Raw genomic sequence first — 230,686 nt, forward strand, 5'->3', positions numbered from 1 at the left:
TCCGTATATGGATGACAATGCTTTCAAAGCCGCTTTCCCACAGGAAAAGGTTACTGATGTTTTACGAAAAACGGCTCAGGGTCCAACGATGGAAAAACCAAAACAGGTATTCCTAATCGTGATGGAAAGTTACGATTCCTGGCCATTGATGGATAAATACCAGGGATTTCATTTTGCAGACAACTTATATTCCATCGCCAAAAACGGAACGCATTTCAATCATTTCCTGGCAGCAGGAAATACGACCATTGATTCCTTTGGAGCCATTATGACAAACGTTCCAAATTGCGGAATAAATTTAAGCCACATCGGAACTTCGGGGCAGCCATTTGAAACCTCAATCTTCACCCAGTTTAAAAAGTTGGGTTACGAGACCAATTTCTATTATGGTGGTTATCTTTCCTGGGAAAATATCGGCGATTTGTCAAAATATTATGGCGTGGACCGAATTTATTCAGGTGTTGATGGCGGAGGCCAAACCGATACCGGAGGTTGGGGAATTGAAGACGAAAAGCTTTTCAATCTGGTAATGAAGCATACTGATAAAAATAAATATTCGTTAAACATCATACTGACCACAAGTTACCATGCTCCTTATACCGTTGATTTGGAAGCCAAAGGTTTCCCCTATAAATCGACTGATGATTTTCCGCCAGCAATGAAAAAATATTTCGATGGCGCCATGAACATTAAGGAATTGGGGCATCTTTGGTATGGGGATAAGGCACTTGGTGATTTTGTAAAGAAGGCCGAAAAGGAATATGCAGGCAGCATTTTCAATTTTACCGGAGATCATTTTGGACGAAAGTTTATCAACAGCAAACCCAACCTTTATGAAAAGTCGTCGGTGGCTTATATCATGTACGGAAAATCAATTCCGAAATCATTGAATGCAACTCCGGGAACCCACATCGACATTATGCCAACGCTTATCGAAATGATTGCCCCAAAGGGATTTGAATATTATAGTTTTGGTGAATCGATGTTTACAAAAAACAAAAACGAGGGCATTGCGTTTGACAAAATGATTGAAGGCAACGATTTGTATTATTTTCCGAAAGGGTCCAACATCGAAAAAATTGATTTGACCAGCTTTAAGGAAACCAATCTCAAGCAAAGCAGCTTAGAGTTGAAACACAACAAACTTATGGCTTTGGCGTGGTATTACACGATGAAAGGCAACAATTTAAAAGAACCGCAAAAGCCAGTAAAAAAATAAATCATGGATATAAACGCAGAAGTTCACAAGGCATTCGAAGTCATTCAAAATGGCGGAATCATCCTCTATCCTACCGATACCGTTTGGGGAATTGGCTGTGATGCAACGAATGCTGAAGCTGTGAAAAAGATTTACGCATTGAAGCAGCGCGAAGAAAGCAAGAGCATGATTGTGCTGATGAATGGTGAAAAGATGATGTACAATGTGTTTAAGGACATTCCGGAAACCGCATGGCAAATCCTCGATTTATCAGAGAAACCTACAACCTTAATCCTTGACAATCCTAGAAATGTAGCAGCCAATATTATCGCCGAAGACAAAACTTTAGGAGTCAGAATGGTAAAGGAACCATTTTGTTTCAAACTGATGGAACGTATGAAAAAGCCGTTGGTTTCAACCTCAGCGAATATCTCAGGAAACGTTACGCCAAAATCTTTTAAAGAAATCAGCCCCGAAATTATAAAAGGTGTCGACTATGTAGTAAATTTGCATCACGAAAAAATTTGCGACAAACCCTCAACGATTATCAAGCTTACGCTGGACAATCAGGTGAAAATCATTCGCAAGTAAAGCCCAGTTAGTGTCAAAAAACTTCAAAATAGCATTAGAAAATAAAATTTTTGAAATTGTTTCAAAAGCTTCACAGGAACTTGGTCTTGAGAGTTATGTGATTGGCGGTTTTGTCCGTGATTATTTATTGCAGCGCGATTTCAAGAAAGATATTGATATTGTAGCGATTGGTTCCGGAATTGATCTGGCTTTGAAGGTTTCCGAATTATTGCCCAATAAACCAAAGGTTCAGGTTTTCAAAAATTACGGAACGGCCATGCTGCGTTACAAGGAAATCGACATTGAGTTTGTTGGCGCGCGAAAAGAAAGTTATTCTGAAAACAGCAGAAATCCGGTTGTTGAAAACGGTACACTCGAAGACGACCAAAACCGTCGTGATTTTACGATTAATGCCTTGGCTTTTTCGTTAAATCAAAATAACTACGGAGATTTAATTGACCCTTTTGATGGTTTGACCGATTTGCAAAACAAAATCCTCAGGACGCCTTTAAACCCTGATATTACTTATTCTGATGATCCTTTGCGGATGATGCGTGCGATTCGTTTTGCCACGCAGTTAAATTTCGTTATCGAAGAAGAATCCCTGAAAGCCATCGAACGGAATAAAGAAAGAATCAAGATTATTTCAGGTGAACGGATTGTTGATGAGCTGAACAAAATCTTATCGACTCCAAAACCTTCCATTGGTTTTCTGCTTTTATATAAAACCGGACTTTTAGACATCATCCTTCCCGAATTGACGGCTTTGAATAATGTTGAGGAAATCGAAGGACATACGCATAAAAATAATTTTTACCATACGCTCGAAGTCGTTGACAACATTTGCCCAAATACAGACGATGTTTGGTTACGCTGGGCTGCATTGCTTCACGATATTGGGAAAGCACCAACCAAACGTTTCAACAAAAAACAGGGCTGGACATTCCACGGACACGAATTTTTGGGCAGCAAAATGGTCAGGAAAATCTTCGAAAGGCTGCACATGCCTTTGAATCAAAAGATGAAGTTTGTGGCCAAAATGGTAATGCTGAGTTCAAGGCCGATAGTACTTTCGGAAGATATTGTTACCGATTCTGCAGTGCGCCGTTTGGTTTTTGATGCCGGCGAAGATGTTGATAACCTGATGACTTTGTGCGAAGCGGATATCACAACCAAAAACCCGGCGAAGTTTAAAAAATACCATAGCAATTTTGATATTGTACGCCGTAAGATAATTGAAGTGGAAGAACGCGATCATGTTCGCAATTTCCAGCCACCAATTACAGGTGAAGAAATTATGGAAATCTTTAATTTACAGCCTTCACGGGAAATTGGTGTTTTGAAGGAAGCCGTTAAGGAAGCAATCCTGGAAGGTGAAATTCCAAATGAATACCAGGCAGCTTATGATTTTATTTTGGCGAAAGCCGAGAAGATGGGATTAAAAAAAGTTACAAAGTAACAAAGCGGCTAAGTAGCAAAGTTAAATATACATTAAATGTGTACTGTTATCAAAATGTAACTTTGAAACTTTGTATCTCTGTAACTTTGATACTTAAAAAAATGAAAACGTTTAGAGATTTAATAATCTGGCAAAAAGCTATGATTTTAGTCACCAATTGTTATTCAATATCAAGAGGGTTACCAAAAGAAGAGCAGTTTGGTTTAATTTCTCAAATCAGGAGATGCTCGGTTTCTATTCCTAGTAATATTGCTGAAGGTTTTGATAGAGGAACAAACAAAGATTATCATCGCTTTTTAACTATGTCGTTAGGGTCTCTTTTTGAATTTCAAACTCAAGTTGAAATAGCTTACAACCTAGAATATATTTCTAACGAAAAATTTAATCAATTGTATGAAGATAGCAGGGAGTTAGAACGAATATTAACATCATTCATAAACAAAGTAAAAGAAACTTTGTAACTCTGCTACTTTGTAACTTTGCAACTAAACAAATGAAAAACCGATTTCCAAAAGCAGCCAAAATAGCCCTAATCTTTGTCTATGCAGTCATCGTTGCCGGTGCACTGGTGCGCATGACAGGCTCAGGAATGGGTTGCCCGGACTGGCCAAAATGCTTCGGGTATTATATTCCTCCAACAGACATCAAACAACTCACCTGGAGCAAAAACCGCGATTTTAAAAAGGGACAGGTTATCATTAAAGATGAAACCTTATTGGTCGCCAAAGACAATTTCAAAACTTCAACCCAATTTGACGCTTCACATTGGGAAAAATATACCAAACACGATTACGCGATTTTCAACGTTTATCATACCTGGGTTGAATATGTCAATCGATTGGTTGGCGCATTAGCCGGATTGGCGTGTTTTATCATGGCGGTATTTTCATTCTCATATTGGAACGAAAAAAGGAAAATTACCTGGCTGAGCTGGCTGGTGGTTTTTATGATGGGATTCCAGGGTTGGCTTGGAGCCAAAGTAGTGTATTCGGTTTTGAACCCAATAAAGATAACGCTGCATATGGTTGTGGCATTAATCATCGTCGCAGTAATCCTTTATATTATCAGGCTGACAGGTTTAAAAAAAGAAGCTCTAAAATTCAATTCCAACTTCAGGAAACTGATGGTTTTTTCATTAGGCCTAAGCCTTATACAGATTATTTTAGGGACTCAGGTGCGCCAGTTTGTGGATGAGCAGGTTAAAAACGGAGTGAATGCCAGCATTATGTGGCTGCAAAATCCAACGCTTGATTTTTATCTGCACCGCTCCTTTTCGATTATCGTATTGCTGGTCAATCTTTATCTGTTTAACAAAAACAGGATTGAAAATCTCGGTTTCTACAAAATGAACTGGGTGTTGTTTTTGATTGGTATCGAAATCATTACCGGAATATCCATGGCGTATTTTGATTTCCCTTTTGGAAGCCAGGCAATACATTTGATTATCGCTTCCATCTTATTTGGGCTTCAGTTTTATATGGTTTTGGAAAGCAGGAAATCGAAATCTGTTACAATATAAAAAAAGCCCCGAATGAATCGGGGCTTTTTTGTTATGCTTTTTTCTTAGCTTTTATCGAACATCCTATCGCTTTGGTAACCGAAGGTGAAGGATCTTTTCCGCTGTCCAAGGCTGCAATGGCATTTTCAAGGTATCGTTCCTTAACCGCTGAAGCATCATCGGCATTGTCATCAATGGCACCAATGTATTTCACAACCAGGTTTTTATCCAGCAAAAACACATGAGGCGTTTTGGTAGCTCCGTACTGTGGATAGATTTTTTGCCCTTCATCTACCAAATAAGGGAATGCAAAACCTTCGGCTTTGGCTTTTGCCTGCATCTTTGCGTAAGTATCGTCAGGTTGTACTTCGGGATCATTGGAATTGATGGCTAACAATACATAACCTTTGGGCTTGTATTTTTTAGCCAAAGCATTTACACGATCTTCGTATTTCACTGCAAACGGACAGGTATTACAGGTAAAAACAACAATAAAACCTTTGGCATCCTTATAATCAGACATGCTGTAGTTTTTTCCGTCAACCGATTTCAATTTGAAATCTGTGGCTTTGTCTCCAGGTTCATAACCGTTGGAAACCAATGTTTCTCCAATTATAAACGAGGAAATGGCAATGAAAAGTAGAGGGAATGCTTTCATAATAAATTATTTTAGTTGATTAGTAAATGAGTTCACATGGCTGCTGAGTTCGGCATAATTTTCAAATTCGTGCTCGGCAAATAGTTTTTTGTCACCGCTGAAAATATATGTTGCCGGAATGGAACCCGACCAGCCTTTATCAATTTTGTCAAGCCAGCTGTTGTAATCCTTATCGAATAAGGCGATGACTTGTGCCGTTATTTTCTTTTTTTGAATGAACGATTGTAGTTTCTTAGCATCCTTTGGGCTGTCGAGGCTTACCAATAGTACCTTTACATTTTTATTTTCCTGATGGAGTTTTTCAAAATAAGGCAGTTCCTTTACACAAGGTCCACACCAGGTTGCCCAAAAATTGACTACATAAACATTCCCGTCATTTTTGATAATGGCTTTTTCGAAAGCATCAAACTTGTCAAAAGTCAGGATATCCTGAGCCTGTGAACTTTGTGCAAAAACAAAAAAGAATGTTATGAGTAAAAGTTGTTTCATGTTCAAAATTAAGACCAACTAAGTTAATCAGTTAGTTTTAAGGTTGTAAACCAGTTAACAAAACTTTACCAATTTTAACATATGGGAATGTTTCGTATATTGGCTATGAAATTAGTTGCTTCAATTTAGAAAATCATGGATAATAAAAAGCCTGTATCGTTTATATTTACAATAATCGCAATCATTTTAGGAGTGGTCTTGTTTAAGCAATTCGACTTTAAGGAACTCCAATTCGAGAAACCAGCCCTGGCAATTATATACGGTATTACCTTAGCCGCTTCAATTTTTATTTTGGTAAAAAACGCTAAAAATCAAACAAAAAAATAAAATCGTTGATGCTGGTTTAACCCAACCATTCCTTAAAATCATTTACCCTTTCCCTAGCCACAATAACCTCATCGTCTTTGTAGGTTGGTAAAATGACTTTGAGTCTTGAATTGCTGTGAAGCTGGATTTCCTTAATGCCTTTCATAGGCACAATGAATTTGCGGGAAACGCGGTAAAAATCTTTTGGATCGAGTTCAGTCTCGAGTTGCTCCAGAGTGATATCAAGCAGGTAATCGCGATTGTCAAAAGTGTGCAGGTACGTTCCTTTGTTTTCGCTGTAAAAACATTCGACTTCCTCAATATTTACCATTTTAAGCTGTTGCCCCATTTTGATGGTAAAGCGTTTTCTATAATTTCGTTCTAACGGATTTACCAGCATTTTCTTGATCATTTCAAAGTCGAGCGACAAGTTGGGTGCACTGATATTCCGCGCTTTGAATTTATTGACGGCGGTTTCCAAATCGTCTTCATCAATAGGTTTCAAAAGATAATCAATACTGTTCAGTTTAAAGGCACGCAACGCGTATTCGTCATAAGCCGTGGTAAAAATTACAGCACTTTTGATGTCGATGGTTTCAAAAATTTCAAACGATAGACCATCGGATAATTGGATGTCCAGGAAAATCAAATCGGGATGCGCATTCGAATTGAACCACTGAATCGATTCTTCTACAGAATGCAGTAAAATATTCACCTGCATGCCGAGTTTTTCAACCTTGCGCTGTAGCAATCGTGCTGCGGGTTTTTCGTCTTCTATAATGATAATATTCATTACTCCCATTTATTTTGTTTTTCCTTTTCCATCAATTCCTTAATCTTTCTTTCTTCCCAATCCTTGCCCATAATGATTCCCGGCATAAAAACTGAAAATCCATGTGCGGTCAAACCAATTCCCCAAAAGAAAACGGTATTGAAAGTCTGCCATCGCCAAAAGTTTTCAGTCGAATTTGAAGTATTCACTATTATCAGCGCGGTGTTGATTACCACGTAAACCATTAAATGCGTATAAAAACCTTTGATCCGCTTAACGCGTTTTAATGCCTGTTGGTATTTGATTTCGTCTTGTGTCAGGTTGGTATTATTGTCCATTGTTTTGTTGTTTTTCTTTATCCATAAACTCCTTCATTTTCCTTTCTTCCCATTCCCTTCCCAAGAATGGCGTATAATTGAACGCTTTCATTCCGTGGAAAACCACGCCTATTCCCCATCCTAACAATGGCCAGAAGAACCAAAGATATTCTGGTGAATATTTTAAATTGATGAACATCAAAAATAAATTTACTGTAATGTACATTGCTAAATTTCCATAAAATCCCTTGATTTCATTTACCTGTTTTTGGGCTCGTTGGTATCTTTCGTATTCCTGATTAAATTGTTCCATGATTAATTCCATTTAGTCTGTTTGTCTTTATTTAAAATCTCCTGGATTTTCTTTTCCTCCCATGATTTTCCATATCCAAATGTTTCGATGGCATGAAAGCACAGTCCCATTCCCCAGCCGAACATTGGGAACCAAAACCATTGGAAAGATCCTGTAACCCTTAGATTGATGAATATCAAGACCGGAATTACGCAGCAATACGAAATTAAGTTTCCATAAAATCCTTTGAGTTTTTCAACCCGGTCTTTGGCTCTCATAAAAGCCATGTTTTCGTTGTATATGTTTTGTGTTTCCATAAAAGCAATTTGTTTTGTCAATATTGGAATTTTTACCTTGAAATAGTTTTCGTTCTGCTCAATCAGCATTTTGCGCTCGGAAATGAGTCCGTAACGGTTGACAATGTTCTGCAGCCCAACGCCTCTTCGATCCTGCAGTACTTCTTTCTTTTGAAGATTGTTTTCAACGATTAGGTAATTGTTTTCGATGTAAATCTTAATGTGCAATGGTTTTTGTTCGCTCACCACATTGTGCTTGATGGTATTTTCCAGCAAAAGCTGCAATGACAACGGGACTACTTTTGCTTCAGCATTATCAAAATCGGTTGGGATTTCATACGTAATGCTGTTTTCAAAGCGCATCTTCAAAAGGTTCATATAGGTTTTGGCGAAAGCCAATTCCTCAGAAACCGAAACCAGTTCCTTATCCTTTTGCTCCAAAACGTAGCGGTAGATTTTAGACAATGAAGTCGTAAACCGTTGTGCATTATCGGGGTTTTCCTCAATCAAAGAACTTAATACGTTCAGGCTGTTGAACAGGAAATGCGGGTCGATTTGGTTTTTAAGGCTTTCAAACTGCGCCGAAGCTGTTCCCGCTATGATTTTTTGTTCCTTTACCTTGCTGTCGTTATACGCCTTGAAGAAATAAAAAGCATAAAATGACAAGGAAACGATGAACGTAATAACCACCGATACTATGTAATTTGCAGGGCTTTCATTTTTCAGATAATTATCAAAACTCTTTTGGTTTACAATCACTTCCTCAAAAGTACGCAACAGAAAAATTACGATTAGCGTAACTGAAAACGAGCCGAAGAAACCAATGATAATCCTTTTGGTCGAAAAACGATTGGACTGAAAAATCCGGTCTAGGTAATAAAACAAACCCCAATTAGCATACGAAAGCAGAAAAGTATATAAAAAGCAATACCCAAAAGCTATTGCCAGATTGTAATTGAAATGAATTTGGTTTCCTAAAATCACATTCAGCAATTGTATGGCTATGAAAATAATAACCGTCAGTAAAAGGGTTTTTGGAAGTAGATTTTGAAAAGGTTTCATTTCCCGGATTTGTTTTATTTATTTTTTTCAGATTTGTAAAAGGCAGATACTATAAATCCGACTCCCATTCCGATTAAGGTTCCAACGGCTACATTGCCCATTGCCATTCCTATGGCAATTCCGATGAACATGCATCCAACAAAGATGGTTCCTGCAATTTTGTTATGGTCTTTTCCTTGATTTTCCATGATTCTTATGTTTAGGTTATAATTAATGGATTATTTTTTATTGCAATTTTCCAATGCCTGTTTTGCCCTGTCTGCACCCCAACTTGGATGGAACTGGCTTTCTGGCTTAAAGTTAGCAAAAAGTTCCAATGATTTGGCAATCGCCTCGCACATCGGTTTGGTATCAGTTCCCCAATATTTGGCGCCGCCAATTTCAAATTCTGCTTTAGAGAAAACCACTCTTGGGTTTTTTGGATCAATGATTAAGGCTTTGTTGTACTGCTCCATCGCCAAGGCTCCGTATTTTTGCCCGTTTGCCATTGGATCCTGAACCAGGATTGCGGTGTAAAGCATCGCCTGAACCACCATGATTTCGGTATTGTTTGGGCTGATTGCTGTGGCATTGTCAAGTGCATCCTGGGCTTTGCTAATGAGTGCTGCCGCTTTTTCCTTGTCTTTTGTTCCAAATGTTTCAATCGTGTTGATAAACGCGATGTAATAATTCGGAAGCCAATTTGTTTGTTCAACAGATGCGATGCGCTCAAATGTTGCCACGGCTTCACTGTTTTTCCCTTCTCCCCAAAGCTGCATTGCTTTTCCCATTCCTTGTTCGTACTGGGTTTGTGCCGATAAAATTGAGCAGACAAAAATTGCGATTGATGTAATAATTGTTTTCATTTTTGTAATTGTTTAGATTGATATTGAAACTTTGTTTTTAAAATTCTGATGTAAAATTATTGTTGTTGTGGTTCTTATAAAACTTATAGTTACCGAATTGTAGAATTTAGTGGATGAACTGTTAAAGGTTCTTCAACTGGTTGTCTTTCTTATTATCGCTGATGGTCCAAAAGAAACCGATAAAGAAGAATCTGTCGGCTGTTGGCGTAACTGCTTTCCTGTCGTAAAATCCACTTGGGTCTGGCTCATTGGTATAATTGTAACCATAGATATTCTGTGTTCCCAAAACATTGGAAACTGAAAAATACAGTATTTTTTGTTGCGATAATAAATAGGCCCAACTAAAGCTAAGGCTGCTGTATGATTTGGTTCTTCCATTCATAAAAGCAGGCTGATTCTTATCATTATAAGGTCGGCCTGAACTGAATTGTTGTGTTAAGCCAATTTGTGATTTCCAATCCGAAATCCAATATTTAGTCACCAATGACGCACCGTGTGTAGCCACAAAACTTGGCGTTGCCTCAACCGGGAAATTTTGGTAATCCCTTTTGGTATCGATGTAGGAATACGAAAACCAATATTCCAGATTCTTGATGCTGTATCCATCCCTCCAGAAAATGTCAATCCCTTTGGCAAAACCTTTTCCGTTATTGGAATAGTTTGAGATTGTTTCAACTTGTGGCCTGTCAGTGTCGTATTTCACCAAATCGGAATAGCCTTTATAATAAACCTCTGCACGCAATGTCCTGCTGTTTTTTGTATATTGATAATTCAGGATGTAATGCGAAGCTTTTTCATTAGTGAAATTATCAGAAAACTTTAAATACTCCTGTCTTGGTGCCTGTTCAAAATTCCCATAAGCAAACGCAAACTGTCCGTTTTTCGAAACTTTATACGCTAATGAAGCTCTTGGAGAAATACTGCTTTCATTAATGTAATCATTATTAGAAGCCCTTACCCCAAATTTGGCTGCAAACTTTTTAGAAAAGAAAATATCGGCTTCGGTGTACACTGCCGCAATGTTTGAATCATAACCAACATTCAGCACATCACTAACCTCCTCATCAAACTTTGTGATAAAATAATCCGAGCCAAAATTCAGTTTTACACGGTCTGAAAGTTTTTTGGTAAACTTCAATTTTAAATGAGACGCATGTTCAACACTGGTAATATCAAGCGCATTCAAAAAGATTTTGTTATGGCTGTAACCATAGCTCACACCAGTGAATATCTGCCAGTTTCCGCTGAAATTCCCTTTGTAGGAACTGTTGAAATAAAAATTGTTGTTGTTTAGGTTGACGCGGACCTTTTCCGTCGCATTGATATCTTCCTGGTTCAAATCAAAACGTGAAGCATCAAAAGCAGCATAGGCTTTGAAAATTCCATTGGCAAAATTATAGCGATAGACCGTTTCACCCGAAAGTGACTGATACGGTTTGTTCCAATCAACATCCTGCGGAATTGCCACCTGATAGGGAGCCAAATCAATATATGCGGTGTTGACGCTCAAAGAACTCTTTTTCCATTTCTGCGTATTGCTCAATCCCAAACCAACAGTCATAAAGGAAATATCGGTTTTGTTCTGGTCGGCTTCATCCTGCGTATTCAATAATAGAACACTTGATAAGGCTTCACCATATTCCGCAGAATAACCACCTGTTGAAAATGACATTCCGCTAAACAGGAACGGGGAAAAACGTCCTCGAGTAGGCAGATTATTGGTTGTTGCGCCATAAGGCTGCGCAACGCGGATTCCATCCACAAAAGTCTGGGTTTCGTCGGCTTCACCACCACGCACATACAACCTTCCATCTTCTCCCACGTTTTGGGTTCCGGGTAAAGTCTGCAATGCTGCGATAATATTTCCTGCCGAACCTGCTGTGGTAACAATATCCAACGGTTTCAAAACCGAAACCCTGCTTTTGTCACCCGCGTTAAAACTCCCTGCAGTAATAACTACCGCATCGAGCGTATTCACACTTTCCTTAAGCTTAAACATTTTGTCTTTACAGTTATTGGCGTCAATGGTTAATTTTAAAGTTTCAAATGTCAGGAAGCTGATTACCAGAGTCTGGTTTCCTGAAGCTGTAGTCTGAAAACTAAAGGTTCCCTTTTCGTCTGTTGATGCGCCATCGTAAGTGCCATCAATAAAAACATTAGCGCCTGCGATTGGTTTATTTTTTTCATCGACAACTGTTCCTGAAATGGTTTGCTGCGCATTGCTGATATAAGCAATCAATAAAAGTGTAAAAGTGTAAAAAGTCTTCATGTGGTTAGGTTTTGATGGAGCAAATTTCCATCAAGGACTAAAACTATGCAATTTATGTTTACCGAATTGTTATTTTTTGAGGATGAACTGCAAAAAAAAACCTGTTCGGTTAGGAACAGGTTTTTTTCAGTTTGAATTATTAATTATCTGACAGGATATTTATCTTATAAGAATTTCCTCCCTTTTAAAGTAAGTAGTTTATTCTTTTGTTTTATTAATTATCTGAGGCTAAATTACTTGTTTCATCATTTCCTGTCTAACTTAATCGATAAAATACCCCAAAACTCGATAGAGTTACAAATCTTTCAAATTCGGTGCATTTCGTCGATGTTTTTTTATGTTGCTAACAGTCACTATGTTGATAAAGCATTTGATAAATCAGATAAAATAATTCAATTTTTAACTTTAAAAAAGAATAAAAATCACTAGAATTGTGGTACCAAAACTTACCTACAATAATGAAATTTTTTAAATCGCTTTTTGCGTCTGCGAATTTATTTACATTAAATTCTGCATCAGCTAAAGCCTTTACCGAAGGCTGGCCACAAATCAAAATTTACTACGAAATTTTAGCAAAATCTTTTTATGCTTCAGAGAAAGGAAATCTCGATGTGATAAAATCGAATTCGAGGATTTTAGTTGAAAAAGCAGAGGAACTATCCATTGAAGGAATGCCGGCAGAATACCGCAATCCTAAAATACTTGAAACACTGCTTACGCTAAAGAAGCAAACCAAGCTGGTGGATTTTTTGGTACAACAGAATATCGATGACAATGAAGTAAGGCTTACGTTAACCAAATTGAATGAAGTTTTTCACTCAATTGTTGAGCTTTGCCTAAACGATAAATAGCACGTAAATCCTGCTAGTTTTTTTGAAATTTTATAACTGATTTAAGCATTTAAGTATTAATTTTCATATGTAATTGTTATATATGGAAATGCTTAGACCTATAATGATGTTTTTGCTTTTTATCCCAATGGCATTATTGGGGCAAAAAATAGACAATACTGCATCTTTCCGTGATATCAAAAGCCAAAATTATATCAGGATCAATTATGATAATGACTTTTTTACTCTATCTGATTTCGATTATACACAGGGAATCAGCTTGGAGTTAGTTGATTCCTGGCTGAAAAAAAATCCTGTCAACTATCTTCTCATTTCACCTAAACAAAGCGAAACCCGATTCGGCCTTGCAATCGAGCATATTGTTTACACACCAGATACTTTAGACACTTATCAAATTCAATACGGTCAACGCCCATTTGCGGCGGCATTTATGGTAAAAAGTTTCGCCATTGCTACCGACACCATTCATAAATCGCGGATTGTTTCATCGTTGAGTTTAGGGCTTATTGGGCAAGGTGCCGGAGGTGGCAACATGCAGAAAATAATCCATCAAATCACAGGAAGCGAAACACCCAACGGCTGGTATTACCAGATTAGGAATGATTTGGTGTTAAACTATGATTTAAGTTATGAAAAACAATTGCTTCGGTTGAATGATTTTTTCTCGCTTCAGTTCAATGGCGGTTTAAAAGTTGGGACCTTATTTACCAATGCTTCGTTGGGATTGAATGCAAGCCTGGGAATCATCAATTCACCTTTCACAGCTGCAAAAAGCAATACTAAATTTCAAGTCTATTTATACAATCAGGCACTTGTAAATGCAATTGGGTATGATGCTACACTGCAGGGCGGAATTTTTAATAATGATAGTCCGTATACAATTCCGAATAGTGATATAGAGCGGTTTACGCTTCAGGATAATTTGGGCATCGTCCTTCAGTTTAACCGATTTTACCTTGAATACGTGCAGACTTTCCTAACCCGTGAAATCAGCACTGCCAAAGCACACGATTGGGGCGGAATGCGTGTTGGATATAAATTTTAATTCAAAAGCATCGTAAACTTAACAACTCATAATTTCGTAGATGGTGTTATGAAAATACTAAAACTGCTATTATCCATTTCGCTTTTAATACCTGCCATTTCCATAGGTCAGAAAATTGACAATATGGCTTCCTTCCGGGATATAAAGAGCAACAATTATTTCCGATTTCATTATGACAATGATTATTTCACTTCAACCGATAAGGATTACACTCAAGGATATAATTTTGAATTAGTCGCTCCGGAATTAATCAAAAATCCAATTAATTATCTTTTTATCAAACCCAAAAAAAGTGAAAAGAAGTATGGCATTGCTTTGGAGCATATTGGTTTTACCGCAAATAACATAGCAAGCGATCAAATACAGTTTGGAGACAGGCCTTTTGCAGCGGTCATTATGCTGAAAAGTTTTTCCATTGCAACAGACACCATCAATAAATCACGGATTGTTTCATCGTTAAATCTCGGTATTATTGGTCCCGGAGCTTTTGGTGGTGATATGCAGACTGCAATTCATCAAGCAACAGGAAACACCATTCCATTAGGTTGGTATAACCAAATTAAAAATGACGCGGTTGTGAATTATGAGATAAGTTATGAAAAACAGCTGCTCAGGTTTCATGATTTTTTTACAGTCCAAACCAATGCAACCCTGAGATTGGGAACCTTATTCACCAATGCTTCCGTTGGCTTTAATGCTACGTTGGGAATTATCAATTCCCCTTTCACATCTGTCAGGGACAAAAACAAATTCCAGCTTTATTGTTATTCGCAGCCAATGATAAATGCAATTGGTTATGATGCTACACTTCAGGGCGGATTTTTTAACAAAAAAAGTGTTTATACCATTCCGGCCAATGAGATGGAACGGTTTACACTTCAGAATAATTTTGGAATTGTATTACAGTACCGCTGGCTTTTCCTTGAATATTCGCGATCATTGCTCACGCGCGAATTCAGTTCGGGAAGCTCTCACAAATGGGGAGGAATCCGAATAGGATTTAAATTATAAAACAGATTAAAATCTTTTCAACAATTCTCAAATCGGCATTCGAAATTACAATTTATAAATTACCTTTGCAGGCTTACAAATATTACGATTATGATTTATAAATTCAGGGCAATTCTTGACGCAGAAGAAGATATTTTCAGGGATATTGCCATTCAGGAAGAAGATACTCTAGAAGATTTGCACAATGCCATTGTAAATGCTTTTGGCTTTGACGGACTGGAAGTTGCTTCTTTTTATACTTGTGATGATACCTGGAACCAGGAAGACGAAATTCCAATGTTTGATACCGGAGATACGCCTGGCGAACAAAAAACAATGGCGGATTATCCGTTAAATCATTTGCTTGATGAGGAGCAAACCAAAATCATTTATGTATACGATTTCATCAATATGTGGACATTCCTGGTTGAATTGGCAGCCATTGAAGAAGCTGAAGCCGGAGCAACTTATCCTGCTTTGCTGTTTTCCCACGGAGAATTACCTGAGAGTGCTCCGGACAAGGAATTTGAAGCAGAGAATGATGACTTCTATTCAGAATTTGAAGACGACTTAGACGATGACGATTTGGATGGCTTTGGAGACGATAGCTTTGAAGATTACGGATTCGAGGAAAATTGGAATTAGTTTTAAGAAAATAAAGAAGGAGAAAACCACAAATGATCAACCTATTTAATACTCACATCGAGTCATTATCAATCCACAGGATTGGAAACAAAAGCCGAAATGAAAGTGTTTTCCTTTCGGAAGAACCATACAGCCTTAATGACGAAATTGTTCCACTGTTAAAGGAATTTTTCTTCAAATCGTTTCGCGAAAAGGAAGAAAACTATTTCCAGTTTGCACACGATGTGGATTTGGAATACAATGAAATGTTCAACTTTGCTTCGGAGATTTTTACTAATCCAAGTGAAATACATGAAGTTTCGAAGAAAATTACCAATCATCTTTTTGAGCAGTCAAATCATCCACACATCAAGAACGGAGAGGTTTATGTTGCTTACCTGACCAACCTTAGCATTGACAACAATGTGGTTGATGCGATTGGCGTTTTCAAAAGCGAAATCATGTCTGATTTTATGCAGTTTGAAGAAAAAGGAAAAACGCTACAGATGATTTTACAGCAGGGAATTAACCTGAACAAACTGGACAAAGGCTGCCTTATCTTTAATTACAAAAAAGAGGAAGGTTACAAAATCCTTTCGATTGACAGCAATAGATACGATACGCGTTATTGGTTGGAGCATTTCCTTTCTGTCGATGCGTTCCAGGATGAAAATTTCATTACCAAAAAGTATTTGAAATTCTGCCAGGGATTTGCAAAAGACGTAGTTTTTCCTGCAGAAGACAAAAAGGAGGAAGTAATGTTCATGAACCGTTCGGTGAATTATTTTGCCAAAAACGACCAGTTTGAGGAAAGCAATTTCCTGAATGAGGTTTTGGATAATCCTGATCTGATTCCGGAATTCAAAAACTACAAGGTCGACAAAGGTGAGAAATACAGCATCGAAGATGTGACAACTTTTCCAATTGCAAATGCAGCTGTTTCTGACGCAAGAAAATCGATTAAGAATGTGATTAATTTGGACACTAACATTCAAATCAAACTGGATTTCATCAATCCGGAAAGCGCTGAAAAGTTTGTTGAAAAAGGTTGGGACGAAGAGAAACAGATGTATTATTACTTGGTATATTTCAATAAGGAACAGAAATCGTAACCGATTCTGTTTACACAATACAATCCTCAATTGATTTTATCAACTGGGGATTTTTTCATTTCCTGGCACAAATAAAACTGTAAATTGTGTAAATTAAAATTCATAAAAGCCACTATATTTGTTTGCTATGAAAATCAAATACCGCTACTTTTTTTTATTTTTCCTTTTTGCATGCGCCATATGTGAGGCTCAGGTAAAGAACAGCGGGAATGATTCGGTGAAAGTGTACAAGAAAATTGAGAATTACTCTCAAAAAAGTGGTTTCAATAAATTCATCTACCGTTTATTATTCAAAGCCAAAAGAAGCGAAACCAAATCCCAAAAAAATGCACGAAAAGAGTTCTTTATCAAAAAGTCTTTTGACCGCAATGAAGGCAAAATCATCCGCGATATTAAAATTGAAACCTTAGATCCTTTTGGGTATTCTGTTGAAAATTATAAAGACGAGCCGGAAAAAGGGTTTGAAAAATTTGGGAATACACTACACTTAAGAACTAAAAACTGGACCATTAGGAACTTATTGCTTTTCAAGAAAAACCATCCATTAGACTCTTTGGCAGTTAAAGAATCGGAACGTTTGATCAGAAAGCAGCGTTATGTGAGAAGGGTAATTATCAAACCTGTCGACCTTCCAGGCAGTGATTCCGTTGATGTTTCCATTAGGGTTTTGGATTCCTGGAGTTTGATTCCGACTGGCGCAATCTCGGGTTCTAAAGGAAGATTTGATTTGACCGAAAGGAATTTTTTTGGTTTAGGCCATGAAATTGACAATGAATTTTCGAGAAGATTTGAAGATAATAAAAGGGCCTACACCGGAAGTTATACAATAAACAACATCCGGGACACTTATATTAAAGCGACCTTTAAATACGAAAATGATTTAAATGATAACGTGACGCGAAGTGCAAAGCTTGAGAGACGATTCTTTTCTCCATTGACAAGGCTTGCCTATGGTGCCTATTTTGAAAACAAATTTTATGTAGATTCCTTACCGGACAACAATGGTGTTTTCCAAAATCAGGATTTCAAACTGGAAACACAGCAATATTGGGCTGGTCATTCGTTTAGGATTTTTAAAGGCCGAAGTGAAGATTTTAGGACAACTAATCTGGTTACAACCTTTGGTTACAAACAGGTTTCCTATAAAGACAACCCAACTATAACTTATGACCCGCAGCATTTTTTTGCATCCGAAAAATTATATCTAACGACCATTGGTCTTAACAGCAGGAAATACCAGGAAGACAAATATTTATTCAATTTTGGGATTATTGAAGACGTTCCGTATGGACAGGTATATTCTATAACCGGAGGATTCCAGGATAAAAACAATCATAAAAGAGCTTACTTTGGTGGTCGAATCGCCTACGGAACCTATTTCCCTATTGGCTATGCAGGAATAAATATTGAAGCCGGAAGTTTTTTTGATGGTAATAAATCCCAACAGACAACGCTAAGGGTTGAAGCCAACTATTTTACGAACCTGATGTCAATTGGCAGCTGGAGAGTCAGGCAGTTTATCAAGCCCACATTGGTACTGGGAAATCATAGGGTTGATATTATAAAAGACCGGGTTACGATTAATGAACAAAACGGAATTTCTGGATTTGACAATCCTTTGATCAATGGAACGAAAAAGCTTTTCACAACTTTCCAGACCCAAACTTATGTGCCGGGAAATTGGCATGGCTTTCACTTTAGTCCATTTTTTAATATGAATGTAGGCGTCCTGGGTGATGAAAACCATAAATTATTTATTGATAAAGTATATTCCATTTTCAGCTTAGGCGTTATGATAAATAATGATTACCTCGTATTTAATAGTTTTCAGGTTTCCTTTTCCTTCTATCCATCAATACCTTATCAAGGCACTAACCTGATAAAGACCAATACTTTCAAAAATGATGATTTGGTTTTGCCCGAATTCGAAATTGGGGAGCCAACAATAGTTCCTTACAAATAAATATTTTTGTAAGTTTAACCTATTATAAATCACATAAATAGTGTATTTCAACGATTAATTTTTGCTTTTCAACGATAATGCAATAAATTTAATTCGAGAATAATCCAAACCCTATCATCATGAAAGCAAACTACTTAACTGAAGGAATGGTGAAAAAAAATTACCGCTGTTCCCTACTTGGGCACCATTATGTTGAAATTAAAAAAGTCAACAATCATTTTAGCGAATATGAATGCAGCATTTGCAAAATGCAGGCAACCAATGACACCCGAGGACATAAAATTACATTGACCTCTCAGCTAAAAGAGATCAATGAAACGCTGTTTTACCTTAATTTGAAGAAGCAATTTTTATCCAAATTTTACTTTAAAAAAGAGCAGTAACAAAAAAAGGTTTTATTCGTCCTATGTAAAAAAACCTTAAAAACTGACCTTTGGAATCTTCAATTCTTTCTATTAAAAACCTACATAAACGTTATGGCAAGATCCATGCTGTAAATAACGTTTCCCTCGAAATACAAAAAGGTAATGTCTACGGAATCCTTGGCCCGAATGGTTCAGGAAAATCTACAACTTTGGGAATTGTCCTGAATGTGGTTAATAAAACTTCTGGTGAATACAATTGGTTTGGTGGCTCAATGGAAACCCACGAAGCCTTAAAAAAAGTTGGAGCCATTATTGAGCGTCCCAATTTTTATCCCTACATGACTGCCAGGGAAAACCTGGAATTGGTCTGCAAAATCAAAAACATCGATTATTCTAAAGTAAATGAAAAACTTGACGTTGTTGGGCTTATCGACAGGAAAGACAGCAAATTCAAAACTTTCTCGTTAGGGATGAAACAACGTTTAGCGATTGCTTCTGCCCTATTGAACGACCCTGAAATCTTAATTCTGGACGAACCAACCAATGGTTTGGATCCGCAGGGAATCCATCAAATCCGGGATATTATCCGTTTGATTGCTTCACAAGGAACTACCATTCTTTTGGCTTCGCATTTATTGGACGAAGTAGAAAAAGTCTGCAGCCATGTTTTGGTTTTGCGTTTTGGACAGGTTTTATATTGTGGTACAGTGGATGGAATGACCAATCAAAATGGCTTTTTTGAACTTCAGGCTGAAAGTAACGCCCAACTGATGCTAATCCTTAAAAACCATCCTGAGGTTGACCAGGTTTTTGAACGCGAAGGAAAAGTAATAGCGCATTTCCGAAACAAATTTGATGCATGGCTTTTGAATCGTTATTTGGCAGAAAAAGGGATTTACCTCAACCATTTGGTATTCAAAAAAATGAGCCTCGAAGAACAATTCCTGGAATTAACCAATAAATAAAAGCCGAAAATGAAAAGATTACTCGCCATAGAATTGCAAAAAATCTGGAAGAATCGTGCCAGTAAAATACTAACCATCAGCTATTTTATAATACTGTGCTTTATTGCAATGATTGCTTCCATCAAATTTGATATTGGAAACTTCAAAATACATTTCGCCGAAATGGGAATCTTCAACTTCCCCTTTATCTGGCATTTCAACACTTACATTGCCGCAAGCCTTAAATTCTTTTTAGCCATTGTAATTGTTTCAATGATGGCAAACGAATACAGTTATGGGACGCTGAAGCAAAACCTTATTGATGGTATGAGCAAGAAGGAATTCATACTTTCCAAATTCCTGACAGTTGTGCTTTTTGCCTTTATCTCAACCATTTTTGTGTTCGTAATGTCGCTAATCTTAGGTCTTTGTTTTTCATCCTACACCGAATTTGGAATTGTCTTTTCAGATATGCAGTATTTGGTTGCCTACTTTGTCAAACTGGTTGGTTTCTTTGCCTTCTGTCTGTTCTTGGGAGTATTGATTAAGCGTTCCGCTTTTGCTGTTGGATTCCTGTTTGTGTGGTTTATGGGTGAAAATATATCCCACGCTATCTTGAAGTTTAATCTATTTAACCGTGCTCCTTGGGTTGATGAAGTATACAATTACATGCCGTTGGAATCGATGAGTAATTTGATTGTAGAACCCTTCACCAGGCTCAACGCAATAAAGAACATACAAATGGCCGTTGGAGAGAACAGTGTCAAGGATTACGACATTCATTTTTCATCAATCCTAATCGTATTGGTATGGACAGCCATATTCATTTTTTCTTCCTATAAAATTATACAAAAAAGGGACTTGTAGTTCAATCATTAATCATCACTCGAGGCGCAGCCGAACTGTTTGGAGCGCAGCGAAAAAAATCAAATCCTTAAAGAAAACATAAAAAGAACTTGTTCTATTTATGTTTTCTTATTTATTTGCTAATTTTAGCGAATGAAAAAGAAGTTACTTTATTCACTATTTGCCTTACTTTTTGCTTTAAATTGTTTTTCGCAATTTAGTAAAACTCATTACATTCCACCTCTTTCGGGATCAGGCAGTGTAACTTCCGAAGACCAGTTTATTTATATATCCACACCCAATACAACTCCGGTTAATTTCAGGATCATCGAACTTGGCGGAAATACCATAACCGGAACAGTAACGCGAAATATCCCTTATGTTTACAATGTTGGTTTTGGCAACGACACCCAACTGCATGTTGACGCAAGCGTAACCAGCACTGTGCTTAACAACAAAGGATACATTGTTGAAGCCGATGACCTGATTTATGTTTCAGCAAGAGTAACTGCCGGTAGTGGAAACCAGGCTGGAGAATTAGTTTCAAAAGGATTGGCAGCACTTGGATTGCGTTTCAGGGTTGGTGCCCTTACCAATAACCTGGTTTCAAATTACTCTGATATCCATTACACTTTTGTTTCTGTTTTAGCAACAGAAAACAATACGGTTGTTACTTTTAGTGGAATGAAAACTGGTGTACAGCTTATCAACAGTGCCACCGGAAGTAATCCGTTTAGTGTAACCTTAAACCGAGGCGAAAGTTACGTAATGGCCGTTCAGGGACCAAATGATCCGAACAGGGACGGACTGATTGGTTCTTTGGTGGAAGCCGATAAACCTATTGCCTTGAATTGTGGTTCCTTCGGAGGCAGTAATGCCGTAGGAAATCTTGATTTGGGTTTTGACCAGATTGTACCGGCTGAAAGGATAACGAGCAATGATTATATTTTCATAAAAAGTACCGGGATTGATTCTGTCGAAAAAATACTTTTAATTGCCGATCAGGATGCGACAACGATAACACTAAATGGCTCGGCACCAACTTTCACGATAAATGCCGGAGAATATGTTGAGCTCAACGGTAATGATTACAATGCCAACGGAAATCTATTCGTTAGCAGCGATAAAAAACTCTTTGCCTATCAGGCAATTGGTGACGATAGCGCCATTGACCAGAGGAATCAGGAATTATTTTTTGTTCCGCCATTAAGCTGTCAGACACCAAGGGTTATTGATAATATTCCGTTTATTGATTTTGTCGGAAATCGCCAGTTTGTCGGAAGGGTAACGATGGTTACCCGAACTGGTTCAACGCTAAATTTCATTATTGATGGTAACAATTATACCTTAGCTGCACTTTCCTCAATTGGTGTAAATGTAACCGGGCCAATTTCCGTTATTGGAAATCCAAATTATGAAACCTACGTAATGACTGGTGTTACGGGGAACGTTTCTGTTTATTCAACAAGTGAATTATATTTAGCAGCTTACGGTTCTGAAGCGGCAGCAACCTTTGGTGGATTTTATTCTGGTTTTACCTTCAAACCTGAAGTTTCCTTTACAAGACCCGACACAACCCAATTGGGCTGCATCCCCAATACAATTTTAAAAGTAAATGCCCTGAGCCCTTTTGATGTGTTCCAGTGGTATTTTAACAACACGCTGATTCCCGGAGCAACAAACAGTACCTATCAGCCTTTGAATGCACCTGCAGGTCTCGGTCCGGGTTATTATTACGTTTCTGCGACTATTGCGGGTTGCACCAGCCCTAAAGATTCCGACATCATTCCTGTGAGTTCCTGTCCGCTTGACAGCGATAACGATGCTGTAAATGATAATGTAGATCTTGATAATGACAACGACGGAATTACCAATTGTACCGAGTCATTCGGAAATCAATATTTCAATCTAACCAATACAACCAGCGGAACAATAGCTGTTGGGCCTTATTCCAATTCGTATACCGGAGCAATTGCTACAGCAGGAACCGGAGCTCCTTCCCTTACACCAATTGCAGGTGCTTCCGATGGCAACTTTGTTACTGAGGCTGCGGTCGGAGTTGACAATTCTGTGAGTTATACTGTGGCCAATTTTACTTCGCCCATAAGTTTGGCTGTAGAATATGCTTCTGTGGCAAATGCGGCCGATTTATTCAATTCTTCAACCGAACTCAGGATTTCATGCCCTGTGAATAAAACCCTTACCGTACTTAATCCGAATAACCAGTTATTGATTGACACCAATTATGACGGAATATTCGAAAGCGGCATCACCGAGTATTCTTCTTTCGAAGTGCGCATCCGATTGAACAATAGTGTTCCATTAGCTGCAGGAACAGGAACCTTTTCCATCAGAGGGAATTTGATCAATTCGATTATTATAACTAATATCAATCTTTCGGATACCAATACCAGCAGGCTTGCTTTGAGACTCGTGGCTACCTGTATTCCCAAGGATTCCGATGGTGATGGTATTAACGATCAAAACGATTATGATAGTGACAACGATGGAATCACCGATTTTTTAGAATCTCAGGGACAACATATAGTTGCGCTTTCAAATGTGGATGTAAACGCTGACGGAATCGATGACGCTTTTGGCACAGGCCTTTTACCCGCTGACACGGATAGCGATACAGTCCCAAACTACCTCGATTTGGATTCGGATAATGACGGAATCCATGACCTTGACGAATCGGGTTACAATATGGCTGATGCGAATAGTAATGGAGTCATTGACGGAGCAAATTTTGGCACCAACGGATTGGCCAATGCATTGGAAACAACACCTGATAGCGGAGTGTTGAATGCCACTTATGTTATTGCCGATACCGATGCCGATGGAATTTACAATTATATTGAGCTGGACAGTGATAATGATTTGTGCAACGATGTTATTGAGGCAGGCTATTTAGACAGCAACCTTGATGGACTATTAGGAGGAACTTCACCACCAGCAGTAAACCTTAACAACGGACTTGTAACAAGCGGAACCGGTTATGGAAATCCAAATTCGGATTATATTACTTCAGCACCAATAACGATTACTACCCAGCCACAGGACCGAATAGCTTGTGAAAACCAAAGCGTTACTTTTACGATCAGTAATAGTGCCGTAACAACATATCAATGGCAGTTATCCATAGATGGTGGGACAAACTGGTCTGTTTTGATTGACGATGCCACTTATTCAGGTGCGGCGACCAATACTTTAACGGTTTCGAATGTAACACCTTCAATGGTGGGTTACAAATACCGTGTCCATTTAATCAAAACCGGAAATGGCTGCGGATTGGATTCTGCTTCGGCGACGCTCACAACCTATCCTTTACCGGTTCTTACAACACCAATCACGCTAAAACAATGTGATGATGATACCGATGGGATTTCGACTTTCAACCTGACGCAGAAAAACGATGTGATTTCGGCAAACCATCTGGTGGAGACATTTACCTATTACACTACTCTGGCCGGTGCAAATACGGAAGATACCAACTTTTTAATAGCCAATCCAATTGCTTATACAACCGGAAATGGAAGTATTTATGTAAGGGTTGTAAATTCAGATGGCTGCCCTAATTTTGGCCGAATCGATTTGATTGTTGCCGTAACACAGATTCCGCCAAATTATGTGATTCCTAATCTGTACATCTGTGACGATAATCGCGATGGAATTACCGGAACGCCTTTCGATTTTACAACTATTCAAAACAATCTGGCTGCAATTTTACCGGCCAATACAACCATTAAATTTTACAAAACCGAAGCCGACTTCCTTGCTGAAACGGATGGGGCAGGAAATTCATTGGCAATTACTAATATTTCCAGCTATACCAATACCGGTTTCCCGAATTCACAGACAATCTGGGTCCGTGTTGACAGTACAATTGACAACTCCTGCTATGGCTACAAGACTTTTGATGTTGTTGTAGAACCTTTGCCAACCGCAAATCCAATCAATGCTACAAATGTCATTCGTCATTGCGATGACGACCAGGATGGAATTTATGGATTTGACACTTCGACTATACAGGGTACTGTTTTGAATGGCCAAACTGGTGTAAATGTAGAATATTTCAGGGCTGACGGAACCCCACTTTCCTCGCCGTTACCAAATCCTTTTTCGGTAAATGGTTCGGAAACGATAACAATCAGGGTCAACAATAATACTACGCAAACTGGTGGCCAACCGTGTTTTGTTACGGAAACACTGCAATTCATTGTGGATGATTTGCCCGAAGCCTTCCCTATTGCCGCAAGCCTGACAAAAATCTGTGATGATGAGGCCGATCCGATTAACCAGGATAGTTTTATCGATTTTGATACGTCAGCATTTCAGTCGACTATTTTGGGAAGCCAGACCGGAATGAATGTTTATTATTTTGACCAGAATAACAATCCGCTGCCAAGTCCGCTTCCTAATCCTTTCAGAACCGGGACTCAGGATGTAAGGGTTGTTATTGAAAACCCAATAAATACAACTTGTACTGCGCAAACCATCATTTCGTTTGTAGTCCATCCAACCCCAAAAATTGATTTGGAAAACAATGTCATCATCTGCCTTCCAAGGACAGAAGCATTGATTGATGCTGGGATTGTTGACGGTTCACCAGCTTCGGATTATCAGTTTCAATGGTATACAGACGGCATATTGATGCCTGGTGTAACTACTCCATCGCTAGTGGTATATACTCCCGGAGTTTACAGTGTTGATGTAACCAATGCTTTTGGCTGTACCAAAACAAGAGTGAATAATGTAACAGGTTCTGAGCCGGCTACAATTGATAACATAGATATTGTAGATTTGGCTGACATCAATTCAATTACGGTGAACGTAACAGGTTCGGGGCATTATGAATATGCCATTGATGATGTAAACGGTCCATATCAGGAAAGTAATTTCTTCAATAATGTCCCGATGGGGCTTCACGAAATCTATATCCGCGACATCAACAATTGTGGATCAACCGGGCCAATTACAGTTCCCGTATTGGGAATCCCGCATTATTTCACACCAAACGGAGACGGAATCAACGATTACTGGAATGCAAAAGGCGTCAGTGCCGAATTTAATTACCGCTCCATCATTTACATCTTTGACCGCTTCGGGAAATTGCTGAAACAGATTGGAACTACCGGACAAGGTTGGGACGGAACCTTTAATGGAAAAGCAATGCCTGCAGATGATTATTGGTACAACATCCAATTTGAGGATGGAAGAAGTGCCAGAGGCCATTTTACTTTAAAACGATAAAAACATGCAATACAAAATCTTAACCTCAATTTTTATGTTTGCTACACTAATGGTGAATGCCCAGGAAGCAAAAGTTACTACCGGTAAAATACAGCATTTTGCCAATTTTAAGTCGGAATATGTAGAATCCCGAAACATTGACGTTTGGGTTCCGAATGGTTATTCCAATAAAGAAAAATATGCCGTTTTATACATGCACGACGGACAAATGCTTTTTGATGCCACCACTACCTGGAACAAACAGGAATGGGAGGCAGACGAAACTGCAGGAAGATTGATTGAACAAGGAAAAACAAAAAAGTTTATCATTGTTGGGATTTCAAATATTAACGGAATGAGGCATAGTGAGTTTTTCCCTCAGAAGCCTTTTGAATCCTTGCCACAGGCTGTACAGGATACAATTTACAATATTGATAAAGACAAAGGCCGTCCACTTTTTGGAGGCAAAATCAGTTCCGACAATTACCTTAAATTCATTGTAACCGAATTAAAGCCGTTTATCGACAAGAACTTTTCTACCAAAACCGATGCAGCGAATACCGTTATTGCGGGTTCGAGCATGGGTGGATTGATTTCGATGTATGCGATTTGCGAATATCCTGATGTTTTTGGTGGTGCTGCGTGTATTTCCACGCATTGGCCGGGAACCTGGAGTTTGAAGAACAACCCGATTCCGCAGGCTTTTTTTGATTATTTTAAAAACCATCTTCCAAGCAAGGAAAACCACAAAATTTACTTTGATTGTGGAGACCAGGATTTGGACAAGATGTATCCAAGGCTGCAGAAAAGAGTTGATTATATTTTGAATGAGGCCGGATTTACCGACGAAAACTGGATGAGCAGATTCTTTGGAGGGAAAAACCATTCTGAAAAAGCGTGGGCAGAAAGGCTGCATATTCCGCTGGAGTTCCTGTTAAAGAAATAGCCCTAGCCCGGATAAAGCCGATAGCTCACGAAGTGACTAAAGGCGAAAGCCGGAAAAAGCTCCTAAAATAAAAAAACCACCAACTTTCGTTGGTGGCTCCATGAATTAGCAACTACGCCTTTCATTACTACTTATTTTATTTTGAAAAAGTCATCACGGCTTTTTTGCCATTGTGCTCGTTTGAAATAACCAGTTTATCAGCCGATAATTCGTCAACATTCATCACTTCCTCTTTTTTGGTTTTATCATCAATGATGGTCAATTTGGAATCAGCGTAAGTGTAGGTTCCTTTCATTCCCTTAACCGCAGGATTATCACCGCTCATTGTTCCGTCTTCGTTGAAAGTGAATGAAGTTTCAGCTTTCATTTTGGCCATCATTTCCTCAAATTGCTTTTCCTTGCCTTTTGGAATTTCCATTCCCATATCCATATCGGTAAGTTTCCAAACACCTACAACCGATGCTTCTTCTTTTGGTGCTTCAGCTATTGGTGCGTCAACCAAAGTACTGTCAATGCCTGCTGCATCACCTTCGGTTTTGTTTGTTTTGTCTGCGCATGAAGCAAATGCTAAAGATGCAGCTGCCATGATTGTAAAAATTGTTTTTCTCATTTGTTTAGATATTTAGTTGTTTAAAAATTACCAGCCTAATACGTTTTTGATTAGTTTTTTGCCTTTGCCTTTTTTGTCTTCAATTTCCTTTTGTTTTCTTGCCTCTTCATCGGCTTTGGCCTTTTCTTCAGCTTTTTGTGCGGCTACGATTTTATCCTGCTCTTTTTCCTTTTGTCCTTCAGTATAGAATAGGTTGTTGTCTATCGACCATGTCTGCGGTTTGATAAGGTATACCAAATCACCATATTTCTCATAACCGATTTTGTCCCTGTAACCCATAGAAAATTTAAGTTTTACAATCTTTGAACCATAGTTCTTACCTAAATATTTCAGTTTGGTTGTGATACTTTCGTCTGTGATAAGTTTGTAACTGCCAAATTCACTTTGCTTATCGCTATCACTTGGTACCGGAAAGTAGCTGTTGACATCTTCCAGGAATGACTTGATGGAATTCTGTCCGTTTTTCACAAAGTAATATTCTTCATCTATGTTCCCGTCTTCACCAACCAATTGTAAAAAAACAATCAGTTTTCCCAATCCGTAATAATCCAGTTTTTTTGGTTTGTCAAAAGCAACTTCCATTTTTTTGATGTCTTCTGCTTTGATTGTAGCCGTTTCGGCAACGGGCTTACCATTTACCTTCAATTTAAACTGCGCATTCATTGACACGCTGATTAAAATAGTCAGTAGTAATGCTATTTTTTTCATTTGTTTTGATTTAGTTGTTAGTAATGTTTTTCTAATTCGAAATCAAAAGTATAGATTAAAAAAGCCTGTAAATTGGCAAATGAATATTCGGTAGCTGCGTATGAAAGTTAGCAGGCTATGATAGAAAATTCGTTTTTAGTGAAAATTTACAGCGTGTCGATTAGCGCCAGGAACTCTTCCTTCTTGCGGATTGCAAGCGGAATCTTGTTTTTGTTTTTCATCACAATGGTATTGCCTCCATCGGTTTTAATAAAGTGGTCAAAATAGAGCATATTGATGAGATGCGACTGATGTGCCCTGAAAAACTGAAATGGTTTGAGTAGTGTTTCGTACTCTTTCAAGGTCGTTGAAACCACTAGTTTGGGAGCATTGATAAAATAAAAAGTAGTGTAATTTTTGTCTGATTCGCAGTTGACAATGTCCTGGATGTTGACGGAATATATTTTTTCGGCAGTTTTCAGAACGAGTTTCTGCAGGTTTTTTGGGCGTTCCAAATTGGAGAACAACGTATTGAGTTTGAGTTCCATTACATCTTTGCTCAGGGCTTCCTCTGCCTTGTTTACCGCTTCAACCAAGTCATCGGCATCCAAAGGTTTTAGCAAATAATCTATCGCGCTGAATCGGAATGCACGAATGGCAAAATCCTCATAACCTGTGATGAAAATGACTTTGAAATTTATGGGTTTTAGCTTCTGGAGCAAATCAAAACCGGTTCCGTCGGGCATTTCAACATCTAGGAAAACAATATCGGGAACAATCTGCCTGATTAAGGTTATGCCACTTTCTACGCTGTCTGCCTGGCCGATTATTGCAATGTTGGGGCAATTCGATTTTATAATATCGATGTTTTTGGTTCGGATGGAATCAATGTCGTCAATAACAACGGCTCGTAACATAATGGTTTTAATTTTCGTAAATATACGGTATCTCAAAAAATACTTTGGCTCCGATGGTATTTTTTTTGCTGTCGAGCCTGTTCTCTGTATGCACCTGGAAATCGTCTTTTCCTGAAATATTGACAAGCCTTTCTTTGGTGATTTTCATAGCCAGTGATTTCTTGTTCACGGGTTCGTTATTGGTAAAACCAACTCCGTTATCATTTATTTCAAACAGCAGTTTTTCCTTTTCAAGTTTGAAACTGATGTTGATTTCCCCTTTTTGCGTCGTGTTTTTTAATCCGTGTTTGATGGCATTTTCAATGAAAGGCTGCGTTAGCATTGGCGGAAGCAAAATAACTTCGGTATCAATGGCATCGTCTACCTCAATATTGAAATCAAATTTATTATTGTACAACAACTGCTGAATCGACAGGTAATTGTCAATCATCGTCAGCTCTTCGCTTAAGGCAATATAACTTTCGTTTGAATTTTCGAGTATCTGGCGTGTGAGTTTGGAGAATTTGGTCAAATAATTTACCGCTTCCTTATCCTGTTTGTTATAAATAAGGCTCTGGATGTTATCAATCGAATTGAAGATAAAATGGGGATTCATCTGGCTGAGCAACAGCTTTTGATTGAGTTCATTTTTCTCAAAATTAGCGATAGCCTGTTTTTGTTTGCTGTTTTTATACAGGAAATAACCAATCACAAACAACAGAAGGAATAAGCCCAGCAGCACAATCAATAAATTGTTTTTGCGTTCGGTTTCGAGTTTGAATTTCAGTTCCTTTTTCTCGTAGCTGTATTTAAGGTTTTGACGTCTTAATTCTTCTTTGTTATCCTGAACCTTGATCGAGTCTTCTATTTTGTGATAGAGTTCAATCATTTCAAGCGATTTTTTGTAATCGCCAGTCAGTTTGCTGATTTCATACAACAGCTGATAGGATTCCTGCTGCAAATCACTATTCCTGATTCTTTTGCCACCTTCGAGCCCAACAGTCAAATATTCTTTGGCTTTTTGATATTCCTTCTTATTGTAATAGAGTTCACCCAATCGGACGAAGACAAAACTCATAGACAAATCATTATCCGATAACTCCTTGGCCTTAATCAGTTTGGCCTCGGCTTCATCGAGTTTTTTTTCAATGATATCCATCTCAGCAAGTTTGCAGTATGCATAACTCATATAGGAACTCTGATTGGTTTTTTGGGCCAGCTTCAACGCAATATTCAGGTATTTTTTGGCTTCGCCATAATTCTTCAGCGTAACATAAGCCGCACCGATGTTATAATACATTCCACATTTCTGGAGTTCGTCTTCAAGGGTTATCTTCTGTTTTTTGATATCAATATAATAGATGGCTCTTTTCAGGAACTTTATGGCATCTGTAAATTGGTATTGTTCACCATACAAAACGCCCATATTCGAATACACATACGAAATACCATCTGCATTTTCCTGTTTGTCCTTTTCGAAATATTTTAATGCTGTATAATAACAATCAATGGCTTCCTTATATCGTTTCCTTCTGGAGAGCAACAAACCTTTGCTTACTAAAGAGGAATAATACTCATCGTCTGCATTTACTGAATGGTACAAATCCATTGATTTTTGAAGGTATGCCAATGATTTGAGGTTGCCGCTTTCCTCTAACTGTATGCTTACATTGTTGTAATAAGCTGCCAGGTACATAGTGTATTTTTTACGAAGCTCTTCGTTCAGGTTTTTTTTGTAAAGGTTTTTTTGGGCAATCTTACCCATTAAATTGGTATACTTAACCGATTCGACATTCTCATAAAGATTATCGACAATCAGGGCGATATTGGCAAGTTTAGTAGTATCGTGAAGTTTCGGATTGGCAATGATTGTTTTTAAGGAGTCCAAATTGTATTGGGCGCTGAGGCTGGCGCTCCAAAAAAATAGGGCAATGATAAGTAGTTTATCAATGGATGCAGATTTAGTCATGTTGGTTGTTTGGTTAGAAACACAAAAATAACATTTTTAAACTAACGCAATTGGTCAACTCAAATTGATAACATAAAAAAACCACCAACTTTAGGTTGATGGTTTTTGGATATATTTTGAAAACAAAAATTACATTTTGAAACGTTTTCTGTCGTTTTCATTTAAATAGATTTTACGCAGACGCAATGACTTTGGCGTAACTTCTACGTATTCATCTTTTTGGATGTATTCCAATGCTTCTTCCAAAGTAAATTTGATAGCCGGAACGATTTTATTTTTATCATCGGCACCTGCAGAACGGAAGTTGGTAAGCTGTTTCGTTTTAGTGATATTGATAGTCATGTCATCCTGACGTGAATTTTCACCTACAACCTGTCCTTCGTAAATATCCTCGTTTGGATCTACAAAGAATTTACCACGATCCTGTAATTTATTGATAGAATACGGAATTGCTTTTCCGTTTTCCATAGAAATCAATGAACCGTTGATACGCCCTGAAATTTCTCCTTTGTAAGGCTCATAACCAATAAAACGGTGCGCCATGATTGCTTCACCAGCCGTAGCAGTCAACAATTGATTTCTCAATCCGATGATACCACGTGATGGAATGTTGAATTTAATGATCATACGTTCCCCTTTTCCTTCCATGGAAAGCATTTCACCTTTACGTACTGATACAAATTCTACGGCCCTTCCCGAAACGTTTTCCGGTAAGTCGATAGTTAATTCCTCAATTGGCTCACATTTTACGCCATCAATTTCCTTGATGATAACCTGTGGCTGCCCAATCTGCATTTCATATCCTTCTCTTCTCATTGTTTCAATAAGAACTGACAAGTGCAGTACTCCACGTCCGAAAACCATGAATTTATCAGCTGAATCGGTTTCACTAACACGAAGAGCTAGGTTTTTCTCTAATTCCTTAGCCAATCTGTCTTTGATATGGCGCGATGTCACAAACTTTCCTTCCTTTCCAAAGAAAGGAGAATCGTTAATTGTAAATAACATACTCATTGTTGGTTCATCAATTGCAATGGTCTGCAATGCTTCCGGGTTTTCAAAATCGGCAACAGTATCACCAATCTCGAAACCTTCGATTCCAACAATCGCACAAATATCTCCGGCAATTACGCTTTCCACTTTCTTACGGCCAAGACCTTCAAAAGTGTGTAATTCCTTGATTCTTGATTTTATAACTTTTCCATCTCTTTTTACCAAAGAGATTGGCATTCCTTCTTTTAATTCACCTCGCTCCAAACGACCAATCGCGATACGACCTGTAAATGAAGAGAAGTCTAATGAGGTAATCAGCATTTGTGGTGTTCCCTGACCAACTTTTGGAGCAGGAACGTGTTCTACCACCATATCCAATAAAGGCTCGATATTATCAGTAACATTCCTGAAATCATCAGACATCCAGTTGTTTTTAGCCGAACCATAAACAGTTGGGAAATCCAGCTGCCATTCTTCTGCACCCAATTCAAACATCAAGTCGAAAACCTTTTCATGAACTTCTTCAGGAGTACAGTTTTCCTTATCCACTTTATTGATAACCACACAAGGCTTCAAACCTAAATCGATTGCTTTCTGCAATACGAAACGGGTTTGTGGCATTGGCCCTTCAAAGGCATCAACCAAAAGGCAAACTCCATCAGCCATGTTCAATACACGCTCTACTTCCCCACCAAAATCGGCGTGTCCCGGAGTATCGATGATGTTGATTTTTGTTCCTTTATATACAACCGAAACGTTTTTAGACGTAATTGTAATACCTCTCTCGCGCTCTAAATCGTTGTTGTCAAGAATTAAATCACCTGTGTTTTCGTTTTCGCGAAATAGCTGGCAGTGATACATAATTTTGTCAACCAACGTAGTCTTACCGTGGTCAACGTGAGCGATAATAGCAATGTTTCTAATAGATTCCATCTGTGTTTTTTTGAAGGTGCAAAGGTACACTTTATTTTCAGATAAAAAACCGAATATCACAATGATTAAATTTTCATAACATTTGCATTTTTTACAATATTTTTATATTGATATAATGTAAATTAATTTCTGTTTGTGTAAATTTGGAACAATGAAAAATAATTCCAATAAAATTACATTAATTTATGTACTTATATTAATGTTTGTGGCGGTAGTCGGTCACAAATTATTTGCCAATTATTTTTTGGAATCTGCAACTGAATCTCCGCTGGAATACAGTTACCTCAAAGACATTCTTTACATTATCTTTTCCGGAATACTTTTAAAAATCATTTTGTACCAAAACGAAATGAGGAACAAATCTGTTTTTGAAAAATTACAACTGACCAATATTGAAATCAAGGAATCCAACGAACGATACGACATAGTTGCCAAAGCAACGAGTGATACGATTTGGGATTGGAAAATGGAGGACGACAGTTTTATCTGGAATAAAGGAATACAGGGAGTTTTTGGATACAAAAAGGAAGATGTGGGTAAAACATCCAAATGGTGGTTTGACCGAATCCATCCTGAGGACAGCTTGAAAATGTCGGTGAAACTCTATTCCTTTTTGGAGCAAAAAACTGAAAAATGGCAGGATGAATATCGTTTTCAATGTGCAGACGGAAGTTATAAATATGTATTTGACAGGGGATTTTTGGTAAAGGATGCTGATGGGAAATCCATCCGAATGATTGGAGCGATTCAGGATGTTACCAAACAAAAGGAAGAGGAACAACGACTTCGATTGCTGGAAACCGTTATTACACAATCCAAGGATGCCGTAATGATTACAGACATTGACACTTCTGAAAATGAAATCCCGAACATCATCTTCGTCAACTCGGCTTTTACTGATATGACGGGTTATTCCGCAAATGAAGTCATTGGCAAATCGCCCGCAATGTTCTTTGGAAAAAGATCGGACATACTGGAATATGACAAGCTCAAAACTGCAGTCCAACAATACAAAGAGTGTTTTGTGGAAACCATTTTTTACAAAAAGAACGGAAAGGAATTTTGGGTAAATTTCTCGATGATTCCCGTTACCAACAAAGATGGTGAACATACACACTGGGTTTCCATCCAGAGGGATGTTACCGAAGAAAAGGAAAAAGAAAAAGAAAGAGAACAGCTTATCCGTGAACTAACGCAGAACAATAAGGATTTAAAACAATTCTCTTATATTACTTCGCACAACTTAAGGGCGCCACTGTCCAATTTAACCGGATTGCTGAACCTTATTGACGACATCAATATTGAAGATCCCGAATTAAAGGAAATCATCAGCGGGTTTTCAAAGTCGACGCATTTGTTGAACGAAACCATTAATGATTTGGTAAAAGTGATTATCATCAAGGACAATCCTTCCATCCAAAAAGAAAAAGTGCTTATCAAAGAAGTATTCGAAAATGTCTTCAATCAACTGAGTTTTTTAATCAGTGTACACAAGCCAATTTTGAAAATTGATTTGGAAGATGTTTCGATTTTAGAGATAAACAAGTCGTATTTAGAAAGTATTTTTTTAAATTTACTGACGAATGCCATCAAATACCGCGCACCGATAAGGCAGTTAAAAGTTACCATTGCCACCAAAGTTGAGAATGATAATTTGATTATCACATTCAAGGACAACGGAATTGGCATCGATTTGGAAAAAAATAAGGACAAGATTTTTGGACTATACCAACGTTTCCACAATTACCCAGACAGCAAAGGATTAGGTTTGTATTTGGTTAAATCACAAGTGGAAAGCATGAACGGAACCATTTCGGTTTCAAGTGTTGTTGGAAAAGGAACAACGTTTACAATCGTATTTAAGTACACTTAGGCTTATGCTGGATAAAATATTATGTATAGATGACGATCCGATTACCCTCATGCTTTGTAGAAAAGTTGTGGAGAAGGTAGAATTTGCCAAAGAAATAATTACGGTAAATAACGGAGAAGAAGCTATACACTATTTTGACAGGTTGTTTGAAGAGAAAAAAGGAAATGGTGAAGTTGCCTATCCAAAGTTGGTATTGTTGGATTTAAACATGCCTGTTATGGATGGCTGGGAATTCCTGGAAAGCTATATTACCAAGGATTACCAAAATGTATTCGATTCAACCCGATTCATAGTATTGTCGTCTTCAATCGATCCTTATGACATCAACAGGTCCAAGACCTATCCTGTAATTGGTTTCCTTTCAAAGCCGGTAACTAAAGAGATGCTCGAAAATTTAAAAACGCAATTCCCATAAATAAAAAAGTCCCGATAAATCGGGACTTTTTTAATATTATGTTCGTTACTATTATAGTTTTGTAACGTGCTTAGTTAACTTAGATTTCAAGTTAGCTGCTTTGTTATCATGAATGATATTCTTCTTAGCTAATTTATCGATCATAGAAATAACCGCTGATAATTTTGCAGAAGCATCTGATTTATCAGTTGCCAATCTCAATGCTTTGATGGCATTACGAGTTGTTTTGTGTTGGTATCTGTTTAATACCCTTTTCTTTTCGTTGCTTCTGATTCTTTTTAAAGCTGACTTATGATTTGCCATTGTCTTTTAATTTAATTGTAATTAATATTTAAACTATTAGTAAAAAAAGAAAAACCTCCCACAATTAAAAATCACTTTGGTTTTAACTAATAAAACAAAAACGAGAGACACTTCACTTTTGTTTTATAAAACTAATTTACAACTAATTGTAGCCCGTAGGGGAATCGAACCCCTCTTACCAGGATGAAAACCTGGCGTCCTAACCGATAGACGAACGGGCCGTTTTTAAGCTTTAATGTTTAGTAGCCCGTAGGGGAATCGAACCCCTCTTACCAGGATGAAAACCTGGCGTCCTAACCGATAGACGAACGGGCCATCTTTGCTTAAAAATGCGGTTGCAAAAATACAACTATTTTTCAATCCCGCAAGGCTGCAACTATTTTTTTCTGAATTTTTATTAATAGGCTTTTGCAAACAACACTCTACCAGTAGATTTGCCTCCTGAAAAAATGCATTTTCCTTCTTCTTCTACCCTGTCTAGCGGTATGCAGCGAATGGTTGCCTTGGTAATATCCTTAATTTTTTCTTCAGTTTCTGGCGTACCGTCCCAATGCGCAGAAACGAATCCGGTTTTGTTTTCCAATACGTCTTTAAATTCCTCAAATGAATTTACTTCTGTTACATGAGTGTTTCTGTAATCTAACGCACGATTGAATAAATCGCTTTGGATTTGTTCCAATAAATCAGAGATGTAAGCAACGATTCCGTCCTTAGATTTTACTTCCTTAGATAATGTATCTCTTCTTGCAATTTCAAAAGTCCCGTTTTCCAAATCTTTTGGACCAACAGCAATTCGAACCGGCACTCCTTTTAATTCCCATTCAGCAAATTTGAATCCTGGTTTTTGAGTGGTTCTATTGTCAAACTTAACAGAGATTCTTAATTTTTTGAATTGAGCTACTAAATCATTGGCCACAGCCGAAATAGTTTCAAGCTCTTCATCTGTTTTGAAAATTGGCACAATCACAACCTGGATTGGAGCCAAATTTGGAGGCAAAACCAAACCATTATCATCAGAATGTGTCATCACCAACGCTCCCATCAAACGCGTAGAAACTCCCCATGATGTTCCCCAAACATGTTCCTGTTTTCCTTCTGCATTGGCAAACTTAACATCAAATGCTTTTGCGAAATTTTGACCAAGAAAGTGTGATGTTCCGGCCTGTAATGCTTTTCCATCCTGCATCAATGCTTCAATACAGTAAGTTTCATCAGCTCCTGCGAAACGCTCTGTTTCGGTCTTGATTCCTTTTACAACAGGTATAGCCATGAAATTCTCAACAAAATCAGCATATACATTCATCATTTGCACGGTCTCACTAATAGCTTCAGTTTTTGTAGCATGAGCCGTGTGGCCTTCCTGCCATAAGAATTCTGCTGTCCTTAAAAACAAACGGGTTCTCATTTCCCAGCGAACAACATTCGCCCATTGATTAATCAATAAAGGCAAATCTCTATATGATTGAACCCAATTTTTATATGTTGACCAAATAATTGCCTCACTTGTTGGACGGACAATTAGCTCTTCTTCCAATTTAGCATTTGGGTCAACCATTAATTTTCCAGGGCGTGTTTCATCATTTTTTAAACGATAATGAGTAACGATAGCACATTCCTTAGCGAATCCTTCAGCATTTTTCTCTTCGGCTTCAAACATGCTTTTGGGTACAAAAAGAGGAAAATAGGCATTGCTGTGACCGGTTTCTTTAAACATTCTGTCTAATTCCGCCTGCATTTTTTCCCAAATAGCATAGCCATACGGCTTGATAACCATACAACCTCTAACTCCTGAATTCTCAGCCAAATCTGCCTTGACAACCAGTTCGTTATACCATTTCGAATAATCTTCTTCCCTCTTTGTTAAATTCTTACTCATATGAATACTTTGGCATAAAATTTGTTTAACTAATTTTAACTAAATAGTTCAGCAAAACTAACTATTTTTGTATAGTCCAACAATAAAAATGCTATAGATATGAAAACTTATTTTTTTACCCGTAAAAGAATATCCATTTACGCTGTATTTGGATTTCTTGCAATGGTAGTAACCTCTTGCGGTTCTTACCAAAATAGTTCTTATTATGATAATGATGGCGTATATGGAGATTCTCAATCCAACAAAAAACAAGTAGCCAACAACAGTAATTCAGAAAGCAATAAATATCAGGAATATTTTAGCGATTTAAACAAGGAATCTGAATCCTTTACTAATGTTGACAATTATAGTACAGTTACCAATGACACTGTTAATAGAACTCAAAATTACAATTCAAATAATTCAAGCTGGGGAGACAATCCACAAAGTGTGACTATCAATGTTTATGACAACAATTGGGGTTATGGGTATTGGAACAATTACTGGTACGGAAGTTACTGGGGCTGGAATAGTTGGTATGGCCCAAGCTGGGGTTGGGGCTGGAACAGCTGGTATGGTCCGGGCTTAAGCATTGGTTGGGGATGGGGTTACCCTTATTACGGAGGATACTACGGTGGTTATTATGGAGGCTATTACAATAATTGGTATGGTGGCCATTACTACAACAATTATTATTACAATGGCGGAAGAAGAGGTTCTGCATATGCTTATTCAGGTAACAGATACGGGCGCAATTCAGTATACAATGGTGTAAGTAATGGAAGAAGAGGTAACACTTATTCAACAACCAATCCTTCAAGAAATAGTTATTTTAATGGCAACACCAGATCTAATACCAGAAATACTTATTCAAATCAATCACAGCCAACAAGATCCTATTCAAATCAATCACAATCACAACCAACAAGAACTTATTCGACACAATCATCTGCGCCAGTTCGTAGCTATTCTCCTAGTTCATCACCAACCCGTTCTTCATCTTCATACGGAGGTGGAAGCTACAGCGGAGGAAGTGGCGGAGGAAGATCTTCCGGCGGTGGTGGAAGAAGATAAAAACGATTAAAATATTAATATCTATGCAATTGTAAAAAGTCGCATAGATATTTTTTTGAACTATAATAAAATTGCATCATGAAAAAACTTTTACCCATTATTATTGCCGGATTATCATTTTCAGCAATGCATGCACAAGAAACAACCGTTGATGACGCACTTCGTTATGCGGTTGAAAACCTGACTGGCTCAGCCCGATTTAGGGGTATGAGTGGGGCTTTTGGAGCAGTTGGTGGTGATTTATCTGCTATCAATCAAAATCCTGCAGGCTCCATTTTCTTTAGTAATAACTTTGCAACACTTACTGCGTCAAGTTATAATTCCCGAAATTCTTCATTATATTACGGAACAAAAGCTAGGGAAAATGACAATTCATTAGACCTTAATCAGGCTGGAGTTGTTTTTGTATTTAAGGACAATAATCCAAAAACTGACTGGAATAAATTCACTCTTGCATTTAATTACGAAAACAACAACAATTTTAATAACTCTATATATTTCAGAGGAATAAATCCTTATAATTCAATTGACCGATACTTTTTGAGATTTGCAAATGGATTGCCTCAGGAAGGTGGAATTAAATTGGGAGTACTTCAAAATGCTTTTTTTGGAGATTTGAATTTTATCGATCAACAGGCTCTTTTGGGTTACAATGCCTATATCTTTAATCCAGATGACGAAACTAACCTTGATAATACAACTTACACTTCAAATGTACCAACAGCAGGTAATTATGATCAGCAAAGCTATGTTTTATCAACAGGATATGATGGGAAATTTACAGCAAACTTTGCGACATCCTATAAAGACATCCTATTTTTAGGAATCAACCTTGATTATCATTATACTGATATTGTAAAAACAATTTCGGTCTTCGAGCAATATGACACTGCAGACACGAGCGACTTAGAATCAGTGCAGTTTGATACTGAAACCCATACCTTTGGAAATGGATTCGCTTTTAATCTTGGAGCCATTGTTAAACCTACAAAAGAATTACGACTTGGGGTAGCATATCAATCACCTACATGGTACCGACTTGAAGATGAGCAAAGACAAGCTGTCATTTCAAACAATGCGGGTGCACGTTATATTTATAATCCGGGAATCACGATGCTTTATGATGCCTATACAGTTCAAACCCCAAGTAAATGGACGGGAAGCATTGCTTATATATTTGGTAAGAGAGGAGTCTTGAGTGCTGATGTTTCTACCAAGGATTACAGCAAAACCAAATTCAGGCCAAAAGATGATTTTTCAGGCTTAAATTCTTATATGGGTTCAGCTCTTGACAATGCTATTGAAGTTCGTATTGGTGGAGAATACAAATACAAACAAGTTAGCTTTAGAGGTGGTTATCGTTTTGAACAAAGCCCTTATAAATTTGATCAAACTTACGGCGACCTTACAGGATATACCGGTGGTTTGGGTTATACATTTGGCGACAGCCGAATTGACTTAGCTTACTCTTATGACCACAGGATGATGAATCAAATGGTTCTTTCTTCGGGAATGCCAACTGACCTTGCAAGAATTGATAGGAAAAACCACAATGTAAGTGTGAGTTATTCCATAAACTTCTAATATTTCTATTACTTTATACTAAAAACCATCCTGCAATCAGGGTGGTTTTTTTATTTTAAGGAAATGCTAACATTATAATTCGGAATAAAAAGAGTAATTTTGCACTCCCAAACAACAATCGGGATTAAGTCTATGAGAACTAAGTCATTAAAGAAAAACAAAATCAATGTCATTACACTTGGATGCTCCAAAAACACTTACGATAGTGAGGTTTTAATGGGACAGCTGAAAGCCAGTGGCAAAGATGTGGTACACGAACAGGAAGGCAACATTGTAGTAATCAACACTTGTGGTTTTATTGATAATGCCAAAGCCGAATCTGTGAATATGATTCTTGAATATGCCGATAAAAAAGAAAAAGGCATCGTAGATAAGGTTTTCGTTACCGGATGCCTTTCTGAAAGATATCGTCCCGACTTAGAAAAGGAAATCCCAAATGTTGACCAGTATTTTGGGACAACTGAGCTCCCTTTATTACTTAAAGCTCTTGGAGCCGATTATAAGCATGAATTACTTGGCGAACGTTTAACAACTACTCCAAAAAACTATGCTTATCTGAAAATTGCCGAAGGCTGTGACCGACCTTGCAGTTTTTGTGCGATTCCAATCATGCGTGGCAAACACGTTTCACAATCCATTGAGAAATTGGTAAAGGAAGCTGAAGGTTTGGCAAAAAATGGAGTGAAGGAATTGATTCTTATTGCGCAGGATTTGACATATTATGGTTTGGATTTATACAAAAAAAGAAACCTTGCCGAATTGCTTGAAAACCTTGTAAAGGTTGAAGGCATTGAATGGATTCGTTTGCATTATGCATTTCCTACCGGTTTCCCTATGGATGTTTTGGATTTGATGAAACGCGAGCCAAAAATCTGTAATTATATCGATATTCCATTGCAGCATATTTCCGATAACATCCTGAAATCAATGCGACGTGGCACTACAAAAGAGAAAACAACCAAACTGCTGAAAGAATTTCGCGAAGCTGTTCCGGGTATGACTATCAGGACTACATTGATTGTTGGTTATCCTGGTGAAACTGAAGAGGATTTCCAAATCATGAAAGACTGGGTTCAGGAAATGAAATTCGAAAGATTGGGATGTTTTGCCTATTCACACGAAGAAAACACACATGCCTATTCCTTGGTAGACGATGTTCCCGAAGAAGTAAAACAAGCCCGTGCTGCTGAAATCATGGACCTGCAATCTCAAATTTCATGGGATTTGAACCAAGAGAAAATTGGGCAAACCTTCAAATGCATCATCGACAGGAAAGAAGGGCAACATTTCATCGGAAGAACCGAATTTGACAGTCCTGATGTAGATAATGAAGTATTGATTGATGCTTCAAAATTCTATGTGAAAACCGGAGATTTTGTCAATGTTAAAATCATCGATGCAACAGAGTTTGACCTTTATGGCGAACCAGCTTAATAACTAAAACTTATTCCGGCAACTAAAAAGTTCTTACCAAAAGCCTCCGTGTTTTTGGATGCTGCATTATGGATATAGTTTAACCAAAGAGGCATAGTGATGCCTTTCCCTAACTCAATCTCTTTTGTGGTTTTAATTCCCAAATTGCAAAAGGAAACCTTATCATAATCAGCCGAAGAATAATAAGCAGCTTTATTATTTAAAACAGCGCCTACAACAGGTTCTAATGCGATGCCCTGAAATGCTTTTAATGAAGATTTTTCAAAAAGTGTAAAAGTGTAACCCAACTCAAGATAGGTTGTAAAATTCTGTTTCGGATTTTCATCATTGCTGTCATAACGGAAATCATTCCCGGCAATAAGCGTACTTATCGTAGCATTAAATGGGTATCTGTATCCTTCTGAAAAATCGAAATACAAAATCGCATCAACTGTCTTGACGCCATTTTTTCCGTAATCAAAAAAACTGTTGTCAACACCTTCAACCTTTTCTACTGTTGCCCAATAGTAATCCCAAAGCTGGAACTGCAAAAAATCATTGATTTGATACGTCAGGTAAAAATCAATCTCCTGATACCCTTTATAGGCTGTTCCATCAGAATAAGCATATTCTTTTTTGAAATTTGTGGTGCCCCAAAAACCCAAAGAGAACTTTGGCGTGAATGCATATTCAATTGTCGGCTGTACCGCAACATAATTTCCTCCCCAACATTGGCCCCGCCATAAATAACGGCTGACAATGTCCAGGTTTAATTCAAGTTTTTTTTCAACTTCAAGATTTGTAGTATCGGCAACTGTTTCATTTTCCTGCGAAAATATTGGGCCCGAAATGCAAAAAAGTAAAACCAGCAGTCTAAATTTCATTATAATTTTCCTTGTCTAAATACTTATTGATCAATTCAAACAAATTGTCACGATTCAACGGTTTGGTAATATAACCATTGAATCCAGCCTCTTCAATTTTGATTTTATCATCTGATGAGGAATAAGCCGTCTGCGCAATTATTGGAAGTGCAGGACGTATTGGCCTGATTTGTTCCAATGCTTCAAAACCATTCATAATCGGCATTTTGATATCCATCAAAACCAAATCGATACCCGGATTATTGATGCAGATGTCAACAGCTTCCTGTCCATTGATGGCTCTTAGGATTTTAAAGTTTTTATGCTGCATCATTTTTTGGAACAACAGGAAATTGATGTTATCATCTTCGGCAATCAAAATCGTCTGCTCTTCCGTTTTGATAATTTCTATATTGTTAATCGGTTTTACAGTGATGTGTTCTGTTTTTGAATATTCCAACGGAATCGAGAAATAAAACGTCGAGCCTTCTCCAACCTTTGATTCCAAACTGATGCTTCCGCCAAGCAGATCGATATAAGCTTTTGAAATCGCCAATCCCAATCCGAGACCGCCAACCTTAATCGAAATATCACTGTCTACGCGCTTAAATCGGTCAAAGATGTATTTGTGATTGTCTTCATCAATTCCCAATCCGGTGTCTTTTACGGTGAAGTTAATCAGCTCTTTGGCTTCATCAATCTCAAAACCAAAACTCACCGAACCCTTTTCGGTAAACTTAATCGCGTTGGTCAGTAAGTTGATAATGACCTGCTTGAGCTTAATGTCGTCGGTAATGATATTGAACTTAGCCGGATTTTTACTCTTTATCAATTTGAAGTCGATGTCCTTATTCTGAACCGTAACCTTAACCGTTTCATAAAGTTCGGTTACCAGCGAATCCAGATTGATTATCGTCAGGTTTGGCGTAAGCTGGTTCGAATCGATTTTTGACATTTCAATCAAATCATCAATGATTCCAACCAAATTTTTACCACTTTTCTCAATTACGTTAAGGTATTCCAGCTTTTCAGTTTCACTAATCTTGGTATTCAGTATCAATTCGGTAAAACCGTTAATGGCGTTCATTGGTGTCCTGATTTCGTGCGACAGATTTGCCAGGAAGGAAGATTTCAACCTGTCGCCTTCTTCTGCCTTTATTTTGGCTTTTATCAGCTCCAGTTTCTGATTGCTGTTTTCTTCGAATAGGTTTCCAATGTAACTAAACTCACCTGTTGTTTTCTTCAGTTCCTTAATTGCTTTACGGTTGCCGGTTTCCAAAGCCCTTCTAACCAAATCCAACGGATGGTATACCAAACGGCGTGTGTAAATCAGGTTCACAATCAAATTGATGATGAATGCAACGATGATCACATATAATAAGTTAATGGCATTTTCAAAATAAACTTCGAAATTCCTTTTAAACAAAAGCTTCGCGACAAATTTATCATTGCTGTCCTTTAAGGTATACAGCGAAGTGATTTTGTGTTTTTGACTTGGAACATCCACATCCGTATCAAGCAATAATATGGTGGCATCGGTTAATTTCTCTAGGTTTTTAATGAATTTTATATCGATAAGGCGAACCACAAAAAAGTAACCTGAAGTTGGGGTCTTGTTTTTATTAGGGTCATTCGATGCGTGGATTGAAGCTCCGGTCACCTCCACAATTCCCTCAGGGATTTTCATGTAAAATTTATTGACTCCAGCTTTGTCCAGCAGTTCCATTTCCTTTTTCGGGATGAAATCGATGGTTTTTATTTTTGCAGTTGGTGTACGGATGATGAAGTTTTTGTTGGCATCATAAGCTCCCAAATAATCGGCTTCGTAAATTTCCAACTCGTTGCCAATGGTTTCATTGTACCAATTGCGGTCTTTGGTTTTGGTAAAGTTTACGAATTCATCCCAATTGGTATCATTGTTAATCGCAACCAATATGGGTTTGGAATTGACTTCAAGCAGTTTTTGGATTTCGTTGTCGAATTGCTCGATGGAAGAGTGGTAAACCTGTGTTTCTGCCTTTTTGGTATAATAAAACAAAGCAAAATAAAGTAGGATGAAAAATATGCTCGAAGAGAATATTAACCAAAGTATTTTGGGAAATGTTTTTTTGACTTTCATTATGGCAGGCTAACTTTTATTTGGGACTAAAAGTATACTAAAATTACAAAAATCCTAAACAAGTTGGAAAGATTTTAAAAAATTAACAACCCAAATTCCCTCAGTGTCAATACTGGCTTGGAATACCAAAACAATTCAAAGTCGTCAAACTGTTTTTCAAAATCGGTTTTGAGTTGGGAAAAAGTAACCGCTTTTTCATTTGACAGCGATAGTAAATCAAGGGATTTTAAAAACCAATCTGCTTTTTCCTTCTCTAATGAAATGCTGACGGTTTCTGTCCTGTCGTGAAATGTTAACTGCATCATTTCCCAGGAATTCCCTTTTTTGGATTTGGTGAAAGTTTCCGTGATTGGCTTTCCTCCTATCCAGATGATTTTTGCTGTGGGTTTTATGCTGAAATTTTCTTCCTTCTCAAGGCATAAAACAATATAATCTGACGGGATTTTGGTAGTTGGGATTTTAAAATCAAACCAGTCCTGAAGCTCATAATCAAAACAGATTCCGTGCATGTAATTAAAAAGGGATTTTTTTAATCCAAAGCTGAATTTGTCGTGATCAATTCCGGTTTTGTCCTTGAACTGTATGTCATTATTGGCAAAAGTGATGTCATTCATTTCGGGAATTACACCAAACTCTTCGGGAAACATTCCAACAGGGCTGTGTGCCGTCATCGCAAACTGATGCCAAAAACCAGACTGCAGTATTCCCAATTCAAACATCTGGCGCACCATTTCCAAACTGTCAACGGTTTCCTGCACTGTCTGCGTCGGATAACCATACATCAGGTACGCATGCACCATGATTCCCGACTCGGTGAAGTTCCGGGTTACCTGTGCAACCTGTTCAACGGTAACGCCTTTTTGGATTAAATCCAACAATCGGTCAGAAGCAACTTCAAGTCCGCCCGAAACAGCGATGCAGCCCGAAGCCTTAAACAATCTGCACAAATCGGCAGTAAAATTCTTCTCAAACCGGATATTTGTCCACCATGAAACCGTCAATTTCCTGCGAAGTATTTCCAACGCAACTTCACGCATCAAAGCTGGCGGTGCAGCTTCATCCACAAAATGAAAACCCGTTTCGCCTGTTTGGGCAATGATTTCCTCCATTCTGTCGACTAAAGTTTTGGCAGCAATGGGTTCGTAAAGTTTGATGTAATCCAATGAAATATCACAAAAAGTACATTTGCCCCAATAACAGCCATGCGCCATTGTCAGTTTGTTCCAACGTCCATCGCTCCACAAACTGTGCATCGGATTGGCAATTTCAATGACCGAAATGTATTTATCCAAAAACAAATCGGTATAATCCGGAGTTCCAACCTGGCTTTGTTTATAATCCGATTTTGTCGTGTTGTTTTTATAAACAACCTCATTATTTTCCAGAAGGAAAGTCCTTTTAAACTCATCTTCGGAATGACAAACCGATTGATGAAGTAATTCCACCGGAAGCTCACCGTCATCGAGTGTGATAAAATCAAAGAATTCAAAAACGCGTTTGTCCTTTAAATCGCGGAGTTCTGTATTTGGGAAACCACCACCCATGGAAACCTTAATTTCCGAAATGTTCTTTTTAATGAATTGCGCACAACGGAAGGCGCTGTATAAATTCCCCGGAAACGGGACGGAAATCAGTACCAATTTGGGTTGAACCTCCCGAATCCTTTTTTCGAGGATTTGTAATGAAACAGTGTCAATGTAAGTCAGTTCATGCTGCAAATGGGCATACATTTCGTCAAAGGAATTGGCGCTTCGGCCCAAGCGTTCGGCATAACGGCTGAAACCAAAGTTCTCATCAATACACTCTTTGATATAATCGGATAAATCTTCAAGATATAATGTGGCAAGATGTTTGGCCTTGTCCTGCATTCCCATCGAACCAAAAGCCCATTCCATATCATCCATTTGTTCAAAGCGTGACGCTTCCGGCAGGAAATTGCCCGAACAGATTTGACGTGCCAGCGTATGGTTTCTACCCTGAAGAAATTCAACTACGCCATCAACCGTGTTAATGTAATTCTGTTGTAATGAATGAATCCGCTGTAGGTTCTTATCATTACTTCGCAAATCACGTTCAAAAATGGCCTTCAATCCTTGTTTTGAAAAAAGTTCCAGGATCACTTCGATACCCAAATCCATTTGGAAAGAGTCAATGCTTTTGGTGTTCAAAAAACCTTTTAAGTAAGCCGTTGCCGGATAAGGTGTATTGAGCTGAGTAAATGGCGGCGTGATTAAGAGAATGTCTTTCATTGCTGGCAAAATTACTGAAATTATATACAAGTAAGGATCTTTGGTTTATTTGTAGGAAAAAAAGTTTATATTTGGTAATAGAGAGGAAATAGAGACTAAACAATGACCAAAGAAACTACTTTTTTCAGTTATTCCAGATCAGATTCAGAGTTTGTACTGAAGCTTGCGAAAGATTTGAGAAGCAAGGGAATTGAACTTTGGCTTGACCAGCTCGACATAAAAGCAGGCAATCGTTGGGATGCTTCTATTGAAGCTGCCATTACTTCTGCCTCCAGAATTGTGGTTTTCCTTTCTCCTGTATCTGTTGCTTCCAATAATGTAATGGACGAAGTTTCCTTTGCAATGGAAACAGGTAAGACAATTATACCCGTATTGTTAGATAAATGCACTATCCCTTTCAGGTTGAGAAGATTACAGCATATTGATTTTACTGGTAATTATGAAGTAGGTGTAATTCAGTTGCTTGAAGTTTTAGGGCATGATCCTTCAACTGTTGGCAGTCAAAAAGAAAAAACAATTAATAAAAAAGAAAGTAAAGAAAATCAAGAATATCATTGGAGATTGGCAAAATTTACAAATACGGAAGATGCCTATCGTCAATACCTGGAAGGATATCCTGATGCTTATTTTAAAAACCAAGCGCTTGCTGCGATACAAAAATTAGAAACAAGCAAAAATAAGAAAGCAGCCAATGTTCCTGAAAATGTAGTTGTTCCTAATCATCACCAAGATGAAGATGAAGATGATTATAGTGATATTGATATTGATGATATAGTTGACAAGGCTTCAAAACGCTTCGAATTAAATGGAAAAATCCTGAAATGGACAATAGCAGTAATCTTAATTTCAGCCATAATCTTTGCCATAATTTCAATCAGAAATAAACAACTTAAATCAACAAAGATAGAAACCGCCACAGATACTGCTGTTGCAGTGATACCGGCAACTCCTGACCAACCTGCTGATACTCTGGCAAAAGATCCCGAAAAAGAGCAAAAGCCTGCAATTTTAGTTGAAGATAGAATTAACCCAAAATGGAAAGATATAATTACAGATGAGGATTCGCAAAGAATAAACAACGCTGTAAATTTTGTCACTGTTCGACTTAATAATTTGCCCCAAAAAGGTGATTATGACGAAAACGATAAAAAAAGCGAGGTTTTAAAAATAATTCAAAGCAAAAAACTCGCTATAAACTCCGAAGATTTGGTGCAATTTAAAAGAGTGAGGTCGATACAGGGAGATGAAAATTTATTTATTTATGACTATTTTTCATGTAAGTTCAAAAAAGAAGAAGACAGGATATTTTTTAAAAAAACCACAGGATCTCAAAGAAAATCTGGGTATCTATATAAAAAAGATGAATTCAGTTATGTGTTTTTAGGAGGTTATTCATATAACAACGATCCTTTGACTTCTTATAATAGTGAAAACGGAGAAGCAGGTATTTTATATAAAATTTCGCCAGGTAAACTCATTTTAATTTTTCCACAAACCAAATATGGATATGAAATTTTAGACTTTATAAAATAACTTATCCTACCTCCCTTCCCCTTTTCTGGCAACGATAAGTTCGTTTAATTTTTTTCCATACATCGATTTGGAAACCTTTGGTGTCATTGACTTTTGGATGGTATCAAGGAACTTTAGATTGATGTCGTAAATTTCAGCCAAGGTCACATAAGGCGCAACTTCATAGTCTCCGTGATTTACCGCAAAGTTTGTGGTGTAAAGGTATTTACGCTTTAGGATTCCTTTTTGTTCTTCTTCCAACCTATTGATTTCATTATCGTTTTTAGCTTTGTATGCTTCGAATTTTTTCTGGATTAATGTCAAATCCTGATCCACATACCTTGAAATCACTTTTTTATATTCATCATAAAGTTCCTGGTTTTTAGAACCGGTAATTTTGGCATCAGCCGTAAAAAAATCCAACGATGTTTCAATGTTCAGCATTCCTTTTTCAGCAAAAAACGAAATATTATTATCCAGCGAATTGGTTACGCCACGGTCCAAAAACAGGTACAGCATTTCCGGCGATTGCAAATCAAACTCACTGGTAAAATGGGAATCCCCATCAATCTTAATGGTATCAATGGCGATTAAAGTCGTGTCTTTTATTCGTTGGATATACAAAGTACCTTTCTTCAAACCTTTGATGTTTCCGGTTATCATGAAGTTTTTGGTTTGTTCTTTTTTATCTGAACAGGATACTAAGGCTAAGATTGAAAGCAGTGCTAGGATGGATTTGCGCATTTTTTATTTTTTTGCAATACTACTAAAAAAAATCCTCAATCTGTAGTACAAATTGAGGATTTAGAATAGGTTTATTTTTTGAAAATTATCCTTTCAACCAGGCATTGTTTAACTTCTCTTTTGAAGGGTCTGAAAGTTTGTAACCTTCAACTTCAAAATAAGATAATTTTACTTTACCATTTAATACTTGCTCCTTACCTTCTCTTTTAATCTTAACGCTAATCGCATCATCAGCTTTCCATTTCTCACTTTCCATAATCATATCATAGATGTTGTCAAGATTATAAGGTTTATCATTGATAGCCAAAATAATATCTCCTCCTTTGATCCCCAGATTATTCATAAAGTCATTTAAAGGTGTGCCCGGAACAACTATAATTTCCTTGGTATTTGGATTTACCGTAATGAACGGTGTTGTTGGATCTTTCAGGAATGGATTCCCAGGTTGCTGGATTTTCTCTTTGGTCACGCCCATTTTGGCAAAATATACTTCGTACGGAATTGGTGAGTTACCTGCTACATACTTATTCAGGAACTCCCCAACTTCAGGATACGTAAGCTGCGTTATTTTTGCAAAAAGCTCATCATCATTAAATGGTTTGCTTACTCCATATTCCTGTGACAATTTTTTCATCATGTCTAAAATTCCTCTTTCTCCGTTGCTTTTCTCACGAATGATGATATCAATGCACATTCCGATAAGTGCTCCTTTTTCGTATACATTCAGGTATTGGTCTTTGTAAGGCGCTGTCAAAACATTCGCACTCATTTCTGTGAATGGCATAGTATCATTCATGTTAGCCGAATTGGTAATCTTACCGGTCATTCTTTGATAGAATTCATCTGCATCGATTAATCCCTGATTTACCTGGAATAAATTGGCAAAATATTCTGTGACTCCTTCATACATCCATAAATGCTTTGACATTTTAGGATTGGTATAATCAAAATATTGAATTTCCTTTGAGTGAATGCTCAGCGGAGTTACCGTATGGAAGAATTCATGTGAAACCACATCTTTTATTTGTTCTCCTAATGCCTCTGTTGGCATCGCTTCCGGAAAACAAACGGTTGTTGATGTATGGTGTTCCAAGGCACCAAAACCTTTTGCATCATTTCCATTCATATCCGAAAGATACAAGATGACCGTATATCTTTTGTTGGCATTTATAGAACCCAAAAATGCTTTTTGGGCACGCATTGTTTTTTCTAAAAATGGTAATAACGATTTTGCTGTGTGCGCTCCGGTTGGAGAATAAACCGCAAAAACAATTTCCATTCCGTCAACGGTAAAGGTCTCGTAATCGGGTTTAGCGTACATTATGGGATTGTCTGTCAAATCAAAATAACGCGTTGCCTTAAAATTATCAACGGTATCACTTTTATCAGTATCAATTAAAGATGTTGCACCATAAAGGTCTTTTGGATGCAGGATTGTAAGGCTGTATGGAATCTCGGTCAAAGCGGTCTTATCTTCAAAAAAACCAACGAAACCATGGTTGTTTACCATAAAGTTTTTGCCTTCAAGGATGTTAACTCCTGCCGGAGAAAAGATGTCATCCTTCCCAAAGCCACGCCCGTTTTCAGAGTCATAGGTGTCATTTACCCAATATGTAATTTTTGCCAATGATTTCCCATTCGGAATGCTCCACGAATTGTCATCGGTTTTGGTAACCACTAATTCCTTCCCGCCTTTGTCAAATGCTTTCAGGTTGTCAACCAGTTTTCCGTAATTGTCTGCCGAGTATGTTCCCGGAACTGTTTTAGGAAAGTGAAAAACAACATTGTTACCCGTAAATGCCGGTGGCGTCATGGTAACCATAACCTTGTCATTTTGCACATGATTTAAATCGATTGTTACTTTTACTTCAGAAGTTGAAGCTTTTTTTTGTGCAATTGCGGTTTGACTCAAAGCTGATAACGCGAAAAAAGCACTAAGAATTAGTTTTTTCATTACTAAAATTTATTTATTTTATTAAGTGAGTCCCCAAAAGTAACCATTAGTTACAAAGATTTTAACATTTTTAGATTTGATTAACTAAAATAATACTGCTGAAAAATAAAAAAACTCCTGCTTAGCAGGAGTTTGTATTTTAGTCAAATTTATTTTTGATATAATATTTACTGTCTAAATCATCAAAGTCGTCAATGATTGGCTTCGGCTTGGGTTTGCTTCCGCAAGCTTTCTTTTTCCAAAGTTCAAAATTATCCTTGGACAATCTTTTTCGCATTAATTCGGTAACTTCATTTTCATTAAGCCCAAATTCTTCCTTTATTACTTCAAAAGGTTTTCTTTCCTCTTGCGCCATGCTGACAACTCTTTCCAATTGTTCGCTGTCAAGTTCCATTAACTTACTTTTTTTCATTTCTGTAAAAGCATTTATAAAATAGATTCCTGTTTTAATTCGTATTTCAATATTAATAAAAAAAATAATTAGTTGGTAAACATCAATATTATTTTTTTTCAACCCTTATGGTTTAGGTGCGCGTCGTTTCTGAAAAGGGATTGCCAATAAGTTGCCTAATTTATTGTGTTCCTCGGGTTTCATATGGGTATCAACACCATACACGAGTTTATCCCTATCCAATGTCCTGAACGTTCCAAACAATCGATCCCAAACCGAAAAAATGTTGCCATAATTGCTGTCGGTATAAGGCAAAACGTAATGATGGTGGACTTTGTGCATATCGGGAGAAACAATAAAATAACTCAAAAAGTTGTCGAATTTCTTGGGCAGGACAATGTTGGCATGATTGAACTGGGTTGCAACAACAGACAAAGTCTGGTATAAAAACACCAGCCACATCGGACTTCCGACAATCAATACTCCAACTGTTGTGAAAATAAAACGTATTACACTTTCTCCCGGATGATGGCGGTTTGCCGAAGTGGTATCAATCCAGGTGTCCGTATGATGTATCAAATGGAAACGCCATAGGAATTTGACTTTGTGCTCAACAAAATGCGCGAGGTAAGCGCCAATTAAATCCAAAAGCAATAACCCAATAATGGCAAACAGCCACGCATTCATTTCAGGCAGCCAATTCAGCAATCCGAAATGGTTTATTTTGGTCCAGTCTGCGGCTTTGAGCAGAATGAAGGCAAGGCAGAAATTGACAATAATCGTCATAACCGTAAAAAAGATATTGATTCCTGCATGCTGCCATTTTTTATATTCAAATCGGATAAACGGAAAAGCGCTTTCAATCAACCAGAATAATGCAATTCCTCCAGCCAAAATCAATGCCCTGTGCGAAGACGGTATTGATGAAAAATAATTGATTATTTCATTCATAGCAAAGTATTTTATTCAAATATAACAAATCCATTATTTGATAATCCGGAATGTTAGATTTATTCTGGCACCTATGGGTTTGGCTGTTTTCGGAATCTGATGTTTCCAAAAATGCTGTGTTGCACCTTTCATAATCAACAAACTTCCGTGTTCAAGATTGATTTTTAATTTCTGTTCTTTGATGGTATTATGTTGCAGATGAAAACTGCGTTCCGCTCCAAAACTCACCGAGGCAATCACCGGATTTCTCCCCAATTCGCGCTCATTATCGGCATGCCAGCCATTGCTGTCTTTTCCGTCACGATAATAATTCAGTAAAACAGTCGTGAAATTCTCTTTGCAGTTTTCCTCAATCTCATTTTTAACAAACATCAATAAAGGATTCCACGCATTGGGCTGCATTACAATATTGGAATAACTGTATGGCTTTCCTTCGTTGCCAAAAAGTGAGGTCAGTCTTGGTTGTGGATGTGTTTTGCCAAATACTGTAATAGCATCCTGCTGCCACGGAATTTCATTCTTAAGTTTTTCAAACAATTCGTCTGCACGATTACTATCAAAGAAATTGGGATAATACTCAATTTCAGCATCGGGTAGATTGAAGATGATTTTTTCTTTGGGGAACAATGAATCCATATTCCAAAAATAAAAAAACGACGGCATTCAGCCATCGTTTTCCTCAAATAGTTATTTATTGATCTAGGTAATTTACTCAGGATTGTGTTGATGCAATAGGTTTTTATAAATAAATCCTCCAGCCAAAGCACCCGCAATTGGCGCCAGCCAAAACAACCAAACCTGGCTCAGTGGTGTTCCTCCTGCAAAAATAGCCTGTGATAACGAACGTGCCGGATTTACGGAAGTATTTGTGATTGGAATGCTGATTAAATGGATTAAAGTCAGTGCCAAACCAATGGCAATTCCCGCAAACTTTACGTGGGAGAATTTTCCGGTAGCGCCAAGGATGACAAGTAAAAAGAACATTGTCAAAATAAATTCTGCCAAAAAGCAGGACATCATCGAATATTTATCAGGGGAAAAATCATCAAATCCATTCGAAGCAAATGCTCCGGCTTTGGTATTATCAATAATGTTTCCTGCCTTGCCTGACCAAATAAAGAAAAGCGTCGCTGCAGCTGCAATGGCGCCAACACATTGGGAAACAACATAAGGCAGTAAATCCTTGGCCGAAAATCTTCCTCCAGCCCAAAGACCGATTGAAACGGCCGGATTGAAATGCCCGCCTGAAATATGGCCTACAGCATAAGCCATGGTCAAAACAGTAAGTCCAAAAGCCAGTGAAACGCCAACAAATCCGATTCCTAAATCGGGAATTCCTGCTGCGAATAAAGCACTTCCGCAACCGCCAAAGACAAGCCAGTAAGTGCCGAAAAATTCTGCGAATAGTTTTTTCATAAGTTTGGTTTTAGAATCATGAAAAGCATGATTTGGTTAGTATACTAAAATTACGAGTAAATTATTAGGTAGAAAATCAGTTAAAACAAACTTATCAACAAGGTTCTGAACTAATTACATTATCCACCAATAGCAATCATGCTTCTATTTTGGGAAAACAATTCGGGGTTTTGGAATTTGAGATCATCGTCCATTCCGGCACGCACTGCCATTTTGGAAATCAGGTTTTGATGGATTAGCGGAAGTATGGATTCTCCGGCACGCAAGGTTTCCAACAAAGATGTTTCAGAATTAGAGAACAAACAGTTTTTTAGTTTTCCGTCAGCTGTTAAACGGATTCTGTTGCAGGTTGAGCAAAACGGATTGGTAACCGAACTGATAACTGCAAAGCTTCCCATATGCGATGCAATCTTAAAGTTTTTTGCAGTATCGTTGGGCGCATCTTCCAGACGCTGTATTTCAGAAATTGCATATTCCGATTGGACAGTTTCCATGATTTCGGCATAGGAAACCAATTTTGATTGATCCCATTGATTTCCTGAAAAAGGCATGAACTCGATGAAACGGACCTGCACCTTTTTATTTTTTGTCAAAGAAATAAAATCATTTATTTCATTGTTATTGAAAGACTTAATTAAAACCACATTAAGTTTGACATTAAATTTTTTTTTAAGCAGTAAATCAATGCTTTTTTGAACGGTTTCAAAATATCCACGTCTTGTAATTGCATTGAATTTGTCTTTTACCAAACTATCAATGCTGATGTTTATCGTTTTGATTCCGGCCTGCTTAAACGTTTCAATAAAGTTTGGAACCAAGATCCCATTGGTAGTAATCGTCAGATTAACACCTAATTCCCCCAATCGTAATATGATTTCCTTTGCATCTTTACGTACCAGAGGTTCGCCACCAGTCAGCCTGATTTTATTCACACCAAGGTTAACAAAAGTCCGGGCAATGGAAACAATCTCGTCGGCAGTCATTAAATGAGGCTTTGGCGTAAGCTTAATCCCTTCTTCAGGCATACAATAGGTACATCTCAGATTACAATGTTCTGTAATCGAGATGCGCAAATAATCGTGTTTGCGTCCAAATGCGTCCTGAAGGAGATTGCTATTTCCCATGATCAAAGCCGTTTAACAATTGAAACAAGTGCAGCACAGATGGAAAAACCGCGTCGATTGATTCGGCTGCGCCGTTTGTTGAACCAGGCAAAGCCATCAACAGGGAATTTCCTTTAAAACCTACAACACTTCGCGACAGCATGGCAAAAGGCGTTCGCTGCTGTCCATACGAACGAATAGCTTCCTCAATCCCCGGAATTCGTCTTTCGATAAGCGGAATTATTGCTTCCGGAGTTACATCCTTATCGGACAAACCTGTTCCTCCTGTAAGGACAATCAAATCTGTTTTGCCATCACAAAGCCTATGGATGTTGGTTTGAATGATTTGAATATCGTCAGGAATGATATTGTAATCCGTTATTTTTAGTCCTAATTTTTCCAGCTTTTGCGTTATCGCCTTTCCTGAACTATCCTCCTTTTTACCTGAAGAAACACTATCGGAACAAACCAATACAGCTACCTTCAGGTTTATATTTTCCTTCACTCCATAATCCGATTTCCCGCCTTTTTTATGAAGCAGTTTTACCGTGGATATTTCAACATTTTTATCAATGGGCTTGAGCATATCATATATTGTCAAGGCCACAATTGACGCGCCATGCATAGCCTCAACCTCAACGCCGGTTTTATAGATTGTTTTAACCGTAACCTCAATCTTAATACAGTCTTTGAGACATTCAAATTCTATCCCTGTAAACTCAATCGGCATGGGATGACAGTCGGGAATAACACTCGCTGTATTTTTCACAGCAAACAATCCCGCAGTTCTTGACACTTCCAGCACATTGCCTTTTGGCACAGCATTATTCAAGACAGCCTTGATGGTTTCAGGCGAGCCAACTTTTACAATAGCCTGTGCAACTGCAGTTCTTAGTGTTGTGATTTTATGTGTGATGTCGACCATTTATGTATTTTTTTTCCAGGTATAACTCTCGTCTTCAAAGATTTCTTTGCCAAAAACGGCTGTTTTTTCCTTTATTGCTTCAACCAAATATTCCAATGCTTCATAAACCACTTTGCGCCTTGGCGCTGAGACAAAGACAAACAGGCAGATTTCCCCGGTTTTAACCAATCCAAGGCTATGATAAATATGCAGGCAGGACAAGTCATATTGAGCAAATGCCGCTTCACGGATTTCATAAAAACCCTGCTCCGCCATTTCTTCATAAGCCGAATATTCTATTGCCATTACAGTTTTTCCATCAATCTGATCTGCCCGAACCTGGCCCAAAAAGATATTATGCGCACCAATAGCAGTTTTGCTTTGGTGCTTCGCAATGGAATTTCCAATGAATTCTGCCGAAATAGCACCTTGTATAAAAGATGTTTTTTTTGGTTTATCTGTCGTCATTTATTTAATTTATTCTTTTGTATTTCAATAGTTTGAGCGCTATTATCTAGACTATTGTACAAATATAGGCTTCCGCTCAAAACTTCACCAAAATTTAAAACAATTTTGAGTACTTCATTGGCCTGCATTGCTCCTAAAATATTTGGCAATACGCCCAAAACTCCAGAGTTGTTGCAATTCGCAACAGTTTCCAATATTTCGTTTTCAGGAAATAAGCACCGATACGTTGGACCATTCTTATAATTAAAAACCGAAAGCTGGCCTTCGAACTTATGAACTGAAGCATAAACCATCGGAATCTCATTGGCAACAGCCACATCATTAATCAGATAGCGTGCCGAAATAGAGTCGGTGCAATCTACTATGATTTGATAATCACTACTAATTTCAGGAGCATTCTCTTTTGTAAAATAATCAGCGTAAGGAATTATTTTTATTTCAGGATTTTGGTTTGCAATGACTTCACAAGCCACATCAACCTTTTTCCTTCCGCAATCGTTCAAGGCGTAAAGATATTGTCGATGCAGATTGGTTTCCTCTACAACATCTCCATCCACAATCCCGATGGTTCCCATTCCGGCCGCAGCCAAATTCTGCAAAACAGGACATCCTAAACCTCCGGCTCCAATAATCAAAACCTTTGCTTCGGCAAGTTTGAGCTGTCCCAAAATCCCAATTTCAGGCAATATGATTTGTCTTTCGTATCGTTTCATTCCTCTAATTTTATCCACCTGCAAACGGAGGCAAAAAAGCCACTTCATCTCGGTCTTTTAATTCGGTTTCGCGATTTGCGATTTTTTTATTAATTGCAACTGAATAATTAATATCCAGTATTTTAGGATATTTTATTTCAATTTCTGATTGTAATGTTTTTAACGTATTTGAATCATTTTCCACAAAAAACAATTCTTCCTTTTTTTGCGTAATATCAGCTATGATTCCGAAATATTTCACTGTTATTTCCATTAGGTTGTGTACAATTTAAAAATAGCAATCAGCAATACTACAGCGAGTACATTTCGGAGTACAATCAGGTTCATTTTTTTACTTCCGAAATAACCTCCCAGAATTCCACCAATTAGAGCAACACCAATTAAGGATGTTGATGAAATTGGCAATGTTCCCCCTTTTGATAAAAATCCAAAAAGCCCCGAAATTGAATTTACAAAGATAAACAATGCAGAAACAGCTGCACTTTTTTTAATATCGGCCCAACCCAAAAGCAATAGTACCGGACTCAGGATAATGCCGCCTCCAATACCTATCAATCCTGATAAAAGTCCAATCAATGCGCCTATGTACAATGCTACTGGCAAATCAACCGGTTTTAGTTCTCCCTTCTGTTTTCCAAAAAAGCCCAACAGTCTTGCTACTGCAAACAGTAAAACCGTTGCCAATATGATTTTATAAATATGGGTCTCAACCGTAAGCATTCCGCCAATAAATGAAAACGGAACGGAAGTTATTGCAAACGGATAAAACAGTTTCCAATCAAACTTTTTCTCGCGATAGTAAAAATAAAACGAGATTGCCGAAACCAATATATTCAAAACCAAAGCCGTTGGTTTCATAAACGTTACCGGAAAAGCAAACAGACTCATCAATGCAAGGTAACCACTGGCGCCGCCATGGCCTACGCTGGCATATAAAAAAGCAACAAACAGTAATAAAACGAATAATAACGGAGATTGAATGAGTTCGCCTGCAAGCATATTTTTAAAGATTAACGAACCGTAAATATAGCGACAATTATGATTTTCAGATAAGATAAACCGAAACTTTGTTGCCTTTTAGCAATTGGTATTTTCCTTCCGGAACATAAACCAAGGCATTGGCGAGCGCAAAAGAGTTGAGCATTCCCGAGTCCTGATGCGATAAAATCGTAACCTCATCATCATTGATGAAGGCTTTTAAAAATTGGCTTCGCTCATTATCAACAGTAAAATCATAAGCTAAAGCCTTCATGAGTTGTGAGCCATATTTATAACTTATTCCTGAACGTTTGTGCAGCGTTGGCAACACATACACATAGAAACAGGTCAGGCTTGCCGCCGGATTACCAGGTAAGGCAAAGATGATTTTATCATTTTGCTTTCCAGCGAATAAAGGTTTTCCCGGTTTTTGGTTGACTTTGTAAAACAATGTTTCTACATTCAGGCTTTCCAGGGCTTTGCCTACAAAATCATAATCACCCACTGATATTCCGCCCGAAATCAGCACAATATCATTTTCATTGAGGGCTTTTTCAATCGTAATTCTCGTCTTTTCAAAATCATCACTAACCTGATAAAGCGAAATAGCATTGAAATTTGCATCAAATAAAGCAGTTTGCAGCATTATTGCGTTGCTTTCGTATACTTTTCCGTCTTGGAGATTTTCACCAGCAGCAACGAGCTCATTTCCGGTTACAATAATTCCTACCGAAGGCTTTTGAAAGACTTTGGCCTTCGTGAATCCTAGTCCTGTTAGAAACCCTATTGCTGCTGCGTTTAAAAAAGCACCTTCTTCAAGCGCAATATCCTCTTTCATAATCTGCGCACCAAGCTGCCGGACATTCGTTTCCGTTTTCATCCTTTCGTGAACTGACAAAACGGAATCCATAACTGTTACTTTTTCAATCTGGATAACAGCCTGTGCGGAATTGGGAACCGCAGCACCGGTAAAGATTTTAACGGCTTGACCAGGTTGAAGCTCTTTATCAAAAAAATCTCCTGCCTTGATTTCTCCAACAATTTCATAATGCAGGTCATCATGCAGCGCTAAAGCAAAACCATCCATAGTTGCCTGGCGGAATGGTGGCATATTGATGGGCGAATAAACGGTTTCAGCCAAAACATGATTGCGTGCTTCCAGTAACGAAAGCTCCACTACTCTTTTGGAATAGCCCTGTTTTTCTAGTATGGAAAAGGCTTCTGCTGTTGAAATCATCTGTTTTGGTTTTTAACGCGGATTAATTGCGCTGCTACACTAATAGCGATTTCCTGCGTTGTTTCACTTTTGATATCAATTCCGATTGGCGCATAAACGCGGGCAATTTTTTCTTTATCAAAACCTTCTTCCACCATTTTTGAAAACAGTGTTGCAATTTTTTCTTTACTGCCTAATAAGCCAATATATTTAAAATCCTTGTCGATTAGTTTCCTAATGATAATCTCATCCGTTCGATAACCAAACGACATAATCACTACATAAACGTCATTCCCTTCTGGAATATAATTATCAATTTGTTCAAAATCAACGGTTCGTTTTGAATGTGCAAAATGATTCTGCTCCATTGTATTCAGGTTATCCCGATGATCGAGAATGTGGATTTCAAAATCCAGTTTCGAAAGCGTTTCGCTTAATGCCAAACCAACGTGTCCTCCACCAACAATATAGACTTTCTGCGGAAGTGAATTGGTTTCGGTAAAACTCCATGTTGCATTTTCATGGGGAATATTAATTCCCAAATTGCTATAATTAATTTGAAAATCCTCTTCGGTAAGTATTTGATCCACCAATGGCAGAAAATCTGAATCAATATCGTAAAAAGCAATAGTCTGCCGGCCTGAACATATCATTCCCGATTGGTCTTTGGGTGCTGACTTATCGTGGATTTGATGCTTCATAAAAGGTTCAAAAGCAGGTTTGTCCAAAAGCGATTGCGCGTATTCCACCAACTTGTGCTCCATGATTCCGCCACCTATTGTACCGAACATTCCGTCTTTGGTAACCGCCATTTTGAAGCCTTTCCGTCCCGGACTGCTGCCTTCATTGGCAATCACAACCATCAGCACCAATCGCTTTTCGGATTGGAGGGTTTCGGAGAGTTTTTTATAGAAATCCTGAGTCATTATTTTGAGTGGTTCAACTTGCCAAAATTAACTTTTTATCCTTAAGTTTGTATGTTTGCCTTTCGGGTAAATCCAAAATAAAATGCAAGACAGAAAAATTTACAGCAACCGCGTTTGGGTTGAAAACAAACTACAGCCGGCAACCTTAAGTTTCAGTAACGTAACTATTACGTCCATTGATTTTGAAAGATTGAATGATGCTGTAGATTATGGCAATGCCGTGATTATGCCAGGCGTTATAGACGTTCACGTACACATTAACGAACCAGGAAGAACCGAATGGGAAGGTTTTGAAACCGCTACACAAGCTGCTGCTGCCGGTGGTTCCACCACAATAATCGATATGCCTTTGAATGCGAGTCCGGTTACGACCACTTTGGATGCGTTCAACCAAAAATTGGAAGCCTCAAAAGGCAAAATGAATGTCAATGTAGGGTTTTATGCAGGGTTGATTCCGGGAAATGCTCCCGAATTACAATCGTTGATTAAGGCTGGAGTTGTGGGTGTAAAATGCTTTTTGACACATTCAGGAATAGATGAATTCCCAAATGTTACCGAAAAGGATTTAGACGAAGCGATGCCTATTATAGCTAAATCCAATATTCCGCTTTTAGCGCACTGCGAATTATACGACACCGAAGTTGACTGTGATTTTGAAAACAATCCAACAAGCTACCAACATTACCTGGCAAGCCGTCCAAAGAAATGGGAAAACGATGCCATCGATTTGATGATCAGAATGTGCCGAAAACACAATTGCCCGGTTCATATCGTCCACGTTGCATCTGCGGAAGCGTTAGCAATGATTGAAGCAGCCAAAAAAGAAGGCCTGCCCATTACAGCCGAAACCTGTACGCAATATATTTTCTTTAATGCCGAAGACATTCCCGACGCAAACTGCATCTACAAATGTGCGCCACCAATTCGTCAAAAATCGAATAATGAGCAATTAAAGCAAGCCTTTGCAACTGGTGTTTTGGATTTTCTGACCACCGACCACTCGCCTGCTCCGCCTGATATCAAGGAAATGGAAAGCGGTAATTTGAAGAAAGCCTGGGGCGGAATTGCAGGAATCCAGTTTCTGCTTACAGCATCTTGGACCGCTTTAAAAGACACACTATCATTGGAACAATTTATCCCGTTGGTAACCTCCAAACCTGCCCATTTTATTAAGGCAGTTAAGAAAGGCGAATTCAAAATTGGAAACGATGCTGATATTGTCATTTGGAACCCAGATGAAGCTGAATTGGTAAAAGCGGAGGACATTTTTTTCAGATATAAAATAAGTCCATATATTGCGCAAAACTTAAACGGTAAAGTGCTGGAAACTATAGTCAATGGAACTACCGTTTATCACAATAAATCAATAGAAAATAAAAATAAAGGACAATGGCTTTTGCAAAAGTAACCGAGATTATAAAGGAATCACCAGCATTTACAGCATTAACCGACTTAGCCGCAGAACGACTGGGCGGAAAGGTTTTATATGCAACCGATGATTTCTTTGCTGAAAAAGAAAACCTGATTCTGCCAACACGTGGCATTTTCATTACCGATAAATATACTGACCGTGGCAAATGGATGGACGGCTGGGAAAGCCGCAGGAAAAGAACACCGGGACACGATTGGGCTGTAATCCAGTTGGGCGTTTCGGGAAAGATTACCGGATTTGATATTGACACCAATTTCTTTTTAGGGAATCATCCTCCTCATTGTTCGATTGAAGCGGTTAACCTTCCTGATGGTTACAAGGTTTCTGATTGGGAAGATGTTGATTGGAAGGAAATTTTGCCAAAATCCCATTTGGATGCCGGTTCACAGAATTTTTACGAATGCGAGAGCAATGAAATCTACACGCATTTAAGATTACATATCTATCCTGATGGTGGCGTGGCACGTTTCCGCGTTTATGGCGAAGTTTTCAAAAACTGGAATTCGGTTTCGCCTTCAGAAGAAATCGATTTGGCTGCTGCTACCAATGGTGGTCAGTCCATTGCCTGCAACGATATGTTCTTTAGCGCTATGGGCAATCTGATTATGCCAAACCGCGGCGCGAATATGGGTGACGGTTGGGAAACCAAACGCAACCGAACGCCAAATAATGTGGATTGGGTAATTGTAAAACTGGCCCACAAAGGAATTGTAGATAGAATCGTTGTGGATACCTGTCACTTCAAAGGAAATTACCCTGATAGCTGTTCGATTGAATGCTGCTCAAGCGATAATGACGATGCCGTTATCAAAAATGGTGACTGGAAAACATTGCTTCCACAGCAAAAGTTGAGCGCTGATAACGAACACGAATTTGTAAAGGAAATAAACAGCCACGAGCCTATCACTCATGTAAGATTGAACATCTTCCCTGATGGAGGCATCAGCCGTTTGAGATTGTTTGGTAAAATCAGTAAATAGTGTCGATAAGTACTTTTGTCATAGTCGTTTTGTATGTAATTGAATTCAGCGTATTAATTACGTTGGGCTATATGTCATACAAAATGCCCAACTTCCTTAAAGGAAAAAACCAGAAAAATCCCGAAGGCGATGAAGACATCCGAAATACCAGCCAGAATTATATCTACGCCGGAATATTACTGATGGTAGTCGCCATCCTGTTCAATACTTATATAGTTGTTGAAGGAACGCCTTTGGAAGCGCATTTGATGGAGTGGCTCAACATTGTCATCCGTTTGATGCACATTACATTTGGAATTGCATGGATTGGTGCTTCGTTTTATTTTGTGTTTTTGGAAAATGCCTTAAACCGAACTGAAGACGTTCGCGATGAATTGGCCGGAAACCTTTGGGCTGTTCATGGTGGCGGATTTTATTATTTGGAAAAATATAAGGTCGCGCCAAAGGTAATTCCGAAACACCTGCACTGGTTCAAATATGAAGCGTATTTTACCTGGCTTTCCGGATTTTGTTTGCTGTTTGTGGTGTATTATTTCAATGCGTCCGCTTTTCTAATAGACAAGAATGTTTTGGATATTACTGCAGCAGAAGGAATTCTGCTTGGTGTAGGCTCATTTGTAGTAGCATGGCTGATTTATGATAGGATGTGTAAATCATCCTTAATAAAAAACCAACTGTCATTTGCCTTGGTTGGCTTTGCATTCCTGATATTGTTCGCTTTCTTCTATTGCCATGTTTTTAGTGCAAGAGCTGCTTATATCCATTTTGGAGCCATGATTGGAAGCCTTATGGTGGCCAATGTGTTTTTTGTAATTATCCCGGGTCAAAAGGAAATGGTGCGTTGTGCCAAATTGGGAATCCCATTAGATCCGAGTTTGGGTAAAAAAGCCTTGGCGCGTTCGTTACACAACAACTATTTTACGCTTCCGGTTTTGTTTGTGATGGTGAGCAATCACTTTCCATCGACCTTTGGGTATGAATACCCTTGGTTGATTTTGGCAATAATCTCGTTGGGCGCAGCCGGTGTAAAACATTACCTGAACCTAAAGGAACAAAAGCACCTCAACGTATGGATTCTTCCGGTTTCGGTTGTGATACTTTTGGCGGCCTGTTTTATATCGGCACCAAGTACCAATCCGTATGAATGCAAAAAAGAAGTTACCTTTATAGAAGTTAATGAGATTATCCAGAAACGTTGTGTGCAGTGCCACTCTTCTTCGCCTACGGATGATGTTTATAAAACCGCTCCTAATGGAGTGAAATACGATACACCGCAGGACATCCTGAACAAAAAAGATTTGATCATGCAGCGTGTGGTTGTGACCAAAACGATGCCTCAGAATAACAAAACCAACATCACCGAAGAAGAACGCAACATGATTCGGTGTTGGATTGAACAAGGTGCAAGCCTGAAATAATGACGACATGAATTTATTAGCCTTTAATACCTTACCCGAAGAAACTGCAAAAAGGGAATTATTTGCCTGTTGTGGTTCGAATAAATGGGCCGATGCAATGATGAAGCATTTTCCTTTTGCTTCCGAAAAACAGTTGGTGGATTTGTCTTCCAAAATTTGGTATGACGAATGTGGAGAAGAGGATTGGCGCGAATCGTTTACGCATCATCCAAAGATTGGCGATGTAAAAAGCCTGACCGAAAAGTTTGCCGGAAAGGAGCAGGCCGGAGTTGCAGTAGCAACGCAGGCAACGATTCAACATTTGGCGAAAGCCAACACCGATTACGAAACCAAAAACGGATTCATATTCATTGTTTGCGCCACAGGAAAATCAGCGGATGAAATGTTGGCTTTATTGAATGACCGACTGCAAAACACAACCGAAGAGGAACTGCACATTGCAATGGGTGAACAGCAAAAAATTTCCATCATCCGTTTCAAAAAGATGCTTCCCGATGGCGATTTCAGTTTCCTGAAAGTAAGCCAGATTACAACCCACGTTTTAGACACTTCAACCGGAATTCCGGGAAAGGATATTTCAATTCGTTTACAAGCTTTTAGAAATGGTAAATGGCAGACCATTACACAGGGAATTACCAATGCTGATGGCAGGATTCCCGATTTATTGGCTCCTGATAAAAACCTAAAACCGGATACCTATAAAATGGTTTTCGACACCGGAAGCTATTATTCGAAAACAAACACCAAGACGTTTTATCCAATAGTGGAAATCATTTTCAGCACTTTTGACGAAATGCATTACCATGTTCCTCTGCTCGTGAATCCTTTTGGATATAGTACTTATAGAGGAAGCTGATTTCATTTAAAATTCAAAATTTATAATTCAAAATAATTAGAGATGACAATTCCTAATAACAAAAAAGAACAATTGTTCAACAGTTTAAGCAAAGCCAATTCGGCTTTCAACGAAATATATCCCGGTGACCGAAGCGACCGACAGCCGGTTCATACGCTTTATGGTGGTGCCAATCTTTTCAAATCGGACGCTCCCATCCTATTGGGGCAACGCGCTCTAGAGATATTGGAAACCTATGCACCCAACCACGAAGTTTTCGGAAAAGCTTTCGGATTGACTGGCGGAAATGATTTCAGCAAAAAAATCTATGATAAGGTCGTGGCCAAATTAAAATCGGAAGCGATTGAAGATTTCCGTATTGATTTTGAAGACGGTTACGGAAACCGGAGCAACGAAGAAGAAGATGCAACCGCTGAATCTACAGCCAAGGAAGTGGCCAAAGGCATGAAAGACGGTACGCTTTCCCCTTTTATCGGAATCCGAATCAAGCCTTTTACTGAAGATATGAGGGAAAGAGGTTTGCGGACTTTGGATATCTTCATTTCAACTTTAGTGAAAGAGACGGGCGGAAAATTACCCGATAATTTTGTGGTGATGCTGCCAAAGGTTACGATTCCTGAACAGCCTGAAACGCTGGCGAATTTCATGACAATTTTAGAAGAGGAATTAGGCCTTGCCAATGGAACCCTCAAAATGGAAATGATGGTGGAAACCACTCAGGCAATCATGGACATTGCAGGAACCAACCCATTATACCGATTCATCAAAGCCGCTCAAGGTCGTTGCATTGCGATGCATTTCGGGACTTACGATTATACCGCAAGCTGCAGCATTACGGCTAAATACCAGGAAATGGATCATCCCGTTTGCGATTTTGCACACCACGTAACCAAAGTTGCCCTTGCCCACACTGGCATCTGGCTGAGTGATGGTGCTACGAACACCATGCCTATCGGTCCGCACCGAGGTGATTTGACTCCACAGCAGGAAAAAGAGAATATGGAAGTCGTTCACAGGGCCTGGAAAAAAGGCTACGACCACATCCGCCACTCGTTATGGAATGGGTATTACCAGGGTTGGGATTTAAATCCTGCGCAGTTCCCAATGCGTTATGCGGCGGTGTATGCCTTCTTTTTGGAAAGCTATGACGATGCGGTGGACCGTTTGAAAACCTTTGTGGAAAAAGCCGCGCGTGCCACACTTATCGGAGATGTATTTGATGATGCTGCAACGGGACAAGGATTACTGAATTATTTCCTTAGAGCCTTAAATAGTGGTGCTATTACTGAGGAGGAAGTGTTAGCAACTGGCCTGACTTTAGATGAAATCAGAGGCCGTTCATTCAAGAAGATTTTGGAGAACAGGGCTGGGAAATAATCTGATTTTATATAAATAAGAAACCGCATCATAATGGTGCGGTTTTTTTATTGGTATAATAGGAACTGATTAAAGCCCACGCTATCAGGCTAAGTGTTTTTAGCTACCTTCTCAAGAATTTCCTTGACCATTAAACGTGTTTTTAATTTGGTTTCAAACTGATCCATAACAATCCTGGAAAGCTGCATCAGCATGGAGGATTCTTTGGCAGTAAGCTTTCTTGGATTTTTATCGATGATACAAAAGGTGCCCAGATTGTATCCTGCAAGGGTTCTTAAAGGAGCAGCAGCATAGAATTGTAACCCCATAATTCCGGCAACCAATGGATTTGCCATTGCCCGAGGGTCTTTTCTTGCATCTTCAACAATATAAATATCATCAGATAAAATAGCGGAGCTGCATAATCCCGGAGTTCGTGGAATTTCTTCGACATCGAGGCCATAAGCTGATTTAAACCAAATCCTATTGTGGTCAACAAGAGTGATTATTGCAATTGGGACATCAAAGATTTTTGCTGCCAACTTTGTAATTTCATCAAATGCACCATCTGCGGGAGTATCCAGTATTTCGTATTTAAGAAGGTCTTCTATTCTCTTATCCTCTACAATATTTTCCATATTTTGTAAAGGTAGTGAATTAGTTTTTGGAAATCTTATTTCTGTTAAAGCTACCAAAATCCTGCCCATTAGTGAGAAAAGTCAACTAAGCATACCCTGTAAACACTAGGCTTAAAAAACTACCGTATGTTTCGTTCGAAAGATGCGGATGTTTTGCTTAAAAGATACGGATGTTTCTGTTGAAAGATGCGGATGTTTTGAAGGAAACTACCTGATGTTTGTTGAAGCAGTAAATGTAACAAAACAGCCCAGTTGACGACTACTGTTTAAACCTTTAGCTAATAATCATGAAAATCAATATGTTCGTTATCCTAACAATAGTATTGTTTGGTTGTTCTTCAAGTGATGAACCAAAGCCGGTAAAAACGGTTATTTATTTGATCCGCCATGCTGAAAAGGCTGATTCAAGTGCTAATCCAAATCTATCTGCCGCTGGTTTGCAGCGGGCAAATAACTGGGCCATAATTTTACAGGATGTCACCTTCAGTAGTTTTTACAGTACCAATTATAACAGAACGCTGCAGACTATAGAACCTACGGCAAACAGTAACGATAAGGAGGTGGAACTCTATAACCCTGCAAATTTTTCATTAGAGGATGTGATAGCAGCCCATTCAGGCACAAATGTGATGATCGTTGGCCACAGCAATACTATTCCGCAATTAATCAATACCTATTTGGGCTCGAACATTTATCCTGAAATGGCGGAAACGGAATTTGGGAATTTGTACAAAATCACTATTGTGGACGGCGTAGTTTCACATGAAATGACTGTGCATAATTGATTGCTGTTTCTTAAGGTTTTAGTAGGAAACAAGCACGGATTACACACGACTACAATATATAATTATGCCTTTTTATACAAATCCATCAAAACCTTTTCAGGTGTATACGGAGCATTGACAGCCAAATCGGCGTTGGGGTTAAAGGCTTTTACCGCGTTACGAATGGCAAAATAGGCCCCTATTCCGTACATCAGTGGTGGCTCGCCCACAGCTTTTGATTTTTTGATGGCGAGTTCGTGGCCTTCGGTTTCCAAGTGTTGGATGTTGATTTGTTTTGGCACCGAATAAATATCGGGAACTTTGTAAGTCGACAATGCATTTGAAAGCAATCTTCCCTGGTCGTTGTAAACAATTTCCTCAAGTGTCATCCAGCCAATTCCCTGAACCAAACCGCCTTCGATTTGTCCGTTGTCAATCGTTGGATTCATACTTTTCCCAAAATCGTGCACAATGTTGATACTGTCAAATTCGTAAGTTCCTTTGAGGCAGTCCACCGTAACTTCATGTATCGAAGTTCCGTAAACGTGGTACGCAAACGGGTGCCCTTTTTCCTTGGTTTTATCGTAATGGATTGTTGGCGTAGCATAATGGGCATTTTCCGAAAGTGCAACTCTCATTACATGTGCCTTCATCACCAAATCCTTCCAGCTGATTTCCGTCGCCTTGTCATTGGCAAACAAAAATTCATCGTTAATCTGCAGCTTATCAGTATTCAATTCGGTTTCGGCTACTTTGAGCAATCTTGATAATAATGCATTACACGCCATCTGCAAAGCTTTTCCGTTAAGGTCGGCTCCTGCACTCGCAGCGGTTGGCGAGGTATTGGCAACGCGAAGTGTATTCGTAGATTCAATACGAACGCGGTTCGCCCGTATTCCAAAAGTCTCGGTTACAATCTGAAGCATTTTGGTATTCAGACCCTGCCCCATTTCAACTCCACCCGTACTTACTACAACACTTCCGTCATGATAAATGTGTACCAACGCACGTGCATGGTTCATCATCGTATTGGTAAACGAAATCCCGAAACATATCGGCTGGATTGCCAATCCTTTTTTGAATCGTTTATTGTTTTTATTGAATTCTTCTACTCTGGTTTTTTGTGCGTCGTAGTCGTAGCTTTTCATACAGGTTTCCCAGGTATTCGTAGCTTCAACCTGTTGCAGGATTTGCCCATAAGATAATTCAGAACCATCAACAACTAAATTTTTTCTCTGAATCAAAGCCGGACTTACGCCTAATGATTCTGCGGCTTTTACAATCGCAGCTTCAATTACGAATTTGCCTTGTGGGCCACCAAATCCACGGAAAGCGGTATTCGGAGGCAGGTTGGTTTTACAGCTAAACGCTTTCGCAATCACATTCGGAATAAAATACGCATTCGTCGAATGGAACAAGGTTCGTTCCATAACCGCTGGCGACAAATCGGCTGCAGCTCCTGCGTTTTGGTAATGTGTTACTTCGTAAGCGATAATTTTTAAATCGATATCCAAACCAATCTTAAAATCGGCGGAATACGGATGGCGTTTCCCGGTCATGCGCATATCGTCCATACGATGCATCGACATTTTTACGGGCTTGTGCAAAATCTGCGAAGCCAAAGCTACCATCACTGCCCAAGGTGTAGCTTGGTCTTCCTTTCCGCCAAAACCTCCACCCAAACGAACCGTATCGATTTCGACCTTGTGCATTGGAATTGCCAAAACCTGAGCCACCATTCTTTGAACGGCAGTTGGGCCTTGAGTAGATGAGGATATGATAATGCTTCCGTCTTCCTTTGGACGCGCGTAAGCACCTTGTGTTTCTATGTATAAATGTTCCTGCCCGTTGACATCGCTTCTGCCTTCAAAAATATGGGTACATTTTGCCCAGGCAGATTCGGTATCACCTAATTTAAACTGTCTTGGCGGCATGATTAATTTGCCTTTCGCCTGTGCTTCGCGTGGATCAACAATTACCGGAAGTTCTTCAAATTCGACTTTAACCAATTTGGAAGCCTGACGGCAATGATGCTCTGAAGTTCCTATAATCAAAGCGATTACCTGTCCGCGAAAGTGCACTTCGTCTTCGGCAAATAAAGGTTCGTCGGGAATGATACCACCAATCTGATTTAAGCCCGGAATATCCTTATAAGTCAAAATCCTAACAATTCCGTGGCTGTTCAAGGCGGCATCAAAATCGATGCTTTTGATTTTGGCATGAGCCACAGTTGCATCAAACGGAAGCGCATACAAGGTTCCATTCAGTTCCTGAATGTCGTCAAGGTAAATGGATTTGCCTTTTACGTGATTATGTGCGTCTATATTAATCATAGCAAATCCTCCATTTTAATGGTTTCAGGGAATAGTTCAATGAAATGCCCAAAGAATAATTGGCGTCCTAATAATCTTTTATAAGCTTCTGTCCCACGTGCATCGCTGATTGGTGACAATTCGCTTTGCAGGATTTGCTCCGCTTCTTTTATTACTGATGCCGAAATGGTTTTGTTTGCCAAAAATTCACAGGTCTTCGCCAAATATTTCGGGATTGGTCCTACTCCACCCATTGAGGCATGGGCTTCAGCAATTAGATTTCCATTTACAGAAATTGATATTGCCGAATTTACGCTGGCAATGTCTAAATATTGGCGTTTGCAGACTTTCTCGAAATTGAATTGGATTCCGTTAACGGGCAATTCAAAAGCAATTTCGGTGATGTATTCGTCTGGTTTTTTATCAAAGGTTTTATAGCCTGTATAGAAATCCTTGAGCATTAGCTTGCGGTTTTCTTTGACTTTGTTGGTCAATGTTAGTTGGGCTTTCATTGCCAAAAGGATAATCGTAAAATCGCCAATTGGTGAACCGTTGGCAATATTCCCGGCTATGGTTGCGATGTTCCGGATTGGGGTTGAGGACAATAATTTTAAATGCCTGTACCAATTGGGAATCGTTTCGAGCAATCGTTCGTTCTCCATCAAATCGGTAACCGTTGCAGATGATTTTAGTATGCAGCGATTTCCTTCAAATGTAATTCCGTTTAATACGTTTTTATCAAATAAATAATCCAAATCGTATTCGTGGATATCGTCATGTTTTTGAACATATAAATCGGTTCCGCCACCAATTGGGATCTGGCCATTTGAATTATATTCTTCGGTTTTTAGGGCTTTTACCCTTTCTTCAATGTCTAAAAAATAATTGGGTACAAACTCATTGGCAACCAGCCATTGCATTGAATTGTTTTGGTCTTTTGAAACCAATTTGCTTGCCAATTGCGCCGAGGCACGTTCAATGGTTTTATAACCCGTACAGCGACAGATATTCCCATCGATGGCACTTATGGCACTTTCCAATGTTGGTTCCGAACACGTCAATGCAAAACCGCACATCGAGTTGACAAAACCCGGCGTACAGAAACCACATTGGGTTCCTGAACAATCGACCATTGCCTGTTGTGCCTGGTTTAATTTGTCGGGCAAATTTAAACCTTCGACAGTAACCACGTGTTTTCCGTGAACGTTTGGCAAAGGTGTCAAACAGGAAGTAGCACTGATGTATTCCAGCTTTCCGTTTTTCATCGAGCCAATCAAAACCGTACACGCACCACAATCGCCTTCACGGCAACCAATTTTTGTCCCGCGCAGGTTTTCGTCATAACGCACAAAATCAAGCAAAGTGGTACTTGCCGGTTTGTCGGTTTTGATGAGTTGGTTATTTAATATAAATTGAATCATAGGGATTTCAGCAATCTAGTATTCTATTTTTCCGATGCTTTCCGACCAAAGTTTAAAAGCTTCAAGAGCTTCTTCGTTCATCATTTGAATCGTTTCCAATTTTCGGTTTTGGTAAGGAAGTTCTAATTCCTCATAAATGAATTGGTCGTCGAAGTTGATATCGGCAGCATTCTTTTTGGTATTGGCAAAATACATCCTGTCGGGTCTTGCCCAGTAAATGGCTCCAAGGCACATCGGGCATGGTTCACAGCTGGTGTAGATTTCACAACCCTCCAATTGGAAACTTCCCAAAGCCTTACACGCATTTCTTATGGCAACAACTTCAGCATGCGCTGTTGGGTCGTTTGTTGATGTTACGCTGTTTGCTCCATGTGCAATTATTTTTCCGTCCTTAACGATTACGGCACCGAATGGTCCACCTTTTCCCGATTTCACATTTTCTATAGAAAGCTGAATCGCTTCCTGCATAAACTCACTTTGTTTTGTTGAACACATATTCTGATATAATTTTTAATACAATTTTGAGGTGCTTTCAAAATTTTGAAGCCAATAAAGATACAAATTGAAATGATTTGAAAGTTCATTCCATAAAAAAAAGGAAAACTTTCGTTTTCCTTTTTTGGAGCCGGCGGAGGGACTCGAACCCACGACCTGCTGATTACAAATCAGCTGCTCTAGCCAACTGAGCTACGCTGGCGGCGTAATAGTTCTGCAAATATAGAAGTGAAAATTAATTCTCCAAAATATTTGTGAACTTTTTTCGCAAAATATTTTATTAAAGTGCGTTGATTTTTTCAACCAATTGATTAGCAGTTTGTTCTAAATCTGCATTGATTTGCTTGAAATGCGCTTTTTTATTTTCAACATTCTTAGCATTAACTTTTGCAATCAAAGCGTCAAAAGAGGTGATAGCCTCATCAATGATAGCGTTTGTTTTGTCAGATGGTTTCCCTGCAGTAGTCATTTCGTAGATGTAAACTGCTTCGATGATATCACCCAATACGAAGTTAATGTCTTTCTTTAAATTTTTAACACTTGGCATTTTCTTTATTTTTAAAATTCTCGGCAAAATTACACTAAATCTTTAGAACACCAACTACGAAATATAAATTTCTAAGATCGAGGCGTTCCCGGAGAGTTCAAAATCAGTCAGGCTTGCCGGAAGCAGAACCGTATCACCCTTTTTATAGGCATGCGTCTCTCCATGAAGATTTATCTGGAAATCACCTTCCACACACATATAAACCGTAAAGGAAGTTCCGTGTTTGTAAACCGTTATTTTTCCGTCAAGCGGAATCAGATTGGTTGTAAAGTATTTACATTCGACAACAGGATTCGAAACATTTTCGGTTTTAGAATATTTTTTCTCAGCATCAACCGTTTCATAATTGATGGCTTCCAAGGACAAATCGACGTGGAGTTCCCGTTTATTTCCATTGGCATCAACCCGGTCAAAATCATAAATACGGTAGGTAATATCCGAAGTCTGCTGGATTTCGGCTACGACAATTCCGGCTCCAATGGCATGGATGGTTCCGGTTTCCAGAAAAAAAACATCGCCCTGTTTTACTTTTTTGGTATCCAGAATATCAACAATGGTTTTATCGTGAATATGGTTCAGGTATTCTTCAGGAGAAGATTTTTGTTTGAAACCAACAATCAATCTTGCGTTATCATCAGCCTGCATGACGTACCACATTTCGGTTTTACCAAAGGAATTGTGGCGTTTTTTTGCCAGCTCATCATTGGGGTGCAACTGAATAGAAAGGTCTTCCCGGGCATCAAGGTATTTGAAAAGCAACGGGAATTGTTTTCCAAATTGGGCATAAACCTTATCTCCCAAAACCGCTTCGGGATACTCATTGATTAAATCGTTCAGGGATTTACCTTTTAAATTTCCATTTGCAATGATGCTTACATCTCCTTCTACAGTAGAAATTTCCCAACTTTCACCAGTGATATCAGAAGTTATGGGTTTGTTGAGATAGGTTTTTAATTTGGTTCCGCCCCAAATCCTTTCTTTCAAAATAGGTTCAAATTGTAACGGATATAATTTCATTACTGATAATTTTTGGTCAAACTTACATTGTTTTCAGGATTTCGAGCGCTTTTCGATATGAATTTTGCCCGAAGTACTGTCGAAAATCAATTGGACAATTCCATTTTTATCGGCAACATAAGTTGCGCGTCCCGGAATTAATCCGAAGTAATCATTGGGAACACCAAAAGCTTTCCTAATCTTTTTATCAGAATCGGAAAGCAGAATAAAAGGCAGATGATGCTTATTGGCAAACTCAATATGCGATTTCAAACTATCGCCACTAATTCCGATTACCTCAGCGCCCAAAGCCTTAAAATCCTCATATTGGTCACGGAACGAACAGGCCTGTTCAGTGCAGACCCGTGTATCATCCTTTGGATAAAAATAGATTACCGTTGGTTTTTTGCCAATGACGGTATTGCTTTCAAACAAATTACCATTAGTATCAATGGCTGAAAAATCCGGAACCCTATCTCCTACTTTCATTATTCTCCTTTAAAGGTTACAAAATTTCTCGGAGTTTCATACAAAACCACTTCCAGATCTTTGTTGGCATGAATATGCTTTCGGAGTTTTTGCCAAATAACCACAACAATATTTTCGGCAGTCGGATTCAAATCGGCAAACTCAGGAACATCAAGGTTTAGGTTTTTATGATCGAAGGCATCTTCAATATGGACTTTTATCAGATCAGATAAAATCTTGGTATCAATGACATATCCTGTTTCCGGGTCAATTTCACCCGTAACGGAAACCGTCAGCTCATAATTGTGGCCGTGAAAATTGGGATTGTTACATTTTCCAAAAACGCTGTCATTTTTTTCATTTGTCCAGTCTTTGCGGTACAAACGATGGGCAGCGTTAAAGTGGGCTTTTCGGGAAACGGTTACTCTCATGGGTTATGGTTTATGGTCTTCGAGGTAATGATAGAATTCGTCAAAAATGATTTTGAACCACACGGTGTAAAGTTCAGGATGCTGTATCATATCGGTTTTTACATCCTCAATTTTCATCCATTTCCAGCTTTCTACCTCATCATCATTAATTTTTGGTTCCTCGTTATAATAACCAATCATTACGTGGTCTAGTTCGTGTTCGGTCAAACCATTGTCAAATGGCGCTTTATAGATAAAATGAAACAATTCCTTGAGCTCGGTTTTAAAACCCATTTCTTCATACAAACGTCGTGTTCCGGCTTCGATGTTGGTCTCGCCTTTGCGTTGATGGCTGCAACAGGTATTGGTCCACAACAACGGTGAATGGTATTTGTGATGTGCGCGTTGCTGCAACATGATTTCGTTGTCTTTATTCAATATAAAAACCGAAAAGGCACGATGCAGAATGGCTTTTTCATGCGCTTCGAGTTTGTTCATCAAACCGATAGGCTCATCCTGTTCGTTCACCAGGATTACTTGTTCTTCAATCATAGCGTTTATTAATCTTTCAAAAGTACGAAAAAAAATAAGCCTTCATAATCATCCCTTTTTGAACAACCGTTAAACTTTCCTTAAAAGCCGGTAATTTGTAAACTATTTGACATTTTGGCTCGTATATCAGCCGTAAATTTGTAAAAGATTTAAATTCAATCACGATGCGAAAATCCATTTTTAATTTCTTATTTTTAGTTCCACTATTCATGCTGAATGCCTGTGGGCAATCCAACAAAAAACAAAACACAACGCAAAAATCCAATGCTATGGAAAACGTAATTTCAAAACCTGAAAATCCTTATTACTCGAATACCGATACCACAAAACTCAATGTTTCCGATGCCGAATGGAAAAAAGTCCTGTCACCCGATCTATATGCAGTGGCGCGTCAGGCTGATACCGAAAGGGCTTTTACGGGAACCATGTGGAATTCGGAAACCAAAGGAACTTATTATTGCGCGGCCTGCGGATTAAGGCTTTTTAAATCCGATCAAAAATTCACCAGCAGCTGTGGCTGGCCGAGTTTCTTTGAGCAGGACAATAAAAACAGCATTGTTTTCAAAGATGACAATTCGTACGGAATGCACCGCACTGAAGCGCTTTGCGGAAGATGTGGCAGCCATTTAGGACATTTATTTGACGATGGACCGGAACCAACCGGAAAACGTTATTGCATGAATGCCATTTCACTCGATTTTGTCCCTGATGCTGCTGAAATTAAAGGAACTACTGCTAACAAAGGAAATTTGGAAACTATCGTTATTGGCGGAGGTTGTTACTGGTGCGTTGAAGCGGTGTATGAGCAGTTGGAAGGTGTTGAAAAAGTAGTTTCCGGATTTGCCGGAGGAACGGTTGTAAATCCAAGTTATGAGCAGGTTTGTACCGGAACAACCGGAGCTGCCGAAGTAGTTGAGATTACTTATGACAAAACCAAAACCAGCCTTGACGAAATCTTTAAGGTGTTCTTTACCGTACACGACCCAACGACCTTAAACCGTCAGGGTGCCGATGTTGGAACGCAATACCGCTCAGTGATATTTTATAAAAATGACGAACAGAAGAAAGCTGCCCAAAGCATCATTGCCGATTTGAACAATGCCAAAGTTTATGATTCTAAAATTGTCACTACTTTAGAGCCTTTCAAAGCATTTTATAAAGCAAAGGATTATCATCAGAATTATTATCAAAACAATAAAAACCAGCCTTATTGTGAAATGGTAATCCAGCCCAAACTGGAAAAATTCGAAAAAATATTCAAAGACAGACTGAAAAAGAAATAATTGTTAATTCAGAAAAACCGCTTGTGAGAATGAGCGGTTTTTTGATTTTAGAAGTTTACCCTAAAAAAAATATTGGGTGTAAACCCTAAGGAATAATAATCCTGAACGCTATATTGCGGCGTTAGGAAATCGCCAATGTCGGCAAATTTTCGCTCCAGTTCCTTGCTAATGATTTCATGGCGATTATACAGATTGTAAACCGAAAAACCGATTTTGTACTGCCAGTCATCACTGCCTTTAAATTGATAAAACCCTGAAAAATCCAAACGGTGGTAATCGGGTAAGGTTTCCGAATTATAGGATGCAATTTCTCCCGAATCATTTATCAAACTATAAGGTTTTCCGGTGTGCCAAAACCAGCCCAGTGCCAAATTGAAATTCCTGATTTTTTTATAAAATGAAATCGTAAGCGAATGTTTGGTGTTGGAATTTAACTGGAAATATTCGTGATCATTGATTTCATCAAACCTGTTTTGTGAATCCTGGAAAGTATAGGTTGCCCAGGCTCGCCAGCTTGGAGCGCTTTTTTGTACCAAAACATCGACACCTTTTGTAAATCCCTGCCCTTTATGAATGTTCAAATCATATTGATTCTGGAAATCAAAAGTAAACGAAGTAATCCCAGAAATGGTTTTGTAATACAAATCCAAATCCAGCAACCAGGAACCTTTTTTATAAATTAGCCCTGTCGTAAACTGATTGGCTTTCTGAATGGGATAAGAATCCTTTGCAGACAAAACCCACACGTAATTTTCCAGGCTCAAATCATTGGCAAAATCTTCCCTAATCTGGCTAGAAACCTGGCTTTTCCTTTCATACGAAAGCTGCCATATCCATTCATCGGTAAGATGATTTTGCGCTAAAAACCTGGGTTCAAAACTATGCTGTTGTAATTGACCAAAATAATTATGACGGATTCCACCCTGGAAATCCCACTTATTGAAATCATATTTAAAAAACGAATAGCCGGCATAGGTAACATTGTAATTGTGCTCGGTGCCAAGGATTACACCAAGATTTTGATTGTAGCTGTTGAACAGGTGCGAGATGTCATTTCCAAAAACCTGGAAGCCAAAATCCCAATGCAGTTTGTCATGAAGCTGATAGCCAAAATTCATTTCCAACCCCGAATCAATGACGCGGTTCAACTTTTTGTAGCCTTCAAATTCAGATTCGGAATATTGGTGCATCTTTTCATAATCAAAATCATAGGCCGAATAAAACAGAGTCGTTTTTTGCTGGAACCGTTGGCTGTATTTTTGAGACCAATTCAGGCTAAAGCCAAAATTGGAAATCGCCATTTCCTGATTATTAATGCTGGAATCGGGTTCTTCTGTTTTGAAATCAAGATTATTGTCAATCCATAATCCCGTAAAAGACACTTCCGTTTTATCATTTGGCTTAAAATTCAATTTGGCCGAATAATCCTGAAACCCAAAATTATTCTGCTTGTCAAAATCCCCAAAATTGGTATTCTGGAATACTTTTTTGGCAAGTTGGTCAAAGGTTGGCGACTGCAGCCATTCGGTAAATGATTTTCTGCCCGAAAGCTGTAAACCCAATTTCTTTTTTATCAAAGGAAGCTGCAGATACAAATCGGCATTCAGTGCATTGATTCCTGCATTGACCTTGGTTTTATCTGAAATTTTATCTGATGTTTTGATGTCGATTACGCTCGAAATGCGTTCGCCAAATTTTGGATTGGTTGCCTTGTTATAATAATTGACCGTTTGCTCTACATTAGGATTAATAGCAGAAATCATCCCAAACAAATGCCCGGGATGATACAACCTTATTCCGTCCCACAAAATAAGGTTCTGGTCGGGTGTGCTTCCTCGAATATGCAAGCCACTCGCAGTTTCATTGGGGCTTTTGACACCAGGCAGTTGTTGCAATGTCAGTAAAATATCGGCATCGGTAACACCTGGCAATGTTTCCACTTTTTGAGGATGCAGCACTACTTTCTGACTGGTTTTGTTGATTCCTTTTGCCAAAAAACCTTCCACCAAAACATCGTCTAAGGCATAAGCCTGCAAAGGTTGGTTTTCTTCCATCGCAAGCGAATAAAAACGGTTGTCAATTTTGATTATTTTAAGCGTAGTCTGTTTTTCAATTTCGGCATTAATAGCCTCTAACGAATAAACCGATTTAGGTATTGTGATTTTTTTTCCGGTGGCAATGCTGTCAACATAGGAATATTTGATATCGAATTTTTGCTCAACATCCGCTAAAACTTTGGCAAGTTCCTGGGAATTATAGCCAAGGGTAATCTTTTCACCTTTTTGTGACCATGAAATTGGGATAAAAACAATAGTTATAAAAAGTGAAATCAGGTATTTCATTCTGAAATTATAATTTTTCCTGCGCCATTGTCCGAATATTTCAAATGCAATGGAATGCAAATCGACTTCAACGCAACAGCTCTGTTTTTATGGGTAAATGCTCCGGTAAATTTTACGTTTTCGACACTTTTAGGATAATCAATCACAACATTATATTGATTTGTAAACTGGCTCAGGACGTACTGCATTGGTACATTTTTGAAGGTCGTTTCGCCATTAATCCAGGAAGGTTTGGTTTGCATATCAGCCCAGTTTTCGGAAGTATGGTCATAAAACCGAATGCTCTCTGATGGTGTTAAAATAGCAATTTTTCCCTTAGTTTCTACCCTTACCTTCCCTTCATAACAAATAACTTCAAAGTAATCCTTATGTGAATTGACATTAAATTTGGTGCCCAAAACCGTTACGCAGCCCAAAGCGGTTTTTACCGTAAACCGGCTTCCTTTCTGCACTTCAAAAAAAGCTTCGCCTTCCAAATCCAAGGTCCTGTTGTATTGAAACAGGTTTGGGTAAGACAACTTCGATTTGGCATTCAAGGTCACTTGTGAATTATCCGGTAGTGTTACCATTTGGGTTGCCCCAAAGCCGGTTTCATTGGTATTCGAAAAATAAAATAACTGGAACAAACCGAAGAAAAGCAATACCGCCGCCGCAATAGCAGCATAGCGCCATAGTGGAAATACTCTTGCAGTCTTTTTTGATTTTTGAGTTTCGATTTTTTGCTTGATGGCACTGAAGTTTTGTTCCATATCCGGATTGGCTGTAGTGTAGCCTTCCAAAGTATTTTTTAGTTTTTGATAATCCAAAAAATCACTCTCGCCTACAAGCTGCTTCAGTTGCCCGTCCGAAATTTTTCCGGCCAGCCAATCTGACAAGTACGTCTCATTTTCATTTTCCATGATGGTCATTTTATTTTAAACATTTTTTACCACTTTCCTCAACGAAAGTAAGGCCTGATGCATTCTTTTTTCTACTGCTTTCACCGATAAATCCAATGAAGCGGCAATCTCGGTGTAGGATTGGTTGTCAAAACGGTTCATCAAAAAAACGGTCCGCTGCTTTTCGGGCAAATCGTTGATTGCCTTTTCCAATCGGTTTTTCAGCTCGGTTTCCTCCAACAAAAATTCGGGTGATTCATGATGCTCTGATTTTGGCTTAGAGACAATTTCAAAATTCTGAACAACCTTGTCGTGCTTGATTTGATTGAGCGATAAACGTATTGCCGTCGTATACAAAAAACTCTTAGCCTGTTCGGGCTTTAGTATCCCACAATTTTCCCAAAGTTTGACAAAGGCATTCTGGGCGACATCTTCAGCACGCTCAACATCCCTAAATTTATAAATTAAAAAGTTTCTCAGCAACTTAAAGTTAGTGTCAAAAACCGATTTGAAAATCGGCTCTGAGCACAAACACGGTGAAGGTTTCTGATCTACTTTATCCATACCTAAAAAAACCTGTTACCACATGCTCCTTAAAAACATGTGGTAACAAGAACTAAAATTTAATTCAAATTATTAACTAACTGATTCTTCATTAATTACAATTTTGGGCAACCAGGATTTGAAAATCAGACTGGCCTAGAACTGTTGTAGTAATTCCGTTTGTAAAAGTTATCGTTATAGGATAATTAAACGCAGGATAAGCTGATTGTGCCGGGAACCAATATTGCAATAGTTCACCATCGTTATGCACTGTTACCAAAGCTCCCTGAAACTGCACCTGAGCCGGATAATGCACCACAAAACAATGACTCAATAACTCTCCAAATGTTGGCAATGGAGCAACACCGCATTCTATGAAATCTGCAGCTGTAAATCCGTCGCACTCGGCACGGCAGGCGTTGTCATATTGAACAACTCCGGCTGAAGTCTGGACACAAACCGGTTCAAAGTTTGCAGGACACGGACATGGATTATTGGGGTCACAGCTTACAAAATCGTTTTGATCATAACCATCACAGGCGGCAAAACATTCGTTGGAATATTCTACAATTCCAGCTGGTGTTTGTACGCAAACCGGTTGGTACACTAAATCGCATAAACAATTAGAAGCACTACAGTCATTGTTCAGTTCAAAGAACTCATACAAATCGTGGATTACAATGGTTTGATTATTCTGGATTACGTTGATTGGGAAAACTATATCCAATTGGTATGTTCCTGCTGGTGATGAAACCAACTGCATTAATTCGGCCTGATTGTGCACAGTGATGGATACTTGATTGACATCGAGAACCGAAATTGGGAATTCAATGCTATAGCAGGTAAAATCAAAAACAAAATCATTTACAACCTGAATATTATCACAAGCCTGAAGTATGGCAAAAAATTCAGCTTCGTCGTGTATTGTTGTGACTGCACCTTCCTGTTGTACCTGGAATGGGAATGCAATTCCTTCAATATACAAAGCTGTATTTTCATTGGCCAATATTTCTAGTAAACCTTCAAAATTAGCAACAGTAACCTGTGTTCCGTTGTTGTACTCAAGCGTTATCGGATAAACAAAGGCGAAGCAAAATGCCTGGTCCTGTGTAGTAAGTGTGTTTTTCCCCGAAATCCCATTTACTTTTTTGATTGCGTTGAGCGTGGTTCTCAACGAGATGCTCTTAGAAGCAATGGCTTCATTTTCTACAGGATTGCTGTCTGAACAGGAATAGAATATTGCCGCAGAAACGGTAAGCAGCAATAATAGTAGTTTAAATTTTTTCATCTTACTTTATAATTTAGAGTTTAAAGGTTAGACAACGCAAAAACGCATCACCCTACTTTTTTATAAAAATAAATGAAATATAGCTTATTTTCCGAGACTTTCGGCAATTTTCAAGGCGCATTTTTCGCCGTCAATGGCTGCTGAAATGATTCCTCCTGCAAAGCCTGCGCCTTCTCCACAAGGATATAAGCCTTTGATTTGGGGATGTTCCAAAGAAAAATTGTCGCGTGGGATTCTAACGGGTGAGGATGTCCTGCTTTCAGGAGCATGAAGAATGGCATCATTGGTCATATAACCACGCATCGATTTTCCGAATTCCTTAAAACCTTGCCTCATGATTTGGGATAGGAATCCTGGGAAAACCTTCCCCATTTCCACAGAAGTTGTTCCGGGAACATAGGATGTTTTTGGTATGGATGCGGAAACTTTATTTTGGGTAAAATCAATCATTCTTTGTGCCGGAACTTTTTGGGTTTGCCCCGCCAAATACCAGGCTTTCTGTTCGATGCTTTTCTGGAATTCCATTCCGGCAAGCGCTCCAAATTTTTCAAACGGCTTGAAATCTTCCAATTTCAATTCGACCACAATTCCCGAATTGGCCGTAGCCTGATCGCGTTTTGATGGCGACCAGCCATTGGTAACCACTTCACCCGGACTTGTAGCACAAGGCGCAATTACGCCACCCGGACACATGCAGAACGAATACATTCCGCGGCCGTTAACCTGTTTCACAATCGAGTAAGGCGCTGGAGGCAAATGTTCGCCACGAAAATCACAACTGTACTGGATTTTATCAATGAGTTCCTGAGGATGCTCGGCGCGAACGCCCAATGCAAAAGGCTTGGCTTCAATCAGGATTTTTTTCCTGTCCAATAATTCGAAAATATCACGTGCTGAATGACCTGTTGCCAGTATTAATTTGTTCGCTGAAATCGCATCACCATTCTGCGTTACAACGCCTTGTATTTCGTTGTTCTTTACAATAAAATCAGTAACCCTGGTTTCGAACAAGACTTTGCCGCCACATTCGATAATCTTTTCACGGATATCCTGGATGATTTGTGGCAGTTTGTTGGTTCCGATGTGTGGATGTGCTTCAACCAAAATATCTGGTGTCGCACCAAAGCCAACCAATAGCTGAAGAATCCGATCCACATCGCCACGTTTTTTAGAACGCGTATATAACTTTCCGTCGGAATAGGTTCCGGCTCCGCCTTCGCCAAAGCAATAATTGGAATCTTCATTGACGATATGGTCTACATTGATGGCTTTCAAATCACGTCGTCTTCCACGAACATCTTTTCCACGTTCGATGACTATTGGCTTTAAGCCCATTTCAATTAGTTGTAACGCCGCAAAAAGACCGGCTGGACCGGCACCAACAATAATCACTTCCTGTTTATTGGAAACATTATTATAATCGGGAAGTCCGATTGGCTGTTCTGTATATTTTTCATCAATCAGATAGACCAAAACCTTCAGATTAAACTTTATCGCTTTTTGACGCGCATCTATCGAACGTTTAAGGATAACGACCTTATGAACCAATTTGGTGGAAACCCGAACTGATTTAGCCACATACTCCTTGAGCAAATTTTCATTTGCTGCTACTTCGGGTGAAACCTGGATTTGGAGTTCTTGTGGCATCGCTTTGTTTTTTTGGCAAAAATAAACAAATCGAAATTAGCACAAATAAAAAAGGTTCAGCTTTCGCCAAACCTTTGATATTAAGAGGAGGAAATCCTGTGGATTTCAGGTACTCGAGCTTTAGCCCGTTTTGAATTTAGTTCTTGATGAACTTATAATTTCCAACCTGGTTGTTCATGGTTACTTTTACAAAATAAACTCCAGCCTGTAACTCTGCAACTGAAATAGTCGTCAGTGCTTCAGTAGCTTTCAGGGATTTTATTTTTGAGCCATTGATTGAATAAATTTCAATTGAAGCGTTTACATCTTCAGTATTATTTTGAATGTTCAGTAAATCTGATGTTGGGTTTGGATATACTTTTATGGCAGCTGTCGTCAAAGAAACCTGACTTGTTCCAAGAGCTACAGCAGATTCAAGATAATCTGCAGTTCCGTTGGAATTGGTGTCATCATCAGAAGGATTACCGTTGTGATTGTAATCTTCCCTCCATGTCAATAAACCATCACCATCATCATCTTTATCCAAATAATTTGGAATACCATCATTATCCGTATCCAAAAGTATATTGGCACTCTGAGTAACATTGGTTTTGAAGAAAACGTACTCAACACTAGTCAGTACCAAATCGCCATCATCATCGTTATCTGAATAATTCGGAATCCCATCAAAATCGGTATCATCATTTGCCAGATTGGTATCATTATTTATATCTTCTGCCGACGTTGGAACCGAATCATTATCTGCATCAATGCTACAATCAATAACGCTTAGAGTAACTGGTCTTACAACTGAATTGATATTGGTATAAATAGTCATCGGATTTGATATATTGAGATAGGCATTTGGATTTGCAATCGGATTAACCTGAGCCTGCGCATCTACCTGAGTCTCAAAAAATGAAACAGCAGCTGGATTTGGATATAGGTCGTTTGCCGCTACTGATAAATCGAAGGTTTGAATTCCGTCAGCATTATCATCACAACGCACAAAAGAATAATTTGGAAAATATCCTGAACGGTAAAAACGCCATGCTTCCTGAGAAGCGTTCCAGTTTCCTGCATTTCTTCCAGGAGCGGCAATAGCTTGTGTAGTAGTATTAACAAGACCGATAACGCCTCTTCCCCCATTCCATCCTACAGGCTTGTCTTCCAATTATCTGAACATCTATGGAATTTGAAGTTTCACTCAAAATCATTTGGAAAGAACTAGTAGCAGTAGTACCACAGCTAAAATGAGGCTGATTGTTAAAAAAGACTACAAATTTTCTATAAGGAAATACTCCATACACTCCATAAGTTAATGTTCCTGTAGCAGCACTATTATCTAAGTCTTCATAACATCCCAAAATTGAATTTTGTATCGGAAATGAAGTTGAAGGAATTGTCGAACTAAAAGACCAAGGCGAAGTTTGAGTTGCCAAATTAGTCCTAAAATCGATGTAACCGTTGGTACTAATCACCAGCTGATTGTAAGTGTTTCCATAAAAATCAAAGCTAAACGGAAGCGTTATAACCTGGGAATACTTATCATCAGGAGTAGTCAGTGCAACCAATGTGCCTGAAAACGGCTGGAACGGAATTGCCGTTACCGAGTAATTATTTTGTGAAATTCCCTTTAAGGAAATAAAGGCGAATACGATAAAAAGAATGTATTTTTGTTTCATAATCAGGTTTTGAATAATTTTTGACAAATCTATCGAATTTTATTCAGTAAAGAACTGATGTGTAAAATTTTAACTATGTCAAGGCAAATAAAATTAATTTGGGACTTTAGAGGGGAAGCAGCTGCAAAAACGGCGGAGCATCACGAACTCCATTTGAAGGAATACATTATTCATGAAAAACTTCCACTTCATATCACTGGTTTTGAAATAAAAAATGAAATGCACGCCATCGCTTTTATGGTAGTAACCGATGACTACATGATTCCGGTTCGTGATGCGCTGAAACCTCATCGTGGCGAACTTTATACAGAATAAAAAAGAGAAGCAAAAGCTTCTCTTTTTTAATTAGCTACTTCGCTAATGAATTTTATACGCATCAGGCGGAGTTCCTCAATGTCATAATCTCCATCAAATTCCTTGAGTGCATCTTCAATTTTATCCGATTCGGAATCCATGAAATAATCGTGGATTTCTTCCTGTTGTTCTTCGTCGAGGATTTCGTTGACCCAATAATTGATATTCAATTTGGTTCCCGAATATACAATCTGTTCCATTTCCTTCAACAAAGCGTCCATATTCATACCTTTTGCCTTGGCGATATCTTCAAGTGAAAGTTTCCTGTCTATGTTTTGGATGATGTATAATTTATTTGCCGAATTGGCTCCTGTGGATTTCACAACCAAATCATCAGGCCTGATAATATCATTGTCTTCAACATAACGGGCAATGAGTTCGGCAAATTCCTTACCGTATTTTTTGGCCTTTCCTTCGCCAACGCCGTGGACATTGCTCAGCTCGTCAATGGTTATTGGATATTTCAAAGCCATATCTTCCAATGATGGATCCTGGAATACCACAAATGGTGGAACGCCCAATTTCTTGGCGACCTTTTTACGCAGATCCCGGAGCATGCTCATCAGCGCTTCGTCTGCAGTTCCTGTAGATTTTGCTGCCGTTACGATGGCGTCATCTTCGGTTTCATTGTATTCATGGTCTTCAGACATCATGAATGAAGTTGGATTTTTGATGAATTCATGCCCTTTCCCGGACACTTTCAGAATACCATAGGTCTCAATATCTTTTGTCAAAAGACCATCCACCAAAATTTGACGGATTAGGGCCATCCAATAACGTTCCTCAAAATCCTTCCCTGCACCAAAAAACGGTTGCGTATCGGTTCGGTGTGCTTTTATCATGGCGTTTACCCTTCCAATAAGTGTAAAACAGATTTCTTTGGATTTATATAAATGCTTGGTATCGCGTACGACTTCCAGAAGCAGTTTGACCTGGTTTTTGGCTTCAACTTTTGTTTTAGGATTACGGACATTGTCGTCCATATCTGCACCTTCTCCCGTCTCGCTGTCGAATTCTTCCCCAAAATAATGGAGCAGGAATTTACGTCTGGACATCGAAGTTTCGGCATAAGCCACAACTTCCTGAAGCAGCGCAAAACCAATTTCCTGTTCGGCAACCGGTTTTCCTGACATGAATTTTTCAAGCTTTTCTACATCCTTATAGGAATAATAGGCAAGGCAATGCCCTTCTCCACCATCTCTTCCTGCACGTCCGGTTTCCTGGTAATAACTTTCGAGAGATTTTGGAATATCGTGATGGATTACAAAACGGACATCGGGTTTGTCAATTCCCATCCCAAATGCAATAGTTGCCACAACGACTTCAACATCTTCCATAAGGAACATATCCTGGTGTTTGGCACGGGTTTTTGCATCCAAACCGGCATGATAGGGAACAGCAGAAATTCCGTTTACCTGCAATACTTCTGCAATTTCCTCAACCTTCTTTCGGCTTAGGCAGTAAATGATTCCGGATTTTCCTTTATTCTGTTTGATGAAACGGATGATATCCGCTTCTATATTTTTGGTTTTGGTACGTACTTCGTAAAATAAATTCGGACGGTTGAATGAAGCCTTAAATGTTTTGGCATCAGACATGTCGAGATTCTTGAGGATGTCTTCCTGGACTTTTGGTGTAGCCGTAGCCGTAAGGCCGATTACCGGAACATCCCCAATAAGTTTGATGATGGATTTCAGGTTGCGGTATTCCGGACGGAAATCGTGTCCCCATTCTGAAATACAGTGTGCCTCATCAATGGCAACGAATGATATTTTGACACTTTGAAGGAATTCCACATATTCTTCCTTGGTTAAGGATTCGGGAGCAACATATAATAATTTGGTAATTCCCGATGTGATGTCTTTTTTAACCTGGGTAATTTCGGTTTTTGTTAATGAAGAATTCAATACATGGGCTATGCCATTTTCAGACGATAAACTCCTGATGGCATCTACCTGGTTTTTCATTAAGGCAATCAAGGGAGAGACGACGATGGCGGTTCCATCCTGAATCAAAGCGGGTAATTGGTAGCATAACGATTTTCCTCCACCAGTAGGCATTATAACAAAGGTATTATTTTGCGCAATAACACTTCTAATGACTTGTTCTTGTAATCCTTTAAATTGGTTGAAACCAAAATACTTTTTTAATTCTTTGTGAATGTCAATTTCGTCTAAATTCATTCTTTGTTAATCGTATTTTTACATAAATTTGCAAACATAAAGATACGACTTTCTTTTACACACACAAATTTTATATTGTTACAATTTTGATAAATAAAGATACCATTTTAGCTTCTGCACAAAGAACAATTTTGTCTGAAAGTGAATCTATTGCAAAGCTGGTTGCCTTGCTTGATGAAGACTTTGTAAAATCTGTTGAAATCATAAACAATTCCAAAGGCCGTCTGGTCGTAACCGGAATTGGCAAAAGCGCCATTATCGCGCAAAAAATTGTAGCCACCTTAAATTCAACCGGAACTCCTTCCCTATTCCTGCACGCCTCTGAAGCAATTCATGGCGATTTGGGAATGGTGCAGCCAGGCGATGTGGTAATTTGCATTTCCAAAAGTGGAAACAGCCCCGAGATTAAGGTATTGGTTCCGTTACTAAAACGATTTGGGAACAAACTGATTGCCATAACAGGAAACACTACTTCGTTCCTTGGAAAAGAGTCGGATTATGTTTTGAATACTTATGTTGAAACAGAATCCTGTCCCAATAACCTGGCGCCAACAAACAGTACAACAGCCCAATTGGTAATGGGTGATGCCCTTGCAGTCTGCCTGATGGAAATAAAAAACTTCACCGCCGAAGATTTTGCCAAATATCATCCTGGTGGTGCTTTGGGCAAAAAATTATTGCTTCGTGTTGGAGATATGCTGGACACCACGCACCGACCTTTGGTTTCTCCTGATTCAAGCGTTAAAAGTGCCATACATGAAATCTCCGAAAAACGTTTGGGAGTTACAGCTGTTGTAGAAAATGAAAAGGTAATCGGAATCATTACTGATGGTGACATCAGAAGAATGCTGGACAAAACGGAAACCATTAGCGGATTGAAAGCAAATGATATCATGACGAAAAACCCAAAAATGATTAAATCAACGGATATGGTTGTTGATGCATTGAACATCATGGAAGACTTTTCGATAACGCAACTTGTCGTTGTAGACAATGGAGATTATAAAGGCGTGCTGCATCTGCATGATATTTTAAAAGAAGGCATCGTATAATGGCAAAAGTAAAAAAACCGAAAGGCGAAATGTCTTTTTTAGATCATCTTGAGGAATTAAGATGGGTGTTGGTAAGATGTTCGGCTGCCGTGGTAACGATGGGAATCGTTTCCTATTTCTTTGCCGATTATATCTTTACCGATTTGATTTTTGGCCCAACAGATCCGAGTTTCATTACGTATCGATTCTTTTGTGATGCCTCGCATTATCTTGGTTTTGCGGACAGTATCTGTATCACCGAACTCAATTTCATTATCCAGAATACCGAAATGGAAGGCCAGGTAAACATTTTTGTCTGGATTTGCATTACATCCGGATTCATCCTTGCTTTTCCTTATATATTATGGGAATTCTGGAAATTTATTAGTCCGGCTTTATATGAAAAGGAACGAAAAGGAGCCAAGGTTTTCATATTCGTAGCTTCAATTTTGTTTTTCCTGGGTGTGTTGTTTGGCTATTACGTAATCGTACCGATGACCGTAAATTTCCTCGCAACATTCTCCATCAGTAGCGTAGTTAAAAACCAATTCAGCATTGATTCCTATGTGAGTATGGTCAAAACGGCTGTCATTGCCAGCGGATTGTATTTTGAATTGCCAATAATCATTTACTTCCTGACCAAGTTGGGATTGGTAGGACCAGCTTTCCTGAGAAAGTATCGAAAATATGGTATTGTAATTATATTGATAATTGCTGCAATTGTAACACCTCCTGATGTGGTAAGCCAGATTACCGTTGCCTTACCGATGTGGTTCATTTATGAAGCCAGCATTTGGATTTCAGCAGTTGTAGAAAAAAATAAAAAGAAAGATGAGCAAGCTAGTAGAGGAGTTTAACGAGTATCGTTCGAAAATGAACGAAAAATTATTGGCTGACAATAATAAGATTGTAAAGCGGATTTTCAACCTGGATACCAATGCCTATGCCGAAGGTGCTCTTGATGTAAAGACCAAGGAACTGCTAGGGCTTGTGGCATCAACGGTTTTGCGTTGTGATGACTGCATCAAATACCATCTCGAAACCAGCTACAAGGAAGGAATCACCAAAGAAGAAATGATGGAAGCCATGGGAATTGCCACTTTAGTGGGCGGAACCATTGTAATTCCGCATTTGAGAAGAGCTTACGAATTTTGGGAAGCGCTTGAAGACAACAAATAATTGTTAAATCGTGGATTTGATAATTTGTTTATTCGTTAATTTGTCCAAATAAGAAGTCTGAATATGAAATTAAGAGCCGAAAATTTAGTCAAAACCTACAAAGGCAGAAGCGTTGTAAAAGGCATCTCTGTGGAAGTAAACCAAGGAGAAATCGTTGGGCTTCTGGGTCCGAATGGTGCCGGGAAAACCACTTCATTTTATATGATTGTAGGATTGGTCAAGCCCAATTCAGGAAATATCTACCTCGACGATATGAACATCACCGAATTCCCTATGTACAAACGTGCGCAAAACGGAATTGGCTATTTGGCACAGGAAGCTTCTGTTTTTAGGAAACTGAGCATTGAAGATAACATCCTAAGCGTTTTACAGCTTACCAATCATACCAAAGAAGAACAGATTGCCAAAATGGAAAGCCTGATTGCGGAATTCGGATTGGAACACATCAGAACCAACCGTGGTGATTTACTTTCCGGAGGTGAGCGTCGTAGAACCGAAATTGCACGTGCCTTGGCAACTGACCCAAAGTTTATTCTTTTGGACGAACCTTTTGCCGGAGTTGACCCTGTTGCGGTTGAAGATATCCAGCGTATTGTTGCCCAACTAAAAAACAAAAACATAGGAATCCTGATTACCGACCACAACGTTCAGGAAACATTGGCCATCACAGATAAAACTTACTTAATGTTTGAAGGAGGAATCCTGAAAGCCGGAGTTCCTGAAGAACTGGTAGAAGACGAAATCGTACGTCGCGTGTATCTTGGACAAAACTTCGAGTTGCGTAAAAAGAAACTTGACTTCCATAAACACTAATAATAAAAAAGCTTCCAAATTGGAAGCTTTTTTATTAGGCTTTTTTAGTTATTTTGAATGCATTGTCAATTACCGAAAGTAACACATACAATACGATGATTAGCGGAACTGCCAATATCTGAAGAAAAACCAGCATCAAAACTGAAACTGCCAGAAAGGAAACCTGAAGTTTGTATTTGGCAAAACTAAAATCCTTAATCTTCAATGAGAACAAAGGGATTTCGGCATTCATGACATAAGCACTCAAAAAACAAATCACCACCAAGCCAATCTGAACAGTATCAGTCAATATCAAACCAAACGGTGGATCCTGAAGCAAAATAGGAAGGCTCATCACGAATAGGCAATTCGCTGGCGTAGGCAAACCAATGAAAGAATCGGATTGTCTCGTATCTATGTTAAATTTAGCCAAGCGATAACAGGCACCAAGTGTAATTATGAAACCTAAATAAGGATATAAAGCTGCCACAGAAAAATCAAGATGGACAATCCATCCACGCAATAAAACAAACATTGTATAACCCGGGACTAATCCACTTGTAACCATATCAGCCAAAGAATCTAACTGAACGCCTAATGGTCCGGCTACATTGAACTTTCGAGCGAAGAATCCATCAAAGAAATCAAAGAAAATTCCCAGGGCAACAAAATAAAAAGCCAGGTCAAACTTATCATTCGTAACCATCACCAAAGCCACGCAGCCACAAAACAGATTTAACATCGTAAATAAATTGGGAATAAGCCTTTTGATATTCATTCGGATAAAGTTTTTTTGACGTTTGAGCAAATTTAATACAATAAGTTAAAGCTTTCTGCGTTTTATAATAGAGAATTTTATGTAATATTTGTAAAAATAAAAATTGCCTTGAGAAAAACAATTGCTATTCTACTGCTTTTTATCGGTCTGATTACTCATGCTCAATCTGTTAGGAAATATTCCAACGAGTTTATGAACATTGGTGTCGATGCTGCTGCTTTGGGTATGTCCAATGCGGTAACAGCCTTTTCCGGCGATGTGAATTCGGGCTATTGGAATCCTGCAGGATTGCTTCAGATTGAGGACAGCGAGGCGGCATTAATGCACGCCAGTTATTTTGCCAATATTGCACAATACGATTACGCGGCTTACGCCAAAAAAATAGACGACCGAAGTGCATGGGGCGTTTCCTTAATCCGTTTTGGGGTTGATGACATCTTAAATACCACCCAACTTATTGACAGCGAAGGAAACATCGACTACGACCGAATCAGCCTTTTTTCCACTGCCGATTATGGTTTGACGTTTTCATACGCGCGTCGCCCTACATTGATTGAAGGCTTGTCTTATGGTGTGAATGCCAAAGTCATCCGAAGGGTAATTGGTGAATTTGCCAGCTCTTGGGGATTCGGATTTGATTTCGGGCTGCAATATGAAAACAACGACTGGCATTACGGCATCATGCTTCGCGACATCACTACTACTTATAACGTTTGGGCCATTGATGAAGAGAAGTTCAACGAAATTAAGGATGCTGTTTCGGGACAAAACCAGGAACCGCCGGAAAGCACTGAGATTACTTTTCCAAAGGCCCAACTTGGAATTTCCAAAAAATTTGATTTCCATTATGATTATACCTTGTTGGCTGCAGTAAACCTGAACATGCAGTTTGCACAAACCAACGATATTATTTCCAACAGCGCCTTTAGTATTGACCCGGCTTTGGGATTGGAATTTGGCTATACCGATTTGGTATTTCTTCGTGCCGGTGTTGGAAATTTCCAAAACGTAGAACAAATCGATGGTTCAACGAAAGTCAATTTCCAGCCGAACATTGGTTTGGGCTTCAAATACAAAGGCATCCAGGTTGATTATGCCCTAACCGATTTGGGCGACCAGAGTGCGGCCTTGTATTCAAATATCTTTTCAGTTAAAGTTGACCTAAGCATTTTTAGATAAATACCATGTTCAAAAAATTACTTTTCCTTTGCTTATTGCTATCCGGTTCCTTTGCGTTTTCACAAATGCCACAACTTTCGCAGGATGCCAAAGTCAGTGTCTTTACCTGTGACCGTGGCGAAGAATTGTATTCGACATTTGGGCACACAGCACTGCGGATTCAGGATCCAAATAATGCATTGGACATCGTTTACAATTATGGCTGCTTTGATTTTAGGACTGAAAATTTCTATTTCAAATTTGTAAAAGGCGATTTGCAGTATTATGTAAATGTGACTTCTTTTGATGATTTCGTTTTTGAATACAAACTTGACCAAAGGGAAGTCATTGAGCAAACGCTTGACCTGCCTTTTGCAAAAAAACAGGAGTTGTTTGATGCGCTTAACAAAACACTACTTTCAGACGAAAAATATTATACCTATAAGTTTATCGACAGGAACTGCACCACCATGATTGCCGATAAAATCAATGCGTTGTATGGTACAAAAATGATTCAGAAAGTAGACGATAAAACCATCAGCTATCGAACGCTTTTATATCCGTATTTCGAGAATTATTTTTGGTATAAACTGGGGATCAATATTGTTTTTGGAGCCAAAACCGACAAGGATGCGGTTCAATTATTCCTTCCGATAGAACTGCTGCACAGTCTGGATAAAGCCTCAGTCAACGGAAAACCATTGGTTTCCAATAAACAAACCATAGTTCAGGGCGAACCGGTACAGACTAAATTTTCGTTTTTAAACAGCATTTATATAATCTGCTTGGTGCTGCTGATTTTAGTCCTTACCAATAAGAAATTTGTATTCACGACTTATTTGTTTTTTTGTGGCCTGATGGGAGTTTTCCTCTGCCTGATTGGTTTGTATTCAGAACATCAGGAATTGCTGTGGAATTACAATGCACTGCTTTTCAATCCGCTTTTTCTGTTGATTCCGTTTGCAAAAGATAATTTCCTAAAGAAGCTGAATATCGCATTATCAATATTGCTGTTGATTTACTGCATCATTATGTTCAACAAACCGCATTTGATGATTATGCTGCCCTTTATTGTGACCAATCTGTACATGCTGCTAAAATTAAACGGAAGGATTCCTTTGAAGAAAAAGGAAAAAGTGTAATTACTGCCCTTTGTAAAGCAATACGGTGCCCAGGGTTTTGAAGATGATGTTCACATCAAGGAAAAGGCTTCGGTGCTTGATATAATACAAATCATATTGAAGTTTGATAAGGCTGTCGTCAATAGTTTCCCCATACGAATAATTTACCTGTGCCCAACCCGTTAATCCGGGTTTGATAACATGGCGCGTTTCGTAGAAAGGCATGACTTCGGCGATTTCATTTACAAAAACAGGGCGTTCAGGCCTTGGCCCGATTACTGCCATATCTCCTTTCAGTATATTGATAAACTGTGGGAATTCATCCATTCTGGACTTTCGGAGGATTTTACCAAAAGGAGTAATCCTGCTGTCGTTTGTAGTGGCAAAAACAGCTCCTTCCTTTTCGGCATTTTTAACCATAGTCCTGAATTTGACAATATTAAAAACCCTGCCGTTTTTCCCCACTCTTTCCTGAGTGTAAAATAAGGCTCCGCGGTTTCCCAGTAAGTTCCCAATCAGGATTAAAGGCAAAATAACCACTCCAACAAGCAGTCCTATAATCGATAAAAGGATTTCAAAAAAACGTACCATAATCAGGTAAAAATGATTCTGGTTGCTTCTGCTGAACGGGAAATAGCGATAGAAATCACGCGAAACATACTGCATCGGGATTCTTTGCGCCAAATTTTCATAAACCTGTGTATACTCCCTGATGATGTAACCGTTTTCCAAGAGGTTTATCAGTTGGTTGTAAAGATTAACGGTAATTCCATCCGTTTTTTGGGAAGCGACCACAATCTCTGAAATCGAATTCTTAATTACAAACTGCTCGAGGTTATTGATATCGATATTCTTGATTTTCAGGTTTCCGGTACTATCGGTATTGGCACTATCCGAATTGACAAAACCCAAAACCAGGTAATGCGGATCGGCACTTTCAAGCCCGTTGACCAATTCCTTAAGCTGTTCCTTATCGCAAATAAGGATTACCTTTTTGGAAAACCGATTGGATGCAAAAAACCGCACATATATCATCCTCCAGGTAAATAATGCAAGGAAAATCGCGATGTAGAAGAAAAGGATCTGAATCCTGTTGGAAGGAAGTATCGGTGTGTAAATCGGCGTCAGCAAATAAATCAATACCGTTATGGAAGACGTGAGTATGATGCTTTTGATGACCTGAAACTGACTGCTCGCAACCTGCAGGTTGTACATTTCAAACACCGAACCGATAAAATTGAGGTAAAAAGCCAATACAATGGTCCAATAGAAATTGGTTGCTGAGATGTTGAAATAATGGAAATTAAACGTAATCCCAACCAAGTATAATGACAGCAGTACGGAAACGACATCAAAAATCCGCAAAAGAATCTTTCTTTCGGAGACTTCAAAGTGGATGTCTTTACGCTTATTCATGTTCGGTTAAATTTTGACGCCGCAAGTTACTAAATAAATGAGCATTAAACCAGTAATTCAACCCATTGCTTTTTTACGACTTCCCAATCAAAATTTTTGACAGAAGCCTTCCCTTTTTCGGATAAACTCTGAGCCAGGTTTGATTCGTTAATCAGCCTTTTTATTTGATTGGACATGTCTTCCACATCATTGTCATTTACTAAAAGTGCATTGTCGTTATGCTGTAGTAAATAAGGTATTCCGCCCACATTTGTTGATACAACAGGTAAACCTAAAGCCATGGCTTCAATCACGCTTATTGGCGTATTATCAAAATGGGTCGTATTTATAAAAACGTTATAATCCTTGGAGAGTTCAATCCAGTCTTCCTTAGACAATTTTCCGGTAAAGGTCACATCGACATTATTTTTATGGGCAAATTTTACCGTTTTCGAATAACTGTCATCTTTTTTGGGACCAACCATGCAAATTTTAGCTTCGGGAAAGCTTTCCTTTATTTTGATAAAGACTTTAACCGCCATTTCGGGATTGTATATTTTTGAAAAAGACCTTACCCAAAGCAACTTTGGTGTCTTAAACTCCTTTGGACATTGTTTATACATTTCAAGTTCGATAGTGTTTGGAATGTATTTTAAATTAGTGTAGCCACTATTTTTAAAGGTTTCATACAAATAATTGGAAGGTGCAATATTGATGTGTGCATTGTTGAAAATCAAATCGGAAAAGAATTTACTCCGAACAATCCTGTGAGGCAGATTGCCTCCGTGCAGTTTGGGGATGTATTTTACCCTCAGCATGCGGCACAATTGCGAAATGATGAAAGCGTACCAAAAATTTTTAGTGCTGTAAGTATCAATTAAAACGTAGTCTACTTTTTTGGCATGTTTGAATGTCTTGAAAATCATTTCACACATTCTCAAAAACTTGTTTTTTTTGGAAGAAGCATAGAAAACATGAAAGCCTTCATCTTCAAGAAAGCCACCCAGCGTTTCTATCGAAGTTGAAGTATACCCGTGGTTGGATAACTTATTTCCTATGTAAAGCAGGTGCTTCATCCATAAATACTTTTAGTAACGATAGCGAATATACAAAAGCTGGCGCAGCAATCCGCATTGCCGCGTGATTAATTGTAAGTAACCAAAAGAATAAAAAGCAAAACATATAGATGTGCTGCCGATTATCCAAAAATAAGAAAATAGGTGTAAAAAACACTATCAATAATGCGATAATCCCCATCGTACCATGTTCGGCAAGCGTTCGTGAAATTTCACTATGCGAGGCAATAATCAATCCACCCGACTTTTCTTCCCTGACTTCAAGGGCTTTTGCAACCCCAATTCCAAATATCGGATTGTCAAGAAAATCGTCAATTTCACTATCCCAAATCTCTTCCCTTCCCGTTAACTGGCTTTCCTTTACCCTTCCGGCAGCATCCTTATTGGCATAACGTTTATCAATTAATCCACCAGTCTGATTAGATGTATAGAGCCAGGTCATTAAAAATGCGGCCGACATAAAAAGTAAAAGCTTGTATAGATTATACCTGCCCTGCGATTTTGTATTGGCATAGATATACGCCAGGAATAACACGATCATCACAAAGCCGGTCACCATTCCACCTCTCGAAAAAGTAACCAAACCTCTATAGGTAATATTAAATAAGACAATCAGGTTTACAGCGAATATCAATTTTGATTTTGATTCTAAAATTAATCTGGAGAAGAAAACAAACATCCCGATTCCTAATAAAGTCGCCACCTGGTTGGGCCCAAATCCTCCCGAAGTTTCGTTGTTCGAACCTGTTCCGGTTAATACTTCCTTTAAATCGGGTGTGTATAAAATAAGGTAAATCGTTGTTGCGAAAACGGGCAGCGCCAATGAAAGTAATATCTTGTTCACTTCTGAAACCAGGATTTTCCTGTTGTAACAATAAATTGCAGAAACACCAAGGCATGCCGGCCCGGAAATATTAAATGCAATCGCTTTTCGGATATCGGTCTGCAGGTTCAAAGTTTCTGTCGCTACCAAAACACCGGGCAGTAACAGCAATAAATAAATCCAAAAAGGTATGGCGTTCTTCGAAAATCCACTGTAATACATCCCGAAAGCCATAAATATCATTACGGCATATTTTGAGGACTCATAGAGCAGGTTTCCGCCAGTCATCCTTAAAAACACCTCACTCCCAACAATATATGCTGAAACATACAGGACTTCATTGTTTTTGTTTCGGGTTTTAATCACATAATACAATCCCACGGCAAGCATGGCAATTGCATAAAATTTAGATAAAGGCCTTATCAGGAATATGAGGATTCCAATTAAAGCATGGGCGGCAATCAATAAAATATAATTTTTATCTTTCATATCATAGAGCTGAAACCCAGTTTAAATAATTAGCAATCACTCCTTCTTCCGAATGATTTTCAATAATGGTCTGATAAAGTGCATTACCCATTTCTTTTCTTAAATTATCCTCTTCAATAAATTTCAAAAGCTTTTTATAAAACAAATCGGAATCATCACGCTCCACAATAAACCCATTGACATTGTCCTTGATGATTAATGGAATTTCGCCAACGTTTGTGGTCACAACAGGTTTTTTTGATAATCCGTATTCAATTAATGAAACCGGCAAACCTTCAGATTTGGAGGTCAAGATAGCAATATCAGATTGATTAATGATGTTTTTTACATCATTTTTAGAACCATAAATAAAAACATTGTTTTCCAGGTTTTTGGTTGAAATCAATGCTCTTAATTGTTTTGAATAGTCATCTTCAAAGTCTTTGCCTACCAAATGGAAAGTCCAGTCGGGATTGGTTTGCTTTAGTTTTTCGGCAACTTCCAACAGGAAAAAATGGTTTTTCTGGTCCCGAAGGTTCGCCAGACATAAAATCCGTTTTCCGGCTGTTCCTTTGAGATTGGTTTCGATAATGGTTGAAGCATCAATGGCAGTAAAATTGGGCAGGTAAATAACCTTTTTGCAATTAAGTTCTTTTTCTGCCCAAGCCTTAAGCTTATAATTTACTACAATGATTCCCTTAAAAAAATGCGAAGCAACTTTTAATGCCGCAGATTTTTGCGAACTTATGAATTCGCTCAATCCGTTGTGGTCGTGCCAGATGATGTTGGCTTTTGGGTAAACCAATTTGACTAACACCGCCGTGAAATAAGAACTGCTATGCGGTTGAAGGTAATCAACCTTGTTTTCCTTACAATAATCCCTCAACCTGAAAACTGCGCCAAAATCGATAGTGGATTTTTTCCTTAGAAAAAGATACGAAACCGAATCACTCAATTGATTTTTGAGGTTCCCTTCCGCCCTTGTCGCAACCAAACCAGAGAATTCCACTCTTCCTGAAAGCGCATTGGCATAATTAATTGCCATTTTTTCGGCACCACCAATTTCCAAAGAATCAATAATTTGGACTATCCTCATCGTTGTAAAAGCAAATTAATTTCATTCTCAAAAGCATCCATTGTAAACTGCCGTGACCACTGCATTGCATTTTCAGCCATTTCCTGATACAATCCGGCATCGTTTAAAAGGGCTTCAATTTTTTCGGTATCAGCATTCAAATCTAAATCCAAAAGCAAACCTCTATCTCCGTTCCCAAGCATGTTAGGAACACAGGAAACCTTTGATGCAATGGGCAGGCAAGCCCAAAACATTCCTTCTGCAACAACCTTTGGCCAGCCTTCACTCAGCGAAGGTAAAACTACAAAATGATTTTCTATGTAAGCTTTTTTAATCGTTTCCTGGTTTTGATTTCCTTTTAGGAAGATTATTTCGTCCAACCCATTTTCCGAAATATAGTGCTCAAGCATTGCTCTTTCACTTCCATCGCCATACAGTGTCAGCTGTACATTATGCCCTTTTTGCGATAACTGTTCGACTAACTTAATGGCAAACAAAGGCTGTTTGCCGTTAGAAAGTGTCCCAATAAAAACAAACGAAATAGTTCCTTTTAATTCCCTCGGTTTGACTTCCGTTTTATCGCTTTCAAAATAACTCGCTGTAAAAAACGGTTTGATATTTTCGCTGCTGTTTTCCCATTCGCCATAAACGAGAACCTGCATGTTTTTGGTCAAAAATGCATTGCTCAAAATCCATTTTTGAAGACGATATGTCAAGGGTTGTTTTGCTTTTGGATCCCAATTGCCTGCATATTTTGCCGTTTTGGATTTGGATGGAAATAAAATCTGCACGAAACATCCCAACAATCCAATATTTCCGGGACAGCGCAAGTGAATATGGTCTGCCCTTTTCATAATCTGGTAAATCTTCCAGGTTATTCCGGGCATGACGATAAGCGAACGCAGAAGGTTTTTGAAATTGGAAATATCAAAATTGGCAACCGGAGTAAAGGTTACTTTTTGATGTTGGTAAAATTCCTGGATTGGACTTTTGGAAATAGGATGCAGAGGCGCTGCAATCAAAACTTCGGATACGTTTTTTATCCATAAGTTCATCTCGCGGACATAGGGTTCGTATCCAAAATAGCTGCCTGACTCTTTACCATGAATGACATGCGTAATTATGGCAAACTTCATCTGGTTTATCTTTTTTGCATTAGCATGGTCAAATGCATGCATTTAAATAAATGGCCGTCTGATTTTGCAGACAAATCCCAGTCTTTCTTATGCCATTTCTTTCCAATAGCCTGCTTTTTTTCGTCTGAAAGAAAGGGAATGAAATTCATAAGGAAATACCATTTGGCCTGGCCAAGAAGCCCATGGCGCTCCACTATTTTAAAGGTTTTAGCGAATTTTTTATAGGTGCTTTTGGTAAACGGCCATTCCCAATCCTTATCCGATTGAAAAGGACGGTACATTACCCTCATTAATTTTATAGGCAGGCTGGTTTCCAATGGATCGTAACTGATAATCACTCCGCCCGGTGCCAATTTTTCATTAAGCCTGGCAATCAATACATCTGGATTCTGGAAGTGGTGTAAAACACCATAAGCATAAATAATGTCAAAATCCTTATCGGGAAAATCAGCATCAGACAAAAAATCTGCGGCAACAGCTTTAGCATTTGGGTAAGGCTTTATCCTTTCTGCCAAGCGTGCGATGGCAACGTCACTCAAATCCAAACCGATAAATTCCTTGCTGTTTTCAGCCATGTATAGACTCCAGTGATTCCCTGCAAAACAACCCAAATCAAGGACTTTTTTATTGGACAGGTCTCCAAACCAGGTTTTATGGATTTCGTAAGATTCGCTAAGGATACCAATATCCTTTCGTATTTTTTTCAAGGTTTTTTCCCTGAAATAATACCAGATTTTGGTTGGCAAATTCTTTTTATCACTTTTGTAATTATAAAAATCCTTCTGTTTTTTGTTGATTTCAATAATTTCTTCCTGAGTCTTCATGCTGTATCTAACGAGGTTTATTTATAAATAAGGAAAACCAGCCAGCCATCCTTCCTGCAAATTCGGTGAAAGCTTCCTGTCTTTTCTTGGTTGTAAATATATTGCTAAATCTGATAAAAGCCAATAATAATACAATTGCATTCCATTTTAATTTTGCTTTAAATGAAGGCTTTGGATATTTTACACGCCAAACATACCAACCATTCCTGACCACCATTTTCCCATATTGGTATTTGTTAGGTCTTCCCGACTCATTGTGATAATGATAAAGTTGGGCTTTGGTTGCCACAATATTTTTACCAAACTGAAGTGCCCTCAGGCTGTAATCTGAATCCTCATACAAGCCATAACCTTCAAAATACGTGGAGAATTTGATGTTTTCGAAAACAATCCTTTTGAAATTAAAGCAGAGTCCTATGAGCACATCAACTTCATAATTTTTACCCGTTAAAGGAAAACCGCTGTTCCTTCCGTTGGAAAATTCAGGCATGCGCCACGAACCTAAATTGGATTGCAACCCCAGAATATTCCGGATGTAATTTCGGGAACCTTCAGGATAAACATAACCCTCAAATTCGTAAAACTTATTCTTATCATAGCTTTGATTTGGATTTTTTTTAATCCATTTCTGCTCGTTGATTTCAATTCCGGCCACGCTTACAATTCCGGAATCACTTTCGAAAGCCTTTAAGATTTCCTCAAAATAGTTCGGAGTTAAAACCGTGTCGTCATCAAGGAAACATAGTATTTCTGAGCTTGGTGAAATTTTGGAAATCCCAAAATTCCTTTGTTTTGTCAATCCTCTGTTTTCCTTGTCCATCTGGAAATAGCTCAGGTTTTTAAATGATTGCTCTTCAAAAATCTTCTTGGTATCATCATTTGTTGAACCATCAATAATCAGGATTTCATTGGGATAAACGGTTTGTTCCTTCACCGAATTCAATAAATTCAGCAACGGTTGCGGACGCATATAAGTGCAAATGATTAAAGTAAAATCCATTATTTGAATACTAAAGAAAACCAGGCCGTAATCCTGCCAAAAAATTCATTGATTGACGCGCTCTTTTTGGGTTTTGTAAAAACATTAGACAATAAAATGAAAGATAACAACAAAACGATTAGGTTCCATTTTACCCTTGCCTTTACTGATGGTTTTGGATATTTCACACGCCAGACATACCAACCGTTCCTAACAACCATTTGTCCATATTTAAATTTATTCGGCCTTCCGGAATTGTCGTGGTAATGTGCCAAACGCGCATTGGAATTAAAATAAAGATTTCCGGTTTTGGAAATCCTCAACGTAAAATCGGCATCTTCATACAAGCCATAACCTTCAAAATAAGGTGAAAAACTGAAGGTGTCAAACACTTCCTTTTTGAACGAGGCCACACCGCCCATGAATTGTTCAACGGGATATATTTTCCCCGATGGTGGCAAATAACTAACGCCTCTTCCGTTGGAAAACTCAGGCATAAAACCTGGGTTTTTGTCACTGTCCAACCCGAATTTTTTTCTTATCATAAAGCGCTTGCTTTCGGGTTTTTTCCAACCATCAAAATAAAATTCGTTATTTTTTGGGATATAATTTTGCCCGGTTTTTGTCCATTGAGCTATATTGGTAATATAGCCTCCGGCACCTAATGCATCAGGATATACCGAATAGGTATTCAATAAATGTTCAAAATAATCCGGTTCCAAAATAGTGTCGTCATCCAAAAAACAAACAATTTCTGAATTCTTCGCCACTTTTGAAACACCAAAATTCCGTTGCCTGGTCAGTCCTCTTTCTTCTGGCAAAACCAAAAAATAGTTCAGGTTTGGAAACTTATTCTGTTCCAAAACCGTTTTCGTTTCTTCATTGGTTGAGCCATCAATAATCAGGATTTCATTGGGATAGACGGTCTGCAATTTCACCGAATTCAATAAATTCAGCAACGGTTGCGGACGCATGTAGGTGCAGACTATCAGTGTGAAATTCATAGTTATTGTTTGTTCAGTTCATTGGCCCAAAACAAACTCCTGTCCCATTTTTGTTTAAATACCCTGATGTATTTAAACGGATTCAGGAAAAAACTTTTGTCAAGGTTTTTAAAGAACAATGTGGTTTTATAATTCGACAATTGCTCTTTTGTATCGTATAATAATCGGAACAGCATTACTGTTGGCGATGGTTTTGGTTGGATTGCATCCTGCTGCCATTGCAATGCGGGTTTGGTCCTGAAACCTCCGATTGGTGCTTTTAAATGTAAAATCTTTGAGGTCGAAATATATAAAATGTCAAAACCTTTGTTGCGCAACTGCATTCCAAAATCATTGTCTTCGCCAAAGCCAAATTCGTACCCCATATTAAATTTCAAATCTTGAAAGCAGCTCGATTTCACAAAAGCATGACCAGCTCCAAAAACAGCAAACTGCCTTGGTGGTTGTTGAATAAGCATTTGCGATTTCAAAAGACAGGCAACCAAAAATACTTCGTTCCCTGTTTGCTGAAATGTCAGCATTGCCTTTTCAATCAGGTCATTTTCAAAAACGATGTCATCATCGGCGAAAAAGGTAAATTCGCTTTCAATTAGTTGAAGCCCTATATTCCGGGCATTGCAAGCTCCGGTTTGATGGGTAAAATGATGTTTTATGCTAAAGGGCCATCGATGGTTTTCGATAAAATCAAGTTCAGATGTACTGCCTGCTTCCGGATTTTGCTCAACTATGATAATGTTTTTAGGAAGATAGGTTTGCGAAGCCAGATTGCTGAGCACATTATACAAGTATTCCTTTCGTCCGATCGTTGGAATCAGCACATCGATTGTGCCGCTTTCAATAATTTTTTTGTTTGAATCCAATGGGATTTGGTTCAATAATCCCGGATTCAGTTTTCTTTTGGAATAAAATAACGAAAACAGGAAAGGCAGCAATGGAAATTTCTTTTCAAAAATCAGTAAATTGAAAAACAAAAGAAAAATCCAACGCGTCCTATAATGCTGTTTTGTGAATTTAAATAACTCGAAAAGACTCGCTTGCTGCATTTTACAACCACTTTTCTGCAAAAGCAGTTTGGGTTCCGAATAACAAAAAAGCCCTTCAGTGATTGCTCTTCTGGCAAAGGAATTCAGGAAATAATCAAAATCATCTTCCTCCTTCAAGTCCTTACTGCAGGCATTAATCACTGAAGCATGGACTGCGCCAACACAACTGCTCATTTGCCAGCTGGCATATTTTACTTTCTTATTGATTTTTATGAATGGCGAATCCTCAATATAACCCAATCGGCTGTCAAAGTAATTGCCGGAAGGATTATAGGATAAAAGCATTTTTTTATGGTGGAACAGCTTTGGGATTTCTGCAAGATTCAGATTATTTTCCTCGTTCTGATGGCACCAAACCAAAATTCCATCCTTGAATTTATCAGCAAAATCAAGCAACACAGCCACAATATTCCTATTGATATCAGCATGGAGATTGGTTTCTTCAGTCGAAAAAACTTTGGTTACTATATTGTTGTTGTGGTAAAGGACAATCATGAAATTACTTTTTGATAAAAATCGGCGCTCTGCTGGGCAACAACTTCAATGCTGAATTTCTGCAAAACCGTTTTTCGGGCTTCAGCGCCAAACTGATTCGTCAACACTTGATTGTCGAGCAATTCCAAAATACGGTCAGCAAACAAATTATGGTCTTTCGGATGCACTAAAAATCCGTTGACGCTGTCTTCTATGACTTCGGTTGCCCAACCAATGTTTGACGCCACAATTGCTTTCTGCATTGCCATCGCTTCAATCCATGAAACAGGCAGGGCTTCTGCAAATGTTGGAAAAACACAAACCCCAGCCGAAGCAATATTTCCCTTTATCTTATCATAAGTAACGCTTCCCAGATATTCCACATTCTGCAGTGCATTTTTATCAAATAACGACTGCATCATTTGCCAGGTCGAATCGTTGCCTGAAAGAATATCCGACGCATCGCGTCCAATCAAAATCAGCCTGGCTTTATTGTTTTTCTTATAAACTTCATTAAAAATCAAAGGCAGTTCCAAAAGCCCTTTTTTGCGAATCAAAGTCCCAAAATACAGTATCGTATTTTCGTTGGTTTCAGTTGTATCTAAAGCAAATTTCGCTACATCAATGCTATTCGGGATAATCGTAAAATCGCGTTGGAGTTCGAATAATTCTTTGGTTAAATCGGCTGTATATTTACTTACTGAAAGCAACGCATCTGCATTTTGCAAAGCCTTTTTTTCGTGGAGCTTGTTGAAGAATTTAATCGGCCTGTTATCCAAATGGCAAAAATAAGTGTCTGAACCATTCAGCCTGATGACAACCGGGCATTTGGGCTTTATCTTTGAAGTAAACCCAAGCCAGTCTGGCGCTTCAAGCACTTCGACTTTATTTTCCGCAACTAATCTATTAATCAGTTTCTGGATTTTCCTTTGCGTCAAAAACCGCGAAAGACCTTTGAGTTTTACATTCCTGATTTGGTAATAGGAAATAGAATCTTCAATAAAAAAACTATCTTCCTTTTGTCCGTAAACCAATACAGAAACTTCATGTCCCTGTGCTGTCAATCCTTTGGAAAGATTCAAAATGCTCGTTCCAATGCCGCCAGACGAACCCATTTTTGGATGTGGGAATTCTGATGTTAGAAAAGCAACCTTCATATTAGTTGGAACTATTTTGAATGTAATAAGGCGACAAATCCTTATCGATGACAATCGTTTTGGAAGGCAGTATGGTCTTTCCGTCACCAATATTTTCGGTCACAACGGCATTAGCCCCAATAGTAACATGGTTTCCGATGGTAATATTTCCAAAAACACCGGCATTTGGACCAATAAAAACATGGTTGCCAATAGTGGGAACCCCTTTCTTTTCTCCATAATTGCTAATGCCAATGGTCATTCCCTGTGAGATGTTGCAGTTTTCACCAATGATAGCATCACCATGGATGACGATGCTTCCAAAATGGCCAATGTAAAATCCTTTGCCGATTTGCGTACGGTAGGAAATATCAAATCCGTATTTATATTTTAATCTTCTGAGCCACCAAAAGAAAAATACAAAAAGCAGTCTGTTTTTTCTTCTGTAATGCTGCGTCAGTCTAAAAATAGTCATGAATTTCAAGCCCGGATTCGGATGAATATAAAATGTAGAAAACAAGATTCCAAAAGATATTTTCTTGATTCCACAGCGTTTGTAATCCGATAAGATAAATTCCTTTAGCATGGCTCTTTACAAATTTCGTTTATGGCATTCCAAATTCTTTCAGACGCCAACTGTGGCGGATGCTGGTTGATTTTTTCAAACCAATCCCTGGCATTTTGGACCACATTTTCCGATTCTCTCCCCAACATTTTTTCGACAATTTTTCCAAATTCATTTGGGTCGTTGATCCAGAAGACTGCGTCTTTTGAAGGCATCGAACGGAAATGGATAAAGTTATAAATTTTTTTAACCGACCAATCCGGAAAATCAACATTAGGAACATCGTAATTTATAAAAGCGCAGGGCTTGCCAAAAGTCGCAAAATCAAAAACCATCGAAGAACCTAAATTGATGACCAATTCCGAATGATATATCGTATTCATCTGCAAAATCAAATCCCCTTTGGTTGGCAGGATTGCCTGCCACGAATCGGTTTTCATTTCCCATTTTGGATTGATGCTTTTTATCAAATCCTGGTATTTTTCCAAAACCGGGTCATACCTGTTCGAAAAATCAACAGGGCATCTTCTGAAAATGATTCCCAAATTAAGCCCTTTTTCATTAAGAGCCGTAACCGATTTGGCCAAATCTTCGAGATAAGTAGGGTCATTCGGTGAAGTCGTAACATCGTCACCAGAAAAACAGATGTATTTTTTATTGAGGTCTAAATCGTATTCCCTGCAAAAATCCTCACGTGAAATCAGGCTGTTGTCAAAATGAGATTCAAATTGCGGTGTACCGGTTATGATGATTTGACTTTCTACAATGTGTGGATAATAATACTGCAATTCCTTTTTCATGTGTTCGCTCCAGACAAAATAAAAATCGGTTTCAACGATTTTGGTTCCTTTGGGCAGATTATCCCAGGAAAAAATGAAAGTTGCCGTCGGGATTCCCAAATCCTGTGCGGCCAAAATTGGCGCTACAGCAAGCAGCATCCTTTGATTGGTACAGAAAACCATTGCCGGTTTTTCTTTTTCAAGTGTTTCCAGGCTGTCAAAGTAGAACTTGGTCTTGCGCTCATTTTCAGCAACTTTTGACCTGATTTTTTTTAAGCCATTTTTGGAATTGTTGGCAAGGATAATGCATTTTATCAGGATGTTCTTCAACCTGTCTTTTAGGCTTTTATTTTTCAGGGGAAAACGATAGGAATCGTAAACCCTGTCTCCAGATTTTTTAATATTTTGGGATAATTCGATTTGGGTTTGCGCAACTTTCAACAAACTGGTAATAGGATGTGGTTTGGCATATTTGATTGGAATTTCCTTAATTCCCAATTTGCCTAACTCAAAGGGCGTGTTGTTCCAAAAAGTGATGTCAAAACCTTTCTCTAATCCCAATTTATGGAAATTGGTAAAGGCAAAATTTCTTAAGCCAATACCATCGGGAAGTAGTATGAAAATTTTCTTTTGCTGCATCCTTATTTTTAATGAACGCCCAAATATCCTTATTTTATTGGGAATATGAAAACAATTTGGACTAAAGTGCCCTGCTTGGGAAATATTTGTCGCGGTAATTCAGGAAAAACTTTTCAATTACAAACGTCATCACAAATCCGCTTAGTATCGAAAGTGAAAAAACTATCGCAAAGGACAAAAACGTATTTTTAATCTGCAGTATGTCAACGCAGGTTATTATAAAAGAATGGATGACATAAATGGAATACGAGCAAAAACCAATTTTGCTGACAAAGTTTACAATTGGAGTTGAAAACAAGCTGTTGATTTGATGGTTTACATTTTTGTTGACCAAAAAATGAATCAAAAGGATTCCAAAAGAAAGATACAACAGGCTGAATCCAATAGTCTTGACAAAAAATGCGTGCAAAATATCATCAAAAGCTACTGTAAATGCCAACATCAGAAAAGCCAAAACCAACAATTTCGATTGATGGCTTTGGTATAAAACAATCAATTTTTCCTGTTTGAAATTATACCAATATGCGATTAAAACCCCAAATAATAGGGAATCGATACGTAAATGCGTCATCGTTACCTGACGTACAAAATCTTCCGGAAAATAAATATTGGAAGCAAATCTTAAACCCAAAACGAGGATTAAACTAAAGATCAATAGCTTTTCAAAATTGGAAACCCCAGTAGGTTTCATGTCAAAAGCCAGCAGTTTTTTGTTGAAGATAAGCCATAACAACAAAGCCAATCCAAAATAAAAATGCTCTTCAACAGCCAGCGACCAACTCGGATTATACAAATAACCCCAACCCAAAACATAATTTTGGATAAAAACAAGGTCATAGAAAACCTTTTCCAAATCCAGTTTATGCATCAGGATTCTTGGAACCATATAACCCAGCAGCGTGAGGTAATAGATTGGATAAATCTTGAATCCGCGCCTTATGAGGAAAAGTTTCGGATTGATGGAACCAAATTTTTGATATTCCTTAAATAACAATCCGGAAACCAAAAAACCACTAAGTACAAAAAACAAATCGACACCAATCCAACCCATGGTTTTTAAAAAATCAAACAGCAGCTGATGCCTGAAAATTACTAAAATAATGGCTATTCCTCTAAGGAAATCAAGCTCTCTAAGCCTGTTTTTGGGTTGCATCATAAATAGCTCTGATTAATTCCTATTGTCAATTCGCCCGACTCAAAACACCTGAAATTATAGTCTTTCAAAATTTGGTTTATGGCTTCCCTGCAGTCAAATTCGTCATGGATTTCAATCGCAATGCATTTGGTCTGCGCTAAAAAAGAAACATCTGCATAAGAACCTGTAAACACCTCTTTTTCAGAGCCTTCTATGTCAATTTTTAAGACATCTATGGTTTCAAACCTGTTTTCCTTCATTAAATGCTGAATTGAAAAAGCCTTCAAATCTCCGTCTTCGTTGGTTTCTTCCACGCGTATTGACCAGTCTTTCTGATCCCTGAAATCATTGACGATTTTAAGGTTTGTGTTCCTGCTCCAAAGACCGCCTTTGATTTTGGAAACGTTTTCAATCCCGTTGCTGTTAAGATTGAAATTGATGCTTTCGTAATTAGAGGAATCCGGCTCGACTGTAATGAAATTTGAATTCGGGAAAAATTTTGACAAATACACAGAAGTCAGGCCAATATTGCTTCCGGCGTCAATGATGTTCAATTTTTTATCATTAGGGAAATGCTTTTGAAAAGTTTCAACCAAAGGCTTGTATTCCTCATACTGATAAATCTGGGCAAAGACATTCAAATCACTTGACGGCCTTTTCCTCAGCCTGAGCGTAACTCCAAAATCAGGATAATAGGCCACAAAATTCTTGTTGTTTTCCTGTTTTAAAAACCCATTAAAGCTTATCAGGTTAAAGTAAAACTCATTGATCTGTTTTTCCTTTTCAGAGGTTTTTAAATGCAGAGCCCTTTTTAAAAGATACTTTAAAACAAGCAGTGTATTCGGAAGGTCCAGACGATGTAAGTTGGTTATTTTCTGCATTTTATTTCAATAACTGTGCGGCATTGATCCATTGCCAAATATGGAAACTACTTTGATTGTCTCCGTTAAAAAAAGCGCTTAGCTCGGTTTCCAATTCGTTTTTATTGAACCAATTATTGGCATACAATGTTTCCACTTCTGCCCTAACCCATTCCTTCAAATCTTCTGAAAGCCATTCCCTCTGCGGTGTCTGCAACGGACGTTTTGGCGCCAGAACCAAATCTTTCTGTAAAAATTGTTCTGCAATTTTTCGGAGCATCCATTTTTGGACACCGTTTTTAATCTTAAAATCCGTTGGACGGCTGAAAACATATTCGACCAATTCATAATCCAGAAAAGGTTCGCGCAATTCGGTTCCATGCATCATCGAAACGCGGTCGTTGAAACGCAGCGCACGCGGAATCTTGGTATAAAATAAATCGCGGTATTGGAGATTGAGTAAATTATCTTCGAATGGTTTTTCGTAAATCGTTTTCTGTGACTTTTGGGCAAATTCTGTATCAAGAACATTCATTCGGAAAGGCGATTTTGTTACGCCCTGAACAATGCTCTGCGAATTATTTATGTAATAATCATAACCTGCCCACGCTTCATCCGAGCCTTGTCCGTCAAGCAAAACCTTTACGCCTTTCTGCCTTGCAGCCTGGAATATTTTAGAATAGGCTATCGTTGGGATTCCGCCATAAGGTTCCATCTGATGCTGCGACATTTTAAATGACAAATCGGGAATTTCATTCGCGGAAAGCGGGCAAATATTTAAATGAAATGGCCTGTTCTCCAACATCGATTTTACCCAGAAAAGTTCATCATATCGTTCATCATTGGTTACAAATGTAAAGGCTTCAACAGCAGATTTATCTATATTTTGCTGATCAATGAGCGCCAATAAGGTGCTCGAATCCAAACCTCCGCTAAGATTAAACCCAACAGGAACATCAGCCCTAAAACGCAGGTTTATTGCTTTTAAAAGCAGGTTGGTGATATATTCCTCTTCGTTTTTTTCAAAATGGCTGAACAAGCTTTTGGTTCTTGTTTCAAACGAATACCATTTTTCAATTTGAAGCACATTATTTTTTAAGGTCAGGCTATGTCCACCAGGCAATTGATGGATGTCTTTCCAAAAGGTTTCATTGGGCAAACCATAACTTCCTTCGGTGAAAAAACTGCTCCAGACTTTTTCGTTAGGAATTTTGGCAACTCCTGAAACCAGAATCGTTTTAATCTCTGAAGCGAAATGAAAATTGGAATTGTCAAAATGATAGTAGAATGGCTTTACGCCAAATCGGTCACGGGCTGCAAACAGCGATTGCTCCTTTTTATCCCAAATCGCCAGCGCAAACATACCGTTGAGTTTTTCAAGGCATTTTTTGCCCCATTCCTTGTAGGCATTCAGCAAAACTTCAGTATCCGACTGCGTCCTGAATTGGTATTTTGGCTGAAGTTCCTTTCTCAATTCAATATAGTTATAGATTTCACCATTGAAAACCATAACATAATTGCCGTCATCACTCGTAAAAGGCTGATTGGCATTACTCGACAAATCGATAATGCTCAAACGGTTGTGGCCTAAAGCAACACTGTTCTCCTCAACAAAATAAGCTGTAAAATCCGGGCCACGATGTTTTTGGCAGTCCAGCATTTCCAAAATGTTGCTTTTGTTGGCTTTTTGACCGATAATACCTGTAATTCCACACATCTTATAAGTGGATTTGGGTAAGTAGTTTTTCGGCTTTTTCCCAATCTTTCATCGTGTCGATGTTGATGTGGAATTGTGGATTGCTTTCAATGTAAGCGATAGTATTCCCATAAAGCGAGCCGTTTTTGATGGTTTCTGTTTTGGTAATGTAAACCGAACCGTCACGATGGAAAGCCTTAGGCAGATCCTGCCTTCTCGGAATGATATGGGTTTCGCCTGTAGCAATTTTGAGCAAGCCATCTGTTGCTTCCTCAAAAGCCCAATGCGGATTGTATTCATGCGGGATTTCCAAAACACTGACCAAAGAATCGGCATTGGAAATTTTAAATTTTTCAATTGCCTTATCAATAAAACCTCTTTCCCTAAACGGATTTGTAGGCTGTAACAGACAAACAGCATCAAAGAAAATATTTTGGGATTCGAAAAAAGCAATGGCGTGCTGCACCACTTCCAGCGATGTTGAAGTGTCTTGGGCAAACTCTTCCGGACGAACAAACGATGGTTTTACACCCGAAACTTCAGCCGCAATCGCAATTTCCTCATCGTCTGTTGAGACTACAATCTGGGTCAGAAGACTGGATTCCTTTGCCGAATTGATTGTATATTCAATCAATGGCAGTTTGCCAAGCAGTTTGATATTCTTTTTGGGAACACCTTTTGAGCCGCCGCGAGCCGGAATTAAACCAAGGATTTTCATTAATAGGTAATTGTTTTATGGAATTGCAATGGAAGTTCCTTAAGCAGTTTGGCAATCTTTTCACCTGCATCGCCACCACCATAAACGTTTGATGATTTGCGGTCTTTCTTATCTAAAATCGAACTTATCGAAGCAACAATATCATTTTCGTCATAGGAAACATCAACTACATTTTCGCCGCGGTCACGGCGATTCTGACGCGAACCTATGTTCACCACAGGAACGCCTAGATAAGCGCACTCACGAATTCCGACGCTTGAATTTCCAACCAAACAAAGCGAATTGTTTAAAAGGTTTAGGAAATCATCACCTTCCATATTTTTGAAAAAGTGAACATTTTCCATTTTGAATTTTTCACGGAACGAACGGATTCCGGTTGAAGTCCCGTCAGCACCAGCATCAACATTGGGCCAAAACCATAATGTTGGTTTGTTTATTTTTTGGATGGCGCGTAAAGTTGCTTCAATATGCTTTCTCGAATCCTGGTATTCATTCGTTACCGGATGCTGCATTACAACAATATAGCCATTTTCTAAATTTGGCTGCGAACCAACACCGCCATATTTTTCATAAGGATTGAAGGTCAGTTTGGTATTTTTTGCCACTTCCTGTGCGATGTCAATTGAAGGGCAGCCTGTATTAAAAACCATATTCGGGTTTTCACCCAATTGGATTACCCTTTCCTTTGCATTTTCGGAAGCAACAAAATGATAATCTGCCAGTTTTGTTATTGAGTGGCGGACTTTCTCATCAATGTTTCCTGTTACTTCTCCTCCTTGTATGTGCGCCAAAGGAATATTCATGTATGAAGCGGAAATGGCGGTTGCCATCGTTTCAAATCGGTCGGCGACAGTGACTACAATATCAGGTCGAAGGTTATCAAAAACAGTCGATAATTCCAGGATTCCGATGCCGGTAGTTTTGGCTGCAGCAGTCAGGTTTTCCCCTTCCAAAACATTGAAGACCTTAGCGGCAATTTCAAATCCGTCTTTTTCTATATAATTCACAGCGCTTCCATATCTATCCAATAATGCTGAGGCTGCAACGATAAGCTGCAACTCGAGTTCCGGATGTTTTTTTATAGCCGTTAAAACCGTTTTAACGCGGCTGTAGGATGGTCGGGCTGTAATGACAACAGCTATTTTTCGGGTAGTACTCATGCTAAATCTTCTTCATTCAAAAAATCCCACTTCGTTTTATCATTGGCCAATTTCCTGCCAATTACATTTTTAAATTCTTTTGCCGAAATTCCGAAACCGCTTGGCTTCTTGCTTTCCAAATCGGCAAAACTTATGATATGGCCTTTTGGCAAATCCTTGTTTATGGCTAATGATTTTTCAAAGATTGATTTCAGTTCCCTGAAGCTCTCATTATTATTCTTGTCAATCGGGTTATTGAGTGCAGTGTGGATTTTGTTTACCGCTTCTGCCAAGAGTTTTGTCTGCATCAAATTCAGCGAAGCAGCAGCATCCGGGCCAAACATTTCTTTGTGGAACACCACATGGAATTCCAAAATCTCGGCACCAAGTGCCACAGCGGCAATTCCAGTTGAAGCCCAGGATGAATGGTCTGAAAAACCGATTGGAACATTGTAACGTTCCTTCAGTTCTCCAATAACATTCAGCCCGTATTGTTCGGGTTGTGTTGGGTAAGATGTCGTACACTGAAGAATCGAAAATTGGGCATTTTTACTTTTTAAAAAGCTTACGGTTTCATCCAATTCGGAAAAACTGCTCATACCGGATGAAATGATAATTGGCTTTCCGGTTTGGGTTATTTTTTCCAGAAGCAATAAATTATTCACTTCACCAGAACCAACTTTATACGTATGAACACCAACTTCTTCCAACCAATCTACAGCCCTATTGCTAAAAGGCGAACAGATAAAATCCAATCCGGCTTCATCACAATGCGCCTTGATTTCCTTCCATTGTTCCAGGGTAAATTCCATGCGCTTCCAGTAATCATAACGCGTCGCATCCTCTTTTGAAAATTTCACACGGAAAGGTTCATGGATGCTGCTTTCAGCTTCGGCTATGTGCATTTGGAATTTAATAGCCTGGACTCCGGTTTTGGCAACGGCATCTATATAGGAATGCAGTATTCCCAAACTTCCATCATGGGCTTGTGCAATTTCGGCTATCAGATAAGGTTTATTGTTCATTAAAAAGTATTGTAATGGTAGTAAAAATAACTATTTTTCCGGTTTCCAATATATTTTTGCCTCGTTTAATTTGAGGTATTCATTGTATTCTTCTAAAGTCAGCGCATTTCGGTTGGCAACCAATTTGGGCACAGCCACAAACAAATCCCAAATTGCCAAAACCAAAGGCTTTGCCACCTTGAAATTGCCTTTGAAAATCTTATTCCGGAATTGCATCCAAAGCGAATACGCCATTTTTCTTGGGATTTTTCTCCACGGAAAAAACATAAAAAAGGTATACCAATCGGCACGGATTGCTCTTCGGTAACGGAAAGCAATATTGCTGGCTGATTTTGCCCTTTCGCCCATATCAACACGGTGTTGAACCAATAATTGGGGAACATAATGCACTTCCCATTTCTTTTTGAACAGCTGGAGCGAGGCAAAATTCTCTTCGCCATAAAACTCAAACCATTCGGGATAATTGGGAATATCGCGCCAGGCTTTCATACGCCAGATATGGCCACAGCCAATGTAGCTTTTTACGGTTTGTATCGTTTCGGAACTATTGGTGTTTTCAATTGTGTCCTTTCCCCAGAAAATCCGTGCTGCAATCAAACCGCTATTAGGATTGCTTTGAAAATAATCTGTTATGATTTCAATAGGTTTTTCAGTCAGGAAATGCGCGTCATCGTCTAAGGATATGGCAAAATCTGCCTTTGTTTCATTGAGCATTTTGTTCCTGCAATAGATATAACCTTTCGATTTTTCATTCCTAAGTAAAATGACTTCAGGGAAATTCTGCTTTATTTTTTCGGAAGTATCATCAGTAGAACCATCATCAAACACCACACAATTAACATCCGGACTTAGTAAATGCTCTATTTTATGAAGTGTCAGCAATACATCTTCACAACGGTTTTTGGTAGAAATAAGGAAACTGAATTTTACCTGTTCCATAAAAACTTGATAAAAAACCTTCCCATTAAAGCCCGGATAAAAATCACAATTTTACTCTGTTTGTTTTTCATCACAATACCGTCAAAAAAGGATTTTTCAATTTTTTCCTTTGGAGCATAATCGTGATGTTGAACAACGCTGTCTATTTTGTTCCCAATATGGTATGCATGCGTTTTCAAAGTCGACAGTCGCATTAATCCATTGGCTTCAGCCAACGAATCAATAAAATATTCTTCGTAGGAGTTTTTGAATTTTAAATCGGGGAAACTATAGCAGTTCCTGAATTGTTCTGTCCTGTAGGTTGAAACCACGTGATAAGCGCCAACTACGGCTGTATAATCCTTATTTTGCAGGACGAGCTGCTTTTCACGCCAATTGTATTGGGTTTTGCGCTCTACAAGATTTGGAAGGTTTGTGCCCTGAAGATATAAATCGATGTCTTCGTCGGCGACGTATTTTCCGTATTTGATTTTGCCTTTGAGCGTATTGAATCCGAAAATATTATGATTGAAATAAAAAGTCAGGTAGGGCAATGGCATCGGGCTCACCACTCCGGCCAACGGAAACTGCTTGAAAGTCTCAAAAACCGCCTTTTCCCAACCATTATAAAATAAAATATCGGCGTCGGTGATGGTTACGAATGGTTCAAAAACACCGCGGACTTCATTCAGGACAGCATATACTTTTCCTTTATTTTCGTTATAAATAACATGCTTATCAATCAAGTGGATGTATTTATCAATAACCGCATTGATTCTTGCAGAAGAATTGTTGTTGATTAAAGTAATGTTGGTCGTTTCGGTGTTGATGGTTTGGGTTAACGTCTGTAGGCATTTGTCCAAAACCGAATCCATTTCGCGGTAAAAATCCTCATCACTGTCGGGAATATAAAACACAACCAACACGCGGTGTGGTTTCAGTATATTTTTTTCTTCCTTATTTTTTTCAGGATTATTGCCTTCTCTCATTACTTTTTTAAACTTTTATAAATGAACGAAAAAGTTCTTGAAAAATCTAATTTTCCCAAATGCAGCAGCATGACTTTTACTCCAAACTTAAACTGTTTGCGGTTGTTGAGCGCCATTCTTTCGATTCTGTCGACAACAACTTCACGTTCTTCTTTTGAGAATTTATCCAGGTTTTTAATAAGATAATCTGCAAAGGCAGCATCGGCTTTAGCCTTTTGTTTAATGAATGAACTGGAACCGGAAATACTGTTTTGCGAAACCCTAACCTGCACAATGGCATCATTAATAGAAAAAACTTCCCTAAAATCAGACAGTTCCAAAACCAACGCAATATCAGAATGCCACGCAACTGGAAAATCGATGATTCCTTTTTGCTGCAGCAGTTTTTTATTGAAAATGTATTCGCTTAGGGAGCTCCGTGACCATTCGGTGTAGAGCCTTGTCAGGAATGAAGCCGATTTTTCGATTTCGGGATGCGAATAAATATCTGAAATTATCCTCGAGTCATTGTCTATTTTCTGGGTTGCAAACCGAACGACATTGCAGCTATTCTTGTTTATCGTTTCAATCGAATCATAAAAAGCCTTCACTACGTTTTCGCCTAACACATCATCATCGCCCAATATCATTACCCAATCCTCATTTTCGGTCATTTGGAGGCAGCGTTCCCATTGTTTTGTCAGCGAAGTCGCGCCAAGGTTTTGTTCGAATCTTTTGTATTTTAAATTGAGTTTGTCAAATTTGGATAAAACCGTCGAAGGGCTTTCCGGACTGGCATCATCGCCAACATAAATATTAAAATCAGCATTGGTTTGATTGCTTAACGATTGAAGGGTTTCCTCAAAATAAGCCAGTTTATAATACGGAATTACGATTGCCAGCTTCATTATTTTTTGGTAAGCTTTTTAAGGATTCTCAAAGGTTTGTTGTAGTTGTTTTTAAGGCCTTTAGCGATTCGCATCCATTGGTTTTTGGTAACAAAAAAGATTTTCTTTTCGCCTTTCAAATACTTTTCCAAAGTATAAGCGGAACGATTTAACCGCTGCTGAAAGATTTCCCTGATTGCATCATTCTTTGAAACGGCAACCAACATGGTGAAAAGCCTGAGGTTATTTTGGATTTTTTTGAGCATTTGGGCACCGGAATAAACTCCGATTCCAAAGCGATAGACACACATTTTGTCTTCGTTATAATTGATTTTTCCGTGCTCCGCGAGCATCATGTACAGAAAATAATCAACTATGGGCGATTGTTCAAATTCAGATGGAAATTCCTTAATGATGTTTTTGAAAACCACTGAAGGCGTGTGGATGTAATTCCCGCGTTCGGCTAAAGTTTTGATTCCTTCATAGCCTTCAGGAACGTTTGTCAAAAAATCTTCAACAAATTCGCCATCCGTTTTTAGGACCGAAACTTTGTGGAAACTCAAAACATAATCGGGATTGGATTCCAAAAAATCAAGCTGTTTCTGAAGTTTGCCCGAATCCGTCCAATAGTCATCGCCTTCACACATCGCAATGTATTTTCCATGGCATTCCTGAATGGTAGCACTCCAGTTTTTGGCCATTCCGAGGTTTTTATCCCTTGGCAGAAGCCTGATTTTATCAGGATATTTATCGGCATATTCCTGGCAGATTTTAAAGGTATTATCAGTAGAGCAATCGTCGCCAATTACGATTTCGTAATCATAATCGAGAATCTGACTGACTGCTCCTTCAAGACAATCCTTGATATAATCCTGTTGGTTGTAAGTAATGATGCAGGCTGAGATTTTAACCTCTTTCATCATTTTCAGGTTTTAACTGGATTCCAACATAAATTTTCTTTCCGGTTTTTTCATCAATAAAATAAGCATTGCTGTAGCTTCCGTGAGTTAAAGCCCTTAATTTATCAATCACTTTTCCAACCGTAGTTTCTTCGCTTAAATCTAAATGAAGCAATTGGTTAAAATCCTTTTTAAGGTACAGATTGCTTTCCGATTCTGGAGCAAAAGCATTGTAATTATTTTCGAGAATTGATTCCAAATGCTCTTCCAAGAGTTCAATTTCCTTAGCAATGACTTTGTTGTATAAACTTTCTGAAGTGTCGTAAACTTCCTTATCTACAAAAGCTCTTGCGATGATATGGCCGTTATCGAGTTCTTTATCTATTTCGTGGATTGTTGCCCCGATTTGGTAATCGTTGATGATGGCAAAAACCTGTGGATACCAACCACGGTTGATTGGGTTATAACCCGGATGCACATTGATGCATTTTACTTTCTCAACTAAATCTGCCGGGAAAATCTGTTTGCAGTGGATTGAAAAAACCAAGTCGTAGTTGGCAATGATTTCGTCAATTGCATTTTGATCTTTCAGGTTGTAAACCTTTACCTCAACCTTGTCCGAAACCATAAAACTGTCTTTATTGGTAAACGGGCTTGTCGAAAAAGTAAATTTCGTTGTGCTGATTTTTTTCTTTTCAATCAGTGAGAAGAACTGTTGGCACAAAGGCAGGTTATCCGAAATGATCAGTGCGTTTTTAAACATCGTTTAACTATTTGCAATTATTTGTGAATCAATGGTTCCTCCTTTTAAGACAAAAACAAGTTCAACCAGCCACAAAACTTTTGGATGATAAGGCCTGTTTAAATCGGTGATTTCAAAAAGACGATAGCCTTTTGAATCCATATAATTGATGATTTTGAGAAAGCTGTTATCAAATGATTTATTAACAACTCCGGCTTCAACCATAAATATTTCGGTTTTGCCAAAATAATTGGATGTGCCATTCAATACCTGAATGTCCAAACCTTCAGCGTCAATTTTAATAATATCCGGTATAGGAAGATTGGTTTCCGATAATAACATATTCAATGTCACCACAGGAAGCGTAAGCTGTTTGAATCCTTTTGCCTTAGCCTCTTCTTCGGTGTATTTAAAGGAGCAGCTGTCATCGCGGTCGTGAATGGTGAACTGAAAACTGCCTTCGGTTTCACCAGCGCCAAATGCATGGAAAGTTACTTTTTTGTTGCTTTCCAAAATATCCATCATCGAATCCTTTAACCAATATTGAGGTTCAACAAGTGAATAATAAGCATTCGGAAAATAATGAAGCGCTTCCCTTGTCCAGGTTCCGTGATTGGCACCGACATCGACGATGTGTTTTGGTTCAAATTGGAATGCTTTCAAAGTCTGATAGAAATTGAAAAGTAGGTAATCCTTGTCATTCGTACTCGTCGATTTTTTGGCAATGGTCAGTCCAAATTTTGAAAGTATTTTTTTTATGATTTTTTTCATCTTCTTAATTTATGCAATAGACCAATCGAAAATTGGTTTGATGAATCCTGGTTCTTTGCCCATCCACATTCCGATGGCTCGTTCCCCTTCCTGAACGTTGAACGCCAGGATATCTTTTTCTACGAATATCGTTTTTTTGGAATCTTCAATTACGTATAATGCCAAGTAATAGGAACCAATATTCAGGAATCCTTTTGGCAGTCGGCATTTTATTTTGTTGAGTCCGTGTTTTAATTTTAATCCGCCGTGAACATGGGAAAACGTAAACAAAGGCTCGCCTACTTCATTGCTCAAAACAAAAGTCACATGAAGGTTTCGGCTGCTATCCTTTAAGGTAAAATCGCAGTTGATTTCGATTTCCTGGTATTCGTCCAAAATTTCGTTTGAGGTCTTTCCAACTGGATTGACTTCAATCTGATGGATTGCAAATTCGGGTTTGTCGTGTTGGCTCGAGAAGGTTCTTTTATTCTGTGTTTCAGTATCGCCAGTCAGGTAATAACTCACCACATTTTCAACATCACCCATTTTTTTGATTAAACCATTTTCAAGTACGATTCCTTTATTGCAAAGGCTTTTTACGGCCGCCATATTGTGGCTTACAAACAAAACAGTCCTTCCCTGACCTTTACTGATTTCACCCATTTTGCCAAGGCATTTTTTCTGGAATTCGGCATCACCAACGGCAAGGACTTCGTCCACGATCAGGATTTCACTTTCAAGATGCGCTGCAACGGCAAAAGCCAAACGCACATACATTCCGGATGAATATCTTTTTACAGGTGTATCGACATATCGTTCAACTCCCGAAAAATCAATGATTTCATCCAATTTTCGGGTGATTTCCTTTTTACGCATTCCTAGGATGGCGCCATTCAGGTAGATATTTTCCCTTCCTGACAATTCGGGATGGAAACCGGTTCCGACTTCAAGTAAACTTGCAATCCTGCCTTTTACCTTTATTTCGCCGGTTGTTGGGCTTGTAACGCGGGATAATAATTTTAATAAGGTACTTTTTCCTGCTCCGTTTTTACCAATGATTCCAACCGCTTCGCCCTGATTAATCTCGAAATTGATATCGCGTAAGGACCAAACAATATCGCTGTCGCCTTTGGTACTTCGGTCGTTGGTTTCCCCTATTTTAAGGAACGGATCATCTTTGCCTAGGACTTTGGTAATCCAAAAACGCTCGATGTCACGGGAAATGGTTCCGGTTCCGATTTGCCCAATCTGATACGCTTTTGACAAATTCTCAACATGTATGATTGGCTTACTCATTAGATGGTATCGACAAAGTTTTTCTCGGTTTTATTAAATATGATGATTCCTAAAAACAGGATTATAACAGTAAATATGGCGGAATATCCAATGCTCCACAGCGTGAATTCCCCTTTTCCAAGAAATGCATAACGGAAGCCTTCAATGATTCCCGTCATCGGATTTTTGTCGACTATCCAACCGTATCCTTTTTCTTCAGCATAACTGAGCGGATAAATTACGGTTGTACCATACATCAACAATTGTACTCCAAAGGTCACCAAAAAGGTTAAATCCCTATATTTTGTAGTCATTGCTGTGATTATCAATCCGAATCCCAATCCAAGAAATGCCATCAACATTACCAAAACCGGAAATAAAAGCAATCCGGCAGTAATCTCAAAACTGGTTCCCGGAATTGGAAAGAAATAGAAATAAACCATCGTGCAGACCATCAGCAAAAGCTGGACTCCGAAACGTACCAGATTACTCACTACGATGCTCAAAGGCATGATCAGCCTTGGAAAATATACCTTTCCAAAAATATTGGCGTTGTCCCTAAAAACCGTACTGGTTTTGGTTAAACAATCGGAGAAGTAATTCCACGCGGTTATTCCCGATAAATAGAACAGATATTGTGGCAAACCATCGGTACTGATTCCGGCCAGGTTTCCAAAAACGAAAGTGAAAACTATGGTTGTGAAAATCGGTTGGATGAAGAACCATAAAGGCCCTAAAATGGTTTGTTTGTAGAAACTTACAAAATCCCTCTTTACAAACAGGAATAGTAAATCCCTGTAGTGCCAAAGGTCCTTAAATTTTACATCAAAAAGCGAACTATGTCCTTTAATGACTAAATCCCAGTTTTGAGACTGACTACTATTATCCATTAGTGCTTATTGATTTTTGGTTTGGTTTTAACTGCCTGCAAATATATAAATTACACAAGGTGCACAAAAAGAATTGAATTGATTTATTCAGCAAACTGTTAACATTTGGATAAAATGCTTTTATTTGAGTAATTTTGTATACTAAATCCATTATTTTGATACACTTCTTTAGACAAAATAAGCCAATTCTAAGAGATACGATTCCAGATAATTTTATTGATATCCATTCTCATTTATTGCCTGGAATTGACGATGGTGCTGCTACAATTGAAGATACCACGACGCTTATTACTTCTCTGGAGGAAATTGGGTTTAAAAAGTTTATTACTACACCTCATATCATGGGTGATGTCTGGAAAAATACCCGCGAAGGAATTAATGAAAAACTTTCTGCAACCGTTTCAGATTTAACCATTCCCCAAATTGACACTCGTCTGAAGGCTGCTGCCGAATACATGATTGATGCCGAATTCTGGGAGCTTTTTAAAAGGGAAAAACTTTTGTGCTTAAAGGACAATTATGTATTGGTTGAAATATCCTATCTGCATCCGCCAATCCAATTGTATGACATTATTTTCGAGCTTCAGGTTGCAGGTTATCAACCGGTGTTGGCGCATCCTGAGCGTTACAATTTTTATCATGAAACTTCTTTGGGCCACTACAAAAAACTCAAAAAAGCTGGCTGCCTTTTTCAGCTCAACATGCTTTCTTCGACGGGTTATTATGGAGAAAGGGTTGCCAAAACTGCCGATCTGTTATTAAAAGCCGGGCTAATTGATTTTATTGGTTCCGACGTTCACCATGCCCGTCATTTAGAATACATGAATAAAAAAATTGTCTTGAAAAATCACGAATACATGACACCTATTTTTCAAAACAATTCTTTTTTCAAATTTTAATTCCCTTTTTTATTTTTTAAAGAAAGATTTTATCTTTTGTACGATTGATTTTTTTGTGCCCATATCAGCATCATAACCATAACCGTATCCATAAGCATAATTGTACTTATAGTTGTAGCCGTACGTTCCGTAACCTTTGTAGTTTGCTCCTACATTGTTAATCACATAAGCCATATTCCTTAGTTTTCCTTTGTCACTTAAGTTTACAGAGAATTCCAAGATTTTCTTAGGCGTATAATCGGCTCTTACAACATATAAGGTTGTGTCAACCAAGTGCGAAATCACAAGCGTATCAGTTACCAATAATGTTGGCGGCGTGTCAATGATAATGAAATCGTATTCTTTTTTGGCCTCAGCGATTAGTTTTTCCAAACGTCCGTTAGACAATAACTCCGCCGGATTTGGTGGAATTGTTCCCGAAAGGATAATGTCCAAATTATTGTTATCCAGATAGTTTTTATTAACTGTATTGTGCCAGTCTACTGAAACATCATGCAGATAGTCCTGAAGTCCCTGTTGGTTTTTCTTGGTATTCAGATAATTGTGCAATTGTGGATTCCTCATATCCGCACCAATTAGCAATACTTTTTTGTTCATTATCGAAAATGAAATCGACAGGTTCAAGGCTGTAAATGTTTTTCCTTCCCCTTTAATAGTTGAAGTAATCATGATTGTCTGTGCAATCTGTTCTTTCTGGAGTGGGAAAATGTATGTTAAGTTCGTCCTCAATATCCTGAAAGATTCACCCAGGATTGATCGGTCGTTTGTACCTGTCAATCGGTTTTCACCAGTGATATGCGGCACTTCGGAAAGGATTATTTTGTTTCTGGTTAATTTTAAAATATCTTCTTTCGTATGCAGTTTATCATCCAATAGGAATCCAACATATAAAATTGAGAATGGAATCAACAAACCAATCAATATTGCAGCAAGGTAATACGTTCCTTTTTTAGGTGCAACCGGACTTGAACTGGTCATGGCATAATCCACAATTTTGATGGATGAGGAAGCAATGGCTACGTTGATTGCAGCTTCTTCCCTTTTTTGCAACAGCAATAAATACAAGGTTTCCTTGATGTTCTGCTGTCTTTCGATTCCCCTTAAAACTTTCTCATTATTCGGGATTGCCCTAAACTTGCTGCTTGAAGTATTCTTGATATAATCATTTTTGGATAACGATACTTCGAGTTCTTTCTGATATGCTTTTATCGATGCAATTATATTGATTTTCAGGTTGGATAACTTATTGTTCAGTGCAACGATTATAGGGTTTTTAGACAAACCGCTAACGCCTTGTCTTTCGCGTTCTAAAACAACAGCATTGTATTCAGAAATGTACTGGTTGATTCCATTGTTGGTTAAACCGATATTTGCCGGCAATAATTCTAGGTTTTTATCGGTCTTAACTGTTTGCTCCAAAACTTTTGACAGCGCTATTTGCGTTTCCACCTGGAACACATCATTCGTAGCATCTACTTTTCCTTTGGTCGCCGTTACCGCATCTTCGGTAATGTAAGTCAGCTCATTGTTGCGTTTGTAATTGGCTTTGTTGGTTTCTACAGAATCCAACTGCCTTTCGATAGATTTGAACCTATCGTTAACGAAATCAATCGTTCTTTGTGATACCAATCTGCGGTCATTCAAACCGTCAATATCGAACTGCTTGATGATTTCATTTAGGATTACTTCGGATTTATCCCTGTTGGCACCATTTAATGAAAGTATAAGGATGTCTGAATTTTTGTTGCTGTTGGTTACACTAAGGCTGTTTGCCAAACCTGTAGCTACAGATCGCACTGAAGCATGGACAATCTGGAATTTTCTACCATTTATAGCATCAAGATTGGTTCCAACCTGTAATAACAGCTTATATGGAATTCCATTGATGTATTGTACAGAATTGAACTTATGTACGCTTGAAGAAGAACCCGAAGAAGAGCTAACTACCTTATAGCCTTTGTTGGCAATCTCAATTTCAAATGAAATGGACTTGTCATCCATCTCTGCTGAGTTATCGAGCCATTCAATCGTGAAAGGCCTCTTTTTCCAGATTTCAACATTATTCAGGTAACCAACATTATAGTATTGGTTATTAAGGTTCAGGCTTTTGCAAACCTGTTCCATAATACGATAGGATTTGATAACCTCAATTTCATTATCAAGGTTTACCTTATTTTTCCCAAACAATGCAACAGGGCTGTTTGGCAGGATGATGCTGTTCTTGGAATCGTCTATGATTTTGACTTTTGCCTTTGACTCGTAAACGGGAACAGTGTGGTTTAGGTAATATTTGATAACAAAAAAACAAACCAGTGCCGAAATCAGGAAATAATGCCAGTAGCGTACGTAAAGAAAAAACTGTTCTAAAAAGTCGAAATTATTATGCTTTTCCTGCAGTTCAAGTTGTGAATTTTCCATCAAAAATTATTTTTTAAACAATAAAACCAGCGTTGCCGCAAAAGACAAAATCCCGACAATGCTTCCGATATTACTCAAATACCCCGAAGACATTACCTTCGCTCCATTAGGATTAACGACGATTACGTCATTTTGTTTTACGTAGTAATAAGGGCTGTTGAACCAATCAGACGAAGTCAGGTCAAGTTTGACATAAGTCCGTGTTCCGTTATTCTCCCTAATCAGTAAAACATCTTTCCTTTTCCCGAAAATGGTCAAATCTCCTGCATATCCAATAGCTTGGTTCAATGAAATATTTTGCTCCTCGAAACTATAGGTTCCTGGGTTTTTTACTTCTCCCAAAACCGTCACCTTACTGTTAATCACCCTGACATTTACATTGGCGTCTTTGATATAACCATTGTCGTTTAGCATCCCAACCAACATCTTTTGCAGGTCGTTTGTGGTTTTACCGGCAACTTTCAATGTCCCAAGTATAGGAAAAACGATAGTTCCGTCCTGAGACACCAAATATCCCTGAACCTTAAACGTATCCAAATTGATAGAGGTTGAAGCATTAATATCCAGGTTGAATGGCTTAGCCGAATCCTGTATCAGGGCATCCACTTTTATATATAAAATGTCATTAATCTGAATTTCATTTGGCACATAATTGATAGAGGTTTGAGAACTATTTTGGATGTCCTGATAGTATATAAGGTCTTTTTTGTCAGCACACGAGCCAAGGAAAATGAGAACCGCTAAGGAAAAGAGTATTTTTTTAAACATTATATTTCTGTGGTTAATTTAAAATTTTACTAGTGGGCAAATCTACAATTATTTTTTAGGTTTTCCGGATTTAAATTGATGATTCAAAACAGCTTATTAATCAATATCTAAAGTTTGATATTCAGAATTCATGCTTTTGAATTCAGGCACAATCTTCTTCATTTGGGCTACCACTTCAAGGCTTGAATATTTTTTGGTGATGGTCACCAATTCGGCAATGGATTCCTTTACTTCTTCAAAATCATCCCAGCTGTCCTGAGCAATCATGATTTGGTTGTTGTGTGTTGGCAACGTTTTCGAAGCATCGTTGAGCAATTCTTCAAACAATTTTTCTCCAGGCCTCAAACCAATAATCTTGATATTGATATCCTTGTCGGGAATAAATCCGGCAAGGCGAATCATTTTTTTTGCCAAATCAATAATCTTAACAGGTTCACCCATATCGAAAATATAAATTTCGCCTCCATTACCCATTGCTCCGGCTTCTAGTACCAATTGACAGGCTTCAGGAATGGTCATGAAATATCGGATAATCTCGGGATGCGTAATGGTAATTGGTCCACCTTCCTGAATCTGCTTCGTAAACAAAGGAACTATCGAACCATTCGAACCCAGAACGTTTCCGAAACGTGTGGTAATGAATTTGGTTGCGTTTTTCTTGTTGGAGTTTACCAAATGATAATTCAGCGACTGTACATATTTTTCGGCAATTCGCTTGCTTGCTCCCATGACGCTGCTTGGGTTTACAGCCTTATCTGTAGAAACCATTACAAATTTTTCGACCAAATATTTCTTGGATAAATCTGCAAGGTTTTTGGTTCCGATTACATTGGTAAAAATAGCCTGTGACGGATTTTCTTCCATCAATGGTACATGTTTATAGGCAGCCGCATGATAAACAAAATCGGGTTTGTATTTTTCAAAAACCATTTCAAGTGCCGAAAGATCCTTGATGTCAGCCAAAACTGTCCTGATTTTGACCTTGTTTGAAATCTCAGAAATTTCAAGTTGCAGACTGTGCAGAGGCGATTCTGCCTGATCGAGGATAATGATTTTATACGGGCTGAAATTAATGATCTGCCTAACGATTTCACTTCCTATCGAACCAGCACCTCCGGTAATCATAATCGTTTTGCCTTTAATCTGGTCGGAAATCTTATTGTTATCGAGCACAATTGGCTTTCTTTCCAGTAAGTCCTCGATAGCAAAATTCTTTAACTGATTGGAGATTTGGTTTTGGTCTTCCCAGTCGGTAATCAACGGAACGGTGAAAACCTTAAAATTGTATTCAAGGCATTCTTCAACCAAAGCCCTTGTTTCTTCTTTAGTCAAACTTTTTTCAGCAATAATCAGTGCTTCGGCATTTACCGATTTCAAAATCACATGTATGCCTTTCCTCTGATTGATTATGGGCAAGTTAAGGATACTCTTATTGGTTTTTGCCTGTTCAAATTTATTGACGAATGCTACCACATTGAATCGGGCTGGTTTCTCAGTTTTTAATGCATTCGCTACCGAAATCGCATTCGCATCGGCACCATAAATCACCGCTTTTGTCAATTGATTGGTGTCGGCAACCTGAAGATAGGTTTCAAATACATTCTTGACCAAAATCCTGAAAAGGAATAATAGCAAAAACGAAATTACATAGGTGATGAACAAGCCCGTTGACAGGAAGAACCTTTCATGCAGGATGATCTGCAAACTGTAATTAAAGACCATCAAAGTCAGGTAAGCCGCAGTTGTAGCAACCAAGAGCTTAACACCGTCAATAAAAGTGGAGTGCCTTATGATTCCGCTGTAAGTCCTGAAAAATATAAATGAGAAAGCATTGATAAGCACCACAAAACCATATTGAAAATAAGGATTAAGTGTAGGATACAGCTTTACATTCAAGCTATAAACCATAATCTGGGTGATGACACAAGCCACCAAAACGATAAACACGTCAATTGCAAAGATGATCCATCTTGGCAGATAACCTATATTTTGAAATCGTTTGGTTGAGATAATTTTTCTCAGGAATGTAAAGACAACATCATGCATACTAAAAACCCAATTTCTACAAATTTATGTTAAAAAATGTTAAAAAAATTGCTTAGCGCATCAGAAATTCTCTTTTTGTCACTTTCGGTCATGTTAGAACCTGACGGCAAGCACAATCCATTTTCAAAAAGTTGTTGACAAACTTCACCACCATAATAAGGGTATTTTTCAAATATGGGCTGCAAATGCATTGGTTTCCACAAAGGCCTGCATTCAATATTTTCTTTCTCCAAAGCCAGTCTCAAATCGGTGCTTGTCTTCCCTAAAGCATTGGAATCAATGACAATGCAGCTCAACCAATGGTTTGAAAAATAATCCGAATTGGGTTCAGTAAACACTGTAACTTCTTTTACATCCTTAAAAAAATCGACATAAAAATCATGCATACCGCGTCTCAGATTGATATGCTTTTCAAGGACTTCCATCTGGCCTCTTCCAATTCCGGCGCAAATATTACTCAGTCTATAGTTATAGCCAATTTCTGAATGTTGATAATGAGGAGCCGCATCTCGTGCCTGAGTTGCCAGGAAAACTGTTTTCTCTTTTACTGCTTTTGAATGCGAAACCAAAGCACCGCCACCTGAAGTGGTGATGATTTTATTCCCATTGAATGACAAAGCGGCAATATCTCCAAATGTCCCACAGTTCCTGCCTTTGTAAGTACTTCCTAAAGCTTCGGCGCTGTCTTCGAGAATCGGGATTTGATATTTATCGGCCACAGCCTTAATTTCATTAGCCTTAAAAGGCATACCGTATAAATGAACCGGAACAATGGCTTTTGGTTTTTTGCCTTTTGAAATCCTATCCTTTATCGCTTCTTCTAAATCAGTTGGCGACATATTCCAGGTTTCAGGTTCGCTGTCTACAAAGACCGGAGTTGCTCCAAGATACAATATCGGATTGCATGATGCCGAAAAGGTAAAACTCTGGCAGATTACTTCATCGCCAGCTTCAACTCCCAACAAAACCAAGCCCAAATGAAGGGCTGCCGTTCCCGAGCTCAATGCGGCTATGTGTACATCATCTTTTAGAAATTGTTCCAAATCCTTTTCAAAACCGGTAACATTTGGACCCAAAGGTGCAACCCAATTGGTATCAAAAGCTTCTTTGATGTAGTGCTGTTCATTGCCTCCCATGTGTGGTGAGGAAAGCCAAATTTTTGTGTTGTTCATTTCTTAACCTTTAAAAATGGTTTTAAATATAATTTTGATGTCTGATAATAGACTCTGATTGTAATAATAATCGAGGTTCATTTTTACCTTATCCGGAAAAATTATCGTGTCATTGTAATGTAAGGCATCTTGCTGTTGTTCCAAGATTTCCTCTTCGTTATAATATTTTATCGAAGCTTCGCTGGTGATTCCGGGCTTTAAATCCAATACTTTCCTGTTTTCTCCTTCAAGCCTGTCATAGTAACCTTCAATATCGGGTCGTGGCCCAACGATGCTCATGTCTCCTTTCAAAACATTCAAAAACTGAGGCAGTTCATCCAATTTATATTTCCTGAAAAAGTTTCCAACTTTAGTAATATTATCTGTTTTTGGATGCATCGTTTTCAGTTTGTAAATGGTAAACAGCTTTCCATATTGCCCAACTCTTTTTTGAAAAAACAGCCCGTCGGATTGCGTGTCTATCATCAAAATCAACCATGAAACGATGATAATTGGTAACAATACAATCAATGCAATCAGTGAAACAATAATATCAAAAACTCTCTTTACGATGGCTTTCATTTGATGCTTTTTGCCGGAATGCCAACCATTACATCGGCATCTGAAACATTTGAAACCACCATTGCCTGTCCGCCAATTGTCGCATTGTCTCCAATGGTGATTCCCTGAACCGTTGAAGCGCCAATTCCCATTTCTACACAACTTCCAATTGAAGTATTTCCGCCCAGGTTCACGCCCGGAGCTAGTGATGAAAATGAATTTATGGAACAGTTGTGCCCCAAACTGCAGTTCATATTGATCACAACGAAATCTTCAATCACAGTTTCATAATTGATGGTTGTTCCCGGATAAATGATACAGCCTTTCCCAAAAGTTACCGCTTCTGAAACCCAGGCAGCTTTCGCAATGAAATTTGGGAAATCAAAGGAAAGGTTTTGGTATTTGTCAAATAATTTCTTTTTGATATTTGGAAAAGCAATTCCCCAGACAATCGCAATGCCTTTTCCTGAAAACTCCTGTAGTTTTTCAACAGGACCTAAGACCTGGAAACCTGCAATAACTGTATTGTGCTTTGAGATATCATCATCCAGGAAGCCAATTATTTCAAAGGATTCTGAAAACTGATTGATATTATAAGCGATGAATTTGCCAACGCTTCCGGCACCAATTATGAGTAATTTTTGCGTCATAGCTTCTTAATTATTTCCATTGAAAGGCTGCATTGGCCTGTCTAAAGTTTGGTTAACTCCTTCGGTTTTTACAACTTTTATAAAAGTCAGCCACAGGATTTTTATATCCAGCAAAAGCGAAAGATGGTCCACATAGTAAATGTCAAAATCAAATTTTTGTTTCCAACTGATGGAATTCCTTCCGTTGACCTGTGCCCAGCCTGTAATTCCTGGACGTACATTATGGCGTCGCAACTGCTCTTCTGAATACAGTGGAATGTATTTAAACAACAGCGGTCGCGGTCCAATCAGGCTCATATCGCCTTTCAAAACGTTGATTAATTGTGGCAATTCATCTATTGACAGCCTTCTTATGATTTTTCCGGCTTTGGTTATCCTTTGATTGTCGGGCAATAATTTTCCGTCAGCATCTTTTTCATCCGTCATAGTTTTCAGCTTGATAATCCTGAATGCTTTTTGGTTCAAACCCGGTCGTTCCTGAAAGAAAAATATCGAACCTTTATTCTGGAAACCTAGAATACAAAAAACAATAATGAGGATTGGCGAAGTAAGTATCAATACGATTATCGAAACCAAAATATCCAAAAACCTTTTCAAAAACAATCTATACATCTTATTTCAGATAAGGTTCCAGTTTAGATTTCAAGCCTTTTTTGGCAGGCAATTGCCATAATAATTTGCACCAGTCGTGATTGCCTTCAATAAAGCCCGGACCTTTTTCGGTGATGACAATATCCCAGCCAATCGAACGGTTTTCAGGATGTTCCTTTGCTGCTTTTTTAACCATTGCAACCGTTTCGTTCCAAAAAGGAAGCTGCAGTCCAACTATTTCCACTCCGGTTATCGGATGTATTTTTTCTTCGGGTTTAGTGATATCGCTGTAAACTCCGGCATCAGTAATTATTCCTGTTTGTTCATCAATTATCGCAGCCATATTTCCCGCTGCCATATTATCTACAGATGAATTTACAGAAATTCGTTGCCTGCATCCCAATAAAACAACTTCGTCATTGTCGTCCAATTGTGTAAAAATCCGAACCGTATTTACCGCTGAAGGCGATAAATTATTTAGTGTCGGATGTTGTTGGATAAACTCTTCCACCAAATCAAACTGGCTGTTTTCTATAAAATCAATGAGGCTCTTTTCGTCAAATTCTGAGGCACTCTTAATCAAAACATCAATGCCACAGTTTCCGTCGGCAACCTTAAAAACCAATTTGCCTGATGGTGTATTCAGCAGTGTCTGAAGCAATTCAGGTTTGGCTTTCAAATCGGCAATATCTGCAACGGCATGAACAAAATAATCCTTGTATGAACGGTAAAATTTAGTTTTGTCATCCAAAATGTCACGGGAACTTTTCGGATTCATCTGCAATTGGTATTCAAACATATAACCCGTTCCTGCCCAGGTTTTACGTTGTTGGTCATCCAATTCAAAAAATCGGAATTGAAAATACTCCAAAAGCGAAATATTGTATTTGAAAACGCAGGAAACAGCATCCGATAAAAGTGCGGTTTTGCTTTTGCCCGAAACTTTGGAAGCATGGTCCAGGAAAAGTTTGAACTTCTTCCAATCCATCTTCTTCAGGTAATATCCTAAATAAAGCAATCTCTTAAACATTCCTTTTATCTTTAAGGCTCATGGCCATTTCAGCAGCCGACATGAATTCAACATCAGGCCATTTTTTTACAATTTGCTGCAACAATCTTTTCAAATCAGCCAATCCTTTTTCACGGTTTTTGGGATTGATATGCCCACAAAAATTAACCCGGTGCGAACTGATGATTGCCGGTTTGTTCCAGCGAAAAGCAGTTTCAATCTGCTTCATTGTAAAATCAACCCAATCAATTCCTCGGTCTTCAGTAGGTTCAAAAACCACATTCCGAACCATGATCGTCAGGCCTTCCTTTGTTTTTTTTCCGATATAATTCAGCGACTTTTTATAAACATTAAAGCCCTGATGCTCATTACGCTGCAAAGCTAAGTCTAAAAATTGTATTCCGTTATCTTTTAACGTTTGGAAAAGCGAGTGATGGATGCTGAAAACCGGAGGCGTAAAATAAATGCTTCGATAGCCATAAACTTCCTCAAAAAGCGCTATTCCTTCTGCAAGTATTGGTTTCAAATCCTCGTTTTCCGTTACTTCCCAAAAATCCAATGCTGCAAATGCTGACATTGTTGGGTATTCCTCATCTGAAATGCTCGTGTAGGATTTGTTTTTTAAGGCGGTCAGCAATTGCGGATCACGTTTCGACAATTTATCATTGAAAACCTTGAGGTTTAAATGTTCCCTTCCATGGAACTCGGGTTTTAAAAGACCTTTATCGATTCCTTCCTTCCATAGATTCCAGGTTCCCGTGTAAGCTTCAGGTTGTTGAATTGAGAGTTTTTTATAGGTATTTGGCAAAGTTTCAAAATGGAATTCCCTAAAATCTTCGGCTTCCATCTTTTCGAAATCAATATTGCACGGAAGCACAAATGGCGTAAAAACCGCATGCCGTCCATTTTTATCCTTAACCGATGACAATACTTCGAAAAGTTGTTCCAAATCCTGAGTCGTTTCCAAAGTGTCCAAAGCATCGAAACGCGAATAGGTTTTCATTCCGGCTTCGTCCATATTATTCCTGGCCTGCGCCGAATTCAATCGGACGTTGCCATAATCATCGACCGAAAAAACAACAATTTTCCGATTGGTTTTCCAACCGATGCTGTTTTTTAAATTCGAAATAATACCTGAAACTATTTTTCTAACCATGAAGCGGATCCAAATAATAATCGACAAATTTATCGGCGTTGTCGCGACGGAACAATTGGGCTGTGGCAATCGCGTTACCCGACATAGTGTTCCATTTTTGTTTGTTCTGGCTCAAGTCTAAAATAAAATCTTTGGCTTTCGCCAAATCTTTCTCTGCAAAGCATTCGGCTGCACCATATTTGTGGGCATACGTATTTAATTCCGAATCTTCACCGGCAATGTAAACCGATGGGATTCCGTAACTCATCAGGTTGTACGATTTGCTCGGAACGCTTCCTTTGGAAGTCAGTTCGTCCAAAATCACAATTCCCAAATCGGCTGCAGAAAGCGAAAATGGGAACATTTCATCCGACTGAAACGGAAGGAAAGTACAGTTGGGCAGGCTTTTCTCTTCAACCATTTTCTGCAAAGCCGGAACTCTTGGGCCACGACCAATAATCTGGAAAATGATATCGTTATTATCTTTTAATAATTCAGCCAACTGAACCACAACCTCAACTTTGTGTGTCAGTCCGATGTTTCCTGAATACTGAATGATGAATTTATCCTGTAAGTTGTGTTCTTTGACAAATGGATTCTCCTCTTTAGAAACCCTTTCATTTGCCTGGAAAATAGACCAAATTGGCTGGATAATGATTTTGGATTTTAATACATAAACTTCGAGAAGTTCGGCCATCTTGTCACCAATCGTGAATAATCGGAAAGCGCTTTTAAATGATTTTTTATTTAAAAATGCCCATATTCGGTAAACCGGATGCGTTTCCTTCATTCCTGTAATCTTGAAAACATCGGGGTAAACATCCCAAACCACCATACTAAATCTATTAGAAACCAATAAATTCAGTAAGTATCCCATTGGTGGAATCGAAACAAAAAACACTTCGTGTTTACGGTATTTGGTCATCAAAAGCCAAAAGATTTTCCAACAGGCAATGATATAGGAAAGAAACTTTTTGCTTGCCGGACGTTCGACCCATTTATTGATATAGGTAACATCAACATCCTTATTGAGTTCTTCGCCCTGAATGTGGATGCTTCCGGTAACCAACGCTACATTTTCGAACTTTTCTGCGAAAGCGTTACAAAAACCAACAGTAAGATAATTCGAAGCCTGATTGACGACAACTATCTTTCTATCCTTAATTTTACTCATATATTATTCTGCTTGGCGCAGGATTTTGTGTCCGCCTTCAGCCAAATGGATATCCCTTTGGAACAATTTAACGTCTGAAGCGACCATTTCCTCAACCAGCATTTCAAGATTGTATTTTGGCTGCCAGCCTAATTTTGTTTTTGATTTTGAAGGATCACCAATCAACAAATCCACTTCTGTAGGGCGGAAATAACTTGGGTCAACCTTAACAATCGTACTACCGATTGCAGGAACCGAAATGTCTTTTGCTACGCAATCCTTTCCCAAAGCTGCTTGGTATCTATCAGCATCTATAGCTTCTAAAACACCTACTTCCTCTACGCCTTCTCCTTCAAATCTTAATTTAAAACCAACTTCGTTAAACGCCATTTTTATAAAATCGCGTACACGTGTTGTAATTCCTGTTGCGATTACATAATCTTCCGCAGTTTCCTGTTGCAGTATCCTCCACATGGCTTCTACATAATCTTTGGCATGACCCCAATCGCGTTGTGCGTCAAGGTTACCCATATATAAATCTTTTTGTAATCCAAGGGCAATTTTGGCAACAGCCCTTGTGATTTTCCTTGTTACAAAAGTTTCACCACGCAAAGGCGATTCGTGATTGAACAGGATTCCGTTGCAGGCAAACATATTGTAGGCTTCGCGGTAATTTACCGTAATCCAGTAGGCGTAAATTTTGGCAACAGCATAAGGCGAACGCGGATAAAACGGCGTGGTTTCCGATTGCGGAACAGCCTGAACCAAACCATACAGCTCCGAAGTTGATGCCTGGTAAATCTTGGTTTTGTTTTGCAAGCCTAACAAACGAACCGCTTCCAAAAGTCGAAGTGTTCCAATTCCGTCAGCATTTGCAGTATATTCAGGCGTATCAAAACTCACTTTTACATGTGACATCGCCGCTAAATTGTAAATCTCATCGGGCTGAACTTCCTGGATAATCCTGGTAATATTCATCGAATCGGTCATATCGCCATAATGCAGTTTCAAACGAATTCCCTTAGCATGTGGATCTTGGTACAAATGGTCAATCCTATCCGTATTAAAAAGCGACGAACGTCTTTTGATACCGTGAACCATATAGCCTTTTTCAAGAAGCAGTTCTGCCAAATAAGCTCCGTCCTGTCCTGTAATTCCTGTAATTAATGCGGTTTTCATTTCTTGATTTTTTATATGTGATAATTACATTTTGACTTCCTTGAACGAATGTTCGTGTTCCAAAAACCAGTTGTAGGTTGATTGGATTCCGTCTTCCAACGAAATTTTAGCCTTCCAGCCTTGGTTAGCCATTTTGGAAACATCCATTAATTTTCTAGGTGTCCCGTCTGGTTTTGTGCTATCCCAGATGATTTCACCTGTATGTCCAACCGTTTTCTGGATTAATTCTGCCAAAGATTTTATCGTGAGATCCACTCCGGTTCCAATGTTATACAAATTCTCGGCAAACGGATTTTCCAAAGCAAAAACTACGGCATCAGCCAAATCATGCACATGAAGGAATTCGCGCATCGGCGAACCAGAACCCCAAAGCGTTACCGATTCGTTATTGTTGAGTTTGGCCTCGTGGAATTTACGAATCATCGCCGGCAAAACGTGTGAGGTCTGCAAATCGAAATTGTCATTTGGACCGTAAAGGTTCGTTGGCATCAGACTCACAAAGTCTTTACCGAATTGTTTCCTGATAGATTCGCAGGCTTTCACTCCGGAAATTTTTGCAATCGCATACCATTCGTTTGTTGGTTCCAATGAAGAAGTCAAAAGACAGTCTTCCTTTAAAGGCTGCGGAGCCAGTTTTGGATAAATGCACGAACTTCCCAAAAAGATAAATTTGTCAACATCCTGTTGCAGGGACGTATCGATAAGGTTATTCTGAATCTGCATGTTTTCCATCAGGAACGTAAACGGATAATTATTGTTTGCCAATATTCCACCTACTCTTGCGGCAGCATCAATGACAACATCGGGTTTTTCATTGGCAAAAAATTCCTGAACTGCAGCCTGATTCCTCAAGTCGAGTTCCTTACTGGTTTTCCCGATTAGGTTTTCGTAACCTTTTGCCTTTAACGCATTCCAAATGGCACTTCCGACCATTCCTTTATGTCCTGCGATGTATATTTTTGAAGATTTGTCCATCTTATATTTTATTTAAAAACAGCCAACAACTCATAAGCAGCCGCTTTCATTCGGCTTTCATAAGAATCGTATAATTGTTTGGTATAATCCCTGTTTGGATAATTTTCCATAATCGAAACCAATTGAGCAACATTGTGTGGCTCAAAATAAGTCCCTTTTTCCTCTAATTGTTCAATATTCACATTCAGATTTGCCGCAATAACCGGAACCTGAAGTGATTTTGCGTCTTCAATAACGGTGCTCCAACCTTCGAACAAACTAGGCTGCAATATCGCTTTGCAATATTTCATCAATAATAATTGGTCGCCACGCGGTATGAGTCCCAAAAATTTAATTGAGCCTTTCAAATCGTTTTTATTGATGATATCGTGTAATTCCTGCATGTACGGCGAATCCGGTTCGTCTGGGAAACGTCCTGTAATTCCGATGGAAACTTCGATTCCTTTTTTCTTTAATTCGGCCACAGCCTCAAAAACAACCTTGTGGTTTTTGTGTTTGTGGAACTGGTTGCTGATCATATAGAAATGTTCGGGCAAATCGTATTTGGCGCGGATTTCATCAAAACTCATATCTGGCAAACCTTCAATGATGGAAACGAAATGATAAATATGCACATTCAGGTTTTTTGGAACCTTAAAAAATTTCAGGAAATCGTCTTTAACAGCCTGGCTTGAAACCACCAAATCCTTAGAGTTTTTCAATATAAGCCTTATTCTTGCATTACGCTCGATTACTTTCCTTTTGGTAAAAAACTGCGGATAATACATATGCTGTAAGTCGGCGTACCACGAAACCAATTTGGCATCAAGCTTGCTCTTTACCGGATAATCGTGCATCGGGAAAATCGCGTCCAGCTTATGATTGACAACCAAGTCGTGCACAAAAGTGTTTTTATTCTTTAAAATCGAATCAACGTAACCTTTATAAATCGATGAAAAATTATGCGGAACCAATTCGAGATAAGGATATTCAATTTCGTCTATATATTTTTTCAAAGCCGGATTGTAAAGCACCACAACTTTTGGCTTGTCTTTGTCATCAAGGAAATTTAGAATGCGGATGGCGTTGATCAGGTAGATGATTCCGCCAGTCCATTTTGGATTGAAATTGAAAAGTAAGCCTAATTTAAATCTGTCTTCCATAATTACCAGTTTTCAACCAAATCCTTAATTCCCTGGTTCAGGCTCCATTGTGGTTCCCAGCCTGTCCTTTGTTTTAATTTAGAAACATCTGCCAACAAGTGTAGTCTTTCCACTTTCCGAACTCTTGCAGGATCGACTTCTATAACGATTTTTTCGTTTAGGATTTTCTCGAATTCGGCAACAACTTCTGTTACTGCATATTCGATTCCGCGTCCTAAATTGAAGGTGTCGAAACCAACATTTTCAAGCTTAGTCAACGCCGAAACCGCATTTGCCATATCGTGTGTATGGATGAAATCGCGTTTTGGCGTTAAGTTTCCTAAAGCAATTTTGCGGCTTCCGTCCTTAATCTGTTTTTCGATTTCAGGGATAAGGTGCGGATTGGTTTCATTTGGACCAAATGCATTAAAGAATCGGCAGCAGATGGTATCAATTCCTGTTTCAAGATGGAATTTCTGCAACAATTGCTCGCCAGCCAGTTTGCTCAAACCATAAATATCCAAAGGCCTTACTTCGTCTGTTTCGGCAACGGCATTATTTGAAATTGGGTAAACCGCAGCGGTTGAGGCAAACACTATTTTTTTAAGGTTTTTTACTTTTTTGGCAGCTTCCAGAACATTCATCGTTCCGCGGATGTTAATGTCCGAAGATTCAAACGGATGCTCGTTGCAATACGGAATAAAATGTACCGCAGCCAAATGGATGATGATATCGGGTGAAATCGATTCAATAGTTTTTGAAACTGCAACTGCATCGCGGATATCGCCAAGGAAAAAATGATTATCGGTAAGATTGATAAATTCCCTGTTCCCGAAACTCAAATTGTCAAAAACAAAGACATCGTGGTTTTCACTTTGCAGTTTTGGCACTATGGCTGAACCAATAAATCCGGCGCCACCTGTTATTAAAATCTTCATATATATTATTTTCTTATGCCGACGGAAGCAAAAAATCCTGGTACTGTCCGGCTATAATTTTTAAATCGTTAGTCTGTTTAATTTTTGAAGCATTGCTGCTTATTTTATCCAATAAATCCTGATTATCAATCAGCAATTGCAATTTTTCTGCAAAAAGAGCCACATTTCCAACCGGAATCAGAAATCCGTTTTCGTTTTCCTTTATAATGTCCGACGGTCCGGCAACGCAATTGAAACTTACAGGCGCCAATCCGTTTGCCATTCCTTCAATCAATGCATTTGGATATCCTTCAATGATAGAGGTAAATCCGAATATTTTGGCTTGCGACAAATAAAAATCGACTTCTTTTTGAAAGCCGCAAAATTCGACTTTTTCTGCGATATTTAATGCCTTTGCCTGATTTTTTAAATCATCCAATAAAGGTCCGTCGCCAACTATGGCTAAAGTCCAGTTTGGAGCATTGATTTTGGCGAAAGCCTCAAGCAAAAAATGCTGCGCCTTTTCGTAGGAACAACGTCCGAGAGTGATAATCTGATTTTTTCTTTGATGCTGAAACTCCTTGATTTCCCTAAGGAAATTCGGAATCACAACAATTGGGCAGCTGTATTTTTTTTGGTACACTTCTTTAGCATAATTCGTCTGCGCGATGATTCCGTCAATCCTGAATTTGAAAACAGCATAACAGAAATTATAAAAAGCATTGAATAAAGCATTTCCGGGAAACCTTACCCTGTCCGGGCTGCTTCGTCCTGAGATAATGACTTTTGTTTTTATTCCGACCGAAGTGATGATTCCCAAAAGCATATAGCCCAAACAGAAAACCGTGTCTGGTTTTTCGGCTTTGATGCTTTTGCGCAGATACCATAATAAAATTGGGAACGATAATATTTTACCGTATTTATCCCTGAAATTATCAGGTTCCATCAACTTTACTTTAGGATGCAGTTCGTAAAATTTATCCCTTTTGAACATTACCAAAATGGTAACATCGATATTTTTTTCAACCATATAATTTGCCAAAACCACTGCAGTCCGTTCAGTTCCGCCCGGAGTAAGCTTTGGCAATACAATGACTATTTTCTTTTGCGCCATTTCTTTTTTCGTTCGTGCAGATAATAACCAAACTGCAATAAGCCTATTGCATTCAGTACTCTTTTGAGTTTACTGGTCCTGGTATTATTGGTTAAAAAATTAAACGCGTTGTTTATTTTGTCATTAGAGAATTCCGAAAACCGAAAAGGTACAATCTTTTTCAAGGTTTCTAAATCAAAGCTGGTGAACTTCTCATTTTTCCGGGTCCTTGTTCCCTGCCCGTCGTTTCCAATGTTGAACGTTTTTGTCGTATAAGGCGTAACCGCATACAAATCGTTTTTGACCATATAATGCACATAGCGGTAATCCAAAACCAAAGGTTCATTTTTATATAATTTCCGCTGGAAAGCGGTGAACAGGTCAATTCCGATTTTGTCCAGTTTCCTTACGAATTTCTTATCGTGTAAATCCTGGCTCAATTCTTCCATTGACAGTGCATGAACATCCAAAATCTTATTTCTCCAGGAAGCAAATCCCCAGGGACACCAACGGTTTGTAAAATAAACATCCGATTTTGATTTATCATCAATCTCAAAAAAAACTGAATGCGAAAATCCGGAAACCGAAAGCACTTTTGGATCGTTTTTATAAAATTCCAAACCTTCATTGACAAATTTCAGGAAATCGGGAGCTACAATAATATCATCTTCCAAAAAAATAAAAGTATCGTGTTCCTTAAAAATCAGATCAATTGCAGCGTTATAGGCACCGTTTAACCCACGGTTTTCTTTTGGAGCAATTGGTATTACTTTTTTAAATCCGGTAACGGTTTGGATGTATTCCCTAACCGCTTCTATTTTTTCAATGTCCTGATTACGATAAGCTGCATCCGAAGAAATATAAAGTTCAGACGCTTTTGCTTCTTCACATTGCTGCAAGGCTGTAATGCATTTTTTCAAACTATCCAAACGGTCATAAACCATGACCAATAACGGTGCGTAATCCTTCATTATTTCAACATCATGTCAATCATCCAGCCATACGGATTGAACCTGCCTTCGTACCAATTCATTTCTTCATCCCAATAACCCACACAATCATCATAACCTGCATTGGCAAAACCATAACTGATTTCAATCAAAAGTGGTTTGTTATTATCCAACACAAAGTCGTAGGCAATGCATTGTGCCTTTAGTTTTTTATGGATTTCAAAAGCGGCTTTTACGAAACGCTCGTCAATCGATTCCTTGTCGTACAAAATGAATCCACTTCCTGAAGCCCTGAAGTCATTTTCGCGGTTCATCCGTTTGATACCAAATGCCTTTCCGTCAATGACCACAATCCTGATATCCGAATCATTATTGGCGATAAACTCCTGAAAATAAAGGTAATTCATTTCCTTTCCCATTACTTTGGCATAACGCGGCGGATTTGCCAATCGCGCAAAACCTTTGGCTACATCAAAAAAATTGGTTTTTCCTAAACGCCATTTTCGATAGCGTTCCTTGATGCTCCCCCAACCATCATAAGCTGCAAAACCTTTACCAAATGCCTGATTGGCTAGCGCTCTGGCTTCCTGCTTTGTTTTGGCCAATTGCACATTTTGGGAACCTGCACCACCTTTGAGTTTGAATACTTTTGGAAACGAAGCCTTATCAATCCATTGATTGGCGGTTTTTTTATCGTAGAAAACCCAGGTCGGAACCAAATCGGTTTCCAAGGCTTCCAACAAATATTTCTGTGCTACCTTATCATCAAAATGCCAGGCAGTATTAAAATCAGGGAACACTTTTGTACTGCTTTGTTCCAAAGAAAAAAGTAGCGATTTCGCCATCACAATATCTGTTGGGCTTGCCTGATGGTAATGCCACATCAAAGCCGAACAGCCTTTTAACTGCTGGATAATATCGTTATCATAACAATTAACCAGTTTATAAGGAATATTGTTTTTGTCGCAATAATCCATCCATCTGAAATGGAATAAATCGGTGCTTTTATTATTGTGAATGGCTATCATTTTAATCTAAATAGTGTTGTGCCCAAAGTTCAAATCCTAGCATCAGCCAAATGGCATCCATTTGATCTGGCGACGCATTGGCAATATTATTAATCCAGGAATTCAATTCCTTTAATTCAAAAAGCCCACGTTTTTGGATTCCCGGAGCAATTTTAGCATTCCATTTTTGTTTGAAAACATCCGAAGAGAAAAATTCCCTTAACGGAATCCCAAATCCCATTTTATCACGGTATGCGAAATCTTCACCAAATTTTGAAGCACAAATATCCTTTAATAAAACCTTGTTTTCGTCTTTGCCGTTGTGTTTTGCAATTAGTAAATCTCCTGAAATATTCAATGATGTTGAAACCATGTTGTTATCCAAAAACGGAACGCGGTTTTCGATGCAGTGTGCCATCGACATCTTGTCCTGACGCATTAATAAGTCGGGCAAATAAGTCAGTAGCTCGTATTTTCTTTGTTTCAGATTGGTGTTTCCTTTGAGCCTGTTCAAGGTTTTTACCCTGTCATTAATCGCGTTATCCAATTTGAAATTGGCTTTCAGCGAATGGGCTGTAGCCAAACTGCCAAAAGCGGTTTCCATTACCATTCGCTTGTTCGGATTCAGGAAATAGCTTAAATATTCGAAAGCAAATTTTGAATTTCGTTTCAGTCCGCCTAAAAATTCACGATTGAATGGAAATCTAAGCGCACGAATAAAACGACTGTAACCGGCAAGGCATTCGTCTGCTCCTTCTCCGCTCAACAAAACGGTAACATGCTTTTTGGCTTCCTGGCTCAACAGGTAAATTCCAATGGTATTTGGATGATTCAACGGATGCTCAAAATGCCAAATGGCTTTTTCCAAAACCTCGAAATAATATTGAGCGTCCATTTCGTATTTGTGTGCCTTCAAATCCAATTGTTCAGCAACTTTGTCAATATATTTTTCTTCCGAAAAACGCTGGTCCTTAAAGATTATCGAAATGGTTTCGAGGTTCCCTTCGTTCAAAGATTCGGCAGCATAATAACTGACCAATGAAGAATCGACACCGCCGGAAAGTTGGCAACCCAATTTTACATCACTGATCATTTGGGAATCGACACTTTTCTGTAAGGCGTTTTCCAACTGGTTTTGTGCGTCTTTATTGGCGATTTTGTTATTTCCTTCCTGGTCTAATTCATAATAAGTGTTTGACTCTATTTTACCATTTTTCACACTCAAATATGTTCCCGGAGTACAGTTTGTGATATTCTTAAACAGTGTATCGTTAATCACATTCCGAAACAATAAAAACTCATCCAGCTTACTAAAATCTGGTTCAAATTTGAAGCCTGGCAATGGTTTGAAACTCTTCATTTCCGAACCAAAAGCCAACCTTCCTTCTTCCTGTAAAAGGTATAAAGGCTTGATGCCGAAACGGTCGCGTGCCAAAAACAACGTGTCCAATTCTAAGTCATAAATCGCCATGGCAAACATTCCGTTGAGCATTGAAATCATTTTTTCCATGCCATATTCAGAATATAAATGAAGTACTACTTCGGTATCGGAAGTGCTTTTGAAAACATGGCCTTTCTGTTCCAGTTCAGGTTTGAAATCAAATGCGTTGTAGATTTCGCCGTTCATCATCAGGATTACTTTCTGATTTGGGCTTACCATTGGCTGATGCCCTGCAGGAGAAAGATCTAAAATACTCAATCGGTTAAATCCAAAAATCAAATCACTTGGATTTTTGAAATTCACATCCTCAGAAATCGAAACATTTTCAAAGGTTTTTTCCTGGGTATTTATTGCCACGATTCCGGAATCGTCCGGACCGCGGTGTTTTTGTATCGAAAGCATTTGGCGGATAACTTCGTTACCCGTTGCTTTGCTGTTATCAAAATTAAAATATCCTGTAAATCCGCACATTATTTATTGGGGTTTATGGATTGTAACAATATATCGCGGTGTGCCTCACACTGAATCAGATTCGTGTAAAGCAATTTTTTTCTTTTGGTAATTATCGAAGGTAAAAGTCCTCTCTTGTAAAGGCTCGACATGATTTTCCCTTTATAAGGCTGAATCCAGGTATTCATCACCGCTTTCCAGGTTTCAGCATATTTTTGGAATTCGGCTTCCAACTTGGTATCGTCCTCAATGATGGCATTCAGTTTATACAAATGCTCGAGCATTTCATTTTTATCTTCACCTTTCAACAACGAAAGTCCAACAGCTTCGCTGTTTTGGTGTACAAATTCCATTTCGAAAGTTATCGGTTTGCTTTTTTCAAATCCCAAACGAAGAATCATTCCTTTGTTCCAAGGCTTATTGCGCAAGCCGTCCCAATCAAAACAGAAATTTCCAAGGCTGTAAAAAATTGGTGCATCATTGTAAACTTCATACCCCGAAATGATATGCGTATGATGAGCCACAACCGCATTTGCTCCGGCATCGACAAAAAAGCGGTACCATTTTTTCATTCTCGGGCTTGGCAGTTCGTAATGTTCGTGGCCGCCATGAGCAATGACTACCACAAAATCAGCCTGGTTTTTGGCTTCCCGAATCTGATAAAAAACATTCGTCAAATCTATTGGGTTGCAACCCGGAGTTTCATCGTGTGTTGTGGTCCATTCGTTTTCGGTAACATTGATAAAAGCGATAGTGATTCCGTCCTTTTTCCAATAAAAGGTTTTAGATGCTTCTTCAAAATTGGCTCCACTTCCCAACCATGAAATCTTGTGTTTTCCCAAAGCCTCATAAGTTTCCTGCATGCCTTTCCAGCCATAATCCTTAAAGTGATTGTTGGCTGTTGCCACCAATCCGCAATTCAGATGGTTCAAAATCGTTGCCGTTTCCGGATGTGATTTGATATGTGGACCGGTTTTGCTGATTCCGTTGGTTGAAGTTGTCAATGGACATTCCAAATCCAAAACATTCAAATCATTTGCCTCAAAAAAAGGTTGCACCTCTTCAAATAAAGGTTTCCAATTGTTGGCTTTGACTTCCTTTTCAACACGAAGCCAAGGGCAGAAATCGCCTGTAAAACCTACTTTAATCATATATATTTAGATAATTCGTCTGTGGTAATAAATTTTGCGTCCGGCCATTTTTTGACAATGGTTTTCAGCAATAAATCCAAATCATTTAAACCTCTTTCTCCATTTTTCGGATTGATGAAACCCACAAAATTGATTCGGTGCGAACAAATAACAGCAGGTTTTGAAAATAAAAACGCAGCCTGGATTTGTGCCAGGCAGCCATTTACCCAATCTTTTTGTGGCAGCATGCTTGGCTCAAAAAAGCAATTCCGAATGTTGTAACGCAGTCCGTTTTGCTTTTGCCCAAAACTGTGCCTTATGGCTTGGTATTCATTGAAAACTCCGGTTGGCTGCAATTGGGAACGCAGGCTTTGAATCCATTCTATTCCTTGGTCAGCTAAAAAAGATTCCAATTGGGTATCCCAATTATAGCAAGGCGCGATAAAGCTTTTTGGCTTAAATCCGAAATGCTCTTCAAAGATTTTTAATCCGTCTTGAATAATGGTCTTATGTTCATTTACATCTTCCGGTGAATCCCAATCGTAGGCTTCCATAAAGCTATAATCGCCTTTTCCGGAATAGGTAGTTTGCTGTTCAAACGAAGTCAGAATAGCTTCATCCTTTGATTGCAGCGCTTTCATCCAGCGTTTGATATTCAAATGCTCACGGCCGTGGAATTGCGGATGGAAAATTCCATTTTCGCTTCCCTGTTTCCAGAGTTGGAAATTATTCTGATGCTTAGGATAACGTTTTAAGGTTTCAGTAAAAGGCTCGAAAAAATATTCCTTGAAATCATGTGCTTTTATCTTATCAAAATCGGGATTTGCCATAATGGCGTTTGCGGTAATCACTGCTGGTTTTCCATCGCTGCCTTTGTAGGACTGCAAAACCTCAAACAGTTTTTCCAAATCATCCCGCGAGGCAAGTGCATCATTTTTATAAATGCTGTTGGCTATGTCAAATCCTTTTTGCTCAAAATAATTCAAAGCCTCTTTTGAGGGCGTTCGAATGGCACCCCAATCATCAGACTCAATGATAATCAGTTTTTCCTTTACAGTATTTCCTTTCCTGTTGATGTCGGCAGCAGCAGCAAAGGATTTTAAATACGAAATTTTAGAAGGCATTAATTCAGATGCTATTTTATGAAATCAATCAGAGGTTGATTTATATTGGTCAGAAACACAACTAACGGATTGGTAAGTGTCGTAACGTTGAAATAATCCAATGATAATCGGACTGAGATAATACAGAACAAAATCAGCAGCGGCGATAAAAACCTGACGCTTTTGGAAATAAAAATATCTTTACTGTTTGATGCAATGATGAATGAGGTTGCCAATGAAAATAGGAATGCCACATTTAAAAATCGTGCACCTGAAGGAAGCAGACTCAAAATATTCGCCACCGATAAGAACAATAATGAAAATCCCAGCAGCTTTTTGGTCTGCGCCGTAGGATTCGCTTTAAAGAATATGATGGAGATAAAAATTACCGTAAAATACGTTAGGATTTTTTTATAATACAGGACATACCAATTCACCGAAACGGCGACTTCTTCGTATCCTTCGAGATAATCTTCGTTGAAATATGTCTTGACTTTTGGAAGCAGGAAATCAGGTAAATTGGATTCTAAAGTTGTCCTGATAAAATCGACATTCAACTCCGCAATAAAGAAACTGGCAATGTAGAAAAGGTATAAAAACCTGAAATTCAATTTAACCAAACTATACGAAATCAACAGGAATACCGGCAGTACGAATGAAAAGTGGAACAGGATACTGCTTGCCGCAATCGCCAATCCTTTTTTCCTGTCCTGGAATAAATAGAGGAAACCTCCGTAGAAAAAGATGTGCGCTGCCGTCCACATACGCACTCCATTGATGGTCCAGAAACCAATAATCATACTAAAAGCAGCCAGTAATAAATGCTGCTCCCAATGCAGTTTCCCTTTAGATTGATTTAAAACCAGCCAAATATTATTGGCATAAAAATATCCGAATACCAATCCGAAAAACATAAAGAGGATATTTCCATTATCGGTAAACAATGAAAATAAAAATGTGGTCAAAGTCACATAAATATCGGCCTGACCGCCGCCTTCGCTATTATAAAAACCTGCCTGTATCGTCTCAAAATCCTTATTGCTGTTATACATCATCTCAAGATTCTGGACATATCGCGTACTGTCAACCGTATCGCTTTTAACCATTGACAATCCAAAAAAGGAAACAAACATGATTACAGTAGGCTTTGCCCAGCTACTTCTATAGTTCCTGAGGGCATTGATAAACCCCAGAAACGGAAAAAGGATAAAATAAAAAAAGGCGTTTTTCATTAAGGTATTAAAGCTATAAACTGTGAAGCAACATTCTCTATCCGGTAATTATCCTTCTCAGGCAAAAGCATTTTGTGCTTGTAATCTGCATTTAAAAATTCCTGGAAAATTTCTGGCTGCAGGTTGCCAAAGGTAACACTCAATACGGGTTTGTCAATAATTAAATAATCGATTAATTTACTTGGGGTTTGTTTGTGCCCAACATTTTCAAAGTTAACCACAAAATGCATTTTTGATAATTCATAAAGCAATTTTTCCCTCGGAACGATTGGCTGCATGACAATCCTGCCTTTACTTCCTTCTACAAATGGAGCAACAAACTGTGGCGTTGTCGTATAAATATGGAATTCAAATTTAAAACTCTCATCCAAACTATTCAGGTACGTTAGGAATTCTGATGGGTCGCGCCTTCCGGGAATAAACATTCCGGCATAGCCAAAAATGATTTTCTCCTTATTCAACGGACCGTTATATAATGCCACATCCTCAAATCGGAAACCCTGCGGAATCACTTTGATTTTGTCATGGAATTCGGGATAATAACCCGGAATCGAATTTTGTGTTGGAACTGTTATAAAGTCGGCCTTCCGGCAAAACTTTTTCTCTAGGTAGCCAAAATAAAAAGGCGGTTTGAAGGTGTCATTTTCCTGTCCCATATATGGATCTCCACAATCGGCAATCCAGGTTTTGGCAATCGGGTTTTTCTTTGACCAGATTTTGGAAACACCCCAATGTATTGGATATGGAACGGCCACAGAAATCAAGGCGTCATACCCTTTTTCATTCTTAAGCGCTTTCTTAATCAACGGAATCAACTGAATTGTTGGATATTCAAACAGCAAAGCCGAAAATCTTGCGATTATTCTTCTGACTAAAAACTCAACGCCACTTCCTTTAACAACCGGTCTTGGCCAAGTCAGTTTTCCTAAATCGATAAGCCTGAAATTATGTTGCACAGCAAACGCTTCCAAACCTTCACGGAAATGGGTACAAACGGTAACTTCGTGTCCCTTTCTTACCAATTCTTTCGCCAATTCTGTTGCCCTAAAGGAACGCGGCGAAATTTCGGGAAAGAAACCGTTGGTTACAATCAGTATTTTTTTTGAACTCATAACTTTGAGTAGTGTGTGTTTAAATAATTGGCTATTTCATCGGTGAAAATTGTTGCTCCTTTACGGTTCAAATGTGTCCTGTCGTAGAAATAGTCCTTGTTTTTATAAATCGGATTCTGATTGTTGTAATCAAAAAACGGAATCTTATTCTGGGTCAATTGCTTCAGCCTTTCCCTGAAAGCGCCATCCATTGGATCAAATAATGGCGGTTGGATTATGATTAATTGGATGTTTTTTTCCTGGCATAACGCAATTATTTTTTGGAAACATTCCAGCTTTACTTCCAACTCTTTTTTGGAATCGTATTTTGTTACAGTTGCTGCCTGAGTCCAGTCTTCACCTTCTTTCTGGAAACTGATTGGCATCGAACCATCGGCATAAAGCGTGTCCAAAGCCGTGAATTTCTTCTGCCTGATGTCAAAATTGGTTTTGTTCATTCGGCTTAGCGCAAAAAGATTGGACATGATGATATTTTTCTCATCTCTTGCCACCAATTCCTCGTTGATGTAATTGTATTTTACCAATGGATATAATCGGTCGAGCCTGAAATTCAGGATTGAATCCGGTAAAAATGCCATCGGATAATCTACAGAAAGCAGGATAACTTTGGGAGCCTTATTGAACTTCAACAAAGTCCTGGTGATGAATTCGTGAAACTCAATATCCGAACCCGGATAAGCCAGGTTGTAAGTCGAATGACCTGTTTTCTTTTCGATTTCGGAAGCGATGATGTTACGTGCTCCTCTTGATGAACCCAAGATTATAATTTCCTTGTTTATCTTTCCGTTTATCAATAATTCTAAGCGTTTGTCTGCTTCCTTTTCGGGTGAAACTGCGATGAAAAAGATGAATATTTTATCCAAAAGAAAAAATACCAATCCAAAAATCAGGATGTTTTTTAGGAACTTTTTCATACTAGAATTGGAAATAAATAAATTGCTGTTCCTTCGTTGAAAACAGGAAAATGGCAGTGATCAATAACATATAAAATCCGTGTCGGATGAATTTGGGCCAATTCAGGCCAAACTTATTCAAGGCATATTCTTCTTCACGCCCAAGCCATTCTACAACCATAAAAAACACGATAAAGAAAAATACAATATAAGGCGTGACGGTTGGCTTTGTAAAAAATGATGGTGAAAACATTTCCCTGATGTAGGCAAAGGCATTGGTAATGCTCGACGCCCTAAAAAATATCCAGGCAAAAACGGCCATCAGGAAGGTGATGATAATTGATAAAAGTTCCTTCAGGTTTGGAAAATAACTTCCTTTCGCAACGATTTCAAGATTGTTCCTGTGCGTATTGAAAATAATTGAAGGCATAATAAACAACGCATTCAAAAGTCCCCACGCGATGAACGTCCAATTGGCGCCATGCCAGAAACCGCTGACCAGGAAAATGATGAATGTGTTTCTAACTTTCATCCAGGTTCCACCTTTGCTTCCGCCAAGTGGAATATATAAATAATCCCTAAACCAGGTGGAAAGCGAAATATGCCAGCGTCGCCAAAACTCGGCTATGTCCCTTGAAAAATAAGGGAAGGCGAAGTTTCGCAATAATTCAATTCCAAATAATCGTGCTGTTCCCAAAGCAATATCTGAATATCCTGAAAAGTCACCATAAATCTGGAACGTAAAGAACAAAGCACCTAAAAACAAATTGCTTCCCGATTGATGCCCGGCGTCATTAAAAATCTGGTTGGCATAAATCGCACATTGGTCGGCGATGACAATCTTTTTGAATAATCCCCACAAAATCTGGCGCAAGCCATCAACAGCTTTGGAATAATCAAAATGCCTTTTGACTTTTATCTGTGGTAACAAATGCGTCGCACGCTCAATTGGACCGGCAACAAGCAAAGGAAAGAAACTTACGAAAACCGAATATTCGACAAAGTCCTTTTCGGCTGGAATCCTGTTTTTATAAATATCGATGACATAGGACAAACCGTGGAAGGTGTAAAATGAAATTCCAACCGGAAGTATCACTTTGAGCGTCCATGGATTTACGTGAAGTCCAAAATTGGCGATTAATTCGGCAAACGATTCCGCAAAGAAATTATAATATTTAAAGACTGCCAAAAACCCAAGATTCACGGTGACGCTGAGCCAAAACCAAAATGTTTTACCCGATTTTGTCTTTGATTCTGCCATTTTGAGTCCGGTGAAATAGTCCAAAAGTGTGGAAAAAATCAGCAGGAACATAAACCTCCAATCCCAACAGGCATAAAAGAAATAACTCGAAACCAACAGTAAAATATTCTGAAGCTTCAAATTTTTATTTGCAACAAACCAATAGAGCAGAAAAACTATCGGAAGGAATATTGCAAAATTTACAGAGTTAAAAAGCATATATGGCGTGTACTATTTTATGTGTTTAATTCGGAAACAATTGCATTTAGGGCAGCTGTTCCAAGGTTTTTATAGAGTTTGTTTTTAAAATCGGCTAGATAATTTTTCAAATGCTGTGTTTCTAAATGTTGGATGCCTGCTATAAAGTTTTCAGAATCAAAAACATGCTGATGATTCGAGTTTTTGCTAAGCAATTCATGAATCTGCAACGGCAATTCATTAATTTTAACATACAGCGGATAACAGCCATACGCTATCGATTCCAAACTTACCGTTGACGAAATGCTGACGCAATATTTCGCCTCATCAAAACTCTGGTTCAGGCTGAAATTCTTATAATCGTGCCAAATTATATTCTGAACCGATTGGTATTCCTGTTGAATATTTTGCGGAATCTCAAAATCAGGATGGCTTCTGATGATGATTTTATAATCGGGCATTTGCTTTGCCGTTTTGGCTGCAAAATGAATAAAATCCAACACATCCTGAGTGGTAATATGCTCGCCAAATTTCTTTTGGACTGCAAACAAGATTACCTTTCCTTTTTCAAAAACCTCATTGTCTTTCAGCGAAGGATGTCCACACGAAATTATATTGAGTTGTGGATTGTAAGGCTTAAAATTGGCCTCGAAAAAATCGCCCCAAACCAAAAATTTATCAAACGGCATATTCCTCCAACCTGGCTTCGTTGCGGTTTTTCCAAAGAAACCCCATTGCAGGCAATAGGTTTCAAAGTTGTTTTTGCTTCCCAATAATCCTAAAATATGCTGCGACTCCAAATCGCCTTCAATCACAATCAGCTTTTTATTTTTGAGCAAAGGCAGAAAACCGTTGGCTCTGTCAACAAGCGTTGTAAAATTGTGGTGTTCAAAATATCCTTTACTGAAAGAAGGAAAATCAGACTTTGGCAAATGTTTTTTATCGGTGTTGTTTGAATCAGCGTCGTTTTTATCCCAAAGCAGGAATTCTACTTTCTTACCCTGTTGTTCCAATGCTTCCTTTATGGGTTTGCTATAAGAGAAGAACTTTTTATTGGTAATGAAAACAAAAAAATCGGCATTTGATTTTTGTGTTTTATGAAATAACAGATGGTAGAAATACCTGAAAATATCCTGTGAAATTAATTTGAACTTATTGCTTTTTGGCTTAAAAAAACCTTCAAAATAGCGCTCGACCAAAAGCTGCATTTCATCCTCATTGGAAAGCTGTTGGATTTGATTCACCAAGGCTTTGCTGTTGATAATCGTATTGAGGTAAAACTGTATTGTCATTGGAATTACATCTACATCCTTATAAATACAAGAGCCCAATTTGGACTGCAATTCCTGATACAACGACTGATAAAATTGCTCTATCTTTTCAGTCATTAATTATTGTATTTCATTTTGAAGAGACGGCTGTAATATACAATCATGAAATGCGTAACCGACTTATTGTAGGCTTGTCCATATTTCAGGTAAATTCCGCTGCAGCCTTCCAAATCCAATTTTTTCAAACCAAGGTTTTTCAATGCTTTTATAATCTTTAAAAAATCATTGAAATTGTTGGATTTCAAACAGGAACTCAAGGGCAAAAAGACAAATTTTGCCATAACGTGGTTAATCAAACCTCGTTGTTTACTGCCATTTGTGATGGTTTTTGAGAAATCTTTTAAATCGGCTACAGCCAATAAAAATCCGTCGATTGCTTTTTTGGAAAACAATAATTTTGAGTTGGTTGCCGAACCCTGCCTGATGGTTCTCTGGTAAAATTTGGCCGATGAAAAACCAACGCGTTTGGCAACGGTAAATATTTTACCCAAAAACAAACCGTCTTCCAGAAACGGAACATTTTTAGGATAATGGATTCCGTGTTCCTTAAGCATTTCCAGCCTGTAAAGCACAGCCCAACTTCTGTCAGGGTCTTTCATTTCAACACTTCGTGGCGCAAAATAGCCTTCAACTCCATCAAAAATAATATCGTTTTTCGATTCGTAATCAGTTTCCCAAACGGAATTCCCTTCACGGTCAAAAATCTCGTAAGCTAAATATAAAACATCCAAATTCCTTGATTTGGCATTTTCATAAACCGATTTCAAAACATTGGGAACCACATAATCATCAGGGTCAATTGGCAGGATGTATTCGCCTTGTGCCTGGGCAATGGCATTATTCCGCGCCATCGAAACACCTTGGTTTTCCTGATTGATCAGTATCAGATTCGAAAACTCATTTTGCAAATCTTCCACAATTTCGCGGCAACGATCAGGCGAACCATCATTGGTAACAATGATTTCGTATTCGTCTTTTGGCAAATCCTGATTTTCAAGGCTTCGGATGCATTTTTCAATGTACCCTTCAACTTTGTATGCCGGAATGATGATGCTGAGTTTTTTCATTAAAACTAACCCAGGTTATTATTAATCGTATGTACAATCTGTTCCAATTCAGAAGCGACCAAACCTGCGTAAAGCGGTAGGCACATTACCCTTGAAGCAACATCTTCAGAAATTGGCATCGATTGCCCTTTGGTAAATTCAATGGTATTCAACGATGGATAAAAATAACGCCTTGGATAAATATCAACCTCATTTAAAGCCTGCTGCACTTCCAATAATTTTGCTTCCGATTCCAATAAAATTGGATAATAACTGTAATTCCAGCTTGCATTTTCACGGATTTTAAGCATTTGCAGTTTTCCGCAATCCAGATTGGCATTATAATATTCAACCGCTTCTTTTCGGCTGTGGATGATATCGTCAATGTAAGGCAAAACCGCTAATCCCATGGCTGCCTGCAATTCGGAAGTTTTTCCATTGACTCCTAAACCGTGAAAAGCCAACGGGCCATTGTGCCCGAAGTTGTGGCTGAAATACATTTTATGGTTCAAATCGGCGTCATTGCAGAACAATGCTCCGCCTTCGCCAGTATGGAATAATTTGGTTGCGTGAAAACTACACGTACTCACATCGCCAAAATCAAAAATCGATTTGCCTTTGTAAGTCACACCGAAACAATGCGCCGCATCATAAATCACTTTTAGGTTGTGTTTTTTGGCAATAGCCTCAATCGCTTCCACATTGCACGGATTTCCAAAAACGTGCGTAGCAAGGATTGCTGTGGTTTTTGGTGTTATGGCTGCTTCAATTTTAGTTTCATCAATGGTTAAATATTCGGGATGGATATCCACAAAAACCGGTTTGCAGTGTTCCCAAACAATCGAAGACGTTGTTGCAACATAACTAAAAGGCGTCGTAATGATTTCGCCTTCCTTTCCTAAAATCTTCAGCGCAATTTGAATTGGAATCGTTCCATTGGTCATAATGATGACATTGGAAACCGAAAGATATTTTTTAACCTTTTCCTCTAATTCTAATAATAATTCTCCTCTATTGGTCAGCCATTGATTTTTCCAAACGCGTTCTAATTGCTCCTGGTATTCTTCAATTGGCGGAAAAAAGGTTTTGGTAACGTTTATCATTTTTGAATATAGTTAACTGATTTTTTTTGAAACCGCCTTTGCATAAAAAAACGGATTGAGATAGACCGTCATCAGCTTGTAAAGGCTGACATTGACTTTTGTCTTCCTGGTAATTCCCATATTTTTAAAAAGCAAAGCGATGTTGTGCGTCCATCCTTCATCCAAAACCTGAAGTTTTGGCAAATGGGGATGCGCATATTTTTTCCTGATTTTGTAATTATTGATTTCCGATGGCTTGATCAAAACATCCTGGCCATTGTTATTCGTGGCTTTCGAATGCATACGGTAACCTACGGTTTCCTTATGGAAATAATACAGCCTGATTCCGGTTCCTGTGAGTTTGAGCCACATTGGATAATCTTCGACCAAACGGTTGGTTTCGTCATAACCTCCAACGCTGTTAATCGCCTTTTTATTCAAAAGGAACGATGGCGAGTAATGCAATCTATCTGCAATAAGTAATATTTTATATTGATCCTGAGCCGTAAAAGATGGATTCATCAGATTATCGGGAAAGGATTTCGGAATTGTTTTCAGGAAATTCTTTTCCTCAAAAGTATCCTGATACAACCGAACCTGGCTGAATACAATTTGTGCGTCTGGATTTTCTGAAATGAATTTTACATTGTCCTCGATGCAATTGGGCAGCAAGATATCATCGCCGGCAATCATCTTTACCCAATCCGATTGGCAGGCTTTGATAAACCGGTTGCAGTTGGCTGAAATTCCGGTATTGGCCGGGACTTTTATGAATTCGATTCGAACAAATCTATTGATTACGCGTTCCTGTTTTATCCATTCGTCAACCTTTTCGATAGTTCCGTCGGTAGAAAAATCATCCGAAATCAACAATTCAATTTCCTTGTAGGTTTGATTGTAGATACTTTCTAAGGTTTCTATGATAAAATCAACCGAATTGTAGGTCGCTACCGGAACAGATACTAACATCATTTTCTAGAAATGTTTTTCGTTTGGTGTGTATTTATGATGCTCCTGTTTGTGGATTTTCTTTTCTCTTGAACCACACATGATGCTAGCCTTTCTGACATCTTTTACAAAAATCTCAAATTGGTTTGTGGCCAAATCCAACGCAACACCATCAAAATGAATCCAGTCCAAATCGCCTAATTTTACATGTTTTTCAACCATTTTAGCGCCAGCCGCAACAGCCATCATACAGCCTAAGCTTCCGATATCGTGGCTGCTGTAACCCGGGAATAAATTGGGCAAACCTAAATGTTCGTAATGCCTAACGACCGAAATCTGGCAGGCTTCAGGCGGTGCAGGATAACTTGAAGTACATTGCAAAAGGAACAGGTTCCTGTTTTGGCAAAAATTATCAAGAACAAAATTCTCGTATTCCTTATCGGTGAAACCTGTTGATATTACTAAGTCGCCTTTGAATTCGTCGCCGGCTTTTTTCAAAAAGTTCCTGTGGTTCGAAATCGTAGATGGCAATTTAATTAACGGTGGATTGTATTTTTCCAAAAACAATAAGGATGGATAATCCAAAACTGAAGAGAACCAAACGATTTCGTTCTTTTCACATTCCTCAATCAGCACTTTCATCAAGGCATCATCAAGTTCGACACCATCGCGGTAATGCTTTAATTTGTTGCCAAAAGGCGAAATGTATTCGGTATTGAGTTCGTCCTGTGTGTAGAAAGTATCCACATCGCGTTTCTGGATTTTCACCATATCGGCTCCGGCATTTTTGGCCAGTTTGATCATTTTCCGAAGTCGGTCTGCATCACCAATATGGTTGTTGGTCAGCTCGGCTACGACAATCGTATAATTCTCATTCGCAACTTTTTCAAGCAGTTTTTGATATTCGGCAACATTGTCAAATTGGGATTTTGGAGCAACAACTTCTTCCTTTGCCAGCTGATTGAATTCAGAAACTGAAAGGCTGCTGAAATTGGCATTTCCAACATGCTTCAACTGAATACCCAGTTTATCCTTTAAATATTGTTGGATGAAAGCGTATTGGGAACGCTGCGTTTTGAAAAGGATTTCACGGTATAAGGCATCGTGGTTGGAATTGTCTGTTGGTGCAGATTCCTTTTCCAAATCGAAATCGAAACCAATCAGATAAATTGGCAGTTCCTTAGCTGAAGCCTGATTAATCAACCACGCCAGTTTAATTGCGGAAAGCAATAGGAAATCGGTAAGTTCAAAACTATCTTTTTCAAAAAGTGCCGCAATGTGCTCAACGCCTTCATTGGTCAGCGGATTGTAATCGGCATGAATGTACTCAGCGCTGCTTGGAAGAATCGCATCGAGTTTTTGGCTCGAAATGTAAACCTCATTCTTGAAACCATTTTTCTTGAATGATTCCAAAATCCTATCGGCATAAAAAATCGTAAAGTAACCGTTAATCAACAATTCCGAATCGTTGATATTGATAATCAGCGAACCAGAAAGCACTTCCTTATTGATTTGCTTTATGCTTTCGCCTTTACCAACGATTACGATGTTTTTAAACTCAGTTGGAAATTTTGAAACGATACTTTTCAGCGGGTTGTAAAAATTCTCCATTGTATTTTTTATTATTTACGGTAACGTCTAATCCTAATTTGTGCGCCATATTCAGTCCGGGTAAGATGTCCCAACAGCGCGCACCTTTTGGGTTTTGGAACATTTTATACCTTCCGGTCACTACGTTGAACATATTGTACATGCAGCAACCGATGATTCGGTATTCAAAGCCGGGTTCTAAATTCAGTAAGTCTTCTTTGGTAAGCGATGAGGAAATTCCGTAGATTCTGGATTCAAATTTTTCTTTTGGCAAATCATCGCTCAAAATGTAATGATTCAGTTCCGGCAAGGCAATCAAAGCCTCATGGAATTCAGAGCGTTTATAAATGCAAACACCTACACCCCATTCCATCAAGCCTGAAACAAAGTTTTCGGTTCCATCAATTGGGTCTACAACGGCAGTAAATTCAAAGGCATCCAAATCGACTTCACCAGCGGAATAGGTTTCTTCGGTAATGATTTGAACTGATGAATACGTTTTATTGATATAATCCATGCAGATTTTATCCAGCAGCAAATCGCCTTCGGAAACATAACTGTCGTCTTCCTTCTTTTTCTTGGTATTCCGAAGCTTAAGAACCGTTTCTAAATTGGCCTTAATTTCCGAAATAAGAGGCGTCAATGTACTCATTAATCAATTCTTTGTTATATTTTAAAACATTTTCCACAATCTGGAAATCAAATTCGTCATCGATATCCAAACCGCATAATTTATTGGTTACCACTGCTCCTACTTTTCTGCCAAGGAAATCATCGGTGGTGTTCTTTTGATCACTTCTGAAAACATCGGTGCTGAACACTTTGTATCTATCTCCAAAATCCTGGCGGCGCATCATCGATTTTCCATTGTCATCAAATGACGGAACCAGAATATCGCCTTTGGTCAGATATAGCCTACCTTCGCTTTCGCAAACGGTTCTTGAAGAAGTCAGGCTTGGATCATTTTTTAATTGGTCAATGCATTTTTGCACATCGGTCAGGCTTCTGAACACAAATGTTGGGCGCAGCCAAACTAAAATGTCCGGTTGCTCAATATTGTGCTCTTGAAATTTTTGATACAAATCGACCAAAATATCCTGTTCCATTGCGGTTGATGAAGCGGCATAATCCGAACGCAAAAAAGGAACTTCCGCTCCAAATTGCTTCGCGATTGCTGCATATTCCTCAGAATCTGTCGAACAAAAAACACGATCCACTCCAAGTGCTTTGGCAAACTCGATTGAATAAGCCATCAATGGTTTTCCATTTATTGGCCTGATATTTTTATTTTTTACTCCGACCGAGCCTGAGCGCGCCGGAATTATAGCGTATATCTTCATTATTTTTTGATTTTGTCTTTAACGTAGAGTAAAATCCCTTTCAGGTTTACCCTTTTATTCAATTCATATAAGCTGTATGAAATCGTGATGAGCACAATAACTGCCTGCGCATAATAGGCATTTGGGTAACCTAAAAATTTGATACAGGCAAGGCATAATGATAAGGCTGCCAATCCTTTTAGCGTAAGCGTGATTACGTCGGTTGAAAAGTTGAAATCGTATTTGGATTTCAAAACCGCTATCATAATTATCGTGAAAATAAAATAGCTTATGATGATTGAGATTCCAAGTCCGTTGAGTCCATAAAGCGAATAAAACAGCAAATTCAGGCTCAGTAAAATCACATTAGTAATGACTTCTACAGTCAGGAAAAGCTTGTTGTGGCCTTTTGCCAAAATCACGAAACCGGTAACCCAAACCAAACCTTTTAACGGAATTGAAAGTACGGCCCAAAGAATGAAATCCTGTGAAGCCAGGAACTCTTTGCTTAATAAAATCCGGATTAAGATTGGTGTTGTGGAAATCAGTAAAACTAAAACAATGCTCAGGATGATGATGACCAATTCCGATTGTTCGTTGACCAACTGTTTCCATTTTTTATCATCAGCTATAACTCCGGATAATCTTGGAAAATAGTCCGTTGCCATTGCGGTAAACACCATTCCGACATATCCTTCAACAATTGCCTGGCCTGCATTATACAATCCCAAATCTGATAAATTCCCCGTTTTTGAAATAAAGGCATTCAGCACAAAAGCTATCGCAGTTGTCATCAGATTAATCAGCGTAAGGCTCAAACCCAGCTGTACCATTGGTTTGCCAAGACTGAAAGTTTCTGCCCAACTAATATTGACTTTGTCAAATCTGACTTTGCTTCTGAAATAAAGCGAAACCAGGTAATTCCCCAAAGCCGTTAGGATAATTGCCGGAACAACTCCTTCAATTCCGTAGAAATAGAAAACCGGTAAAGCCGCAACCAAACCTGCAATCGCACCAATGATATTGGCCTGCGCCAAATAGCCAATCTGTCGTGTTCCTCTTAGAAAAGTATAAATTCCACCAGACAACGCTCCGAAAAGGAATGTAATCGAAAGCCAGATATAGGATGTCCAGTTTTTGGTCGAGCCAAAGGCTATCTTGCTTAATAAAGGCGAAAAGGCAATGGTAATTACGATTCCGAGTGCGGCTGTAATCCAAATCCAGCGGCGGAAAACGGTAAATGTTTTTCCAATATGATTGGTATCGCCCGAAGAATGCGCTTTCGAAATATCGCGTACAGCGCTTTCCGAAAGCCCTAAAGACGAAATGGTTTTAATCAGGTTCAGGCTCGACATAAACAAACCATTCAAACCCATTCCGGCAGTTCCGATAAGGATTGCCACGGCTTTGCTTCGTATCAGGGTAACCAAAATATTGAATACCTGAACGCCTCCAAAAATGGAAGTTGCTTTAAATATGGATTTGTAGCTGGTAGTTTTTTCCACTAAAACTTAGGCCTTGAAATTGTTAAGGATGCTGATGATTTTTTGGATTTCATCTTCAGTCATAACCGGGCTAATCGGCAAACTCAACACTTCGTCATGAATAGTATTGGTAAGCGGATAATCCAAATGATTCATTGCTGCGTAGGCTTGTTGTTTGTTGGGTGGAATTGGGTAGTGTATCAACGTCTGGACGTTGTTTGCGGTTAAATATTCCTGCAGTTTATCTCTTTGTTTGCATCGAATTACAAACAAATGCCAAACGTGTTCCTGATTTTTATCAAATTCAAATACCGTGTTTTCGGGAAATGGTAATGCGATATCCGGATTCTTGATTCCGTTGAGATAAAGCGAAGCCAATTGACGACGATATTGATTTTCGGCATCAATGTATTTTAGTTTGACTTCCAAAAACGCAGCCTGGATTTCATCCAAACGGCTGTTCAATCCTTGGAATTCGTTTACATATTTTTTGTTGCTTCCGTAATTCCCAAGTGCACGAATGTGTTTTGCAAGTGCGTCATCATTGGTCGTTACTGCGCCTGCATCACCCAAAGCTCCGAGGTTTTTCCCGGGATAAAAGCTGAATCCGGCTGCATCGCCAAGGTTTCCGGTTTTTGTTCCATTCCATTCTGCACCAATTGCCTGAGCATTGTCTTCAATGACTTTCAGGTTATATTTTTTGGCTAAAGCCGATAATTTTTCGTTCCACGAAACCTGTCCGTATAAATGAACCACCATAATGGCTTTGGTTTTTGGCGTGATGTGGTTTTCGATTAAATCAATGTCGAGATTAAGGCTGGAATCATTTGGCTCGACCAAAACCGGCTTCAATCGATTGTCTGTAATTGCCAAAATGGAAGCGATGTAAGTATTTGCCGGAACAATGACTTCATCACCTTCATTCATAACGCCCATATCAATATAGGCTTTTAGTATCAGGCGCAAAGCGTCCAAACCATTGGCAACACCGATGGCGTTTTTACTTCCGATGTAATTTGCGAGTTTGTTTTCAAAACTGCTTAATCTTTCGCCCATTAGGAACCAACCCGAATCGATAACTTCAGAAGCTGCCTGTTTTAGTTCGGCGGCGTATTGTGCATTTATTTTTTGTAAGTCCAAAAACTTAATCATCAACTAATTATTTTTTAAAATTTATATAAATCTCCGAACCTAAATCCGGAAAATATTTGATAAGGTTGTAAAATCCATCCAAAACTTTGGTGTCAATGATGTTGTTGTCCATCATTTTCTGCATTTGGGCGTGTGTGAAAGGTTTTATGAAATAAGAGCCTTTTTCGATAACGTTAAAATCATAATCGGTCACCAATTTTTCCAGGGAATTCAAATCAAAAACACGGTTCTGCTGAAATTGGATATTGAAATCAGACATTTCCATCTGCGATTTGATGAGTCCCATTTCCACAGCTAGTAATCTATGCAGCGAATTCCCATTGGGAACATCAATATGCACCACTGTTCCCGGTTTTACCAATTCCTTTAATCTTGTGAAAAATTTGCCCAAATCGGGAATTTCGTGAATCAATGCGCTTATGATGATTAAATCGTATTGTTTTGAATCTACAGCTTCAAGCGCATCTTCGAAGAAATTATTAAAGATTTCAACCTTTTGGCCCAAATTCAATTTGGCAATGTCCTCAACCGTTTTATCGTAAAACAATTTGGAAGGTTCCAATATCGTCAGCAGTTCAAAATTGGTAAAAAATTCGAAAAGCGGATTTACAGCACAGCCAACTTCAAGTATGGTTTTGTGTTTATTTTTTTGGATGACATCCACAACCAATCGTTTTCGGTATTCGACCTGATAGGATTCAAATGGCTGGTTGATGTATTCGTTCGAATAGCTGTGCAGATCTCTCATTAATCTAGTTTTTTGTAAAATTCATATAGCAAACTAATGGAACAGCCAATGCTTTCCTTGAACTCGCACAAGCCATGATTGGGCACAGAATCTACAGTAGAATGCCCGATGTCCAATATTTTGATGCCTTGCTCCTTATAATGTTTGAAGAGCTGATACGACAAAAAGTTCATTGTTTTGTATTCTGAAAACTTCGGCAGGTCACCCCAATAAATCACGCGGACGATAGAAGGTGCGATGTGATAAACAATAGCTGCGCCAATGCTTTCTGTGGCATTTTTTGCCAAAAAGAAATCCATTGGAATAACCGAATTGGTATTCATCAATTGCTCCCAAGTGAGTCGCAATGGAAAGCCTCTTTCTGCACGGTTTTGTGCAATTACGTCATAGGCAATCTTGCCGTTACTGATATCTAATTTTTCAAAAGTTAGTCCGAAGGAATTGGCTTTCTTTAAGTTCTTACGCGCATTGTACCAAATATCCTGTTCGTAAGTTGCCGTAAGATTTGCGGTTTGGAAATGATAGTTCAGTTCCATGTTTTTGGTTTCAAATCCGGCGCGGTACATACAGTTGGTCACTTTTGCCAGGAAATCTTCCTTATAAAAAAATGGCGGTGGAATGATTTTGATTCCGCTATATTTTTTGGCTGAAGCCCAATTAAACAAAGTCTCAAATGCTGCATCAATCTGGTACAGCTTTACATCTTCACTGGCAAACTCAAATCCACCAAAAGTTGCTGAGAATGGACTCAACAATAGTTGATCCCTCAAACCCAGGATAATTCCCAAACGGGTTTTGCTGTCCTTAAAAATCAAATAGTAAACTTTCTCAAACCGGGGTTCATTCAACTTACTGAAAGCTCCCGAATTAAAAATATGATTGGGGTTTGGAAAAGTTATGTCAAAAATTTCAGGAGTTACTTCGAGGATTTCCACAGTTTGAATTCTTCATAATTTCTAAAATAATCGGCCTCTTCATATACTTCAGAAGCCAAAACCATACAAATGGAACCGCTAGAAAAAGTATCCAAATCACGCCACAATCCCGGTGGAATCAATAATCCCTGATAAGGCTGGTATAAATGGAAACTTTGTTTGTTGTTCCCGTCATCTAAAGTAACCGTAAAACTTCCGCTCAGTGCTACCATGATTTGATATAAATCCCTATGGCCATGAGCGCCCCGCGATTCACCTCCGGGCACATCATACAAATAATAAATCCTTTTGATATCAAAAGGAACCTCTTCCTTATTGGTAATAGACGTCAGATTCCCATTGATTTGATGGTTTTTTGGAAATTCAATCAACCTGCAATCGTGTATCGTTGTCGTTTTTGCCATTTTACTTATTGATTAAATAAGAATTCAATTCTCTCATATAATCACTTTCATCAAATCCGTCGCTACATAAATGGAGTGAAACTGAATTGGTCGAAAAATTCTCCATGTGGCGCCAATGCATCGGCGGTATGTAGAGTGCAAAATAGCTTCTGTTCAGTGTGAAACGTTCCAGCGTTCCGTTGGGATGGGTAATGACCACATCAAAACTTCCGCTTAGCGAAATAATGAGTTCATGCTGCTTTTTATAGGCATGTCCGCCACGGGTTTCGCCTCCGGGAACATCATAAATCCAGAACACCCTTTTGATTTCAAAAGGAAGGTGATCGGGATGCTGTATGAATGTCAGATTTCCACGAAGATCATGGATCTTGGGAAGTTCTATTAATCGGGGTTTGTCCATTTGCGCGGTATCCATAAACGTTAGTTTTTTACACGGCTTCGCTTGGTCAGTCCCATTACGGGAACCAACAAAGCATTTTTTTTAAGGTCGAAATGACCTTAAACGGTATCTAGTGTACTGGTCATCAGTTCCTGTTCAAAAACCAATAAACCACTATTATCATGTTGATTGGTCAGATAGAAAACAACTTCCTTCTGTATCTCCAATTCAATCTTATGCGACAATTGTTTTATGTATTCTTCATTCAGATCCTTTCCTTCCAAAACCACTTCAATGCGGCCACTATCAATTCCTTTTACATAATCTCCAACAATAAACACGCGGTGCACCGGTCCCATTCGCTCTAAAACCATCTCAACGATGGTATCCAGGCCAATGTATTTGCGCACAATTTGTTGTAGTAGGATAAAGAATGGATTTTTTTGATTTGCCTTATAGGTAATCTTCTGATTGTCTTCATTTCTGGTCAGATAACCTGCTTCGGTAAGATTGTTAAGTTCTTTACGGATAGCGTTGGTAGATTCCTGCATTTCGGATGCCAAACCACGTAGATACCCTTCATTTGCTACGTTTATAAAAAACTTAACAAGAAGACGCAATCGTGTTTTTGAAGTAATTAAATTCTCAAGCATCGATAAAAATTTTCCGAGTAACAAATGTACTCATTAATTTCAATCAATGTTAAAATTCTAATAAAATAATCATGCAACTTAACAATAACTTAAGATTAAAGCTACTTTTTTTAAAATGGGAAAAAGGATAAAGCTTACTTATGTAAAATGACCTTAACACCCAGCTGTTCTAAGATTAAGGTTATCTGGCTTTTATCAACTTTATCGACTATTCCTTTTTGGCCGATGAATGGTCCTGAGGGAATCTCATATAGCGAACCTGGTTCGATGCCAACCACTTCAAATGAAACGACTTTATCCTGAAGCCATTTCTGAAGTATCTCAATTTCGGAATCTTTGATTATCGCAGGTTGACCAAGCCAATATAAATAGCGGACAACTCCGGACACCTGAAAAACCGATTCCCGATTATTGGGTTCCAAGCGGACAAATACATACGAAGGCAGCAAAGGAACTTCCACCTTTTTCTTTCGGTCCGACCATTGCCTTTCCTGGATAATCAATGGGCAGTATACTTCTATGCCGAGTTGAGCTAAACGCGAAGTTACTTTTTTTTCTTGTCTCGATTCAGTATATAAGGCATACCAAGGCATAATACTAATTTAATGGAAAGCTTCCGGGTTTAGGTTTTCAAAAATACTGAAAAAGTACGTACCAGTCTGCCTGAGTCTATTTTTAAATAACAAAAAAAAGACCCTCGATTGCTCGAAGGTCTTTTCATTATTTAAAAAGATTTGAATTATCTTTTTACAACTCTAACAGTTTCAACACTATCCTCTTGTGATACAACTACGTTGTAAACACCAGCTGGATATTGATTTCCTATTGTTGTTGTCTGCATATCCGAAACTCTTACGTCTCTTTGTTCAATCAATCTTCCGATCATGTCGTAAACTTTAATATTTACGTTTGACTCACTAGACGATTTCACATCAAGCATAAAGTTGTTCGCAAATGGGTTTGGATAAGCTGTAGCTTTAAATGGAATTGCCATTTCAGCTTTAGCTGCCGGAGGCGTGTGTAAGTCACAAGCCGTTGAGTAATCTCCAAATACGCCATTCAATTTGATTGCAACAGAAACCTGGTAGTTTTTACCTGGTTGAGCAATTGAGAACTCATTCAATTTGAAGTAAGAGTAAACAATCTCTCTCTCTTGAGAGTTAAGAACATCCTCTCCACTAACTTCCTCTAACAATACTTTGTAGTGAGGGAATCCTGGATAAGGTGTAATGTTCAACTGTTGCGTCAATGGTGTAGCCGCAACCAATCCACATTGTGATGGAACTAAACTAGTCGTTGGGAAGAACGGTGTAGTAACTTTACACTCCGGTCCATAACCCGACCATACTGTTGTAGAACCATTCAGGATGCTGTACTGTACAGAGATTGAATACGCTGTATTGTATGCCAATGTTCCAAAGGCTGTCAACGATGAGAAACGGCTCGCACTAACTGCACTATAAGTGTAAGCTGGAGTTGGTCCGTTATCTGCAAACAATCTGATACGGAATTGGTATCCTGTAGCATAAGATGCAGCTGTCGCTGAAATGTTCGCGTTCAATGTAGAAACTTGTGTTCCACATGTTGGCGAAGCCATAGTTGTCAATGGAATTGATGGTGTATTTACTGTACACTCTGCTCCATATCCTGATTGAACAGGTAAGTTGCTTACAGGATCAGTAAAGGTATACTGAACCGAAACTTTGTAGCTTGTTCCATATTGTAATGGGAATCCTGTGAATGTATTCGCTCCAACAAAACGTGTAGCTGACTGTGATGTAGCATACGTTGGTGATGGGTTAGCGTCATTCAAACGGATACGGAAAGTATAACCTGTAGCATTCAATCCCTGGTTCGCTGTAAGCGTTGAAGATAAAGAAGCTAAGGTAGCGCCACAACTAGCTGTGTTCAATGTAATCAACTGAACACTTGGTGAGAATACTGTAATCGTATTTCCTGCAAAAGGAACAATCTCTTCATTGATAACTGCAGATGCCTTAATGGTATACTGAGCTCCATGTGTATGAAGCGCTGCAGGAATCGTCACGTAACGTGAAGTTTGGATGATATCCGCAGATACTGCACCTGTAGTCACGTTTGTGATAGAGAAACGATATTTAAGATTCGTAAATGTACTATAAGTATATGGTACTGCAGGTATTGCTGTTGCCAATGATGTTAATGTAGTACCATTGTATGACGGAGTCATGTTAACAACAACCGGAGTACATCCTTGTGATAATGTAGTTGAACAGTTTTCTAGGATACCATTCCAGCAGATTTCTGCAACACCATTAACTGTATTAGTAATACTGTTACTAGTTGCATTGTCAGTTGTTCTACAAGTACCACCAGTTACTGAAATTACAACAGATACCGATTGACCATTAGTCAAACCAGAAGTTGTAAACGTATTTGATGTACTAGTTTGAACAGTTGTAGCACCTACTTTGAATGCATAAGTTACAACAACTGGTCCTGTACCATAATAGTCACCATCATTCAGACCACTTAAACTTGAAGCAGTAGCTGTGAATGTAACGCTTGTTCCAGCGCAGAAAGTGTTATCTGCATCATTGCTCGCCAATGTTACTTGTGGAGTCAATGGAGAACTTACGTCTGGATCACTATCATCACAGTCACCTGTAGTAGTAACATAACCTAATCCTGTAAGATCATTACATGACGTTTGACTATCTTCCGGAATAGTACTTCCTACTCCATCACCGTCATTATCAAAATAGTAAGTTACTAAAGTACCAACTGTCATGCTTACTGAAGCACAAGTAGTATTGTTTCCTGTACCTTCTGCACGAACATAATATGTTCCGCTGCTTGGTATTGAAACATTCGCGAATGTAGCTGTAGAAGATGTAGCAACTAACGTACCTCCGCCTTCTGTACCACAACCACCTCTATACAATTTCCATGAAGCACCAGTTCCTAAAGAACCACCTGTAACAGTGAAATTAACATTACCTGGGCCGCAAATTGTATTACCCGCAGCACTTGAAGTAATTGAAGTCGGCGCTACAGAAGGGATAATTGGAAGTTCTGAAACGCAGAATGTAAAGTCACCTTGATTGGCTACAGTTGTAGAATATACAATTACATAGTAATCTGTATTTGGAGTTAAACCTGTCCAAGTACCTGTAGTACCCGCAACAGATGCATCATTACAGCTTCCACTGTAAACGCTTCCGCAAGCTGTATATAAACCAAAGGTAATCAAACCTGTTCCACTTAAATCTGTAAACTTGTAGTTAAGTGAAGTGTTTGCACCACTGTTGAATTTATAGAATACATCATAATAAGTAGCAAATAAATCACAAGAGTTTTTAACAACTCCTGGTGAAGGTTGTGCATTAATGGTTGTTCCAGCTACTTCATTCGCAGGACAAGTACCATCAGCACCTACTGTTAAGGTAACTACACCTGAACAGTTATCATTCGCTGGAGGTAGAGGACATGCAACATCTTCGTAAATTTTGATGTTGAATGTACCAGTAGATGTAGCGCTATAAGGCCAAACCTGAACATAGTAAGTTGCTCCTGGCGTTAATGAACAGAATGATAATTCTGGCATTAAGCTGTTGAAGTCATCACTACATCCTAAAGCATTTCCGGCAACTGCAGGACAAGAATCCCATACCTGCATCACAAAATCTGTAAGTGAACCACCAATAGTAGTAATTACAACTTTGTTACCATTTGCCGGAGCAACGAATTTAACCCAACGGTCTTTTTTACTAGGGTTTCCTGTAGCATCACTACAAGTACCTGCAGGACCGTCTGAACTTACACCAGTTGATAAGATTGTATCTGGAGCAGCAGCTAAGCTGGCAGCAACAACTACAGTTCCTGCAGTTGCACAGCTTTCACCTTCAGTTAAAGTGAAAGTAGTTGGTCCAGCCCAGTTTGATGAACCATCAGTACCTGTACAATTAGTTCTTACATATAAGCTGTAAGCTACATTGACTGTCAATCCAGGAACATCATTAACAGAAGTTGCAGCAGTTGTTCCAGAGGTTTGTAAACCTGTAGCACCGCTTCCTCCTGCACCTGATGTACGGATTTCCCAATCGTAATTTGTTGCAGTTCCAATTGTTTGAGCTGTCCATGAAATATCAGCTGTAGTTAGAGTAAGATCGCTTACTGTTAAAGCTGAAGGAGTTCCACACGTTGGTGGTCCATCGATAGTCAAATCATATCCTGCAATACATGCCGGAGCAATCCAGTTGTCAACAACAAGGTAATAAGTAACACCTGCTGTTAAAGTAGGAGTCATAGTTCTTGTTAATCCTGTAGATGCCTGAACATTACCAACACAAGTACTTCCTGTTGTAAACGGACATCCTGCATATAGCTGGATACCTGCATCATCATCAGAAGTTGTTGTTAGAAGGATAGTATGCATACCTGTTTGAGTCGGAGTAAAGATATATGTTCTGTCTTCACCACCGTAGTAGTTTGTACTACCAGTTACACAAGTAACATTAGATGAAGTAACATTATTTCCGCTTCCACAAGTAGTTTGTGCAGTTGTAGCGTAAGGGATACTAGGAACCAATACTCTGTTAACTCCTAATCCTGTAGGACAAGAGTTTGGAGTAGTAAAGCTTTGTGGGCCTGCCCATGTTGATGAGCCATCTGCTCCTGTACAATTTGTTCTAACATATAAGCTATAAGTAACGTTCGCTGATAATCCAGGAACATCATTAACAGAAGTTGATGCAGTGTTTCCAGAGTTAATTAACCCTGTTGCTCCACTACCTCCGGCACCTGATGTACGGATTTCCCAGTCATAAGTTGCAGCTGTTCCTAATGATGGAGCAGTCCATGCAATATCAACACTAGTTCCTGCAGCAAAATCAGTTGTAGCCAATCCTGTTGGAACACCACAAGTTGGTGGAGGCGTAATGCTTAAGCTATACGTTCCAACACAAGCAGGTGAAGGGAAATTATCAACAACTAAATAATAAGTAATTCCAGCTGTTAAAGCTTGGTTTATTGTCCTTGTCAATCCTGTAGTTCCTATTGCACTTGTCAAACAAGTACTTCCTACAGTAAACGGACAACCTTCGTATAACATAATACCAGCATCATCATCTGTAGAAGTAGTTAAAAGGATTGTATGAACTCCTGTTACTGTTGGAGTAAAGATATAAGTTCTGTCTTGTCCACCGAAGTAGTTTCCACTTCCTGTAGGAACACAAACAACATTGGTAGAAGTAAGATTGTTTCCGCTTCCACAAGTTGTTTGTCCTGAAGTTGTGTAAGGGATGCTTCCTACTGTTACAGAGTTAACTCCCAATGATCCAGGACAAGATGCAGCAGTAACGGTAATTGCAAATTCACTTGAAACAACGTCCGCACATCCTGAGATAGAACGTGCAAATACTACATAATAAACACCAGTTGCACTAAATGAAAGGTTAGCCGGATTTGTTGTAGCACTTGCTATATTAGTATAAGGGCCTCCACTAACAGTAGAAGATTTCCATTGGAAAGTAGAACCTCCTGTACCATTTTCACTATAAGAACCTACTGCATTTACAGGTAAGCTAGATGGACCGCTTATAGTACCTGCAGTTGCAGAAGGTACAACATTGAATGTCCATGTAGGACATCCAGAAGCTGCTCCAATAGCATTAACAGGAGTTACAGACCAAGTATGTGGACCTAAAGCAAAAGGACTTGCAGGAGTATATGAAGTTGTAGTTAATCCATTGAATGGAACACCATCAACTACTAAGTTATAAGAAGTTCCTCCAGCTGGCCAAGTAAGGGTAACAGAAGCACTATCACAAGTTGAGCCTCCATCTGCAGGAGCAGTTGGACCACTCAAACAACTTGGTGCACTACCTGTAACACAAATAGTAAAGTTACCTGTTCCATAACCTGAAAGAGCATGGTAAACACGTACGAAATAAGTGTTTCCAGGGATTAATCCAGAAGTAGAAACTACTTCAGCCTCACCTCCAACACCATTGTTTTGGCAGGCAACCGTAGTTAAAGTACCCGAACATAAATTGTTAGAAGATGAGAATATCTGAACTATCGGATTAAATCCTGCAGCACCAGGTGTTACTGTAACCGTTGGATTAGCAGTTGGAGCAACAAATGAATAGTAAACATCATCGTCAGAAACACCTCCACAACCAGCTTCTGGAGAAGCAGTTGCATTTTGTGTTGTTCCACTTGTAGTTGTACAAGTTCCTGATACACTTAATGGAGTAGCATTACAAATTGCATCATTGGCAGGAGCCTCTGGAGTAGCGTTTACGATGATTGAGAAATCACCAGTAACACCATAACCCGGAGCGGCAATCTTCACAGTTGGAGTAGCCGAATAGCCAGTACCTCCTTGTGAACTTTGTAAAGCCACAGCTGAAATTGCACCACCAGTTACGGTTACTTTTGCTACAGCACCAGAACCTGTTGCGTCAGTAATGTAAACAAAAGGAGTAGCAGTAAGTCCATTACCACCATAACAGGTAACATAACCTGAACCTCCTACAAGACCAGTAAATCCGGTAATAACACCGCCAGAAACCGTTGCATTAACAGTAGCAGTAGTACCACCACCTGTATGATAAACACGTACATAGTAGTCATTACCAATAACAGTAGATACGTCAGTACCATTGATAGTTTCAGTTAATGAAGTACCTGTCATACTGTTTGCATTTTTAGATGCAACCGGAGTAGTGAAAGTTGGATCGGTAGTACCGTTAAATAATTGCATTGCTGCATCATAACCTCCTGCACCTCTCAAACTTATAGTAGTGTTTGTTGAAATAGCATTGAATTTAAACCAAACGTCATCGTCTGCATTCGTAGAAGCTATAGGTGCTGCTACTCCTGTAGTTGCAGTTGCAAATGCAGAAGAATAGAACGAACCGCATAAGTTAGCAGGCGTAGTTGGTAGTGGAGTCAAAGTAATTGCCCCAGCAGGATCATCATTCGATGGTGGTCCTGGAACGGCTGGTTGTGGATCGTTTGCACGTATTGAACCAGCTGGTGTAAAAGTATATTTACTGTTACAATCAGGCAATACAGACAATTTATTGATACCTTCATTGGTCATAATTCCACCAAGGCTGGTAAAGCTTAATGAGTTAGCTTGTTGTAATCCCATTACATCACCTGCTGCTGCAGGAGTTGCCCATGTTCCGGCAACCATACCTATAGTATAGTTATAAGCAAGTCCGTTGGTTACAGTTGCATTAACTGGATTCGTACCATCAAACCCTTGCATAACACCATAAACGTATTCAATTACGTTAGTAGTTTCGTATAATTTCACTTGGAAATTCAAACTTGGACCAGGATAATTAAATAACTCTAAGTTTTCCCATTGTACAGTCAATACTCGGTTAGGAGCAGATCCTGTAACCTCATATTTAATAAACTGCGAGTTAGGAGTACTAACATTATTCACAAATAAATCTTCCCAGAATGGAGCCAAAACATAGTTATTAGATGTAGAAGCTGTTAACCCATTATTAAAGGTAGTACTTGTATTTCCTGCATTCAATGTCATAAATCCATTGGTACATACACGGAAAGTATTAAATGTACTTCCTGCATAAGTAAATGGGAAAAATGAGAATTGTCCGTAGTTTGTATCATCAGCATTCGCTGTTGTTGAATTAACCGTAGTTGCAGTTCCTGATACTGGTGTATAAGTCGTTGAACTTCTGGCAATAGTATATTTCAATTTGTCAGCAGGAGCCGAAGAAATGCTGGTTCCTGTTGTGTTGTAGTAATAAGCCGGTGAAGTACATTTGTTACTTTCATAAGCTCTGAAATAATAAGTAGTTCCTGCAACCAATCCGGTTACAGTTACTGTTGAAGCTGTACCGTCATAAACTAATTTTTGTCCTGGAGCAGTATACACTGTACTAGCTGTTCCAGGTGAAGTGTTGTCTGTTGGATTAGTGAATGAATTCGAATCGCTGATAAATATCGAACGGTTATTTCCGTTCCCTGCAGTCCAAGTTAAAGTAATACTTGTTGCTGTAGATGCAGATACTGAAAAATTACTGATTTGTGTTGTTGGACCAACCTGACCCGAAACACTAACACTATTAGTTACATCGGAAGCACTTGCCGCCAAGCAGATAGTTCTTCTTCTGTATAATTGTGTACCACTTCCTGCTACATAAGCTGGAGTTGTATAACCTGCATTTGTAGAGGTACCTCCTGCATTTGACCAGTTTGATCCTCCATCAGTAGAAACTTCCCATTGAAAAGTTAAACCCGAAACACCTGTCTGGCTTCCGGTAACAGTAAACGCCTGAGTTGAACCAGGACAGATATTCACCGCAAGTGGTGCAGCTGATCCCGGTGCAGGTGTAGAGTTACACGGTGTCGGTGGTGTATAAGTATAAGTCATTCCATTACTTGGCATTCCAGGAGGAGAAGCAGTACTGTTTCCTGACTGAGTCGCACTATTTGATCCTCCGGCAGTTGAAGCTGTGAATAAAACACCCGCAGCGTTTGTTCTGTTAAGGAAATCTGTATTAGCAGCACCTCTCAAACCAATTTGTGGTAAACCTGAAGCCGCAGTAGAACCTACAGCATAAGAACCAGGACCATAATGTATGATTACATTATTGGTAGTCTCCTGTAATCTGATCTGGATATTTGTTCCATAAGCACTTGTAGTTGAAGTGTCAAAAGTAGGACGCAAATCCTTCCATTGGATTACGATTTCACGGTTAGGAGCAGTTCCTACCACGTCCCAACGGATTTCACCCGTTCTTCCACCTAAACTGAAAAAGCTGTTGGTATCCATACCCCATGCTGAAACAGCACCGGCATATCCCGTAGAAGCACTAATAGGTGCATAACCTGTCGTAGAACCACTCGAAGCTGGAGCAGTTGTTCCAAAAGTTATGAAACCGTTAGTACTAACTCTACATGTGGTATAACCAATTCCGTTGAACGTAAAAGTAAACGGAAATGTACCTGTTGTAAAGATAGTGTCGTCTAATGAGCCTCCAGTTGTATTGGCTGTTGCAGTCCCCAAGATTGCACCGCCTCCGGCAACAGCACCAGTTAAGAGGTTAAAAGAACTGGTACCCTGGGAAAACCCATAATTCGAAACCTGTGCCATCGCACCATTACCTCCAAAAAGGCAACAGACTAACAGCACCAAACTAACAAGCCAGGATGTAAATCCTGACTTAGTGGAAGAACTCGGCGGTGAGCCAACGTCCATTCCAACTCCACTTTTGAGTGTCGTATCCATACGCCAACTCAAAGGATTGTAATTTTGATTCATAGTTAAAATTTAAATTTAGATGTCTAATGTAGAGATATATTTTAACAAAATGTTAATGATAATCTAAATTATTTTGCATTTAATCGATAATATCGACGAAAAACATATAAAAATCGATTAAGTACGTAAGAGTTGTTTTTAGCCTATTTTTTTGTAGTAAAAAATGATTGACCAGTTCCAGTTGTTAATAACTATAAAAAAAGCTACAAAAAAAACATCATTTTTCACAGAACGGAAAACGCTGATTTTTATTGACTTAAGAGAGTTAATCGCCCAATTATTGGGGCTTCGAACAGCATTCAATCCTCAATTAATAATAGGATTGAAAAAAAGGGTCTTTGAGATAATCGGATTTATGGCTAAACTTATCGACATAATTTTTGAAATTCACATTATTTAGTTAATTTCGTGCCATATACTAAAAGTATATTCTGTCAACGTTATTAAATCATTAAAAGATAATCAAAATGAGAAAAAATTATTTTCAATCTTTTTTAAATAATATCATCCCCCATTATTGTAAAAAAAGCAATTCAAAATCAATTTTTTATACCACAATCATCGGGATAATGCTTCTGCCAATTTTTGCAGCAGCCCAAACAACAACCCATTTATCTTCCACTGTGAACAATGGGGGATTTGAAACGATGCCGCTCGGAACAGGTTGGACAACCGCACATAATACAGCAAGGAATCCATGGCATGTAAATACCGGTGCTACACCAACTGCCGGAACCTATTGTGGCTATATCTCCCAAAACTTAACAGGAACTCCGCCACCCTATCAATACAACAATAACGCGACAATTAAGGTTTCACACTTATACAGGACAATCACTGTACCCGCAGGTGAAACCATCATCAAACTGAATTTCCTTTGGAAAGCTGGGGGAACGCCTCTTGAAGACGGACTTAGGGTTTATGTATTCCCAAATACGTATACCCCTGTAAGTGGAACTCCAGTTAGTGGAGCGATGCTTAATGGTACTGGTTTAGCAGGTGGTGCTCCTTCCTATACACAACTTGGGGGTACTTTTGTAGGACAGACCGCATGGACTGCTTCGTCAACATTTACCATCCCTGCCTCATTTGCTGGAACAAGCTTTATTCTGGATTTCGAATGGTCTGATTCAACAGTAGGAACTCCTACACCAAATCCATCAGCTGCAGTGGACAACGTAACGTTAGTAAGTTATAATCCATTGGCAGATAACTGTGTTAATGCAATTCCTTTAGCAGTGACTACTGCCTGTAATACACAAACTTTAACAAACGTAGGTGCTACTGATAGTGTTGTTGCTACAGGAGCTCCGGCTGTTACTTGTGGTCTAGGTGGAGGTTATATTGGTCAGGACGTATGGGCATCAGCTACCGTAGGTGGAGACGGAACATTATCAACAACAGTATCAAGTTCAGGTGTAGGTGGAATGAACGATCCCGTCATGGCCATTTATTCGGGAACCTGTGGCGCCCTAACATTAATACAGTGCGTCGATGACGTCATTGGGTTATTTCCTCAAATCAACCTGACAGGAAGGACGCCCGGTGAGGTATTATATATTAGGATATGGCCTTATGGAACTTCCACTACTCCTTCAGGAACATTCAATATTTGTGCAACTTCACCTAGCTGTTATACCCCATCGGTTAACGCTACAACATCTATTACATCAACAACAGCAACCATTAACTGGTCTTATAACGTTGCAAACCCTGCAAACGGTTACGAATATGTTGTTTCAACAACCAATACAACACCTGCCGGAGCCGGAACAGCTGTACCAAATACTACAACCTCCGTTCCTTTAACAGGTCTGACGCAAAATACTACCTATTATGTATTTGTGAGAGATAATTGTGGTGGTGGTGATTACAGTGCCTGGGCTTCTGGTAGTTTTACAACTTTAGTAACACCTCCAGGTGCTCCAACAACTACTGGCGTAACTATCTGTCAGGGCGGTACAGGTTCACTTACGGTTACTCCTAACCTTACCCTTACAAACATTACAGGTTCGTGGAATGCGGCAACAGATCCAACCACAAAAAGACCAACTACATTAATTACCAGTGCAAGTCCATGTTCGTTTGACGGAACATTGACTGCCAATTACACTACTACTACTTTCACCGTTGGCACAACAGGAACTTATGTTTTTGAAATGACTGATAATGCCGCATATGATGCTATGGGTTATATTGTAACAGGTGCCTTCACTTATGGATCTTGTGGCTCAGGCACATGGATTGCCGGAGATGATGATACAGGTGTCGCAGGTAATGAACCGCAAATAACCGCAACTTTGACTGCTGGTGTGACTTATACCCTGGTATCAACATTATTTTCTACTTCTTCAATAACTCTTTCAGGCAGTTATATTTGGACCTTTACCGGTCCGGGATCTGTTTACAGCCCAATGCAATGGTATGTAGTAGCAGCCGGTGGCTCTCCTATATATACAGGTAATACCTTCAACCCAGTTGGGATAGTAGGATCAGGTCTTACAGATACAAATACTGCAGGAACTACTACTTATTATGCAGCATGTACCATGTATCCTAATATCAGGTCGGCTGCAACCAACTTTGTGATCAATCCTTCTCCTGCATCTGTAATTTCAGGTACAGGAAGTGCTTGTGCCAGTACTACAGTGAGCATCGCCCTATCTGGTGCATCGCCTTGGACATTTACCTATACAGACGGAACAACTCCGGTAACGGTTACTAATACATCTACAACACCATATACCTTCTCCGCTTCACCTGGAGTAGCTACAACTTATACCGTTTCAGCATTAAGCAATGCTGCCTGTGCTACAACAGTTGCGGCTTACAGAACAGGAAGTGCCTCTTTATATGTTAAGGCGTGGACGGGTGCAACGGCAAGCTGGGCAACTGCATCAAACTGGAATCCAAGCGGTATACCATCCAATACGGATTGCGTTGTAATCAATAACGTTGGAGTTGCTCCGATAATCAGCGGAACAAACTATTACGCTTATGCAAACAAACTTACCATAGGCAGCTCTGCACTATTAACAGTCAATGGCACAAACTCTCTTACAGTAACCAACGCTGTTGGAGTAGCTACTGCACCTGCAGGAAACATGATCTTAGAAGATGATGCAAGCTTGGTACAGATTACCAATGTAGGTTCAAATAATAATACAGGAAACATTACTTTCAAAAGAACAGCAAGCATCAGAAGGACTGATTATGTATACTGGTCGTCTCCACTTACTTCTTTAAATGCTTCTTCAATTTCACCTGCTACCAATCCATATTACATCTGGAAATGGAATCCTTCTATTGCCAATTCAAATGGCGGGCAAGGAAACTGGGTTGCCGGTAACGAAGCCATGGTTGTTGGTAAAGGTTATATCGTAAGGGCACCAGACTTACATCCAACAACAGTAACCGATTTCACCACTGTAGTGACAGGTGTGCCAAATAACGGAGCTATTACAACACCATTGGCAAGGGGAACCATCAATGCACCGTTAACCGGTAACAATGGTGTGACCATTACAGCTACGGATGACAACTGGAACTTAGTAGGTAATCCTTATCCATCATCTATTGATGCGATTGCGTTTTTAACTCAAAACTCCAATCTTGATGGTAACGTTAGATTATGGACACACGGTACTCCTGTAGGAAGCGCCAGTTCAAGTTTCTATAACAGTTATACTTATGGTTATGCTGATAGCTACCTGACCTATAATAGTGTTGGACCTAATCCTCCTGGATTTGGTGGGAAAATTGCTTCAGGGCAGGGATTCTTCGTTTCAGTATTGGAAGGAACTCCAACGCTTAGCGTTGCCTTCAACAATACCATGAGACAGTATGATTTTATCAATAGCGATTTCTTCAAATCATCTAATACAACCAACACTGTTGACAGAAGCCGTATCTGGTTGAGCATCCTGAATGAGGCAGATGTAAATACGACAACGATGGTAGGTTATATGGATGAAGCTACCCTTGATAAAGACAGGGAATTTGATGCTTCACACAAACCTGAAGGCGATCTTAACGTTTACTCAATGATTGGTGACGAACCAATGAACATACAAGGTCGTCCTGCATTCAATGCAAATGATATCGTACCTATTGGATATTCAGTTTCACAAAACGGAATCTACAAAATAGCCATTGCCGATGTGGACGGAGTATTTGACGGTGATGAAATCGGAATCTATTTAGAAGATACCTTATTGAATGTAACACACGATTTAAGAAGTAATTACTATTCGTTCTCAACGCAGGCAGGAACCTTCAACGACCGATTCAAACTGCTTTACACCTCATCTGCTTTAGGCACTTCAGATAATGAAGCATTGAATACGCTGAGCTATATCAACAATCATACATTGCACATCCAGTCTATCAGAAACATTGAGCATGTAGATATTTTTGATGTAACAGGTAAACTGATCAAATCGGTAAATGCTTCTGACAGAAACTTTGAAACTGATTTCAATTATCCAAATGGTGTTTACCTTCTGAAAATTAAATTAGATAATGGAATTTATGTTACGAAAAAACAGTTAAACTAAATTTCATTTAATACATATAAAAAAGTCTCTAATAATTTTAGGGACTTTTTTTATTATGTTATTACTAAGTTGGCTGTAATATTAAACACAATTGCTTAAAAATGAAGAGTGAAATTTGGAATAATGAATCTAGTAGAAAAGCATTTTCAACTGGTTATGAAGAAAATGAAATTGAGATCTTCGACGTTGAATGTGAAGCTTTTTTGCGAGAAGTTATGAGACAATCTGCTTTTCTCAATGATAGTTTTAAAGATGAAGACATAAGTCTGCACAAAGCAAATTGGTTAATATTAAATGAGATAACTTCATCTTTATATGATTGTCATCAAAATATAATTGTTGGAAATATCAGAATTGCTAGTAGAATATTTCGAGATGTATTGGAAAATATGCATATTCTGGAATTAATTAATAATTCTAACAAACCAAAATATCTTCAAGATTGGTACAACAATGAAGTGATTTCTCATAGAGAATATCGCAACTGGATTAAAACAGAAAAAACAGAAGAATTATCAGAATTGACTCGTGAAGTATATAGGCTTTATTCAAAATATTCTCATCGCACTTATAAATCTATTTTAGAGAGTTATTCCAAAGAGAATGAACAAACTCTCAGATTTCATGCCCACCTTAACAGAAAAATAGCTGATGATTTAAAATTACTTTCCACATATTATTCTCATTTATCTTACTTTGTAAAGAATACAACTTTAAATTACGGAGATTACAAAGTGCTGCAAAGTGTTCAGATGTCAATTATTGCTGAAATGTTTGTTAAGTAAAAGTACTACCCCAAACAGCATTTTCCCATAATAGCTCCTCTTGCCTATGCACCAAGCCACCAAACCGTCACAACTCAGTTTCCCCCTATTTTTACCAGCAAAGTTTAAATCAAAGTTGCAGAAAATATTAAATACAAATTTTTGACGCTGAAAAGTTGTTGCAGAATGAATTTAAAATTCAAAGTGAAACAAAAAGTGTTGCAGAATGATTTTAAAATTCAAAGTGAAACAGAATTTGTGCGAGAGTGAAAAAAAGTGTTGGAAAAAAAATAAAAATTATAAAAACCAACAAAAACAGTTGGAAAAAATTTTTTTTTGAAAATTTCAAACAGCATTAATAAAAGAAATCCCCGTCTCTCGACAGGGATATATATCAAAATGGTATGATGATTAAAATATTATCTAATAACCTTCTTCGTTACCTTTAAGCCATCTACAGTTGTAATCTGTACCAATAACACTTCATTGGTTGTGCCAATGTTAAATGTGGTTTGTGAAGCCTCTATTCCTTTCCTGTCCAATAACAATCGGCCTCTGATATCAAATACCTTAACTTCATCCATTACAAACACTCCTGTATTAATCACAAAGTCGTTGGCTGGGTTTTTATAAATCACAACCGCATTCTCATTAAACACCGGATTGCCCGTTCCTAAGGTCGTGCTGTTGTATCGCAATACAAAGCGCGTATCAAAGGTTCCCGCAATGGTTGCAAAAGTATACGGCCCCGTTTTTAAATCGTGGATGATGTTCAATTCGGTATCTTCCAGGTAAATATTCTGTTCGGTAAACAAGCCGTCAAATTCATAAAGCGAAATCGTATAATCACTCGCAATGCTCGATCTATAGCCCAAAGGAACCCTATCCATAACATCAAAAGGAACCGGCCTACCCTGGATGCTAAGCTTAGCATCATCGATTATAGAATAAAGCGTAACAGCATTTCCAACATCAAACATCTCTCCGTCATACAAACGGTCCAAGCCCATTGTCGCGCCTTCAGCATATCCAACCAAAACCTGTTTGAATGCTCCGCCTTCATTAGCAATATTAAGCCAATACCTGTGCTTTTCAGGACCACTCACATCATCAACAGCTGGTGACTGCGTCTTAAAGAAACGGTCGTTATTACCTGCAATACGCATGCTGTTTTTAAACGTAGCCGTTCCACTCGATAAACCTTTGATAAAGAATCCCTGGCCTGAAGCAATCTTACCATTAGGTGGCAAGGTGTTTACACCGGAATTCCCAGACGGCCCAGACGGCACTCCTCCTACTGTTCCACCTAAATAATTATAGATGGCATAGTCACTGGCTATATATTGTAGCGCAGCATTAAGCGGCGTGTTGTGTGTCCAGAAATACATAGTTCCACTCAAGGTTGCAGCATTGGATGCATCCAGTAAAAAGGCATCCGCAGATAATGCACTCGGATAAGGGTTACCTATTAAATTAAATTGGCTTGCACCTCCCGTTACAGGTATGGTTACAGTACCATTATTTGGAACCCCAATAAAACTTGCAACATGTACTCCCGGTGATCCTGGCCATCCAACAGCAAAACTAACCGGTGCCCTGCAGATATATCCCTTCCCAGGAGTCATAGTAGTCGTGTTTGGATTGATATACTGCCAGTTCGTAATAGCAGGATTATAGATATAGAATAAATTATACGGTGACATTGGTGAAATGGCCTGCAAATTCTGACCGGCAACTGGTGTCGACCAATAGGTATAATCGTATTTGAACATTCCTGTGGTAGCCCTTTTATAAGTAATGTTACCGCTATTGGAAAATGGAACGCCATTATTGTCTAAATAATTAACCTGAAGCAGACTCGAATTGTTATCAAAGGTCAATGCACCTCCACTCACTTTAACATCATTCTGAACTGTTAAGGTATGATTGGTATTAAAGACTACGTTTCCGGAAAGCACTTCAACCGAACACGCCTGCAAATCACCTGTCGAACTGTAATCTCCTGCAAATAATGCTCTCACTGTTGACGTTGGTATTCCATTGCTCCATGCACTTCCATTCCATGTAGTAGAATAAAAACTGATCAGCACACTTCCGGTATACGTAATCGGGCATGAACCACTCTGAAGCACTACCCTATAATATCGGTCACCGCTAAACGTTCCTATAGCAGCTGTAGACAACGTATTCGTTGTGTTGGCAATAAGCGTAAGCCCGGCAGTAAAAGTGGCATTGGTAGCATACTCCCATCGTACAATTGTACCTGTATTTCCGGTAAGGACTAAGGGAAGCGGTGCAAAACCACTGCATATCGTCTGGTTGCTCGATAGTGTTCCCAGAGTAACATTTGGTACAACCGTTATTACTGAAGTATTGCTTGTAGAGCACCCATTGGAACCTAAAGCTGTTCCTGTGTAAGTTCTTGTTGCTGTTGGCTTGGTATACACCGTAGCTGTTGGAGTTCCGGCAATGTATGGTACGGTGGCACTTGCATCAAAATACAAATCGGTTGCCGGTGACCAGCTTACTTCCAAAGCCAAAGTTCCTGTAATTTTTACATTATCAACAGCCCATCCATAATCGAAGGTCGCATCATAATAAAAACGCAGCATTACATTTGGATTTCCCAATAATGTAGAAAGATTTACTGTTGTCAATGCAAACGAATTCGCAGCACCCTGAGAAGCAATTTGTGTAAGCAGGGTCGTCCATGTAACGCCACCATCAGTTGATGATTCGACACGGGCTCTGTTTCCTCCAATATACCTTAGATACTGATAGAATGTTAAAGTGGCATTAGTATATCCCGCAAGATTGATTGAAGGAGATACCAAATAAGTCAGCGTATGGTTGGACGTTGGCCCACCCTGCGCATAAGAATCCGAAAAATAAAATTGCGAATTGTCATTACTACTGAAAGCAGTTGGCCAAACCACCCCTGGAGGCGTATACGGACTGTTTCTTAAAGTCCACGCTGCATCAGCCGAAAGCCCACCAATTGAATTATTGATTGTCGTCCAGTTATTGGTCACCCCTTCAAAGTTTTCGCTGAATATCGTTACCGGAGCAGCTGCAGCCAAACTCGCATTCAAAGCCTGTATCGTTCCCTGGCAAAGAGTAGCTGTTGCCGGAACCACAGTAATGGCTGGAGGTTCTGCATTAACGTTAACGGTATAAGTGAGCAGCTGTGCACACATTCCTCCCGAAGTTTGGGAAGCTGTCAATGAGTAAGTCGTTGTTGTTGCCGGGGTAAATGTAAATCCGGATGCCAAAGAACCACTAAGACCGGCAGTGGTAGACCAAACAAAATTATTATAGGCAGCATATCCTGAAACCGTAACAACTGGTGAGGTTTCACCAGCGCATAAAGTTGTTGTAGTTGAACTGAATGAAATAGGTGGTGCTGCTGTAATATTAGCAGTAACCGGTGTTAATAAAGATTTACAGATATTGGAAAATTTCCAGTTGTAGGCATAAATGTAAAATGTATTGTCATAATCATTACCTGTAATATCAGCTATAGATGACACATAAGGATAGGTTGCATTATCAACGTTGACAACTAATCCCGCTGCGGGCATTACGTCAAAATAAACGTAATAATTACCTGGGGTTAAATTGTAATTTAAAGCAATTGTCTGGGGCGAACTTCCTCCAGCAGCACTGGTAGTGTAATTGTACAATGCCAAAGCCGAATTGGCTGCGTTCCTGATTGTTATAACCCCACTTTGCCCGGCAACCATTGGATAGATATCCAAAGACTGGAACGTAGTATTGCTGTGAACTGTAAAGCTTAAATAAACCGGATTGGTCTGAACTCCCTGAGAACCTCCTTCAGATAAAGGAGAAAACGGTCCGACATTTACTAAACCTCCGGTTGCTTTTGACCTTGCATAATAAGTCGTAGTTGAAAATAATGCCGGCGTAACAAAACTTGTTCCCGTTCCAACCAAATTGGTACCAGCTGCATCCGAAAACCATTCAATTGTTGAACCAGCTGCTGCTGTTGCCTGAAGAGTGGCCGAACCACCTCCACACAAAGTTCCATTCACAACTGATAATAAAGCGGCAGCAGCACAGTCGGTACTGAACGTTTCTATAAGGCTCCATTCGCTTTTATCGGTAATACTACAATTACCCCTAACCCAGACATAATATAAGGTTGCCGGTGATAATCCTGTAATATTTGCAGTGGTAATTCCGGCTCCGACAGAGCCTGTAGGTGTTGCCGAAACAGCCGGTTGTACATTTGAAGTACTTACATAATATTGGTAACCATTTGTTGGTGGCGGAACACTCGCAGTCCATGTAAGTGTAGCAGTAGTAACACCAACGGTGGTGATATTGATATTTGTTGGCTCAAAACAGGTTGGAGAAACAATTACGCTAATATCGTCAAGCATGATTTTGCTTTGGCTTGCAAAACTATAGCCTTGAAACCCTAGGAAATAAGTATCGCTGGTAACTGGCGTAAAATCGACAATAGCCGTTTGATAAACTGTATTTGTAAAATTTGATAAGTTCATCAATGTGATGGTCATGCTTCCAACTAATGGGCTCGTTCCCATTCTAACCCTTAGATTTTCAGAAAATAATCCGGAATCAGTAGTATTGTATTTAAATTTTAACCTGTAGGCAACTCCTCCTGTTAACGCAAGACCAGGAAGGAAAAACCAGTCGTCTGATGCTGCAGCAGTATTGGTTCTCAAATGATAGGCATTCGGATTTGAGGAAGCCAGGGTGTTTTGAACCTGCCATGTCACACTATCCGCATTTGAATCTAAAAGAGTAAAACAGTTTGGCAATGTTGCCACTGGCGTAGTATCGAAAGTTTGATAATACGGTATCGGAAATGCACCACACAAAGTAGTTACGGTAGCTGTTGTACTGTTCAGGGCACAATTTACCCCAACAGCACGAATCCTAAAATAATAATTTGTCAAAGGAGTTAATCCTGTAATCAATAGACTTGTAGGTCCGCCAGTCAAAACGTTGTTATACGCTGGTAAAATTGCTGAAAATGCAGCATTTGTGGAAACGTCTACCCTGTAATCAGTAGCTCCTGCTACCGGATTCCATGTGGCTAAGAAAGAGTTTCCATCAATGCTTGAGGTAACTAATCCCGTTGGAGCATCAGCACAACTTCCCTGAGGAGCGGAAATCATCTGGCTGACTGCATAAAAAGGGCCTCCTTCGCAGCCTGAATTATAAGGGATTACCCAATAATAATAATCGGTATTTGGAGTCAACCCTGTTTGTGTAAAGGAAGTTGCATTTGAAATACTAACTACTGTGTAAGTTCCTGATATAATATCATTTACCGCCCAATAAACACGATTCGGAACATTAACATTTGTTGGCGCAGTATTTACGGTACTTCTAAGCACTAAATAATTTGTTGGTGCAGGTGATGCAGCCGTAAAGCTATTTCCAACAAAACTGGTTGATGTGATGCTGCCCGAACCTATCACTAAACCAGACGGCCCTGCAGTTGGACTTGTACAAGGAAGTGAAGGCGTATAAACATATAAAAGCCCATTGTTTGGATATTCATTGATGCTGGTTCTCACCGTACTGGAATTGGCAGTTCCGCTTATCGTTCTTCCAGACCATGGAAAATTGGTATTGGCTCCATTCTGCAAACGATTGTTAACATTACCCTGCAGGAAGTCATTAATGCTTCCGCGGATTCCGGCCTGTGCATTATAAACTGTAACGTCACTGGTAGAGCATGCGCCGTAAGAAATATGGATTTCATTGGTTGTTTCGTACAATTGGATTTGGAAATTAAAATTACCTGTAGTAACCTTTCTCCTAGCATTACTCCACTGGACAATAAATGTCCTGTTTGGAGCTGTTCCAATGGTTTTATAAACGATATTATCGGTTGCTGCGGCTGAAGCTGAAATTAAATCGATACCTAAAGCACTAATCGTTCCTCCGTTAGGATAGGTTGTTGCCGTACTCAAAGGCAGGTAATCCGCTGGAGCCGGTTGGGCTCCAAAAGAGATAAACCCATTTGGACTGATATAACATTGTGTTTGGGTAACTCCATCATAAACAAAATTGAATCCTATCGGAGCTAAAAAAGCAGAACCTGCAACATGGTTATCCCAAGGTGCAGCATAAGCTGTTGATGGCGTTGTTAAAGGAGTATAGGTTGAAATTGATTCACTAAAACCATAGGTGCTGACTTGAGCAAAACCTAATTGGCTAGCTAGCATAAAAAAAGTTGCTACCAAAAAAACATAGCTATGTTTTCCGGTAGACGGTTTTTTCATTAGGGCAGCGTTATTCTTCATGCGTTTGAAATATTACTTTCTTAAGGTTTTGACAGAACACTTAAATTATTGTCTTTAAATTGATTAAATCAAATTTGACAACTGGCAAATAAAGTAAATTTATATTAAATGTTAAAATAAAAGATGTCAACAAATTGAAATTTTAATGAAAATCGTCAAAATGTTAATAATATCGTTGACTCGCCAAATTATATACATACATTTCTTATAAATTCTTACAAAAAAACAGCTAAATTTTATTATAAAAACTAAAATCCCGACAAATAATTTATCGAGAAACTAAACAGTTTTTTATCTTTGGAAAAAACAACACAATGAGCCAGAATATCATCCTTAACCATCAGCAAATTGAACATAAAATAAAACGGATTGCTTATCAGATTTATGAAACCTTTGCCGATGAAAATGAAATAATTTTAGCCGGGATATCAAACAACGGTTATCTTTTGGCAGAAAAAATAAATGTGACGCTTAACTCCATTTCAGATTTAAAGGTAACTCTGTGCGAAGTGAAAATTGACAAATCAAATCCGTTTAACCAAATAACTACCTCTATCCCTTCTGAAGTTTACAGCAATAAGGGCATTGTATTGGTTGATGATGTTTTGAACTCGGGTACAACTCTGATTTATGGTGTAAAACACTTTTTGAATGTTCCGTTGAAAAAATTCAAGACCGCCGTTTTGGTCGACCGGAATCATAAGCAGTTTCCCGTAAAGGCTGATTTTAAAGGCATTTCGCTTTCAACCTCTTCCAAAGAACATGTCCATGTAGTTTTTGAGGAAAACAACGATCACGCTTATTTAGTGTAACAGCCTGATAATTTCTTCGGTAATTGCCTCGGGAGTTTTCCCATCGATTAAAATTGTAAATCCTGCCTGATTGTAGAAATAGCTTCTTTCAAATAAATGTTTGGCAACAAATTCCTTTAATTCCTCATCGGATTTACCTGCTACCAATGGACGCTCGCTTTTTGCAGATTTGAGCCTTTCCAGAATAATATCCAGCGATGCCTTCAGGTAAATTGAAGTGACATTTTCACCATTCAGCAGCAAATGATTATTGGCGTAGCACGGAGTTCCACCACCAGTGCTGATAATAAGGTTTTCTGTATTTTTCAGGGTTTCGGTGAAAAGTTCGTGCTCGATTCTCCTAAAATAAATTTCTCCTTTTTGTTTAAAAATTTCGTTGATGCTTAAGCCTGCTTTATTTTCAATTAATTTATCAAGATCAATCGCTTTAAAATTGATTTTATCAGATAATAAATCGGCTATCGTGGTCTTCCCGACAGCCATATAACCCACCAAAATAATTTTCTGCATAGCAATAAAACCTTATAAATTAAGCCCTTAAGACCTCTTGTCAAAAAAAGGTAAATTTATAATAAAATTGCTTTGAAATATTAATAATAACGCCTTATATTTGCACCCGCGTTCAAGAAAAGAAAAAAGACTCGATAGCTCAGTTGGTAGAGCACAACACTTTTAATGTTGGGGTCCTGGGTTCGAGCCCCAGTCGGGTCACAATTTCTCTTCTTAAACAGCACTAAAGACTCGATAGCTCAGTTGGTAGAGCACAACACTTTTAATGTTGGGGTCCTGGGTTCGAGCCCCAGTCGGGTCACAAAAAGTCGAACAGCAGTGTTTGGCTTTTTTTGTTTAAGGCCACGTGGAGAAACGGTAGACTTGCCATCTTGAGGGGGTGGTGCTCGTAAGGGCGTGTGGGTTCAAATCCCACCGTGGTCACAACTTAGTATTTAAACAACCTCAAAACCCCATAAAACGTATGTTTTTTGGGGTTTTTTATTTCCCAACATATCAAAATCAATCATTTATTCGCAATGCTTTAGGGGTACAATTCGGGGTATCACCATTTTGATTATCAATGTACCCCTACTTGCTCGTGAACCCCAGCAAAATCAAGCAGTTCAGAAAATGAACATCTTGTTTTGCTTTGATACTTAATGTAAATTATTAATATCAAAAAAGTCACCACTTATGGACGCGAACATCTCCAATCTCTTTTACATCAAGAGAGCGAAACCCAACAGCAAAGGACTAGTTCCAATTTTTCAACGCATAACAGTCAACAGTCAGCGAATCGAAAAGAGCACCGGAAAATACATTGATCCCGACCTATGGTCACCGACGACAGCAAAATTAAAAGGAAAAACTGATGAGGCTCGTTCAATAAATAGTCATCTCTGTAAACTGCAAAACGAAGTTCTGGAAGCGGAAAAGGATTTAACCCTGCATCGTAGGGAAGTAAACTATGTCAATATGAAAAGCGTATTGACTGGTAAAGGAGAAAAAGAAAGAACTATTGTTCCCATATTTCAGGAACATAATGATAGAATTCAGGCATTAGTTCCAGTGGGTGAATTTGCCCAGGGAACTGTCGAACGATACAAAACTACCCTCAATCATTTTAAAAGTTTCCTTGAATTAAAACTGCAGGTAAAAGATATAACTATTGATAAGATAGATTACGCTTTTATAATGGACTTTGATTTTTTTCTAAGGACACAACGGGCCTGCAAAAACAACACAAGCATAAAGTACGTTAAGAACTTTCAAAAGATATTCAACATCTGTTTGGATAACGAATGGGTAACAAAGGATGTTTTCAAAAAATACAAACCAAAGCCAACAATTGTCGATCGGGATTATTTAACCGAACCCGAGCTGCAGGAAGTGCAATCAAAAAGATTTGCGACACCACGATTGCTTTTAGTCCGGGATATTTTCCTTTTTAGCTGTTATACCGGTCTTGCCTACGTTGATGTACAGAACCTATCTCCTGCGAATATCTCTATGGGAATCGATGGCTCAAAATGGATTTTCACTAACCGTGAAAAAACAGACGGTCCTTCACATATTCCAATTTTACCTGTGGTCGAAGAGCTAATTGAAAAATATAAAAATCATCCTAACGCTGTGAACAAAAACCGCGTGATGCCAATCTTAAGCAATCAGCGTATGAATAGCTATTTAAAGGAAATTGCAGACGTTTGCGGAATAAATAAAGAGCTTACCTTTCATATAGCCCGCCATACATTTGCAACAACTGTCACGCTTTCTAATGGTGTGCCTATGGAAAGTGTGAGCAAGATGCTTGGACATAGAAGTTTAAAATCAACACAAATTTATGCGCGTGTACTAGATATTAAGGTAAGTCGGGATATGCAGAATCTAAAAAACAAATTAAATAGTGGTACTGCTAAACCGGCAGCAGATAAAACAGCATAAAATAGTAACAACTAAATATATTACAGAGCATCACCAACAATTCGTGATGCTTTTTTATTGCAAAAATATTGCAAAATCGCAGGTGTTTAATTCCCGAATGACACACTACTTTCCTTGATTGGCTTTCCTCGATTGGATAACTTCGCATCACTACAACCTACCCAAAGATGGAGAACCAAGAACAAGAATCAAGAATCCTGGCGCTTTATAAAATGCTGTTTGCAATTATAAATGGTAACCTGGATCATCGGCTTCAGGTTGATACCGAAGATGATCAATTTAATGATGTTGCCCAATCGTTAAATGACTTCGCTACCAAGCTGCAACAAGCCAACTATGTCAATCCTTTTAACAGTTCAAAAAAGCTGCAGGCTTCAGAATACAGTGAACCGGCTGTTTTGATTGAAAAAGTCCAGGAATATATTTTAAGCCATCTCGACGAAAATCTCCCGTCATCCAAAGAACTGGCGCAAATGTTCGGAACAAATGAATTTACACTAAAACATAACTTCCGGACACTGTCACAAACTAGCATCTATCAATTTTATAACAACGAACGTTTAAAAAAAGCGCATCTTCTAATCGAGCAAACCGTTACTCCCCTGACAAAAATAGCCTTACTAAGTGGCTTTAATAATTATACAAACTTCTTTAAGGCATTTAAGAAAAAGTATAATATTCCGCCCAGCGACATACTCCGGCCCACCACATCGGAAGGTCCAAATAACGATGATTCCAAGATTGTAAACTGAAATAATCCCGATTGATAATCGGTTAAAAAATTCATTTACAGAATTTTACACAACTAAATTCTCCAAGATGAAAGTTTCCTGTATCAAAAAGTACTTTATAGAAATCACATGCTATTTGTATTTGATCTTATTTACTTACGCAGCTTTCAGCAAAGTATCGACCTATGAAACCTTCATGGTTCAGTTAGGCCAGTCACCATTATTGAGTGCATTTGCCGGTCCTGTTTCTCTATTCATACCAAGCGCAGAAATAGTAATTGCAATTTTACTAATGTTCAAACGAACGCAGTTTTTTGCCTTAAATGCTTCATTTGTCCTGATGGCCATGTTCACCGCCTATATTTTTATTATTCTCAATTATAGTGAGTACGTGCCTTGTTCGTGCGGGGGTATATTGGAAAAAATGAGTTGGAGAGAGCATATGTATTTCAATATTATTTTCTGTTTCCTGGCAGTCCTGTCCATTATTTTTGCACTTCAGAAGCTTCCATTACAAGGTAGAAAGTGGAAAGTTAGATACAACTTAATAACGCTCCTGACGACCACCCTCTTTTCGATAGCAGCGGTTTACTTTCTGTTCCTGAGATCTGAGCAGATAATCCATGAAGAAAATAATTTTGTTAGGCGGTACCCACCTCATCTCTACGATAGGCTTCCCGCAATTAATTTAGATTTCGCCGGCCACTATTTTGCCGGAATGTCAAACGACACCATCTATCTCGGAAATTACCATGCCCCGTTGGTTGTAGTAGCGGTCAGTTCTGATTTAAGATATACAAAGCAATACAAAATTAAACTTTCAAATTATGATTTACCATTCCGCGCCGCGCTTCTCAGGGTTTTCAGGGATAGGTTCTTCGTAAGTGATGGTACCGTACCAACTTTATTTGCTGGTAAAACTTCCGAATGGAAAGCCAGTCAGATTACAATTCCGCCAAAGCGTTTTTCTGCTTTCGAACCGATTGCAGAAACAAAGGCAGTAATCCGGGGTAAAAAGCCTCTCAGTGGTGAAAGCACCTTGGGAGTACTGGATTTTTCCACCAAGGCGAATATAAGTTGGAACGGCAATATTCTGCAAAAGCAGATAGACGGTGTATTTGATTGCGATGGAAATCTAAGCTATAATTCTGATTTGCAAAAAATCATCTATACCTATTACTACAGGAATCTGTTTTCTGTAAGTGACAATTCGCTATCCCTTCAGTTCCGCAAAAACACTATCGATACAACTTCGCAAGCAAACATTAAGGTTGTAAAGCTGACAAATGGCGATATAAAAATGGCAAAACCGCCATTTACAGTAAATAGATTGATAACTACTGCCGGCAATCAGCTTTTTATCAATTCAACGTTACGCGGCCATTACGAATCATTAAACATGTGGAAGCAGGCAACCCCTGTCGATGTCTATAATTTACAATCGAAACAGTATGACTACAGTTTCCAGGTCTATAACATAAACAAGAAGAAACCTGATGCAATGTATGCGACAAGGGATATCGTGTTTTTCCTATTTGACCGGACATTAATAGCCTATAGAATTGATAGGAAAGTAATCAAATAAAGAGACCAGGAATTAGATCGAACACCTGTAGAAAAAAGTAGATCAAAAGTTAATCATAAAAGTATTTATTATGAAAAATGCAAAATTATTTCTTTCGGTAGCGCTTTTCAGCGCAGCAGTTGCCGGAGCATTTACAAACAATGCACCAAAAGCAGCACTGACTAATTTTCCGGGTTACATTAAACAAAATGGAACCTGTGTGTACAAAAACGAATGTTCGGACGATCCAACTTCAACACTTTGTACAGTAACTAATTCGGGAGGTGCCCGTATCTATGGTATGGATCCAGTCGATTGTACCTTGGATTTGTGGAGAGTACACTAATTCCTAAAGAAAGACAGCCTGAAAAATCAGGCTGTCTTTTTCATTTACTCCATTGCCTTCCTTATCCAGTCGGGAGCGGGCCCGCTCTTTAAAAATGTTTCAAACCATTGCTCCAGTCTTCTGTTACTTTCGGCTTCACTTTCGGGATTTGTCAGCCGGTGCCTGTTACCGGGGTAAATCAGCATTACTACCTTTTTTCCCAACCTTCGCAACGCGTTGTAAAATTCGATGCTTTGGTAATAATGTACCTGCCTGTCAAGCTCTCCGGTCCAAAGCAATATTGGAACACTAATGTTTTTTACATGAGTAATAGGCGAATTGCGCAGATAGGTTTCCATATCTGCAAATAATGATTTGGTCATGCGCCATTGGTGATCCTCGTAACGCCAAATTTCAGAACGTCCCTGGTTCCACCCAACGGAGAGGTAACTGCTTACCACGTCCGTCACAGCTGCTCCAGGAATAACCGTAGCAAAGATATCCGTCTGCGTAGCTATGAAAGCAGCTTCATAACCTCCGAAAGAATGCCCCATCAATGCAATCCTGTCGGGCTGCACTATTCCCATTCCGATCACCACTTTTGTTGCATTGACTACACATTCCGTAGCACTAAACCCGACATTGTCCAGTTTGTATTTGATATCCGGGAGCAGCACCAGATATCCTTGGGAAGTGAGATTACTAATGTTTATCACACCACCATTGTAGACAGAAGGATTCACATAATCGTGCACTTCACTACTCTTCCTTTCGTAGATGAAAACTACCATTGGATATTTTTTCCGCTTGTCATAAGCGGCCGGATAAAACAGCGCGCCCTGCAGCCTATTACCAGAGTTGTCGGTATAGGTTATCAGCTCCGAACGTCCCCATAAATAGGCAGAATGCTGTAGGTTACTTTCAAATACCACCTGCCGAATATCCGCCTTCCTGCTAATGGCCAATACCCTTCGCGGCATGTCAAAATCCTCTTCCGTGCAATAAAGTATATCATCAACCATGTTAAAACACAAATCATTGTATGCTTTATCATTATACACCAGAGGCTGCTCAACGCCATTCCACCAATAAAATCCGGATTGTTTGCTGAGCTTCCCTTTTGCCTTTAAATAGAAACCCTTATCAGGATGAAATAAAGGATACGTAAACCCATCAAAATTCGCATCTTTGTTAGTTTTTCCAAAGGGCATCACAACCCTATATATTATTTCCTTTTCACGTCCTTTGGTCAATCTGGCTGTCTTAAGGTCCGATAGCCGTATTGACCATATATCATATTCATCGCATACCAGCAATTCCTTATCTCCATTTGTCCAGCCCACCAAATTAAACCACGGTTTTATACCTGCCCTGTCATCTGATTGATCGATAAGTACTTTGGGAAAGTTCACCGTTAAATCCGTGCGCTTTTTCGCCAGCAGGTCGTAGGCTAACCAATTTTCCGCTATGCGGTATAGTATATACTTTCCACCGTAGGAAGGTGTAATTTCATCGGCCTCGGTAATTTCATCAGGTATATCAAATTTAGCCTTATCATAACGCAAATCAGTAACACTCCACCTAAATTTGTTCCATAGCGAAAATTGAGGAGTGTCACCCCTCGGATTGTAAGTAATGGCAAAATCCTTATTCCTAGTAAGCATTACATAGCTCCTGTCGTCATCCGTTAGACGAACAACTCTGTTGGCATCCGGCCACCAAGCGAACCAGTACTTATCCCTATTTTTGAATTGCAACTGATCCTGGCTGTATGTCCACGGATCGTTCCCATTCCAAACCTGCACAATCGGCTTCTTTTGATCGGGAGTAATGGTCTGGGTATAAAAAAATACCCGTTTGCTATCATCGGAAACCACTAGACTTCTAACTGCTACTTTTTCATTTGCCCCACTAAGGAACCTTGTTTCAGCGTTCGTAAGGTCAAGGGAATAAATTTTACCTTTATTCAATTGATACAGGTAAACATTAGTTCCGTTACGTGCATCTGATTCCGCGGCATATCGTTTCCTGAAAGCCAACGCATTTCCATTTTTCTGCCAGGTTATATCTTCAAACCTAACCCCTGCTTCATTGGCAATAATTTTAAAGTGTTCTGCTATTCCATCAAACAGGCAATAATGCAATGATGATTTCTCCTTTTCAATGGTATACACCATTCCTGTTTTATCAGTATTGGGGACAAAATCAGTTACGTGTTCAATTTTTGCAAAGGGTCTTCCTGAATAGGTAATTGTGAGCAGATTGTTTTCCTGCAGAACTACAATAGTTTTCCCATCATTGGCAATGTCAAACTTCCTCACGCCTACTATTTCTTCCCGTTTGCCATTTTGTAAATCCTGGATCAAAATTTTGTTCTCGGGCAAACTGCAGGCAAACCAGCGATCGCCTCCAAAAATCCCTTCCTTCCCCTTGGCAAATGCGTATACCTTTGTGGCATCTTTATTTCTGATCACAAGGGTATCATTGCCACTTTCGTATGTTAAATTATAGCTCACCCACAATCCTTTTGCAGAACTGCCTTTTATCTCCATGGTACTCCATAACGCATAGTCCTTTTCAGTTAATGCCTTTTTGTGCGACACCTGCCCCACAAGGGAGCAGGTAACAAACACAAAAAAAACAATGAAGATCAATTGTTTATTAATATCCCGCATTTTGTGGCAGTAAATTTGGGTTAATCAATAACTGCGATTCCGGCACGGGCCATAAGGCATCGGTTGTATTCCATCCCGGCTTCACTGGTGACAATTCGACGTCCAGTTTGGCGTTTCTTTGCAGGTCAAAAAATCTATGCCCAAATTCAGCGAAAAGTTCAACCCTTCGTTCCTTTAAGATGGCATCAAGTACATCCGACTGTGTTACTGCCGTGGTATTAGGCAGTCCGGCATTAGTTCTTATAAAGTTTAAATCCTGTTTGGCATTGGTTAGTTCACCCAGCTGTGCCCGGGCTTCGGCCCTAATGAGGTATTGTTCCGCCAATCGCAATACGATAGATTGCTCTGCCGTCGGTAGCGCACCAGCGCCCTGCTTGTATTTGTAGACATGCCGCCACGTATTCGGACCATTGGTTATTGTCCGTGTCCAGGCGGTTTTGCGCAGGTCCCCCGGTTCAAAGACAGTATACAATGCACTGTTAAGGGCAACTACCGGCGGCGGTCCTGCGTTAAAGATAAACAATGCACCTTCCTGAGTATTGCCGGTCGCACCTGCAGCCGAAAACTGCCAGATGGTACTCGTACACGCTTTTAGGAATACTTTATTCAAATCCGGTTCCCATACATACATGGCGCTCTGGTTAAGTACCGCCGATGCCTCGTTACTGGCTTCTGCCCAACGACCACTGTATAAATAAAGCCGCGCCAACAAAGCACTAACCGCAAATTTGTTCGGGCGTGTCCGAGAACTTGAAAGGTATGTGGCTGGCAACAAATCTCGCGCTTGCTCCAAATCGCTAATGCAAAGTGTATAGATTTGTGACTTAGGCAGCCTGCTTACGTTCAGGTTCTGCTCGTAATCGGTTGTGGTAATAAATGGGCAGGCACCATAAACTCCTGCGAGGTAAGAATGCAATAGCGCCCTCGCAAACAATGCCTCACCCGTTAACTGGTTTTTCTGATCGGCAGTAAGTGCCGTAGACGCTGCAGCACCTTTCAGAACGGCATTACAGGCATAAACCTGGCTATAGGTAGTAATCCAGATTTCCTGCGCATAAGAATGGGTAGGAATAACAGCGTTGTTATAAAACGGTGCGGCACTGCTCGCAGAGCTCTGGTACGATTGCAGTTCGTCAGCATATAGTCCCAATAAATGGGTCAGTCCAACTGGCTTGCCAGTCAGTAATCCACCATCGCGCATTTTGGTATAAACATCCTTCATGGCCGCCGATGCAGTGGTGTAATCATTAAATATAGCATCGCTGGTCAGCTGGGAATTAGGCTGCTCCACATCCACAAACGAGTCACAAGCCGATAGCGACAGTATTGCGATTCCCAGTAAGAAGGCGCTAGTCATAGTTTTTAAATTAAATATAGTTTTCATAATCGTATTTTTTAAAATTTGATTTCTGCTCCAAAGCTGATGATACGCAACGGAGGTAAATAGTTAAAACTTCTGAATTCCGGATCACCGTCTTGGTAAGGGGTAATCGTAAACAGGTTCTGCGCCTGCACGTTTAATTTGCATTGCAGTCCTTTGAGCATGTTGGGTAGGCTGTAGGTCAGCGCAATATTCTTAAGGCGAATGTATGAGGCTTCGCTTATTCCGGCATCACTGTTCACAAATTGGTCGTTGGCATTAAGGGCATCACTGTTTAATCCCGAGGTATAAATTTGTGTATTGGCAATGTCACCCGGTTGCTGCCAGCCACCAAGTGCCGAAGTCGGTTGGTTGCTAAAGTCTCCTGGTGCCGTATACTGCGAACTGGCGTTTCTGTTAAGCTGGTTTACAAACTGAAAAAGGAAGTCAAGCTGGAAATTTTTGTAGCGCACATAGTTCTGTAATCCTCCAAAATATTTAGGGCTCAGGTCCCGCGTCGTCTGCGCGTCATCGGCAAATGTAATGCTGCCGTCACCATTAACATCCTCAAATTCGTATACTCCCGTTTGCGGGTTAACACCGGCAAAATGATATAGTTTCACGATGTTTATCGACTGGCCTATTACATACTGGTTCCGGTAACTGCTGGTTGCAAGGCCAGGGAATTCCAGAAGTTTATTTTTCGACCACGAAATAGTAAAATTGGTAGTCCATTCAAAATCTTTCTTCTTTACATTTACCGTTCGCATTGTCAACTCAGTCCCTCTGTTTTCAACAGTAGCGTCAAGATTTGTCTGCATCGTTGAAAATCCCGTTGTCGATGGCAGAGGCATGCCAACCAGTTGGTTCGACGAGCGGTTGCTGTAAAAGCTTGCGGTGATAAACACCCTGTCATTCAGGAAACCGGCTTCAATGGCAGCTTCAAGTTTTTTGTTGCTTTCCCAGCTAAAGTTGGGGTTAAACAGTCGTATCGGTGTTAAACCAACCGAGCCGTCATAAACACCTGTAGACGATTGGTAGGTATCCAGGAATTGGTAGTCTCCAATCTGGTCATTACCCGCAACACCATAACTGCCGCGCAGTTTTCCAAAACTCAGGAACTTCATTTTATCCTTTACAAAATCCTCTTCCGAGAATATCCACGCTGCTCCTACAGCACCAAAATTAGAGAACTGCTTGCCTGGCCCAAATCGGCTCGACCCGTCACGTCGGCCGGTAAAGTTTAATATGTATCTATCGTTTTGCGTATAGTTTACCCTTCCAAAAAACGCCTGGTAACGGTAAACAATTTCATCATTGTTCAACACCCTTACCGTGCTGGCAGAGGCTAAATTATAAAGCAGTGAATTGCTGGCAAATCCCGAACCCTGCTGAACGAGTCTGTCAGTAACTTGGTTCTGATAGGTCGCTCCTGCCAGTACATCCACTTTCGAGGTACCAAACTGTTTTTGCCATTGCAGTTGTGGCTCGGCTATCCATGATTTTCGGTTGGTATCATTAAAATAAATCGAAGAGTTTGCCGATGTGACTCCATAGATCGGGTTATTCACTGTCGAAATATTGCTGCGCGATTCTTCATGCTTTAAATCGGTAAAGCCAAAGCTCCCTTTTGCCATAAAGCCATAAGGCAGTTGGTACGATAACGAAGTATTGGCTAAAAGGCTGTTGGTTTTGGCCAATGCTTTTGCATATAGCGTGGCAAGCGGATTATCCCAAGTGGCGTTTTCCCAATTCAGATTGCCGGCAGCATCATACAATGCCGGTGCATTAGGAGCCAGGCTGCGGGCGGTATAAGTCAAATCCCTCGATGGTTGGTCATTGTCCTGCACATCATAAGTCCCCGAAAACGAAATTTTAAACCGCTTGTCTATCGACTCGTGGCCCAAACTCACATGCGCACCACCCTTTTTATATTTAAACGCTCCCGGAAAAACAGTTCCCTGCGTAAATGAGTTAGCACTTATCAAAAAGCTGGTTTGTGCGGTTCCGCCCGATACCGATGCCTGCAACGTATGCATTTCCGCTGTGCCTCCCAACAGCTCCTTTTGCCAGTCTGTATAACGGTTCCTGTCCCATGTGCCATTTACATCATAAGCATCGTCCGGAATCGGGCTGATCCCATCATTGGCAAAAGCCTGGTCCCTCATGGCGAGGTACTGCTCGGTATTCATTAAGCTGGCAAACTTCGTTACAGTTCCTACAGCAGTACTGGCAGCCGCGGTAAACTGTGTTTTCCCGGTCTTGCCTTTTTTGGTTGTAATCAGCACTACACCGTTGGCACCTCGCGAACCATATATTGCCGTAGCATCAGCATCCTTTAGTATCTCAATGCTTTCAATATCATTAGGAGTTAAGGTATTCAGTGGGCTTGTCGGCGTAGGGATATTGGTCGAAGTCTGCACATTCCCAATCGCATCCGATGCAAATGGCACGCCATCCACAACAAACATTGGCGCGTTTCCGGCGCTTCGCAAACTGTTTATACCTCTTATTCTAATATCATAGCCGCCACCCGGCATTCCTGTCGTCTGGGTTATATCCACTCCGGCCATCCTGCCCTGCATCGCTGCAAGCACATTGGTTACAGGTTGCTTTTCAATATCCTTCGAGGTTATTTTCGAAATGCTCCCTGTACGCTCCTTATCCCTTACGGTATAATACCCGGCATTTATCGTGACTTCTTTAAGGGTTGTGGCATCGTCCGCCATCGTCAGGTTAATGTTAGTTTTACCGGCAATCGAAATTTCAGTGGTCTTAAAACCAATGTAGCTAAAGATCAGCACATCATCTTCTTTAGCAGATAAGGCATACTTTCCGGTGTTGTCAGAAATGGTGCTGTCCGCTGTCCCTTTTACGGTAATGGTTACACCCTGCAGTGGCCCGTTAGCATCACCAACGGTTCCGGTAATCTTTGTAGGTTGTCTGTTTTGGGCAAATAAGGCGTTGCAATAAACTAGGCTTATAATTAGTGCGTACAATATCGGCGCTCGTGCCTTGTACAATGAATTTTTATTCATAATATTGGTTTGGTTAAATGAAACTTTAGTTTTGTTTGCTTGGTCCTCTGGTAAAGTTTGTCGACGAGCCAGAGGGCTTTTTTGTGGGATTGATGTTGGTTTGTCTCTGCGAGGTACATTTGAAATTAAAAGTAGGACAGCCGGTGGCTGTCAGGTATTTTTAAAATCATCTCGCGTCTTTCCATAGGCGTAGCTGTGTTAGTTAATAATCTATGTTATTAAGAAAGCTGCCTCAACTTTTTAAATTCTAACTTAACCCAAATTAACTTGTCATTCCCGCGAAGGCTGGAAACTATGGCGTTGAGGCAGGCTTTGCTCTTGTCAATGGTCATGATTTACAATCCGAAAATAATGTGAAGAAAAACGCAGAGAACCTGGTGAGTTAGAGCCATAAAAAAAGCGCGGAACTCAGCTTATTGCCTTAAAGGTACTGGTATACCGAGGGAACAATAAGTGAGCCCACGCCGTTTGACGTGAGCATCAGTCTTATCATCCCGCTCCCATTAAATTACCAGTTTTTTAAGGCGAGATTCAAAGCGAATGCTTCAATATTGTATTTGAAGAATCGCAAATTTAATTAATTCGGTGCTAATATAAGAAAAATATTAAACCAAACATATATGTGTGCTTTTAATTTGCTTTAATAATAGAATTTTATGATGTGGAAAATGAACAACAAAATAAAGCTATTATAAAACTTGGTTTGACGATCAGAAAAATAAGAGAAGAGTCAACAGAGTTTTCTCAAGATAAATTAGCTTTGGAGGTCGATTTATCAGAAAATCAAATTCGTAGAATTGAAAAAGGTCAAACAAATCCAACTATAAGAACTCTTCTCAAGATAGCTAAAGCACTAAATGTCGATATCAAAGATTTATTTAGATAAAGAATAACCAACCAAATACCACAATTAAGTAAGATGCTGAGAGGCATCTTTTTTTTATCGCATAATGCCAATTTGTTATTTATCTTTGATAGTATTATTAAACAAAGAAAAAGATGAAGTTTACTATCTATTCAACTCCGGAGCAAAAAAAGCAATTGGAATACGAAATTCTTTCTCAAGAATTTTATTCTTTCATTACCCGCCACCTTATGCATTGGTCTGAAGAGCCTGAATATGCTGAATCTATTATTTTTAGAAAAAATATGATAATTAATTTATCCAATACAATTTTATCAAAAAGCATATATGTTTTGGTGTCTGACGATAATGGCAACTACGAAGAAGTAGAGTATGCGTGGCACGAAAGTAACTTCCACTTAGCTGTACGTAGATTAGATACATTACAATTCATAGAATTTATTGGCGATCTTTTGGATAAAGAAACTATAAGTTTGAATTTTATCAATAATGCATTAAAAGAAGAAGGTGCTTCATTTGAATTTATTAATAGGGGCGGCAATTTTGAGATTAAAGTATTTACAATTGGAGAACTTGAAGCGGAGAACTTTGATGAAGAACATCAAAATATCAGGCTGTTGGTGGAAAGAATGGATAACGATTTAGAAAGAAGTGATTTTTCGCAGGTGTTACATTCAAGTGCTAGCATATTTGAAACGATGGCAAAAGAAGTGATTGGAGCCGAGGGTGTCCAAGATCAAACATTGGGTGGTTTTTTTGAGAAGTATAGAAACGAATCAAAATTACCATCAGGAATTCTGGATTATATACTGGAAATCTATAAAAAAAGGAATACTGAACCCCTAGCTGGTCATGGGAGTTTGAAGATTCCAACAATCACCAATGAAGAAGCGATTGTTTTGAGCCAAATGACTAAGGCATTTGTAAAGATTGAATCCAAATTACAAAGACAATCGATAAGTCAAACCTAATTCTCTTATTCTCCAACATTCTTATGAATTCTATACTTTCAAAACAGAATTTAGAAACAGAATTTGAGTTTCTAAAAAGAACAATTATGGATTTAGAAATTTGTACTTCTAACGTGAAGTCCATAATCGCGTCTACAAATACATCAGGAGAAAAGATAAAGGTAATTGATAACTTCATTGAACATTATGCATATTTGACATATTCGTATAATTCAATTTGTATTTATAAATTGTTTCATATAAATGAGAAAAGGAGTTTTTTAAAACTATTAAATAAATTGGAACATAATCAGTACGATATTGAATTACTAAACCTTCTACATAAAAATAATTTAGAAGAAGAGAGTGAAAATTTATTTACTTCAAAAAGTCAGATAATTGATACTGTCAAAAGACTACGAATTTTAATTGGAGAAAAAGAGGAACTAATTATAAAAATTAAAAACAGAAGAAACACATTCTATGCACACAGCGATCCCGAAAAAAAATTTCCGCCGGAAACGTTAGGTGATTTAATCGAGATAAAGCAACTTGCTGTTAAATTATTTCAAATTTTATATGGCGGTCTCTTCGGATCTCATTACATGTTTGAAAATTATTATTGGTCAGTGAATCCTGTACTTGATACAAGCATCTTTATGCATGATTACTATAAAAATTTAGAAAGAACAATTGAAAAATCTTAATATAACTAAATTCTCAATTTACAAGTCTTAAACTATCTGGAATTGCTGGCACGCCTACGCGGCCTATGTATGATAAATATCTCTGACGAACTTGTTGAATATATGGGGTATTTATTTTCACATGACGATTCTGTCTGTTTGTTTCCAAATACTTTGCTTTCACAAGAGTTAATGAAAATCGAAAGTCAATCATTGCTGTTTTTTCTACATCTGCAAAAGGAAAAATTGGCAGCAAGTGTATTGCCGCAATCTCTTGATTATATGCTCTTTTTATTTCATCGTCAGAATTACAAAAAGCTTTAATATTACTTTGAAAATCATCTTTGCAAAAACATATCATTTCAACTAATCCGTTTTTTTTAATTAATTTCATCATATCACATTCTGGAGAAATTACCACCCCATAGCAGTCATCTTTCAGTAAATATACATCACCAGTCATAACAGTATCTGTGGCTAAAGTTTTTGTATAATATAATTTTGCATACAGATCTATGATAGCAGTTGCACCAGGTAATTCTTTAAAATTTTTAATTGAATAATCGGTTATTGCGGATTTCAATTCTACGTTCTGAATTAATCTTTCAGACAGTATATTTTGAAATAAATTTATTACTTCTATAGTCGGTTCTACCTCAACAGCTTTCGGAATTCCAGCTTTATCAACTCCTCTTGCAGAACTATAAAATAGTTCTTTAATCCAATACTTATCTGCAAGTTCAAGTTCAGAAAATATTTTTTGCGAAGCTTCGTTAATTGCCTTGCCCCAAACAAAAGGTACTGCTAGATGGAGATTATGGTCTTCAAAATCTTTAATTCCTTTTGTTATCTTATTGAATTCAATATCTAAATCGCTAGAGATGTCTTTTGTGTCGAAAAAAATCTTATTGGGATATAAGGCTTTAAGTTCTGTTATTGTTTCCTCTGGTATGTGCCCTTGTGAGTAAATATAAATCAAAGAATATATAGTCTTGCTTCTTAAAAAGCTTAACGGATTTTCATCAGAAGCTTTAACTCCCATTTCTTTGTCTTCTTCACTTAGTTCTTTTTTAAAATTCCAATCTAATATTATTGCTTTAAATGTTGATATGGATGAAACTGTTTTTTCTAAAACATTTAAGTTATTAATTGGCAAAATTGAATAATTACCATCTGAATTAAATTTATTAAAAAGTTTATTGACAAATTGATTGTTGTCAAAAACGTGATCATCTGCATATAAAATTACTCCTTCCATTTTGGCTATTAGTTAAAGTTTACAACAAAGTTTGCACCAGGCAAAATTTTGGCCTCGTTTCTGTTATTTATAAATATTTCACCATTAATTCTAAACAAAATTTCTTTCACAATATATAGACCTAAGCCTCTGCCATCGGTTTTCATTGAGAAAAATTCTGAGAAAATTGCGTCAGTTACATCTTCACGAACACCCGGTCCATTATCAGCGACCGTAAAGGATTTTTTGGAAGCATCGATGGCAATCGTAATCTTTTTGCTATTTGTTTCATTTTTATTAACCCAATAGATTGCATTATCTATTAAGTTTATTAGTATCTGTAAAATTAAGCCTTTGTTAGTATGAATGACCAAGTCGCTTGATTTGATAATTTCCACATCGATTTTTCCATCAATATCTCTTCTAAAATATTTCACAACCTTTTCTATACTTTCCACTAAACTGACATCTTGAGCAGCTTTACGTTGAGCTTTAAATAGTGGTTGAATAATTTGCATTTCTTCAAAAACAAAACTTAGATTTTCGTCTAATTCTGAAAGCAATGCTATCAAGTTTTCATTTTTATAATCACCTGCAGTTGCCTTAATTTTAAAATCGATGACATTCGCGCGCATTGTAGACAATAGGGTTAAAGAATCGTGTGATGCTTTTTCAACAGCCATTCCAAGTCCTGCAAGATCTTCTACAGTTTCCATTCTCTCACGCATTAACTTATTATGTTTGTGTACGGTATCAATGAAACTATTAGCCTTTTCAAGTACGTCTCTATTTTCAGTTTTCTCCAAAACCGCTTTAAATGAATTGAAGGATTTAGTAAGAGTATCCGAAGAATCCTTTATAGCAACTTTTTTATTAAGCTCAATTTTATTCTTATCAATCTTTATTTCTGTATTAAAGATCTCTGTTACCGCGGTAACCATGCTTTTAAAATCCTCTAATGCACCGTCAATGTCCATAATCCCTTGACGATTGGATGAATCCTTTAATAACTTATTGTGATCGTCGCTAATATATACAAACCCAGTTAAGTCATTGTAGCTAATAAACCATCCTGCTCGCACCGTAGACCTCAGTTTGTCAAGATTAAGCCAGTCAATACCTTTCTCTCCATAAGGATATACACGCACTCCATCTCGTAACACAAATACAAAATTATCTTTGATAAACTTTTCAATATCTTTATTCAAAATTGTCCTATCCGGTTTAGCAAGGTCAAACGCGTAGAATGTAAATTTAAACGGGCCTGATAAAGGTTTCCTTACTACCGTTTTCTTGGTCTTATCATAAAACCGTTTCTCAATAGAATAGGAAACATAATTTTCCTTAGATAACGCTTCGCGGCTAAGTACATTAACTTGCTTTGAAAAACTGCGTACCGGAGACTGAGATTTATAACTAAACTCTAAATATCCTTCGCTATCAACTTCGCCAATCATAGTGTATTGGGCACGCTCGATAACATCTTTAAATGTGGTAATGTTCTCAGCAACAAATAACTCGTCGTTATTATATAGATCAATTCCAAAATCTTGATGAAAATTAATCCCTAACTGTTTGGCATTTTCATCTGTTGGAGGAATTAGCCTTTGAATTGATTTGTATAAATCTTCTAAATCCTCAATTTTCCAGCGTTCACGTAAATTGTATATCCTAATAACTGTACCTTTTGGTTTATTAATAACTTCAGCTGGACTGTTAACATACCAATTGTTAAAAACCTTATTTAATAATTTGTAGTCATCCATTGGAGTAAAAAGGTCAGCTTTATCAGGGTCAAAATCAGTAAAGTCCATTTCAAGTTTTACTTCATCATCTTCAACTGCCTTTGTATATAGTTCTATTTTTTCTCCAAGTTTATGAATGGCGAATCTTCCAATACCCTTTTCACCTTGAATTATCCTACCTTTTGCTGTTAGGTTATCTTTTAGTTTTTTCTTGGTAATTTTGTTAGGCGTAGCTGGTCTTAGCCAAACTTTTTTTATAATCTCCAAAGTCATTCCGTCTCCATCATCTTCTATCTCAATGTAAGGTTGCTCGTTTACAGGAAGATAGTTTTTACCAAAATTATCCATGTTAAAGAATTTTACTTTAACATTTTCTGCATCTGCATCATACGAATTTTTGACAATTTCAACAACCGCAACCTTTCTATCAGTAATCAATTGATCACCCAAAATGTTCATTAGCCTTGCATAAGGCTCAAATGGTTGACTGTCTTTACGTATTATACCCATATTTAAAATCTACTATTAGTCTAAACTACTCATTAAGTCCAAATGCCTCCAAATACATATCCCTAAATTCAAATGGGATAGCAGAATCAACAGAGGTTTGATTTAACGCCCTTAATATTATTTCCGGCGTGTTTTGAATACTTACCAGATCGTTCTCATAAGATATGTAATTGGGCACCTGAGTTTTAATACTCTCAATTATCTTGATAATTGCCTGAGATGAAATTTCTATTCCGAACTGATACTTTAAGGCAGCTCTTATACTGGGGATGTTAGGCCGTTCAGTATCGTTTTTGGTTAAAGCAAATATTGCATCCAGAACTTCCTTAATTGGTCCTCTGTCAATTTGTTTATTTTTGAAATCATTGATCCACTTTGAGGTTTCTATAACTGTATGGCAATTTTCAAAAAAATCTCTCAACTGATGTAAGCCTAATTGTTTCGGACCTGCCAGTAAAACAAGGGCCATTAAGTCATTAGCTCTTAACAAATTAACTTTTGCAGCTTTCGCTTCTTTATTCACAGCAGAATTTTCATCCAATGCACCTTGAAAGTCGATGGCTACAATCGTTGCAAACTCAGCACTATAATCTGTACGATGCCTAACTACGCCGGAGATATGAGCCGTGCTTGCCATTATTCTTTCCTTACCCGTACTCTTCGCATCAAAGGTAACTTTATAATTTTCTGATGATTGCTTATGTCCTAAATAAGCAGTTGCAATTCCGTCTGGTGTACCTTTTCCGCCTATTGGAGTAGTTTCAAATCCTATAGCGGAAAATGCCTTAACTAGCGCATCTTCTAGACCATCTGCATTATTTAGGGTTGCTCTTATTAAACTTGCTACTGCCGGAGCGTTTTGTTTATCACTAGCAGTCAGCTCACGTAAAATGCTATCTCTTCGATACATTATCTCTTTTATCTGAGCTTCATCTATATTCTGCTCAACTAAAGAAACTTCTGTTAATATTTCCGTTAATCCGAAAAGCTGGAAAGGTAATGGATTCGCTACCTCAACAAAATTGGCAAAAAATGGATGTACTAAATTGATACTAGCTACTCCACTGACCAGGTCAAATTTTGCAAGTGGATCATCGGTTTGCAATGTATCCCATTTCACCTCTTTAATAATTCCGGATTCACTGGTCAAATCCTCTTCTAATTGCAGAATTATTTTATCTTTTTCTTCTTGGGATAATCCAGATGGAATATCTGTCAGTACTAATTTCGAGATTTCACCTGAGAAAAATTTCTTTGCAGCAACCAATAGTGGCCTTCTCGTCATACTGCCTGCTGCATGTGATACCTTGTAAGAAGCGCGACTATTTCTTTCATCTTCATCGACCTTAGAAAAATAATATTCTCGAGCTTCACTAAATTTCCTTTGAATGTATTTTTTTAGATCAAAGAATGGAGCACCGTCTTTAATGGATTCGCGAGTAGAAGTGATATATTCATTCAGTCCATCTGCTTCAACTACAATTCTAATTCTATTAAAAACACCATGTGTCATCGCAGGCATTCCTAAAAGGGGATCATCAACATTTATTAACCTCTTTCTAATCATCAAAAAAATACCATGACTATGTCCCCAATCGTTTGACTTTCCTTTTACTAAGGAATCATTATACAACTCTACATAACCACGAACCTTTTTTAAATTAGGCATATCAACATAAAAGCCACCATCATCTTTTCCTGATGAATAATCATCAAATTTATCAACGACCGTATCCGTTTCATCCCCAAAAATCCAAGTTTGGATAGGAGTTAGTTTCTCTTTGCTTGATTTTAGCAAATCTCCGTTGTAAAAAAGCTGAAACTTTGGATTTAAAGGTAGAGCGGTTGATAGAATCCATTTTAATCTGCCGTCTTGAATTTCGGACACCTTTGGTTTCAGATCACTCATAATGGTGAACGTCCAAGTTTTTTCAGCACCCTCGCCCCATAGCTTAAACGGAATCATTTGCTGTCCATTTACTTGTAGATATGGAGATATTAACTCGATAACTTCAGTCTCGGTCAGTTCCAACTCATCTAATTTGATTTCTTGGGTATCCTTTCTAATATCCCGATAATCCATTGTCACAGAAAAGAAACCTTCTTCGGTCTTACATATATAAGTTAACTTGTAGGTTAAAATATATGTAGCTAATTTCCCTATACCAAATTTTCCAATTAAAGGACGTTCCTTTTGTTCAGCACCGTATTTTATAGACTCGCCAATCATCCAAAGATTCTTAAGGCCAGCTTTATCCATCGAAGTTCCATTATCACAAACCCAAATGATAGATTTATCATCGAGTTTATCCAATGGTAGATATACAGCTACCTTATCTGCCATCGCATCATATGAATTACTAACTAACTCTTCAAATGCTTTATTTGGGCTTGAATACAATCCGGCTGAAAAAAGCTCGATGATTCTGTAGCTTACATAAACAGGTATATCATCTACTTTAGTACCGTATTTTTTAAAATCCATTATTTTTTCGCAATTATAATATATTCTTCGGGATAAACTTCTTTACTGTTTTTGTTGGCAGCAGTGGTGAATTTTCCAGTGTTGCAATCCCTAATTGTAGGTATCAATTTAAAGGGTATAGATCGCTTAATCACATTCTCTATTGTGAAACCACTTAATTCAAGTAATTCGCCAAATATTTCAGCGGATTCAATTTTAATATTTTTATATGTAGTATTTCCTATAACAATAAAAGCTCTACCCTCGGTTCTAAGTATTCTATGCATCTCAACTGCCACTTTTTGCATGTCGTTGAAATAGTTTGTCATTTCCTTAGCAGTACGAAGATGTTTTTCCTTTAGCTGTTCAATTATTACTTGGGCAATTTTTGAATCACATTCTAGTTTCTCGCCATAGGAATAAAATGTACCTATAAAATTCTTTCGATAGTCTATTAAATTTGAGATATAATCAAACCAATATGCTGTTAGCTGGTGTAAATCTGCATATTCATAAGATGTCACATAAGGAGGCGAAGTTATTACCGCGCTCACAGATCCTGTTGCAATACTTGTTTTTCTTGCATCTTCTAGGTGAATTGTGCAGTCCGTATTTAAATAATTTAATTTGTTGAGTTCTTTAAAAAACGCGTCATTCTTCTTTAACATCGAATTTACTTGTTTTTTGAATGCTGCAAATGGCTCAGAAGGAATTTTATCAGGGTCTATTTGAGGCTTGGTACTTGATTGTAACCATTTAGAGCAATTTTTTAGTACATTGGAAAGCGCAACCAAAAAGAAATCCTTAACTTGCTGTGATTCCTCCATTTTTAAGATTGCTTCATATAAGTACGCTATTTTGTTCCTATTTTCAGGAAAAAACCAATAATCAATCCTATCATGTTTTACTGCAGTTGAAAATACTTCTGCATTATAGTCTGTTATAACTTTCTTAATTGTAGAATAAACATTGGCTAACGTATCAGGAGTAATAGGGTTAGTCTTTACACTAGTTATTAATTGTGCAACAGGATTGATATCTACGCCTATTGAAACCCTACCATGTATCTTGGCCTCTACGAGCGTGGTTCCGCACCCCGCAAAGAGATCCGCGACAGTATCACCAACATTTGTATGAGTTTCGATGATTTTTTTAACTATATTAGGAAGAAATTTAGCAGGATATCGATGATATCCATGCGTCCAATTTTCCGAAGAACGAACACCGTTGAAAGTCCATTCGTCATTAGTTATTAAGTTATTGAATGGTAGATAGTTAGATAACAATTTCGTGTAATTTAGATTAATTATTCAAATATATTTACTTAAATCGCAATATGCAAGGAATTGTCTAAATAGTTATGGAGCCTATTTATGTCGAATAACGGAATTTATTCTAAAATTATTGAACTTTGAATCCTTAAAACGTATCCTGTTTTATCATAGAATTCATCCATTCTACGAGTATGCGCCTTATTAAATCGCGGTTGCTTTTTATTTGCAATATAAGCCCGTTTAACTGGATAGTCAGCAGCTAAGTCAGTTGCCTTAAATGCATCAATGGTGTTACGCAACTGCGCATCACCATCAGTCAGCCATTTGCGTTTATTGCCTCTTTCCTTAAGTTCAATAAAAGTTACTGTAGAATTATAAAAAATTCCGCAGTCACATCGTTTAACCTTTTTCCCTTCCACTCTTGGAAATGGTACACAAAAGTCAATAGCCACAAAACGTACATTATATCTTTGCTTATTGACTACTGTAGCAGTCCATAATTTACGGTTTGCAGTAACATTATCTACATAAGCAGGTCTTTTCCCTTCGCGGTCTCGCAATCCAAAAATTCTTTCAGAACGATTATCTTGGCACTTGCCCAAAAAAAAATTTACGCTCATAAGCCCTGTTGAATTTCTAGCAATTGGGCAAAGTATTCATTGGTTTCGCCTAATTCATAATTCAATTCATTGTCCTCTGATGGCATACCTTTATGATCTTTCAGTTTTTTGATTTCTCCTTCTCCTGTAAACTCATAGACTACTAAGTCTTTTCCATTTAGAGATGATTCTATTGGAACTATCTTATTCAACTTTTTGCGCGATTGTAAAGAATTTGTATTATCTATTAAACTATCCGCTTTAACCGCTAGCGTTAAGTAGTTTATAAGATATGGGCTATGGGTTGTAATTACAAGTTTGTTATTGACGTCTTGGTTATTAAAAGCCAATAAATTGTTTAATACTTCGCGTTGTGACGTTGGAAACAGATTCTGTTCCGGCTCTTCAACAATATTGATGAATGCGCTGTATTTAATTTCAGCAGACAGCACCTCTAACATTCCTTCCTTCACTTCGTCAGTAAGGTTAGGATTATGCATAATTTCCTGGATTCGTTTCCGTAGCTTTTGGTCTTGTTCGATACTTGAATTCTTCTTAGACTTATCGGATTTCCTGTTTAAGATATTGGAAAGAAATCCCGTTACTAAAAATAAAGGCGTAAAAGATTGAAATCCACTTGAAGCTTCAGACAATTTAATATTAAACTCATCAGATTTTAAATATACAATTTTAGAAATCCGGTCATATTCAACTTTAAAATCCTTTAGCGGAATTGTAGTTTGCCCAGATGTTAAGTCATTCAATGCATTGATGTATTCTTTCGAAAAAGTGTACAATGTGCTTGGCAATCCTTCAAGGTCATCAACATTTAGCACTGCGCTAACAAGGTTTCGCTCCGCTGGGACATACATAATTTTTGGAAAAGCATAGCCATTAGCTATATTTTTTTGTATTGAAACTTCTTTGTTAAGGTAAGTAATAAAAAACGCATCACCCTGATAGTCAATTTCAGTATCTGGCTTAAAATATGACCCAATATTCTGGTAAGCACAATGGTCTTTAAACTCTGGGCCGCTAAGGTCATTAAAATCCCCACGAACTAAAGCCTTTTCAATCCATACTAATGTAGATATAAGCTTAGCCACGGTACTTTTACCCGAACCCTGATCACCTATAAAGACGGCAACCTTTTTTATTTCAATCCAGCCGTTATTACTTTTAAGTCCTTGCTTAATAGGTCCGAAATTCTTTATTCTTATTTTGCTCATAATCGATTTAAATAATGCGGGTAAATTTAAACAAAAATTTATTAAAAATAGGGTGTTTTGGTTGGCTATGTCTTACCACTTAAGTAGGATTGTTCCTGAAATATTCCGAATACTTTGTAACATCCATATACTCGGGCAACAAGCAGTTTTCGGCTTGGTCATACGCCCGCTGAAGTTTTGCTATAACCTGCAAAAAATAGCCGAAAATGCCAAGCACAACTACGCACAGTAACAATAGGAAAACGCCTTTAAAGGAGAATAACGTCGTGGCAATTACGGTTGCTGACAATCCAACTTGTGGTTGCGTGTTAGAAACCATCGGCATAAAATGCAGCGGGTACACAACCGTTAGTAAAAATGCAATCGACTGAAGGTATATGGCGTTCTTCAATGGGATTAAATTTTTCCGCGTCGCATGCAGTCCGCTTTCCAGTTTTTTAAATTTATTGATTAGGGTGTGGCTTTCAATTTCAATTTGGTCTATCAGTTCACGTTCTTCACTGAGATTATCCCATAATCCGTTTGGTGCAAGCGCCATGTGGTAGCTGGCTTGCTTAAGGCTTTTTCCGTTACCTATCGGAAAATAAATAGGCTCCATTGCTTTCAGTCGTTTATCTAATTCTTCCTCACAAGCCAGAGTACGATAGAGTATTGGCATTATTTCATATAGTTTTTCAAGCCGCTGTTCCTTAGTCAGGCCTTCAAACGCTTCTTCTTCAATAGCTTTCGTTAACTTGCTGCTGTATTCAATTTGTCGCCTGTCGTACCACTCAAAACTCCTGATTGCTGCTTTGCTTTTAAGATGGTTGTATTTTATTACAAGCCGGTCAATCGCATCCGTCTGGTTTTCAAGTTTCTCATTTTCTCCCAATATTTTAGAAATAAGGAAAGCCGCGATAATCCCAATTATGGCAGCAGCACTTTGTGAAAAGGCAGAAAAAAACGAATTCCAGTCCATGCTATCCATTGCTAAAATTATTTAATAAAGTCCGTTTTTGAAATCGGGCCATACCAACACATCCGTTCAGATGGGTAATCAGCTGGTGTACCCCAACCTGGTAAAAATCGCGGTTGGTTGCATCCGCCGGCGGTTTGGCGCAAAGTGATATTTTGTGCCATTTCAGTTCCCGGCACCACGCCTGTATAGGTTCGTTGTCAAAGCTAACAGACATATCATGTGCAAATTTATTGCGCACTTTCCGCACATAGTTAAGATCGTCCTTAATTACTTTATCAATAAGGCCCAAACAGTAGCACATGGTTATCTTATTGCTAAAGTTGCCAAGTGGCTGGTTAACTTCCATCATTTTGGCAACTTCCTTTTCATCCTCAGGCAAAAATGCCATGAGGATGTGGTCGATTACCATTTCAAGAAAGGTGGCGCCAACTATGGCAATATTTCGATCGCTCGGATCGGTATAGGTAAAAAGTTCCGAAAATTCCAATAAGGCATTATGCAGGTCAAAATAGCGTTCTGCGGCCTTGCCGGTTATTAAACTGCTGTTAGTGTTATTTTCCATCAATCATTGTTTTTATTTTTATGTGATGTACTAATGCTTCCATCTTAAATGGGTGTTTATTAGTATATTTACATGGTCAAAATATACAAAATTATGGATGCATTAGCTAATTTATTGTCAAAGGCCTTAAAAATTCCGGTCGATCGCGGTATCGACTATGGTACATTTGCAGAGGTACTATACCAGGATAAGAATTTGGGAACCGTAGCCATAACACACACACCTGGAAATGTAATTGTGGATACACACCCAAGTTCTGTTGCTAACCTACGATGGGATGTTGTGTACTTTGATAACCAATCTGAAATCAACAATTTAATTGCGGTTCACTATAATACAAATGTAGATGAGCTGGCAATTACAATCGGAACTTTCCGGCAGCTCTATGTTCGCAATGCTCAGAACGACTTGCTCGGAAATGTCACAGCCTCATTTGTAGATAGCCGGTGGCTTATTGACCCATAGTAATTAATAAGCTGAAAAATATGATTAAGGATAGGAACACCAATTTTGAGGAACACTCCATTTTTCTTGCAGAGATTGCAAAGAATATTTTAGATGGAAATGACAGTTTTCTCGCGATACCTGGTGTGCGTGAAATAATTGCAATGTATTTACTCATTCCCTACACAACTAATGATCAATTGGATGCTGGAATGACTTCAAAAACCCCGCAGCTCGATTTATCGGAGGAATTTATGAGTGGAGTTAATTTGCGGAATCTGCGGGATACAATTTGTCATTCGTTTGTTTCGGTTGAGGAAAGCAGCCCGGCACGATTAGGACGCATAATTATTGATGATCGGGCACAGATGGACCGCAAAACGCATAATCAGCAGGTCATTAAATCGAAAACAGCGACAGTAACTATAGCGCACGCACATCAGAAATTAAGTGAATTACATACCAAAGTGATAAATTCAATTTAATAAAGTTGTACTATTCATAAATTCAAACAGAATGGACGATTCAATTTCATGGACAGATAAACTTTTTAAGGGAAGTTGGTTAATGGACCTCGGGTATCGCGATTACATTGCTGCTCGCGTGTTGCTCAATAATCATTTAGTAGTCCAGGGACTAACGCTTGCGAGCACTGCGGTAGAAAAATATCTGAAAGCGCTGATTGTATTCAATCTTCAGGAAAAGGAAAGATACCATTACCATTTCGACAGATTTGAATTACTGAAAAATCTGCTGTCTAAAGTCAAAAGCGATGTAACGGAAGAATTTGATCCCGTCTTCTTGGAAATATTGGAAAATGCTTTTAAAATTAGGTACTACGACAAAATTGAAAAACCATTGTTTATGGGCTTTTACATAAATCAGTTTATTGGTGAACTGGATTACACTGTTGATTACCTTGAAAGATTTATTGCCGATACACAAAATGGCGGTCAGTCAATGTCAGCGTACTCCAGGTCAATTAAGAGTAAGGAGCCTCATCTTTATGACAACAACTTTATCCTAAGCAAAGAGAATAAAAAAGACTTTATGGAAAAGCCCGATATTGGCTTTTCTATCCACATCAGGATTGGATCTGTGGTTCAGGACGAAAAGATTGTAAAGGGTGGAAGCACTAAAAATATATATGAAGGTCAAATTGCAAGGTCCACAGAATTTAGTGAAAATTTATTTTTATAGTAGTCGATAAGCTATTTCGGCTGTTCTTTTAAAAACCGCTCCACTTCCCTTAGGATATGCTCATTGTCAGATTGCCGTTTCTTTTCAAACTTCTTTCGGTCCGACTGGACTTCACGGCAAAAAAGGAAAACAAAAACAATAAATAAAACTGATAGCCAAAAAAATGTCATAGTGCATGTTTTTGGACGCAATTATAAGACTTAATAATGTCTTATGCTATTTCTATAGTATGTCATTCGGGAATTACACACTGCATTTTAGAGTGGCAATCTTTGGCAAAATAAATTTTGTGCCAAAGGTAAAAAGTATTGCTCTAGGTGATTCCTATTTAGTTGACATTCGGCAATCGCTTTAGTTCGCACATACTACAGTATTCAATTCGGATCTGAAATTAAAGGGAGGGACTGCCAGTATGCGAACTTTAGTTCCTAAAAACTTACTATGCAATTCTGGAATGACAGGTAGTTAATTCGGGAATCCCACACTTTACCCCTTGCAACCAACCACCTACTCCGATAGATTTGCCCGTCAAATCAACCATCCCTACATGAAATCGCTTTCCCAAAAACTATTGGCAGAACTTCAGGAACGCTTGCATAACATTCACGCTGATACAGCTGAACCGCTTGAATATGCAGAACTCGGAATCAAGGCATCTGTCGCAGTGCTTGAAAAGTTAAAAACCAAATTTATTGCCCATCAGTTTATGAACAAGGCAGAAGAAATTGATTTTTTCCGGAATTCAAAACCGCAGTTAGCTTCCAAACTCATATACTACAACGAGATTTATACCATTGTTTCAAACAAACCGATTGGTTCCAAAAAAGCAATCCGCAACTACTACAGGTCCGAACTCAGCAAGCTTGAATCCTTTTTTAATGAGAACCTCGAATTCTACCGGTACTACCGAACCGGGAACCAGGCCTTGGATAACAAATATTTTTTGCGCGGTAAGCACGACGTAAGGCTCACTTTAGATAGCTTCTATTTCCAGGCCGACCAGCGGTTTTCAACCTCCCACGATTATAAAGTAGCTAAAATTTTGGCAAACGATGCCATCAAGGTTTTCCTGGAATCAGAAATACAGGATCTCGACAACAAAACAGACAGTATAATTGGTTCTAACGGCCATAAGAATCAAACTTGGACTGGTTCCAAAGTAGCATTGATAGAACTTATTTATGCCCTGCACGCTGAGGGTGTTATAAATAATGGGCATACAGAACTTAAGGAAGTGGTTAACTTTTTCGAAACGGCATTCAGCGTCGATCTCGGGCAGTTCAACAGGGTATTTCTCGAAATACGCGCCAGGAAATCCGAAAGGACAAAGTTCCTGAACGTCCTAAAGGAAAAATTGATCTTGCGGATGGATGATGCCGATGAGGTGTAGGAAAGTCCCTCTCGTCAGAGGGACTTTTTAAATTTACTTGTTGGAAACAATTCCGGTTACTAAACCTTCAACAATAGCTTTCGCCATGTTTTCTTCAGCACCTTCCTCGGTTCCGAAGGCGTGCCCAACTGATATAATCCAATCTGGATCGGTATTCTTTTTAGGCCTCTTTTTAGCCCTGTAAGAACTATATCGCACTATCGATGTAGTAGTCAAAAGTATGCGCTTGTCATTTTCCGGCAATAACGTGCTACCAATAATACTGTCCTCATACTTTATCACTGCATTAAACATGCTTATAGCGTCTGCATCTGATTCATATAAGGCCACAAATGAAATCAGGAAGTTGGCAAAGCTGGTCTTACCATGTGGTGATAGAGAACTTGCTCCGATAATGGCACCTATATCCGAGTTTCGCTTTTCGGCTAGGTAATTTATGCGTTCAACACTTAAAGGCGCGTATCCTCCAGTAGCAATAGAAAGAAATGAACTGCTGCCTTGGGCAATAGTCTCAACTTGATTGATTACAGACTGCGCATTGTTTAGCCGCACGGTTCCATCATAATAGGTGCTGAATAACTCGTCATAAACCTGCCCGGCATTATCATATGGATTAGCGTTATACGCTGGCATTACAGAACCAATGCCTTTACTGATCGCTGTATTGAGTTCCTGTCCCATTTTTTCATCTTGGGTGCAGGAAGTAAAAAAAGTCAAAATAATTAAGCATGAATATAATTTTTTCATGGTTGTTAAATGTTAAAATGTTACTGATTACTTTTTTCATCAGTTCATTTCGCCCGGGGTAATCTGAACAGTGGATTTTTGATTTTGCTCATAACAAAACCATTTGAATTCGGAGGCAAATCTATAGTGCCTTTTCGCGCTCCACAAGGCAATGACTATGGCGTTCGGGAACCACATTGTAGGTGATTCCCGAACCGCATACTCTAGTTTTTGTTTTAATTAGCCACAGGCCAGTAACTTAGAGAGTAGTAAGGTTATTCATCGACTTTTAATTATTTTGAACCGTCCTATTCCAATAATTTTTTTACATTTATTCGCAAATTGCCACGATTCTCACATGTGCTGCGATTATATAGGAATGTCAACATTTACAAATGATTCAAAAGGGATATGTAGTTATTTTACTATTGGTGGTGCAGTGTGTTTTTCCAAAGCGCGCTGTTGATACACCTTTAGACACACTTACTGGTAAAAGCTTTGAGTACCTGCACAGTCAGTTTGGAAATAGTATATACAATCCTGCAAAATCAAAAATCTACGTTAGTGCACTGCTTAAAAAGGCGAAGAACGAAAAGGTAAATTATGAGCACTTAGCATTGGCCTATAAAGCGTGCATCATAAACGCAGACCAATCAGCGCGGCTGATTTATGCAGACAGCATGATCAATTATGCCTTACTAAACAAAGGCGACGAACTTATCGGATCATCCTATCTCACAAAAGGAATTATTCATTACAGCCGAATGGAACATATTAAGGCGCTTGACAATTACATAATTGCTGACCGTTTTATTTCCAGGGTTGATAATCCCCTACTGTCAAGTAAGACAAAATATGAGATTGCAAAAATTAAATACTATTTGGGTTTCTACGATGAGGCAATTGCCTTGCTAACAGAGTGCGTAGCATATTTTAAGGAGGAAAATGATCGTGCGTATCTAAATTCCTTGCACATGCTGGGGCTGTGTTATACAAAAAATGGAAAATATGATTGGGCATCACAGACAAATGATTTGGGTATCAATGAAGGCAGGATGTTTGACGACACAAGCATGGAAAGCTATTTTGAACATTCCAGGGGAATCAATTTCTGTTATCAAGGAAATTATAAAGTAGCGATTAAAGGCCTGAAAACTGCACTGCCCGAAATTATTGCGCTCAAGGATTATGCAAACGAAGCCATCGCCTATTTTCATATCGGAAAGTCCTATTGGGCATTAAAGCGGTATAGTGATGCGGTAACCTATTTTAAGAAGGTTGACGATATTTTTCAGAAAAAAGGATATATGCTGCCCGATCTCAGGAAAGGCTATGAATATTTAATCGACTTCTATAAAGAAAGGAATGACACCCAATCGCAGCTTTTTTATATCAATCAGTTACTGAAAATTGACAGGATACTGGCGCAGGATTACAAATACCTTTTAAGGAAAATCGTTAAGGAATATGATACTAAGGAATTGATCAAAGCCAAAAATGCAATCGAGAATACCGTGCTATTGACCCGGATTGCAGCCTGCGTAGTTGTTTTAATTTTGATAGTTGTTATTATCTATTTAATACACAGAAACCGGCGTAACCAGAAACTGTTTGAAGAACTGATGAACCGCGACACAGCGAAGCATACGGTACCAAGAGTCATTGTATTTAATGAATCTGAAGTCGGACTGGGCATCAGCGAACCGGCGAAGCAGGTTCCTCAGACTTTTGACGCAAAAGATAAACCGGCTCGCACTATAAGCCCCGACATTGAGGCTGCCATTGTCAAAAAACTGGAGAAATTCGAAGGTAACAAGAAGTACCTGGAAAAAGACATGACCGTTCGAAAAATGGCTGCCCTGCTTCATACCAACGATAAATATGTAACAAAAATTATCGCAAAACACCGCGGAAAAGGCACAATAGAATACATCACCGATTTAAAGTTGGATTATATTGTTGAAATGCTCAAAACCGAAGGCAGGTATAGGAATTATACCCACAAGGCATTAGGTGAAGAAGCCGGATTTCGTACTACCCAACATTTCACCAATGCTTTCAAATCATACACAGGGATAACGCCAACCTACTTCATTTACAAATTAAAGAAAGCAATGGCGGCGGACAATTCCCAATAAATTGTGCTTTTTTCTTTCACAACTTGTGAACGGCTTGTGATTTAAACTCAAGCAATCCCCACAATTTTGCACCATAACAATCTAAAACATACGTTATGGCAATCGAAGTCGTTACCCGCGAAGATTTAAATGAATTCCGCACCCTGCTCCTATCCGACCTGAAGGAACTACTCAAAATCAATGCACAGCAGCCCAAACAGTGGCTCAAATCCGGTGAAGTCCGAAAGCTTTTAAACATTTCTCCCGGAACATTGCAGACATTAAGGATCAATAAAACACTATCCTATACCAAAATTGGCGGCATCATTTATTATGCCCAAAAGGATATCGACAAAATCCTCGAAGAAAACAAGGTCAGTTCAGAAAGAACATTGTTCAACTCAAAGTAATTCAAATCATGAATTACATTAAACACCTTACCGGCTTTTTCGATAAGGTTGCAGCCGACAGGCAGTTGAATCCGACACATATAAGTTTGTACATGTCCCTTTTTCAGTTCTGGAACTGCAACCGATTCAAAAACCCAATCAGCATTTCGCGGGATGAAATCATGCGCATCAGCAAAATCAGTTCAAAGGCAACCTATCATAAATGCCTGAAAGCGCTGCATGCCCAGGGCTACATCAAGTACGAACCGTCATACAACCCGTTTAAGGGCAGCCATGTATTCCTGTTCAATTTTTCAGATAACCTGAAGCCATTGTCTAAATCAGACAAGCCAGCCAGTCCAATTTTTGAACCTGTCGATGAACAGCCTGCGAACAAGTTACAGGCTGGTGATAGTACAGCCACTGAACAAGTTGATAAACAGGTCGTAGTACCTTATATAAACAATACAAACACTATAAACAATTCAAACAATCCAAACAGTTCAAACTTGGGGGAACCCGAACAAAAAATCGAAGAAGAGAAACAGTTCATTTTTAGAAAAAATTTAAAAGAAGAAAAAAGTTCCGCTAAAAAAGAAGAAATGTTTGCAACATTCGCCGACTCCCCTAATAATGAAACAAGGAGGCAAAGGGAACCTCCTGAATTTCCAGAAGTACTCCATTACTTCCAAATGCAGAACTTTCCCGAACTCGAAGCAAACAAGTTTTTCAATTATTTCAAAAGCATCGGCTGGCGGGTAGGAGGCAAAACGCCAATGGCCGACTGGCAGGCTGCTGCCAATAACTGGATGTTAAATGCACCAAAATTCATTGCAAATGAACGAACAGACCGCACACAACAACTCGATAATTCAGCAGGAAAGGATTATTCAGAGCCACTTTAACTACGATGATATAATACAATGGATCGAAAAAAAGGGTATCGAATTATATGGGAACCATTTCAGGATAATTGAGAATGATTATTCGGTAATCTATCGTTTGATTGCATACTTCCTCAAAGATCAGGAAACCGCGTACAGGTACAATTTGGATCTTGATAAAGGAATAATACTGTCAGGTCCGGTCGGTTGCGGTAAGACATCCTTATTAAATATAATGAAGCACTTAACACCGGCAGGTCATAAATTTTCCGTAAAACCCTGCCGTGATATAAGCTTTGAATTTATTAAGGACGGTTACGAAGTCATACATCGCTATGCCAATGGAAAGCTCTACATCTCCGAACCAAAAATCTACTGCTTCGATGATCTGGGTGTTGAGAATAATTTAAAATACTACGGCAACGAATGCAACGTAATGGCAGAGGTCTTACTCAGTCGCTATGACATTTTTATTGCCAAACGCATACCAACTCATATCACCACAAATCTGTCAGCATCCGAGATCGAGCAGCACTATGGTGTTCGTGTGCGAAGCCGCTTAAGGCAGATGATGAACTTAATAGCATATGAAAAAAATACTAGCGATAAACGATAGGGCCAAGTGCTAAGAAACAGTCCTGCGGACTGTTTTAGCGATAGAGCCAGGCGGCGTAATGACGTTTTCAATTAAAACTTTAAAAAATAACAACAATGAAAAATAAAACAAAACACTTTTGGAAATGGTTCCTGGAACATAAAAGCAAATTGAAGAACCTCACAACTTTAAATCACAAAGAGCAAAGGCATTATACATTTTGGCTCGATTGGCACCTTCAGTTCTACTTCCCGGGATTGGAGTATATAATTGTATTTCCCAAAGTGAAGAAAAAAAAGACAAAGCTGATACTATCGGCAAGAGGAAAGCAGGAACTTTTCTCTATGGCCATCGAGCTGGAAAAAACGGCTCCGCGCTTATGGGATTGGAAATTCACCGCGCTTATCCAGCCACGGCAGGATATCGACGATATCGAGGCAGGCAAGGATGAACCCTACATTTTTCAGGATATCATCCTAAAGGCAAGCGAGCTTAAATTTATTCCTTTCGAATATGACGGTGAGAAAAAAATAGACATGATTGTCTACCTGAAAAACTATACCATCTTCTCCCACAATAAAAATCTGCCCACCCTAATCAATATTATGATGCAGGATCTACTGGGCGAAAAAGTAATGGCCGAGAACATCAACTTTGTCCAGCTGGCTCAAATGCCATCTGAGGAAAATGACGAACTGATATACCTTTACGACCTGCAGTTCTACCTCGACGACATAAATAAAAACAGGAAATCGGATTAGGAATACCTTGTCCTTATATGACGCATCCTTGTCATTTAAGCAGGGTAAACAGCAGCCTATCTTTGCCACGTCAAAATAAGAACGGTTTAATCTAAAAATGAAAAAATGACAGCAATTATCATCGGAATCACAGTAGCGCTATTGCAAATAATAGCTTTCGAAATCTTAAAACAATTTAATAAAAATTATATCTACGCGCTCACGCTTGCAGGAATTGGCTTCCTGTATGTTGGCTATACCTGGACTGACACAGCAACAGTCATTGTTACATCAATTCAGGCAATTGTTTTTGTCCTGATAGCGTATTACGGGCTTACAAAAAATACATATATTTTGGCGGTCGGGTATTTTTTACATGGTCTTTGGGACATTCTCTATATTTTTTGGTTCGACGCTGCACTACTACCTCCCCATTATGATTGGTTTTGTTCTTCCCTTGATTTTGTCGTAGGCATATATCTTGTCCTGAAGGTACTTAGGCAAAAGGAGTTTAATCCAACTACTATTTAATGATTACCGATATGATTGAAGTGTTTAAGACAAATGTCAGATCGAAGCAGGATGCTGCCCGCATAGTAAAAAACCTTAAGGAAGTTATGGTTGCCAGCAAAATCAACTTTGATTTAGAGGACTGCGACAAAATCCTCCGGATAGAGCGCACAAGCAATGCCAAAAACAATTACATTTTAAGGTATATGAAGCAACTGGGTTACAATTGTGAAATTCTTGAATGAGGTAGGTGTTTATTTCTTAAATTTATTCTTGATTAAAACAATTAGTGAAAGTGTTTAAAGCACAACCTGGGCACTTAACTGATCAATTTGTCAGTATCTGACGTAGATTTGTCCAGCAGCGTATGAAGTAGCCGGCTACTTTTACATCATTACATGAAAGTACACTTATGAAAAAAATTGCCTTTATAATTCCTCCAGCTGTTGAGATTTTAGATCTTGCGGGGCCACTGCAGGTCTTCACTGAAGCTAAATATTATGGTTTAGAGGTTGAACTTGAATTTTACGCCTATACTCCGGAAACTATCAGTAACTCAGGCTTAGCGTTTGCAAAAGTAGCAGGCTATACAGAAGCCGCTTTAAAGGAAGGCGATTATATCTTCATGCCGGGAATGAGTTTTGATTATGTCGACAGTATGCCTTTTAGGGCAGAAAAGGATTTTTTCAACTGGCTTAAGGAAATGTCCGCCAAAAAAGTGTTGGTTTGTTCGGTATGCAATGGTGCCTTTGCATTAGGCCACGCAGGTTTGCTCACTGATACAGAATGCACTACGCATTGGCGAAGGATAGACCAGTTGAAGGCAATGTTCCCAAAGGCAAAAGTGCTGACCGATATTCTTTTCAAAAAGAGCAACAACATATATACCAGTGCCGGGATTAGTTCAGGCATTGACCTGGCACTGTTTATTCTCGAAGAATTAAAGGGTGCATTCTTTACCCATAAGGTAGCAAGGGGTTTGGTAGTCTATTACAGGAGAAACGATAACCATACACAGAAAAGCATTTACCTCGATTACAGGAACCACATCCATCCAAAAATTCACGAAGTACAGGATCACATGATCAATAATCTATCGGCAGACAATAGTGTCGAAGATTTAGCCGATCTTGTCGCCATGAGTCCCCGCAATCTTAGTCGTGTCTTTAAGGAGAAAACAGGCACAACCATCATTGAATACCTTACTTTGTTAAGGGTAGAGTTTGCAAAAACATTGGTAAACAATCCCGAATACACTATTGAGTATATAGCTTCCCAATGCGGTTTCAAATCAGCACGTCAGCTGCAGCGCATCCTCAAAAATCAAAACCAGGCCTAAACCTAAGCAGGAAAACCAATTATAAGGATTCCTTTTTTGTCTCTCATCTGAGCGGACGGGAATATTCATGTGCTAAAATTACAACCTGATAATTAGTGATAACCAATTGTTTATCTGTCCTTTTTTGACGCTTTATTGTCACGCAGGCACCAAATGCCCACCATACATTTGCCCTGTTAAACAAGTAAAAGGTTTTACCAAAACAAATAACAAAACATAAAAAGTAAAAAAATGAAAGTTAAAAAAAGATTTTGGATCATAGTACCAATACTGATCCTTTCGGCAATGGTATACACAAGCTGCCAGCCATTGCGTGAATTTTACAAGGTGCCGGTATATAATGGAACTGACCAACAAAATTTAAATCCGGTTAAATACGACAGGGCTAAAAAAACGATTGTCGTCCTGGCTCATAATGACGGTACCGAAATTTTCGATTTGATGGCGCCCTACTACCTCTTCAATACTACCGGCAGGGCAAACGTATATGTAATAGCTGAAAGGAAATCGCCAATCGTCCTGCTAAGTGGTCTGTTCATTTACCCGGACATTACCTTTGCAGAATTGGATTCCCTGAAAATAAAGCCCGATGTCATAGTTATTCCGGCTATGGTTCAGGTTTTTACCGATCCTAAATCAACCATCGTAAAATGGATTAAGGAAAAAAATACTGCCGATACAAAAATCCTGTCAGTTTGTGCCGGTTCCCTGGTCGGGGCAGCAACTGGTCTGTATGATGGCAGGCCGCTTACTACACATGCTTCTATGTTTGAGGAAAGCAGGGAAGTCTTCAAAAACCCTCAGTGGATCCAGGATGTTTCAGTCACCAAAAGCGATAATCTTTACAGCACCGCTGGAGTGTCAAATGCAGTAGAAGGCAGCCTGACCATCATCAATGAAATGTTTGGGGAAGCAACTGTACAAAAAGTAATGCAGGATATTCACTATCCCCACAATCAAATTAAAGATAAGCATAAAAGTGTGGCCATCAAAACAGCTAATAAATTCACCATTGCAAATAAATTGTTCTTTAGGAAGAACAGAAAGGTAGGCGTGCTGCTTCAGGATGGCATTAGCGAACTCAGGCTCGCTGCCGTACTGGATTCCTATCACCGTACATTTCCATCCGCACTGGGTACAGTTACAGCCAATGGCAATCCAATAACCTCAAAATACGGCTTGACGATTATTCCAACAAATAGGCTGAGCGACCAGGAACTCGACGAACTCCACATTTTAGTTCCTGAAAAACTTACGGGTTCAGACAATAGTTTGTTAAAAGGCATACCCCTAATCAAATACAGTCCGGCCGCAAATCAGTATATAATCAATGAATGCCTCCAAAGGATTCAGGAGCAGTACGGTCAGAAGTTTGAAAATATCACAAGGCTGCTTCTGGATTATAATTAAACCTGTCTGACTATAAAATCCGAAGTTTCAATTATCAATCACTAATCATAACCCTAAAAAATTAACTAAACATTGTTAAAATTATAACAAAGAATAATTAATTTTGTACCAGTTTGTTTTACAAATGAAAAAAATATACATCATAACATTCATAACACTCTGTTTCTTCCTGATGCCGTCAGCAACATTTGCTTGTGGCAGCGGTAAGGATTCCTGTAAAAAAGAGATGTCCTCCAAAAAGGCAGAAAAAAAGAATTGTTGCGGTAACGATAAAGATTCCAAAAATAAGGACCATAAAGGATGTAAAGGCAATTGCGGCCATTCCCAATGTAATTGTTCGTCAATTTGTTCTGTTACACCCTTAACTTTATTCACAGAATTCGTTTTTGAAAACAACACGCCCAACGATGCTGTAATTAAAAGAACAAGATTCTCCTATACGGCACCATCAATCTCCGAGGGCTACTATTCAATTTGGCTGATTCCCAAAATAAGCTAAATTCAATTTCTTGACAGCCATAGGTGTGTCAAATCCGTAGCGGTTCCGCTATTCAATTACACGGTTTAATATTGTTTATCGATGACATTGTTCAAGGTGTTATAACATCGCTATCTGCATTAAGCTGTTTATTAAAATCAAATTATTTTATCAATCAATCAAAGTGCATCACTTTGGTTACAAACATTATTTAAAAATGAAAAATTCATTTATGAAAATAGTGATGGCAATTACTGTATTGCTGTCAACAACAATCAATGCACAAATCAAAAACGCAACTACCGAACAGGTAAAGATATACGGCAACTGCGGAATGTGCAAAGCAAAAATCGAAAAGGCAGGCAGCATCAAAAAAATTGCAAATGTCGATTGGAACCATGACACCCAAATGGCTACGCTAACCTACGATTCGAAAAAGACAAATCAGGACGAAATACTCAAAAGGATCGCCTTGGCGGGTTACGACAGTGATAAATTCCTCGCTCCCGACGATGTTTACAGTAATCTCCACGGTTGTTGCCAATATGATAGGGTAGCAAAAACATCGGCAAATAAAGAAGCAGATGCTGCTGCAGCTAGTGAAGACCATTCAAACCACGACCATTCAGGAACAACAGCAACAGAAACGCAAAAGGAAAACCAATTGGAAGCTGTTTTCGATAAATACTTCGGGGTAAAGGATGCGCTAATCGCTTCCGATGGCAGCAAAGCAGCCATAGTTTCAAAAGAACTTTTAACCGCAGTCAATGCTGTAAAAATGGACAAACTTGATATGGAAGTTCATACGGTATGGATGAAAGTATTAAATACAATAAAGGAAGATGCCGAACACATTTCAGACACTAAGGATGTAAAGCATCAGCGCGATCATTTCGCAACATTGTCCAAAGACATGTATACACTGATAAAAGCTTCCAGGTATGAAACACCGGTATATTTTCAATTCTGCCCGATGTTCAATGATGGTAAAGGCGCTAACTGGTTGAGTAAGGAAGCTGCTGTTAAAAATCCATACTACGGCGCAGCGATGCTGAGCTGTGGTAAAATAGTCGAAACAATCAAATAGGAAAAATGAGGACAATACTTTTTATAATCCTTTTACTGGCAAACACTTCAATTGTCACTGCCCAGCTTAAGATTGGCGATGCTCTACCGGAGGTTGCATTGAAAAATCAAAACAATGAGGTCGTGGGCATCAGCCAACCCCAGGGGAAACTCTTACTAATCGATTTCTGGGCATCATGGTGCGCCCCGTGCAGGTTGGCAAATAAAAAATTAGTGAAGTTTCACAACAGCTTGAGTGCAGATAAAATCCAGATCTTCGGAATTTCAATTGACACCGATAAATCGAAGTGGATAAAAGCAATAGAAAAAGACAATCTGAAATTCACCCAGCTGATAGATCCTAGTGGCTTTGATGCAGGCACAGCCATACGGTTTGGTGTAGAAGCATTGCCTGCTAAATTTCTATTTACCGAAAAAGGGATTTTAATAGCCATTAATCCAACAGAAGAAGAAATAATCAAATATTTAAATTAAAAAAAATGAAAATCATCAATAATCTATACACACTTGTAGCGACCCTGCTTTTACTGACAGGTCTTGATGCAAATGCACAAATTTCAAAAGCAGAAATCAGGGCAACTGGGCTTACGTGTTCCATGTGTTCCAATGCCATAAACAAACAGCTTAAAAGCCTTCCCGAAGTCGTGGAGGTAGCAACAGATTTAAACACCAATACGTTTGTGGTAACCCTTACCCCGGGCAATACCTTAAGTCCAAAGGTATTTAAGGACAAAGTCGAAAAGGCAGGGTTCTTTATTGGGTCTTTGGTTTTAACGACAAAATCAGATACGGTTAAACAGCCTGCCTATGTTTTGGTCAATAAGGCTTCAGCTGGTGATGCCGATATCCAGATCCAGGTTCTCGATAAAGGGTATGTAACCGAAAAGGAATTCAAAAAATTATCCAAATCATTCAAAAATGTTGAGACCTATGCAGTAAGCAATGAGGATGATTTTCACATTAAGGTGCTCAACCAATGAAAAAGATAGTCCTCCTCCTACTCGTTTTTGTATTTCAAAACAGCTATAGCCAGGAATTATTTGTGGTCACCGACCCGGCAAGTAATGTTCCCGCAAATACCCTCAGTGTTAGAATTGCACAATCCCGCTTCAAGGAAGAATTCGAAACTGGTTTTAATTATCACTTAATACCAGAAATCACCTATGGCGTAAACAAAAATCTGATGTTTAGGGCATCTGCATTTTTAAGCGATCGTTCAAAAAGCCTGAAGACCGAAGGCGCAAGTTTATATACCAAATACCGTTTCTATTCCACAGACGATCTGAACAGTCACTTCCGCCTGGCAGCTTTTGGAAGATATAGTATCAACAACTCTGACATCCACCAGGAACAAATTGAAATCAACGGGCACAATACCGGGTTCGAAACAGGTCTGGTTGCTACCAAACTGATTAAAAAAGTAGCAATCAGCGCTTCAGTCAGTTTTGAAAAAGCATTGGATAATAAACCCGACTATCAGTTCCCTGATGAATTTGGCAACAATGCCACAAATTATACTTTGTCTTTCGGTAAGTTGATGTATCCAAAAAAATACAATAACTTTAAGCAGACAAACATTAACCTGATGGTTGAATTTGTCGGACAGACAATTAATGAAAATGGTAAATCATCTTTAGACGTTGTCCCTGCAATTCAATTTATTTTCAACAGCCAGGCACGCTTAGACCTTGCCTACAGGCGTGAATTGATGAGTTCAATGCTGCGTTCGGCGCCAAACGGATTTTACCTTAATATCGAATACAATTTCTTCAATTTTTTACAGGCAAATAAAAAAGAAGAAGGAAAATAAGTCACAATTATAGAAGACACTTTAACGATTGCCATGCTCATTGCCGCGGCGTAATCAAAATACTAATTTAAAAAATACAAAATCATGAAAAATTTAATGTTCTTATCAGTAATTCTATTAGTAATCGTAGGTTGCAATTCCAAAACAAAAACGGAAACAACCGATAATGCACCAACATTACAAACCGTTGATACCACAACGGCCGATACGGCTGCCATCCAAAAACCCGTAGCAGAACAATTGTATGCCTGCCCAATGCACCCTGAAGTACAGGGAAAAAAAGGGGAAGAATGTTCAAAATGCGGTATGGAACTTACCGAACCTGTAAAGTAAAACGGTTATGGAAAATCACATGAACCACAGTAACGGCGGAATGCATCATTATGGCAGGCTGCTTATAATGATTGTCCTTTCATTTGTAGCGATGTACATTTTAATGTACTCCATGGTAGACCGGTTTGAAAATGTCATCCCGAATGTCAATCAAATATATATGGCAGGCTTGATGACCATGCCAATGGTGATAATTGAACTTCTGGTTATGGGTGCAATGTATAAAAATAAAAAAGCCAATTTAGGCATTATGGCAATCAGTGCAGTCGCACTGGTTGCTTTCTTTTTTGCAATACGCTCGCAGGTCGCAGTCGGTGACAAACAATTTTTGAAATCAATGATTCCACACCACGCGGCGGCGGTCCTAATGGTAAAAGAGGCGAATCTGAGCGATCCGGAAATAAAGGAATTGGCCACGAAGATCATTACGAGTCAGGAGGCTGAAATAGCACAGATGAAAGCCAAAATCGAGGAACTTGAAAATGCAAAACCATGATGATAAAGAAGCTCCTTTTAATAGTCACCTTTGTGCTGTGCGCACCTCTGGCGCAGGCGCAAACCATTAGCTACACCTGTTCCATGCATCCCGAAATCCATTCTCCAAAACCGGGAAAATGTCCCAAATGCGGAATGGCACTGATAAAGGAAAAACCAAAGGCCGCTAAACCCGCTAAACCAAAAGTGGCAGCGCCTGCAAAAAAGGCAGCAACCGAAAAAGCGAAAGCTACATCTTCAGATAACATAAATCCGGAGAAGGGACATGATATGAAAACCATGGAGAAGGTAACAGTGAATCCACCACTCAGGAAAAGAGTGATAAAGGATGAGCCTCCCAAAGTTGTCCGTTACGACTTATATGTTCGCGATACGGTTGTGAATTTTTCCGGAAAATCACGAAGGGCAATTGCCGTGAACGGACAAATACCAATGCCTACCCTAACATTTACTGAAGGCGATACCGCAGAGATTTATGTCCATAACGAACTTGATGAAGAAACATCATTACACTGGCACGGTCTCTTTTTACCCAATAAGGAAGATGGCGTGCCCAACCTTACCCAAATGCCAATAAAACCAAACAGTACCTACAAATATTCCTTTCCAATCCGCCAGCATGGCACGCATTGGTACCACAGCCATTCCGAATTGCAGGAGCAAATCGGTATGTACGGTTCATTTGTAATGAACAAACGAAACTCCGATCCTAATTTCCGTGAAGGTATCGATGACCTTCCAACCATTCCGATTGTGTTAAGCGAATGGACAGATATTAAACCCGAAAATGTACATAGGATGCTGCACAATGCTTCCGATTGGTTTGCCATAAAAAAAGGAACGACCCAAAGCTATGGCGAAGCTATTGCACAGGGGTATTTCAAAACCAAGGTCATCAACGAATGGAAGCGCATGAACGCAATGGATGTAAGTGATGTTTACTATGAGAAGTTTCTAATCAACGGTAAAAATGAAAGCCAGCTTTCGCAATTCAAGGCAGGAGATAAAGTAAGGTTACGGGTATCCAATGGAGGCGCTTCCAGTAATTTCTGGCTTACCTATGCCGGAGGCAAAATTACCGTTGTCGCCAGTGATGGTAATGATGTCGAGCCTGTTGAAGTAGACCGTTTACTTATTGCGGTCTCCGAAACCTATGACGTTATACTTAGCATTCCGGCAGAAAACACTTCCTATGAGTTTTTGGCAACACCCGAAGACAGGACAAAATCTACTTCACTCTATATTGGTAGTGGTATAAAACAGCTCACCTCACCCTTACCCAAACTAAAATACTTTGAAGGAATGCAGATGATGAACGATATGATGAAGATGAATGGCGACCTCGACGATATGGGAATGCAGATGTCGTTGAACCAGATGGACATGAACGCCGTAATGTATCCTGAGATTACAGGCCCACAGGAAAAAGGTTCCAAAAAAATGCCAATGCAAATGGACAAAGGAAAAACGCAAGAAACCTCCGATAAGACCCACGACATGCACAACATGGATAACAAGTACAAACCCAATGCGCTTGCCGATATAGTGACATTAAATTATGCAATGCTGAAATCCCCAACAAGCACGGCGCTTTCAAAAGATGCTCCGGTTAGGGAACTCAAATTTGAGCTTACGGGAAATATGAACCGCTATGTCTGGAGCCTCGATAATAAAGTGGTTTCCGAATCCGACAAGATCCTGATTAAAAAGGGAGAGATTTTACGCATTGTATTACATAATAATTCCATGATGCGGCACCCAATGCATTTGCATGGCCATGATTTCAGGGTCATCAACGGTCAGGGTGATTTCGCTCCTCTCAAAAATATTATTGACATCATGCCAATGGAGACCGATACCATTGAATTCGCAGCGAGTGAAGACGGAGGCGACTGGTTCTTTCACTGTCATATCCTCTACCACATGATGGCGGGAATGGGCAGGATTTTTTCCTATGAAAATTCACCACCCAATCCTGAAATACCAAACCCAAAATTAGCGCAACGTAAATTATTTGCAGATGACAGGGAATTCCATTTTATGGCAGAAAATGATTTTGCCACAAACGGAAATGATGGTATGGCTATGTTAAGCAACACACGCTGGAGTATCGGTACGGAGTGGCGATTGGGTTATAACAATATGCACGGTTACGAAACAGAAACGCATATCGGGCGGTACATTGGTAAAATGCAATGGCTGATGCCTTTCATAGGCTTCGATTGGCGCTACAGGGAAATGGAAGAAGGTGAAATGGAAGAAAATATTTTCGGCCAGTCAAATACCAAAGACAAACGTTCCGTTTTCAGTGCAGGATTAGAGTATACCCTGCCAATGCTGATAAAGGCACAGGCTGAGGTATTTACCGATGGCAATTTCAGGTTCCAGTTAGAAAGAATGGACATACCGGTTTCTAAAAGAATCAGAATGGACTTGATGTGGAATACCGATAAGGAATACATGGCAGGATTACGCTACATTATCGAAAGGAATTTTAGCGCCCGGACACATTACGACAGCGATATGGGATTTGGCGTAGGTGTAAACCTTAATTATTAAAAAAAATCAATATATTAGCTAACTATCTAATAATTAATAAAAATTAAAAAGATGAAATATAAAATAGCCTCACTTATTTTAGCAGGAGTTACGGGCCTGTTTATTGCAAGCTGCAATAATTCCGACAATCCCGAAACTGAAAATTTAGAAGCAGCAACAATTATGGCGGAATCTACCAATAAAATGGTAAACGCAAATGCAATGCTGACGATACATCATTCCGGGCCGTTGTACCACCATCATGACAGCATTTACCATCACCATGATTCAGTTTATGTGCACCATCATACAATTTACCATCACGGCGATACAATTCATCATCACTCCGGTGCACACCATACGGAAGTGCATCATCACCAACATGATTCAATAGTGGTGTCGCATCATCATATTGCTCATTAATTTACTTAGGAAGTAAAATTAAAAACCGCACGATGTGCGGTTTTTTTTGTGACAGACCAGGGATTCGAACCCCGCCATCCCAGTTGGCCATTTGTTTTACTGCCTGCATTTTGATACCAGGTTAGACTAGAATCTGTCGATGGTGATGGTCTGTCCGCCAACGAGGAAGGCCAAACATTCTAATTGTGTTAATACAAACGACAAGAATAAGTGTAAAGCGATTTTTAAGGTGAACTCTTTCATAATTTCAGGTTTTAAATTAATAAAAATGATTTCTGACAGAAGGACAACTAATATCTCGTGCAGGTGCAGTGATTCATAAGAACCCAAACAACCTGAATTTTAATTCCAGGAAGTAACAAATTTAAGGATTTCTTTCGAAAGAAAATTAATTTAAAACCAAATATTTGTTGCTGTTTAGGTGAGGACAACAATCATTACTTTCTCTGATTAAACTCTGTCCTCAAAGCCGTAAAATCATTTCTGAGGCCCTGCATCACATCCTTGACACTCAGTAAACTTAAATCATCGTGCTCAAATTCCTGTGTGGCAATACTACAGGCATAACGCCATACTTCGAGTACTTCTGAAGCTTTTACCTCATAGGGCTCATAGATGGTATTGTCTGATTTGGCCTCTATCACATTCTCCCCTTTCCTGCTAAGGCGCTTATAGGCGATTCCGTTCGTTCTGGTAACCAGGATGTAGGTCTTTCCATTTACGATGTTGTCAAGTTTTTCTACATACTCCCCAACTACAAACGAACCTTCCTTATGGGGCGGCATTGAATCACCGGTAACAGGGAACGCCCTGTATTTTCCATTTCTTAAAAACGGCAGTGAAATATGCTGCAGTGCTTCTATAAATTCCGGATCGCTGTAGCCGGCAAGATACCCTGCCTGGGCTTTTGCCGGTATAATCTCAATCCTGTTTTCGCCATTGCTGTCAACGGTTATGGGTAGCAGTATCCGGTTTTCTTCCAATTGCAGCAGATTCTCATAGGGAACACGCCTGATATCGAATGATAACAGCAAGTCAATACTCACATGATAATAACGCGAAATCTTTTGAAGACAGTCCAAAGGGGGGTCCGTTGATGCTTCATATTTTCTGTAGCGGTCAGCCGGAATTAAGAGTGCATCGGCAATCATTTGCTGCGTCAAACCATTTTTGACACGCAGGTACCTAAGATTATCGGAAAATGTTGACATATGTTAATAGGAATTTAATTCCATACAAATATAATAATCTTGCGGAATTAGATTCCTAATTTTGTAAAATATATTTTCACTAAAAATCTCAAGATAATATGACACGCGCCATCGTACACATGGATTTAGACACGTTTTTCGTCTCTTGCGCAAGGTTGGAAAACCCGCAATTAAACGGGATTCCCCTTATCGTTGGCGGCGGCGAAAGAGGTGTTGTGGCTTCCTGTTCCTACGAGGCAAGGTATTTTGGTGTTCGCTCGGCAATGCCAATAAGAATGGCCATGCAATTGTGCCCACAGGCTAAAATCATAAAAGGCGACATGGAACTGTTTTCAAAGAAATCCCACGAAGTAACCCAGATTATTGAAGAGAATTCCCCCTTGGTAGAAAAAGCAAGCATTGACGAATTCTATCTCGACATTACCGGTATGGATAAATTTTACGGCTGCTACAAATGGACAAATGAACTCATCCATACCATTACAAAAGAAACCGGCTTACCAATAAGCTTTGCCTTATCGGTAAATAAAACAGTTTCCAAAATCGCAACTGGCGAAGGGAAACCAAAAGGCAACCTCGAAATCCCCCAAAATAAGGTGCAGTCTTTTTTGAACCCGTTATCAATCCGTAAAATCCCAATGGTTGGCGAAGTCACTTTTAACCTGCTCTCCAGGTTAGGGATCAGGAACATTGAAAAATTATCCGAAACTCCGGCTGAGGTACTGCAGAGCATGATTGGTAAAAACGGAATCGAATTATGGAAAAAAGCAAACGGGATCGATAATAATCCGGTAGAACCCTATACCGAAAGGAAATCCCTCTCTACAGAACATACCTATCTCCAGGATACTATCGATATCAGACAGGTTCACTCCCTTATTTTGGGTATGGTTGAAAAACTGGCATATCAGGCTCGTTCTGAGCAATGGCTCGTTTCAACGCTGGTGATAAAACTAAGGTATGCCAATTTTGATACGGAAAACCTGCAAAGAAAGATTGCCTATACATCCTGTGATCACATCTTAGGCAAACTGGCAGTAGAGTTATTCAACAAACTATACAATCGCCGTATGCGGATAAGGTTGGTAGGGGTAACATTTACAGGTTTGGTAAGAGGTACCTATCAAATCAATATGTTCGAAGACACCGAAGAAATGATTGCATTATACCAGGCTATGGATAAAATTAAAAATCGCTTCGGCTATGATGCAGTAACACGTTGCGGAGGCAGGAACCTTAAGTCAAAGACAGGCAATATCATTTCAAATCCCCGGGCTCAAAATATAAATCCAAATCATAATTCGTAATTATCATGTACCTCAACTGCCATTCTTTCCATTCCCTGCGTTACGGCACCATTCCATTAAATGAATTGGTCAGACAGGCAGCATTGTTTGGCATTACAGCAATGGCTTTAACAGATATCAATACAGTAACAGGCATTTACGAATTTATAAAAGCTTGTGAACGTGTTTCAATAAAACCATTGGTTGGAATTGATTTCCGAAATAGTGGAAAGCAGCTTTATATTGGCTTGGCAAAAAACAGGAAAGGGATTGCAGAAATGAACTGCTTTTTGACCAGGCATAATTTTGAAAACACACCACTACCGCAACAGGCTCCCGATTTTGAAAACAATTTTGTCATCTACCCATTTGATAATGTCCCGGATACTTTAAAGGAAAATGAATTTATCGGGATTACTCCTGAACAATTGTCCAAGTTGTATAATTACGCTTGGAAAAGAAAGATAGACAAAATGGTAGTGCTGCAGTCTGTAACGTATCGCACCAAACAGGAATTCAACCTGCATAAAATACTAAGGGCAATCGACCTGAATATTATCGGTTCCAAATTAACCGAAGAAGATCACTGC

Annotated in this window: 205 protein-coding genes and 6 tRNA genes (2 of these 211 only partly in view); 76 read left to right on the forward strand and 135 right to left on the reverse strand. The window is 38.8% G+C overall.

What is annotated here, in order from left to right:
• The 5 genes from L1S31_RS09780 to L1S31_RS09800 all read left to right on the forward strand — a co-directional run.
• Window positions 1-1,219 carry the 3' portion of an LTA synthase family protein gene (locus L1S31_RS09780; protein ID WP_236464548.1) on the forward strand. Its footprint begins 758 nt before the window's first position, so only the last 1,219 of its 1,977 coding nucleotides appear in the window; its start codon lies beyond the left edge, outside the window; the stop codon is at window positions 1,217-1,219.
• A gap of 3 nt (window positions 1,220-1,222) precedes the next feature.
• Window positions 1,223-1,789, forward strand: a complete 567-nt coding sequence (locus L1S31_RS09785; RefSeq protein ID WP_236464549.1) for an L-threonylcarbamoyladenylate synthase — start codon at window positions 1,223-1,225, stop codon at window positions 1,787-1,789.
• A gap of 10 nt (window positions 1,790-1,799) precedes the next feature.
• Window positions 1,800-3,227: a CCA tRNA nucleotidyltransferase gene (locus L1S31_RS09790; protein ID WP_236464550.1), complete on the forward strand. Its 1,428-nt coding sequence runs from the start codon at window positions 1,800-1,802 to the stop codon at window positions 3,225-3,227.
• Between the two features lie 101 nt (window positions 3,228-3,328).
• A complete protein-coding gene (locus L1S31_RS09795) occupies window positions 3,329-3,688 on the forward strand; it encodes a four helix bundle protein (protein WP_236464551.1) in 360 nt (119 codons plus the stop codon).
• Between the two features lie 32 nt (window positions 3,689-3,720).
• On the forward strand, window positions 3,721-4,746 hold the full coding sequence (locus tag L1S31_RS09800) for a COX15/CtaA family protein (protein ID WP_236464552.1): 1,026 nt from the start codon (window positions 3,721-3,723) through the stop codon (window positions 4,744-4,746).
• 31 nt (window positions 4,747-4,777) lie between these two features.
• Here the strand turns inward: L1S31_RS09800 and L1S31_RS09805 are convergent, their stop codons facing one another.
• Both L1S31_RS09805 and L1S31_RS09810 read right to left on the reverse strand, forming a co-directional pair.
• Window positions 4,778-5,383, reverse strand: a complete 606-nt coding sequence (locus tag L1S31_RS09805) for a thioredoxin family protein (protein ID WP_236464553.1) — start codon at window positions 5,381-5,383, stop codon at window positions 4,778-4,780.
• Window positions 5,384-5,389: 6 nt separating this feature from the next.
• Window positions 5,390-5,872, reverse strand: a complete 483-nt coding sequence (locus L1S31_RS09810; RefSeq protein ID WP_236464554.1) for a TlpA disulfide reductase family protein — start codon at window positions 5,870-5,872, stop codon at window positions 5,390-5,392.
• Window positions 5,873-6,007: 135 nt separating this feature from the next.
• Here L1S31_RS09810 and L1S31_RS09815 point away from each other — a divergent pair, with 135 nt between their 5' ends.
• Window positions 6,008-6,199, forward strand: coding sequence for a hypothetical protein (locus tag L1S31_RS09815; protein ID WP_236464555.1), 192 nt, complete (start codon window positions 6,008-6,010; stop codon window positions 6,197-6,199).
• Window positions 6,200-6,215: 16 nt separating this feature from the next.
• Here the strand turns inward: L1S31_RS09815 and L1S31_RS09820 are convergent, their stop codons facing one another.
• From L1S31_RS09820 to L1S31_RS09850, 7 genes are all read right to left on the reverse strand, one after another.
• Window positions 6,216-6,971 carry a LytR/AlgR family response regulator transcription factor gene (locus L1S31_RS09820; protein ID WP_236464556.1) on the reverse strand — a complete coding sequence of 252 codons (756 nt, stop codon included), beginning with the start codon at window positions 6,969-6,971 and terminating at the stop codon, window positions 6,216-6,218.
• Entirely contained in the window at window positions 6,971-7,288 is a 318-nt protein-coding gene (locus L1S31_RS09825; RefSeq protein WP_236464557.1) for a 2TM domain-containing protein, read from the reverse strand. The genes L1S31_RS09820 and L1S31_RS09825 overlap by 1 nt, the downstream gene beginning before the upstream one ends.
• Window positions 7,278-7,580 (reverse strand): 2TM domain-containing protein, encoded by a 303-nt coding sequence (locus tag L1S31_RS09830; protein ID WP_236464558.1) that lies wholly within the window; start codon window positions 7,578-7,580, stop codon window positions 7,278-7,280. Before L1S31_RS09830 ends, L1S31_RS09825 begins: the two co-directional genes overlap by 11 nt.
• Before the next feature lie 2 nt (window positions 7,581-7,582).
• Window positions 7,583-8,917, reverse strand: a complete 1,335-nt coding sequence (locus L1S31_RS09835; RefSeq protein ID WP_236464559.1) for a 2TM domain-containing protein — start codon at window positions 8,915-8,917, stop codon at window positions 7,583-7,585.
• Window positions 8,918-8,931: 14 nt separating this feature from the next.
• Window positions 8,932-9,105, reverse strand: coding sequence for a hypothetical protein (locus L1S31_RS09840; protein ID WP_236464560.1), 174 nt, complete (start codon window positions 9,103-9,105; stop codon window positions 8,932-8,934).
• A gap of 30 nt (window positions 9,106-9,135) precedes the next feature.
• Window positions 9,136-9,762 carry a tetratricopeptide repeat protein gene (locus L1S31_RS09845; protein ID WP_236464561.1) on the reverse strand — a complete coding sequence of 209 codons (627 nt, stop codon included), beginning with the start codon at window positions 9,760-9,762 and terminating at the stop codon, window positions 9,136-9,138.
• Window positions 9,763-9,883: 121 nt separating this feature from the next.
• Window positions 9,884-12,031, reverse strand: a complete 2,148-nt coding sequence (locus L1S31_RS09850; RefSeq protein ID WP_236464562.1) for a TonB-dependent receptor — start codon at window positions 12,029-12,031, stop codon at window positions 9,884-9,886.
• Window positions 12,032-12,489: 458 nt separating this feature from the next.
• Here L1S31_RS09850 and L1S31_RS09855 point away from each other — a divergent pair, with 458 nt between their 5' ends.
• From L1S31_RS09855 to L1S31_RS09905, 11 genes are all read left to right on the forward strand, one after another.
• Window positions 12,490-12,882: a hypothetical protein gene (locus L1S31_RS09855; RefSeq protein WP_236464563.1), complete on the forward strand. Its 393-nt coding sequence runs from the start codon at window positions 12,490-12,492 to the stop codon at window positions 12,880-12,882.
• An 82-nt stretch (window positions 12,883-12,964) separates the two neighbouring features.
• Window positions 12,965-13,927, forward strand: a complete 963-nt coding sequence (locus L1S31_RS09860; RefSeq protein ID WP_236464564.1) for a lipid A deacylase LpxR family protein — start codon at window positions 12,965-12,967, stop codon at window positions 13,925-13,927.
• Between the two features lie 48 nt (window positions 13,928-13,975).
• A complete protein-coding gene (locus L1S31_RS09865) occupies window positions 13,976-14,938 on the forward strand; it encodes a lipid A deacylase LpxR family protein (protein WP_236464565.1) in 963 nt (320 codons plus the stop codon).
• A gap of 90 nt (window positions 14,939-15,028) precedes the next feature.
• On the forward strand, window positions 15,029-15,562 hold the full coding sequence (locus L1S31_RS09870; RefSeq protein WP_236464566.1) for an IS1096 element passenger TnpR family protein: 534 nt from the start codon (window positions 15,029-15,031) through the stop codon (window positions 15,560-15,562).
• A 32-nt stretch (window positions 15,563-15,594) separates the two neighbouring features.
• Complete coding sequence (locus L1S31_RS09875) at window positions 15,595-16,653, forward strand: nucleoid-associated protein (RefSeq protein ID WP_236464567.1); 1,059 nt, start codon at window positions 15,595-15,597, stop codon at window positions 16,651-16,653.
• A gap of 127 nt (window positions 16,654-16,780) precedes the next feature.
• Window positions 16,781-18,616, forward strand: coding sequence for a BamA/TamA family outer membrane protein (locus L1S31_RS09880; protein ID WP_236464568.1), 1,836 nt, complete (start codon window positions 16,781-16,783; stop codon window positions 18,614-18,616).
• Between the two features lie 119 nt (window positions 18,617-18,735).
• Window positions 18,736-18,999 (forward strand): DUF1660 family phage protein, encoded by a 264-nt coding sequence (locus tag L1S31_RS09885; RefSeq protein ID WP_236464569.1) that lies wholly within the window; start codon window positions 18,736-18,738, stop codon window positions 18,997-18,999.
• Window positions 19,000-19,049: 50 nt separating this feature from the next.
• Window positions 19,050-19,946, forward strand: coding sequence for an ABC transporter ATP-binding protein (locus L1S31_RS09890; RefSeq protein WP_236464570.1), 897 nt, complete (start codon window positions 19,050-19,052; stop codon window positions 19,944-19,946).
• A gap of 9 nt (window positions 19,947-19,955) precedes the next feature.
• Entirely contained in the window at window positions 19,956-20,792 is an 837-nt protein-coding gene (locus L1S31_RS09895; RefSeq protein ID WP_236464571.1) for an ABC transporter permease, read from the forward strand.
• Window positions 20,793-20,924: 132 nt separating this feature from the next.
• On the forward strand, window positions 20,925-26,024 hold the full coding sequence (locus tag L1S31_RS09900; RefSeq protein WP_236464572.1) for an FIDD domain-containing protein: 5,100 nt from the start codon (window positions 20,925-20,927) through the stop codon (window positions 26,022-26,024).
• Between the two features lie 34 nt (window positions 26,025-26,058).
• Entirely contained in the window at window positions 26,059-26,949 is an 891-nt protein-coding gene (locus L1S31_RS09905) for an alpha/beta hydrolase (RefSeq protein WP_236464573.1), read from the forward strand.
• Between the two features lie 136 nt (window positions 26,950-27,085).
• On the opposite strand, the gene L1S31_RS09910 is transcribed toward L1S31_RS09905, so the two are convergent.
• The 5 genes from L1S31_RS09910 to typA form a co-directional block, all read right to left on the reverse strand.
• A complete protein-coding gene (locus L1S31_RS09910) occupies window positions 27,086-27,559 on the reverse strand; it encodes a lipocalin-like domain-containing protein (RefSeq protein ID WP_236464574.1) in 474 nt (157 codons plus the stop codon).
• Between the two features lie 27 nt (window positions 27,560-27,586).
• Window positions 27,587-28,267, reverse strand: coding sequence for a hypothetical protein (locus L1S31_RS09915; protein ID WP_236464575.1), 681 nt, complete (start codon window positions 28,265-28,267; stop codon window positions 27,587-27,589).
• 146 nt (window positions 28,268-28,413) lie between these two features.
• A complete protein-coding gene (locus tag L1S31_RS09920) occupies window positions 28,414-29,163 on the reverse strand; it encodes a LytR/AlgR family response regulator transcription factor (protein ID WP_236464576.1) in 750 nt (249 codons plus the stop codon).
• Window positions 29,164-29,170: 7 nt separating this feature from the next.
• Complete coding sequence (locus tag L1S31_RS09925) at window positions 29,171-31,111, reverse strand: tetratricopeptide repeat-containing sensor histidine kinase (protein WP_236464577.1); 1,941 nt, start codon at window positions 31,109-31,111, stop codon at window positions 29,171-29,173.
• A 129-nt stretch (window positions 31,112-31,240) separates the two neighbouring features.
• Window positions 31,241-33,037, reverse strand: a complete 1,797-nt coding sequence (typA, locus tag L1S31_RS09930; RefSeq protein WP_236464578.1) for a translational GTPase TypA — start codon at window positions 33,035-33,037, stop codon at window positions 31,241-31,243.
• 151 nt (window positions 33,038-33,188) lie between these two features.
• Between typA and L1S31_RS09935 the strand changes: the two genes are divergently transcribed.
• Window positions 33,189-34,910, forward strand: coding sequence for a PAS domain-containing sensor histidine kinase (locus tag L1S31_RS09935; RefSeq protein ID WP_236464579.1), 1,722 nt, complete (start codon window positions 33,189-33,191; stop codon window positions 34,908-34,910).
• A 4-nt stretch (window positions 34,911-34,914) separates the two neighbouring features.
• The gene (locus L1S31_RS09940) at window positions 34,915-35,325 is read left to right on the forward strand and encodes a response regulator (RefSeq protein WP_236464580.1); all 411 of its coding nucleotides are present in this window, start codon (window positions 34,915-34,917) and stop codon (window positions 35,323-35,325) included.
• Between the two features lie 51 nt (window positions 35,326-35,376).
• Here L1S31_RS09940 and rpsT read toward each other — a convergent pair whose 3' ends face one another.
• The 4 genes from rpsT to proS all read right to left on the reverse strand — a co-directional run bounded on the left by rpsT (window position 35,377) and on the right by proS (window position 37,504).
• Complete coding sequence (gene rpsT, locus L1S31_RS09945) at window positions 35,377-35,628, reverse strand: 30S ribosomal protein S20 (protein ID WP_236464581.1); 252 nt, start codon at window positions 35,626-35,628, stop codon at window positions 35,377-35,379.
• A gap of 149 nt (window positions 35,629-35,777) precedes the next feature.
• Window positions 35,778-35,849, reverse strand: a tRNA-Glu gene (locus L1S31_RS09950).
• A gap of 22 nt (window positions 35,850-35,871) precedes the next feature.
• Window positions 35,872-35,943: transfer RNA gene (locus L1S31_RS09955), tRNA-Glu, on the reverse strand.
• An 82-nt stretch (window positions 35,944-36,025) separates the two neighbouring features.
• A complete protein-coding gene (gene proS / locus L1S31_RS09960) occupies window positions 36,026-37,504 on the reverse strand; it encodes a proline--tRNA ligase (RefSeq protein WP_236464582.1) in 1,479 nt (492 codons plus the stop codon).
• Between the two features lie 99 nt (window positions 37,505-37,603).
• Here proS and L1S31_RS09965 point away from each other — a divergent pair, with 99 nt between their 5' ends.
• The 3 genes from L1S31_RS09965 (at window position 37,604) to rimO (ending at window position 41,575) form a co-directional block, all read left to right on the forward strand.
• The gene (locus L1S31_RS09965) at window positions 37,604-38,557 is read left to right on the forward strand and encodes a hypothetical protein (protein WP_236464583.1); all 954 of its coding nucleotides are present in this window, start codon (window positions 37,604-37,606) and stop codon (window positions 38,555-38,557) included.
• A gap of 78 nt (window positions 38,558-38,635) precedes the next feature.
• Window positions 38,636-40,141, forward strand: coding sequence for an OmpP1/FadL family transporter (locus L1S31_RS09970; RefSeq protein WP_236464584.1), 1,506 nt, complete (start codon window positions 38,636-38,638; stop codon window positions 40,139-40,141).
• Between the two features lie 132 nt (window positions 40,142-40,273).
• Window positions 40,274-41,575, forward strand: coding sequence for a 30S ribosomal protein S12 methylthiotransferase RimO (gene rimO / locus L1S31_RS09975; protein WP_236464585.1), 1,302 nt, complete (start codon window positions 40,274-40,276; stop codon window positions 41,573-41,575).
• Here the strand turns inward: rimO and L1S31_RS09980 are convergent.
• From L1S31_RS09980 to L1S31_RS09990, 3 genes are all read right to left on the reverse strand, one after another.
• Window positions 41,572-42,438, reverse strand: a complete 867-nt coding sequence (locus L1S31_RS09980; RefSeq protein WP_236464586.1) for a TorF family putative porin — start codon at window positions 42,436-42,438, stop codon at window positions 41,572-41,574. The two genes, rimO and L1S31_RS09980, sit on opposite strands and share 4 nt — an antisense overlap.
• The gene (locus tag L1S31_RS09985) at window positions 42,428-44,536 is read right to left on the reverse strand and encodes an ATP-binding protein (protein WP_236464587.1); all 2,109 of its coding nucleotides are present in this window, start codon (window positions 44,534-44,536) and stop codon (window positions 42,428-42,430) included. The genes L1S31_RS09980 and L1S31_RS09985 overlap by 11 nt, the downstream gene beginning before the upstream one ends.
• A 74-nt stretch (window positions 44,537-44,610) precedes the next feature.
• Window positions 44,611-46,785, reverse strand: a complete 2,175-nt coding sequence (locus tag L1S31_RS09990; protein WP_236464588.1) for a B12-binding domain-containing radical SAM protein — start codon at window positions 46,783-46,785, stop codon at window positions 44,611-44,613.
• 102 nt (window positions 46,786-46,887) lie between these two features.
• On the opposite strand from L1S31_RS09990, the gene L1S31_RS09995 reads away from it, so the two are divergent.
• Window positions 46,888-48,318: a DUF4893 domain-containing protein gene (locus L1S31_RS09995; RefSeq protein ID WP_236464589.1), complete on the forward strand. Its 1,431-nt coding sequence runs from the start codon at window positions 46,888-46,890 to the stop codon at window positions 48,316-48,318.
• Between the two features lie 6 nt (window positions 48,319-48,324).
• Here the strand turns inward: L1S31_RS09995 and L1S31_RS10000 are convergent, their stop codons facing one another.
• The 14 genes from L1S31_RS10000 to L1S31_RS10065 all read right to left on the reverse strand — a co-directional run bounded on the left by L1S31_RS10000 (window position 48,325) and on the right by L1S31_RS10065 (window position 60,061).
• Window positions 48,325-49,041 (reverse strand): DUF4369 domain-containing protein, encoded by a 717-nt coding sequence (locus L1S31_RS10000; protein ID WP_236464590.1) that lies wholly within the window; start codon window positions 49,039-49,041, stop codon window positions 48,325-48,327.
• A gap of 85 nt (window positions 49,042-49,126) precedes the next feature.
• Window positions 49,127-50,995, reverse strand: a complete 1,869-nt coding sequence (locus L1S31_RS10005) for a M61 family metallopeptidase (protein WP_236464591.1) — start codon at window positions 50,993-50,995, stop codon at window positions 49,127-49,129.
• A gap of 139 nt (window positions 50,996-51,134) precedes the next feature.
• Window positions 51,135-51,407 (reverse strand): TIGR03643 family protein, encoded by a 273-nt coding sequence (locus L1S31_RS10010; protein ID WP_236464592.1) that lies wholly within the window; start codon window positions 51,405-51,407, stop codon window positions 51,135-51,137.
• Window positions 51,408-51,512: 105 nt separating this feature from the next.
• On the reverse strand, window positions 51,513-52,337 hold the full coding sequence (locus L1S31_RS10015; protein ID WP_236464593.1) for a sterol desaturase family protein: 825 nt from the start codon (window positions 52,335-52,337) through the stop codon (window positions 51,513-51,515).
• Window positions 52,338-52,370: 33 nt separating this feature from the next.
• Entirely contained in the window at window positions 52,371-53,000 is a 630-nt protein-coding gene (locus L1S31_RS10020) for an alpha-ketoglutarate-dependent dioxygenase AlkB family protein (RefSeq protein WP_236464594.1), read from the reverse strand.
• 45 nt (window positions 53,001-53,045) lie between these two features.
• Window positions 53,046-53,753 carry an aquaporin Z gene (aqpZ, locus tag L1S31_RS10025; protein ID WP_236464595.1) on the reverse strand — a complete coding sequence of 236 codons (708 nt, stop codon included), beginning with the start codon at window positions 53,751-53,753 and terminating at the stop codon, window positions 53,046-53,048.
• Between the two features lie 119 nt (window positions 53,754-53,872).
• Window positions 53,873-54,877: a GTP 3',8-cyclase MoaA gene (gene moaA / locus L1S31_RS10030; protein WP_255702244.1), complete on the reverse strand. Its 1,005-nt coding sequence runs from the start codon at window positions 54,875-54,877 to the stop codon at window positions 53,873-53,875.
• A complete protein-coding gene (moaCB, locus tag L1S31_RS10035) occupies window positions 54,867-55,781 on the reverse strand; it encodes a bifunctional molybdenum cofactor biosynthesis protein MoaC/MoaB (RefSeq protein WP_236464596.1) in 915 nt (304 codons plus the stop codon). The genes moaA and moaCB overlap by 11 nt, the downstream gene beginning before the upstream one ends.
• Complete coding sequence (locus tag L1S31_RS10040; protein ID WP_236464597.1) at window positions 55,782-56,228, reverse strand: molybdenum cofactor biosynthesis protein MoaE; 447 nt, start codon at window positions 56,226-56,228, stop codon at window positions 55,782-55,784.
• Complete coding sequence (locus L1S31_RS10045; protein WP_236464598.1) at window positions 56,225-56,941, reverse strand: HesA/MoeB/ThiF family protein; 717 nt, start codon at window positions 56,939-56,941, stop codon at window positions 56,225-56,227. The genes L1S31_RS10040 and L1S31_RS10045 overlap by 4 nt, the downstream gene beginning before the upstream one ends.
• A 10-nt stretch (window positions 56,942-56,951) precedes the next feature.
• Window positions 56,952-57,194 carry a MoaD/ThiS family protein gene (locus L1S31_RS10050; protein ID WP_236464599.1) on the reverse strand — a complete coding sequence of 81 codons (243 nt, stop codon included), beginning with the start codon at window positions 57,192-57,194 and terminating at the stop codon, window positions 56,952-56,954.
• Window positions 57,194-57,940 carry a sulfite exporter TauE/SafE family protein gene (locus L1S31_RS10055; RefSeq protein ID WP_236464600.1) on the reverse strand — a complete coding sequence of 249 codons (747 nt, stop codon included), beginning with the start codon at window positions 57,938-57,940 and terminating at the stop codon, window positions 57,194-57,196. Before L1S31_RS10055 ends, L1S31_RS10050 begins: the two co-directional genes overlap by 1 nt.
• Before the next feature lie 46 nt (window positions 57,941-57,986).
• On the reverse strand, window positions 57,987-59,156 hold the full coding sequence (locus L1S31_RS10060; protein WP_236464601.1) for a molybdopterin molybdotransferase MoeA: 1,170 nt from the start codon (window positions 59,154-59,156) through the stop codon (window positions 57,987-57,989).
• On the reverse strand, window positions 59,153-60,061 hold the full coding sequence (locus tag L1S31_RS10065; protein WP_236464602.1) for an XdhC family protein: 909 nt from the start codon (window positions 60,059-60,061) through the stop codon (window positions 59,153-59,155). The genes L1S31_RS10060 and L1S31_RS10065 overlap by 4 nt, the downstream gene beginning before the upstream one ends.
• Before the next feature lie 82 nt (window positions 60,062-60,143).
• Between L1S31_RS10065 and allB the strand changes: the two genes are divergently transcribed.
• From allB to L1S31_RS10090, 5 genes are read left to right on the forward strand one after another with little or no spacing between them, the layout of a single operon-like run.
• Window positions 60,144-61,469 (forward strand): allantoinase AllB, encoded by a 1,326-nt coding sequence (gene allB, locus L1S31_RS10070; protein WP_236464603.1) that lies wholly within the window; start codon window positions 60,144-60,146, stop codon window positions 61,467-61,469.
• The gene (alc, locus tag L1S31_RS10075; protein WP_236464604.1) at window positions 61,451-62,473 is read left to right on the forward strand and encodes an allantoicase; all 1,023 of its coding nucleotides are present in this window, start codon (window positions 61,451-61,453) and stop codon (window positions 62,471-62,473) included. The genes allB and alc overlap by 19 nt, the downstream gene beginning before the upstream one ends.
• Window positions 62,473-63,891 carry a urate hydroxylase PuuD gene (locus L1S31_RS10080; RefSeq protein ID WP_236464605.1) on the forward strand — a complete coding sequence of 473 codons (1,419 nt, stop codon included), beginning with the start codon at window positions 62,473-62,475 and terminating at the stop codon, window positions 63,889-63,891. The genes alc and L1S31_RS10080 overlap by 1 nt, the downstream gene beginning before the upstream one ends.
• 7 nt (window positions 63,892-63,898) lie before the next feature.
• On the forward strand, window positions 63,899-64,747 hold the full coding sequence (uraD, locus tag L1S31_RS10085; RefSeq protein ID WP_236464606.1) for a 2-oxo-4-hydroxy-4-carboxy-5-ureidoimidazoline decarboxylase: 849 nt from the start codon (window positions 63,899-63,901) through the stop codon (window positions 64,745-64,747).
• A gap of 42 nt (window positions 64,748-64,789) precedes the next feature.
• Entirely contained in the window at window positions 64,790-66,124 is a 1,335-nt protein-coding gene (locus L1S31_RS10090; protein ID WP_236464607.1) for a DUF6986 family protein, read from the forward strand.
• An 89-nt stretch (window positions 66,125-66,213) separates the two neighbouring features.
• On the opposite strand, the gene L1S31_RS10095 is transcribed toward L1S31_RS10090, so the two are convergent.
• Window positions 66,214-66,741: a GAF domain-containing protein gene (locus tag L1S31_RS10095; protein ID WP_236464608.1), complete on the reverse strand. Its 528-nt coding sequence runs from the start codon at window positions 66,739-66,741 to the stop codon at window positions 66,214-66,216.
• 287 nt (window positions 66,742-67,028) lie between these two features.
• Here L1S31_RS10095 and L1S31_RS10100 point away from each other — a divergent pair, with 287 nt between their 5' ends.
• Window positions 67,029-67,526, forward strand: a complete 498-nt coding sequence (locus L1S31_RS10100) for a SixA phosphatase family protein (RefSeq protein ID WP_236464609.1) — start codon at window positions 67,029-67,031, stop codon at window positions 67,524-67,526.
• Window positions 67,527-67,588: 62 nt separating this feature from the next.
• Here L1S31_RS10100 and L1S31_RS10105 read toward each other — a convergent pair whose 3' ends face one another.
• The 9 genes from L1S31_RS10105 to idi form a co-directional block, all read right to left on the reverse strand.
• Complete coding sequence (locus L1S31_RS10105; protein WP_236464610.1) at window positions 67,589-69,838, reverse strand: xanthine dehydrogenase molybdopterin binding subunit; 2,250 nt, start codon at window positions 69,836-69,838, stop codon at window positions 67,589-67,591.
• Window positions 69,835-71,238, reverse strand: a complete 1,404-nt coding sequence (locus L1S31_RS10110; RefSeq protein ID WP_236464611.1) for an FAD binding domain-containing protein — start codon at window positions 71,236-71,238, stop codon at window positions 69,835-69,837. Before L1S31_RS10110 ends, L1S31_RS10105 begins: the two co-directional genes overlap by 4 nt.
• A gap of 15 nt (window positions 71,239-71,253) precedes the next feature.
• Window positions 71,254-71,733 (reverse strand): nucleoside deaminase, encoded by a 480-nt coding sequence (locus L1S31_RS10115; RefSeq protein WP_236464612.1) that lies wholly within the window; start codon window positions 71,731-71,733, stop codon window positions 71,254-71,256.
• A 125-nt stretch (window positions 71,734-71,858) separates the two neighbouring features.
• Window positions 71,859-71,935: transfer RNA gene (locus L1S31_RS10120), tRNA-Thr, on the reverse strand.
• Window positions 71,936-72,013: 78 nt separating this feature from the next.
• Window positions 72,014-72,280: a hypothetical protein gene (locus L1S31_RS10125; RefSeq protein WP_236464613.1), complete on the reverse strand. Its 267-nt coding sequence runs from the start codon at window positions 72,278-72,280 to the stop codon at window positions 72,014-72,016.
• Window positions 72,281-72,334: 54 nt separating this feature from the next.
• Window positions 72,335-73,297 (reverse strand): type I phosphomannose isomerase catalytic subunit, encoded by a 963-nt coding sequence (locus tag L1S31_RS10130; RefSeq protein ID WP_236464614.1) that lies wholly within the window; start codon window positions 73,295-73,297, stop codon window positions 72,335-72,337.
• A gap of 33 nt (window positions 73,298-73,330) precedes the next feature.
• A complete protein-coding gene (locus L1S31_RS10135; protein WP_236464615.1) occupies window positions 73,331-73,765 on the reverse strand; it encodes a peroxiredoxin in 435 nt (144 codons plus the stop codon).
• Window positions 73,765-74,175: a 6-pyruvoyl trahydropterin synthase family protein gene (locus L1S31_RS10140; RefSeq protein WP_236464616.1), complete on the reverse strand. Its 411-nt coding sequence runs from the start codon at window positions 74,173-74,175 to the stop codon at window positions 73,765-73,767. The genes L1S31_RS10135 and L1S31_RS10140 overlap by 1 nt, the downstream gene beginning before the upstream one ends.
• A gap of 3 nt (window positions 74,176-74,178) precedes the next feature.
• Window positions 74,179-74,706, reverse strand: a complete 528-nt coding sequence (gene idi, locus L1S31_RS10145) for an isopentenyl-diphosphate Delta-isomerase (protein ID WP_236464617.1) — start codon at window positions 74,704-74,706, stop codon at window positions 74,179-74,181.
• Between the two features lie 209 nt (window positions 74,707-74,915).
• Between idi and L1S31_RS10150 the strand changes: the two genes are divergently transcribed.
• On the forward strand, window positions 74,916-75,989 hold the full coding sequence (locus L1S31_RS10150; RefSeq protein ID WP_370637876.1) for a bifunctional methionine sulfoxide reductase B/A protein: 1,074 nt from the start codon (window positions 74,916-74,918) through the stop codon (window positions 75,987-75,989).
• A gap of 47 nt (window positions 75,990-76,036) precedes the next feature.
• Here the strand turns inward: L1S31_RS10150 and L1S31_RS10155 are convergent, their stop codons facing one another.
• The 7 genes from L1S31_RS10155 to L1S31_RS10185 all read right to left on the reverse strand — a co-directional run bounded on the left by L1S31_RS10155 (window position 76,037) and on the right by L1S31_RS10185 (window position 84,378).
• Entirely contained in the window at window positions 76,037-78,331 is a 2,295-nt protein-coding gene (locus L1S31_RS10155) for a TonB-dependent receptor plug domain-containing protein (protein ID WP_236464619.1), read from the reverse strand.
• Complete coding sequence (locus tag L1S31_RS10160; protein ID WP_236464620.1) at window positions 78,328-79,239, reverse strand: FecR family protein; 912 nt, start codon at window positions 79,237-79,239, stop codon at window positions 78,328-78,330. The genes L1S31_RS10155 and L1S31_RS10160 overlap by 4 nt, the downstream gene beginning before the upstream one ends.
• A 6-nt stretch (window positions 79,240-79,245) precedes the next feature.
• Window positions 79,246-79,773, reverse strand: coding sequence for an RNA polymerase sigma factor (locus L1S31_RS10165; protein WP_236464621.1), 528 nt, complete (start codon window positions 79,771-79,773; stop codon window positions 79,246-79,248).
• Window positions 79,774-79,864: 91 nt separating this feature from the next.
• Window positions 79,865-81,040: a hypothetical protein gene (locus L1S31_RS10170; RefSeq protein ID WP_236464622.1), complete on the reverse strand. Its 1,176-nt coding sequence runs from the start codon at window positions 81,038-81,040 to the stop codon at window positions 79,865-79,867.
• Between the two features lie 84 nt (window positions 81,041-81,124).
• Window positions 81,125-82,687, reverse strand: coding sequence for an NAD(P)/FAD-dependent oxidoreductase (locus L1S31_RS10175; RefSeq protein ID WP_236464623.1), 1,563 nt, complete (start codon window positions 82,685-82,687; stop codon window positions 81,125-81,127).
• Window positions 82,688-82,823: 136 nt separating this feature from the next.
• Window positions 82,824-83,840, reverse strand: a complete 1,017-nt coding sequence (locus tag L1S31_RS10180; protein ID WP_236464624.1) for a T9SS type A sorting domain-containing protein — start codon at window positions 83,838-83,840, stop codon at window positions 82,824-82,826.
• Window positions 83,785-84,378 (reverse strand): NIDO-like domain-containing protein, encoded by a 594-nt coding sequence (locus L1S31_RS10185; protein ID WP_236464625.1) that lies wholly within the window; start codon window positions 84,376-84,378, stop codon window positions 83,785-83,787. Before L1S31_RS10185 ends, L1S31_RS10180 begins: the two co-directional genes overlap by 56 nt.
• A gap of 48 nt (window positions 84,379-84,426) precedes the next feature.
• Here L1S31_RS10185 and L1S31_RS10190 point away from each other — a divergent pair, with 48 nt between their 5' ends.
• Window positions 84,427-84,666 carry a hypothetical protein gene (locus tag L1S31_RS10190; RefSeq protein WP_236464626.1) on the forward strand — a complete coding sequence of 80 codons (240 nt, stop codon included), beginning with the start codon at window positions 84,427-84,429 and terminating at the stop codon, window positions 84,664-84,666.
• A gap of 26 nt (window positions 84,667-84,692) precedes the next feature.
• Here L1S31_RS10190 and recQ read toward each other — a convergent pair whose 3' ends face one another.
• Window positions 84,693-86,888, reverse strand: coding sequence for a DNA helicase RecQ (gene recQ, locus L1S31_RS10195; protein ID WP_236464627.1), 2,196 nt, complete (start codon window positions 86,886-86,888; stop codon window positions 84,693-84,695).
• A gap of 86 nt (window positions 86,889-86,974) precedes the next feature.
• Here recQ and L1S31_RS10200 point away from each other — a divergent pair, with 86 nt between their 5' ends.
• The 4 genes from L1S31_RS10200 (at window position 86,975) to lptB (ending at window position 89,911) form a co-directional block, all read left to right on the forward strand.
• Window positions 86,975-87,940 (forward strand): KpsF/GutQ family sugar-phosphate isomerase, encoded by a 966-nt coding sequence (locus tag L1S31_RS10200; RefSeq protein WP_236464628.1) that lies wholly within the window; start codon window positions 86,975-86,977, stop codon window positions 87,938-87,940.
• A complete protein-coding gene (gene tatC, locus L1S31_RS10205) occupies window positions 87,940-88,776 on the forward strand; it encodes a twin-arginine translocase subunit TatC (RefSeq protein WP_236464629.1) in 837 nt (278 codons plus the stop codon). The genes L1S31_RS10200 and tatC overlap by 1 nt, the downstream gene beginning before the upstream one ends.
• The gene (locus tag L1S31_RS10210) at window positions 88,751-89,098 is read left to right on the forward strand and encodes a carboxymuconolactone decarboxylase family protein (RefSeq protein WP_236464630.1); all 348 of its coding nucleotides are present in this window, start codon (window positions 88,751-88,753) and stop codon (window positions 89,096-89,098) included. Before tatC ends, L1S31_RS10210 begins: the two co-directional genes overlap by 26 nt.
• Window positions 89,099-89,161: 63 nt before the next feature.
• The gene (gene lptB, locus L1S31_RS10215) at window positions 89,162-89,911 is read left to right on the forward strand and encodes an LPS export ABC transporter ATP-binding protein (protein WP_236464631.1); all 750 of its coding nucleotides are present in this window, start codon (window positions 89,162-89,164) and stop codon (window positions 89,909-89,911) included.
• A gap of 34 nt (window positions 89,912-89,945) precedes the next feature.
• Here lptB and L1S31_RS10220 read toward each other — a convergent pair whose 3' ends face one another.
• Window positions 89,946-90,668 (reverse strand): CDP-alcohol phosphatidyltransferase family protein, encoded by a 723-nt coding sequence (locus L1S31_RS10220; protein ID WP_236464632.1) that lies wholly within the window; start codon window positions 90,666-90,668, stop codon window positions 89,946-89,948.
• A gap of 108 nt (window positions 90,669-90,776) precedes the next feature.
• On the opposite strand from L1S31_RS10220, the gene L1S31_RS10225 reads away from it, so the two are divergent.
• Both L1S31_RS10225 and L1S31_RS10230 read left to right on the forward strand, forming a co-directional pair.
• A complete protein-coding gene (locus tag L1S31_RS10225) occupies window positions 90,777-91,847 on the forward strand; it encodes a putative type IX sorting system protein PorV2 (protein ID WP_502539611.1) in 1,071 nt (356 codons plus the stop codon).
• A gap of 5 nt (window positions 91,848-91,852) precedes the next feature.
• On the forward strand, window positions 91,853-92,968 hold the full coding sequence (locus tag L1S31_RS10230; RefSeq protein ID WP_236464633.1) for a lipoprotein N-acyltransferase Lnb domain-containing protein: 1,116 nt from the start codon (window positions 91,853-91,855) through the stop codon (window positions 92,966-92,968).
• Here L1S31_RS10230 and L1S31_RS10235 read toward each other — a convergent pair whose 3' ends face one another.
• From L1S31_RS10235 to L1S31_RS10360, 26 genes are all read right to left on the reverse strand, one after another.
• Complete coding sequence (locus tag L1S31_RS10235) at window positions 92,969-94,363, reverse strand: exopolysaccharide biosynthesis polyprenyl glycosylphosphotransferase (RefSeq protein WP_236464634.1); 1,395 nt, start codon at window positions 94,361-94,363, stop codon at window positions 92,969-92,971.
• Window positions 94,364-94,407: 44 nt separating this feature from the next.
• Window positions 94,408-95,418, reverse strand: coding sequence for a glycosyltransferase family 4 protein (locus L1S31_RS10240; protein ID WP_236464635.1), 1,011 nt, complete (start codon window positions 95,416-95,418; stop codon window positions 94,408-94,410).
• Window positions 95,390-96,730 (reverse strand): O-antigen ligase family protein, encoded by a 1,341-nt coding sequence (locus L1S31_RS10245; RefSeq protein ID WP_236464636.1) that lies wholly within the window; start codon window positions 96,728-96,730, stop codon window positions 95,390-95,392. Before L1S31_RS10245 ends, L1S31_RS10240 begins: the two co-directional genes overlap by 29 nt.
• A gap of 1 nt (window position 96,731) precedes the next feature.
• The gene (locus L1S31_RS10250; RefSeq protein WP_236464637.1) at window positions 96,732-97,805 is read right to left on the reverse strand and encodes a glycosyltransferase; all 1,074 of its coding nucleotides are present in this window, start codon (window positions 97,803-97,805) and stop codon (window positions 96,732-96,734) included.
• Complete coding sequence (locus tag L1S31_RS10255) at window positions 97,802-98,920, reverse strand: glycosyltransferase family 4 protein (protein WP_236464638.1); 1,119 nt, start codon at window positions 98,918-98,920, stop codon at window positions 97,802-97,804. Before L1S31_RS10255 ends, L1S31_RS10250 begins: the two co-directional genes overlap by 4 nt.
• 5 nt (window positions 98,921-98,925) lie before the next feature.
• On the reverse strand, window positions 98,926-99,744 hold the full coding sequence (locus L1S31_RS10260; RefSeq protein ID WP_236464639.1) for a class I SAM-dependent methyltransferase: 819 nt from the start codon (window positions 99,742-99,744) through the stop codon (window positions 98,926-98,928).
• Between the two features lie 7 nt (window positions 99,745-99,751).
• The gene (locus L1S31_RS10265; RefSeq protein ID WP_236464640.1) at window positions 99,752-100,744 is read right to left on the reverse strand and encodes a glycosyltransferase family 2 protein; all 993 of its coding nucleotides are present in this window, start codon (window positions 100,742-100,744) and stop codon (window positions 99,752-99,754) included.
• On the reverse strand, window positions 100,744-101,727 hold the full coding sequence (locus L1S31_RS10270; RefSeq protein ID WP_236464641.1) for a glycosyltransferase family 2 protein: 984 nt from the start codon (window positions 101,725-101,727) through the stop codon (window positions 100,744-100,746). Before L1S31_RS10270 ends, L1S31_RS10265 begins: the two co-directional genes overlap by 1 nt.
• A 2-nt stretch (window positions 101,728-101,729) precedes the next feature.
• Entirely contained in the window at window positions 101,730-103,265 is a 1,536-nt protein-coding gene (locus L1S31_RS10275) for a glycosyltransferase family 2 protein (RefSeq protein ID WP_236464642.1), read from the reverse strand.
• Window positions 103,262-104,401 (reverse strand): glycosyltransferase family 4 protein, encoded by a 1,140-nt coding sequence (locus tag L1S31_RS10280; protein WP_236464643.1) that lies wholly within the window; start codon window positions 104,399-104,401, stop codon window positions 103,262-103,264. Before L1S31_RS10280 ends, L1S31_RS10275 begins: the two co-directional genes overlap by 4 nt.
• Window position 104,402: 1 nt before the next feature.
• The gene (locus tag L1S31_RS10285; RefSeq protein WP_236464644.1) at window positions 104,403-104,966 is read right to left on the reverse strand and encodes a serine O-acetyltransferase; all 564 of its coding nucleotides are present in this window, start codon (window positions 104,964-104,966) and stop codon (window positions 104,403-104,405) included.
• Window positions 104,960-106,363 carry a glycosyltransferase family protein gene (locus tag L1S31_RS10290; RefSeq protein WP_236464645.1) on the reverse strand — a complete coding sequence of 468 codons (1,404 nt, stop codon included), beginning with the start codon at window positions 106,361-106,363 and terminating at the stop codon, window positions 104,960-104,962. The genes L1S31_RS10285 and L1S31_RS10290 overlap by 7 nt, the downstream gene beginning before the upstream one ends.
• A gap of 61 nt (window positions 106,364-106,424) precedes the next feature.
• Entirely contained in the window at window positions 106,425-107,519 is a 1,095-nt protein-coding gene (locus L1S31_RS10295; RefSeq protein WP_236464646.1) for an acyltransferase family protein, read from the reverse strand.
• A complete protein-coding gene (locus L1S31_RS10300; protein ID WP_236464647.1) occupies window positions 107,516-108,379 on the reverse strand; it encodes an FkbM family methyltransferase in 864 nt (287 codons plus the stop codon). The genes L1S31_RS10295 and L1S31_RS10300 overlap by 4 nt, the downstream gene beginning before the upstream one ends.
• Window position 108,380: 1 nt before the next feature.
• Complete coding sequence (gene asnB / locus L1S31_RS10305; RefSeq protein ID WP_236464648.1) at window positions 108,381-110,075, reverse strand: asparagine synthase (glutamine-hydrolyzing); 1,695 nt, start codon at window positions 110,073-110,075, stop codon at window positions 108,381-108,383.
• A 1-nt stretch (window position 110,076) separates the two neighbouring features.
• Window positions 110,077-110,772, reverse strand: coding sequence for an acylneuraminate cytidylyltransferase family protein (locus L1S31_RS10310; protein ID WP_236464649.1), 696 nt, complete (start codon window positions 110,770-110,772; stop codon window positions 110,077-110,079).
• On the reverse strand, window positions 110,772-111,932 hold the full coding sequence (gene neuC, locus L1S31_RS10315; protein ID WP_236464650.1) for a UDP-N-acetylglucosamine 2-epimerase: 1,161 nt from the start codon (window positions 111,930-111,932) through the stop codon (window positions 110,772-110,774). Before neuC ends, L1S31_RS10310 begins: the two co-directional genes overlap by 1 nt.
• Entirely contained in the window at window positions 111,929-112,936 is a 1,008-nt protein-coding gene (locus L1S31_RS10320) for an N-acetylneuraminate synthase family protein (protein ID WP_236464651.1), read from the reverse strand. The genes neuC and L1S31_RS10320 overlap by 4 nt, the downstream gene beginning before the upstream one ends.
• A 30-nt stretch (window positions 112,937-112,966) precedes the next feature.
• Entirely contained in the window at window positions 112,967-113,875 is a 909-nt protein-coding gene (locus L1S31_RS10325; RefSeq protein ID WP_236464652.1) for a glycosyltransferase family 2 protein, read from the reverse strand.
• Entirely contained in the window at window positions 113,863-114,843 is a 981-nt protein-coding gene (locus tag L1S31_RS10330; RefSeq protein WP_236464653.1) for a glycosyltransferase, read from the reverse strand. The genes L1S31_RS10325 and L1S31_RS10330 overlap by 13 nt, the downstream gene beginning before the upstream one ends.
• The gene (locus L1S31_RS10335; RefSeq protein ID WP_236464654.1) at window positions 114,843-115,730 is read right to left on the reverse strand and encodes a glycosyltransferase family 2 protein; all 888 of its coding nucleotides are present in this window, start codon (window positions 115,728-115,730) and stop codon (window positions 114,843-114,845) included. Before L1S31_RS10335 ends, L1S31_RS10330 begins: the two co-directional genes overlap by 1 nt.
• Window positions 115,730-116,632 carry a glycosyltransferase family 2 protein gene (locus tag L1S31_RS10340; protein ID WP_236464655.1) on the reverse strand — a complete coding sequence of 301 codons (903 nt, stop codon included), beginning with the start codon at window positions 116,630-116,632 and terminating at the stop codon, window positions 115,730-115,732. Before L1S31_RS10340 ends, L1S31_RS10335 begins: the two co-directional genes overlap by 1 nt.
• The gene (locus L1S31_RS10345; protein WP_236464656.1) at window positions 116,616-117,371 is read right to left on the reverse strand and encodes a dTDP-4-amino-4,6-dideoxyglucose formyltransferase; all 756 of its coding nucleotides are present in this window, start codon (window positions 117,369-117,371) and stop codon (window positions 116,616-116,618) included. The genes L1S31_RS10340 and L1S31_RS10345 overlap by 17 nt, the downstream gene beginning before the upstream one ends.
• 3 nt (window positions 117,372-117,374) lie before the next feature.
• Window positions 117,375-118,121, reverse strand: a complete 747-nt coding sequence (locus L1S31_RS10350; RefSeq protein WP_236464657.1) for an FkbM family methyltransferase — start codon at window positions 118,119-118,121, stop codon at window positions 117,375-117,377.
• A gap of 9 nt (window positions 118,122-118,130) precedes the next feature.
• On the reverse strand, window positions 118,131-119,396 hold the full coding sequence (locus tag L1S31_RS10355; protein WP_236464658.1) for an ABC transporter ATP-binding protein: 1,266 nt from the start codon (window positions 119,394-119,396) through the stop codon (window positions 118,131-118,133).
• Window positions 119,396-120,265, reverse strand: a complete 870-nt coding sequence (locus tag L1S31_RS10360) for an ABC transporter permease (protein WP_236464659.1) — start codon at window positions 120,263-120,265, stop codon at window positions 119,396-119,398. The genes L1S31_RS10355 and L1S31_RS10360 overlap by 1 nt, the downstream gene beginning before the upstream one ends.
• 155 nt (window positions 120,266-120,420) lie before the next feature.
• On the opposite strand from L1S31_RS10360, the gene L1S31_RS10365 reads away from it, so the two are divergent.
• The gene (locus L1S31_RS10365; protein ID WP_236464660.1) at window positions 120,421-121,164 is read left to right on the forward strand and encodes a tyrosine-protein phosphatase; all 744 of its coding nucleotides are present in this window, start codon (window positions 120,421-120,423) and stop codon (window positions 121,162-121,164) included.
• A gap of 9 nt (window positions 121,165-121,173) precedes the next feature.
• Here the strand turns inward: L1S31_RS10365 and L1S31_RS10370 are convergent, their stop codons facing one another.
• The 40 genes from L1S31_RS10370 to L1S31_RS10565 form a co-directional block, all read right to left on the reverse strand.
• Window positions 121,174-123,582 carry a GumC family protein gene (locus L1S31_RS10370; protein WP_236464661.1) on the reverse strand — a complete coding sequence of 803 codons (2,409 nt, stop codon included), beginning with the start codon at window positions 123,580-123,582 and terminating at the stop codon, window positions 121,174-121,176.
• Window positions 123,583-123,588: 6 nt separating this feature from the next.
• Entirely contained in the window at window positions 123,589-124,350 is a 762-nt protein-coding gene (locus L1S31_RS10375) for a polysaccharide biosynthesis/export family protein (RefSeq protein WP_236464662.1), read from the reverse strand.
• 96 nt (window positions 124,351-124,446) lie between these two features.
• Entirely contained in the window at window positions 124,447-126,396 is a 1,950-nt protein-coding gene (locus tag L1S31_RS10380; RefSeq protein ID WP_236464663.1) for a polysaccharide biosynthesis protein, read from the reverse strand.
• A gap of 29 nt (window positions 126,397-126,425) precedes the next feature.
• Window positions 126,426-127,568, reverse strand: a complete 1,143-nt coding sequence (locus tag L1S31_RS10385; RefSeq protein ID WP_236464664.1) for a DegT/DnrJ/EryC1/StrS family aminotransferase — start codon at window positions 127,566-127,568, stop codon at window positions 126,426-126,428.
• A gap of 3 nt (window positions 127,569-127,571) precedes the next feature.
• Window positions 127,572-128,129, reverse strand: a complete 558-nt coding sequence (locus L1S31_RS10390) for a sugar transferase (RefSeq protein ID WP_236464665.1) — start codon at window positions 128,127-128,129, stop codon at window positions 127,572-127,574.
• Window positions 128,126-128,758, reverse strand: coding sequence for a NeuD/PglB/VioB family sugar acetyltransferase (locus L1S31_RS10395; RefSeq protein ID WP_236464666.1), 633 nt, complete (start codon window positions 128,756-128,758; stop codon window positions 128,126-128,128). Before L1S31_RS10395 ends, L1S31_RS10390 begins: the two co-directional genes overlap by 4 nt.
• Window positions 128,759-128,764: 6 nt before the next feature.
• Window positions 128,765-129,370 (reverse strand): sugar transferase, encoded by a 606-nt coding sequence (locus L1S31_RS10400; protein ID WP_236464667.1) that lies wholly within the window; start codon window positions 129,368-129,370, stop codon window positions 128,765-128,767.
• A 1-nt stretch (window position 129,371) separates the two neighbouring features.
• Window positions 129,372-130,379, reverse strand: a complete 1,008-nt coding sequence (locus L1S31_RS10405) for a sugar-transfer associated ATP-grasp domain-containing protein (RefSeq protein WP_236464668.1) — start codon at window positions 130,377-130,379, stop codon at window positions 129,372-129,374.
• Window positions 130,372-131,514 carry a hypothetical protein gene (locus tag L1S31_RS10410; protein WP_236464669.1) on the reverse strand — a complete coding sequence of 381 codons (1,143 nt, stop codon included), beginning with the start codon at window positions 131,512-131,514 and terminating at the stop codon, window positions 130,372-130,374. The genes L1S31_RS10405 and L1S31_RS10410 overlap by 8 nt, the downstream gene beginning before the upstream one ends.
• Entirely contained in the window at window positions 131,507-132,667 is a 1,161-nt protein-coding gene (locus tag L1S31_RS10415; RefSeq protein ID WP_236464670.1) for a glycosyltransferase family 4 protein, read from the reverse strand. The genes L1S31_RS10410 and L1S31_RS10415 overlap by 8 nt, the downstream gene beginning before the upstream one ends.
• Before the next feature lie 3 nt (window positions 132,668-132,670).
• Complete coding sequence (gmd, locus tag L1S31_RS10420) at window positions 132,671-133,825, reverse strand: GDP-mannose 4,6-dehydratase (protein ID WP_236464671.1); 1,155 nt, start codon at window positions 133,823-133,825, stop codon at window positions 132,671-132,673.
• Window positions 133,826-133,849: 24 nt separating this feature from the next.
• Entirely contained in the window at window positions 133,850-134,800 is a 951-nt protein-coding gene (locus L1S31_RS10425; RefSeq protein ID WP_236464672.1) for a GDP-L-fucose synthase family protein, read from the reverse strand.
• 8 nt (window positions 134,801-134,808) lie between these two features.
• The gene (locus tag L1S31_RS10430; RefSeq protein ID WP_236464673.1) at window positions 134,809-135,942 is read right to left on the reverse strand and encodes a glycosyltransferase family 4 protein; all 1,134 of its coding nucleotides are present in this window, start codon (window positions 135,940-135,942) and stop codon (window positions 134,809-134,811) included.
• 2 nt (window positions 135,943-135,944) lie between these two features.
• Window positions 135,945-136,859, reverse strand: coding sequence for an NAD-dependent epimerase/dehydratase family protein (locus tag L1S31_RS10435; protein WP_236464674.1), 915 nt, complete (start codon window positions 136,857-136,859; stop codon window positions 135,945-135,947).
• A 13-nt stretch (window positions 136,860-136,872) separates the two neighbouring features.
• A complete protein-coding gene (locus L1S31_RS10440; protein ID WP_236464675.1) occupies window positions 136,873-137,952 on the reverse strand; it encodes a glycosyltransferase in 1,080 nt (359 codons plus the stop codon).
• Window positions 137,934-138,902 carry a glycosyltransferase gene (locus L1S31_RS10445; protein WP_236464676.1) on the reverse strand — a complete coding sequence of 323 codons (969 nt, stop codon included), beginning with the start codon at window positions 138,900-138,902 and terminating at the stop codon, window positions 137,934-137,936. Before L1S31_RS10445 ends, L1S31_RS10440 begins: the two co-directional genes overlap by 19 nt.
• The gene (locus L1S31_RS10450; protein ID WP_236464677.1) at window positions 138,902-139,909 is read right to left on the reverse strand and encodes an ATP-grasp domain-containing protein; all 1,008 of its coding nucleotides are present in this window, start codon (window positions 139,907-139,909) and stop codon (window positions 138,902-138,904) included. Before L1S31_RS10450 ends, L1S31_RS10445 begins: the two co-directional genes overlap by 1 nt.
• Window position 139,910: 1 nt before the next feature.
• On the reverse strand, window positions 139,911-141,800 hold the full coding sequence (gene asnB / locus L1S31_RS10455) for an asparagine synthase (glutamine-hydrolyzing) (RefSeq protein WP_236464678.1): 1,890 nt from the start codon (window positions 141,798-141,800) through the stop codon (window positions 139,911-139,913).
• Entirely contained in the window at window positions 141,800-142,930 is a 1,131-nt protein-coding gene (locus L1S31_RS10460) for a CapA family protein (RefSeq protein ID WP_236464679.1), read from the reverse strand. Before L1S31_RS10460 ends, asnB (L1S31_RS10455) begins: the two co-directional genes overlap by 1 nt.
• Complete coding sequence (locus L1S31_RS10465) at window positions 142,927-144,033, reverse strand: polysaccharide (de)acetylase (protein ID WP_236464680.1); 1,107 nt, start codon at window positions 144,031-144,033, stop codon at window positions 142,927-142,929. Before L1S31_RS10465 ends, L1S31_RS10460 begins: the two co-directional genes overlap by 4 nt.
• 11 nt (window positions 144,034-144,044) lie before the next feature.
• Entirely contained in the window at window positions 144,045-145,244 is a 1,200-nt protein-coding gene (locus L1S31_RS10470) for a hypothetical protein (protein ID WP_236464681.1), read from the reverse strand.
• A complete protein-coding gene (locus tag L1S31_RS10475) occupies window positions 145,244-146,356 on the reverse strand; it encodes a glycosyltransferase (protein WP_236464682.1) in 1,113 nt (370 codons plus the stop codon). The genes L1S31_RS10470 and L1S31_RS10475 overlap by 1 nt, the downstream gene beginning before the upstream one ends.
• Window positions 146,353-147,270: a DUF1574 domain-containing protein gene (locus L1S31_RS10480; protein ID WP_236464683.1), complete on the reverse strand. Its 918-nt coding sequence runs from the start codon at window positions 147,268-147,270 to the stop codon at window positions 146,353-146,355. The genes L1S31_RS10475 and L1S31_RS10480 overlap by 4 nt, the downstream gene beginning before the upstream one ends.
• A 1-nt stretch (window position 147,271) precedes the next feature.
• The gene (locus L1S31_RS10485; RefSeq protein ID WP_236464684.1) at window positions 147,272-148,708 is read right to left on the reverse strand and encodes an MBOAT family O-acyltransferase; all 1,437 of its coding nucleotides are present in this window, start codon (window positions 148,706-148,708) and stop codon (window positions 147,272-147,274) included.
• 17 nt (window positions 148,709-148,725) lie between these two features.
• Window positions 148,726-150,075 carry a hypothetical protein gene (locus L1S31_RS10490; protein WP_236464685.1) on the reverse strand — a complete coding sequence of 450 codons (1,350 nt, stop codon included), beginning with the start codon at window positions 150,073-150,075 and terminating at the stop codon, window positions 148,726-148,728.
• Window positions 150,075-151,085: a glycosyltransferase family 2 protein gene (locus L1S31_RS10495; RefSeq protein WP_236464686.1), complete on the reverse strand. Its 1,011-nt coding sequence runs from the start codon at window positions 151,083-151,085 to the stop codon at window positions 150,075-150,077. Before L1S31_RS10495 ends, L1S31_RS10490 begins: the two co-directional genes overlap by 1 nt.
• Before the next feature lie 5 nt (window positions 151,086-151,090).
• Window positions 151,091-152,167 carry a DegT/DnrJ/EryC1/StrS family aminotransferase gene (locus tag L1S31_RS10500; RefSeq protein WP_236464687.1) on the reverse strand — a complete coding sequence of 359 codons (1,077 nt, stop codon included), beginning with the start codon at window positions 152,165-152,167 and terminating at the stop codon, window positions 151,091-151,093.
• Window positions 152,168-152,179: 12 nt separating this feature from the next.
• On the reverse strand, window positions 152,180-153,118 hold the full coding sequence (locus L1S31_RS10505; RefSeq protein WP_236464688.1) for a glycosyltransferase family 2 protein: 939 nt from the start codon (window positions 153,116-153,118) through the stop codon (window positions 152,180-152,182).
• Between the two features lie 3 nt (window positions 153,119-153,121).
• Window positions 153,122-154,705, reverse strand: coding sequence for an N-acetylneuraminate synthase family protein (locus tag L1S31_RS10510; protein WP_236464689.1), 1,584 nt, complete (start codon window positions 154,703-154,705; stop codon window positions 153,122-153,124).
• Window positions 154,653-155,336: an inositol monophosphatase family protein gene (locus L1S31_RS10515; RefSeq protein WP_236464690.1), complete on the reverse strand. Its 684-nt coding sequence runs from the start codon at window positions 155,334-155,336 to the stop codon at window positions 154,653-154,655. The genes L1S31_RS10510 and L1S31_RS10515 overlap by 53 nt, the downstream gene beginning before the upstream one ends.
• Window positions 155,302-156,024 carry an acylneuraminate cytidylyltransferase family protein gene (locus L1S31_RS10520; protein WP_236464691.1) on the reverse strand — a complete coding sequence of 241 codons (723 nt, stop codon included), beginning with the start codon at window positions 156,022-156,024 and terminating at the stop codon, window positions 155,302-155,304. Before L1S31_RS10520 ends, L1S31_RS10515 begins: the two co-directional genes overlap by 35 nt.
• Window positions 156,024-157,508: an oligosaccharide flippase family protein gene (locus tag L1S31_RS14940; RefSeq protein ID WP_236464692.1), complete on the reverse strand. Its 1,485-nt coding sequence runs from the start codon at window positions 157,506-157,508 to the stop codon at window positions 156,024-156,026. The genes L1S31_RS10520 and L1S31_RS14940 overlap by 1 nt, the downstream gene beginning before the upstream one ends.
• Window positions 157,509-157,514: 6 nt before the next feature.
• A complete protein-coding gene (locus L1S31_RS10530; protein ID WP_236464693.1) occupies window positions 157,515-158,639 on the reverse strand; it encodes a DegT/DnrJ/EryC1/StrS family aminotransferase in 1,125 nt (374 codons plus the stop codon).
• A gap of 7 nt (window positions 158,640-158,646) precedes the next feature.
• Window positions 158,647-159,387 carry a methyltransferase domain-containing protein gene (locus L1S31_RS10535; RefSeq protein ID WP_236464694.1) on the reverse strand — a complete coding sequence of 247 codons (741 nt, stop codon included), beginning with the start codon at window positions 159,385-159,387 and terminating at the stop codon, window positions 158,647-158,649.
• Window positions 159,387-160,322 carry a GNAT family N-acetyltransferase gene (locus tag L1S31_RS10540; protein WP_236464695.1) on the reverse strand — a complete coding sequence of 312 codons (936 nt, stop codon included), beginning with the start codon at window positions 160,320-160,322 and terminating at the stop codon, window positions 159,387-159,389. Before L1S31_RS10540 ends, L1S31_RS10535 begins: the two co-directional genes overlap by 1 nt.
• The gene (locus L1S31_RS10545; RefSeq protein ID WP_236464696.1) at window positions 160,304-160,726 is read right to left on the reverse strand and encodes a sugar 3,4-ketoisomerase; all 423 of its coding nucleotides are present in this window, start codon (window positions 160,724-160,726) and stop codon (window positions 160,304-160,306) included. Before L1S31_RS10545 ends, L1S31_RS10540 begins: the two co-directional genes overlap by 19 nt.
• A 1-nt stretch (window position 160,727) precedes the next feature.
• Entirely contained in the window at window positions 160,728-161,141 is a 414-nt protein-coding gene (locus L1S31_RS10550; RefSeq protein ID WP_236464697.1) for a sugar 3,4-ketoisomerase, read from the reverse strand.
• An 83-nt stretch (window positions 161,142-161,224) separates the two neighbouring features.
• The gene (locus tag L1S31_RS10555; protein WP_236464698.1) at window positions 161,225-161,758 is read right to left on the reverse strand and encodes an ArsR family transcriptional regulator; all 534 of its coding nucleotides are present in this window, start codon (window positions 161,756-161,758) and stop codon (window positions 161,225-161,227) included.
• A gap of 134 nt (window positions 161,759-161,892) precedes the next feature.
• Window positions 161,893-162,351: a UpxY family transcription antiterminator gene (locus tag L1S31_RS10560; protein WP_236464699.1), complete on the reverse strand. Its 459-nt coding sequence runs from the start codon at window positions 162,349-162,351 to the stop codon at window positions 161,893-161,895.
• 146 nt (window positions 162,352-162,497) lie between these two features.
• On the reverse strand, window positions 162,498-171,050 hold the full coding sequence (locus L1S31_RS10565; protein ID WP_236464700.1) for an NIDO-like domain-containing protein: 8,553 nt from the start codon (window positions 171,048-171,050) through the stop codon (window positions 162,498-162,500).
• A gap of 163 nt (window positions 171,051-171,213) precedes the next feature.
• Here L1S31_RS10565 and L1S31_RS10570 point away from each other — a divergent pair, with 163 nt between their 5' ends.
• The 3 genes from L1S31_RS10570 (at window position 171,214) to L1S31_RS10580 (ending at window position 176,391) form a co-directional block, all read left to right on the forward strand.
• Window positions 171,214-171,450, forward strand: coding sequence for a hypothetical protein (locus tag L1S31_RS10570; RefSeq protein ID WP_236464701.1), 237 nt, complete (start codon window positions 171,214-171,216; stop codon window positions 171,448-171,450).
• Window positions 171,451-171,619: 169 nt separating this feature from the next.
• Window positions 171,620-175,606: a T9SS type A sorting domain-containing protein gene (locus L1S31_RS10575; protein WP_236464702.1), complete on the forward strand. Its 3,987-nt coding sequence runs from the start codon at window positions 171,620-171,622 to the stop codon at window positions 175,604-175,606.
• A 101-nt stretch (window positions 175,607-175,707) separates the two neighbouring features.
• Window positions 175,708-176,391, forward strand: a complete 684-nt coding sequence (locus tag L1S31_RS10580; RefSeq protein ID WP_236464703.1) for a hypothetical protein — start codon at window positions 175,708-175,710, stop codon at window positions 176,389-176,391.
• 398 nt (window positions 176,392-176,789) lie between these two features.
• Here L1S31_RS10580 and L1S31_RS10585 read toward each other — a convergent pair whose 3' ends face one another.
• Entirely contained in the window at window positions 176,790-182,594 is a 5,805-nt protein-coding gene (locus tag L1S31_RS10585; RefSeq protein WP_236464704.1) for a RemA C-terminal-like gliding motility protein, read from the reverse strand.
• 392 nt (window positions 182,595-182,986) lie between these two features.
• Here L1S31_RS10585 and L1S31_RS10590 point away from each other — a divergent pair, with 392 nt between their 5' ends.
• Entirely contained in the window at window positions 182,987-183,484 is a 498-nt protein-coding gene (locus L1S31_RS10590; protein WP_236464705.1) for a phosphoribosyltransferase family protein, read from the forward strand.
• Here the strand turns inward: L1S31_RS10590 and L1S31_RS10595 are convergent.
• Window positions 183,476-183,994 carry a shikimate kinase gene (locus L1S31_RS10595; RefSeq protein WP_236464706.1) on the reverse strand — a complete coding sequence of 173 codons (519 nt, stop codon included), beginning with the start codon at window positions 183,992-183,994 and terminating at the stop codon, window positions 183,476-183,478. The genes L1S31_RS10590 and L1S31_RS10595 overlap by 9 nt on opposite strands.
• A 128-nt stretch (window positions 183,995-184,122) precedes the next feature.
• On the opposite strand from L1S31_RS10595, the gene L1S31_RS10600 reads away from it, so the two are divergent.
• The 7 genes from L1S31_RS10600 to L1S31_RS10630 all read left to right on the forward strand — a co-directional run bounded on the left by L1S31_RS10600 (window position 184,123) and on the right by L1S31_RS10630 (window position 188,561).
• Window positions 184,123-184,195 (forward strand) — tRNA-Lys (locus L1S31_RS10600).
• Between the two features lie 27 nt (window positions 184,196-184,222).
• Window positions 184,223-184,295 (forward strand) — tRNA-Lys (locus L1S31_RS10605).
• 39 nt (window positions 184,296-184,334) lie between these two features.
• Window positions 184,335-184,417, forward strand: a tRNA-Leu gene (locus tag L1S31_RS10610).
• A gap of 252 nt (window positions 184,418-184,669) precedes the next feature.
• Window positions 184,670-185,920: a site-specific integrase gene (locus L1S31_RS10615; RefSeq protein WP_236464707.1), complete on the forward strand. Its 1,251-nt coding sequence runs from the start codon at window positions 184,670-184,672 to the stop codon at window positions 185,918-185,920.
• A 167-nt stretch (window positions 185,921-186,087) separates the two neighbouring features.
• Window positions 186,088-186,672, forward strand: a complete 585-nt coding sequence (locus L1S31_RS10620; RefSeq protein WP_236464708.1) for a helix-turn-helix domain-containing protein — start codon at window positions 186,088-186,090, stop codon at window positions 186,670-186,672.
• Between the two features lie 67 nt (window positions 186,673-186,739).
• Entirely contained in the window at window positions 186,740-188,236 is a 1,497-nt protein-coding gene (locus L1S31_RS10625; protein ID WP_236464709.1) for a MauE/DoxX family redox-associated membrane protein, read from the forward strand.
• 70 nt (window positions 188,237-188,306) lie between these two features.
• Window positions 188,307-188,561, forward strand: coding sequence for a DUF6520 family protein (locus L1S31_RS10630; protein WP_236464710.1), 255 nt, complete (start codon window positions 188,307-188,309; stop codon window positions 188,559-188,561).
• A gap of 44 nt (window positions 188,562-188,605) precedes the next feature.
• Here the strand turns inward: L1S31_RS10630 and L1S31_RS10635 are convergent, their stop codons facing one another.
• The 3 genes from L1S31_RS10635 to L1S31_RS10645 are packed head-to-tail and all read right to left on the reverse strand — an operon-like array spanning window position 188,606 to window position 195,613.
• Window positions 188,606-191,215, reverse strand: a complete 2,610-nt coding sequence (locus L1S31_RS10635) for an alpha/beta hydrolase family protein (protein WP_236464711.1) — start codon at window positions 191,213-191,215, stop codon at window positions 188,606-188,608.
• Window positions 191,202-192,572: a RagB/SusD family nutrient uptake outer membrane protein gene (locus L1S31_RS10640; protein ID WP_236464712.1), complete on the reverse strand. Its 1,371-nt coding sequence runs from the start codon at window positions 192,570-192,572 to the stop codon at window positions 191,202-191,204. Before L1S31_RS10640 ends, L1S31_RS10635 begins: the two co-directional genes overlap by 14 nt.
• Before the next feature lie 38 nt (window positions 192,573-192,610).
• On the reverse strand, window positions 192,611-195,613 hold the full coding sequence (locus L1S31_RS10645; RefSeq protein ID WP_236464713.1) for a SusC/RagA family TonB-linked outer membrane protein: 3,003 nt from the start codon (window positions 195,611-195,613) through the stop codon (window positions 192,611-192,613).
• A 661-nt stretch (window positions 195,614-196,274) separates the two neighbouring features.
• Here L1S31_RS10645 and L1S31_RS10650 point away from each other — a divergent pair.
• The 3 genes from L1S31_RS10650 to L1S31_RS10660 all read left to right on the forward strand — a co-directional run bounded on the left by L1S31_RS10650 (window position 196,275) and on the right by L1S31_RS10660 (window position 198,135).
• Entirely contained in the window at window positions 196,275-196,499 is a 225-nt protein-coding gene (locus L1S31_RS10650) for a helix-turn-helix domain-containing protein (protein WP_236464714.1), read from the forward strand.
• 113 nt (window positions 196,500-196,612) lie between these two features.
• Window positions 196,613-197,449, forward strand: a complete 837-nt coding sequence (locus L1S31_RS10655; protein ID WP_236464715.1) for a hypothetical protein — start codon at window positions 196,613-196,615, stop codon at window positions 197,447-197,449.
• An 86-nt stretch (window positions 197,450-197,535) separates the two neighbouring features.
• On the forward strand, window positions 197,536-198,135 hold the full coding sequence (locus L1S31_RS10660; protein WP_236464716.1) for a hypothetical protein: 600 nt from the start codon (window positions 197,536-197,538) through the stop codon (window positions 198,133-198,135).
• A 13-nt stretch (window positions 198,136-198,148) separates the two neighbouring features.
• Here the strand turns inward: L1S31_RS10660 and L1S31_RS10665 are convergent, their stop codons facing one another.
• The 8 genes from L1S31_RS10665 to L1S31_RS10700 all read right to left on the reverse strand — a co-directional run bounded on the left by L1S31_RS10665 (window position 198,149) and on the right by L1S31_RS10700 (window position 208,692).
• Entirely contained in the window at window positions 198,149-199,372 is a 1,224-nt protein-coding gene (locus tag L1S31_RS10665) for a hypothetical protein (protein WP_236464717.1), read from the reverse strand.
• 8 nt (window positions 199,373-199,380) lie between these two features.
• On the reverse strand, window positions 199,381-201,606 hold the full coding sequence (locus L1S31_RS10670) for an ATP-binding protein (RefSeq protein WP_236464718.1): 2,226 nt from the start codon (window positions 201,604-201,606) through the stop codon (window positions 199,381-199,383).
• A gap of 25 nt (window positions 201,607-201,631) precedes the next feature.
• Window positions 201,632-204,091: an ATP-binding protein gene (locus L1S31_RS10675; protein WP_236464719.1), complete on the reverse strand. Its 2,460-nt coding sequence runs from the start codon at window positions 204,089-204,091 to the stop codon at window positions 201,632-201,634.
• A complete protein-coding gene (locus tag L1S31_RS10680) occupies window positions 204,091-205,356 on the reverse strand; it encodes a DNA methyltransferase (RefSeq protein WP_236464720.1) in 1,266 nt (421 codons plus the stop codon). The genes L1S31_RS10675 and L1S31_RS10680 overlap by 1 nt, the downstream gene beginning before the upstream one ends.
• Before the next feature lie 104 nt (window positions 205,357-205,460).
• Entirely contained in the window at window positions 205,461-205,964 is a 504-nt protein-coding gene (locus L1S31_RS10685; RefSeq protein WP_236464721.1) for a hypothetical protein, read from the reverse strand.
• Window positions 205,961-207,172: an ATP-binding protein gene (locus tag L1S31_RS10690; protein ID WP_236464722.1), complete on the reverse strand. Its 1,212-nt coding sequence runs from the start codon at window positions 207,170-207,172 to the stop codon at window positions 205,961-205,963. Before L1S31_RS10690 ends, L1S31_RS10685 begins: the two co-directional genes overlap by 4 nt.
• 79 nt (window positions 207,173-207,251) lie before the next feature.
• Window positions 207,252-208,139 (reverse strand): hypothetical protein, encoded by an 888-nt coding sequence (locus tag L1S31_RS10695; RefSeq protein ID WP_236464723.1) that lies wholly within the window; start codon window positions 208,137-208,139, stop codon window positions 207,252-207,254.
• A complete protein-coding gene (locus L1S31_RS10700) occupies window positions 208,132-208,692 on the reverse strand; it encodes a hypothetical protein (protein ID WP_236464724.1) in 561 nt (186 codons plus the stop codon). Before L1S31_RS10700 ends, L1S31_RS10695 begins: the two co-directional genes overlap by 8 nt.
• A 93-nt stretch (window positions 208,693-208,785) precedes the next feature.
• On the opposite strand from L1S31_RS10700, the gene L1S31_RS10705 reads away from it, so the two are divergent.
• The 4 genes from L1S31_RS10705 (at window position 208,786) to L1S31_RS10720 (ending at window position 211,726) form a co-directional block, all read left to right on the forward strand.
• Window positions 208,786-209,157 carry a hypothetical protein gene (locus L1S31_RS10705; protein WP_236464725.1) on the forward strand — a complete coding sequence of 124 codons (372 nt, stop codon included), beginning with the start codon at window positions 208,786-208,788 and terminating at the stop codon, window positions 209,155-209,157.
• Between the two features lie 20 nt (window positions 209,158-209,177).
• Window positions 209,178-209,621, forward strand: a complete 444-nt coding sequence (locus L1S31_RS10710) for a hypothetical protein (RefSeq protein WP_236464726.1) — start codon at window positions 209,178-209,180, stop codon at window positions 209,619-209,621.
• A 31-nt stretch (window positions 209,622-209,652) separates the two neighbouring features.
• Entirely contained in the window at window positions 209,653-210,336 is a 684-nt protein-coding gene (locus L1S31_RS10715; protein WP_236464727.1) for a HEPN domain-containing protein, read from the forward strand.
• 547 nt (window positions 210,337-210,883) lie between these two features.
• Complete coding sequence (locus tag L1S31_RS10720; protein ID WP_236464728.1) at window positions 210,884-211,726, forward strand: RteC domain-containing protein; 843 nt, start codon at window positions 210,884-210,886, stop codon at window positions 211,724-211,726.
• 33 nt (window positions 211,727-211,759) lie between these two features.
• Here L1S31_RS10720 and L1S31_RS10725 read toward each other — a convergent pair whose 3' ends face one another.
• A complete protein-coding gene (locus tag L1S31_RS10725) occupies window positions 211,760-212,407 on the reverse strand; it encodes a hypothetical protein (protein WP_236464729.1) in 648 nt (215 codons plus the stop codon).
• A 440-nt stretch (window positions 212,408-212,847) separates the two neighbouring features.
• On the opposite strand from L1S31_RS10725, the gene L1S31_RS10730 reads away from it, so the two are divergent.
• From L1S31_RS10730 to L1S31_RS10815, 18 genes are all read left to right on the forward strand, one after another.
• Window positions 212,848-214,590, forward strand: coding sequence for an AraC family transcriptional regulator (locus tag L1S31_RS10730; RefSeq protein ID WP_236464730.1), 1,743 nt, complete (start codon window positions 212,848-212,850; stop codon window positions 214,588-214,590).
• A 95-nt stretch (window positions 214,591-214,685) separates the two neighbouring features.
• Entirely contained in the window at window positions 214,686-214,979 is a 294-nt protein-coding gene (locus tag L1S31_RS10735) for a helix-turn-helix domain-containing protein (RefSeq protein WP_236464731.1), read from the forward strand.
• Between the two features lie 8 nt (window positions 214,980-214,987).
• Window positions 214,988-215,863 carry a transcriptional regulator gene (locus tag L1S31_RS10740; protein WP_236464732.1) on the forward strand — a complete coding sequence of 292 codons (876 nt, stop codon included), beginning with the start codon at window positions 214,988-214,990 and terminating at the stop codon, window positions 215,861-215,863.
• Window positions 215,796-216,458: a P-loop NTPase family protein gene (locus L1S31_RS10745; protein WP_236464733.1), complete on the forward strand. Its 663-nt coding sequence runs from the start codon at window positions 215,796-215,798 to the stop codon at window positions 216,456-216,458. Before L1S31_RS10740 ends, L1S31_RS10745 begins: the two co-directional genes overlap by 68 nt.
• 95 nt (window positions 216,459-216,553) lie before the next feature.
• A complete protein-coding gene (locus L1S31_RS10750; RefSeq protein ID WP_236464734.1) occupies window positions 216,554-217,198 on the forward strand; it encodes a hypothetical protein in 645 nt (214 codons plus the stop codon).
• Window positions 217,199-217,303: 105 nt separating this feature from the next.
• Window positions 217,304-217,708 (forward strand): DUF6010 family protein, encoded by a 405-nt coding sequence (locus L1S31_RS10755; RefSeq protein ID WP_236464735.1) that lies wholly within the window; start codon window positions 217,304-217,306, stop codon window positions 217,706-217,708.
• Window positions 217,708-217,932, forward strand: a complete 225-nt coding sequence (locus tag L1S31_RS10760) for a hypothetical protein (RefSeq protein ID WP_236464736.1) — start codon at window positions 217,708-217,710, stop codon at window positions 217,930-217,932. Before L1S31_RS10755 ends, L1S31_RS10760 begins: the two co-directional genes overlap by 1 nt.
• A gap of 167 nt (window positions 217,933-218,099) precedes the next feature.
• On the forward strand, window positions 218,100-219,026 hold the full coding sequence (locus tag L1S31_RS10765) for a GlxA family transcriptional regulator (protein ID WP_236464737.1): 927 nt from the start codon (window positions 218,100-218,102) through the stop codon (window positions 219,024-219,026).
• 231 nt (window positions 219,027-219,257) lie between these two features.
• Window positions 219,258-220,436, forward strand: coding sequence for a DJ-1/PfpI family protein (locus L1S31_RS10770; RefSeq protein WP_236464738.1), 1,179 nt, complete (start codon window positions 219,258-219,260; stop codon window positions 220,434-220,436).
• Window positions 220,437-220,560: 124 nt separating this feature from the next.
• Complete coding sequence (locus L1S31_RS10775; protein ID WP_236464739.1) at window positions 220,561-220,935, forward strand: hypothetical protein; 375 nt, start codon at window positions 220,561-220,563, stop codon at window positions 220,933-220,935.
• A gap of 196 nt (window positions 220,936-221,131) precedes the next feature.
• Window positions 221,132-222,001: a DUF3347 domain-containing protein gene (locus L1S31_RS10780; protein WP_236464740.1), complete on the forward strand. Its 870-nt coding sequence runs from the start codon at window positions 221,132-221,134 to the stop codon at window positions 221,999-222,001.
• A gap of 5 nt (window positions 222,002-222,006) precedes the next feature.
• Window positions 222,007-222,474: a TlpA family protein disulfide reductase gene (locus L1S31_RS10785; protein ID WP_236464741.1), complete on the forward strand. Its 468-nt coding sequence runs from the start codon at window positions 222,007-222,009 to the stop codon at window positions 222,472-222,474.
• A 5-nt stretch (window positions 222,475-222,479) separates the two neighbouring features.
• A complete protein-coding gene (locus L1S31_RS10790; RefSeq protein WP_236464742.1) occupies window positions 222,480-222,980 on the forward strand; it encodes a heavy-metal-associated domain-containing protein in 501 nt (166 codons plus the stop codon).
• Entirely contained in the window at window positions 222,977-223,810 is an 834-nt protein-coding gene (locus tag L1S31_RS10795; protein ID WP_236464743.1) for a hypothetical protein, read from the forward strand. Before L1S31_RS10790 ends, L1S31_RS10795 begins: the two co-directional genes overlap by 4 nt.
• An 84-nt stretch (window positions 223,811-223,894) precedes the next feature.
• Window positions 223,895-224,143, forward strand: a complete 249-nt coding sequence (locus tag L1S31_RS10800; protein ID WP_236464744.1) for a heavy metal-binding domain-containing protein — start codon at window positions 223,895-223,897, stop codon at window positions 224,141-224,143.
• Window positions 224,144-224,162: 19 nt separating this feature from the next.
• Window positions 224,163-224,639 (forward strand): DUF305 domain-containing protein, encoded by a 477-nt coding sequence (locus L1S31_RS10805; RefSeq protein WP_236464745.1) that lies wholly within the window; start codon window positions 224,163-224,165, stop codon window positions 224,637-224,639.
• Window positions 224,639-227,197: a multicopper oxidase domain-containing protein gene (locus tag L1S31_RS10810; RefSeq protein ID WP_236464839.1), complete on the forward strand. Its 2,559-nt coding sequence runs from the start codon at window positions 224,639-224,641 to the stop codon at window positions 227,195-227,197. The genes L1S31_RS10805 and L1S31_RS10810 overlap by 1 nt, the downstream gene beginning before the upstream one ends.
• Before the next feature lie 51 nt (window positions 227,198-227,248).
• Entirely contained in the window at window positions 227,249-227,599 is a 351-nt protein-coding gene (locus L1S31_RS10815) for a hypothetical protein (RefSeq protein ID WP_236464746.1), read from the forward strand.
• A 437-nt stretch (window positions 227,600-228,036) separates the two neighbouring features.
• Here the strand turns inward: L1S31_RS10815 and L1S31_RS10820 are convergent, their stop codons facing one another.
• On the reverse strand, window positions 228,037-228,810 hold the full coding sequence (locus L1S31_RS10820) for an XRE family transcriptional regulator (protein ID WP_236464747.1): 774 nt from the start codon (window positions 228,808-228,810) through the stop codon (window positions 228,037-228,039).
• A 98-nt stretch (window positions 228,811-228,908) separates the two neighbouring features.
• Between L1S31_RS10820 and dinB the strand changes: the two genes are divergently transcribed.
• Together dinB and L1S31_RS10830 are read left to right on the forward strand one after the other, a co-directional pair.
• Entirely contained in the window at window positions 228,909-230,117 is a 1,209-nt protein-coding gene (dinB, locus tag L1S31_RS10825) for a DNA polymerase IV (protein WP_236464748.1), read from the forward strand.
• A 5-nt stretch (window positions 230,118-230,122) separates the two neighbouring features.
• Window positions 230,123-230,686: the 5' end (the start) of a DNA polymerase III subunit alpha gene (locus L1S31_RS10830; RefSeq protein WP_236464749.1), read on the forward strand. The gene runs 2,499 nt beyond the window's last position; 564 of the gene's 3,063 nt are visible here — the first part of the coding sequence; it begins with the start codon at window positions 230,123-230,125; the stop codon falls past the right edge of the window.

The sequence above is a fragment of the Flavobacterium wongokense genome, from assembly GCF_021608265.1.
Lineage (GTDB): Bacteria > Bacteroidota > Bacteroidia > Flavobacteriales > Flavobacteriaceae > Flavobacterium > Flavobacterium wongokense.

Coding starts and splice junctions, on each gene's coding strand:
- L1S31_RS09785 (WP_236464549.1), top strand. CDS start 1,223: ATGGATATAAACGCAGAAGTTCACAAGGCATTCGAAGTCATTCAAAAT.
- L1S31_RS09795 (WP_236464551.1), top strand. CDS start 3,329: ATGAAAACGTTTAGAGATTTAATAATCTGGCAAAAAGCTATGATTTTA.
- L1S31_RS09800 (WP_236464552.1), top strand. CDS start 3,721: ATGAAAAACCGATTTCCAAAAGCAGCCAAAATAGCCCTAATCTTTGTC.
- L1S31_RS09805 (WP_236464553.1), bottom strand. CDS start 5,383: ATGAAAGCATTCCCTCTACTTTTCATTGCCATTTCCTCGTTTATAATT.
- L1S31_RS09810 (WP_236464554.1), bottom strand. CDS start 5,872: ATGAAACAACTTTTACTCATAACATTCTTTTTTGTTTTTGCACAAAGT.
- L1S31_RS09815 (WP_236464555.1), top strand. CDS start 6,008: ATGGATAATAAAAAGCCTGTATCGTTTATATTTACAATAATCGCAATC.
- L1S31_RS09820 (WP_236464556.1), bottom strand. CDS start 6,971: ATGAATATTATCATTATAGAAGACGAAAAACCCGCAGCACGATTGCTA.
- L1S31_RS09825 (WP_236464557.1), bottom strand. CDS start 7,288: ATGGACAATAATACCAACCTGACACAAGACGAAATCAAATACCAACAG.
- L1S31_RS09830 (WP_236464558.1), bottom strand. CDS start 7,580: ATGGAACAATTTAATCAGGAATACGAAAGATACCAACGAGCCCAAAAA.
- L1S31_RS09835 (WP_236464559.1), bottom strand. CDS start 8,917: ATGAAACCTTTTCAAAATCTACTTCCAAAAACCCTTTTACTGACGGTT.
- L1S31_RS09840 (WP_236464560.1), bottom strand. CDS start 9,105: ATGGAAAATCAAGGAAAAGACCATAACAAAATTGCAGGAACCATCTTT.
- L1S31_RS09845 (WP_236464561.1), bottom strand. CDS start 9,762: ATGAAAACAATTATTACATCAATCGCAATTTTTGTCTGCTCAATTTTA.
- L1S31_RS09850 (WP_236464562.1), bottom strand. CDS start 12,031: ATGAAGACTTTTTACACTTTTACACTTTTATTGATTGCTTATATCAGC.
- L1S31_RS09855 (WP_236464563.1), top strand. CDS start 12,490: ATGAAATTTTTTAAATCGCTTTTTGCGTCTGCGAATTTATTTACATTA.
- L1S31_RS09860 (WP_236464564.1), top strand. CDS start 12,965: ATGGAAATGCTTAGACCTATAATGATGTTTTTGCTTTTTATCCCAATG.
- L1S31_RS09865 (WP_236464565.1), top strand. CDS start 13,976: ATGAAAATACTAAAACTGCTATTATCCATTTCGCTTTTAATACCTGCC.
- L1S31_RS09870 (WP_236464566.1), top strand. CDS start 15,029: ATGATTTATAAATTCAGGGCAATTCTTGACGCAGAAGAAGATATTTTC.
- L1S31_RS09875 (WP_236464567.1), top strand. CDS start 15,595: ATGATCAACCTATTTAATACTCACATCGAGTCATTATCAATCCACAGG.
- L1S31_RS09880 (WP_236464568.1), top strand. CDS start 16,781: ATGAAAATCAAATACCGCTACTTTTTTTTATTTTTCCTTTTTGCATGC.
- L1S31_RS09885 (WP_236464569.1), top strand. CDS start 18,736: ATGAAAGCAAACTACTTAACTGAAGGAATGGTGAAAAAAAATTACCGC.
- L1S31_RS09895 (WP_236464571.1), top strand. CDS start 19,956: ATGAAAAGATTACTCGCCATAGAATTGCAAAAAATCTGGAAGAATCGT.
- L1S31_RS09900 (WP_236464572.1), top strand. CDS start 20,925: ATGAAAAAGAAGTTACTTTATTCACTATTTGCCTTACTTTTTGCTTTA.
- L1S31_RS09905 (WP_236464573.1), top strand. CDS start 26,059: ATGTTTGCTACACTAATGGTGAATGCCCAGGAAGCAAAAGTTACTACC.
- L1S31_RS09910 (WP_236464574.1), bottom strand. CDS start 27,559: ATGAGAAAAACAATTTTTACAATCATGGCAGCTGCATCTTTAGCATTT.
- L1S31_RS09915 (WP_236464575.1), bottom strand. CDS start 28,267: ATGAAAAAAATAGCATTACTACTGACTATTTTAATCAGCGTGTCAATG.
- L1S31_RS09920 (WP_236464576.1), bottom strand. CDS start 29,163: ATGTTACGAGCCGTTGTTATTGACGACATTGATTCCATCCGAACCAAA.
- L1S31_RS09925 (WP_236464577.1), bottom strand. CDS start 31,111: ATGACTAAATCTGCATCCATTGATAAACTACTTATCATTGCCCTATTT.
- typA (WP_236464578.1), bottom strand. CDS start 33,037: ATGGAATCTATTAGAAACATTGCTATTATCGCTCACGTTGACCACGGT.
- L1S31_RS09935 (WP_236464579.1), top strand. CDS start 33,189: ATGAAAAATAATTCCAATAAAATTACATTAATTTATGTACTTATATTA.
- L1S31_RS09940 (WP_236464580.1), top strand. CDS start 34,915: ATGCTGGATAAAATATTATGTATAGATGACGATCCGATTACCCTCATG.
- rpsT (WP_236464581.1), bottom strand. CDS start 35,628: ATGGCAAATCATAAGTCAGCTTTAAAAAGAATCAGAAGCAACGAAAAG.
- proS (WP_236464582.1), bottom strand. CDS start 37,504: ATGAGTAAGAATTTAACAAAGAGGGAAGAAGATTATTCGAAATGGTAT.
- L1S31_RS09965 (WP_236464583.1), top strand. CDS start 37,604: ATGAAAACTTATTTTTTTACCCGTAAAAGAATATCCATTTACGCTGTA.
- L1S31_RS09970 (WP_236464584.1), top strand. CDS start 38,636: ATGAAAAAACTTTTACCCATTATTATTGCCGGATTATCATTTTCAGCA.
- rimO (WP_236464585.1), top strand. CDS start 40,274: ATGAGAACTAAGTCATTAAAGAAAAACAAAATCAATGTCATTACACTT.
- L1S31_RS09980 (WP_236464586.1), bottom strand. CDS start 42,438: ATGAAATTTAGACTGCTGGTTTTACTTTTTTGCATTTCGGGCCCAATA.
- L1S31_RS09985 (WP_236464587.1), bottom strand. CDS start 44,536: ATGAAAGTCAAAAAAACATTTCCCAAAATACTTTGGTTAATATTCTCT.
- L1S31_RS09990 (WP_236464588.1), bottom strand. CDS start 46,785: ATGAAAGACATTCTCTTAATCACGCCGCCATTTACTCAGCTCAATACA.
- L1S31_RS09995 (WP_236464589.1), top strand. CDS start 46,888: ATGACCAAAGAAACTACTTTTTTCAGTTATTCCAGATCAGATTCAGAG.
- L1S31_RS10000 (WP_236464590.1), bottom strand. CDS start 49,041: ATGCGCAAATCCATCCTAGCACTGCTTTCAATCTTAGCCTTAGTATCC.
- L1S31_RS10005 (WP_236464591.1), bottom strand. CDS start 50,995: ATGAAAAAACTAATTCTTAGTGCTTTTTTCGCGTTATCAGCTTTGAGT.
- L1S31_RS10010 (WP_236464592.1), bottom strand. CDS start 51,407: ATGAAAAAAAGTAAGTTAATGGAACTTGACAGCGAACAATTGGAAAGA.
- L1S31_RS10015 (WP_236464593.1), bottom strand. CDS start 52,337: ATGAATGAAATAATCAATTATTTTTCATCAATACCGTCTTCGCACAGG.
- L1S31_RS10020 (WP_236464594.1), bottom strand. CDS start 53,000: ATGCCGTCGTTTTTTTATTTTTGGAATATGGATTCATTGTTCCCCAAA.
- aqpZ (WP_236464595.1), bottom strand. CDS start 53,753: ATGAAAAAACTATTCGCAGAATTTTTCGGCACTTACTGGCTTGTCTTT.
- moaA (WP_255702244.1), bottom strand. CDS start 54,877: ATGGGAAATAGCAATCTCCTTCAGGACGCATTTGGACGCAAACACGAT.
- moaCB (WP_236464596.1), bottom strand. CDS start 55,781: ATGGTCGACATCACACATAAAATCACAACACTAAGAACTGCAGTTGCA.
- L1S31_RS10040 (WP_236464597.1), bottom strand. CDS start 56,228: ATGACGACAGATAAACCAAAAAAAACATCTTTTATACAAGGTGCTATT.
- L1S31_RS10045 (WP_236464598.1), bottom strand. CDS start 56,941: ATGAAACGATACGAAAGACAAATCATATTGCCTGAAATTGGGATTTTG.
- L1S31_RS10050 (WP_236464599.1), bottom strand. CDS start 57,194: ATGGAAATAACAGTGAAATATTTCGGAATCATAGCTGATATTACGCAA.
- L1S31_RS10055 (WP_236464600.1), bottom strand. CDS start 57,940: ATGCTTGCAGGCGAACTCATTCAATCTCCGTTATTATTCGTTTTATTA.
- L1S31_RS10060 (WP_236464601.1), bottom strand. CDS start 59,156: ATGATTTCAACAGCAGAAGCCTTTTCCATACTAGAAAAACAGGGCTAT.
- L1S31_RS10065 (WP_236464602.1), bottom strand. CDS start 60,061: ATGACTCAGGATTTCTATAAAAAACTCTCCGAAACCCTCCAATCCGAA.
- allB (WP_236464603.1), top strand. CDS start 60,144: ATGCAAGACAGAAAAATTTACAGCAACCGCGTTTGGGTTGAAAACAAA.
- alc (WP_236464604.1), top strand. CDS start 61,451: ATGGCTTTTGCAAAAGTAACCGAGATTATAAAGGAATCACCAGCATTT.
- uraD (WP_236464606.1), top strand. CDS start 63,899: ATGAATTTATTAGCCTTTAATACCTTACCCGAAGAAACTGCAAAAAGG.
- L1S31_RS10090 (WP_236464607.1), top strand. CDS start 64,790: ATGACAATTCCTAATAACAAAAAAGAACAATTGTTCAACAGTTTAAGC.
- L1S31_RS10095 (WP_236464608.1), bottom strand. CDS start 66,741: ATGGAAAATATTGTAGAGGATAAGAGAATAGAAGACCTTCTTAAATAC.
- L1S31_RS10100 (WP_236464609.1), top strand. CDS start 67,029: ATGAAAATCAATATGTTCGTTATCCTAACAATAGTATTGTTTGGTTGT.
- L1S31_RS10105 (WP_236464610.1), bottom strand. CDS start 69,838: ATGATTAATATAGACGCACATAATCACGTAAAAGGCAAATCCATTTAC.
- L1S31_RS10110 (WP_236464611.1), bottom strand. CDS start 71,238: ATGATTCAATTTATATTAAATAACCAACTCATCAAAACCGACAAACCG.
- L1S31_RS10115 (WP_236464612.1), bottom strand. CDS start 71,733: ATGTGTTCAACAAAACAAAGTGAGTTTATGCAGGAAGCGATTCAGCTT.
- L1S31_RS10125 (WP_236464613.1), bottom strand. CDS start 72,280: ATGCCAAGTGTTAAAAATTTAAAGAAAGACATTAACTTCGTATTGGGT.
- L1S31_RS10130 (WP_236464614.1), bottom strand. CDS start 73,297: ATGAAATTATATCCGTTACAATTTGAACCTATTTTGAAAGAAAGGATT.
- L1S31_RS10135 (WP_236464615.1), bottom strand. CDS start 73,765: ATGAAAGTAGGAGATAGGGTTCCGGATTTTTCAGCCATTGATACTAAT.
- L1S31_RS10140 (WP_236464616.1), bottom strand. CDS start 74,175: ATGAGAGTAACCGTTTCCCGAAAAGCCCACTTTAACGCTGCCCATCGT.
- idi (WP_236464617.1), bottom strand. CDS start 74,706: ATGATTGAAGAACAAGTAATCCTGGTGAACGAACAGGATGAGCCTATC.
- L1S31_RS10150 (WP_370637876.1), top strand. CDS start 74,916: ATGCTGAATGCCTGTGGGCAATCCAACAAAAAACAAAACACAACGCAA.
- L1S31_RS10155 (WP_236464619.1), bottom strand. CDS start 78,331: ATGAAATACCTGATTTCACTTTTTATAACTATTGTTTTTATCCCAATT.
- L1S31_RS10160 (WP_236464620.1), bottom strand. CDS start 79,239: ATGACCATCATGGAAAATGAAAATGAGACGTACTTGTCAGATTGGCTG.
- L1S31_RS10165 (WP_236464621.1), bottom strand. CDS start 79,773: ATGGATAAAGTAGATCAGAAACCTTCACCGTGTTTGTGCTCAGAGCCG.
- L1S31_RS10170 (WP_236464622.1), bottom strand. CDS start 81,040: ATGAAAAAATTTAAACTACTATTATTGCTGCTTACCGTTTCTGCGGCA.
- L1S31_RS10175 (WP_236464623.1), bottom strand. CDS start 82,687: ATGCCACAAGAACTCCAAATCCAGGTTTCACCCGAAGTAGCAGCAAAT.
- L1S31_RS10190 (WP_236464626.1), top strand. CDS start 84,427: ATGTCAAGGCAAATAAAATTAATTTGGGACTTTAGAGGGGAAGCAGCT.
- recQ (WP_236464627.1), bottom strand. CDS start 86,888: ATGAATTTAGACGAAATTGACATTCACAAAGAATTAAAAAAGTATTTT.
- tatC (WP_236464629.1), top strand. CDS start 87,940: ATGGCAAAAGTAAAAAAACCGAAAGGCGAAATGTCTTTTTTAGATCAT.
- L1S31_RS10210 (WP_236464630.1), top strand. CDS start 88,751: ATGAGCAAGCTAGTAGAGGAGTTTAACGAGTATCGTTCGAAAATGAAC.
- lptB (WP_236464631.1), top strand. CDS start 89,162: ATGAAATTAAGAGCCGAAAATTTAGTCAAAACCTACAAAGGCAGAAGC.
- L1S31_RS10220 (WP_236464632.1), bottom strand. CDS start 90,668: ATGAATATCAAAAGGCTTATTCCCAATTTATTTACGATGTTAAATCTG.
- L1S31_RS10230 (WP_236464633.1), top strand. CDS start 91,853: ATGTTCAAAAAATTACTTTTCCTTTGCTTATTGCTATCCGGTTCCTTT.
- L1S31_RS10235 (WP_236464634.1), bottom strand. CDS start 94,363: ATGAATAAGCGTAAAGACATCCACTTTGAAGTCTCCGAAAGAAAGATT.
- L1S31_RS10240 (WP_236464635.1), bottom strand. CDS start 95,418: ATGAAGCACCTGCTTTACATAGGAAATAAGTTATCCAACCACGGGTAT.
- L1S31_RS10245 (WP_236464636.1), bottom strand. CDS start 96,730: ATGAAAGATAAAAATTATATTTTATTGATTGCCGCCCATGCTTTAATT.
- L1S31_RS10250 (WP_236464637.1), bottom strand. CDS start 97,805: ATGAGGATAGTCCAAATTATTGATTCTTTGGAAATTGGTGGTGCCGAA.
- L1S31_RS10255 (WP_236464638.1), bottom strand. CDS start 98,920: ATGAAGTTTGCCATAATTACGCATGTCATTCATGGTAAAGAGTCAGGC.
- L1S31_RS10260 (WP_236464639.1), bottom strand. CDS start 99,744: ATGAAGACTCAGGAAGAAATTATTGAAATCAACAAAAAACAGAAGGAT.
- L1S31_RS10265 (WP_236464640.1), bottom strand. CDS start 100,744: ATGGATTTTACTTTAATCATTTGCACTTATATGCGTCCGCAACCGTTG.
- L1S31_RS10270 (WP_236464641.1), bottom strand. CDS start 101,727: ATGAATTTCACACTGATAGTCTGCACCTACATGCGTCCGCAACCGTTG.
- L1S31_RS10275 (WP_236464642.1), bottom strand. CDS start 103,265: ATGATTGTCCTTTACCACAACAACAATATAGTAACCAAAGTTTTTTCG.
- L1S31_RS10280 (WP_236464643.1), bottom strand. CDS start 104,401: ATGAAGGTTGCTTTTCTAACATCAGAATTCCCACATCCAAAAATGGGT.
- L1S31_RS10285 (WP_236464644.1), bottom strand. CDS start 104,966: ATGCTAAAGGAATTTATCTTATCGGATTACAAACGCTGTGGAATCAAG.
- L1S31_RS10290 (WP_236464645.1), bottom strand. CDS start 106,363: ATGCAGCAAAAGAAAATTTTCATACTACTTCCCGATGGTATTGGCTTA.
- L1S31_RS10295 (WP_236464646.1), bottom strand. CDS start 107,519: ATGATGCAACCCAAAAACAGGCTTAGAGAGCTTGATTTCCTTAGAGGA.
- L1S31_RS10300 (WP_236464647.1), bottom strand. CDS start 108,379: ATGCAGAAAATAACCAACTTACATCGTCTGGACCTTCCGAATACACTG.
- asnB (WP_236464648.1), bottom strand. CDS start 110,075: ATGTGTGGAATTACAGGTATTATCGGTCAAAAAGCCAACAAAAGCAAC.
- L1S31_RS10310 (WP_236464649.1), bottom strand. CDS start 110,772: ATGAAAATCCTTGGTTTAATTCCGGCTCGCGGCGGCTCAAAAGGTGTT.
- neuC (WP_236464650.1), bottom strand. CDS start 111,932: ATGAGTACTACCCGAAAAATAGCTGTTGTCATTACAGCCCGACCATCC.
- L1S31_RS10320 (WP_236464651.1), bottom strand. CDS start 112,936: ATGAACAATAAACCTTATCTGATAGCCGAAATTGCACAAGCCCATGAT.
- L1S31_RS10325 (WP_236464652.1), bottom strand. CDS start 113,875: ATGGAACAGGTAAAATTCAGTTTCCTTATTTCTACCAAAAACCGTTGT.
- L1S31_RS10330 (WP_236464653.1), bottom strand. CDS start 114,843: ATGAGAGAAGGCAATAATCCTGAAAAAAATAAGGAAGAAAAAAATATA.
- L1S31_RS10335 (WP_236464654.1), bottom strand. CDS start 115,730: ATGAAGCTGGCAATCGTAATTCCGTATTATAAACTGGCTTATTTTGAG.
- L1S31_RS10340 (WP_236464655.1), bottom strand. CDS start 116,632: ATGATGAAAGAGGTTAAAATCTCAGCCTGCATCATTACTTACAACCAA.
- L1S31_RS10345 (WP_236464656.1), bottom strand. CDS start 117,371: ATGTTTAAAAACGCACTGATCATTTCGGATAACCTGCCTTTGTGCCAA.
- L1S31_RS10350 (WP_236464657.1), bottom strand. CDS start 118,121: ATGAAAAAAATCATAAAAAAAATACTTTCAAAATTTGGACTGACCATT.
- L1S31_RS10355 (WP_236464658.1), bottom strand. CDS start 119,396: ATGAGTAAGCCAATCATACATGTTGAGAATTTGTCAAAAGCGTATCAG.
- L1S31_RS10360 (WP_236464659.1), bottom strand. CDS start 120,265: ATGGATAATAGTAGTCAGTCTCAAAACTGGGATTTAGTCATTAAAGGA.
- L1S31_RS10370 (WP_236464661.1), bottom strand. CDS start 123,582: ATGGAAAATTCACAACTTGAACTGCAGGAAAAGCATAATAATTTCGAC.
- L1S31_RS10375 (WP_236464662.1), bottom strand. CDS start 124,350: ATGTTTAAAAAAATACTCTTTTCCTTAGCGGTTCTCATTTTCCTTGGC.
- L1S31_RS10380 (WP_236464663.1), bottom strand. CDS start 126,396: ATGCATGATGTTGTCTTTACATTCCTGAGAAAAATTATCTCAACCAAA.
- L1S31_RS10385 (WP_236464664.1), bottom strand. CDS start 127,568: ATGAACAACACAAAAATTTGGCTTTCCTCACCACACATGGGAGGCAAT.
- L1S31_RS10390 (WP_236464665.1), bottom strand. CDS start 128,129: ATGAAAGCCATCGTAAAGAGAGTTTTTGATATTATTGTTTCACTGATT.
- L1S31_RS10395 (WP_236464666.1), bottom strand. CDS start 128,758: ATGACGCAAAAATTACTCATAATTGGTGCCGGAAGCGTTGGCAAATTC.
- L1S31_RS10400 (WP_236464667.1), bottom strand. CDS start 129,370: ATGTATAGATTGTTTTTGAAAAGGTTTTTGGATATTTTGGTTTCGATA.
- L1S31_RS10405 (WP_236464668.1), bottom strand. CDS start 130,379: ATGTTTAAGAGATTGCTTTATTTAGGATATTACCTGAAGAAGATGGAT.
- L1S31_RS10410 (WP_236464669.1), bottom strand. CDS start 131,514: ATGGTTAGAAAAATAGTTTCAGGTATTATTTCGAATTTAAAAAACAGC.
- L1S31_RS10415 (WP_236464670.1), bottom strand. CDS start 132,667: ATGAGTAAAATTAAGGATAGAAAGATAGTTGTCGTCAATCAGGCTTCG.
- gmd (WP_236464671.1), bottom strand. CDS start 133,825: ATGAAAACCGCATTAATTACAGGAATTACAGGACAGGACGGAGCTTAT.
- L1S31_RS10425 (WP_236464672.1), bottom strand. CDS start 134,800: ATGGACAAATCTTCAAAAATATACATCGCAGGACATAAAGGAATGGTC.
- L1S31_RS10430 (WP_236464673.1), bottom strand. CDS start 135,942: ATGGAAGACAGATTTAAATTAGGCTTACTTTTCAATTTCAATCCAAAA.
- L1S31_RS10435 (WP_236464674.1), bottom strand. CDS start 136,859: ATGAAGATTTTAATAACAGGTGGCGCCGGATTTATTGGTTCAGCCATA.
- L1S31_RS10440 (WP_236464675.1), bottom strand. CDS start 137,952: ATGGCGCAAAAGAAAATAGTCATTGTATTGCCAAAGCTTACTCCGGGC.
- L1S31_RS10445 (WP_236464676.1), bottom strand. CDS start 138,902: ATGAAGGATTACGCACCGTTATTGGTCATGGTTTATGACCGTTTGGAT.
- L1S31_RS10450 (WP_236464677.1), bottom strand. CDS start 139,909: ATGATAGCCATTCACAATAATAAAAGCACCGATTTATTCCATTTCAGA.
- asnB (WP_236464678.1), bottom strand. CDS start 141,800: ATGTGCGGATTTACAGGATATTTTAATTTTGATAACAGCAAAGCAACG.
- L1S31_RS10460 (WP_236464679.1), bottom strand. CDS start 142,930: ATGATTAAAGTAGGTTTTACAGGCGATTTCTGCCCTTGGCTTCGTGTT.
- L1S31_RS10465 (WP_236464680.1), bottom strand. CDS start 144,033: ATGCCTTCTAAAATTTCGTATTTAAAATCCTTTGCTGCTGCTGCCGAC.
- L1S31_RS10470 (WP_236464681.1), bottom strand. CDS start 145,244: ATGAAAAACGCCTTTTTTTATTTTATCCTTTTTCCGTTTCTGGGGTTT.
- L1S31_RS10475 (WP_236464682.1), bottom strand. CDS start 146,356: ATGAGTTCAAAAAAAATACTGATTGTAACCAACGGTTTCTTTCCCGAA.
- L1S31_RS10480 (WP_236464683.1), bottom strand. CDS start 147,270: ATGAAAAAGTTCCTAAAAAACATCCTGATTTTTGGATTGGTATTTTTT.
- L1S31_RS10485 (WP_236464684.1), bottom strand. CDS start 148,708: ATGCTTTTTAACTCTGTAAATTTTGCAATATTCCTTCCGATAGTTTTT.
- L1S31_RS10490 (WP_236464685.1), bottom strand. CDS start 150,075: ATGACTGAAAAGATAGAGCAATTTTATCAGTCGTTGTATCAGGAATTG.
- L1S31_RS10495 (WP_236464686.1), bottom strand. CDS start 151,085: ATGAAAAAACTCAGCATCATCATTCCGGCATACAAAGTTGAAGGGTAC.
- L1S31_RS10500 (WP_236464687.1), bottom strand. CDS start 152,167: ATGATAAACGTTACCAAAACCTTTTTTCCGCCAATTGAAGAATACCAG.
- L1S31_RS10505 (WP_236464688.1), bottom strand. CDS start 153,118: ATGATGTTAGTATCTGTTCCGGTAGCGACCTACAATTCGGTTGATTTT.
- L1S31_RS10510 (WP_236464689.1), bottom strand. CDS start 154,705: ATGGAGAATTTTTACAACCCGCTGAAAAGTATCGTTTCAAAATTTCCA.
- L1S31_RS10515 (WP_236464690.1), bottom strand. CDS start 155,336: ATGAGTACATTGACGCCTCTTATTTCGGAAATTAAGGCCAATTTAGAA.
- L1S31_RS10520 (WP_236464691.1), bottom strand. CDS start 156,024: ATGAAGATATACGCTATAATTCCGGCGCGCTCAGGCTCGGTCGGAGTA.
- L1S31_RS10530 (WP_236464693.1), bottom strand. CDS start 158,639: ATGATTAAGTTTTTGGACTTACAAAAAATAAATGCACAATACGCCGCC.
- L1S31_RS10535 (WP_236464694.1), bottom strand. CDS start 159,387: ATGAGAGATCTGCACAGCTATTCGAACGAATACATCAACCAGCCATTT.
- L1S31_RS10545 (WP_236464696.1), bottom strand. CDS start 160,726: ATGGCAAAAACGACAACGATACACGATTGCAGGTTGATTGAATTTCCA.
- L1S31_RS10550 (WP_236464697.1), bottom strand. CDS start 161,141: ATGGATACCGCGCAAATGGACAAACCCCGATTAATAGAACTTCCCAAG.
- L1S31_RS10555 (WP_236464698.1), bottom strand. CDS start 161,758: ATGCTTGAGAATTTAATTACTTCAAAAACACGATTGCGTCTTCTTGTT.
- L1S31_RS10560 (WP_236464699.1), bottom strand. CDS start 162,351: ATGCCTTGGTATGCCTTATATACTGAATCGAGACAAGAAAAAAAAGTA.
- L1S31_RS10565 (WP_236464700.1), bottom strand. CDS start 171,050: ATGAATCAAAATTACAATCCTTTGAGTTGGCGTATGGATACGACACTC.
- L1S31_RS10570 (WP_236464701.1), top strand. CDS start 171,214: ATGATTGACCAGTTCCAGTTGTTAATAACTATAAAAAAAGCTACAAAA.
- L1S31_RS10575 (WP_236464702.1), top strand. CDS start 171,620: ATGCTTCTGCCAATTTTTGCAGCAGCCCAAACAACAACCCATTTATCT.
- L1S31_RS10580 (WP_236464703.1), top strand. CDS start 175,708: ATGAAGAGTGAAATTTGGAATAATGAATCTAGTAGAAAAGCATTTTCA.
- L1S31_RS10585 (WP_236464704.1), bottom strand. CDS start 182,594: ATGCTAGCTAGCCAATTAGGTTTTGCTCAAGTCAGCACCTATGGTTTT.
- L1S31_RS10590 (WP_236464705.1), top strand. CDS start 182,987: ATGAGCCAGAATATCATCCTTAACCATCAGCAAATTGAACATAAAATA.
- L1S31_RS10595 (WP_236464706.1), bottom strand. CDS start 183,994: ATGCAGAAAATTATTTTGGTGGGTTATATGGCTGTCGGGAAGACCACG.
- L1S31_RS10615 (WP_236464707.1), top strand. CDS start 184,670: ATGGACGCGAACATCTCCAATCTCTTTTACATCAAGAGAGCGAAACCC.
- L1S31_RS10620 (WP_236464708.1), top strand. CDS start 186,088: ATGGAGAACCAAGAACAAGAATCAAGAATCCTGGCGCTTTATAAAATG.
- L1S31_RS10625 (WP_236464709.1), top strand. CDS start 186,740: ATGAAAGTTTCCTGTATCAAAAAGTACTTTATAGAAATCACATGCTAT.
- L1S31_RS10630 (WP_236464710.1), top strand. CDS start 188,307: ATGAAAAATGCAAAATTATTTCTTTCGGTAGCGCTTTTCAGCGCAGCA.
- L1S31_RS10635 (WP_236464711.1), bottom strand. CDS start 191,215: ATGCGGGATATTAATAAACAATTGATCTTCATTGTTTTTTTTGTGTTT.
- L1S31_RS10640 (WP_236464712.1), bottom strand. CDS start 192,572: ATGACTAGCGCCTTCTTACTGGGAATCGCAATACTGTCGCTATCGGCT.
- L1S31_RS10645 (WP_236464713.1), bottom strand. CDS start 195,613: ATGAATAAAAATTCATTGTACAAGGCACGAGCGCCGATATTGTACGCA.
- L1S31_RS10655 (WP_236464715.1), top strand. CDS start 196,613: ATGAAGTTTACTATCTATTCAACTCCGGAGCAAAAAAAGCAATTGGAA.
- L1S31_RS10660 (WP_236464716.1), top strand. CDS start 197,536: ATGGATTTAGAAATTTGTACTTCTAACGTGAAGTCCATAATCGCGTCT.
- L1S31_RS10665 (WP_236464717.1), bottom strand. CDS start 199,372: ATGGAAGGAGTAATTTTATATGCAGATGATCACGTTTTTGACAACAAT.
- L1S31_RS10670 (WP_236464718.1), bottom strand. CDS start 201,606: ATGGGTATAATACGTAAAGACAGTCAACCATTTGAGCCTTATGCAAGG.
- L1S31_RS10675 (WP_236464719.1), bottom strand. CDS start 204,091: ATGGATTTTAAAAAATACGGTACTAAAGTAGATGATATACCTGTTTAT.
- L1S31_RS10685 (WP_236464721.1), bottom strand. CDS start 205,964: ATGAGCGTAAATTTTTTTTTGGGCAAGTGCCAAGATAATCGTTCTGAA.
- L1S31_RS10690 (WP_236464722.1), bottom strand. CDS start 207,172: ATGAGCAAAATAAGAATAAAGAATTTCGGACCTATTAAGCAAGGACTT.
- L1S31_RS10695 (WP_236464723.1), bottom strand. CDS start 208,139: ATGGATAGCATGGACTGGAATTCGTTTTTTTCTGCCTTTTCACAAAGT.
- L1S31_RS10700 (WP_236464724.1), bottom strand. CDS start 208,692: ATGGAAAATAACACTAACAGCAGTTTAATAACCGGCAAGGCCGCAGAA.
- L1S31_RS10705 (WP_236464725.1), top strand. CDS start 208,786: ATGGATGCATTAGCTAATTTATTGTCAAAGGCCTTAAAAATTCCGGTC.
- L1S31_RS10710 (WP_236464726.1), top strand. CDS start 209,178: ATGATTAAGGATAGGAACACCAATTTTGAGGAACACTCCATTTTTCTT.
- L1S31_RS10715 (WP_236464727.1), top strand. CDS start 209,653: ATGGACGATTCAATTTCATGGACAGATAAACTTTTTAAGGGAAGTTGG.
- L1S31_RS10720 (WP_236464728.1), top strand. CDS start 210,884: ATGAAATCGCTTTCCCAAAAACTATTGGCAGAACTTCAGGAACGCTTG.
- L1S31_RS10725 (WP_236464729.1), bottom strand. CDS start 212,407: ATGGGACAGGAACTCAATACAGCGATCAGTAAAGGCATTGGTTCTGTA.
- L1S31_RS10730 (WP_236464730.1), top strand. CDS start 212,848: ATGATTCAAAAGGGATATGTAGTTATTTTACTATTGGTGGTGCAGTGT.
- L1S31_RS10735 (WP_236464731.1), top strand. CDS start 214,686: ATGGCAATCGAAGTCGTTACCCGCGAAGATTTAAATGAATTCCGCACC.
- L1S31_RS10740 (WP_236464732.1), top strand. CDS start 214,988: ATGAATTACATTAAACACCTTACCGGCTTTTTCGATAAGGTTGCAGCC.
- L1S31_RS10745 (WP_236464733.1), top strand. CDS start 215,796: ATGAACGAACAGACCGCACACAACAACTCGATAATTCAGCAGGAAAGG.
- L1S31_RS10750 (WP_236464734.1), top strand. CDS start 216,554: ATGAAAAATAAAACAAAACACTTTTGGAAATGGTTCCTGGAACATAAA.
- L1S31_RS10755 (WP_236464735.1), top strand. CDS start 217,304: ATGACAGCAATTATCATCGGAATCACAGTAGCGCTATTGCAAATAATA.
- L1S31_RS10760 (WP_236464736.1), top strand. CDS start 217,708: ATGATTACCGATATGATTGAAGTGTTTAAGACAAATGTCAGATCGAAG.
- L1S31_RS10765 (WP_236464737.1), top strand. CDS start 218,100: ATGAAAAAAATTGCCTTTATAATTCCTCCAGCTGTTGAGATTTTAGAT.
- L1S31_RS10770 (WP_236464738.1), top strand. CDS start 219,258: ATGAAAGTTAAAAAAAGATTTTGGATCATAGTACCAATACTGATCCTT.
- L1S31_RS10775 (WP_236464739.1), top strand. CDS start 220,561: ATGAAAAAAATATACATCATAACATTCATAACACTCTGTTTCTTCCTG.
- L1S31_RS10780 (WP_236464740.1), top strand. CDS start 221,132: ATGAAAAATTCATTTATGAAAATAGTGATGGCAATTACTGTATTGCTG.
- L1S31_RS10785 (WP_236464741.1), top strand. CDS start 222,007: ATGAGGACAATACTTTTTATAATCCTTTTACTGGCAAACACTTCAATT.
- L1S31_RS10790 (WP_236464742.1), top strand. CDS start 222,480: ATGAAAATCATCAATAATCTATACACACTTGTAGCGACCCTGCTTTTA.
- L1S31_RS10795 (WP_236464743.1), top strand. CDS start 222,977: ATGAAAAAGATAGTCCTCCTCCTACTCGTTTTTGTATTTCAAAACAGC.
- L1S31_RS10800 (WP_236464744.1), top strand. CDS start 223,895: ATGAAAAATTTAATGTTCTTATCAGTAATTCTATTAGTAATCGTAGGT.
- L1S31_RS10805 (WP_236464745.1), top strand. CDS start 224,163: ATGAACCACAGTAACGGCGGAATGCATCATTATGGCAGGCTGCTTATA.
- L1S31_RS10810 (WP_236464839.1), top strand. CDS start 224,639: ATGATAAAGAAGCTCCTTTTAATAGTCACCTTTGTGCTGTGCGCACCT.
- L1S31_RS10815 (WP_236464746.1), top strand. CDS start 227,249: ATGAAATATAAAATAGCCTCACTTATTTTAGCAGGAGTTACGGGCCTG.
- L1S31_RS10820 (WP_236464747.1), bottom strand. CDS start 228,810: ATGTCAACATTTTCCGATAATCTTAGGTACCTGCGTGTCAAAAATGGT.
- dinB (WP_236464748.1), top strand. CDS start 228,909: ATGACACGCGCCATCGTACACATGGATTTAGACACGTTTTTCGTCTCT.